Annotated in this window: 200 protein-coding genes, 10 tRNA genes, 3 other RNA genes, 6 pseudogenes and 1 other annotated feature (2 of these 220 only partly in view); of the genes and pseudogenes, 117 read left to right on the plus strand and 102 right to left on the minus strand. The window is 38.2% G+C overall.

The genetic code is table 11. The annotated features are described in order from the left end of the window. The 4 genes from HUV91_RS00290 to HUV91_RS00305 form a co-directional block, all read left to right on the plus strand. On the plus strand, nucleotides 1-543 hold the 3' portion of the coding sequence (locus HUV91_RS00290) for a helix-turn-helix transcriptional regulator (protein WP_174492163.1). Its footprint begins 357 nt before the window's first position; only the last 543 of its 900 coding nucleotides appear in the window; its start codon lies off the left edge, out of view; the stop codon is at nucleotides 541-543. Nucleotides 544-621: 78 nt separating this feature from the next. Continuing rightward, the gene (locus HUV91_RS00295) at nucleotides 622-3,045 is read left to right on the plus strand and encodes a dynamin family protein (RefSeq protein ID WP_174492164.1); all 2,424 of its coding nucleotides are present in this window, start codon (nucleotides 622-624) and stop codon (nucleotides 3,043-3,045) included. Next, a complete protein-coding gene (locus HUV91_RS00300; protein ID WP_174492165.1) occupies nucleotides 3,042-3,956 on the plus strand; it encodes a diguanylate cyclase regulator RdcB family protein in 915 nt (304 codons plus the stop codon). The genes HUV91_RS00295 and HUV91_RS00300 overlap by 4 nt, the downstream gene beginning before the upstream one ends. Beyond that, on the plus strand, nucleotides 3,949-5,049 hold the full coding sequence (locus tag HUV91_RS00305; RefSeq protein ID WP_174492166.1) for a patatin-like phospholipase family protein: 1,101 nt from the start codon (nucleotides 3,949-3,951) through the stop codon (nucleotides 5,047-5,049). Before HUV91_RS00300 ends, HUV91_RS00305 begins: the two co-directional genes overlap by 8 nt. A gap of 82 nt (nucleotides 5,050-5,131) precedes the next feature. Here the strand turns inward: HUV91_RS00305 and HUV91_RS00310 are convergent. The 3 genes and pseudogenes from HUV91_RS00310 to ssrA all read right to left on the minus strand — a co-directional run bounded on the left by HUV91_RS00310 (nucleotide 5,132) and on the right by ssrA (nucleotide 8,400). Next, a pseudogene (locus tag HUV91_RS00310) lies at nucleotides 5,132-6,406 on the minus strand (IS3 family transposase). Further along, nucleotides 6,015-6,131, minus strand: a sequence feature (AL1L pseudoknot). Its footprint overlaps the pseudogene before it by 117 nt. A 305-nt stretch (nucleotides 6,407-6,711) precedes the next feature. Next, a complete protein-coding gene (locus tag HUV91_RS00315; RefSeq protein WP_174492167.1) occupies nucleotides 6,712-7,857 on the minus strand; it encodes a tyrosine-type recombinase/integrase in 1,146 nt (381 codons plus the stop codon). 182 nt (nucleotides 7,858-8,039) lie between these two features. Then, nucleotides 8,040-8,400: a transfer-messenger RNA gene (gene ssrA / locus HUV91_RS00320) on the minus strand. A gap of 131 nt (nucleotides 8,401-8,531) precedes the next feature. On the opposite strand from ssrA, the gene glpK reads away from it, so the two are divergent. Further along, on the plus strand, nucleotides 8,532-10,013 hold the full coding sequence (gene glpK / locus HUV91_RS00325; protein ID WP_174492168.1) for a glycerol kinase GlpK: 1,482 nt from the start codon (nucleotides 8,532-8,534) through the stop codon (nucleotides 10,011-10,013). Nucleotides 10,014-10,090: 77 nt separating this feature from the next. Here glpK and HUV91_RS00330 read toward each other — a convergent pair. After that, nucleotides 10,091-10,267 (minus strand): annotated as a pseudogene (locus HUV91_RS00330) (5,10-methylene tetrahydromethanopterin reductase); the annotation flags it as partial. 295 nt (nucleotides 10,268-10,562) lie between these two features. Here HUV91_RS00330 and HUV91_RS00335 point away from each other — a divergent pair. After that, nucleotides 10,563-11,813 carry an SfnB family sulfur acquisition oxidoreductase gene (locus HUV91_RS00335; protein WP_174492169.1) on the plus strand — a complete coding sequence of 417 codons (1,251 nt, stop codon included), beginning with the start codon at nucleotides 10,563-10,565 and terminating at the stop codon, nucleotides 11,811-11,813. Between the two features lie 13 nt (nucleotides 11,814-11,826). Beyond that, entirely contained in the window at nucleotides 11,827-13,080 is a 1,254-nt protein-coding gene (locus HUV91_RS00340; RefSeq protein WP_174492170.1) for an acyl-CoA dehydrogenase family protein, read from the plus strand. Nucleotides 13,081-13,305: 225 nt separating this feature from the next. On the opposite strand, the gene panD is transcribed toward HUV91_RS00340, so the two are convergent. The 11 genes from panD to HUV91_RS00395 form a co-directional block, all read right to left on the minus strand. Further along, nucleotides 13,306-13,686 (minus strand): aspartate 1-decarboxylase, encoded by a 381-nt coding sequence (gene panD / locus HUV91_RS00345; RefSeq protein ID WP_004722504.1) that lies wholly within the window; start codon nucleotides 13,684-13,686, stop codon nucleotides 13,306-13,308. Nucleotides 13,687-13,837: 151 nt separating this feature from the next. Continuing rightward, nucleotides 13,838-14,416: an aminoacyl-tRNA hydrolase gene (gene pth, locus HUV91_RS00350; protein ID WP_174493562.1), complete on the minus strand. Its 579-nt coding sequence runs from the start codon at nucleotides 14,414-14,416 to the stop codon at nucleotides 13,838-13,840. A 22-nt stretch (nucleotides 14,417-14,438) separates the two neighbouring features. Then, nucleotides 14,439-14,735 (minus strand): 50S ribosomal protein L25, encoded by a 297-nt coding sequence (gene rplY, locus HUV91_RS00355; RefSeq protein WP_174492171.1) that lies wholly within the window; start codon nucleotides 14,733-14,735, stop codon nucleotides 14,439-14,441. Nucleotides 14,736-14,835: 100 nt separating this feature from the next. Beyond that, complete coding sequence (locus HUV91_RS00360; protein ID WP_130074596.1) at nucleotides 14,836-15,789, minus strand: ribose-phosphate pyrophosphokinase; 954 nt, start codon at nucleotides 15,787-15,789, stop codon at nucleotides 14,836-14,838. Between the two features lie 36 nt (nucleotides 15,790-15,825). Then, a tRNA-Gln gene (locus HUV91_RS00365) sits at nucleotides 15,826-15,900 on the minus strand. Nucleotides 15,901-16,002: 102 nt separating this feature from the next. Further along, nucleotides 16,003-16,077, minus strand: a tRNA-Gln gene (locus HUV91_RS00370). A gap of 30 nt (nucleotides 16,078-16,107) precedes the next feature. After that, a tRNA-Gln gene (locus HUV91_RS00375) sits at nucleotides 16,108-16,182 on the minus strand. A gap of 38 nt (nucleotides 16,183-16,220) precedes the next feature. Beyond that, a tRNA-Gln gene (locus HUV91_RS00380) sits at nucleotides 16,221-16,295 on the minus strand. Between the two features lie 5 nt (nucleotides 16,296-16,300). Beyond that, on the minus strand, nucleotides 16,301-17,131 hold the full coding sequence (gene ispE, locus HUV91_RS00385) for a 4-(cytidine 5'-diphospho)-2-C-methyl-D-erythritol kinase (RefSeq protein ID WP_174492172.1): 831 nt from the start codon (nucleotides 17,129-17,131) through the stop codon (nucleotides 16,301-16,303). Nucleotides 17,132-17,152: 21 nt separating this feature from the next. After that, entirely contained in the window at nucleotides 17,153-17,728 is a 576-nt protein-coding gene (gene lolB / locus HUV91_RS00390; RefSeq protein ID WP_174492173.1) for a lipoprotein insertase outer membrane protein LolB, read from the minus strand. Nucleotides 17,729-17,735: 7 nt separating this feature from the next. Beyond that, a complete protein-coding gene (locus tag HUV91_RS00395) occupies nucleotides 17,736-19,448 on the minus strand; it encodes a tetratricopeptide repeat protein (RefSeq protein ID WP_174492174.1) in 1,713 nt (570 codons plus the stop codon). A gap of 77 nt (nucleotides 19,449-19,525) precedes the next feature. Here HUV91_RS00395 and hemA point away from each other — a divergent pair, with 77 nt between their 5' ends. Then, a complete protein-coding gene (gene hemA / locus HUV91_RS00400) occupies nucleotides 19,526-20,809 on the plus strand; it encodes a glutamyl-tRNA reductase (protein WP_174492175.1) in 1,284 nt (427 codons plus the stop codon). A 69-nt stretch (nucleotides 20,810-20,878) separates the two neighbouring features. Here the strand turns inward: hemA and HUV91_RS00405 are convergent, their stop codons facing one another. Together HUV91_RS00405 and HUV91_RS00410 are read right to left on the minus strand one after the other, a co-directional pair. After that, complete coding sequence (locus HUV91_RS00405) at nucleotides 20,879-22,777, minus strand: DNA primase (RefSeq protein ID WP_130074601.1); 1,899 nt, start codon at nucleotides 22,775-22,777, stop codon at nucleotides 20,879-20,881. A 140-nt stretch (nucleotides 22,778-22,917) separates the two neighbouring features. After that, nucleotides 22,918-23,973: an outer membrane protein assembly factor BamD gene (locus tag HUV91_RS00410; protein WP_130074602.1), complete on the minus strand. Its 1,056-nt coding sequence runs from the start codon at nucleotides 23,971-23,973 to the stop codon at nucleotides 22,918-22,920. Nucleotides 23,974-24,044: 71 nt separating this feature from the next. Here HUV91_RS00410 and rluD point away from each other — a divergent pair, with 71 nt between their 5' ends. The 4 genes from rluD (at nucleotide 24,045) to HUV91_RS00430 (ending at nucleotide 27,914) form a co-directional block, all read left to right on the plus strand. Further along, nucleotides 24,045-25,097, plus strand: a complete 1,053-nt coding sequence (rluD, locus tag HUV91_RS00415) for a 23S rRNA pseudouridine(1911/1915/1917) synthase RluD (protein WP_174492176.1) — start codon at nucleotides 24,045-24,047, stop codon at nucleotides 25,095-25,097. 23 nt (nucleotides 25,098-25,120) lie between these two features. Continuing rightward, the gene (pgeF, locus tag HUV91_RS00420; protein ID WP_130074604.1) at nucleotides 25,121-25,861 is read left to right on the plus strand and encodes a peptidoglycan editing factor PgeF; all 741 of its coding nucleotides are present in this window, start codon (nucleotides 25,121-25,123) and stop codon (nucleotides 25,859-25,861) included. A gap of 39 nt (nucleotides 25,862-25,900) precedes the next feature. Continuing rightward, complete coding sequence (locus HUV91_RS00425; RefSeq protein WP_130074605.1) at nucleotides 25,901-26,455, plus strand: flavodoxin family protein; 555 nt, start codon at nucleotides 25,901-25,903, stop codon at nucleotides 26,453-26,455. 217 nt (nucleotides 26,456-26,672) lie between these two features. After that, the gene (locus HUV91_RS00430; RefSeq protein ID WP_228721858.1) at nucleotides 26,673-27,914 is read left to right on the plus strand and encodes a hypothetical protein; all 1,242 of its coding nucleotides are present in this window, start codon (nucleotides 26,673-26,675) and stop codon (nucleotides 27,912-27,914) included. A 45-nt stretch (nucleotides 27,915-27,959) separates the two neighbouring features. Here the strand turns inward: HUV91_RS00430 and smpB are convergent, their stop codons facing one another. Then, nucleotides 27,960-28,436, minus strand: coding sequence for an SsrA-binding protein SmpB (gene smpB, locus HUV91_RS00435; RefSeq protein ID WP_130074606.1), 477 nt, complete (start codon nucleotides 28,434-28,436; stop codon nucleotides 27,960-27,962). 141 nt (nucleotides 28,437-28,577) lie between these two features. Between smpB and coaD the strand changes: the two genes are divergently transcribed. From coaD to HUV91_RS00455, 4 genes are all read left to right on the plus strand, one after another. After that, the gene (gene coaD, locus HUV91_RS00440) at nucleotides 28,578-29,069 is read left to right on the plus strand and encodes a pantetheine-phosphate adenylyltransferase (RefSeq protein WP_130074607.1); all 492 of its coding nucleotides are present in this window, start codon (nucleotides 28,578-28,580) and stop codon (nucleotides 29,067-29,069) included. Between the two features lies 1 nt (nucleotide 29,070). Further along, complete coding sequence (locus tag HUV91_RS00445) at nucleotides 29,071-29,334, plus strand: YfhL family 4Fe-4S dicluster ferredoxin (protein WP_174492178.1); 264 nt, start codon at nucleotides 29,071-29,073, stop codon at nucleotides 29,332-29,334. 28 nt (nucleotides 29,335-29,362) lie between these two features. Then, nucleotides 29,363-29,745, plus strand: an RNA gene (rnpB, locus tag HUV91_RS00450) — RNase P RNA component class A. A gap of 63 nt (nucleotides 29,746-29,808) precedes the next feature. After that, nucleotides 29,809-29,885, plus strand: a tRNA-Met gene (locus HUV91_RS00455). 55 nt (nucleotides 29,886-29,940) lie between these two features. On the opposite strand, the gene HUV91_RS00460 is transcribed toward HUV91_RS00455, so the two are convergent. Beyond that, a complete protein-coding gene (locus tag HUV91_RS00460; protein WP_174492179.1) occupies nucleotides 29,941-30,879 on the minus strand; it encodes an RDD family protein in 939 nt (312 codons plus the stop codon). A 467-nt stretch (nucleotides 30,880-31,346) separates the two neighbouring features. Here HUV91_RS00460 and HUV91_RS16660 point away from each other — a divergent pair, with 467 nt between their 5' ends. Then, nucleotides 31,347-31,481, plus strand: a complete 135-nt coding sequence (locus tag HUV91_RS16660; RefSeq protein WP_267313463.1) for a hypothetical protein — start codon at nucleotides 31,347-31,349, stop codon at nucleotides 31,479-31,481. Between the two features lie 450 nt (nucleotides 31,482-31,931). On the opposite strand, the gene HUV91_RS00465 is transcribed toward HUV91_RS16660, so the two are convergent. Further along, nucleotides 31,932-32,339, minus strand: a complete 408-nt coding sequence (locus tag HUV91_RS00465) for a hypothetical protein (protein ID WP_174492180.1) — start codon at nucleotides 32,337-32,339, stop codon at nucleotides 31,932-31,934. Between the two features lie 163 nt (nucleotides 32,340-32,502). Here HUV91_RS00465 and HUV91_RS00470 point away from each other — a divergent pair. Further along, nucleotides 32,503-32,579, plus strand: a tRNA-Met gene (locus tag HUV91_RS00470). A gap of 82 nt (nucleotides 32,580-32,661) precedes the next feature. On the opposite strand, the gene HUV91_RS00475 is transcribed toward HUV91_RS00470, so the two are convergent. From HUV91_RS00475 to HUV91_RS00485, 3 genes are all read right to left on the minus strand, one after another. Next, complete coding sequence (locus HUV91_RS00475; protein ID WP_174492181.1) at nucleotides 32,662-33,708, minus strand: hypothetical protein; 1,047 nt, start codon at nucleotides 33,706-33,708, stop codon at nucleotides 32,662-32,664. A 5-nt stretch (nucleotides 33,709-33,713) separates the two neighbouring features. Further along, nucleotides 33,714-35,339, minus strand: coding sequence for an NAD+ synthase (locus HUV91_RS00480; RefSeq protein ID WP_130074637.1), 1,626 nt, complete (start codon nucleotides 35,337-35,339; stop codon nucleotides 33,714-33,716). A 358-nt stretch (nucleotides 35,340-35,697) separates the two neighbouring features. Further along, the gene (locus tag HUV91_RS00485; protein WP_174492182.1) at nucleotides 35,698-36,201 is read right to left on the minus strand and encodes a hypothetical protein; all 504 of its coding nucleotides are present in this window, start codon (nucleotides 36,199-36,201) and stop codon (nucleotides 35,698-35,700) included. 410 nt (nucleotides 36,202-36,611) lie between these two features. Between HUV91_RS00485 and HUV91_RS00490 the strand changes: the two genes are divergently transcribed. The 3 genes from HUV91_RS00490 to HUV91_RS00500 are packed head-to-tail and all read left to right on the plus strand — an operon-like array spanning nucleotide 36,612 to nucleotide 40,222. Then, nucleotides 36,612-37,568: a metal-dependent hydrolase gene (locus tag HUV91_RS00490; protein ID WP_130074639.1), complete on the plus strand. Its 957-nt coding sequence runs from the start codon at nucleotides 36,612-36,614 to the stop codon at nucleotides 37,566-37,568. Between the two features lie 25 nt (nucleotides 37,569-37,593). Then, the gene (locus tag HUV91_RS00495) at nucleotides 37,594-38,439 is read left to right on the plus strand and encodes an SDR family NAD(P)-dependent oxidoreductase (RefSeq protein WP_174492183.1); all 846 of its coding nucleotides are present in this window, start codon (nucleotides 37,594-37,596) and stop codon (nucleotides 38,437-38,439) included. A 22-nt stretch (nucleotides 38,440-38,461) separates the two neighbouring features. Next, nucleotides 38,462-40,222 carry a flavin-containing monooxygenase gene (locus HUV91_RS00500; RefSeq protein WP_174492184.1) on the plus strand — a complete coding sequence of 587 codons (1,761 nt, stop codon included), beginning with the start codon at nucleotides 38,462-38,464 and terminating at the stop codon, nucleotides 40,220-40,222. Nucleotides 40,223-40,243: 21 nt separating this feature from the next. Here HUV91_RS00500 and HUV91_RS00505 read toward each other — a convergent pair whose 3' ends face one another. Further along, the gene (locus HUV91_RS00505) at nucleotides 40,244-40,909 is read right to left on the minus strand and encodes a DUF2306 domain-containing protein (RefSeq protein WP_174492185.1); all 666 of its coding nucleotides are present in this window, start codon (nucleotides 40,907-40,909) and stop codon (nucleotides 40,244-40,246) included. Between the two features lie 162 nt (nucleotides 40,910-41,071). Here HUV91_RS00505 and HUV91_RS00510 point away from each other — a divergent pair, with 162 nt between their 5' ends. Next, nucleotides 41,072-41,737: a YARHG domain-containing protein gene (locus HUV91_RS00510; protein ID WP_174492186.1), complete on the plus strand. Its 666-nt coding sequence runs from the start codon at nucleotides 41,072-41,074 to the stop codon at nucleotides 41,735-41,737. Nucleotides 41,738-41,852: 115 nt separating this feature from the next. Next, complete coding sequence (locus tag HUV91_RS00515) at nucleotides 41,853-42,494, plus strand: hypothetical protein (protein WP_130074643.1); 642 nt, start codon at nucleotides 41,853-41,855, stop codon at nucleotides 42,492-42,494. A 60-nt stretch (nucleotides 42,495-42,554) separates the two neighbouring features. On the opposite strand, the gene gltA is transcribed toward HUV91_RS00515, so the two are convergent. Continuing rightward, nucleotides 42,555-43,829: a citrate synthase gene (gene gltA / locus HUV91_RS00520; RefSeq protein WP_130074644.1), complete on the minus strand. Its 1,275-nt coding sequence runs from the start codon at nucleotides 43,827-43,829 to the stop codon at nucleotides 42,555-42,557. Between the two features lie 1,047 nt (nucleotides 43,830-44,876). Here gltA and sdhC point away from each other — a divergent pair. The 10 genes from sdhC (at nucleotide 44,877) to HUV91_RS00570 (ending at nucleotide 57,325) form a co-directional block, all read left to right on the plus strand. Beyond that, the gene (gene sdhC, locus HUV91_RS00525; protein ID WP_130074645.1) at nucleotides 44,877-45,275 is read left to right on the plus strand and encodes a succinate dehydrogenase, cytochrome b556 subunit; all 399 of its coding nucleotides are present in this window, start codon (nucleotides 44,877-44,879) and stop codon (nucleotides 45,273-45,275) included. After that, the gene (gene sdhD, locus HUV91_RS00530) at nucleotides 45,275-45,640 is read left to right on the plus strand and encodes a succinate dehydrogenase, hydrophobic membrane anchor protein (RefSeq protein ID WP_130074646.1); all 366 of its coding nucleotides are present in this window, start codon (nucleotides 45,275-45,277) and stop codon (nucleotides 45,638-45,640) included. The genes sdhC and sdhD overlap by 1 nt, the downstream gene beginning before the upstream one ends. A 12-nt stretch (nucleotides 45,641-45,652) precedes the next feature. Continuing rightward, complete coding sequence (gene sdhA, locus HUV91_RS00535) at nucleotides 45,653-47,551, plus strand: succinate dehydrogenase flavoprotein subunit (RefSeq protein WP_130074647.1); 1,899 nt, start codon at nucleotides 45,653-45,655, stop codon at nucleotides 47,549-47,551. Between the two features lie 14 nt (nucleotides 47,552-47,565). Beyond that, the gene (locus HUV91_RS00540; RefSeq protein WP_130074648.1) at nucleotides 47,566-48,276 is read left to right on the plus strand and encodes a succinate dehydrogenase iron-sulfur subunit; all 711 of its coding nucleotides are present in this window, start codon (nucleotides 47,566-47,568) and stop codon (nucleotides 48,274-48,276) included. Between the two features lie 579 nt (nucleotides 48,277-48,855). Next, a complete protein-coding gene (locus HUV91_RS00545) occupies nucleotides 48,856-51,693 on the plus strand; it encodes a 2-oxoglutarate dehydrogenase E1 component (RefSeq protein WP_130074649.1) in 2,838 nt (945 codons plus the stop codon). Beyond that, nucleotides 51,693-52,907 carry a 2-oxoglutarate dehydrogenase complex dihydrolipoyllysine-residue succinyltransferase gene (odhB, locus tag HUV91_RS00550; RefSeq protein ID WP_130074650.1) on the plus strand — a complete coding sequence of 405 codons (1,215 nt, stop codon included), beginning with the start codon at nucleotides 51,693-51,695 and terminating at the stop codon, nucleotides 52,905-52,907. The genes HUV91_RS00545 and odhB overlap by 1 nt, the downstream gene beginning before the upstream one ends. Nucleotides 52,908-52,967: 60 nt before the next feature. After that, entirely contained in the window at nucleotides 52,968-54,401 is a 1,434-nt protein-coding gene (lpdA, locus tag HUV91_RS00555) for a dihydrolipoyl dehydrogenase (RefSeq protein WP_130074651.1), read from the plus strand. A gap of 165 nt (nucleotides 54,402-54,566) precedes the next feature. Next, nucleotides 54,567-55,733 carry an ADP-forming succinate--CoA ligase subunit beta gene (gene sucC / locus HUV91_RS00560; protein WP_130074652.1) on the plus strand — a complete coding sequence of 389 codons (1,167 nt, stop codon included), beginning with the start codon at nucleotides 54,567-54,569 and terminating at the stop codon, nucleotides 55,731-55,733. A 12-nt stretch (nucleotides 55,734-55,745) separates the two neighbouring features. After that, complete coding sequence (gene sucD, locus HUV91_RS00565) at nucleotides 55,746-56,636, plus strand: succinate--CoA ligase subunit alpha (protein WP_130074653.1); 891 nt, start codon at nucleotides 55,746-55,748, stop codon at nucleotides 56,634-56,636. A gap of 332 nt (nucleotides 56,637-56,968) precedes the next feature. Next, a complete protein-coding gene (locus tag HUV91_RS00570; RefSeq protein ID WP_130074654.1) occupies nucleotides 56,969-57,325 on the plus strand; it encodes a hypothetical protein in 357 nt (118 codons plus the stop codon). A gap of 99 nt (nucleotides 57,326-57,424) precedes the next feature. Here HUV91_RS00570 and HUV91_RS00575 read toward each other — a convergent pair. Then, nucleotides 57,425-58,152 (minus strand): annotated as a pseudogene (locus HUV91_RS00575) (3-oxoacyl-ACP reductase). Nucleotides 58,153-58,376: 224 nt separating this feature from the next. Here HUV91_RS00575 and HUV91_RS00580 point away from each other — a divergent pair. Beyond that, entirely contained in the window at nucleotides 58,377-58,595 is a 219-nt protein-coding gene (locus tag HUV91_RS00580) for a hypothetical protein (RefSeq protein WP_174492187.1), read from the plus strand. A 41-nt stretch (nucleotides 58,596-58,636) separates the two neighbouring features. Here HUV91_RS00580 and rsmD read toward each other — a convergent pair whose 3' ends face one another. Together rsmD and mrdA are read right to left on the minus strand one after the other, a co-directional pair. Further along, nucleotides 58,637-59,197: a 16S rRNA (guanine(966)-N(2))-methyltransferase RsmD gene (rsmD, locus tag HUV91_RS00585; RefSeq protein WP_265088096.1), complete on the minus strand. Its 561-nt coding sequence runs from the start codon at nucleotides 59,195-59,197 to the stop codon at nucleotides 58,637-58,639. Further along, entirely contained in the window at nucleotides 59,190-61,235 is a 2,046-nt protein-coding gene (mrdA, locus tag HUV91_RS00590; RefSeq protein ID WP_174492188.1) for a penicillin-binding protein 2, read from the minus strand. Before mrdA ends, rsmD begins: the two co-directional genes overlap by 8 nt. A 281-nt stretch (nucleotides 61,236-61,516) precedes the next feature. Here mrdA and HUV91_RS00595 point away from each other — a divergent pair, with 281 nt between their 5' ends. From HUV91_RS00595 to HUV91_RS00620, 6 genes are all read left to right on the plus strand, one after another. Next, nucleotides 61,517-62,035 (plus strand): hypothetical protein, encoded by a 519-nt coding sequence (locus HUV91_RS00595; RefSeq protein WP_130074658.1) that lies wholly within the window; start codon nucleotides 61,517-61,519, stop codon nucleotides 62,033-62,035. A 52-nt stretch (nucleotides 62,036-62,087) separates the two neighbouring features. Next, on the plus strand, nucleotides 62,088-63,404 hold the full coding sequence (locus tag HUV91_RS00600; protein ID WP_174492189.1) for a hypothetical protein: 1,317 nt from the start codon (nucleotides 62,088-62,090) through the stop codon (nucleotides 63,402-63,404). Nucleotides 63,405-63,478: 74 nt separating this feature from the next. Beyond that, nucleotides 63,479-64,132 carry an adenylate kinase gene (gene adk / locus HUV91_RS00605; protein ID WP_217431183.1) on the plus strand — a complete coding sequence of 218 codons (654 nt, stop codon included), beginning with the start codon at nucleotides 63,479-63,481 and terminating at the stop codon, nucleotides 64,130-64,132. Nucleotides 64,133-64,222: 90 nt separating this feature from the next. Next, nucleotides 64,223-64,441: a hypothetical protein gene (locus HUV91_RS00610; protein WP_174493563.1), complete on the plus strand. Its 219-nt coding sequence runs from the start codon at nucleotides 64,223-64,225 to the stop codon at nucleotides 64,439-64,441. A gap of 15 nt (nucleotides 64,442-64,456) precedes the next feature. Beyond that, the gene (locus HUV91_RS00615; RefSeq protein ID WP_228721822.1) at nucleotides 64,457-64,819 is read left to right on the plus strand and encodes a hypothetical protein; all 363 of its coding nucleotides are present in this window, start codon (nucleotides 64,457-64,459) and stop codon (nucleotides 64,817-64,819) included. Between the two features lie 45 nt (nucleotides 64,820-64,864). Beyond that, nucleotides 64,865-65,431 carry a hypothetical protein gene (locus HUV91_RS00620; protein WP_174492191.1) on the plus strand — a complete coding sequence of 189 codons (567 nt, stop codon included), beginning with the start codon at nucleotides 64,865-64,867 and terminating at the stop codon, nucleotides 65,429-65,431. A 44-nt stretch (nucleotides 65,432-65,475) separates the two neighbouring features. Here HUV91_RS00620 and nth read toward each other — a convergent pair whose 3' ends face one another. After that, complete coding sequence (gene nth / locus HUV91_RS00625; RefSeq protein ID WP_130074662.1) at nucleotides 65,476-66,159, minus strand: endonuclease III; 684 nt, start codon at nucleotides 66,157-66,159, stop codon at nucleotides 65,476-65,478. Nucleotides 66,160-66,161: 2 nt separating this feature from the next. Further along, entirely contained in the window at nucleotides 66,162-66,956 is a 795-nt protein-coding gene (locus HUV91_RS00630) for an RnfABCDGE type electron transport complex subunit B (RefSeq protein WP_174492192.1), read from the minus strand. A gap of 325 nt (nucleotides 66,957-67,281) precedes the next feature. Here HUV91_RS00630 and gdhA point away from each other — a divergent pair, with 325 nt between their 5' ends. Continuing rightward, on the plus strand, nucleotides 67,282-68,625 hold the full coding sequence (gene gdhA / locus HUV91_RS00635; RefSeq protein WP_174492193.1) for an NADP-specific glutamate dehydrogenase: 1,344 nt from the start codon (nucleotides 67,282-67,284) through the stop codon (nucleotides 68,623-68,625). 75 nt (nucleotides 68,626-68,700) lie between these two features. Here gdhA and HUV91_RS00640 read toward each other — a convergent pair whose 3' ends face one another. From HUV91_RS00640 to HUV91_RS00675, 8 genes are all read right to left on the minus strand, one after another. Then, nucleotides 68,701-69,522, minus strand: a complete 822-nt coding sequence (locus HUV91_RS00640) for an META domain-containing protein (RefSeq protein ID WP_174492194.1) — start codon at nucleotides 69,520-69,522, stop codon at nucleotides 68,701-68,703. Nucleotides 69,523-69,551: 29 nt separating this feature from the next. Next, entirely contained in the window at nucleotides 69,552-69,959 is a 408-nt protein-coding gene (locus HUV91_RS00645) for an META domain-containing protein (RefSeq protein WP_174492195.1), read from the minus strand. Nucleotides 69,960-70,052: 93 nt separating this feature from the next. After that, entirely contained in the window at nucleotides 70,053-70,826 is a 774-nt protein-coding gene (locus tag HUV91_RS00650) for an META and DUF4377 domain-containing protein (protein WP_174492196.1), read from the minus strand. Between the two features lie 158 nt (nucleotides 70,827-70,984). Beyond that, the gene (locus tag HUV91_RS00655) at nucleotides 70,985-71,761 is read right to left on the minus strand and encodes a DODA-type extradiol aromatic ring-opening family dioxygenase (RefSeq protein ID WP_174492197.1); all 777 of its coding nucleotides are present in this window, start codon (nucleotides 71,759-71,761) and stop codon (nucleotides 70,985-70,987) included. 122 nt (nucleotides 71,762-71,883) lie between these two features. Further along, nucleotides 71,884-72,366, minus strand: a complete 483-nt coding sequence (gene rlmH / locus HUV91_RS00660) for a 23S rRNA (pseudouridine(1915)-N(3))-methyltransferase RlmH (protein ID WP_130074669.1) — start codon at nucleotides 72,364-72,366, stop codon at nucleotides 71,884-71,886. A 539-nt stretch (nucleotides 72,367-72,905) separates the two neighbouring features. Next, complete coding sequence (lon, locus tag HUV91_RS00665) at nucleotides 72,906-75,335, minus strand: endopeptidase La (RefSeq protein ID WP_174492198.1); 2,430 nt, start codon at nucleotides 75,333-75,335, stop codon at nucleotides 72,906-72,908. A 135-nt stretch (nucleotides 75,336-75,470) separates the two neighbouring features. Then, nucleotides 75,471-76,070 carry a 5-formyltetrahydrofolate cyclo-ligase gene (locus HUV91_RS00670; RefSeq protein ID WP_130074671.1) on the minus strand — a complete coding sequence of 200 codons (600 nt, stop codon included), beginning with the start codon at nucleotides 76,068-76,070 and terminating at the stop codon, nucleotides 75,471-75,473. Between the two features lie 218 nt (nucleotides 76,071-76,288). Beyond that, the gene (locus tag HUV91_RS00675) at nucleotides 76,289-76,708 is read right to left on the minus strand and encodes a hypothetical protein (protein ID WP_130074672.1); all 420 of its coding nucleotides are present in this window, start codon (nucleotides 76,706-76,708) and stop codon (nucleotides 76,289-76,291) included. Between the two features lie 153 nt (nucleotides 76,709-76,861). Between HUV91_RS00675 and HUV91_RS00680 the strand changes: the two genes are divergently transcribed. From HUV91_RS00680 to tauD, 7 genes are all read left to right on the plus strand, one after another. Further along, nucleotides 76,862-86,008 (plus strand): Ig-like domain-containing protein, encoded by a 9,147-nt coding sequence (locus tag HUV91_RS00680; RefSeq protein ID WP_174492199.1) that lies wholly within the window; start codon nucleotides 76,862-76,864, stop codon nucleotides 86,006-86,008. A gap of 369 nt (nucleotides 86,009-86,377) precedes the next feature. Then, nucleotides 86,378-87,568, plus strand: a complete 1,191-nt coding sequence (locus tag HUV91_RS00685; protein ID WP_228721859.1) for a putative solute-binding protein — start codon at nucleotides 86,378-86,380, stop codon at nucleotides 87,566-87,568. Nucleotides 87,569-87,833: 265 nt separating this feature from the next. Next, complete coding sequence (locus HUV91_RS00690) at nucleotides 87,834-89,411, plus strand: Na/Pi cotransporter family protein (RefSeq protein WP_174492201.1); 1,578 nt, start codon at nucleotides 87,834-87,836, stop codon at nucleotides 89,409-89,411. 189 nt (nucleotides 89,412-89,600) lie between these two features. Beyond that, nucleotides 89,601-90,635: a taurine ABC transporter substrate-binding protein gene (tauA, locus tag HUV91_RS00695; protein ID WP_174492202.1), complete on the plus strand. Its 1,035-nt coding sequence runs from the start codon at nucleotides 89,601-89,603 to the stop codon at nucleotides 90,633-90,635. Between the two features lie 10 nt (nucleotides 90,636-90,645). Beyond that, nucleotides 90,646-91,431, plus strand: a complete 786-nt coding sequence (locus HUV91_RS00700; RefSeq protein WP_174492203.1) for a taurine ABC transporter ATP-binding protein — start codon at nucleotides 90,646-90,648, stop codon at nucleotides 91,429-91,431. Further along, nucleotides 91,432-92,307, plus strand: coding sequence for a taurine ABC transporter permease TauC (gene tauC, locus HUV91_RS00705; RefSeq protein WP_130074940.1), 876 nt, complete (start codon nucleotides 91,432-91,434; stop codon nucleotides 92,305-92,307). Nucleotides 92,308-92,317: 10 nt separating this feature from the next. Further along, nucleotides 92,318-93,163, plus strand: coding sequence for a taurine dioxygenase (gene tauD, locus HUV91_RS00710; RefSeq protein ID WP_174492204.1), 846 nt, complete (start codon nucleotides 92,318-92,320; stop codon nucleotides 93,161-93,163). A gap of 295 nt (nucleotides 93,164-93,458) precedes the next feature. On the opposite strand, the gene ssrS is transcribed toward tauD, so the two are convergent. From ssrS to HUV91_RS00725, 3 genes are all read right to left on the minus strand, one after another. Beyond that, nucleotides 93,459-93,641, minus strand: a non-coding RNA gene (gene ssrS, locus HUV91_RS00715) — 6S RNA. 100 nt (nucleotides 93,642-93,741) lie between these two features. Then, the gene (locus HUV91_RS00720) at nucleotides 93,742-94,026 is read right to left on the minus strand and encodes a cell division protein ZapA (RefSeq protein WP_130074938.1); all 285 of its coding nucleotides are present in this window, start codon (nucleotides 94,024-94,026) and stop codon (nucleotides 93,742-93,744) included. Between the two features lie 2 nt (nucleotides 94,027-94,028). Next, nucleotides 94,029-94,580 (minus strand): hypothetical protein, encoded by a 552-nt coding sequence (locus tag HUV91_RS00725; RefSeq protein ID WP_130074937.1) that lies wholly within the window; start codon nucleotides 94,578-94,580, stop codon nucleotides 94,029-94,031. 64 nt (nucleotides 94,581-94,644) lie between these two features. Between HUV91_RS00725 and HUV91_RS00730 the strand changes: the two genes are divergently transcribed. The 6 genes from HUV91_RS00730 (at nucleotide 94,645) to HUV91_RS00755 (ending at nucleotide 101,286) form a co-directional block, all read left to right on the plus strand. Further along, nucleotides 94,645-95,277, plus strand: coding sequence for a UPF0149 family protein (locus HUV91_RS00730; protein WP_130074936.1), 633 nt, complete (start codon nucleotides 94,645-94,647; stop codon nucleotides 95,275-95,277). 105 nt (nucleotides 95,278-95,382) lie between these two features. Further along, nucleotides 95,383-96,705 (plus strand): Xaa-Pro aminopeptidase, encoded by a 1,323-nt coding sequence (pepP, locus tag HUV91_RS00735; RefSeq protein WP_174492205.1) that lies wholly within the window; start codon nucleotides 95,383-95,385, stop codon nucleotides 96,703-96,705. A 101-nt stretch (nucleotides 96,706-96,806) separates the two neighbouring features. Then, a complete protein-coding gene (locus HUV91_RS00740) occupies nucleotides 96,807-98,303 on the plus strand; it encodes a hypothetical protein (RefSeq protein ID WP_174492206.1) in 1,497 nt (498 codons plus the stop codon). 108 nt (nucleotides 98,304-98,411) lie between these two features. Next, the gene (ubiH, locus tag HUV91_RS00745) at nucleotides 98,412-99,623 is read left to right on the plus strand and encodes a 2-octaprenyl-6-methoxyphenyl hydroxylase (RefSeq protein WP_174492207.1); all 1,212 of its coding nucleotides are present in this window, start codon (nucleotides 98,412-98,414) and stop codon (nucleotides 99,621-99,623) included. Next, nucleotides 99,620-100,867: an FAD-dependent monooxygenase gene (locus tag HUV91_RS00750; protein ID WP_174492208.1), complete on the plus strand. Its 1,248-nt coding sequence runs from the start codon at nucleotides 99,620-99,622 to the stop codon at nucleotides 100,865-100,867. The genes ubiH and HUV91_RS00750 overlap by 4 nt, the downstream gene beginning before the upstream one ends. 170 nt (nucleotides 100,868-101,037) lie before the next feature. Continuing rightward, entirely contained in the window at nucleotides 101,038-101,286 is a 249-nt protein-coding gene (locus HUV91_RS00755) for a hypothetical protein (protein ID WP_130074931.1), read from the plus strand. 78 nt (nucleotides 101,287-101,364) lie between these two features. Here the strand turns inward: HUV91_RS00755 and HUV91_RS00760 are convergent, their stop codons facing one another. From HUV91_RS00760 to HUV91_RS00790, 7 genes are all read right to left on the minus strand, one after another. After that, nucleotides 101,365-102,000, minus strand: coding sequence for a CatB-related O-acetyltransferase (locus HUV91_RS00760; RefSeq protein WP_174492209.1), 636 nt, complete (start codon nucleotides 101,998-102,000; stop codon nucleotides 101,365-101,367). Between the two features lie 67 nt (nucleotides 102,001-102,067). Beyond that, a complete protein-coding gene (locus tag HUV91_RS00765) occupies nucleotides 102,068-102,952 on the minus strand; it encodes a class I SAM-dependent methyltransferase (protein ID WP_174492210.1) in 885 nt (294 codons plus the stop codon). A 222-nt stretch (nucleotides 102,953-103,174) separates the two neighbouring features. Next, nucleotides 103,175-103,654: a transcription elongation factor GreA gene (gene greA / locus HUV91_RS00770; RefSeq protein WP_130074928.1), complete on the minus strand. Its 480-nt coding sequence runs from the start codon at nucleotides 103,652-103,654 to the stop codon at nucleotides 103,175-103,177. A gap of 94 nt (nucleotides 103,655-103,748) precedes the next feature. Then, on the minus strand, nucleotides 103,749-106,982 hold the full coding sequence (carB, locus tag HUV91_RS00775) for a carbamoyl-phosphate synthase large subunit (protein WP_130074927.1): 3,234 nt from the start codon (nucleotides 106,980-106,982) through the stop codon (nucleotides 103,749-103,751). A 13-nt stretch (nucleotides 106,983-106,995) separates the two neighbouring features. After that, nucleotides 106,996-108,138 (minus strand): glutamine-hydrolyzing carbamoyl-phosphate synthase small subunit, encoded by a 1,143-nt coding sequence (gene carA / locus HUV91_RS00780; RefSeq protein WP_130074926.1) that lies wholly within the window; start codon nucleotides 108,136-108,138, stop codon nucleotides 106,996-106,998. Between the two features lie 841 nt (nucleotides 108,139-108,979). After that, nucleotides 108,980-109,519 (minus strand): DOMON-like domain-containing protein, encoded by a 540-nt coding sequence (locus HUV91_RS00785; protein ID WP_174492211.1) that lies wholly within the window; start codon nucleotides 109,517-109,519, stop codon nucleotides 108,980-108,982. Between the two features lie 24 nt (nucleotides 109,520-109,543). Next, nucleotides 109,544-109,867, minus strand: coding sequence for a YhbY family RNA-binding protein (locus tag HUV91_RS00790; protein WP_174492212.1), 324 nt, complete (start codon nucleotides 109,865-109,867; stop codon nucleotides 109,544-109,546). 196 nt (nucleotides 109,868-110,063) lie between these two features. Between HUV91_RS00790 and rlmE the strand changes: the two genes are divergently transcribed. From rlmE to HUV91_RS00815, 5 genes are all read left to right on the plus strand, one after another. Further along, a complete protein-coding gene (rlmE, locus tag HUV91_RS00795) occupies nucleotides 110,064-110,732 on the plus strand; it encodes a 23S rRNA (uridine(2552)-2'-O)-methyltransferase RlmE (protein WP_130074923.1) in 669 nt (222 codons plus the stop codon). Between the two features lie 295 nt (nucleotides 110,733-111,027). Continuing rightward, nucleotides 111,028-112,926 (plus strand): ATP-dependent zinc metalloprotease FtsH, encoded by a 1,899-nt coding sequence (gene ftsH / locus HUV91_RS00800; protein WP_130074922.1) that lies wholly within the window; start codon nucleotides 111,028-111,030, stop codon nucleotides 112,924-112,926. Between the two features lie 127 nt (nucleotides 112,927-113,053). Then, nucleotides 113,054-113,911 (plus strand): dihydropteroate synthase, encoded by an 858-nt coding sequence (gene folP / locus HUV91_RS00805; RefSeq protein WP_130074921.1) that lies wholly within the window; start codon nucleotides 113,054-113,056, stop codon nucleotides 113,909-113,911. 284 nt (nucleotides 113,912-114,195) lie between these two features. Next, the gene (locus HUV91_RS00810) at nucleotides 114,196-115,791 is read left to right on the plus strand and encodes a vWA domain-containing protein (RefSeq protein WP_174492213.1); all 1,596 of its coding nucleotides are present in this window, start codon (nucleotides 114,196-114,198) and stop codon (nucleotides 115,789-115,791) included. A gap of 79 nt (nucleotides 115,792-115,870) precedes the next feature. Continuing rightward, nucleotides 115,871-116,185, plus strand: coding sequence for a DUF5713 family protein (locus tag HUV91_RS00815; protein WP_130074919.1), 315 nt, complete (start codon nucleotides 115,871-115,873; stop codon nucleotides 116,183-116,185). Nucleotides 116,186-116,300: 115 nt separating this feature from the next. Here HUV91_RS00815 and HUV91_RS00820 read toward each other — a convergent pair. The 4 genes from HUV91_RS00820 to HUV91_RS00835 form a co-directional block, all read right to left on the minus strand. Continuing rightward, nucleotides 116,301-116,386, minus strand: a tRNA-Leu gene (locus HUV91_RS00820). Between the two features lie 223 nt (nucleotides 116,387-116,609). Next, on the minus strand, nucleotides 116,610-117,341 hold the full coding sequence (locus HUV91_RS00825; RefSeq protein WP_174492214.1) for a hypothetical protein: 732 nt from the start codon (nucleotides 117,339-117,341) through the stop codon (nucleotides 116,610-116,612). 309 nt (nucleotides 117,342-117,650) lie between these two features. Beyond that, nucleotides 117,651-117,736, minus strand: a tRNA-Leu gene (locus tag HUV91_RS00830). Nucleotides 117,737-117,747: 11 nt separating this feature from the next. Continuing rightward, a tRNA-Cys gene (locus HUV91_RS00835) sits at nucleotides 117,748-117,821 on the minus strand. A gap of 152 nt (nucleotides 117,822-117,973) precedes the next feature. Here HUV91_RS00835 and folD point away from each other — a divergent pair. The 3 genes from folD (at nucleotide 117,974) to HUV91_RS00850 (ending at nucleotide 121,775) form a co-directional block, all read left to right on the plus strand. Then, complete coding sequence (gene folD / locus HUV91_RS00840) at nucleotides 117,974-118,822, plus strand: bifunctional methylenetetrahydrofolate dehydrogenase/methenyltetrahydrofolate cyclohydrolase FolD (protein WP_174492215.1); 849 nt, start codon at nucleotides 117,974-117,976, stop codon at nucleotides 118,820-118,822. 73 nt (nucleotides 118,823-118,895) lie between these two features. Beyond that, nucleotides 118,896-119,564, plus strand: a complete 669-nt coding sequence (locus tag HUV91_RS00845; RefSeq protein ID WP_174492216.1) for a class I SAM-dependent methyltransferase — start codon at nucleotides 118,896-118,898, stop codon at nucleotides 119,562-119,564. 117 nt (nucleotides 119,565-119,681) lie between these two features. Next, the gene (locus HUV91_RS00850; protein WP_174492217.1) at nucleotides 119,682-121,775 is read left to right on the plus strand and encodes a DUF4034 domain-containing protein; all 2,094 of its coding nucleotides are present in this window, start codon (nucleotides 119,682-119,684) and stop codon (nucleotides 121,773-121,775) included. Nucleotides 121,776-121,850: 75 nt separating this feature from the next. Here HUV91_RS00850 and HUV91_RS00855 read toward each other — a convergent pair whose 3' ends face one another. Then, entirely contained in the window at nucleotides 121,851-122,279 is a 429-nt protein-coding gene (locus HUV91_RS00855; RefSeq protein WP_174492218.1) for a hypothetical protein, read from the minus strand. Nucleotides 122,280-122,439: 160 nt separating this feature from the next. Next, nucleotides 122,440-123,759: an MFS transporter gene (locus HUV91_RS00860; RefSeq protein WP_174492219.1), complete on the minus strand. Its 1,320-nt coding sequence runs from the start codon at nucleotides 123,757-123,759 to the stop codon at nucleotides 122,440-122,442. A gap of 347 nt (nucleotides 123,760-124,106) precedes the next feature. Between HUV91_RS00860 and glpD the strand changes: the two genes are divergently transcribed. Next, nucleotides 124,107-125,624 carry a glycerol-3-phosphate dehydrogenase gene (glpD, locus tag HUV91_RS00865; RefSeq protein WP_174492220.1) on the plus strand — a complete coding sequence of 506 codons (1,518 nt, stop codon included), beginning with the start codon at nucleotides 124,107-124,109 and terminating at the stop codon, nucleotides 125,622-125,624. A gap of 72 nt (nucleotides 125,625-125,696) precedes the next feature. Here the strand turns inward: glpD and HUV91_RS00870 are convergent, their stop codons facing one another. Then, on the minus strand, nucleotides 125,697-126,059 hold the full coding sequence (locus HUV91_RS00870; protein ID WP_174492221.1) for a hypothetical protein: 363 nt from the start codon (nucleotides 126,057-126,059) through the stop codon (nucleotides 125,697-125,699). 100 nt (nucleotides 126,060-126,159) lie between these two features. Beyond that, nucleotides 126,160-127,992 (minus strand): phosphoenolpyruvate carboxykinase (GTP), encoded by a 1,833-nt coding sequence (locus HUV91_RS00875; RefSeq protein ID WP_174492222.1) that lies wholly within the window; start codon nucleotides 127,990-127,992, stop codon nucleotides 126,160-126,162. Between the two features lie 407 nt (nucleotides 127,993-128,399). On the opposite strand from HUV91_RS00875, the gene HUV91_RS00880 reads away from it, so the two are divergent. From HUV91_RS00880 to groL, 4 genes are all read left to right on the plus strand, one after another. Further along, a complete protein-coding gene (locus HUV91_RS00880; protein ID WP_174492223.1) occupies nucleotides 128,400-129,338 on the plus strand; it encodes a diacylglycerol/lipid kinase family protein in 939 nt (312 codons plus the stop codon). Further along, nucleotides 129,319-130,080, plus strand: coding sequence for a metallophosphoesterase family protein (locus HUV91_RS00885; RefSeq protein WP_174492224.1), 762 nt, complete (start codon nucleotides 129,319-129,321; stop codon nucleotides 130,078-130,080). The genes HUV91_RS00880 and HUV91_RS00885 overlap by 20 nt, the downstream gene beginning before the upstream one ends. A 187-nt stretch (nucleotides 130,081-130,267) precedes the next feature. After that, nucleotides 130,268-130,558 (plus strand): co-chaperone GroES, encoded by a 291-nt coding sequence (locus tag HUV91_RS00890; RefSeq protein ID WP_130074908.1) that lies wholly within the window; start codon nucleotides 130,268-130,270, stop codon nucleotides 130,556-130,558. A gap of 60 nt (nucleotides 130,559-130,618) precedes the next feature. Continuing rightward, nucleotides 130,619-132,253, plus strand: coding sequence for a chaperonin GroEL (gene groL / locus HUV91_RS00895; protein ID WP_130074907.1), 1,635 nt, complete (start codon nucleotides 130,619-130,621; stop codon nucleotides 132,251-132,253). A gap of 578 nt (nucleotides 132,254-132,831) precedes the next feature. Here the strand turns inward: groL and HUV91_RS00900 are convergent. Next, the gene (locus HUV91_RS00900; protein ID WP_174492225.1) at nucleotides 132,832-133,206 is read right to left on the minus strand and encodes a hypothetical protein; all 375 of its coding nucleotides are present in this window, start codon (nucleotides 133,204-133,206) and stop codon (nucleotides 132,832-132,834) included. Between the two features lie 806 nt (nucleotides 133,207-134,012). Here HUV91_RS00900 and HUV91_RS16550 point away from each other — a divergent pair. Further along, a complete protein-coding gene (locus HUV91_RS16550) occupies nucleotides 134,013-135,878 on the plus strand; it encodes a YadA-like family protein (protein ID WP_228721823.1) in 1,866 nt (621 codons plus the stop codon). Between the two features lie 77 nt (nucleotides 135,879-135,955). Here the strand turns inward: HUV91_RS16550 and HUV91_RS00910 are convergent, their stop codons facing one another. Together HUV91_RS00910 and HUV91_RS00915 are read right to left on the minus strand one after the other, a co-directional pair. Next, nucleotides 135,956-136,330 (minus strand): diacylglycerol kinase, encoded by a 375-nt coding sequence (locus HUV91_RS00910; RefSeq protein WP_174492226.1) that lies wholly within the window; start codon nucleotides 136,328-136,330, stop codon nucleotides 135,956-135,958. 201 nt (nucleotides 136,331-136,531) lie between these two features. Next, entirely contained in the window at nucleotides 136,532-137,689 is a 1,158-nt protein-coding gene (locus HUV91_RS00915; protein WP_174492227.1) for a glycerophosphodiester phosphodiesterase, read from the minus strand. A gap of 253 nt (nucleotides 137,690-137,942) precedes the next feature. Between HUV91_RS00915 and HUV91_RS00920 the strand changes: the two genes are divergently transcribed. From HUV91_RS00920 to HUV91_RS00935, 4 genes are all read left to right on the plus strand, one after another. Next, on the plus strand, nucleotides 137,943-141,038 hold the full coding sequence (locus tag HUV91_RS00920) for a multidrug efflux RND transporter permease subunit (RefSeq protein ID WP_174492228.1): 3,096 nt from the start codon (nucleotides 137,943-137,945) through the stop codon (nucleotides 141,036-141,038). Nucleotides 141,039-141,202: 164 nt separating this feature from the next. Further along, a complete protein-coding gene (gene mgtE, locus HUV91_RS00925) occupies nucleotides 141,203-142,555 on the plus strand; it encodes a magnesium transporter (RefSeq protein WP_174492229.1) in 1,353 nt (450 codons plus the stop codon). A 103-nt stretch (nucleotides 142,556-142,658) separates the two neighbouring features. Then, nucleotides 142,659-143,234 carry a DUF4112 domain-containing protein gene (locus HUV91_RS00930; protein WP_130074901.1) on the plus strand — a complete coding sequence of 192 codons (576 nt, stop codon included), beginning with the start codon at nucleotides 142,659-142,661 and terminating at the stop codon, nucleotides 143,232-143,234. A gap of 120 nt (nucleotides 143,235-143,354) precedes the next feature. Beyond that, nucleotides 143,355-143,897 carry a hypothetical protein gene (locus tag HUV91_RS00935; RefSeq protein WP_174492230.1) on the plus strand — a complete coding sequence of 181 codons (543 nt, stop codon included), beginning with the start codon at nucleotides 143,355-143,357 and terminating at the stop codon, nucleotides 143,895-143,897. Between the two features lie 53 nt (nucleotides 143,898-143,950). Here the strand turns inward: HUV91_RS00935 and htpX are convergent, their stop codons facing one another. After that, nucleotides 143,951-144,856: a protease HtpX gene (gene htpX / locus HUV91_RS00940; protein WP_130074899.1), complete on the minus strand. Its 906-nt coding sequence runs from the start codon at nucleotides 144,854-144,856 to the stop codon at nucleotides 143,951-143,953. 255 nt (nucleotides 144,857-145,111) lie between these two features. After that, nucleotides 145,112-145,990, minus strand: coding sequence for a lytic transglycosylase domain-containing protein (locus HUV91_RS00945; RefSeq protein ID WP_174492231.1), 879 nt, complete (start codon nucleotides 145,988-145,990; stop codon nucleotides 145,112-145,114). Between the two features lie 490 nt (nucleotides 145,991-146,480). Between HUV91_RS00945 and ttcA the strand changes: the two genes are divergently transcribed. Then, a complete protein-coding gene (ttcA, locus tag HUV91_RS00950) occupies nucleotides 146,481-147,389 on the plus strand; it encodes a tRNA 2-thiocytidine(32) synthetase TtcA (protein WP_130074897.1) in 909 nt (302 codons plus the stop codon). Between the two features lie 221 nt (nucleotides 147,390-147,610). Continuing rightward, nucleotides 147,611-147,994, plus strand: coding sequence for an SCP2 sterol-binding domain-containing protein (locus HUV91_RS00955; RefSeq protein ID WP_130074896.1), 384 nt, complete (start codon nucleotides 147,611-147,613; stop codon nucleotides 147,992-147,994). A gap of 64 nt (nucleotides 147,995-148,058) precedes the next feature. On the opposite strand, the gene HUV91_RS00960 is transcribed toward HUV91_RS00955, so the two are convergent. Further along, nucleotides 148,059-149,171 carry a transglycosylase SLT domain-containing protein gene (locus HUV91_RS00960; protein WP_174492232.1) on the minus strand — a complete coding sequence of 371 codons (1,113 nt, stop codon included), beginning with the start codon at nucleotides 149,169-149,171 and terminating at the stop codon, nucleotides 148,059-148,061. Between the two features lie 362 nt (nucleotides 149,172-149,533). Here HUV91_RS00960 and greB point away from each other — a divergent pair, with 362 nt between their 5' ends. The 13 genes and pseudogenes from greB to HUV91_RS01025 all read left to right on the plus strand — a co-directional run bounded on the left by greB (nucleotide 149,534) and on the right by HUV91_RS01025 (nucleotide 160,586). Next, a complete protein-coding gene (greB, locus tag HUV91_RS00965) occupies nucleotides 149,534-150,028 on the plus strand; it encodes a transcription elongation factor GreB (RefSeq protein ID WP_174492233.1) in 495 nt (164 codons plus the stop codon). Nucleotides 150,029-150,118: 90 nt separating this feature from the next. After that, nucleotides 150,119-150,208, plus strand: a tRNA-Ser gene (locus tag HUV91_RS00970). Between the two features lie 528 nt (nucleotides 150,209-150,736). Further along, nucleotides 150,737-151,893, plus strand: a pseudogene (locus HUV91_RS00975) (IS3 family transposase). A gap of 352 nt (nucleotides 151,894-152,245) precedes the next feature. Further along, complete coding sequence (locus tag HUV91_RS00980) at nucleotides 152,246-153,130, plus strand: SphA family protein (RefSeq protein ID WP_174492234.1); 885 nt, start codon at nucleotides 152,246-152,248, stop codon at nucleotides 153,128-153,130. Between the two features lie 56 nt (nucleotides 153,131-153,186). Continuing rightward, entirely contained in the window at nucleotides 153,187-154,521 is a 1,335-nt protein-coding gene (locus HUV91_RS00985; RefSeq protein ID WP_121974343.1) for an acetamidase/formamidase family protein, read from the plus strand. A 106-nt stretch (nucleotides 154,522-154,627) separates the two neighbouring features. Beyond that, the gene (locus HUV91_RS00990; protein WP_121974344.1) at nucleotides 154,628-155,830 is read left to right on the plus strand and encodes an aromatic ring-hydroxylating oxygenase subunit alpha; all 1,203 of its coding nucleotides are present in this window, start codon (nucleotides 154,628-154,630) and stop codon (nucleotides 155,828-155,830) included. A gap of 11 nt (nucleotides 155,831-155,841) precedes the next feature. Then, complete coding sequence (locus HUV91_RS00995; protein WP_121974345.1) at nucleotides 155,842-156,195, plus strand: hypothetical protein; 354 nt, start codon at nucleotides 155,842-155,844, stop codon at nucleotides 156,193-156,195. 12 nt (nucleotides 156,196-156,207) lie between these two features. Then, nucleotides 156,208-156,675: a nuclear transport factor 2 family protein gene (locus tag HUV91_RS01000; RefSeq protein WP_174492235.1), complete on the plus strand. Its 468-nt coding sequence runs from the start codon at nucleotides 156,208-156,210 to the stop codon at nucleotides 156,673-156,675. A 34-nt stretch (nucleotides 156,676-156,709) separates the two neighbouring features. Further along, the gene (locus HUV91_RS01005) at nucleotides 156,710-157,981 is read left to right on the plus strand and encodes a styrene monooxygenase/indole monooxygenase family protein (RefSeq protein ID WP_174492236.1); all 1,272 of its coding nucleotides are present in this window, start codon (nucleotides 156,710-156,712) and stop codon (nucleotides 157,979-157,981) included. Further along, nucleotides 157,968-158,492, plus strand: coding sequence for a flavin reductase family protein (locus HUV91_RS01010; RefSeq protein WP_174492237.1), 525 nt, complete (start codon nucleotides 157,968-157,970; stop codon nucleotides 158,490-158,492). Before HUV91_RS01005 ends, HUV91_RS01010 begins: the two co-directional genes overlap by 14 nt. Continuing rightward, entirely contained in the window at nucleotides 158,489-159,259 is a 771-nt protein-coding gene (locus HUV91_RS01015; protein ID WP_174492238.1) for an SDR family oxidoreductase, read from the plus strand. Before HUV91_RS01010 ends, HUV91_RS01015 begins: the two co-directional genes overlap by 4 nt. Then, nucleotides 159,256-159,588: a non-heme iron oxygenase ferredoxin subunit gene (locus HUV91_RS01020; protein WP_174492239.1), complete on the plus strand. Its 333-nt coding sequence runs from the start codon at nucleotides 159,256-159,258 to the stop codon at nucleotides 159,586-159,588. Before HUV91_RS01015 ends, HUV91_RS01020 begins: the two co-directional genes overlap by 4 nt. 5 nt (nucleotides 159,589-159,593) lie before the next feature. Beyond that, entirely contained in the window at nucleotides 159,594-160,586 is a 993-nt protein-coding gene (locus tag HUV91_RS01025; protein ID WP_174492240.1) for a 2Fe-2S iron-sulfur cluster-binding protein, read from the plus strand. A 42-nt stretch (nucleotides 160,587-160,628) separates the two neighbouring features. On the opposite strand, the gene HUV91_RS01030 is transcribed toward HUV91_RS01025, so the two are convergent. From HUV91_RS01030 to HUV91_RS01040, 3 genes are all read right to left on the minus strand, one after another. Beyond that, on the minus strand, nucleotides 160,629-161,276 hold the full coding sequence (locus tag HUV91_RS01030; RefSeq protein ID WP_121974352.1) for a response regulator transcription factor: 648 nt from the start codon (nucleotides 161,274-161,276) through the stop codon (nucleotides 160,629-160,631). Beyond that, nucleotides 161,267-162,754 (minus strand): PAS domain-containing sensor histidine kinase, encoded by a 1,488-nt coding sequence (locus HUV91_RS01035; RefSeq protein WP_174492241.1) that lies wholly within the window; start codon nucleotides 162,752-162,754, stop codon nucleotides 161,267-161,269. The genes HUV91_RS01030 and HUV91_RS01035 overlap by 10 nt, the downstream gene beginning before the upstream one ends. Before the next feature lie 361 nt (nucleotides 162,755-163,115). Continuing rightward, nucleotides 163,116-164,345, minus strand: coding sequence for a tyrosine-type recombinase/integrase (locus HUV91_RS01040; protein ID WP_174493566.1), 1,230 nt, complete (start codon nucleotides 164,343-164,345; stop codon nucleotides 163,116-163,118). Between the two features lie 389 nt (nucleotides 164,346-164,734). On the opposite strand from HUV91_RS01040, the pseudogene HUV91_RS01045 reads away from it, so the two are divergent. Further along, a pseudogene (locus HUV91_RS01045) lies at nucleotides 164,735-165,693 on the plus strand (IS5 family transposase). Nucleotides 165,694-165,986: 293 nt separating this feature from the next. Here the strand turns inward: HUV91_RS01045 and HUV91_RS01050 are convergent. Further along, nucleotides 165,987-168,881 (minus strand): valine--tRNA ligase, encoded by a 2,895-nt coding sequence (locus HUV91_RS01050; protein WP_174492242.1) that lies wholly within the window; start codon nucleotides 168,879-168,881, stop codon nucleotides 165,987-165,989. Nucleotides 168,882-169,252: 371 nt separating this feature from the next. On the opposite strand from HUV91_RS01050, the gene HUV91_RS01055 reads away from it, so the two are divergent. The 5 genes from HUV91_RS01055 to HUV91_RS01075 all read left to right on the plus strand — a co-directional run bounded on the left by HUV91_RS01055 (nucleotide 169,253) and on the right by HUV91_RS01075 (nucleotide 174,114). After that, on the plus strand, nucleotides 169,253-169,945 hold the full coding sequence (locus HUV91_RS01055; protein ID WP_174492243.1) for a hypothetical protein: 693 nt from the start codon (nucleotides 169,253-169,255) through the stop codon (nucleotides 169,943-169,945). Nucleotides 169,946-170,032: 87 nt separating this feature from the next. Then, on the plus strand, nucleotides 170,033-170,821 hold the full coding sequence (locus HUV91_RS01060) for an SDR family NAD(P)-dependent oxidoreductase (protein ID WP_174492244.1): 789 nt from the start codon (nucleotides 170,033-170,035) through the stop codon (nucleotides 170,819-170,821). Between the two features lie 246 nt (nucleotides 170,822-171,067). Then, nucleotides 171,068-172,330: a tetratricopeptide repeat protein gene (locus HUV91_RS01065; RefSeq protein WP_174492245.1), complete on the plus strand. Its 1,263-nt coding sequence runs from the start codon at nucleotides 171,068-171,070 to the stop codon at nucleotides 172,328-172,330. Between the two features lie 96 nt (nucleotides 172,331-172,426). Continuing rightward, a complete protein-coding gene (locus HUV91_RS01070) occupies nucleotides 172,427-173,419 on the plus strand; it encodes an NAD(P)H-quinone oxidoreductase (RefSeq protein ID WP_174492246.1) in 993 nt (330 codons plus the stop codon). Between the two features lie 191 nt (nucleotides 173,420-173,610). Then, nucleotides 173,611-174,114 (plus strand): hypothetical protein, encoded by a 504-nt coding sequence (locus HUV91_RS01075; protein ID WP_174492247.1) that lies wholly within the window; start codon nucleotides 173,611-173,613, stop codon nucleotides 174,112-174,114. A 72-nt stretch (nucleotides 174,115-174,186) separates the two neighbouring features. Here HUV91_RS01075 and HUV91_RS01080 read toward each other — a convergent pair whose 3' ends face one another. Beyond that, on the minus strand, nucleotides 174,187-175,512 hold the full coding sequence (locus HUV91_RS01080; protein ID WP_130074688.1) for a hemolysin family protein: 1,326 nt from the start codon (nucleotides 175,510-175,512) through the stop codon (nucleotides 174,187-174,189). Nucleotides 175,513-175,637: 125 nt separating this feature from the next. After that, complete coding sequence (locus HUV91_RS01085) at nucleotides 175,638-176,627, minus strand: LysR family transcriptional regulator (RefSeq protein WP_111860377.1); 990 nt, start codon at nucleotides 176,625-176,627, stop codon at nucleotides 175,638-175,640. 625 nt (nucleotides 176,628-177,252) lie between these two features. Between HUV91_RS01085 and HUV91_RS01090 the strand changes: the two genes are divergently transcribed. Then, nucleotides 177,253-178,857 carry an isocitrate lyase gene (locus HUV91_RS01090; protein ID WP_174492248.1) on the plus strand — a complete coding sequence of 535 codons (1,605 nt, stop codon included), beginning with the start codon at nucleotides 177,253-177,255 and terminating at the stop codon, nucleotides 178,855-178,857. 95 nt (nucleotides 178,858-178,952) lie between these two features. Here the strand turns inward: HUV91_RS01090 and HUV91_RS01095 are convergent, their stop codons facing one another. Then, nucleotides 178,953-179,438 carry a copper resistance protein NlpE gene (locus tag HUV91_RS01095; protein WP_174492249.1) on the minus strand — a complete coding sequence of 162 codons (486 nt, stop codon included), beginning with the start codon at nucleotides 179,436-179,438 and terminating at the stop codon, nucleotides 178,953-178,955. 368 nt (nucleotides 179,439-179,806) lie between these two features. Here HUV91_RS01095 and HUV91_RS01100 point away from each other — a divergent pair, with 368 nt between their 5' ends. Beyond that, nucleotides 179,807-180,394, plus strand: coding sequence for a 1-acyl-sn-glycerol-3-phosphate acyltransferase (locus tag HUV91_RS01100; protein ID WP_174492250.1), 588 nt, complete (start codon nucleotides 179,807-179,809; stop codon nucleotides 180,392-180,394). Nucleotides 180,395-180,612: 218 nt separating this feature from the next. Here the strand turns inward: HUV91_RS01100 and HUV91_RS01105 are convergent, their stop codons facing one another. Then, nucleotides 180,613-180,972: a hypothetical protein gene (locus tag HUV91_RS01105; RefSeq protein ID WP_130074692.1), complete on the minus strand. Its 360-nt coding sequence runs from the start codon at nucleotides 180,970-180,972 to the stop codon at nucleotides 180,613-180,615. 132 nt (nucleotides 180,973-181,104) lie between these two features. After that, nucleotides 181,105-181,836 (minus strand): sulfite exporter TauE/SafE family protein, encoded by a 732-nt coding sequence (locus tag HUV91_RS01110; RefSeq protein ID WP_174492251.1) that lies wholly within the window; start codon nucleotides 181,834-181,836, stop codon nucleotides 181,105-181,107. 266 nt (nucleotides 181,837-182,102) lie between these two features. Here HUV91_RS01110 and HUV91_RS01115 point away from each other — a divergent pair, with 266 nt between their 5' ends. Together HUV91_RS01115 and HUV91_RS01120 are read left to right on the plus strand one after the other, a co-directional pair. Further along, on the plus strand, nucleotides 182,103-182,627 hold the full coding sequence (locus HUV91_RS01115) for a hypothetical protein (RefSeq protein WP_174492252.1): 525 nt from the start codon (nucleotides 182,103-182,105) through the stop codon (nucleotides 182,625-182,627). Beyond that, nucleotides 182,624-183,010 carry a lysozyme inhibitor LprI family protein gene (locus tag HUV91_RS01120; protein ID WP_174492253.1) on the plus strand — a complete coding sequence of 129 codons (387 nt, stop codon included), beginning with the start codon at nucleotides 182,624-182,626 and terminating at the stop codon, nucleotides 183,008-183,010. The genes HUV91_RS01115 and HUV91_RS01120 overlap by 4 nt, the downstream gene beginning before the upstream one ends. A gap of 117 nt (nucleotides 183,011-183,127) precedes the next feature. Here HUV91_RS01120 and HUV91_RS01125 read toward each other — a convergent pair whose 3' ends face one another. The 5 genes from HUV91_RS01125 to gatC form a co-directional block, all read right to left on the minus strand. Continuing rightward, nucleotides 183,128-183,670, minus strand: coding sequence for a hypothetical protein (locus tag HUV91_RS01125; RefSeq protein ID WP_228721824.1), 543 nt, complete (start codon nucleotides 183,668-183,670; stop codon nucleotides 183,128-183,130). A gap of 44 nt (nucleotides 183,671-183,714) precedes the next feature. Further along, complete coding sequence (locus HUV91_RS01130; RefSeq protein ID WP_174492255.1) at nucleotides 183,715-184,686, minus strand: hypothetical protein; 972 nt, start codon at nucleotides 184,684-184,686, stop codon at nucleotides 183,715-183,717. Nucleotides 184,687-184,747: 61 nt separating this feature from the next. After that, nucleotides 184,748-186,223, minus strand: coding sequence for an Asp-tRNA(Asn)/Glu-tRNA(Gln) amidotransferase subunit GatB (gene gatB / locus HUV91_RS01135; protein ID WP_174492256.1), 1,476 nt, complete (start codon nucleotides 186,221-186,223; stop codon nucleotides 184,748-184,750). Beyond that, complete coding sequence (gene gatA / locus HUV91_RS01140; RefSeq protein WP_174492257.1) at nucleotides 186,223-187,701, minus strand: Asp-tRNA(Asn)/Glu-tRNA(Gln) amidotransferase subunit GatA; 1,479 nt, start codon at nucleotides 187,699-187,701, stop codon at nucleotides 186,223-186,225. Before gatA ends, gatB begins: the two co-directional genes overlap by 1 nt. Before the next feature lie 51 nt (nucleotides 187,702-187,752). Then, complete coding sequence (gene gatC / locus HUV91_RS01145; protein ID WP_130074700.1) at nucleotides 187,753-188,067, minus strand: Asp-tRNA(Asn)/Glu-tRNA(Gln) amidotransferase subunit GatC; 315 nt, start codon at nucleotides 188,065-188,067, stop codon at nucleotides 187,753-187,755. Between the two features lie 134 nt (nucleotides 188,068-188,201). On the opposite strand from gatC, the gene HUV91_RS01150 reads away from it, so the two are divergent. From HUV91_RS01150 to HUV91_RS01175, 6 genes are all read left to right on the plus strand, one after another. Continuing rightward, nucleotides 188,202-189,242 (plus strand): rod shape-determining protein, encoded by a 1,041-nt coding sequence (locus HUV91_RS01150; protein WP_130074701.1) that lies wholly within the window; start codon nucleotides 188,202-188,204, stop codon nucleotides 189,240-189,242. A 31-nt stretch (nucleotides 189,243-189,273) separates the two neighbouring features. Next, nucleotides 189,274-190,131, plus strand: coding sequence for a rod shape-determining protein MreC (gene mreC / locus HUV91_RS01155; protein WP_130074702.1), 858 nt, complete (start codon nucleotides 189,274-189,276; stop codon nucleotides 190,129-190,131). Then, nucleotides 190,118-190,615: a rod shape-determining protein MreD gene (gene mreD, locus HUV91_RS01160; protein ID WP_174492258.1), complete on the plus strand. Its 498-nt coding sequence runs from the start codon at nucleotides 190,118-190,120 to the stop codon at nucleotides 190,613-190,615. The genes mreC and mreD overlap by 14 nt, the downstream gene beginning before the upstream one ends. After that, nucleotides 190,603-191,169 (plus strand): Maf family nucleotide pyrophosphatase, encoded by a 567-nt coding sequence (locus HUV91_RS01165; RefSeq protein WP_174492259.1) that lies wholly within the window; start codon nucleotides 190,603-190,605, stop codon nucleotides 191,167-191,169. Before mreD ends, HUV91_RS01165 begins: the two co-directional genes overlap by 13 nt. Nucleotides 191,170-191,209: 40 nt before the next feature. Then, nucleotides 191,210-192,664: a ribonuclease G gene (rng, locus tag HUV91_RS01170; RefSeq protein ID WP_174492260.1), complete on the plus strand. Its 1,455-nt coding sequence runs from the start codon at nucleotides 191,210-191,212 to the stop codon at nucleotides 192,662-192,664. 128 nt (nucleotides 192,665-192,792) lie between these two features. Continuing rightward, nucleotides 192,793-192,966 (plus strand): PA1571 family protein, encoded by a 174-nt coding sequence (locus tag HUV91_RS01175; protein WP_165353094.1) that lies wholly within the window; start codon nucleotides 192,793-192,795, stop codon nucleotides 192,964-192,966. A 93-nt stretch (nucleotides 192,967-193,059) separates the two neighbouring features. Here HUV91_RS01175 and HUV91_RS01180 read toward each other — a convergent pair whose 3' ends face one another. Beyond that, a complete protein-coding gene (locus HUV91_RS01180; RefSeq protein WP_174492261.1) occupies nucleotides 193,060-194,451 on the minus strand; it encodes a WS/DGAT/MGAT family O-acyltransferase in 1,392 nt (463 codons plus the stop codon). 172 nt (nucleotides 194,452-194,623) lie between these two features. Continuing rightward, nucleotides 194,624-195,358 carry a phosphoadenylyl-sulfate reductase gene (locus HUV91_RS01185; RefSeq protein WP_174492262.1) on the minus strand — a complete coding sequence of 245 codons (735 nt, stop codon included), beginning with the start codon at nucleotides 195,356-195,358 and terminating at the stop codon, nucleotides 194,624-194,626. Between the two features lie 194 nt (nucleotides 195,359-195,552). Between HUV91_RS01185 and thrH the strand changes: the two genes are divergently transcribed. Further along, complete coding sequence (gene thrH / locus HUV91_RS01190; RefSeq protein ID WP_130074708.1) at nucleotides 195,553-196,170, plus strand: bifunctional phosphoserine phosphatase/homoserine phosphotransferase ThrH; 618 nt, start codon at nucleotides 195,553-195,555, stop codon at nucleotides 196,168-196,170. Nucleotides 196,171-196,246: 76 nt separating this feature from the next. Here thrH and HUV91_RS01195 read toward each other — a convergent pair whose 3' ends face one another. Beyond that, nucleotides 196,247-196,891: an arylesterase gene (locus HUV91_RS01195; RefSeq protein ID WP_174492263.1), complete on the minus strand. Its 645-nt coding sequence runs from the start codon at nucleotides 196,889-196,891 to the stop codon at nucleotides 196,247-196,249. Nucleotides 196,892-196,907: 16 nt separating this feature from the next. Between HUV91_RS01195 and HUV91_RS01200 the strand changes: the two genes are divergently transcribed. Both HUV91_RS01200 and HUV91_RS01205 read left to right on the plus strand, forming a co-directional pair. Continuing rightward, nucleotides 196,908-197,639 carry an ABC transporter ATP-binding protein gene (locus HUV91_RS01200; protein ID WP_174492264.1) on the plus strand — a complete coding sequence of 244 codons (732 nt, stop codon included), beginning with the start codon at nucleotides 196,908-196,910 and terminating at the stop codon, nucleotides 197,637-197,639. Beyond that, nucleotides 197,636-200,143: an ABC transporter permease gene (locus tag HUV91_RS01205; protein ID WP_174492265.1), complete on the plus strand. Its 2,508-nt coding sequence runs from the start codon at nucleotides 197,636-197,638 to the stop codon at nucleotides 200,141-200,143. The genes HUV91_RS01200 and HUV91_RS01205 overlap by 4 nt, the downstream gene beginning before the upstream one ends. A gap of 427 nt (nucleotides 200,144-200,570) precedes the next feature. On the opposite strand, the gene HUV91_RS01210 is transcribed toward HUV91_RS01205, so the two are convergent. After that, nucleotides 200,571-201,380 carry a rhomboid family intramembrane serine protease gene (locus HUV91_RS01210; protein ID WP_174492266.1) on the minus strand — a complete coding sequence of 270 codons (810 nt, stop codon included), beginning with the start codon at nucleotides 201,378-201,380 and terminating at the stop codon, nucleotides 200,571-200,573. A gap of 75 nt (nucleotides 201,381-201,455) precedes the next feature. Here HUV91_RS01210 and mtgA point away from each other — a divergent pair, with 75 nt between their 5' ends. Together mtgA and ppk1 are read left to right on the plus strand one after the other, a co-directional pair. Then, nucleotides 201,456-202,133 carry a monofunctional biosynthetic peptidoglycan transglycosylase gene (gene mtgA / locus HUV91_RS01215; protein WP_174492267.1) on the plus strand — a complete coding sequence of 226 codons (678 nt, stop codon included), beginning with the start codon at nucleotides 201,456-201,458 and terminating at the stop codon, nucleotides 202,131-202,133. 121 nt (nucleotides 202,134-202,254) lie between these two features. Next, nucleotides 202,255-204,330 (plus strand): polyphosphate kinase 1, encoded by a 2,076-nt coding sequence (ppk1, locus tag HUV91_RS01220; protein WP_174492268.1) that lies wholly within the window; start codon nucleotides 202,255-202,257, stop codon nucleotides 204,328-204,330. Between the two features lie 76 nt (nucleotides 204,331-204,406). Here ppk1 and oxyR read toward each other — a convergent pair whose 3' ends face one another. The 4 genes from oxyR to rubA all read right to left on the minus strand — a co-directional run bounded on the left by oxyR (nucleotide 204,407) and on the right by rubA (nucleotide 207,756). Beyond that, the gene (gene oxyR / locus HUV91_RS01225; protein WP_130074716.1) at nucleotides 204,407-205,315 is read right to left on the minus strand and encodes a LysR family transcriptional regulator OxyR; all 909 of its coding nucleotides are present in this window, start codon (nucleotides 205,313-205,315) and stop codon (nucleotides 204,407-204,409) included. Nucleotides 205,316-205,328: 13 nt separating this feature from the next. Then, entirely contained in the window at nucleotides 205,329-206,267 is a 939-nt protein-coding gene (estB, locus tag HUV91_RS01230) for an esterase EstB (protein WP_130074717.1), read from the minus strand. A 59-nt stretch (nucleotides 206,268-206,326) separates the two neighbouring features. Beyond that, on the minus strand, nucleotides 206,327-207,514 hold the full coding sequence (locus tag HUV91_RS01235; RefSeq protein ID WP_174492269.1) for an NAD(P)/FAD-dependent oxidoreductase: 1,188 nt from the start codon (nucleotides 207,512-207,514) through the stop codon (nucleotides 206,327-206,329). Nucleotides 207,515-207,591: 77 nt separating this feature from the next. Beyond that, nucleotides 207,592-207,756, minus strand: a complete 165-nt coding sequence (gene rubA, locus HUV91_RS01240) for a rubredoxin RubA (protein ID WP_065994895.1) — start codon at nucleotides 207,754-207,756, stop codon at nucleotides 207,592-207,594. A 598-nt stretch (nucleotides 207,757-208,354) separates the two neighbouring features. Between rubA and HUV91_RS01245 the strand changes: the two genes are divergently transcribed. Beyond that, complete coding sequence (locus tag HUV91_RS01245) at nucleotides 208,355-208,897, plus strand: adenine phosphoribosyltransferase (protein ID WP_130074719.1); 543 nt, start codon at nucleotides 208,355-208,357, stop codon at nucleotides 208,895-208,897. 55 nt (nucleotides 208,898-208,952) lie between these two features. On the opposite strand, the gene HUV91_RS01250 is transcribed toward HUV91_RS01245, so the two are convergent. Together HUV91_RS01250 and HUV91_RS01255 are read right to left on the minus strand one after the other, a co-directional pair. Next, nucleotides 208,953-209,444, minus strand: a complete 492-nt coding sequence (locus tag HUV91_RS01250; protein ID WP_174492270.1) for a YqiA/YcfP family alpha/beta fold hydrolase — start codon at nucleotides 209,442-209,444, stop codon at nucleotides 208,953-208,955. A 363-nt stretch (nucleotides 209,445-209,807) separates the two neighbouring features. Next, a complete protein-coding gene (locus HUV91_RS01255) occupies nucleotides 209,808-210,527 on the minus strand; it encodes a hypothetical protein (protein ID WP_174492271.1) in 720 nt (239 codons plus the stop codon). 114 nt (nucleotides 210,528-210,641) lie between these two features. Between HUV91_RS01255 and lysS the strand changes: the two genes are divergently transcribed. Next, the gene (lysS, locus tag HUV91_RS01260; RefSeq protein ID WP_130074722.1) at nucleotides 210,642-212,171 is read left to right on the plus strand and encodes a lysine--tRNA ligase; all 1,530 of its coding nucleotides are present in this window, start codon (nucleotides 210,642-210,644) and stop codon (nucleotides 212,169-212,171) included. A 56-nt stretch (nucleotides 212,172-212,227) separates the two neighbouring features. Here lysS and HUV91_RS01265 read toward each other — a convergent pair whose 3' ends face one another. Then, nucleotides 212,228-212,725: a DUF2059 domain-containing protein gene (locus HUV91_RS01265; protein WP_174492272.1), complete on the minus strand. Its 498-nt coding sequence runs from the start codon at nucleotides 212,723-212,725 to the stop codon at nucleotides 212,228-212,230. Nucleotides 212,726-212,934: 209 nt separating this feature from the next. Between HUV91_RS01265 and HUV91_RS01270 the strand changes: the two genes are divergently transcribed. Beyond that, nucleotides 212,935-214,392 carry a capsule assembly Wzi family protein gene (locus HUV91_RS01270; protein ID WP_174493567.1) on the plus strand — a complete coding sequence of 486 codons (1,458 nt, stop codon included), beginning with the start codon at nucleotides 212,935-212,937 and terminating at the stop codon, nucleotides 214,390-214,392. A 184-nt stretch (nucleotides 214,393-214,576) separates the two neighbouring features. Here HUV91_RS01270 and HUV91_RS01275 read toward each other — a convergent pair whose 3' ends face one another. The 5 genes and pseudogenes from HUV91_RS01275 to HUV91_RS01290 all read right to left on the minus strand — a co-directional run bounded on the left by HUV91_RS01275 (nucleotide 214,577) and on the right by HUV91_RS01290 (nucleotide 216,775). Beyond that, nucleotides 214,577-215,104 carry a hypothetical protein gene (locus HUV91_RS01275; protein WP_174492273.1) on the minus strand — a complete coding sequence of 176 codons (528 nt, stop codon included), beginning with the start codon at nucleotides 215,102-215,104 and terminating at the stop codon, nucleotides 214,577-214,579. A gap of 176 nt (nucleotides 215,105-215,280) precedes the next feature. Next, nucleotides 215,281-215,457 carry a hypothetical protein gene (locus HUV91_RS16665; protein WP_323847977.1) on the minus strand — a complete coding sequence of 59 codons (177 nt, stop codon included), beginning with the start codon at nucleotides 215,455-215,457 and terminating at the stop codon, nucleotides 215,281-215,283. 96 nt (nucleotides 215,458-215,553) lie between these two features. Then, nucleotides 215,554-215,928: pseudogene (locus HUV91_RS16670) on the minus strand (tetratricopeptide repeat protein); the annotation flags it as partial. A gap of 24 nt (nucleotides 215,929-215,952) precedes the next feature. After that, nucleotides 215,953-216,174: a hypothetical protein gene (locus tag HUV91_RS01285; RefSeq protein ID WP_174492275.1), complete on the minus strand. Its 222-nt coding sequence runs from the start codon at nucleotides 216,172-216,174 to the stop codon at nucleotides 215,953-215,955. A 160-nt stretch (nucleotides 216,175-216,334) separates the two neighbouring features. After that, on the minus strand, nucleotides 216,335-216,775 hold the full coding sequence (locus HUV91_RS01290) for a GNAT family N-acetyltransferase (protein ID WP_174492276.1): 441 nt from the start codon (nucleotides 216,773-216,775) through the stop codon (nucleotides 216,335-216,337). A gap of 146 nt (nucleotides 216,776-216,921) precedes the next feature. On the opposite strand from HUV91_RS01290, the gene cysD reads away from it, so the two are divergent. Beyond that, nucleotides 216,922-217,830 (plus strand): sulfate adenylyltransferase subunit CysD, encoded by a 909-nt coding sequence (gene cysD / locus HUV91_RS01295; protein WP_171457503.1) that lies wholly within the window; start codon nucleotides 216,922-216,924, stop codon nucleotides 217,828-217,830. 133 nt (nucleotides 217,831-217,963) lie between these two features. After that, nucleotides 217,964-219,577 carry a sulfate adenylyltransferase subunit CysN gene (gene cysN, locus HUV91_RS01300; RefSeq protein ID WP_174492277.1) on the plus strand — a complete coding sequence of 538 codons (1,614 nt, stop codon included), beginning with the start codon at nucleotides 217,964-217,966 and terminating at the stop codon, nucleotides 219,575-219,577. A gap of 174 nt (nucleotides 219,578-219,751) precedes the next feature. Here the strand turns inward: cysN and HUV91_RS01305 are convergent, their stop codons facing one another. From HUV91_RS01305 to HUV91_RS01325, 5 genes are all read right to left on the minus strand, one after another. Next, nucleotides 219,752-220,156 (minus strand): DUF3106 domain-containing protein, encoded by a 405-nt coding sequence (locus HUV91_RS01305; protein WP_174492278.1) that lies wholly within the window; start codon nucleotides 220,154-220,156, stop codon nucleotides 219,752-219,754. Beyond that, nucleotides 220,146-220,472, minus strand: a complete 327-nt coding sequence (locus HUV91_RS01310) for a hypothetical protein (protein ID WP_130074730.1) — start codon at nucleotides 220,470-220,472, stop codon at nucleotides 220,146-220,148. Before HUV91_RS01310 ends, HUV91_RS01305 begins: the two co-directional genes overlap by 11 nt. Then, complete coding sequence (locus HUV91_RS01315; protein WP_165353096.1) at nucleotides 220,465-221,079, minus strand: RNA polymerase sigma factor; 615 nt, start codon at nucleotides 221,077-221,079, stop codon at nucleotides 220,465-220,467. Before HUV91_RS01315 ends, HUV91_RS01310 begins: the two co-directional genes overlap by 8 nt. 158 nt (nucleotides 221,080-221,237) lie before the next feature. Continuing rightward, nucleotides 221,238-222,014, minus strand: a complete 777-nt coding sequence (locus HUV91_RS01320; RefSeq protein WP_174492279.1) for a TrmH family RNA methyltransferase — start codon at nucleotides 222,012-222,014, stop codon at nucleotides 221,238-221,240. Nucleotides 222,015-222,115: 101 nt separating this feature from the next. Further along, nucleotides 222,116-223,090: a class 1 fructose-bisphosphatase gene (locus HUV91_RS01325; RefSeq protein WP_130074733.1), complete on the minus strand. Its 975-nt coding sequence runs from the start codon at nucleotides 223,088-223,090 to the stop codon at nucleotides 222,116-222,118. A gap of 180 nt (nucleotides 223,091-223,270) precedes the next feature. Between HUV91_RS01325 and HUV91_RS01330 the strand changes: the two genes are divergently transcribed. Continuing rightward, on the plus strand, nucleotides 223,271-223,456 hold the full coding sequence (locus HUV91_RS01330) for an NF038105 family protein (protein WP_130074734.1): 186 nt from the start codon (nucleotides 223,271-223,273) through the stop codon (nucleotides 223,454-223,456). Between the two features lie 66 nt (nucleotides 223,457-223,522). Here the strand turns inward: HUV91_RS01330 and pal are convergent, their stop codons facing one another. The 5 genes from pal to HUV91_RS01355 form a co-directional block, all read right to left on the minus strand. Then, a complete protein-coding gene (pal, locus tag HUV91_RS01335; protein WP_174492280.1) occupies nucleotides 223,523-224,083 on the minus strand; it encodes a peptidoglycan-associated lipoprotein Pal in 561 nt (186 codons plus the stop codon). A 98-nt stretch (nucleotides 224,084-224,181) separates the two neighbouring features. Then, a complete protein-coding gene (tolB, locus tag HUV91_RS01340; protein ID WP_174492281.1) occupies nucleotides 224,182-225,468 on the minus strand; it encodes a Tol-Pal system beta propeller repeat protein TolB in 1,287 nt (428 codons plus the stop codon). Between the two features lie 137 nt (nucleotides 225,469-225,605). Beyond that, the gene (locus HUV91_RS01345; protein WP_174492282.1) at nucleotides 225,606-226,160 is read right to left on the minus strand and encodes a gamma carbonic anhydrase family protein; all 555 of its coding nucleotides are present in this window, start codon (nucleotides 226,158-226,160) and stop codon (nucleotides 225,606-225,608) included. Between the two features lie 95 nt (nucleotides 226,161-226,255). Beyond that, nucleotides 226,256-227,404 (minus strand): D-alanyl-D-alanine carboxypeptidase PBP5/6, encoded by a 1,149-nt coding sequence (dacC, locus tag HUV91_RS01350; protein ID WP_130074738.1) that lies wholly within the window; start codon nucleotides 227,402-227,404, stop codon nucleotides 226,256-226,258. 135 nt (nucleotides 227,405-227,539) lie between these two features. Beyond that, a complete protein-coding gene (locus tag HUV91_RS01355) occupies nucleotides 227,540-227,941 on the minus strand; it encodes an MCR_0457 family protein (RefSeq protein ID WP_130074739.1) in 402 nt (133 codons plus the stop codon). Nucleotides 227,942-228,228: 287 nt separating this feature from the next. Here HUV91_RS01355 and surE point away from each other — a divergent pair, with 287 nt between their 5' ends. The 3 genes from surE to HUV91_RS01370 form a co-directional block, all read left to right on the plus strand. Continuing rightward, the gene (gene surE, locus HUV91_RS01360) at nucleotides 228,229-228,996 is read left to right on the plus strand and encodes a 5'/3'-nucleotidase SurE (RefSeq protein WP_174492283.1); all 768 of its coding nucleotides are present in this window, start codon (nucleotides 228,229-228,231) and stop codon (nucleotides 228,994-228,996) included. Between the two features lie 119 nt (nucleotides 228,997-229,115). Beyond that, on the plus strand, nucleotides 229,116-229,967 hold the full coding sequence (locus tag HUV91_RS01365) for a peptidoglycan DD-metalloendopeptidase family protein (protein ID WP_174492284.1): 852 nt from the start codon (nucleotides 229,116-229,118) through the stop codon (nucleotides 229,965-229,967). Between the two features lie 94 nt (nucleotides 229,968-230,061). Then, nucleotides 230,062-230,686, plus strand: partial view of a LysR family transcriptional regulator gene (locus tag HUV91_RS01370; protein ID WP_174492285.1) — the 5' portion only. Its footprint extends 308 nt past the window's final position; 625 of the gene's 933 nt are visible here — the first part of the coding sequence; it begins with the start codon at nucleotides 230,062-230,064; its stop codon lies beyond the right edge, outside the window.

The raw sequence follows: 230,686 nt of genomic DNA on the forward strand, positions 1-230,686 counted from the left end.
TCTTTTGAAGATTCCAGTCAATTTAAAGAATTATTCAAAATTTTAGGGAAAGCAATTCAAGAAAATAGACATATTGGTTTTGCATACAAGGGTGAATCTAGGTTGGTTCAGCCATATAGATTGATTCATCATCATGGTAGTTGGTATTTGGCAGCAGTAAGAAAGGACCTACTCAGAACCTATCGTCTATCACATATTCAACTGACGCATGCTGTACATGAATATTCTCAGTTTATTCCAAACAAAGATATTATCAAACTCGTTGAAGATGATGACAGTATTTGGTTCGGACAAGATAAGCAAGAAATCATTTTATCAGTAGATCGTAATGTCGCATTTTATTTTAAGCAACGATCAATATTACCTGAGCAAAAAATCCTTAAAGAGTTAGAAGGTGGAAACCTGTTGTTATCTTCGAAAATTAATCATGACATGCAGCTAATACCATTGATTCGATTTTGGATACCGTATGTCAAAGTGGTTCATCCTCAGCAAATGCAAAGCGAAATAGAGATAGGTTTGAAAATGTATTTAGGATTGTAGTTTTTGAAAAATTTTAAACTTTAAATATTTAAATGTTTAAAAATTATTGTGTTATTACATTTATATTGAGAAATTATTATGCAAAAAAATATTGCTTTATTGAATGGTTTGAAACAACAACTTCAAAAAGTACTTTTTAATCAACAACAACTTTTGGGTGAGTTAGAAAAAAACTACTTAGTTCCTGAACATGATGCTACAAAGCCATTAGTTCTTGATAGTAAGTCTGTACCTGAAATGAAAAGTGTATTACAAGGTGAATACATTAAATTAGAAAAATTTGAGGTAGTGTTGGCTGTTGTTGGTACAATGAAAGCAGGAAAATCTACAACGATCAACGCAATCGTTGGGCGTGAAATATTACCAAATCGTAATCGTCCAATGACTTCCTTGCCAACATTGATTGCACATGTAAAAGGACAAAAAGAGCCTATTCTTAGTTGTGATGTCAGTTCTATTAATGAGTACATTGCAAAATTAAAAGTATTAAATTTCGTGCAATATGCTGAAGATGAGCGTGTTTCGAGCTATCAGGAAATTTTAGAGTTAATTCAAAACATTCAGGCAGGTTATAAATTTAAAGAAAGTTATAAAGGTGAAGCAGCTATTTTTAGCTTTTTAGCACATTTAAATGATTTGGTGCGTTTATCACGAATTATTGTAGAAGATTATCCTGAATGTGGTTTCCCATTCTCAGCTTATAAAGAAATCAATGCCTTGCCTCGAATCGAAGTCGAGTTTACAGAGTTAGCGCAACAAGAAGAACATTTAGGTAATTTGGTTTTACTTGATACTCCAGGACCGAATGAAGCAAATTTACCTGAATTAAAAGAAATTTTTGCTCAGCAACTGAAACGCAGTTCTGCTGTTATGGTGGTGATGGATTATACTCAGCTTAAATCACAAGCAGATGCAGATATTCGAGAAGAATTAGAGAAGTTACCTAAAATTGAAAAAGATCGACTTTTTGCTTTGGTCAATAAGTTTGATCAGAAAAATGCGAATGGTGATGATCAAGCGACAACTAAAAATATTGTGGCGAATGATTTGTTAAAAGGCAAAATTCATGCTGAAAATATTTATTGTATCTCAGCACAAGATGCTTTTTTAGCAACACGTATTCAAAATTATATTGCGCTTAACCAGAATAAACCCAGTTTTGATGAGTTAGAGTGGGTGCAAGATTTTGCAAAAAAAGCGTTTGGTACAAGAGCAAAACGTATTTGGGAAAGTTCTGAGCTTGATGAGGTGATAGAAGATAGCCAAGCTTTAACAGAAAATAGTTTAATGGCATTACCTTTAGCAAATATTATTCAAGAAAGTTATAAAAATGCACCTAAGATTGCGATGCAGTCGGCACTAAAAGATGTAAATTATATTTTTACAGAAATCAAAAATGTGTTTAGTATTCAAGGTCGCTTTTCTGAGGCAGTTGAATTAAATGAATTAGAGTTACAAAATATTAGACAGACTATTAATCAATTAGAATTAGATATTCAAGAATTAAAGAAAAATACAGAAATCTCTAAAAGTGATTTAGAGGATATTTCTAATCAATCAGTTGATGAGTTTGCTTCATTATTTTCATTAATGGAGGATAAGTGTGCAGATCAGATTTGGATTGGTATGGTTCAAAGTATTCGGAATTTTAAGAATCAAAAAGAAGAGGAAATTCAAGACATAAAATTTTATAAATTAGATATGGATTATTATAAAAATAAAAACACTTTAAAAAAAGAAATAAGTGACTTGGAAAAAGCTTTGGAGGACGAGTATGGGGCAACAGGAAAAATAAAATTACGTGAAGAGCAAATGAAAAAATTACAGAATAGTATTGCTGCTACTATGGGAGAGGTGAATAACGCATTAGAGGATGATATTAAATCAGATCTTAAACAGATGTCTTCAGAAATAAATCATAAAATTCAAGATATAAGTAGAAAAAATCTTGAGGATTTAAGGAGAATACAAGATGTTTTTGGTAAAGAAAAAATAGATATTCAATTTTCACGACTAAATATGGCGAATATTGAATTTAGTTCATCAATTGATATAAATTTAATGAATGTTTCAAGTAAGTCAAAAGAAGAATTTTGGGTGACGACAGGTAAAATTAGAAAGTTTTTTGGTGGAATATTTGGTACAAATTGGGGACAGGAAAAACAAGTTGAAACATATTGTGAGTTTACTTTACCTCAATTAAAAAAGATTTTAAAAGACTTATCTGTAAGTAAGGTTTTGATACCATTAAAGAAACAAGTTACAGATAATCTATTGCATTTTATGCAGCAGATGGAAGATGATGCCGAGAATATTGAAATGCAGGCGGATAAGTTAATTAATGAGCTTAAAGCTGCTTTGGAGGCTGAAAAAATGCCTTATGAAATTAAGCAAAAACGAAAAGAGAGTTTAAGATTAATAGGCTTTGAAAATCAAAATATTCAAAATGATATTGCTATGATAGAAAATAATTTATCTCAAGTTCTTGGGGATGTTGCATGAAACAAAGTTTTGAACAATTGCTCACTGAAAAAAAATCAGATGAATTTCAATTTTTAAATGAAAAGTTGATAGTAGATTTTGTAAATGGCATCAGTGTATCGCAAGATTTGCAAAATGTGATTAAGAAGAGATCATCTCATAGAAACCGTTTTATGGATGCTGTTTCAGGTAAAGCACATTTAAGACAAGCACACTTAAATGATCATGTCATCTCGGGCTTGCAAGCTTGTGAGGGATGGTTAAAAACTTTATCGCAGAGTGTGAATGAGCATTCAGTTGCAATTGCACAAATTTCGAGTTCATTGAGTAAAACACAACAACATTTGGCAAAAGTCACAGATGTGGTGATTGATATTCGCGAGCAAGTAAATTTATTGAGTTTACATACACAAGATTTAATTCAGGATGTTCAAGTTCTCAAGTCTTCTGATGCAGCTAAAACACAATTAGATTTGGTTTTTTCATCATGGGAGGCAGGGGACTTTAATCATTATTCAATTATTTCAAAATCTTATATTGCTCTAGATAATTTGTATTGGGGAAATTTTTCTAAAGTAACAGACTTTCCAAATAAAGATGAATACTTTAAGTTATTGAGAAATAAGTTAATTATTCAATTAAAGAAAGAGTTTTCTACATCAAAGGAAGATCAAATTATTCCACGTGAACAATGGTTGTACAGCGATAAGAAAAAATCTGATGATATTGAGTTAATTGAATATATGGGCGATTGGAGTTTAGCCAAGCCATCCATTGCACCAAACGCATTTTTAGCGACTCAATGGGAAACATTAGATGAACAAGAGTTAGTTAAGCCTGAAATTAAGCACTTGCCTTTCCATATTGCTGACATTTCAACTGTTGCTGATAGTATGATCAAGGAGTTTTTTAAGGTGCGTTCACATGGCTAAATTAGGAATAGTGTTATCAGGTGGTGGAGCTAAGGGTGCATATCATGTTGGTGTATTGAAAGCGATACAAGAGCTTGGTTTAGAAATAGATATGTTGGCGGGAGCTAGTATTGGTACTTTAAATGGAGCAGTATTATTATCAGCAGATAATTTTGATCAAGGTATCTATCATTTGGATCAACTTTGGGATAAATTACCCCAAATAAAACCTATACAAATTAAGGGTTTGGATAGTTTAAGTGAACATGTAGAGTTTAATAAGAAACTAGATACTGGAACTTATATTAGCTTGCTTCTTGCATCAGGTTTAAAGTTAGCAACACCTATTGGCTGGATACCAACTTTTTTAGGATTTTTATTTAATCGTTTAAATATTAAATCAGTAGAGGGGTTTTGTAAGCAAGAACCTTTATCTGAAATGATGCAGGAATTTCTCAATTTAGAAAAACTTAAATCAGCAATTCCATTTTATATTTCAACTTATAAGATTAAAGATCGTGAAGATGCTTTAGAAAATTTTTTTGAATCTTTAAATGCCATTAAAGATTTTGTAAAAGCAGAGTTGTTAGGATTGGATAATCAATATTCTGAATTTTATAAAATACAGAATTTAAGCCCAGAGGACCAGAAAAAATTTATTTTAGCATCAGCTGCTTTACCTTTGATTTTTCAACCACAACAAGATAGTCAGGGCTATAGATTTGTTGATGGTGGGTTAGGAGGGGCATTAAAAGCGCAAGGAAATACACCAATTACGCCATTAATTGAGGCAGGATGCAGTCATATTATTGTGGTACATTTAGATCATGGGGCATTATGGCACCGTCATGATTTTCCTGATATAAATATTCTTGAGATACGACCTGATCAACAGCTGAGTTTAAACTTTAAGAATTTATTAGATTTCTCAGAAGAAAGCATTACGTTACTTCGTAAACAAGGTTATATTGATGCTAAAAAAGAGCTAAATAGATTTATTGAGGCTTTCGGCTTAATTTCAGATATAAGTAAAAATAGAGTGCAAGTTCTGAAAAGTTTAGATCAATTATCAAAATCAGAAAGTGATTTAGATGATGTGATGAAGAGTTTATAGACTTTTTTAGATTTCATCAAACTATTCATAGATTCGCCCAAGTCTATAAGTTTATATGGCTTGGGCATTTCATTTCCATACTTTAAACCGTACCGGGTTTGTCGGAGACTTTTTTATTTAAGTTAGGCCACCTGAGACCTAACGGGTTAATCTTATCATAGTACATTGCTTCAAACTCAAAAGGCGACTTGTAACCCAATGCACTGTGTACACGCTCTTTATTAAACCAATCTACCCAGTTGAGTGTCGCAAGTTGTACATCCGCTAAACCTTGCCAATCTGCTTTTAAATATTCAATCACCTCTGTTTTGTATAAGCCATTCACTGTTTCAGCCAAAGCATTATCGTATGAATCACCAGTTGTACCGACTGACGCTCGTAAATTTGCTGCTTCTAGACGATTGGTATAGCGAATGGAAAGATATTGAACACCTCTGTCGGAATGATTAATCACGTTCTTTGGCATGACTCGGTCATGCAATGCTTGCTCCAGTGCATCGAGTACCATGTCTGTATTCATTCGTGTAGATACTTTCCATCCAACAATTGCTCGTGGAACACATCAATAATAAAGGCGATATAGACCCAGCCAAAATTGGTTTGAATATATGTGAAGTCAGCGACCTGAGAAGCATTGCTTCGCAAGGGTTTGGATAATCAGCAGTAAAATTACGCTTTACTAAATCATCCGCTCTTTTTTGATCATCTCGGCTACGGGGCGTTTGTTTATTCTTACCTCGCCAAACACCTTGTATACCTAGCTTTTGCATCAATCGAGTAACGGTACAGCGCGCAATAATATAGCCTTCACTTTTTAGTTTTTGCCAAACTTTACGTACACCATATCGACCTGAACTGTCCCTCCAAATTCGTTTAATTTGTTCAGCATGATGCAAGTCATGTAAATCTCGTTTCGCTCGATGTTTTGGATTATCAAAGAGATCTAAAGTTCGATAATAGGTCGAAGCCGCGATCGGTAAAATCCTGCAAATCGCCTCAACACCATATAACGCCTTATTGTTATGGATAAAATCTACCATTATTTGTGTGGGCGGTCGAGCTCCGCCTGGGCGAAAAAAGCGGCTGCTTTACGTAGAATTTCATTGGCACGCTTTAATTCTGTGATTTCACGTTCCATTTGTTTCATTTTTTCTTGATCAGATATCTGTTGTACTTTGACAGGATTTTGCTGATCTAAATGCTTTTGATGCCAAGCACGAAGTGTTTCAGGAGTACAACCAATCTTAGGCGCAATAGCTGTGATCGCAGCCCAAGTAGAAGGATAATCTTTTTCAGATTCAATCAATAATTGAACTGCTCTTTCTCTAATTTCGGGGGGATAGTTTGATTTTTTCATCGGAATAGTCTCTCAGAATATTGACTCTCCGACAAACCCGGTACGGTTCACTTTTAATAATTGTAAAAATACCTCTATAGTTAAACCCTCTAGAATCATATAGGCTTGAAGTTGAAATAGATAATAAAATTAAAAGTTTAACAGGTGATTTTGTATTAATTATTTAGTAATCTCACTATATTGAATAGGTTAGTAGTATTATTTAATATCCTCAACCTATTATAAATGTATTGTACTTAACTTTTGAATCTACGTCACAAAAAGTTACTTTGTTTAGAGTTAAGTTATCATAATGAATAGTAATGTTATAATGTTTCATTAAGCCATAGCTGAACTTGATCACTATACCAATTCATTATCTTGACACGCTCGCCCCAATATTGCGCTCTGTTGTAAGCAGAACGAATTCTGTTTTGAGGAACATGAGCCAGTTGGCGCTCAATTGCATCAAAATTAAATAAATTAGATTCATTGACGACTGTACTAAATAAAGAGCGAAAACCATGTGTCGTCATGCGACCTGCATAACCTGAACGTTTGATGACTTGTAGAATGGATTCACTACGCATGGGTTCTTTGTTATTTAATCGGTGTGGAAAAAGCAAATCTTGATTATGCGTTAAACGTAATGCTTGTAGCTCTGTAATCATAAAGTCAGTTAAAGGTACACGATGTGCTAAGCCATTTTTCATACGTTCAGCAGGAATGTCCCATTTACGTTCCTCTAAATTAAACTCGTCCCATGTGGCTTGAAGTAACTCACTGACACGTACACCTGTAAGCATAATTAATGTAAGTGCATGGTGTGTTTGTGCATCACTTGGATAAGCACGAACTTTTGCTAAAAACTCAGGCATTTCGCTGGCGGCAAGAGAAGCTAGATTCTTAACTCGCTTAGACTTAAGCGCATAAACTAAATCTCCAGCAGGATTATCTAAACGATAACCATTTGCAATTGCATATTTCATCACCATACCGCAACGAGACAAGGTTCGTTTTGCAACTTCAAGAGAGCCTCTTGCTTCAATTTTTTTAATGTTCTGCAATATTTCAGGGGCTTGGATTTGATTAATACGCTTATCGCCTAGACTCAGATACAATTCATCTAGAGAAGCGCGTACATTATTAATATGTTTCGTAGACCAAGTTTCTTTTTGATTTTCAAACCATTCCTCTGCGACATCACGAAAAAAAGGTTTTAATTCTTCATGGATAGTTGAGCGAGAATATTTATATTTTAGTTCAAGTGCGATTTCACGTGCTTTCTTTAAACTAATATCTGGATATTGTCCTACGGATTCAGATTTACGCTGTCCATGAACAGTGATACGGATATTCCAATATTTCTGTCCTTTAGGGCTAATAATTAATGATAAGCCATTTGCATCTGAAAGACGGTATTGCTTATCACTAGGTTGTGCTTTTTTACATTCTTGATCAGTAAGTGCCATGTGTATTACCCAATATGTTTATGATATTTGCTGGGTAAATTTTCCCAAAAATTACCCAAAGAAGGCAAAGTTAGGGTCAAATCGCATCGGATAAGATCGGACAATAGAGGCAATAAAAAAGCCCTTAAACATTGAGTTTAAAGGCTTTTTTACATTCAGTCGGACATCTCTGAATTAAATTTTGGTGGAGATGGCGGGAGTTGAACCCGCGTCCGCCAACACTACACTCGAGAATACTACATGCTTAGATATCGTCTATTATTTTAACGCTTAAAGACCCGACGAACAGGATTAAAAACGCGATCCTCTAAGTTTGGTATAAAGCCCCGAGGCTTGACTCTATACGGACTTGTGTGCGTGCGCTTCGGTCGGGTTCACTGACCACAAGTATTCAGTGAAGCGGACAAGCGGCCCTTAGGCAGCTAGAGCGTAAGATTCGTCGTTTGCGACTATTTAAAATGCAAATTTTATTTACGAGAGGAAATGCGCTCTCGGCATGCATCTATGAGCTTCATCATCAGCGTCGAAGCCAAAAACATCCCCTAGATAACAATGCAATCATAACATAAATGTTGAAAATTACGCAGTGAATTTACGACATTTAAGTGAAATGATGCAATTGCTTACATCATTGCGTTAATATAAATATTTTTCAAGGGTCAAAAACAAAAAAGATGAGCTATTTACTCGCACTTGATCAAGGAACAACCTCTAGTAGAGCAATTATTTTTGATGAGCATGGAAAAATCCATGCAACGGCACAACGTGAAATACAAATCAAGACCCCTAAATCAGGTTGGGTAGAGCAAGATGCGCAAGAAATTTGGACGACTCAAATTGCTGTGGTACAACAAGCAATCGCATCTGCACGATTATTAGCCAAGGATGTCAAAGCTTTAGGTGTAACAAATCAACGTGAAACAACGGTGATTTGGGATAAACGCACAGGTCGAGCTTTAGCTCCTGCAATTGTGTGGCAAGATCGGCGGGCAGTAGAGTGGTGTAATGACTTACTACAAAAAAATTATTTAGAAAAAATACAACATAAAACAGGTTTAAGAATAGATCCTTATTTTAGTGCTGGAAAATTAGTGTGGTTATTGGAAAATATTGATGGACTCAGAACACTTGCAGAGCAAGGACATGTGGCTTTTGGTACGATTGATAGCTGGCTGATTTGGAACTTAACGCAAGGTTCAGAACATGTCATTGAAGTGAGTAATGCATCTCGAACAATGTTGATGAATTTAAAAAGTCAGCAATGGGATGATGAGCTAATTGAGTTGTTTAATATTCCAAAATCTGTTTTACCTAAAATTATTGATTCAGATCAATATATTTCCAATACGGCAGCAGGTTTATTGGGTGCTGAGATTCCGATTGCAGGTATTTTAGGAGACCAGCAATCTGCATTATTTGGTCAGTCATGTTTTGAAGTTGGAACAGCAAAAAATACCTATGGTACGGGCTGTTTTATGCTGTTTAATACAGGTTATGACATTCAATACAGTCAAAATCAATTATTAAGTACATTGGCATGGCGCTGCCAAAATCAGTCGAATTATGCACTTGAAGGCAGTGTGTTTATGGCTGGTGCGATTGTACAATGGCTTAGAGATGGTTTAGGGATTATCCGAAATAGCACTGAAGTCGAAAAATTGGCGTGTAAGGTGAAAGATACCGATGGTGTTGTATTGGTTCCTGCATTTACGGGTTTAGGCGCGCCACATTGGGATAGTGAAGCCCGTGCTTTATTTTGTGGCATGTCACGAGGTACCAATAAATCTCATATTGCACGAGCAGCTTTAGAATCCATCGCATTTCAAGTTTCAGATGTACTGACTGCCATGCAATCTGATATTTCACAACCCTTAAAAGAACTGCGTGTAGATGGCGGTGCAAGTCAAAATGATATGCTCATGCAATTTCAAGCAGACATTTTAAATGTTCCTGTACTGCGCCCTAAACTTTTAGAGTCAACGGCTTGGGGTGCAGCAGCGATGGCAGGTTTGAAAATGGGGGTATTTTCAAATCTAAATGAAATCTCTCAGTCTTGGCAATTAGACCGAGCATTTGAACCCAATATGCAAGAAGATGAACGACAGTTCCATTTGCAACAATGGAATGATGCTTTGCAAAGAGCAAAAAGTCATTAACTGATTTACAGGCACGTATTTCATTCATGAATCTAAAAAAGATGCTGATTATTCACAGCATCTTTTAGATCTTGGATTTAAACGGTATTGAGCGCTTCAAAGCGAAATGAAGCGCCTCGGTGTTCTTCTGGTAAATACGCCCCACGCCCAAAAAGCTTTTCACGTAAAGTTCCTTCACGAAAATCTTTTTGATAGACGCCGCGTTTTTGTAGTTCAGGAACAACATATTCCACCACATCTTCAAAAGTTTGATAATAAAAATCTTAGTGGATATTTTAATCTTATAAAAAATAAACGCATTATTTTATATTTAAAGCTGAGATATAAATCTGTTTTTTTACTTATGAAAATATTTTTAAATGATATTAGTTAATCATTTAATTCATAAATAAAATCATTTATTTTATTTATAATATTGATTATTAATGAAATATAACTTAATTTTAATTTTTATTTTATTTAAAGTGAATTACTTTTTATTTTAATATATAAGCGAATAAAAATATTGGTGCTAGTTTGAGTGTAGAAAATCAAACGATGGAAATTTAAATGACAGCAAAGATTAATCTCCAATTAAATTCAGCAGAAAATATTCCAAAAGAATTTTATTTATTAAAAAATAAAGCACATATTATTCAAAATGATGCTGAGGCAATCCAAATTGCTCAAAACTTGGCGCAAGAATTTAAAAAGGAAGCAGCAATTCGAGACCACGAACGGCGTTTACCCTTAATCGAAATTGAAAAATATTCACAGTCTGGTTTATGGGGAATTACTATTCCTAAGCAATTTGGTGGAGCAGGCGTGAGTTATAAAACGCTTGCTGAAGTTGTGAAAACGATTTCGAGTGCTGATTCTTCATTGGGGCAAATCGCTCAAAATCATTGGGCTTTTGTTGAACATATTCGTTTAGATGCAACACTTGAACAACAAGCTTTTTTCTTTGATCAAGTGCTACAAGGACATCGTTTAGGTAATGCATTTTCAGAAAAAAGTTCAAAAACTGTTGCGGATTTAACCACAACAATTGAATTTAAGGAGGATCATGCTGTCGTAACGGGTCAGAAATTTTTTGCAACAGGTGCACTTTTAGCGCATTGGATTCCTGTCGTTGCTGTGAGTTCTGAAGGAAAACCTTTTGCCGCTTTGATTCCACAACATCGTGAAGGGTTAACCATTAACAATGATTGGAGTGGTTTTGGACAGCGAACAACGGTGAGTGGTTCTGTCACTCTAGATCATGTAAAAGTAGATTTAAACAATATTGTCCCTATTTACCAAGCCTTTGAACGTCATACTGCGGCAGGTGCTATTTCTCAGTTTATTCAAGCCGCAGTTGATGCGGGCATTGCACGTGGTGCAATTCAAGAAACGATTGATTATGTCCGCCAATATACTCGCCCTTGGATTGATTCTGGTTTAGAAAAAGCGACAGATGATCCTTATACCATTGCCAATATTGGCGAATTAAAAATAAAACTACGTGCTGCTGAAGCTGTTTTAGACTTAGCTGCATTGGCAATAGATGCGGCTTTAGCCGAACCTTCTGAGCATCATGTGAATGAAGCAACCTTGTTAAATGCTGAAGCGAAAGTATTAACCACAGAAATTGCATTATTGGCAGCCAATAAATTATTTGAACTTTCAGGTACACGTTCTACTTTGTCAGAATTAAATTTAGACCGTCATTGGCGCAATGCAAGAACACATACTTTGCATGATCCTGTACGTTGGAAGTTAAATATCGTAGGTAATTATTATTTAAATGATATTCCACCACCACGTCATGCTTGGAGCTAATAGGAGAATAACAATGACAACATTTACACAAAATCATGAGCTTTCTTTGGGTGGGAACTATGAGCAAGTTGCCCAAAAGTTTCGTCCAATTTTTTCTAAAATTGCAGAGGGCGTTTTAGAGCGAGAAAAAAACCGTATTTTACCAACCGAGCAAATTGAGTGGTTGAAGCATGCAGGCTTTGGTGCTGTGCGTGTCCCTGTACAATATGGCGGTGAAGGTTTATCTCAACGTCAGTTATTTCAGCTACTGATCGAATTAGCAACGGCTGATTCAAATATTGTACAAGCATTGCGTGGGCATTTTGCTTTTGTGGAAGATCGTTTGGTTGCCCATAGAGATTCTTCCCAAGAAATTTGGTTTAAGCGTTTTGTACAAGGTGATTTGGTGGGGAACGCATGGACTGAAATTGGTAAAGTTGAAATTGGCGATGTCATTACACGTGTTTCACAAAATCAACAAGGTAGGTTAGTGGTGAATGGTGAAAAATTCTATTCAACAGGAACTATTTTTGCAGATTGGATCGACCTTTTTGCTTATGATGAAACTTTAGATCAACATGTGATTGCGGCTGTATCGACACATGAGCAGGGTACTGTGATAACAGATGATTGGGATGGATTTGGGCAAAAAACCACGGGCAGTGGCTCACTTAAAATTAATCAAGTTCCGATTGAGCGTGATCATATTTTGTCATTTGAACAGCGTTTTAAATATCAAACAGCCTATTATCAAGTCTTTCATTTAGCAACTTTGGCAGGTATTGCGTTGAGTGCAGTTGCAACTTTTTCAGAGGAAGTTCGCCAACGCACACGTATTTTTAGTCATGGTAATGCAGATCTGGTTCGTCATGATCCCCAAGTCTTACAAGTGATTGGTAAAGCATCTGCGCAAGCTTTTGCGAGTCAATCTATTGCATTAACAGCAGCAGAAGCCTTAGATACAGCATATCTGAGCCATTTTCAAAATAATGATATTTTAGACCAAAAAGCCAACAATGCGGCTGAGTTAGAGTCATCACAAGGTCAGGTGGTGATTACAGATTTGGTTTTAGATTTAACTGCATCTTTATTCAATGCTTTGGGTGCATCTGCAAGTACAACAGCAAAACAATTAGACCGTTTTTGGCGTAATGCACGTGTGGTTTCTTCACATAATCCAGTTATTTATAAAGAAAAAGTGATTGGGGATTGGCTGGTAAATCAAACACCTTTGCCTTTTGTGTGGCAGATTGGAAACAGTCCAGTTGCTCAGAAAATTTCTATTTAGATGAGTTTTGGGCATCAACACGGGTTTTCATCGGAAGGTGAAAACTCTTTTTTGATGCAGATCATCTAAAAAGTGAACTGATAAAATAAGTGTCAAATAGAAAATGAAAAAATGGAAATTTCACATTCAAAATGTGGATGTGAGTCTAAAAGGTAACCATGAAACGAAAAATAAAACCCGCTTACTTGGGCGGGTTTAATTCAATTTCAGACTAGCAATTTCAGTTTAAGCAACTTGTACAGGAATACAGTTCGCTGTGTGATTGACTGTATTGTCTGGATTTGCATATACAAGACGTGGTTTATGGGCATCTGCTTCTGCATTGGTAAAGTCACCAAATGTTGCGATAATCATTAAATCGCCAACATCAGCTTGAAGTGCAGCACCACCATTGACTGAAATAATGCCTGAACCTTCTTCACCACGAATTGCATAAGTTGTGAAACGCTTACCATTGGTGACATTCCACATATGAATTTCTTCGTATTCACGGATACCAGCTAAATCTAAAAGAATGCCATCGATTGCACAAGAACCTTCATAATGTAATTCTGCTTGTGTAACGACACAACGGTGGATTTTAGCTTTTAATAAACGAGATAGCATGGCTTGCGTCTCCTAGTTGTCCTACGACAGTTATATGTGGTTAAACAATAACTTTTGCAATGGATGCTTTTTGAAAAGCGCATTTTGCTCTTAAAATTAGCGTATGGCAAGAAAAATTGTTTAACAAAGCTTGATATTTAATGGCTGAGATTTACGGTTTATAGGCATTTATTTGATTCATTGCCTGTTGAATTTCACCGTTAACCAAAAGTTGAATTTTACTTAAAGCATGATCAATTGCATCATCCATTAAAGTCTGTTCACTACTTGGTGCTCGACCTAAGACATGCCCAGAAACTTTTTCTTTAGCACCTGGATGACCGATGCCAATACGTAGGCGATGAAAATTAGCACCGATATGTGGAACAATATCACGTAAACCATTATGACCACCATGACCACCGCCTGTTTTTAAGCGAATGACACCTGGGTTCATATCGAGTTCATCATGTGCAATCAGAATTTCTTCTGGTTTGATTTGATAAAATTTGGCGAAGGGGACAACACTTTGACCAGACAGGTTCATAAAGGTTGAGGGTAATAACAGACGAACGTCTTGACCTTCGATATTACCACGACCACTGATCCCTTTATATTTAGAATCAGTTTTGAGTTGGATGCCATATTGTTCTGCAAGGCGTTCTACGAACCAAAACCCTGCATTATGGCGGGTTTGGGCATACTCAGAACCTGGGTTGCCCAAACCAACAATCAGTGAAAGTTTACTCACACTCATTTACACCATTCAACACTTATGCGCGTTTGAAGTCAGCATGCATAGGTGTGTTTTTAGCAGGGTGACGTTGTAACGCTTGGATTTTAACGCTTTCAGCTTTACCGTCGACGTTTACTTCGATAACTTCTTCAAAGAATGCATTGCTTTCTAAAGCTTTAACAAGCTCACGAAGCTCTAAAGTTACAGCTACAGGTGCAGCGTCACCACCATAGATGATTGCAGGTACTTTGTTTTGAAGACGAAGGCGGCGGCTCGAACCTTTCCCTTGAACTGCTTCTTCACGTGCTACTGCATTTAATACGAAGTTTGCCATGATAGACATTCCTAATTTAAGTTTAATTGACTAGACCTTCGACCAGTCTAGTGATAGAAAGCCCCACCAAAAGGCAGGGCTTTTAAATTTTAGCGCTATATTATAGATAAGAATCAAACATTGCGCTAATAGATTCTTCGTTGTTAATACGACGAATTGTTTCAGCAACCATACTTGCTACTGAAACTTGGCGAATCTTACCAAGTTTTAAAGCTTCTTCTGAAAGAGGAATAGTGTCAGTAACAACCAATTCATCAATTACAGAATTTTTAAGGTTTTCAAGTGCTTTACCTGAAAGTACTGGATGCGTTGCATAAGCAACAACTTTACGTGCACCAAAAGTTTTTAATGCATCCGCTGCTTTACACAATGTACCTGCAGTATCCACCATGTCATCAACAATGACACAATCACGATCTTTTACGTCACCAATCAAATGCATCACTTGTGATTCATTGGCTTTTTGACGACGTTTGTCAATGATTGCAAGGTCAATATCACCCATTTGCTTAGCAACAGCACGTGCACGAACGACACCACCTACGTCAGGTGAAACCACCATCAAGTTGTGATGCTGTTGTTGACGTAAATCAGCAAGCAAAGCAGGTGTACCGTAGATGTTATCTACAGGAATATCGAAGAAACCTTGGATTTGGTCAGCATGCAAGTCGATCATTACCACACGGTCAATTCCGACTGTTGTCAGCATATCTGCTACAACTTTTGCAGTAATTGGCACACGTGTAGAACGAGGACGACGGTCTTGACGTGCATAACCGAAGTAAGGAATCACGGCAGTGATACGACCAGCACTTGCACGACGCAAAGCATCTGCCATCACCAAGATTTCCATCAGGTTATCATTGGTTGGGGCACAAGTAGGTTGTACGATGAATACGTCTTTACCACGCACATTTTCAGTAATTTCAACAGTGATTTCACCGTCAGAAAATTTACCTACAGCAGCAGCTCCCAATGGGATATGCAAATGGCTAACGACTTTTTGGGCGAATTGTGGATGAGCATTTCCACTAAAAACGACAAGATTGGGCATGAAGCACCCTTGGCGGTTGGTATGTATGAAAATAGATGGCAGGGGCGGCTGGATTCGAACCAACGGATGCCGAGATCAAAACCCGGTGCCTTACCACTTGGCGACGCCCCTAATGCGGCAGAACTTTAATATTTTTACTGATATTTGTCAAGGCATTTATGATTTAACCTATCAAAAAATACAGTAATGGTGTTCTGTCTTTTTGAAAATAAATGGCAGGGGCGGCTGGATTCGAACCAACGGATGCCGAGATCAAAACCCGGTGCCTTACCACTTGGCGACGCCCCTAATATGATGTGAAATTTCAATGCTTTGTAATGGCAGGGGCGGCTGGATTCGAACCAACGGATGCCGAGATCAAAACCCGGTGCCTTACCACTTGGCGACGCCCCTATTACAAAGATGAAAAACTCATCTACAGATGAAAATGATGGCAGGGGCGGCTGGATTCGAACCAACGGATGCCGAGATCAAAACCCGGTGCCTTACCACTTGGCGACGCCCCTATCATTTATGCTGTGAAATGAACGAGTGGTGATTCATTTAAGCTATTGACCATGTAAGATTTACAAGGAGAATTTGCTAAAATATCATCAACATTCATATTCTCAGTCACCTCAACAAAAACACAAGCACCTGTACCTGTGAGTTGTGCTTTACCGAACTGATCTAAGTAACGCATAGCTTCATCAACTTCAGGATATAATTTTCGAGCAAGTGGCTCAAAGTTATTTCCAAAAACAGATGAGTTCTGTTGATAGGCGCAAAATTTAGTAGGCTTCGTATCTCTTGTCAATGTTTTTTGTGAAAAAAGCAGTTGAGTGCTGATAAAACAATCAGGTTTTAACACAATGTATTGTTTTTGAGCTAAGTCTATGAATGTTAAGTGTTCGCCGATACCTTCTGCCCAAGCATTTTGACCATAGACAAAAATGGGGACATCGGCCCCTAATTTGACTCCAAGCTTTGCCAATTCTGTCCTATTTAAACCACATTGCCACAGTTGGTTGACGACGATCAAGGTGGTTGCTGCATTAGAGGAGCCACCACCTAAACCTGCCCCCATGGGAATGTTTTTTTCTATTTTAATCTTCAAACCTGTCGCTACTTGGTGGGCAAAAGGTTTTAAAATTTGTGTGGCTTTATAGATTAAGTTTTGTTCCAAATTAACCTGATTTAAACCATCTATGATGATTTGATCGTTGTCGGTTTGTTGAAATTCCATCCAATCGCATAAATCAATGAGTTGGAAAATACTTTGTAACTCATGATAACCATTTTCACGGCGACCTGTGATGTGTAAGAACAAATTTAATTTGGCAGGGGAAGGCACACGAATCATAAGAATTTAAGCTTTTGCAAATTAACGATTTTGAATGATCATTGTAATACGATTTTCCTGACCTGCCTCCAACGCTTGTTTTAAAACCAGCTTATTGGGCAACTTTGCTGCATCGTTGTAACTTAAATCAACGGTCCAACCATCTTCTTCAATTTTGATGGGGCGTAGTTGTAAATCTTTTTGTAACGTGGCTGCTGTTGTTGCAGGTTTTGCTTGTACCCAGTCAATAATATGGGTAATGGGTGCAACCCATCCTGTCGCACGTTCAAGTAACTCTTCAGGTGTTTCTGCACTGATTTCACCTGTTTTGGAACTATTGAGCGTCACTTGACCGGGTTTGCCTTCAATAACCGTTTTACCAATGCCTAAAATACCCGTCAGTTGAATGTTAAAATTTTCATTGTCTTGTTGCCATGTATAAAATGCACTGCCTGATTGCTTAGGTGTTTTGACTCCAATTTTACCTTCAAGGCTAAAATGTTGCGCATCTTGCACTTGTGTTGTGGTGGTTGGTGCTTTGACATATTGTTGGCAGCCAGTCAGGGTAAAACTTGCCATTGCAATTGAGGCAAAGAATACTTGAGCAATAAAACGCATAAAAAAATTAACTCTTATTTAAGTGTTGAGGTAATAATAATGAATCAAGTTGCTGTAATTCAGCATCATTTGGGTGATTTTGTTTGAGTTGTTGTAACACTTGATTAAATTCTTCAAGTGCCCCTTGCATGTAGAGGGATTTTGCGTAACGCACACCAATATTGATATTGCTACTCATATTGTAAGCTTTGCCAAGAACCTTAGACGCTGTGCTAAAATCATTTTGTAAGAATGTAATATAGCCTAAAGTATCTAAAATAGACGCTTGTTCAGGGGCGAAATCAAGTGCTTTTTCAGCATAGCTGCGTGCTTCTTGCAAGCGACGATTTTGTAATGCCAAGGTGTAAGCATAGGCATTTAGATAAGTTGGATTATTGGGTTCTAACTGAAGTAATTGCTTCAATGCTTTATCGAGTTGCTCTTTATTTTGATATGGATCGAGTAAGAGAACTTCTGAATACAAGAGTTCAGGATCATCTGGTAAATTTTGGACTGCTTCGCTCAGCAAGCGCAATGCAGCTTTTTTATTGTCCATTTTTTTTAAGATTTCAGCTTGTGCTTGATACAAAAAACTCGCATGCTGTGGATAATTAACACGTTCTTGGGTTAAAAAGCGTAAAACATCGTTCAATTTACCTTGACTGTCGTAAATTGAAATCAGGTTACGGCGAGATACAGTATAAAGATTGCCATCGACTAAGCGATAGTAAGCTTTGGCTGTTTCCAATTGTTGTTTGCGTTCAGCATTGATGGCTAAATAAAAATAAGCGTCATTTTGATATTTACTTGAATAACGTAACTCGACCAAATGTTGTTCAGCCAAATCATATTTTTTCAGATCAATGGCGGTTAGACCTGCAATAAACAATGCTTCTTCAGCATCAGGCCACACTTTGATAATTTTTTCTAACTTCTCTAACGCTAATTCAGGTTGATTAATTTTGGTTAAATAGCGTACTTCTGCTAAGCGCACTTCAAGATTATATTTGTGCTTACGGCTACTGCGTTCATACCAGTCTAGAGTTTGTTGTTCATCTCCTAAAGCCATGAGTAGATTGGCTTTCATGAGAATAAAACCAGTCACTTTAGGACGTTTACGTAAGGCTTTATTGATCGTTTCCAAAGCCGTTTCAATATTGTTATTTTGCGCTTCTAAGCCTGCGATAAGAATTAAAACGGAAGGATTATTTTTTTCTTTACTGGCATGTAAGGTGTTGAGGAGGTTAAGGCGATCTTCCTCAGATTCAGGGGTAATACCTGCTAAAATTTGTTCTAGATCGGCATTGGCATCAATGTTTAAAATCTGATCTAAGGTTTCGGCAGCAAGCTGATATTCATGTGCTTTGAGTGCAATATGTGCCAAATAAAATTTTGCAGGAACATCATCAGGCTCTTGCACCACCCAATGCGTGGCAATGTCTAAAGCGGCTTGTAGGTCATTGTGTTCAATCGCAATATCAAGTGCACGTTGTTTGATAGACGTAGAATTATTACGGATTGCAAGTACGGTGTAGTTATGCAAAGCTGTAGGTGTATCATGATAGGCCAAGGCAAATTCGGCAATCATGGTTTGTTTTAATGCTTCTGTATTATAATTTGCATGATACAATTCGCTAGCGGCTCGAATATGAGCGCTAGAAGCCATGCTACCGACAAGTAAGAATGTGGTAGAATATTGCCTAATTGTCGTGCCGTTAATGCGGCTGCTTATTTGACGCAATTTTTCTTTATCCAAGTATGCTTTTTATGACACCGTTATTGCACAATAACATAAATTTAGCGAAATGATGATCTGATATGTCTTTCTTTGCATTGGGTGTCAACCATCAAACTGCTTCTGTAGAGCTTCGTGAAAAAGTTGCGTTCAATCCTGAACGCTTAAGCACCTTGCTTGCAGAACAGTGCCAACATCATGAAATGAACGATATGGTGGTGGTTTCGACCTGTAATCGTACTGAAGTTTATGCCATGGCTGAAAATGCTGATATGGTATTAGAGTGGCTCGCTCAAACAAATGGTATTGATGTAAAACAATTGTCAAATCATGTATATCGTTATGAGAATAGCGATGCTGTTTCGCACTTAATGCGGGTCGCGAGCGGTTTGGATTCATTGATGTTGGGTGAGCCACAAATTCTAGGACAAGTGAAAACGGCTTTGGCTTTGGCTAAAGATGCAGACACCGTTTCGCAACAACTCAATCAAATTTTTGAATATGCCTTTTATGCAGCAAAACGTGTACGTTCTGAAACAGCTGTAGGAAGTCATGCAGTTTCAATGGGCTATGCCGTTGCACAATTGGCACTACAAGTCTTTAGCCGCCCAGAAAAACTGACTGTCATGGTGGTTGCTGCGGGTGAAATGAACAGCTTGGTTGCAAAACATTTAGCAGAAATGGGTGTTGCTAAAATTTTGATTTGTAACCGTGGGCGTGAGCGTGCTGAAAAATTGGCACAAGAAATTGCCCACCGTGTGGAAGTGGAAATTATTCCATTTAGTGAGCTTGCTGAAAACTTATACCGTGCAGATGTCATTTCAAGTTGCACGGGGAGTTTATATCAGGTGATTTCATTTGCTGATGTCAAAGCGGCTTTGAAAAAACGTCGTTATCAACAAATGCTGATGGTTGATTTGGCTGTACCTCGTGATATTGATTCAAAAGTCGAAAGTTTAGATGGCGTGTATTTGTATGGCGTAGATGATTTACAGTCTGTCATTGATGAAAATCTTGCCCATCGCCGTCAGGCTGCTGTTGAAGCAGAGGTGATGGTGAACCAATTGGTAACGCAGTTGGTGACACAGCAAAAAATTAATAAAGCAGGTGAAACCATTCATCAATATCGTCAGCAAGGTGAGCAACAGAGTCGGCTTGAATTATCATATGCTTTACAGCGTATTCAGTCAGGTGAAAATGCTGAACAAGTGTTAAAAGATTTTAATCATCGTTTAACACAAAAATTGTTGCATCCAACCTCTATTTTGCTACGCAATGCTGCCAAAGATGAAGATCCTTCGCATTTTGATTGGTTGAAAGAAAATATTCAGGATATTTTCGCAAATGGTCGTAAAGTGAAGTCTTAACTCAAAAATAAAGTTGGTTTTTATGATTGAAAGCCTGAATGATGAGTAAATTTTGGATCAGTTCTATTTTTAACTATGCACCAATTTTAAACTAATTTTCTTGGTCAATTCATTGAGTTGTTGACGTAGATTACGAGATTCACTTAAGGATGCAGGCGCTTTCATTTTCTGACGTAAATATTTTTCTTGCAAAGAAAGAGAGTATTCAGCGGCAACTTTGTCAGCAAGTTCAGGTGTTTCAATGAGGTTTTGAATATTGGTGCGTTGCATAATTTCAGCCAACTCTAAATGATAAGCACCGCAAGCGCCTAAAATATAATAAGTTGCGAGTTCTTGATCATCAGGTAGGTCATCAAAAATAATGTCGAATACAGCAAGTACTTTGGCAAGTAATTCATCGGACTGAATAAATGCACGTAACACTTCAAAATGAATATATAAGAAGGGGTGTTGCATCAAAATTGCCACAGCAAAGTCTTCATCTTTGGTGCGAATATTAAAAGACAAAGAGGCATCTAAACTGATTTGTGGCTGCCATTTTTTATTAAAGCCTAACTTTTCACGGAAAAATTGACGTAATAAATAACGATATGAGCCTTGCTTGGGCAGTAACTCAACCAATTGATTGAGTTCAGCCATCACCTGACTCTTACCTTCGGGTGTGGTAATGGCATAATTTTGACTGAGTAACGCAAACAAAAAATCAGACAACAGCGGTGCACTTTGCCACAAGCGTTGGAAAGTCTCCATGCCTTCTTTGCGGATCAGAGAGTCGGGATCATGTTCTTTGGGTAAAACAAAAAACTTGAGTTCACGCCCATCATTGAGTAGTGGTAACGCGATTTCTAGTGTTCGGCGTGCGGCTTTTTGACCTGCGGCATCACCATCGAAAGCAATAGTGATTTGATTATTTTGTTTAAATAAAATGCCCAAATGGTCCGCATTACTTGCTGTTCCAAGCGTTGCTACTGCACCCGAAATACCATATTGCTGTAAGGCGATGACATCCATATAGCCTTCGACCATCAGCCAATCTTGTGCACGCTCTTTACGACCTTCATATAAACCATAGAGCAATTGGTTTTTATGAAATACTTCGGAGTCAGGTGAGTTGATGTACTTGGGTTTAATCTCGTCATTCAGTGCACGACCACCAAATCCAACCACACGACCTTTGGAGTCTCGGATTGGAAAAATAACTCGGTCACGCAACAAGTCAAAGTCACGCCCACTATCACTAGTACGGATTAACCCTAGCAGTTTTAAGCCTTCGATATCTTGTGGAAAAGCTTTTTCTAAATGTTGCCAATCTTCAGGTGCATAGCCTAAACGCCAATACTGAATGGTGGTTTTGGTTAAACCACGATGCTTAAAATAATGTTGTGCGCTTTTACTATGTGGGAGTTGTTTTTCATAAAACTGGGCAATATTTTCCAAAAGATCATATAAATTTCCATCTTGTGGAATTTGTTCATCGCTAAAATGATCAAACTGTGTTGGATCAAAGTTTTCAAAGTCAGGAGACTGATTGAATGCCTCAAATGGATCAATATCCATAGGCATTGTGTTATCTGTGCTCGGAACGATACTCGGTTGATCTAAAGTTTTATGTTCAATACTTGGTTGTGGTTTTGCTGCTTCACGCTTATATGACAGTTTTTTATTGTCTTGGTTATCTTTAGGTAGTTCGATACCCGTTTGACTGGCAAGGTCTTTCATGACATCGACAAAATTACGATGGTCAATGTCCATTAAGAAACGAATGGCATTCCCATTGGCTTGACAACCGAAACAATGAAAATATTGTTTGTCACGATAGACATGGAAAGAGGGTGATTTTTCCTGATGAAAAGGGCAGCAACCTGAATAGGTACGACCTGTCTTTTTCAATTTCACACGTTGACCAATCAAATCGACAATGTCGGTTCGATCTAAAATCTGATCAATCGTATGCTGAGGAATAGCCATAAGTACAAGCCAAATCGGCAATAAAAAATAAGTGGGTCGACAAGTTTAGCTTAGATTTGGCAAAGCGTATATGTGTATTGGATTTGCTTACACATAAAAAAGGCAGAATAAAAATTCTGCCTTTGTTGTGATCGGCTGACTTATTGCTGGGGTTGGGCAGGTTGTGTACGCTGACCATCGTATAAGCTTTCATTTGCAGAGGCATATTCGCCTGACGTTTTACGATCTGGACGGTCTAACAAACCAAAGGTTGCGCGATTTAACCAACTTGGTTTGTCTTCTGCGGCAGTGTCTTGCTGTATGTTTTTAGCATTCTGTTCGGCAGAACCTGTAGTTTTTTCCCCACGACCTAAAATACCTAAGGTTGCACGGTTCAATAAACTACCGTCTTTACGCGCAGCATTTAGATTTACTTCGCCATTTGACTTCACTAAGTTTGGATAATTTAACTTCAAAATATCAATATATTGTTTTGAAGTGGCTTGATCCCCAAGTTTGTCATAGCCATATGCCATAGTCGCTAAAGCTTCTGGAATTTGAGGTGTTTGTGGATAATGTTCAATCACCCATTGTGCACGTTCAACGGCTGCTAAGTATGCTTTACGTTTGATATTGAAACGTGCTGCATTCATTTCACTTTCAGCCAATTCTTGACCAATGAATTTCATACGTTGTGCAGCATCTACTGCATATTGGCTACTTGGATAGCGGCGAATAAAATCGACAAAATTTTGATATGCCACTTTTAAATAACTAATGTCACGATGCGATTGTTTCAATGAGGTATAACGCATGATGCCGTCATAGTTCATTTCCATATTCGCGACACCACGTACATAGTAGGCATAATCTACATTTGGATGTTGTGGATTTAAGCGAATAAAACGCTCAGCTTGGGCAATGGTTGCCTCATAATCTTTTTGTTTAAATTTTGTGTAAATTAATTCTAATTGCGATTGTTGCGCATATTGTCCAGTCGGGTAATAGGTATCAATCGCTTGTAATGACTTTTCAGCATCGCCATATTGACCTTTGTCTAAGGCTTTCATTGCTTTGTTGTAATAGCTTTGCTCGCTTGATTGAGGACCAGTATCAACCACTTCTTTTTTACTTGGATTGCTGCTACAGCCTACAAATGCCGTTGCGATGCTTAAAGATAAAGCAAGCATTGTAACTTTATAACGTGGTAGCGACATAAAAATTCCTCTGTTTATACGGGCAATAGGCTACAATTGCACTATTAAACCACTTTTGTCCGAATGAGCAAATGACTTCAGCACAATCTTCTAATTCTAATTTCTCAGAAAATGATTTCAATTTACTTGAAGATTCTGAGGATGCAGATAATCATACTTCAGCCTTAACTGCAACACGTTTATCGTTGCAATTTCAATTGGATGAAAGTTATTTAGGTCTACGCATCGACCAAGTTGCAGCCACCGTTTGGAGTGAATTTTCACGCGAAAAACTCAAGCAATGGTTGAAGGATGGTCATTTGTTGGTAAATGGTAACATTGTTAAGCCAAAGTACAAATGCGAAGGCAATGAATTACTCACTTTAGAGGTTGAGCTTGAGGCTCAAACTTCTGCACAACCTGAAAATATTCCATTAGATATTGTCTTCGAAGACGAAGATATTATCGTGATTAATAAGCCTGTGGGCATGATTGTTCACCCAGGTGCAGGCAATCCAAATGGAACTTTGGTCAATGCCTTGCTTTATCATTATCCAAAATCTGCCGAACTGACCCGTGCAGGCTTAGTGCATCGCATCGATAAAGACACCAGTGGCTTATTGGTGGTTGCAAAAAACTTAGAAGCACAATTTGCGCTCAGTAAACAACTGGCAAAAAAATCTGTTTATCGTATTTATGACTTGATTTGCTATGGCAATATTATTGCAGGTGGCACCATTGATGAGCCAATTAAACGTCATCCTGTTGATCGTATAAAAATGGCGATCCTTCCAGGTGGGCGTGATGCAGTGACCCATTATAATGTGAAAGAACGTTTTCAACATTTCACACGTGTACAAGCACAATTGGAAACAGGGCGTACCCATCAGATCCGTGTCCATTTCACTTATATTGGTTTTCCTTTGGTGGGCGATCCAGTGTATATGAGTCGCGTTAAAGTACCTGCGGGTGCATCTGAGCTACTCACAGACACTTTACGTGGCTTTAAACGTCAAGCTTTACATGCGGCAAAATTAGGCTTAGTTCATCCGAGAACCAAAGAAGAGATGTTGTTTGAGGCGCCGTGGCCAGCAGATTTCACCACTTTGGTTGAAGTTTTACGTAGTGAAAATAAAGCCTATTAATTACCCGATAAAGGAAAAATCACATGCAATTTATTCAAGGTTTACCTCAAGGTGTATGTGTTGGACAGACACATATACAGCATGACAACGCTTTGCCTTCGGCAACGCCTGAGCTTGCGGGATTTAACTTGGCATTGCATGTGAATGATGACCCGAAACGTGTGCAAAAGCATCGTATGACTTTATTGGATGAGTTTGCGCAATTCGGTGTGGATAAAATCACATGGATGACGCAAACTCACAGTACGATTTGCCACACCATCAATCAACAGATGCCTTTTGAAGCATTGGTGGGTGATGGCTTGGTCACACAGCAAAAAGCCCATGCCTTGATGATGATGACAGCGGATTGTTTACCTGTAGTACTCGGCAATGCTGAGGGTACAGAGATTGCGAACTTACATGCAGGTTGGCGTGGACTAGCAGGTGGCATTATTGAAAATACCCTTGCTGAGATGCTATCACCACCAACTTGGGCGTGGTTAGGTGCGGCAATCAGTCAGCCATGTTTTGAAATTGGTGCAGAAGTAAAAGCGGCCTTTTGTGATAAATATCCAGAGCTTGCAGTTGCCTTTAAAGATGGCGAGCAAGACGGAAAATATTATGCCGACCTCTATGCCATTGCACGATTTATTCTCCAGTTAAATGGTGTCACACAGGTGCTGGGCGGCGAGCAATGCTCGTATTTACAAGATCAGGACTTTTACTCTTATCGCCGAAATACCAAAACTGGACGTATGGCGACATTCGTCTTTATGCAGTAATTCATGTAAACTTGAGTAAATCCGTTTGTTTTTATTGATATGTCTTTGAACGCTAAAACCCTTGCTATTGTTTATCATAGTCCCTATGGACACACTGCAAAAGTTGCACAGCATATTGCACAAGGTGCAGCCAAAGTGGGGGTTGCTGTTCATTTGATGAATATTGAACATATTGATTGGGACGTATTAGATCAAGCAGATGGAATTATTTTTGGTTGCCCAACCTATATGGGGAACCTCACCTCAGGCTTAAAATTGTTCATGGAACAATCCTCTAAACGTTGGTTGGCTCGTGCATGGCAAGGCAAACTTGCAGCAGGTTTTACCAATGGCGGCGGACTTAGTGGTGATAAACTTGCCGTCCTGCAACAGATCAATCTATTTGCAATGCAACATGGCATGTTATGGACAGGCCTACCCATAATGCCAACAGGACGTGGCACAGAAGATTTAAACCGTATGTCGAGTTTTTTGGGCTTAATGACCCAATCTGATAATGCACCTGTAGATGTCACACCCCCAAAAGGAGATTTGCAAACTGCAATTTGGTTTGGTGAATATGTTGCTTTATTGTTAATGAAGATAATTAAGTAAATTTTTATTTAAACAAACGGTTAAAAAATAATAAATGTGAAATATACCGCAAAGTAAACAAATTTTATGATTTATGTAAACTTATTAACTTTTATTTGTTTAGTTTTAATGCATAATGCTTCAACGTGTTGATGGAATCTACACGCCATAAATAAAATAAAAATTTGGAGTATTTATAATGACTAAAATGAGATTGGTCATCTCTGGTGCTTTGCTTATGTTGACCATAGATTCAGCTTGTGCAGATGACACGACTTTCAAACCTCTTTCTGATGCAGAACTTTCTGAAGTGCAAGGTCAGGCACTTATGAATTTGACTTATACAGACCCTTCTAAAGCAAATTCTTCCATGGCATCACAAAATATTGGTTTTTATAAATTGGGTATGGAAGCTGAACTTGAATTAAATGCCAATATTAAAAAGTTACAACTGGGCTGCGGTGGTATCAATGGAGCAGGTGGCTGTGATCTTGACATTGATAATCTAAGTTTATCAGGCATTGCTGAAACACGAGAAGGACGTGCGAGTTCTTCTGCAAAAATGACCAATCCCTTTGTTGAATTTGCGATTAAAAATCCAAACTCAGCTTCTACTCGTGAAATCATTGGCTTTCGTTTGAGTGCAGAAAAAGTCTTAGGGATGTTAACTCTTGGTGAGGAAAATTCTGATAAACCTAATGGGATCAATAGCCTTAGTGGTTATATGAAAATTCAAGATACAACTGGGGTAGGATATACTCAACCAAGAACCATGAGCTACACTGATACAGGAATGAAAATAAATGGTAATGTGAGAGCATGCGTTTTAATTCTTTGTCCAACACTTGGTTTTGACTCTGATAATTATAGTCTGAATTTGGATTCCGCTTCTGCAGATATTTTTATTAATGGAACAACGATTAATGGTCGTAGATTAAATAGTGTTCAATTGAGTGGTTATGCAAATATCAATCAACTGAATTTTTCTGGTGATCTAAGGGCTTCAATCACTATTTTACTAGGATTATTAAAGCTTCAGAAAAAAGTAGATGGAAATATTACAGGCTTGAAGGCTGATATTACAGTTAATGAGAATTTAGGCTACATTCATAAACTTAAATTAAATAATCCTTTTTCACTCTCTATGCAGAAGCAAGATATTTTTTGGAATGGTGCTGCTGCTGCAGCTCAACGTGGATGGTGGTTAGCCATTGAAGATCCAATTGATATTGGTAATGTGAATCCAAGTAAAAAAATTGATATTACCAATGATGTTTTAAAACAAGTTGTGAATCCTATTAGTAACTATATAAAAGCAAATCCTCCAACTTGTGGTGTTATAGATTGTTTATTTGGTGACTCTTTAACTGTTGGAAATGTAAATTTACCAAACACACGTGTTGATTTTCCATTAAAAGACTTACAGCTTCAAAATCAAACATTTGCTCCAAACTGCTACGGTAGTCTAAAATTTTGCTAGTACTGATATAAGAAAACCTCCAATTTGGAGGTTTTTTTACCGCTTTTATTTATGCATGATGCGAGCTTTATCACGTTGCCAATCACGGTCTTTTTCAGTGGCACGTTTATCGTGAAGTTGCTTACCTTTCACTAAAGCGATTTCGATTTTGACTAAATGACCTTTCCAATAACAGGCTAAAGGCACACAAGAATAGCCCTTTTGATTCACTGCACCTTGCAGTTTCTCAATTTCACGTCTAGACAGCAATAACTTACGTGTACGTGTTGCCTCAGGTACCACATGCGTAGATGCTGACAAAAGGGGTTGAATTTGTGAGCCAAACAAAAACGCTTCATTATTTTTAAAAATAATATAACTTTCTGTAATAGTCATGCGACCTGCGCGTAAAGACTTGACTTCCCAACCTTGCAAAGCCAAACCTGCTTCAAATTTTTCCTCAATAAAATAATCATGGCGAGCACGTTTATTCTGTGCAATGGTGCCACCATTATTTTTTTTAACTACAATATTTTTAGACATAATTCAAAATTTCCAAGATTAATCTTATTTTGCCTCAAACTTGGCTGTAGGTGAAGTGCTTTCATTTGCATTGAGATAGTTCGCTTAAAAATAAGTTTTTGTTAAACTATGCATCTACATAAACAACTAGAGTAAAAATGGATGTCTAAAACTCGTGTCATCTATCCTGGAACATTTGATCCTATTACCAATGGACATGTCGACTTAGTTGCCCGTGCTTCACGAATGTTTGATGAGGTTGTGGTCGCAATTGCAATAGGACATCATAAAAACCCTGTATTTACTCTAGAAGAGCGTGTGGCATTAGCACAAGAATCATTACGTCATTTACCCAATGTTGAATTTGTGGGATTTGATGGACTTTTAGTGAATTTCTTTAATGAGCAAAAAGCCACTGCTGTTCTGCGTGGTTTAAGAGCTGTTTCAGATTTTGAATATGAGTTTCAGTTAGCAAATATGAACCGCCAGCTTGATTATCATTTTGAAACAGTATTTTTGACGCCATCAGAACAATTTTCATTTATTTCATCGACAATGGTGCGGGAAATTGCACGTTTAAAAGGTGATGTGCATAAGTTTGTACCACAATGTGTGGTCAATGCCTTTGCACACAAAATTCAACAAGGTTGGTAGAGTGTCTTTAATTATTACTGATGAATGCATCAACTGTGATGTGTGTGAGCCTGTTTGTCCCAATGAGGCGATTTTCATGGGTGAGCTCATCTATGAAATAAATCCTGACTTGTGTACAGAATGTGTGGGGCATCACGACCAGCCGCAGTGTGCATTATTTTGTCCAGTCGACTGTATTCCAAACGATCCCGATCATGTGGAAAGCGAAGAACAACTGATGGACAAATATAAAAAACTGATTGCTCAAAAAAGTGCGAGCAATTAACACAAAAATTTGTTAACATGCGCCCCTTGAAGTGAGCCAGACGATCGCTGCTGTGGAGATCTCCGTGATTGAAGCAGGGGAGGAAAGTCCGGGCTTCATAGGGCAGGGTGCCAGGTAACGCCTGGGCGGCGAAAGCCGACGGCAAGTGCAGCAGAGAGTAGACCGCCATCTTTGCAATTTCCTTTCGGGGAAACCAAGAGAGATGGTAAGGGTGAAAGGGTGCGGTAAGAGCGCACCGCGTGTCTGGTAACAGTTCACGGCAAGGTAAACCCCACCAGAAGCAAGACCAAATAGGAATCCTGAGGCACGGCCCGTGCTGGATTCGGGTAGGTCGCTTGAGCGTATGAGTGATTGTACGCCTAGAGGAATGATCGTTCACGACAGAACCCGGCTTATCGGCTCACTTCAAACAAATTTTTAAAATTAGTGCTTGACGTATTTATCAGAACAACAGATAATGCGCCCACAGTTTTAGGCTATGTAGCTCAGTTGGTTAGAGCACCGCACTCATAATGCGGGGGTCACAGGTTCAAGTCCCGTCATAGCCACCATTTTTATAGACCATGTTTCCAAAAACATGGTCTTTTTTTATCTGAATTTTATGATTTAAAAATCCAAACTCGACATTTGTTCAACAGCAATGTTCTGTCCTTGCTCATTTTTGTCAACGCTATACATATTGAAATGACTTTTTGATGCTAAACCAAATTGAAATTTTGAAATGAGTACAATCATTGTATTGGTCTTTGCAGCAAATGCTGTAGGTCGAAGACGTTGTAAATTATCTACAAACTGTTGTGCAAAAAATGGATTATTCAAAGTTTTTGGGTCATTGACCTGAATTTCAAACATGCGCAATGTAAATTCAGGGTTTGGATCTCCAATTTCTTTAATCGAGATAATCTCTGGTTGCATACTTTTTAATTGAGGATTTTCAGTAGCACTGAAGTCACCCATCTCAATAAACATCCAAATGCTATAAGTGAAGCTGACAAGGACGAAGGCACCTGCAAAATAGAGATGTTTATTCCACATTTTAGCGACGGTTTGATTTGGCTGAGGAGAGGTGTTAATCACAACACTTTGTGCAATAAAATCATGTACTGAGCGGCGATTATGGCGATTAAATAGATAAAAATAGACAATCAGGCATTGTAGTATCGCAAGTAGGCTTGTACAGCCCCATGCGAGAGTTGCGGGCATATAATTGCTGATAGACATCAAGCATGTAGGTGCAAATAAAATGGCAGCTCGTAGCAATGATGGCAAGACGGCTAAGTATTCTCCATTGATTTGCGTCACTTGAATTTTAAGTAATTGTTTGGCAAAAGTTTGCCCTTGATGTAAATGGCTATTGAGTAAACCAAAATATAAAATGACAATCAAATAACCAACAAAAATACTGACGATAGGGAATTTAAATAATAAATCACCTGAAACACTTGCGATGACCCAACAGAAAATACCAACGAGAATGCTATCAATGAAAAACGCGAAAAATCTGCGCCAAAAACCTGCAATATATGCTTGAGCTGAAGAAGACAAACGAGATCCCTTTAAATTTAATTAAAACTAAAATTGTTAGAATGTATGGAAATTGTGCGATAGCTTAATGGATCAGTACATTTTTGTGAATATAACTATTTCATTGAATCATCATCAATATTGAATTGAAATTAAGGTGTGCTGAATCGGTTTGCTTGCTCAGCTCCTCGACTAAAATTTATTTTGGCAGCTTTCTTGTTCTAGATGAAATTGCATCTGTGTTTGAAGCGTGTATAAATCATGGAGATTTTTTGATGCTCGGGCAAAGCAAAAATTTGTTGATCAACCAGATTGAGCTTTTCCATAGAAATTTGCTGTGATGCACAATAACGTCCTACAGCACGGTCATGGGCAAGTTGTTTTTTTATCTGTTATTTTTTGATAGGTGAATTTTTTCACCTAATATCTTATTGTTTGATGATTCATTATATAAAATACGAACTGAAATAAAAAAGATGAGAAAAACGATGACACAAGCACAACGGGTATATTGTGCCATCATTTGGGACCCTGTTTTAGATGAGTTGGCTGAAAAATTAACAGAACAGGAAATTCAGGTATTAAATCAGTATTGTTATGGTTGGGAAATGAGGAATTTTTAGCTTGTGATCTTTATGATGCAAAATCTAAGCTCATCAAAAAATATGGATTGAAAAAGTTTTTCAGCATTTGGAATGAAGAAGATGCAAATAAGCGAAGGTAGGTAAATCTAAAAAATATTTGCATCCCATCGTTTGAAGAGAAAATTATACCATTCAGTAAAAGTGAATTAATATAAATTTAAAGTTTGCATTGCCTTATCCTACAGTGGAAATTTTAAATTTCTATGCGTAGGCGATGCCTTACTCTTGCGCTTCAAACAAAGCAGTGCTTTGTTCTTGCTCAGGATGAAAAGTAACAAAAATCCTTTGTTAGACAAAGGGTACATCCATGTAACCCTTGTCTAACGGCGACATCCCTGTCGCCTCACGGTAGCATGATCCTGTTTAAAGCAATTGGTGCAGAAAAGCAAAAGTGGCTGAGTCATATGTAGTTAATTTAACAGATTGGTATTATTCACATTGAATGCTATTGGCATCAAGTTTAATTTTGGGAAATTGTTGATCATAGATGGTTAAAATACGTTGCATGTTTTTTTGATCAAACACCTGTTGTTGTAATTGCTGAATTTTATGTGTGTTGAGATGTTGCTGGGCACACTGTAGCGCAATGCTATTTTCTTTAGCAATGTCGAGCTTTTGATTCTCTTGAATCTGTTCAATGTGAACGAGTTTTTGTTGGGCCTTACTCAGTTGTGCAAGGCTTCTTTTTTGTTGCATGCTGAGCAAGTGTTGTTGATTAATCCAACGGGCAACATCCATACGCACGCCGTTATAATCGACAAAAATAGGGCTAATGAGTTGGCATGCGGGCAGTATCGGCATCAATAGTGCTAACATCAGTATTTTAATTTTCATCATCAAAAACCTAAATTCAATTGATTGGATTTATTTTGCCTGATCATTACAATAAAAATGTATTAATTTTAAACATTTGTTTTTTGGTTGTTTAAACTATGAGCGGTAGTGCATTACAGTGCTTGACGATGCATTAAAAAATTTACATAATGCGCACACAGTTTAAGGCTATGTAGCTCAGTTGGTTAGAGCACCGCACTCATAATGCGGGGGTCACAGGTTCAAGTCCCGTCATAGCCACCATTTTTATAGACCATGCTCACCGCATGGTCTCTTTTTTTGTACCGCATAAAAATTAAAAAAAGATCAATAAAATCAAAGAAAATTAGTTTTTATCAAGATGTTGATTGATATAATTTTCAATGAATTTCTGCGTGTTTTCATCTAAATAAAATGGTGCAATGAATGCACTGATGATGTCATCTAACACCCCATTTTTATCTAATGCTGCTAGACAGAAAGGGGCAAAACGTTGAGCTTCTTTGAACAAATCTGCCTGACTTAAACTGACCGCATGTAAAAGTGCTTGTAATGAATATTCGCTAAAATACTCATAAAAAGCATCCACGATATGAAGAATAATCTTTTGCATGTAGGGGATTTGACGTAAATGCTTCCATGTTTCATAGGCCAAAATAAAAAATTCTTCTAAATCGATGGCTTCAAACTGAGAAAATGTTTCTTGTAAGGTTTTAGTTTTAATTTCAGACCACAACTGTAAGGCTATTTCTGCTAATTCATCATTGGGTAATAAAATAATATTGCCGATTTGATGGCGGATTGCTGTGGCAAGTTGTTGCTCTAATTTAAGCTCAATGGAATGTTGTTGATCTTGTAAGTAATTTAATACTTTGCCGCCGATGCTTTGATTACGCACATTGAGTTTACGGAAATAATCTAACCAAGGTGTATTGCTTTCTAAAATCTGATTGGCAAGCTGCAAGCTGATGAGTTTAATTTGTGAATTTTCATTTAAATTTTCTTGTAGATATTGGCGTAATTGTTGTAATTCTAAAATTTTGTATAGCCAAAGCTCAAAATGTTCATCGGATAAAAAATCATTAAATTGAGCTGCACTTAGGGTTGCAGTTTGGTGAATTTTTTGTGCACTAAAACCGATGAACTCTAAAATATCTGCACCTAGATTAAGTTCAAATGCATATTTTTGTACAACTTCATGCAAAGACTGACGCTGAATGACATCTTTTAAATAGATTTTGTCAGCATGATTGTAGACTTTTTCAATAAAGTTTTGGAGATAGCTTTGGTCTTGAGGATCTCGTAATTTTCGTTTAATGAAATGGACTTGCTCAAGCAAAAGTGCTTGAGCAAAGTCTTGGCTAAAACTTGGTGAAAGCTTTAACAAGGGCATGAGGATTAGTTCCCTGCTTTCCAGCCATTGACAATTGGATAGCGACGTTCACGACTAAAAGCACGTGAGCTAATGCGTGGTCCAATTGCACCTTGGCGGCGCTTGTACTCATTGCGATCAACGAGTTTAATCACTTTTTCAACCACGTCTTTATCAAAACCTTTGGCAATAATGTCATCTTGACTTTGATCTTCTTCAATATAGGCATACAAAATGGCATCTAAAATGTCATATGCAGGTAAAGAGTCTTGATCTTTTTGGTCAGGACGAAGTTCTGCTGATGGTGGGCGCGTGATGACACGTTCAGGAATCACCGCAGTTTCACTCAAACTATTACGATATTTTGCAAGTTCAAACACAATTGTTTTATAAACATCTTTGAGGACTGCAAAACCACCGACCATGTCACCATAAAGTGTGCAATAACCCACAGCCAATTCAGATTTATTTCCTGTAGAAAGAACTAAATTTCCAAATTTGTTCGACAAGCCCATGAGTAATGTACCACGAGCACGTGCTTGAAGATTTTCTTCAGTCGCATCCGCAGGTGAGTTACCAAAGAATGGATAAAGTGTTTGCATAAAGCTGTTGACGATCGGGTGAATTTCCGCGATGCCAAAAGTCACGCCCATACGTTTCGCTTGCTCTGCAGCATCTTCTACGCTGATTTGTGAGGTATAAGTATAAGGCATCATCACAGCTTGTACTTTGTCAGCGCCAATGGCATCAACCGCGATGGCTAAAGTTAATGCAGAGTCAATTCCACCTGAAAGACCTAAAATCACACCTGGGAAACCTGAACGTTCGACATAGTCACGTGTAGACATGACTAAGGCTTGATAGATTTCAGCCATCGTGTCTAAAGCAGGCGTGGTTTCTACTGCTTTATAGGCTTTGTTTTCAACTTCATAATCAACAATATAAAGTTGTTCTTTATAGCTTTCGGCACGTAAAGCAACATTACCTGTGTTGTTAATAACAAAGCTTGAACCATCAAAGATTAAATCATCTTGACCACCCACTTGATTGGTATAAATCAAGTGAATATTCATTTGTTTTGCTAATTCTTGCAGGGTTGCGATACGGTGCTGTGGTTTACCGACTTCATAAGGAGAAGCATTTAAAACTAAAACACTTTCAACATTTAACTGCGAAAGTTGCTGTACAGTATTGAGTGACCATACGTCTTCACAGATTAATACACCAAATTTATGACCTAAGTATTCAAAAACAAGGTGTTGATGACCTTCATTAAAATAACGTTTTTCATCAAAAACGCTATAATTTGGAAGATTTTGTTTATTATAAATGCCGAGAATTTGTCCGTCTTTCATCACAGCAGCAGCGTTGTAACGTTGACCATCTTCAGTTGCATTTACAAAGCCAAAAACCATCACAATATCTTTAACTGATTGTAATTGTTCAAAAGCTTGAGCTGTACGTTTGTTCACACTTGGGCGAAGCAATAAGTCTTCAGCAGGATAGCCAATAGTGGCAAGTTCTGGGAAAACGATAATATTTGCATTTTGTTTTTTTGCTTGATTGGCTTGTTCAATCATTTTTTGAACATTTGCTTCGATATTACCAATGTGTGGAGAGAATTGCGCGAGAGCAACTTTAAAACTTTTCATTTAAACTTTGTCCTATTCCTATAGGGTAGTAAGAACACAACAGGTTGATTTATATCTATATAGTTATTCAACTGTGTGTAATTTAACATTCACAAACACTGCCAAAAGGCGCAAAATAAAAAATGATTTTCATGATAAAAATCTTTATTTCTTGCATGGCAAAAACTACAGATTTAAGCTATTTTAACGAAAATAAAGCCAGATGCTAGAGATTTAAAAAAAATGTCAAAAACTTATCTATCATCTTGTTAAATTTAACAGATTTTTAATGAAAAAATGAAGAATTTTGAGGATTTATTTTTAAGAGGATCCTAGGTAAACAAGAGCAGGATTTGGGTTGTAAAAAGTAAGCAGTTATCTATTTTATATACATCGCTGAATTTAAAATAATATTGGGTATTTTTTTTAAGAAAATATCCTTGGCAATATCACCTTGTTGTTCAATATTGTACGCCCAGTACTTTTTATTGGCTTCTAGCGTGTAGTGATAAGGATTGTATTTACCATAACTTGCATATAATGCGATTTGTAAAATGGCACCTTTGAGTAGTACATTGACTTGATGTTGATATTGATAAATATGAGCCATTTCATGGATGAAAAGTGCTTGAATAGATAAACTTTCTTTTGAAAAATCATGACAAAAATCGGCATCTTTCATATGAATGCAGCCATTGGGCGCCATTAAAATTCCGACAGGTTGCCATGGGAGATAAGGCTGATTCATGACTAAAACTTTTGAGTAATCAATCAGATCACCAAAAACAGAACGGCTAATTCGGATTTCACCTTCAGTTAAATGACGACATTTAAATAATTCAATTTTTAAAGCTTTATATAGCCATTCATGAAAATCGAACACAGTATAAACCTTGTGATTTAACGCATTTGAAATTATAGCGAGACTTAATGGAGAACTCGATATTTTTATCAAGATGTCATATTAAAAGTTTATAATTTCAAATTAAAAAAAGATTAAATACTAGGGATTATCAAGCTAACGACGTGTTATCAATAAAAAAATAAGCACACATTCTCAGTTTAAAAATATCCTTAGAGGTCAAAATTTGTTAATAGGTGTTATTTCTAAAAAAATTGTCTGACAAAATTTAATAAAGTCACAAAATGCAAATTGAATGACCTGAAATGCTAATAGCATTTGATAAATCTTAGCGTAATTTTTCATGCATTAAATCGAGTTTTTACTCCAAACATGAGCAAGGCTTCACATAAAGCTGTGCTTATATTAATCCAATAAAAGAGTATATCGCCATGTTATTCGCTAATCCGGTTAAGTCTATATTTTCAAAGGTATTTACAGGTTCTCCATTTGACTTGGAAAAACAAACACCTATTATTCCAATTCGTCATATGAAATTTGATTTTGAGCCGCAGAAACTTGATCCAAAATTTTTTATGGATGCAGAGTTAGCGAGTGCATATTTTGCTTCATTATCAATCTTTTTAACTTATGGTGAAGATTTGGTGATTGATACTGCACGTTATCATCGTGACTTTATTCAAGACCCTTTACTGAAGCAGCGTGTTACCTCATTAATTGGTCAAGAAGCTATTCATTCTAAAATGCATGAGGAAATGAATGATGCATATATGGAAATTGATCTACCTGTAAAATTCTTTCGTTTTTTAGCGAGTAAAGTTTTTGATTATGGTTTTAATCGTTTACCTCAGCCTATGAAATTATCTTTAATGGCAGGTATTGAACATTTCACTGCTGTTTTAGCTGAGTATATGATGAACCATGAAGAAATTTTCTTCCGTTCTCATGATGAAAAACAACGTGCCATTTGGATGTGGCATATGTTAGAAGAATCTGAGCATAAAGATATTGCATTTGATGTTTTCCAAACATTATCAAATAATTATTGGCTACGTATTGCAGGTTTTTTCCCTGCATTAATTACCATTTTGGTATTAATTTCTGTCGCTTCAACCATTGTGCCTTTTTATCGTAAACCGTCTAATTTAATTAGTTGGAGTTATTGGAAAGATATTCCACACAGCTTTAGTTTAATTTTTGGTTTAAAAGATGGTGTTTATGGTAGTACAGTGAAACATATTTTTGATTACTTACGCCCAGATTTTCATCCAAATGACCATGATACAACCGAGTTCTTAGAATATTACAAAGACACTTTATTGAACCCTGAAACAGGTGTGTTAGCACCATATTTTGTTAAAGAATTTATTCCTGCATTACGTAATTAAGTTCATCAAGGATTGGAAAAAATATATGGGAATTTTCTTTAAAACAAAAAAGCCATCACAGAACTCCTATGCTGTCGTGACGGGTGCAGGCAGTGGTATTGGACGTAGTTTTGCTATGGAATTGGCAAAACGCGGTGGAACGATTGTTTGTGCAGATATTAATCTGGATGCTGCACAAGAAACAGTACATTTAATTGCAAGCCAAACTTCAGGTCAAGCATTTGCTGTGCAATGTGATGTGACAGATCAGACACAAGTTAAAGCATTGTCTGAAAATGCTGAAAAGTTAATGAATCATGTAGTCACTTTAGTCATCAACAATGCTGGTGTAGGGTTGGGAGGCAAATTTGATGAGGTTTCACTTGAGGATTGGCAGTGGTGTGTCAATATTAATCTTTGGGGCGTGATTTATGGTTGTCACTATTTTGTCCCTAAGTTTAAACAACAAGGTTATGGTGCAATTATTAATGTGGCTTCAGCAGCAGGTTATACAGCAGCACCTGAAATGACTGCATATAACGTAACGAAATCAAGTGTGTTAGCACTTTCTGAAACGTTATCAGCTGAGCTACGTAAAGATAAAATCAGTGTTAATGTGCTGTGTCCAACATTGGTACCGACTAATATTATGAAGAATGGTCGTTTGCCAAAACAGTATGCAGGTGTTGCAGATGATTTGTTAACCAATCATGCATTTACAACGAGTGATAAAGTGGCACAGAAAACACTTGATAATCTTGATGCAGGCAAGCTTTATACCATTCCCCAACCAGATGCAAAACTCTTCTGGCTCATGAAGCGTGCATCCCCAAGTTTATATGCAAAAATGTTGGGTATTGGATACCCAATTTTTAATCGATATTTTAAGTAATCTAAAGTTTGAGTAAAGAAAAATGACAACAGAAACATCAGTAGACACTTTATCTGAAGAAAATACGACTGAGAAAAAGTTGAAACAGACCACCGTTGAAGATGTGAAAAAAGTGACACAACCTGAAGTGGTAAAAGCGGATCACACAGTTGCAAAGGTTGAACTACAAGAAAAAGCTGTAGAGAAAGATGTAGTAAAAGCAGAAGTGAAAGTAGACACTCAAGCTGAGCCCAAAGTTGCAGCAAAAGCGATTGAGAAAACACCAAGCAGTGAACAAAAATCAGCAAAAACAGTTGAACAAAAAGCAACTGCACCTAAAAAATCTGAACCAGTACGTGTCTTTGATACGATCGTAGTGGGCGCTGGGATTTCAGGTATTGCTGCTGCATATAAAATGAATCAGGCGGGTTATACCGATTACATCGTACTAGAAAAAGCAGATCGTGTCGGTGGAACCTGGCGCGATAATAATTATCCAGGCTGTGGCTGTGATGTGCCATCTGCATTGTATTCATTTTCTTTTTCACCAAGCCATAAATGGAGTCATTTATTTGCGAAGCAACCAGAAATTCTCAGTTATTTAGAGGAGGTTGTAGAAAAGCATAATTTGGGTGGGAAAATTGAATTTGGTAATGAGTTACTGAGTGCTCAATGGGATGAAGGGCAACAGGTTTGGAATTTAGAAACTTCAAAAGGGAAGTTTCAATCGAAAACAGTCATTTTTACAACAGGTCCAATTACTGAACCATCTATGCCAAAAGTGAAGGGCATTGAAGGCTTTAAAGGTAAAATGTTCCATTCTGCACGTTGGGATCATAATTATGATCTCAAAGGTAAACGTGTAGCCGTGATTGGTACAGGTGCATCAGCGATTCAATTTATTCCGCAAGTACAACCATTAGCAAAAGAACTATTTGTATTTCAACGTACTGCACCTTGGGTTTTACCAAAAGCTGATCGTGAATTAGGAGATACCGCAAAGGGTATTGTGAGCCGTTTCCCTGTTATTCAACAAACTTGGCGTAATAGTATTGCACAAATTTTGAATGGCATTAATTTTGGTTTACGCCATCCAAAAATTTTAAAACCTGTTAATTTTTTAAGTAAGCAATTGCTTAAATTACAAATTCAAGATGAAAAATTACGTCAAGATGTAACCCCAAACTTTGATATTGGTTGTAAGCGTTTATTGTTTGCTAACAATTATTATCCTGCTTTACAACAAGATAATGTGAGCTTAATTCCACATGGTTTAGTTGAAATTGATGGTAATACGGTGATTGCTGCCAATGGTGAACGTCACGAAGTTGATGTGATTATTTGGGGAACAGGTTTTGAAGTTTCTCATCCCCCTATTGGGCAGCGTGTCAAGAACTCTGATGGTGTATTGTTATCGGAGTTGTGGAAAGATAGTTCTCCGGAAGCTTATTTGGGTACAAGTATTGAAAAAGTGCCTAATGCATTCTTGGTCTTGGGTCCAAATATTTTAGTGTATGACTCTTTCATTGGTATTGCAGAAGCGCAACTTGATTATATTATCAGTGGCTTATTAAAAATGCGTGACCAGAAAATTAAACGTCTTGAAATTAAGAAAAATGTTGTGCGTTATCATAATTTAAAAGTACAAAAAAATCTGAAAACGACTGTATTTAATGCAGGTGGTTGTAAGTCTTATTATTTAGATCAAAATGGTCGTAACTTTGCAGCTTGGCCATGGTCATTGCAAGAGTTAAAAAACCAGTTAAAAGATTTAGATTTGAAGCATTACCATACAGCATCATAATTTATTTAAAAAATTTTAGCCCTAACTTAGTTTAGGGCTTTTATTTTTGTTTAATCTAAAAATAATGATTTCAGCAATCAAAAGATTAACTGTCCAACCTAACCATGCTTCAAGTTGGTAAATATGAAGTGGTGTAAGCCAGTCAAAATAGGGTTGTAGGTGATATAAAGCGATTTTCCAAGTTCTTAAACTTAAGGCTGAAAGTCCTAAGGCAAAACTGCGAATCATCCAATTGCGGTGAACTTTCCATTGTTTTTGAAAAATTTTATACAGAGCAATACAGGTAGTTACTCCCCATAAAATACTGAGGAGGATAAAGCATAGCTGTGTTTGCCAACCTCCTGCGGCTGAAAATGCCATAATAAAGCCGCTAGGTAAGGCAAAGGCTAAGACACTTATGATGTAAAGCCAACCACTATAACGATGGATTTTGGGGAGTTTTTGTCTAATTTGACTCGAAAATTGAGTGAAGCCAGCGATTAAAATTAATGAACTGACAATGACATGAGCTTGGAAGGCAAAGCGCCAAGGTTGCGTGTGAATGACGTCTTGTTTTAAGGCTAGAAAATTAGTGTCATTTTGCCAAGGAAAATACTGTAGGCAAATTTTGACCATGAGTATACCCAAATATAAATAAATCATCAGTATAAAAATTAAGATGACTTGGTTGAATTGTATTTTTTTCATGGTTGTATTCTGCATGATTTATGCACGATTAATACGAGTAAAATAGCGGTGAAATGGTCGCTAAATATCTTGATAAATTTTTACGTTTTCAATCTTAAAAAATTTTAAAGTTGCATTAAAATTATAGTGTAAATTTATATAAATACATACATAGGTATAACAATGAAAAAGCAATTATTTATGTTTTGCTTGTCTTTATTTGCGATGCAATCAAGTTTTGCATTGAATATACAACAGCTTAAAACATCTTGGTCAGGTATTTATGATGGGCAAAAAATAGGAGTGTTTATTGAGTCAATTGATGGTAATCAGGTCAAGGGCTACAGCATTTTAGGTAAAAATAAGCAGAATTTTTCAGGAAAAGTTCAAGCAACTTCACAAGGTTATAAAATCACGGCGGTTGAAAGTGGTCCTAAGGCAAGTAGTGGTACATTTATATTTTTAGTCAATGCAAATCAGCCTAAAACATTACAATCGAGTTGGGAATCTACAACCGCTAAAGTAAAACCTAAATATTTTGAATTAAAACCACAACAGTGTCGTTATGCAAAAAATGAAGGTTCATTTGCAGAGGCTTCAAATCGTTTACTTAAAGATGCTGATTTACAACTTCCACCTGATGAGCTTGATTATATGCGTAATAGTATTTATGCACGTCATGGTTATTCATTTGCCAATAAAGAGATCGCAAATGCTTTTAGTGAAGCAGATTGGTATATGCCATGTAGCACTAATGTTGAAAATCAGCTTACACAAATTGAAAAGACCAATATTCAACGAATTAAAAAAGTTCGTCCTTATATGGAAAAGATGGAGTGGGGGCGCTAATAAAACTGAAATTGGGAAGGGACTTTTAATATTAATCTTTCGATCCATCAGTGATTATTTTGGTTTTTGCAAAAAGTCTATTGTGCTATTGATTTGAAATAGAGAAAGCAAACTTATGATGAAAAAAAGTATTTGTTTGATGGTTGGCATGTTTGTATGTTCTACAGGCTTTGCAGCAGCGCTTACAGCAAAAGACATTATCTCAACGATAACGAATCTAGATGATTCTTATGCGACACCCAAAAATGCAATTGATATTAATAAGACACAGGCTGTACGACTAAAATCAGGAGAAGTTGCCTATTTGTCTGGTGTAGAATTTGAAGATGCAGGACGCAATTTTTGGGGTGGTTATATTTTAACTCGACCAAAGTTAAAGCAGTCACAAATTCTTGAATATGGCGGGCAAGCCAATAGCTTTAAAATCTATAATGCTCAAGCTAAAACCCAGCCGATTCAACTTGTGCAATTGACCTCTGCAAGTTCTGGTCAGGGTGAAGTATCTAGTCGAGATGACTTAGTTTATTTTGATGGGTGGAAAGCTTATGTGGTAGCGACAGCTGAATCGTCAAGTTATCCAGGGCGTTATAGTGAAAAGCTAGGTGAGGAAGATTGTAAAACTGGCGAGAATATTGAAAGTACATTAAAGCTAGTGGCTGATGCAGATTATGTATTAAGAACCACTAAGACATCGAATGCGTGTAAAGGCGCTAAAGTCACCATAAAAGAAGATAAAATACCTTTTAAAATACGCTAAATTGAAGTGATAAAAAAACCACCAAAAGGTGGTTTTTTTATGGTCAAAGCGTATAACGAATTAACGTTTGATATCGCGTTGAACTTCGCCAGTATAAAGCTGACGAGGACGACCAATTTTGTAAGGTGCGCTGTGCATTTCTAACCAGTGGCTGATCCAACCAACAGTACGTGCAAGAGCGAAGATTACAGTAAACATTTCTGTTGGGATACCAATCGCTTTAAGGATGATACCTGAGTAGAAGTCTACGTTAGGGTATAAGTTACGTTTGATGAAGTATTCATCAGAAAGTGCAATACGTTCAAGTTCCATCGCAAGTGCTAATTGTGGATCATTGATACCAAGAGCGCTTAGAACTTCGTCACAAGTCTCTTTCATTACTTTCGCGCGTGGATCGAAGTTTTTGTAAACTCGGTGACCGAAGCCCATAAGTTTAACTTCTTTAGTTTTCACTTTTTCCATGAAGTCAGCAACGTTTTCTACAGAGCCGATTTCATCAAGCATCTTAAGAACAGCTTCGTTTGCACCACCGTGAGCAGGTCCCCAAAGTGCAGAGATACCAGCAGCAATACATGCGTAAGGATTTGCACCAGTAGAACCCGCTAAACGTACTGTAGAAGTAGACGCATTTTGTTCATGGTCAGCATGAAGTGTAAAGATACGATCCATTGCTTTAGCAAGGATAGGGTCTACTTTGTAATCTTTATCAGCAGGTGTAGCAAACATCATGTATAAGAAGTTTTCAGCGTAACTTAAATCGTTACGTGGATACATGAATGGTTGACCTACTGTATATTTGTAACTCCAAGCTGCAAGTGTAGGAATTTTTGCAATTAAACGGATTGCAGTGATTTCACGATGATTAACATCTTCAACATCGAAACCGTTGTGATAGAACGCAGAAAGCGCACCCACAACACCAACCATGATTGCCATAGGGTGAGCATCACGACGGAAACCGTTATAAAAGCGGCTAACTTGATCGTGAACCATAGTGTGGTTACGAACTTTTGCTTCAAATTCAGCTTTTTGTTCTGCTGTAGGAAGCTCACCGCTTAATAATAAATAACAAGTTTCTAAGTAAGATGCTTGAGTTGCAAGTTGGTCAATTGGGTAACCACGGTGTAAAAGAACACCTTTACCACCATCGATGAATGTGATTTTTGATTCACATGCAGCAGTTGCCATAAAACCAGGATCAAAAGTAAAGTGACCTGCGGCCAATACATCTTTAACGTCGATTACATCTGGGCCCAATGTACCACTGTAAATTGGTAATTCAATTTCTTTGCCATCAAGTTGTAAAACGGCTTTTTTGCCAGTTGCTGCAGACATTCAATTGATCTCCTGTCCTGGTGAATGTTTTATCTAACTTGTGATTGTTATTCATTACCAAACAAGTTAGACAGATCAAAAATTGCTATTAGCTTAGTGAGTACTGAAATTTTGTCAATTATACTTATGGATAAAAAGTGACATAAGCACAGTAGCTTAGTCATACAATTTCATTCAAATATTTTCAAATAAACTTGCAGTATCGGCTCAGTATAATAAGACAAATTCTCGAATTGGTGCATAAAAATAATTATTGTTGCTAGACAAAAAAAGCATTTAAAGCCCAAATTTGTTGAAATTTTAAATATTGTGGTGAAAGTGGGAAAAATTTAAAACCATCTAATAATCACAACTTACAAATAATAAAAAATGAAGATGAGTAAAAAATAAGCGTAAAAATAGCAGAAATATTTTTTTTCATTTTAAATATTGATTGACTAAAAAATGGTAAAAAAAAGATTTTAATTGAATAAAAAATAATCTTTGGGTTAAATTTTGAGCTAAAAATTGCTGTTAAAATAGGCAAATATATTTATTTAGCAGTGTTTATTTGATTTATTCACAAACTAAGTGCTTATTTCTAATGATAAACTATGAAGTCAAATCACTTCTTTGTGATGATAGGTATTTATTAAAAAAATAATTATCAAACTTTAATATATCAATACCATTATTTTAAATAAAATAGAAAATGATTATAAGTGATGATTTTTGAATCGAAAAATAGTCTAGGTAAAGTGTTGTGCTTTAGTCTTAATTTCAAGTAATTAAAAAAAGCGGATGGGTTTTTAAATATTGTTTTGAAAAATAATGACATAGCTTAATAAAGGTGGTTAAGTGTTGTGGAATAAGTGCTTAATTTTATGTAAATGATTCTTATTTAGGATTATTTTTATAAAAAAGCTAAATTGCATCGTTTGTATTTTGACAGTGCACGATTTATAATTCGGTGTCGTTTAAAAAGTTTAGGCAATTTGCTTGCCTAATAATGCCAGCTTTCCTTCGAATTAATTCCAACAAACTCCGGATGGAGTTTTTACTTACAGGATGCCCGCTGTGAAAAGCAACAGACCTGTCAATTTGTCCATGGGTCAAGTTTTAGATGTAAACTTAAAATCCCCTGTGGCTATTGCATCAATTCTACACCGTCTTTCTGGTGTCATCGTATTTTTACTCGTACCGGTACTATTGTGGCTTTTAGACAAATCTTTGTCTTCGCCTGAAGGTTTTGCGCAAGTGCAAGCAATCTTTGGCGGCTTTATCGTACGTTTTGTTGTATGGGTGTTTGTAGCCGGCTTATTATTCCATTTGATTATGGGTATTAAGCACTTACTTGCTGACCTCGGTTTTGCTGAAGAACTGCAAAGTGGTCGTGTTGCAGCTACAATTGCATTAATTTTGGCTGCGATTTCAATCATCGCATCATTTGTATGGATTGTTCTCTAATGAAAAGTGCTACAGGTTTAACGGGTTCAGGTTCTCGTGATTGGTATATCCAACGTGTGAGTGCTGTTGTTCTAGCTGTTTATACTGTTGTTGTGCTTGGTTGGATTCTTTGCAATGGCGGATTTGACTACGAACAATGGAAAGGCTTCATGATGACACTTCCAATGAAGATTTTATCTTTATTGGCTGTTTTCTCGCTTGTTGTACACGCTTGGATTGGTATGTGGCAAGTATTCACTGACTATGTGACTACGCGTCAAATGGGTCCTTCAGCTTCAGGTTTACGCATCGTGTTAACATCAGCAGTGATTATTGCTGTAATTGCATATGCAATCTGGGCAATCCAGATTTTTTGGGCGAATTGATAGGAAGATGTCATGGGCGCTATAACCCCTAAAGAAGATTACACAAATATTCCACATCAAACATTCGATGCAGTGATTGTTGGTGGTGGTGGTTCAGGTATGCGTGCATCTTACCAACTTGCTCAAGCTGGTTTGAATGTTGCGGTACTGACTAAAGTATTCCCAACACGTTCGCATACGGTTGCAGCACAAGGTGGTATTGGTGCATCTCTTGGTAATATGCAAGAAGATAATTGGCACTACCACTTCTATGATACGGTTAAAGGTTCAGACTGGTTAGGTGACCAAGACGCGATCGAGTTTATGACGCGTGAAGCACCTCAAGTTGTGTATGAACTTGAGCATCTAGGTATGCCGTTTGACCGTAATGCTGATGGTACAATTTATCAGCGTCCGTTTGGTGGTCATGCAGCGAACTATGGTGAAAAGCCAGTTCCACGTGCATGTGCTGCTGCTGACCGTACAGGTCACGCGCTCCTTCATACGCTTTATCAAAGCAACGTGAAAATGGGTACTCAATTCTTTGTTGAATGGATCGCACTTGATCTTATTCGTAATGAAGAAGGTGATGTCCTTGGTGTAACCGCAATTGACCAAGAAACAGGTAAAATTGCAGTATTCCAAGCAAAAGCAACATTGTTTGCTACTGGTGGTGCTGGTCGTGTTTACCGTGCATCTACAAACGCATATATCAATACTGGTGATGGTCTTGGTATGGCAGCTCGTGCAGGTATTCCATTACAAGATATGGAATTCTGGCAATTCCACCCTACGGGTGTTGCGGGCGCAGGCGTATTGTTGACTGAAGGTTGTCGTGGTGAAGGTGCAATTCTTCGTAACAAAGACGGCGAACCGTTCATGGAGCGTTACGCACCAACTTTAAAAGACTTGGCACCACGTGACTTCGTATCACGTTCTATGGACCAGGAAATTAAAGAAGGGCGTGGTTGTGGTCCTAAAGGTGATTATATCCTTCTTGATATGACTCACTTAGGTGCAGACACAATCATGAAACGTTTACCATCTGTATTTGAGATTGGTAAAAAATTCGCAAATGTCGATATTACTAAAGAAGCGATTCCTGTAGTACCAACAATTCATTATCAAATGGGTGGTATTCCTACGAATATTCATGGTCAAGTGGTTGTTCCTGAAAGCCGTGAAACGACACCGCTTGAAGCGAATTATAATAAATCGACTGATGTATATTCACATAATGGTGGTGAGCGTAACTTCACTAAACCTGTAAAAGGTTTTTATGCAATTGGTGAGTGTTCTTGTGTATCTGTACATGGTGCAAACCGTTTAGGTACGAACTCATTGCTTGACTTAGTTGTATTTGGTAAAGCGGCAGGTGAACACATCATCGACTACGTGACTAAACATCACGGCGATGAATATGCGCCATTGCCTACAACAGTGCTTCAAAATACTTTAAAACGTGTGAAACACCTTGATGAGTCAACTTCAGGTGAAAATGCACAAGAAGTTGCAGATGCAATCCGTGACATCGTTCAAGATCACGCAGGTGTATTCCGTACTCAAGCATTGCTTGACGAAGGTGTAAAACAAATCCTTGCGATTGAACCGCGTGTACGTAACATTCATTTGAAAGACAAATCTAAAGTATTTAACACTGCACGTATTGAAGCTTTAGAAGTTGAAAACTTGTATGAAGTTGCAAAAGCAACCTTGATTTCTGCTGCTGCACGTAAAGAATGTCGTGGTGCACATACGGTTGTAGATTATGAATTACCACCTGATCATGCAGATTACCCATATGGTCGTCGTGATGATGAGTGGATGAAACATACTTTATGGTTCTCTACAGATAATCATTTAGAGTACAAGCCTGTACGCTATAAACCATTACTTGTAGATCCAATTCCACCTAAACCACGTACATTCTAATTGGGAGAACTAAGATGAGTAGAGGTACTCGTACATTCGAAATCTACCGCTATGATCCTGATAAGGATAAAGCGCCGTATATGCAAACTTTTAAACTTGAATTGACAGACAAGCATCGTATGTTGCTTGATGCGCTTCTTGCATTAAAAGTACAAGATGAATCATTAACATTCCGCCGCTCTTGCCGTGAAGGCATTTGTGGTTCGGATGGTGTGAATATCAATGGTAAAAATGGTCTTGCTTGTTTGTGGAACTTAAACGATTTACCTGAAAAAATCGTGATTCGTCCATTGCCAGGTTTACCAGTGATTAAAGATTTAGTTGTGGATATGAATCAGTTCTACGATCAGTATGACAAAATTCAACCATTCCTAATCAATAATCAACCTGCGCCACCAAAAGAGCGTTTACAGTCTCCTGAAGAGCGTGAGCACTTAGATGGTTTGTATGAATGTATTCTTTGTGCATGTTGTTCAACTTCATGCCCATCATTCTGGTGGAATCCTGATAAATTCTTAGGTCCATCTGCATTATTGAATGCATACCGTTTCATTATTGATTCACGTGACTCTGCAACACAAGAACGTTTGGCTCGTCTTGACGACCCATTCTCATTGTTCCGTTGTAAAGGGATTATGAACTGTGTATCAGTATGTCCTAAAGGTTTGAATCCAACAAAAGCAATCGGTCACATCCGTAGCATGTTGCTCGACCAAGCGGGTTAATATCCTAAAAATAAAAGAGCGCACCTCAAACCAAGGTGCGCTCTTTTTTTTTATTTAAGCTGAAATAGTATTTTTATATGAATGGGTTGAATTTTTATATAAACAACTCCATATAGTAATAGATTATAATAGATATGTATTTCGCTATTTTATGAGTGGTATGTGTCAAAAAAATCAATTGAGGCTTAAGTTCATGTTAGGATTTAACAAATCTTTGTAAGTGGAAAAAATAGGTAAATATCGTACATTTTTTAACATAAGTGGGGCGCTGTTGAGTTTATAAAATAGAAATAGCTTATAAAATAAACCGCTTTAGAAAAAGTAAATCATTGTTTTGCTTTTTCTAAGTCGATTTGCAAAAAAATTGCTCAGCTGCGGTTGAGTATATAAGTGAGTGGTGATGCCATTGAGGGCGTTATGATTCATTGTCAGCATTAGTAAAATTCTAATGCCGTATAATGCCCTTTGGTCTTTGAGTAACGAAAGGGTGAGTGCCAATTTACCAGTTTGGCATGATCAATCTTGGGTTTGCTTAAAAAGCATCCTCTAATGTTTTTGCAATAGGAAATGGGTCCACAAATGCAAGAAGTTGCTGACGCACTGCGTCTTGACACTGAACTTTCCGCTGATAGTGCAGCGTATATTGAAGAGCTTTACGAGCAGTACCTGTCTTCTCCAACCTCAGTCGGTGAGGATTGGCAACAATATTTCGATAAATTCCCTAAAGGTGATCAGCCCCACGGTAACATTCGTGAGCAATTCTTATTATTAGGTCGCAACTCTAATCGTGTTCAACCTGTTGTACAAGGTGAAGTCAGTACTGAACATGAACGCCGCCAAATCGGCGTGTTGCAACTGATTGCTGCGTATCGTAATCGTGGACATCAAAAAGCAAAACTTGATCCTTTAGGTTTGGCAAAACGTGAAGACGTTCCAGATTTGGATCTTGCAGTGCATGGTTTAACCAAGTCAGATTTAGATACTGTATTTAATGCAGGTAATCTTGCGATTGGTAAAACTGAAGCAACTTTAGGTGAAATGGTTGAGGCGATGGAAGCAACATATTGTGCTTCTATTGGTGCAGAATATATGCACATTGTTGATACCAAAGAAAAGCGTTGGATTCAACAACGTCTTGAGGGGGCACGTGGTCAATTCGGTTTCTCTGCTGAACAAAAGAAACATGTTCTTGAGCGTTTAACTGCTGCTGAAGGTCTTGAAAAATACCTTGGTAATAAATACGTTGGTGCTAAACGTTTTGGTGTTGAAGGTGGTGAATCTTTCATTCCTATGGTCAATGAACTGATTCAACGTGCAGGTTCTGTAGGTTGTAAAGAAGTTGTTATTGGGATGCCACACCGTGGTCGTTTAAACCTTCTTGTCAATATCATGGGTAAAAACCCAGCTGACCTGTTTGGTGAGTTTGAAGGTAAGGCACTTAATAAAAAAGGTTCTGGTGACGTTAAATATCACCAAGGTTTCTCATCAAACGTCATGACTCCAGGTGGCGAAGTTCACTTGGCATTGGCATTTAACCCATCACACTTAGAAATCGTTGGACCTGTAGTTGAAGGTTCTGTACGCGCTCGTCAAGTCCGTCGTAAAGACATCGGTGGTGATGATGTATTACCAATCATCGTTCACGGTGATGCTGCATTTGCAGGTCAAGGTGTCAACCAAGAAACCTTCCAAATGTCACAAACTCGTGGTTACACAGTGGGTGGTACGGTTCATATCGTTGTAAACAACCAAGTCGGTTTTACAACGTCTGATCCACGTGATGCGCGTTCTACAGAATACTGTACTGACATTGCAAAAATGATCCAAGCGCCGATCTTCCATGTGAATGGTGATGATCCTGAGTCTGTATTGTTTATTGCTCAATTAGCACATGATTTCCGTCATACATTCCGTAAAGACGTTGTAATCGATATGTTCTGTTATCGTCGTCGTGGTCATAACGAAGCGGATGAGCCAGCAGCAACACAACCAATGATGTATCAAGTGATCAATAAAAAAGCGACGACTCGTACGCTTTATGCAGATCAATTGGTACAAGAAAAAGTATTGGATCGTGCTGCAGCGGATGCGATGGTTGAACAATACCGTGCTGATCTAGAAGCAGGTAAACATGTTGCCAATGCACTTGTCTTAGAACCAAACAAAAAAATGTTTGTCGATTGGACGCCTTACCTAGGCCATGATTATACAGATGAATGGGATACACGTTTCCCGATCGAGCGTTTAAAAGAGCTTGGTCAAAAAATGCGTCAATTGCCTGAAGGCTTTGTGATGCAACGTCAAGTTCAAAAAGTCATTGATGATCGTTTGAAAATGCAAACAGGTGAAATGCCATTGAACTGGGGTGCTGCTGAAACTTTAGCTTATGCATCTTTACTTGATGATGGTTTCCTTGTGCGTTTAACAGGTGAAGACGTAGGTCGTGGTACATTCTCGCACCGTCATGCGAAACTGCATAACCAAGTAGATGGTTCGGTTTACATTCCACTTTGTCATATCAAAGAAAACCAACCACGTACTGCAATTTATGACTCATTATTGTCAGAATTAGCTGTACTTGCATTTGAATATGGTTATGCAACGACTTTGCCAAAAAGCTTAATCGTTTGGGAAGCGCAATTTGGTGACTTCGCAAACTGTGCGCAAATGGTGATTGACCAATTCATCGCTTCTGGTGAAACCAAATGGGAGCGTGTGTGTGGTTTAACCATGTTGCTTCCACACGGTTTTGAAGGTCAAGGTCCAGAGCATTCATCTGCACGTTTAGAACGTTATCTACAGCTTTGTGCTGAAGAAAATATGCAAGTGATCACACCGACTACACCTGCACAGATTTATCATGTTTTACGTCGTCAAGCGATTCGTCCTTTACGTAAACCATTGATCGTGATGTCACCTAAATCTTTACTTCGTCATAAACTTGCAACATCAACTTTAGATGAGCTTGCAAATGGTACTTTCCAAACTGTGATTGATGAAGTAGATAACATCAACAAAGCAGATGTAACACGTCTCGTATTGTGTGGTGGTAAGGTTTATTACGATTTACTTGAAAAACGTCGTGAACAAAATCTGAATATTGCAATTGTACGTGTAGAACAATTGTATCCATACCCAGAACAACGCATTGCTGAAGTTCTTGCAACTTATCCAAACATTAAAGAACTTGTTTGGTGTCAAGAAGAACCGAAAAACCAAGGCGCTTGGTTGTTCATTGCTCCTCGTTTATACGAAGGCGTAATCAACTCTGGTAAACAAATTCGTATTAGCTACGCAGGACGAGAGGCTTCAGCTGCACCTGCATGTGGCTCACCATACTTGCACGCAAAACAACAAGCTCAGCTCGTACTTGATGCACTTGCAATCGTAGCTGATCAATCAGGAGAATCTAAATAATGGCAACCGAAATTAAAGCACCGGTGTTCCCAGAGTCAGTTGCTGACGGAACAATTGCGACTTGGCATAAGCAACCAGGTGAAGCAGTATCACGTGATGAAGTGATTTGTGATATTGAAACGGATAAAGTTGTTTTAGAAGTTGTTGCTCCTGCCGATGGTTCTATTTCTGCAATCATCAAAAATGAAGGTGATACAGTTCTTTCAGCTGAAGTAATTGCAACGTTTGAAGAAGGTGCTGTTTCTGGTGCTGCGCAAACTCAAGCTGTGCAATCAGAAGAGAAAGTTGAGCAAGCTGCTGCACAAACTCAAGCAGGTAATGCGCCTGTGGTTGAGCGTGCACAAGTTGCTGACCAAGCACCTGCTGTACGTAAAGCATTGTCTGAAACAGGTATCGCTGCATCTGACGTAGAAGGTACTGGTCGTGGTGGTCGCATCACTAAAGAAGATGTCGCAAATCATCAAGCTAAACCAGCTGCTGCTTCTGTAACACCATTAAGTGTTGCTGTAGGTGAGCGTATCGAAAAACGTGTTCCGATGACTCGTCTTCGTAAGCGTGTTGCTGAGCGTCTACTTGCTGCAACTCAGCAAACTGCAATGTTAACTACCTTCAACGAAGTGAACATGAAGCCAATCATGGAAATGCGTGCTCAATATAAAGACGCATTTGAAAAACGTCACGGTGCACGTCTTGGCTTTATGTCTTTCTTTGTGAAAGCATGTACTGAAGCATTAAAACGCTATCCAGCAGTAAACGCATCTATCGATGGCGATGATATTGTTTATCATGGTTTCTATGATATCGGTGTGGCAGTGTCTTCTGATCGTGGTTTAGTGGTTCCTGTACTTCGTGATACAGACCGTATGAACTATGCTGAAGTTGAAAATGGTATCCGTGGATTTGCTGGTAAAGCACGTGATGGTAAACTTTCGATTGAAGATATGACGGGTGGTACTTTCACTATTACCAATGGTGGTACTTTCGGTTCATTACTTTCAACACCTATTTTGAACCAACCTCAAACTGCTATCTTGGGTATGCATAAAATCCAAGACCGTCCTATGGCAGTGAATGGTCAAGTTGAAATTCTTCCAATGATGTATTTAGCACTTTCTTATGACCATCGTTTAATTGATGGTAAAGAAGCTGTAGGTTTCCTTGTAACAGTAAAAGAGTTGCTTGAAGAGCCAGCTAAACTGATCCTTGACCTTTAATTCCTTAGAATAACAACACGAGCTTAGGGCGATCCTCTAAGCTCGTTTTTGGAGATAAGCATGTCTCAATTTGATTTAGTGGTAATCGGCGGTGGACCAGGTGGTTATGAAGCAGCGATTCGTGCTGCACAGCTTGGTTTCAAAGTTGCGTGTATCGAAAAACGTGTACACAAAGGTAAACCATCTTTAGGTGGTACTTGCTTAAACGTAGGTTGTATCCCTTCTAAAGCACTTTTAGATTCTTCACATCACTATGAAGACACACTTCATGGCTTAGATGTGCATGGGATTTCTGTTGAAAATGTTCAACTTGATCTTCAAAAGCTTCTTGCACGTAAAGACAAAGTTGTTGATAACTTAACGGGTGGTGTTGCTCAATTATTAAAAGGCAATGGCATCGAGTGGTTACAAGGGACTGGTAAATTACTTGCAGGTAAAAAAGTTGAATTTACACCATTAGATGGTGGTGAAGTTCAAGTTTTAGAACCTAAATTCGTCATTCTTGCGACGGGTTCTGTTCCTGTAAATATTCCTGTAGCTAAAGTTGATGAAGACCTTATCGTAGATTCAACTGGCGCATTAGAATTCCAAGAAGTGCCTAAACGTTTGGGTGTAATTGGTGCAGGTGTAATCGGTCTTGAATTGGGTTCAGTATGGCGTCGTCTAGGTTCTGAAGTTGTTGTGTTTGAAGCATTAGATGCATTCTTACCAATGGCGGACAAAGCTTTAGCAAAAGACTACCAAAAACTGTTGACTAAACAAGGTTTAGACATCCGTGTAGGCGCTAAAGTTGCGGGTACAGAAATCAATGGTCGTGAAGTGACTGTTCAATATACTCAAGGCGGTGAAGACAAAACTCAAACTTTCGATAAATTGATTGTTTGTGTAGGTCGTAAAGCTTATGCTGAAGGTTTATTGGCTGAAGATTCAGGCATTAAATTGACTGAACGTGGCTTGGTTGAAGTCAATGATTGGTGTGCGACATCTGTAGATGGCGTATATGCAATTGGTGACTTGGTACGTGGTCCAATGCTTGCACATAAAGCAATGGAAGAAGGCGTAATGGCAGTTGAGCGTATGCACGGTCATGCTGCACAAGTAAACTATGACACCATCATTTCTGTGATTTATACACATCCAGAAGCGGCTTGGGTGGGTTTAACTGAAGAGCAAGCAGTTGCTAAAGGTCATGAAGTTAAAACTGGTCAATTCCCATTTGCAGTGAATGGTCGTGCTTTAGCAGCGAATGAATCTGCAGGTTTCGTGAAGTTTGTTGCAGATGCAAAAACTGACCGTTTATTGGGTATGCACATCATTGGTCCTGGTGCTTCAGACATCGTTCACCAAGGTATGATTGCGCTTGAGTTTGTATCTTCTGTGGAAGATTTACAATTGATGACATTTGGTCACCCAACGTACTCTGAAGTGGTACATGAAGCTGCACTTGCAGTGGATGGACGTGCGATTCACGCGATTCAGCGTAAACGTAAATAATACAAAAGAGCGGTTTCGACCGCTCTTTTTACTTTTGATGGTTGTTTTTAAGTGAATAATCATCTATTAATAAAAGAACAAATTTTAATAAATGCCAATGTTTAATGCGATGGAAGTTTGAATATTGGTGGTAATAACAACGTGAAAAGTAGTAAAAGGTAAAAAATGAATCTACATGAATATCAATCGAAAACGCTGTTAAAAAAATATGGTATGCCAGTGCAAGAAGGCATCTTAATTACAAGCCCTGAAGAAGCATCAAAAGCATTTGAACAAATTGATGGCAAATTTGCTGTCATGAAAGCACAAGTTCACGCAGGTGGTCGTGGTAAAGCAGGTGGTGTAAAAGTTGTAAAATCTGCCGAAGAAGCGGCAGACTATGCTAAAAGTTTATTGGGTACGAATTTAGTTACCTATCAAACAGATGCCAATGGTCAACCTGTAAATAGCATTTTAGTTTGTGAAGATGTTTATCCTGTAGAACGTGAATTATATTTAGGCGCAGTGGTTGATCGTTCAAGTCGTCGTGTAACGTTTATGGCATCGACTGAAGGTGGTGTGGAAATTGAAAAAGTTGCCGAAGAAACACCTGAAAAAATATTTAAAATTGAAGTAGATCCATTGGTGGGTTTATTACCCTTCCAAGCGCGTGAAGTGGCGTTTAAATTAGGTTTAAAAGACAAACAAGTGAGCCAATTTGTGACCATTATGACAGGTGCTTACCAAGCCTTTATTGATAATGACTTTGCTTTGTTTGAAATCAATCCACTTTCAGTACGTGAAAATGGTGAAATTCTTTGTGTCGATGCAAAAATTGGCATTGACTCAAATGCGCTGTATCGTTTACCTGAAATCGCAGCAATGCGTGATAAATCTCAGGAAAATGAGCGTGAGTTGAAAGCATCTGAATTTGATCTGAACTATGTTGCACTTGAAGGTAACATTGGTTGTATGGTGAATGGTGCAGGTCTAGCGATGGCAACCATGGATATTATTAAATTGTATGGTGGTCAGCCTGCAAACTTCTTAGACGTTGGTGGTGGTGCGACCAAAGACCGTGTTATTGAAGCGTTTAAAATTATTCTTTCAGATACATCTGTTCAAGCTGTGTTGATTAATATTTTTGGTGGAATAGTACGTTGTGACATGATTGCTGAAGCAATTATTGCAGCAGTTCAAGAAGTAAATGTGACTGTGCCTGTGGTTGTTCGCTTGGAAGGGAATAACGCAGAGTTAGGTGCAAAATTACTTGATGAATCGGGTTTAAAATTAATTTCTGCGACAGGTCTTGCCGATGCTGCAGAAAAAGTTGTTGCTGCAGTGAAAGCGTAAGGAGTATCAATCATGAGCGTATTAGTAAATAAAGACACCAAAGTATTGGTACAAGGTTTCACAGGTAAAAATGGAACATTTCATTCTGAGCAGTCGATTGCGTATGGTACAAAAGTAGTCGGCGGGGTAACGCCGGGTAAAGGTGGGACAACTCACTTAAACTTACCTGTTTTCAATACAATGAATGAAGCAGTGAAAGAAACAGGTGCAACAGCAACCTCAATCTATGTCCCTGCACCATTTGTATTAGATTCAATTATTGAATCAATTGATGCTGGTTTGGAGTTGATCGTTGTCATTACCGAAGGTGTACCGACTTTAGACATGCTAAAAGCAAAACGTTATCTTGAAACGTATGGCAACAATGCACGCTTAATTGGTCCTAACTGTCCGGGGATCATCACTCCGGGTGAATGTAAAATTGGAATTATGCCAGGACATATTCATCAAGCAGGTAAAATTGGGGTGATTTCACGTTCAGGTACATTGACTTACGAAGCGGTTGCACAAACAACAAAACTTGGTCTAGGTCAATCGACATGTATTGGGATTGGTGGTGATCCAATTCCAGGTATGAACCAAATTGATTGTTTAAAATTGTTCCAAGAAGACCCACAAACTGAAGCAATCATTATGATTGGTGAAATTGGTGGAACTGCGGAAGAAGAAGCCGCTGAATATATCAAATCAAATGTAACAAAGCCTGTTGTGGGGTATATTGCAGGTGTGACTGCTCCGAAAGGGAAGCGTATGGGGCATGCAGGTGCAATTATTTCAGGTGGTAAAGGTACAGCTGAAGAGAAGTTTGCAGCATTTGAAAAAGCGGGTATGGCATATACACGTAGCCCTGCCGAACTTGGTTCAACCATGTTGCAATTATTAAAAGACAAAGGTTTAGCTTAATCCAAAAATAATTTGGATGTTTAAAAATAAACCTTAGAGAGGAGAGGGCATAATGCTCTCTCTTTTTTATAGAAAACTGATTAAAAAATACATCTAGATTTTTCAAGAATGTTATAGTTTGAAAAGAATAACAAACTAGTTTTATTGGTTATGGATGGCGCATGAACCTAAAAATATTATGCAGTATCTTGTTGATGTGTATAGGATACGATACATATGCCGATATTACTCTAACCCCTTCAAATAAACGGCTCGAAAATAATTCTTCAATTAAACCTAAGCCATTCTATAAATATGATTTTTTTAAACAATTGAAACAAAAAAGAACGCAAATGACTGATCTAGAAACTGCAACGAACATTGCCAATGCTGATTTAAATCAGGAACAAAAGAAATTAGCAGAAGAACATGAACAGGAGTTAAAGAAATACTCGGTTTTAAGTAATCAATTTTATGAAGATGAGTATTTTAAAATTTTTAATTACACTGCATTTACTACGGATGATTTTAAAAATCGGGTGAGTGCAGGGCAGTCTGTGCAACAAGAGGTACAAGGTTTAAATATTTCAGTAGGTTATGGTATGGAGTTTAAAATAAATAAAAATAATCGTTTAGGTTATGAATATTTGTCTAGTTTTCCTTATGATCGAGGACAGATGGTGCGCTTATATTGGGTCAAAGCTTTATAAAATCCCTATTGCTACCTGTAGAATAGGTGGTTGAAATGAGGATCTCTAGGAAAATATAGAATATTAACCTTTGACTAAACCGCCATCTGCGATTAAATTTTACCCTGTTAGTGCTCTAGACCAAGGTAATAAGAAAAATAAAATGACATCTGCAAATTGTTCGGGCGTTGTCAATTCCTTCAGTGGTTTTAAATCAGCAATTAAGTCAAAGACAAAGTTTGGTGTTGTGCCGCTTACATCAGTTTTTCTGAGTAAAGCACCTGAAAGCATATTGACATTAATCCCATATTGCCCCAAATCCTGTGCGGTGGTACGTGTATGCCAATAGGGCTGCTTTTGCTGCTGTGTAGTCATGATAAGGCACGACAGGGTTTTGCACGAGATTTGTTCCTATATTCACAATACGGCCAAAATGGTCTTTTTTCATATCATCTAAAGCGGCCTGTGTGGTATTTAACGTTGCTTTTAATGCGATTTCAATTTGTTGTTGCATGCTTTGCCAGCGCAGAGTTTCAACTTTGGATCTTTCATCTCCATTAAATTGGAAATTTAACAAAGCATTGTTGATCACAGAGGTAATTGCTTGCCCGAAATGGCGGTTGGTTTATGCAAACATATTGTGCACCTGTTCAGGATCAGTCACATCTGATTCATAAATAAAAAACGTGCTGAGGAAATTCTTGGCTTAATTTGAATGCTACTTTCTGTACTTTTCTAATAATTTACGACAACACGCATGCCTTATGCTAATAAACTATGGGTGGTGGCTAAACTAAGTCCACGTGTGCACCACCTGTGACCAAAACAATCTGATCGCAAATTTTCATAAGGGCTCTCTTTGAAAGAAAATAATAGATAACATCATACGGGATTTTAAAGCCAATATTGAGTGGGAAACTTGATCTTAAAAAACTAAGCAAATATCAACTCAAAGCCTGAAATGTGAAAAAATAATGTGCATTTTTCTACAAGATAAAACGTGATATTCAGTGGCTCTACATAACTTCACGTTATTTTGTCATGAGACAAAATAAATTAAGTGAGAAAAGTGATGATCAAGCAAATGATAGTGGTTGGATTACTTGGTGTATCTTTGACAGGATGTATTGTTGCACCATATGATGATGGTGGACGTCATCATTCAGGTTATGACCGAGATCGTCCACATTGGAATACTGACCGTGACCGTCCAAAATGGGATAAAGATCGTCCGAACCGAGCGCATGAAAATCATTTTCCAAATCATAGAGATGGATATAATCATCGTTAAATGAGAAAGATTTTACAGGCTGGGCTGTGATGCTCTGCTTTTTATACCTCATTTTTTTGGAATAGACCTGCTTGAACCACGCCTGCTTTACTTTGTTTAATTAACTGCCAATGTGCGGGTAGCTTTAAAGTATTTAAAGCTCGATCTGCTTCAACATAAATCATTGCTTTGGGGGCAAGTAAGATATCGACTTTTTCAGCAAGTTCGGTCCACAGATCTAAACTATAAGGTGGATCGAGAAACACCAAATCAAATTTTTCATCCAAACTCGCCATGGCTTGTTGTGCTGTTTGGGCTTTGATCTGGCAGTTTTCAGCTTTTAAAAGATGAATGTTTTCTTTTAAAAACTTTACTTGTTGTAAATTGGGTTCAACCATAATGACATGTCGAGCACCACGAGACAATGCTTCAAAGCTTAAGGCACCTGAACCTGCACAGAGATCAAGTACTTTTGCATTTTGAATATCCCACATCAACCAGTTAAACAAAGTTTCGCGTACACGATCAGGTGTTGGGCGTAAACCGTCGATGTCAGCAAATGGTAAAACTCGACGTTTCCATTCACCACCAATAATTCGAAGTTGATTTTTTACTTTAGTCACTGAGTTCTGTTCCATGTTGTTCAGGTGCAGGTCGAGCTTGATTGGTCTGGGTTTGACGAGAATGTGTAGTCGCTTGACCTGAGGTTGTATTTGGCACGGCATTTGGATCTGCAGATAATGCAACATCGCCACTTGGTAATTCACCAGGTTTAATCCCTGCCGTCATTAGACCTCCACTGATTTGATGATTGAGTGGGACAATTGGTTTTTTATTGCGTGTGAGTAACCAATAGTCGAATACAGGGCGTGCAAGTTGTGCAGCAGAACCACCGTGACGACCATTTTCCCAAATCACCGCAATCGCAATTTCAGGATTTTCTGCAGGTGCAAAACCAACAAATAAACCATGGTCAAGTTGTCGCTCAGTTAATAATGCTTCATTATAACGTTTTCCTTGCGCAATACTTTTGACCTGCGCTGTCCCTGTTTTACCTGCAATTTGATACATTGGTGTACGAATACCACGCCCCGTACCTGACTGAATTACGTCTACCATAGCATCACGCATTTTTACCCAGTCGGCATCCGTACCACTAAAATTGATTTTACCTGTAGGTGCATTGAGGACTTTATGTACTTTTGCACCTTTAGACTCACGTAATACATGGGGAATAACATGGGCACCATGGTTTGCAGTAATTGCTGTTGCCATTGCTAATTGCAACGGCGTTGCGGTAAATGCACCTTGACCGATACTCACAGAAATAGTTTCACCTTTGAGCCATTTGGTTTTACGTGTACGCATTTTCCATTCAGGGCTTGGATATAGACCTGTACTTTCACTCGGGAGATCAACGCCAGTTTTTTCACCAAAGCCAAATTGACGCATCCATGCATTCATCTTATCAATACCCATTTGATGGGCAAGAATATAAAAATAAGTATCACAAGAGACCACGATCGATTTGTGCATATTGACACTACCATGACCTGTTTTTTTCCAGTCACGGAACTTATGCGAATCGCCAGGTAAATGGAAATAACCAGGGTCAGAAATTGCAGTTGACCAATCTACAGTTTTATAGTGAATACCACCTAAAGCTTCCATAGGTTTAATGGTAGAGCCGGGTGGATAGCTTCCTTGTACAGCACGGTTATAAAGCGGTTGGTCTAAATTATCACGTAAAGCACTATAGTCTGTGTGTCCAATGCCTGTGACGAATAGATTTGGATTAAAACTTGGGCTAGAGACTAATGCTAAAATTTCACCCGTGCGTGGATCAATTGCAACAATTGCACCACGGCGACCTGCGAGTTGTTCAGCGGCGACAGTTTGTAAGCCATAATCTAAGGATAAAAATAAATCATTACCACGCGTTGATTCTTTACGACCTAAATGACGTAAGACATTACCATGAGCATCTGCTTCAATGGATTCATAACCAGGGCTACCATGGAGTAAATCTTCATAAGATTTTTCAACCCCAATTTTACCGATTAAGTTGGTTCCGGCATAACTGTCTTTATCAATTTCTTTGAGTTCTTTATCGTTAATACGTCCTACATAACCGATCACATGTGCAAATAATTCACCATGTGGATAATAACGTGTCATTTGCGTTTCAATATCGACACCAGGAAACTGAAACTTGACTTCACTGAATCGTGCAATATCGGTTTCAGTGAGGTTTAGCTTGAGTGTGACACGTTCGGTTTTCTTTGATGTTTTAATTCGGCTTGAAAAACGCTCAATATCCTCTTCGTTTAAATTTAGAATGGGAGTGAGGCGTTTAACCGTATCATCAATATCTTCAACATCAGATTTACTTAGTGTTGCTGTAAAAACAGGATAATTATCGGCAAGTAAAATACCATTGCGGTCATAAATATAACCACGTGCAGGCGCAATGGGTTGTAAGCGAATACGGTTTTTATCGGAAGCTTCACTAAATTCTTGGTGATGAAAAATTTGCAAATACGCATAACGTGAGACAAGTAATAGAAGAAAAAATGAAACAATGCCAATAGAAAAGAAAATGCGGCTTCGGAAGATGCGTTTTTCTTGTTGAACATTCTTTAAGGGAAACTGCTGTTTCATATAGACATCGACTTACTTGGCAAATAGGGGGGCAGAGTGCGGGCAGCTATTTTACCTTAGAATTAGGTAGAGAATGGTAATAATCGTTTTGAAACTACATAAAAATCTGTAAAAATGCATCTCTTCATTCAGATCGAACACAATATTTTAGTTGTCCGCTGTTGACCCTAGCGACACTAAATTTCTAGTGTTTTGTATATGAGTTGATTCATAATTCTGTTAAAGTCAGAAAAATATGGAAGATCTGGTTTGACCTCAGATTAGGGACAATGGAGAAAATAATGAAAAAAAGCTTTCCCTTAATATTATTATTAGGATTAGGGAATGTGACCCATGCAGCATGGCAAGATTACTTACCAGAAGCAAAATTACAAAATACAGATGCTGCAACATTTAATGTTGGTGCAGGTCTGACGCAAAAAATTGCTCATTTTAATGGTGAATGGGTAAATCCATACGGAATCGCCTATGCGAAAGTCGGTGCTTTTGTAAACAATGACCATGAATTTGCTGGGCAAGTCGGTTTTCGTTATCCTGCATTTTTAAATGGGGTGGACAAAAATGGCTTTTATGTCGGTGTTTATGGTGGTTCATTAAAAAGTAAAAAAGTTGATAATAAAGATGAGATTCAATATGGCGCAGGTGTAGACTTAGCTTATGTTTTATTGAATAAAGAACGCATCAGTACATTTAGTGTTGGTGTGGGCGCTGGAAGTGAAATACATGACAGTCGTGGCAAAATGATTGAAGAAACCAGACCACAACTGCAATTTGCTTATACTTTAAGTTTTGGGCTTTAAGTTTATATGTCGCCGTTTAGACCGCAAATAGAAATAAATATGAGAGTCATGCATGTTGGAATACGTTAGCGATTTGTGGCACACTTTTTTTAGTCGACCTGATCATCTTGCAATATTAAGTATTGTGCCAGTGACAGCTTTTGTGACTTGGATCCATGTGTGGATGGCACTAAAAATGGTGTTTTACCCAATCAAGTTTTGGGGTTTTCATATAGGTCCTCTGCCTGTGGGTTGGCAAGGGATTGTGCCTCGTAAAGCGGGACGTATTTCAGGTATTATTACAGATAACACCTTATCTAAATTAGGTTCGCTCAATGAGTTTTTAAATGCCATGGAACCTGAAGACATGGCACGTATCATTGGTGAACAAGTGGGTTTTGAACTCGAACATCTCATTGATGAAGTGATGATGGATCGTAATGCTGTACTTTGGGAAAACCTACCGTATTCCATTAAGCGCCGTATTTATGCGCAAGCACACCAACAAATGCCTGAGATCTTAAAAGGGTTGGTGACAGAGTTAACCATGAATGTTGAGTCATTGGTGAACATGAAAGAAATGGTTGTACGCCAGATGGAAGGTGACCGCCGTTTAATGGTACGTATGTTCTTAAAAGTGGGTCAAAAAGAAATTAACTTTATTTGGCATATTAGCGCATTGATTGGAACATTCTTTGGTATATTCCAAATGGCGGTTTATATCTTAATTCCTGATCATCGCACTGTGCCCATATTTGCCGCGATTTGGGGCTTTTTAACCAACTGGATTGCTATTTGGATGGTCTTTAATCCAGTTTATCCACATTATGTGCGTTATCCTCAATTTTTTGAACGTACAAAAGATCGAAAATTTCCATGGATTAAACCCGTTATTCCACGTATTGGTACATATAATGTACAAGGCGCATTCATGAAACGTCAAGATGAGGTTTCGGATGTTTTCGCAAGTGTTGTGACAGAAGATTTGATTACGTTAAAATCGATCATGACCGAAATGATGTATGGACCAAAAAAAGACAAGACACGCCGTATTATTAAGCGCCATGTAAATAGTATTATGGAAACGCCATTAATACGAACTGCATTACAACTTTCTATTGGTCCGTCGGAATATGCTAAACTAAAAACAGACTTGATTGATCGTTCCATTGAAATTACGATGGTGCCTGTAAGCGACCCAGTCTTTAATGCGAGCCGTGCACAGAAAATCTTTCAAATGTTTCGAGAGCGTATCCGTGAACTGACACCAACAGAGTTCCAAAATCTATTACGTCCTGCTTTTAGGGAAGACGAATGGCTTTTGATTGTATTGGGTGGGGTCACTGGATTTTTGGCAGGTCTAATCCATTTGTTTGTTGCTTTCTTATAAATAGATGCCAGTGCTTCTCATTAGATGAGAACACCAAGGTATTATACATATTGTTTTAAAAGAGGATGTTTTTTATGCGCATTATCCTACTCGGACCACCTGGAGCAGGCAAAGGTACTCAAGCTCAGTTGATCTGTAAGCGCTACAATATCCCACAAATTTCAACCGGTGATATGCTCCGTGCTGCAATTCGTGAAGGTACTGAATTAGGTCTTAAAGCTAAAAGTGTGATGGAGTCTGGTGGTTTAGTATCAGATGAACTCATCATTGGTTTAGTAAAAGAACGTATTGCACAGCCAGACTGTGTTAATGGCTGTATCTTTGATGGTTTCCCACGTACGATTCCGCAAGCTGAAGCTTTGGAAAAAGAAGGCATTGCAATTGATCACGTGATTGAAATCGATGTGCCTGATGAAGAAATTGTAAAACGCCTTTCTGGTCGTCGTCAGCATGCGGCTTCTGGTCGTGTTTACCATACGATTTACAATCCACCAAAAGTGGAAGGTAAAGATGATGAAACGGGTGAAGACCTTATTCAACGTCCAGATGACCAAGAAGATACGATTCGTAAACGTTTAGGATCTTATCATACAGAAACTGAACAACTTGTTGGTTTCTATCAAGGTCGTGCTGCTTCAGGTGAAAATGCACCAACTTATGACAAGTTAGATGGTTTACGTGAGATCGAAGTTGTTCAGAAAGATTTATTTGCAATTTTAGATAAATAAAACCATTGATCAAAGTTGTTAAAACTTTGACAAAAAAAGAGTCCTGATTCATATTAGGGCTCTTTTTTTATGGCTAAGGAATATATTTTGATCAAAATTGCATTAATTGCCTTGGTTATTTTAAGTGTCGTGGTGGTGTTGAGTTTATTGATGATCAGTTTCAAACTTTTGCGTAAAACACAAAAAGAGGAACTTGCAGAACGTCGTGAAATGCGTAAATCAGGCGATTACCAAATGCATCCTCAAGTGGCTGAAGAGTGGAAAAGACTAGAACAAATGAAAAAAGATTTGGAAAATAAAAATAAATAATCGCTTTGGAGTTTCATGAAGATACAAGCGCTATGCTTATCATTAAGTTTGTTGTTAATGGCGTGTAGTCAAGAGATTGAGATTACACCGAACGTTTTGCCTCATGCTATCGTGGGGCAAGATTACGATGCGAAAATTGAGATTGAAAAAGTGACCTTGATCGATGGTTTATTTGTGGATACCTCTATTCCTATAAATTCTGGATTAAAGATTTATACAGGAATGGGGCAGCGTCCTTATCATGATCATGTAATTAAAATCAAAGGTATACCCACTCAACTAGGGACATATCGATTTGTTTTAGAAGGAGAAACTCGAAATACGTATGGTGGGAATATTCATTTTCGTAAAGAATATACACTCGTGGTTATAAAATAAAAATAAATTTAGGTGTATTATTTATTAATTTAAAATGGGGGCATTATGAAAAAACTAACTTTTTTAGCTGTTATTGCAATTTCGTTTGCGATGACTGGGTGTGCAGTTAATTTACCCTTTAATAATCGTTTAAATTATTCATCAGTATCACAGTTATCTGCATTTTCTAAAACTGATGAAAAAATTTTTATTAAATGGAATCCTGAAACATTTCCTAAACGTATCGATATTCAGGGGGCAGATGGATTTGTAGGGGGTGGGTCAAGAACTCGTATTCCAACTGGTGTTGCCTTGTCAAGTAGAATTGAGGAGGCAATTTCTCAAGTAGCAACGATTTCCCTAGAAGGGCAACCCTTGGTAATTAATGTCGATAATGCTCGATCTGGGTTTGAGTATTCTGCAGGATTTTTTAATGTAACACCTGCGATTGATGTTGCAAATGTAACTTTAACTGCAACCTTTGAATTTAAAGGGAATAAATGGACAAGTAAGTTTGTCTCTAATTTAAAAGATCCTAAAATTGGGGGATCATCTCAAACAGGGCTCTTAGATAGTGCATGGGATGATATAGCGGTACAAGTAGCAAAAGATGTAGCACTGCATTTAAAATAAGACAGTATATTTCAGACTTCATTATAAATAGGTGAAGTCTGATTTTAGAGGTTTTTCACCTTAATTTCTTTAATTGCACCAAACTCATATTTATCAGGCCAATTACATACATCCGACACAATGCATTCAGCACATTTAGGTTTACGTGCAATACAACAATAACGGCCATGTAAAATCAACCAATGATGCGAGTCTAAAATAAATTCTTTGGGAATGACTTTGATTAAGCGTTGTTCAACTTCAAGTACATCTTTTCCAACCGCTAAGCCAGTACGGTTACCTACGCGGAAAATATGGGTATCTACTGCCATGGTTGGCTGCCCAAAAGCTGTATTCAATACGACATTCGCTGTCTTACGTCCAACACCAGGCAAAGCTTCCAAATCTTTACGGTTGTCAGGGACTTGGCTGTTATGGAGTTCGATCAACATTTTACAAGCTTTAATGACATTTTCTGCTTTGGAATTATATAAACCAATAGTTTTTATATACTCTTTTAAACCATCTACACCGAGTGCATAGATTTTTTCAGGGGTATTTGCTACTGCAAAAAGCTTGTCTGTGGCTTTATTGACACTGACATCAGTCGCTTGTGCAGATAAGGTTACCGCGACTAAAAGTTCAAATGGCGAGGAGTAATTTAACTCAGTTTCAGGATGAGGTCGTTGTTCACGTAAACGCTCAAAGAACGTCTGAATTTGCTTTTTGGTCATATTCTTTACAGCCATGATCATTCTCCTTGCACATCAGATAATTGCTGTAAAAGTGCCTCGAGTTGCTGCTGTTTGTTTGCATCAGGACGTACGGAAAGTTGCTTTTCTAATTTTTTAATTTGTGTGCGAATCTTTGCCAGTTCAATGGTGCTTTTTGCATCAAGGATTAATTTAGGTTGTTCTGATTTTTCAATGACTTCAATTGCAGTGAGTTGCTGATTTTGTTCAGTATATTGAGCGAATAACTCTGTATCTATTTCAGCACGTACGACAGGCCCTTTACGGTGAATACGACGATTTTCTTCACGTTGAATATGGGCATAATACCGTTGTCTGAGATCGGCTTGTTCATCAAGACGCTGTGACGCTGTAGGAATACTTTGCGTGTCTTCAACCAAATCAATACAGTCCACAGGGCATGGAGGAATGCATAGTTCACAGCCTGTACATAAGTCTGTCAAAATCGTGTGCATCAGCTTTCCAGAGCCAATGATCGCATCGACAGGGCATGCACTGATACATTTGGTACAACCGATACATTCATCTTCACGAATAATCGCTTTCATCCGTTGTGGACGCCCATCACTTTGGATCTCCCACACACTCGGTTCAGCCACTAATTTTGGACGGGACAATAAAGCAGCCAAGGCATCCGCAACAGGCTGACCACCAGGTACACATTTGTTAGCATCTTCTCCCTCAGCAATTGATTTAGCGTAAGGTAAACAACCATCTCGATGTCCACATAAACCGCATTGCGTTTGAGGTAAAAGGGCATCAATCTGCTGTATAAGGGAAATAGAAGGAGTCATGTGCTTAAAAATATAACAAGGTGCCAGTTAGGTTTTTGAATTTTAGCATATTCTGAAGATTTTGCACTTGATCCAAAATGGTACAAAAAGTGCGCTGAATGTGGGCAAAAACACCTAAGTAATTTATTAAAAATAAGACTGAATAGACATAAATTTTTTTATTAATTAGAAATTATCACATTGAATTTAATAATTATTTAAAAAAACATTGGAAAAAGTGTTGTAGATTGTTAACAAAAGAGATTAAATACTTTGCGCCAAAATATATCATTCTTTTGAAAAATTTGACCAATTTTGATTCACCCCTTTTGCTGAGGATTGAGCGTTGAAATATACTAGCCTGAATGACTTCCTAAATTACGTTAAAGCACGTGATCCAAATCAACCAGAATTTCTGCAAGCTGTAGAAGAAGTAATGACCAGCTTATGGCCATTTATTGAAAAAAATCCACAATATGCAGATTATGGTTTGCTTGAGCGTCTTGTAGAGCCTGAACGTGCTATTCAATTCCGCGTTTCTTGGATAGATGACCAAGGTCAAACTCAAGTCAATCGTGCTTTCCGTGTTCAGTATAACTCTGCGATTGGACCATTTAAGGGTGGCATGCGCTTTCACCCATCTGTAAACCTTTCAATTTTAAAATTCTTAGGTTTTGAGCAAACTTTTAAAAATGCGTTGACAACATTGCCAATGGGCGGTGGTAAAGGTGGTTCTGACTTCAATCCGAAAGGTAAGTCAGAAGGCGAAATTATGCGTTTCTGCCAAGCTTTAATGGTTGAGCTATATCGCCATCTCGGTTCAAACACAGATATTCCAGCGGGCGATATCGGTGTGGGTGGTCGTGAAGTCGGTTATATGGCGGGTATGATGAAGAAGCTCAGCAATGACACTTCATGCGTATTCACGGGTAAAGGTTTATCTTTCGGTGGTTCATTGGCCCGTCCTGAAGCAACAGGTTTTGGTACAGTGTATTTTGCAGAAGAAATGCTCAAAACACGTAGCGACAGTTTTAAAGGTAAAATTGTCACCATTTCTGGTTCTGGTAACGTTGCACAATATGCTGCTGAAAAAGCAATGTATTTGGGTGCAAAAGTGGTTTCACTTTCTGACTCTAACGGTACGGTTTATGTGAAAGATGGTTTCACAACAGAGCTTTTATGTGAAGTGATGGAACTCAAAAACGTAAAACGTGGTCGTATCTCTGAATTTGCGTCTAAACATGGCTTTGAATACCTTGAAGGTCAACGCCCTTGGTCAATCAAGTGTGACATTGCGTTGCCATGCGCAACTCAAAATGAGCTAAATGAAGAAGATGCAGCAACATTGCTTGCCAATGGTGTGATCTGTGTTGCTGAGGGTGCAAACATGCCTTCTACACTTGAAGCTGTAGAAAAATTCGTCGAAGCGAAAATTCTTTATGCACCAGGTAAAGCATCAAATGCAGGTGGTGTAGCGACTTCTGGTCTTGAAATGTCACAAAATGCAATCCGTTTGGGTTGGACATTTGAAGAAGTTGATGAGCGTTTGCATGCGATCATGAAAGAAATTCACCGCAACTGCGTGAAATACGGTACCGAAGAAGATGGTACTGTGAACTACGTAAACGGTGCGAACATTGCAGGCTTTGTAAAAGTGGCTGATGCAATGTTAGCGCAAGGTGTATTCTAAGCTTTAAAACTTTGAATAAATCTAAAAACCGATGCTTTTGCATCGGTTTTTTTATGGCTTTGCATCAGGTTAATGTCAGGTCTTATTTTTAATGGCTTGAAAAATCATAGTGGGTTGATATTTGGACTCTAAAATTAATTTGGGTAAAGCCGTTGAAAAGTCAAACCTGATACTCATTGGCTTTGACATACTTTGAGCAATCTGCCGCTCATGTTGTCTATTGCCACAAAATTTCACTTGGCTTCTCAAGTTACCTTTTGGAATGATCGTCTTATTTTCAAGTATATAGTTTTGACTTTGACGATTACACCCTGCATAAAACAGCATATGATCGGCTGTGAAATTGATAAGTAAGGGTTGAATTTGGTCAAGGCTTGGTTCATCAGTTTGATGTTGCCATGTAAATTTTTTCAATAATTCAGCATCATAATGGGGGAGATCAGAAATAGAAGGAAGTGCCTGAAAGGTATATATAGCGCCATTTTTTAACGAAACATTCAGCTTTTTTTGGTCTTTGGCATGTGTTTGAATGTCTAAATGTGCATCCGTGAAAATTTGAGTCGCTAACTGTTCTTGATGCTCTAGTGCACCACAGCCCATCAAAGTTTGTACCTGAACAGGATTTGCTTTGAGGTGCTTGCCATTGAGTACATGCATTTTTGAGATTTGATTACAACCGCTATAGATTTGAGTACCTTGAGTTGAAATATTAACCAGAATAGGCACTGAGCTGTTTGGTGGAGTATAGCCCCATGTATATTGTGTTAAGGCATCAGTGAATTGCTGTGTGGATAGCGGAGCAGTAAGGTTTAGAGATTGATTTTGAGTGGGGGAATTTTGACAAGCTGAAACAGATAATAATGCACAGAAAAACAATAATGGCACGATTTTCATCATTTATTCTCCATGGGGGTTTTTATTTTTACTCAAAATTTTTGTACCGATAAATATATACTCTTGTTGGTCTTTTTGGAAAATAAGTTTGGGGTGTTGACTTGAAGCATATTTAATTTGAAAGGGTACAGCTTGCAAAAAAACATACGAATAAAGTGTTCCTGTTGCATGATATTGGGTGTACATGCTTGGGCATCACCATAAAATAAAGGTGTGATTATTTTCTGTTCAATAATTTTATAAGACCCGCCCATAGCGTTACAGGACGTATATGCATTGAGATGATCATTGCTAAACGTCAGTTCAATCGGAATGTTACTGTTGGGTGGTGTATATGCCCATGTATATTGACCAAGTAGCTTTTGAGTTTCTTGTGTAGATCGCGGTTTTTCAGTACAAGCCGTACAGAATAGGACAAGCATCATTATTTTAGTTTTCATGTTCTAATCACACATATTGGAATTATTGAAAAGGATTAAAAAAACCGATGCCTAAACATCGGTTTTAAAAAAGTTATTTTGATATATAAGAAATTAAAGAGAACCTTTAACTGCTTCACGTTCAATGATCATGTCTTGTACATAAGCATATTTAGATTGATCAGCCGCAGGGTTTTTAATTTCATAACGTTTAATGCGTACCACTTGACGCTCATTTGGCGTATGGGTAAAACCTTCAATTTTGTCATAGAATAAAGTCCAATCTTTGTCGACTTGGCTTTTGACTCCATTGTCAGCATATTTAATTTCGCGTACTTGTAAACACGTTTGCGGTGCAACACCTGTACATTGTTTTGTTTCAGGGCTGATTTCTAAAAAGATCGTTTCACCTTGCGTGTTATATTTGGTTTCAGGTGTTAATTGACCTGTAAATACTACTTTTTCACCTTTAGCAGATGTCAGGGTTAACGTTGGGTTTTGTGGATTACTTGTGTTTAATACAAAAGCAGTTTTACCTTTTTCAAACAAGCTTGCAGCAAGACCTTCTTGTTTTGCTGCATCACCTGGACATGCCATAAGCGTAGATGCTACATTAGTGCTAACAATTTGATTGTTTTCAATTTTCCAGCTCGTAGACATAGAGTTACAACTCGTAGAAATACCTAAGCTGCCATCTTGAGCAAAATTCAAGACCAATGGTTTAGCTGCGCCAGTATCTACTGACCATTGATAAGCTGGTAAAATTTTATCTGCATTTTGTTGTTGTAACACTGACACTGCTAAATCTCCAACTTTTTGAATATCGCTTGATTGACATGCAGCTAAGGTTAAAGGAAATAGGGCAAGTGCAAGATAACGTAATTTCATAATATGATCTGCAAGTATTTGATTTAAATGATAGTAGAAAGCATAACTGATTTAACTTGCAAAACAATGGATACATTCGGAGATTTTAGGTTTCAAAATGTATCCATGAATTTATATTTGTTAATTGATGAAAATATTTTATGTATTCACATTAAATATTAATCAAAACGATATATGTCCATACCGAGCGCACCCATAGAAAAACTACTATGTACGACACTAAATCGCGTACCTGTGCCCATGGCAAAAAACAGCGGTGCGAAATGTTCAATTGTAGGATGATTACGTTGAACAAAAGGTATATTTGACCAATCTAGTACAGCATCGTAGTCATTATGAGTGAGTTTATTAACGACATAATTACGGAATGTAGATGCCCATTCAGGCACATTTTGATTGTCACTATTCCAAGATAATTCACGTAAATTATGGGTAATACTGCCTGAACCAATCAGTAAGATTTGCTTTTCACGTAGTGGCGCTAAGGCTTGTCCAATTTTATAAATCTCATCCGCATTCATACTCATCGGTAGCGAGATTTCAACCACAGGAATATCAGCATCAGGATACATGTGCAGTAAAGGCATCCATACGCCGTGGTCACGTGGACGTGTACTGTTGGCATGTGCAGGTAGATGTGCCTCAGCAAGTAAATGCAAAATTTCTTCAGCTAATTCAGGATTTCCAGGCGCAGGGTAGCGTATTTCATACAATTCAGGTGGAAAACCACGGAAATCATGCCACGTTTCAGGACGTACCCCTGTACTGACTTCTAGTGCCTGACTCTCCCAATGTGCTGACATGACTACAATAGCTTGAGGTTTGGGTAAATTAAGACTTAAGCGATAGAGGGCTGGTCCCACTTGTTCAGGATTCAGTGCTAACATTGGTGAACCATGTGAAATAAATAAACCTGGAAGTGTTTGTAAATTCATTTGAGATTCACCTATGTTGAATGTAAATGAAGAGGATGCCAAAAAAATGTGCGGATGGAAAGATGAATTATTTCAACATATTGTTCTAAATGTAGAACGACTTATGTGGCATCCTATCTTGTTTAGCCAGCACGATGATAAGGATGGTTGTTATTGATACTCATCGCTCTATAGAGTTGCTCAATGAGCATGACACGTACCATAGGATGCGGTAAAGTTAATTTAGACAATGACCAATGCCATGCAGCCGCTTTACGTACCGCTTCAGAATGTCCATCTGGTCCACCAATTGCAAGGGCAACATCATTGCCTTCAAGCATCCATGTTTTCATGGTTTCAGCAAGCTTTTCTGTGCTAAATTCACGTCCACCGACTTCCAAAGCAATGAGTACTTCATTTTGTTTTAACTGAGTCAAAATACTATCACCCTCAAGATTACGATATTTTAAAATATCTGCTTCAGAGTCATTTTTAGCTCGTTTGGCCATCGGAAGTTCAATGATTTGAGTTTGTACAAAAGGTTGAATACGTTTGAAATAATCTTCAAAGCCAGTCAATACCCAAGCAGGCATTTTTTGACCGATGGTCAGAATGCGGATTTTCATATAAAACTAATCGTGACATGTATAGATCGATATTATAACCCGATATTTTAATGTTCTTAGATTTGGGGTGAAATTTACCAGCAGCAAAGCTAAAAATAATATCCAGTGGATTGTTATAGCAAAGTAGAGCTATGGAATTTTTCTATTGCAAAATAAAGGTGATTACACAATATAAGATGTTATATATCAACGATAAAATAAATTTTTAATAAATTAATTATTTGTAATTATATTTACGCAGTAATCATCATGATGGTTGAATAAAAAGCGCAGTCCTAAAGCCGTTAGGACTGCGTTTTAACATCAATCTATCTGGAGATTCAATTGATGTTAACGAAACGATCTTTGGATGTAGGATCGTATCTATACATTTTATTATGAGGGAAATTGTTGTTATTTCAAGCAAATATATTCAAAAATTTTAACAATCCTTAAAATAATTGCATTATTTTTAATTTTTACTTATCTAATTGAAAATCATATATTTTAGGTACAATAAAAAAGAGCGCCGTAGCGCTCTCTTTCATTTTCTTTTTAAATTAATGACGAGCTGCTTTTTTGCCGTCATCCACTGCTTTGACAATCGGTGCTTTAACTAAAGGTTTTGGCATTTCAACCAAAGCCAAAGGTAAAATTTCATCGATTGATTTTACAGCTTTAATTTCTAAGCCTTCTTTGACGTTGTCTGGAATTTCTGCCAAATCACGTACATTTTCCTGTGGAATAAACACGAGTTTCACGCCACCACGATGTGCAGCTAAAAGTTTCTCTTTTAAGCCACCAATACGCATTGCACGACCGCCTAAACTGGTTTCACCTGTCATGGCAATATCAGGACGAATTGCAATACCTGTGAATGCAGACACAAGCGCAGTCGTCAGGGCTAAACCGGCCGAAGGACCATCTTTTGGTGTTGCACCTTCAGGTAAATGAACGTGTACATCGGTTTCTTCAAAACGAGAAGCTTCAATACCCAATTCATCGGCACGGGTACGAACCACGGTCATTGCTGCAGTAATCGATTCTTTCATCACATCACCGAGTGAACCCGTTGTAATGAATTTACCTTTACCTTTGACCGCTGCAACTTCAATCGTTAACAATTCACCACCGACTGAAGTCCACGCCAAACCATTAACACGGCCGACTTGAGCTTCTTCTTCAGCCATACCGAAGTCAAACTTATGCGGACCTAAGTATTCAGGAAGATTTGCTGAAGTGACATCCACTTGTAAGTTTTTAGATTTCTTACTTACTGCTTCCTTCACTACTTTACGTGCAATTTTGGACACTTCACGTTCGAGATTACGAACGCCTGCTTCACGCGTATAACGTTGTACGATGTCACGAATTGCTTCTTCATGAACAGTCAATTCTTTAGCACGTAAGCCATTGTTCTTGATTGCTTTCGGAACAAGATAGCGTTCTGCAATATTGATTTTTTCGTCTTCGGTATAACCTGGGAGACGAATCACTTCCATACGGTCAAGCAATGCTTCAGGAATATTCATACTGTTTGCAGTACAGATAAACATCACTTCAGATAAGTCGAGATCAAGATCGAGGTAATGATCATTAAACTTACTGTTTTGAGATGGGTCAAGCACTTCAAGCAATGCCGAAGCTGGATCACCACGGTAGTCTTGTGCCATCTTGTCAATTTCATCGAGTAAGAATAATGGATTCTTTACGCCGACTTTAGTTAAAGACTGCACAATTTTACCTGGCATCGCACCAATATAAGTACGACGGTGTCCACGGATTTCCGCCTCGTCACGTACACCACCTAAAGCCATACGAACAAATTCACGACCTGTTGCTTTTGCAACGGATTCACCAAGAGAAGTTTTACCCACACCTGGAGGACCAACTAAGCAAAGAATCGGGCCACGAAGCTTTTTCACACGTGATTGCACTGCAAGATATTCCACAATACGATCTTTGACATCATCTAAGCCATAATGATCTGTATCTAAAATTTCTTGTGCTTTTGCCAAGTTAATGCTGACTTTGCTCGCTTTATTCCAAGGTGTATCTAAAATCGCCTCAATATAGTTACGAACCACTGCTGCTTCACTTGAAGCAGGTTGCATTGCTTTCAGTTTACGGAACTCTGCTTCCGCTTTTTTACGAACATGTTCAGGTAAATCTGCTTCCGTAAGACGTTTTTCAATTTCAGCAACGTCATCTTCAGCACCACCATTCATGTCAGAAAGTTCGCGTTGAATGACTTTCATCTTTTCATTGAGAAAGTATTCACGTTGATTCTTTTCCATTTGGCGTTTTACAGAATCATGCAATGTTTGCTCAATCTGTTGTTCTTCAGATTGTTGTAGCAAATAAGTCATGAGTTCTTGTAAATGTGCTTCAAACTCATCGTGCTCTAAGAATTTTTGTTTAATATCGATATTCAAAGGTACACGTGTTGCGACAAAAAATAATAATTGCAATAAATCATCAATTTTATTCGCCGCTGTAATCAATTCACGTGCATTACGTAATTTTGCTTCTGCATATTGAGCAAATAAGGCACGTAATTCTTCAACACGTGTTTTTTGCGTATCTTCATCAATGGATACTGTCATTGGGCTTAAAGCATGCTCTGCTGATAAATACTCATCATTTTCGATGATTTGTACCAGTTTAGAACGATGTAAACCTTCAATTAATACTTTTATACAGTTTTCATCATTTTCGTGATTCACAACTTGTACAATCTTAGCGACAGTACCATATTGATATAAATTGTCGTGATCAATTTCTTCTGTAAGCGAATCTTTTTGCGCAACTACAAATACTAAATTGTCACTGTTACGAGCCACATCAACTGCATTGATCGATTTTTCACGACCTACAAATAGCGCAATTTGCATGTGTGGATAGACCACAACATCACGTAACGCTAAAAGCGGTAATACACTTGGAACCTGTGGCTCTAAGTTTTCTTGATTCATAATAATCTCAGACATGGGCACTCCTAATGAGTGACAACGGTGTTGCCATGTTTTTTATAGTGATGGGTATTTTAAAAATTACAAGGGCTTTAAAAAATAATTTGCATAAAAAATGCCAAGTATTTGTTTATAAATAAATCATAATAGATGCTATTGACTGATTTGACACTGAAAACGGACAAATTTTGTGGGTGTAATCAGTGCATGAAGGGGTTGATCCCAAGGATTTTTTTGCAACCTTTGCTGTAAAAATTGAAAATCATGTGCAAGTCCTAAACGATAGGGTTTAAATGGTGCTGAGGCCAAAGTCCGATCATAAAAACCACCGCCCATCCCCATACGTATTCCAACTGCATCACATGCTAATAACGGCATGAGCAATACATCTAAATGTGAAACATGCGAAGCGCGACTTGCCATGGGTTGTAACATGCCGAGTTTATGTAATACAAACCGTTTATTTCTATATTGTTGATGTGAAATTTTAACCCAACGCAAGGTTTTATTCATGTTACAAATGAGCGGTAAATACACATTTTTGTGATGTTTAAAACAATATTCAATCATTTTTCCAGTATGTAACTCACCAAAACTATGTAGATAAATACCGATATTGTGGGCTGTTTTAAATTTAGGATTTTTAATCAGGCGTTGTAATGTAAAGTTTTCACTATGTTTTTGTTCTAACATAGAAATTTTTCGGCGTTTTGTTCTTAAATCCTTACGCAGAATTTGGTTTTGATTAGACATAATAGTTAAATAAGTGTTAATTACATCACTAAATAATAGCAGATTAAAATGTTTAAAATAAAGTCTAAATAATGAAATGGAGTTTTTATTCTATTGTTGTTTATTTTAAAGTAATTATTCTAATTATTTTTAATATTATTTAGAGAAACTAATTATACTAAAGTAGTTGGTTTTAATTTAAACCCAATTTTCATTTAAATTGGGTTTAATTTTTAATATTATGATTTTTTATTAATAATGAAAGGGCGGTCTTCATTATCTAAAGATAATATAATATTTACACTTTGAAACTGATCATTAATAACAAGTTTTGTGTGATATGTTTTACATTCTTCTTTGCAGTTTTTAACAGATAGTACATATTCATTTGGTTTTAAATAGTAAGTCGTTGTATTGTTGATATAGAAATCACCCGCTTTAAAATCATCAATATAGAACTTAATTGGACAATCTTTATTGTTCTCTTTTTCTTCATCACATAATTTTTCATCACGTTGAACATGGATGGGTTTTGTATTTAATTCTTTGTTTATAAATAATAAATTTTTAGGTTTGTTCTTTTCGCTTACAGTTGTTAATTGTGTGCAAGCAGACAGAGAAGCAATCACTGCAATGGAAATGAAGGCATTCTTAAGCATAGTAGTATCCTGTTAGAAAAATTTAAATATCGACGATTAATATTTTACCAAATAGTAAAATACAAATTATATTGACATGTATTGTTGATTGTACAAAAAATATCGCTCTGATAATATACTTTACCAATTGTTACTAATAATTGGGCATTTAAAATGCAAAAAATTACGTTAATAGATAAGTCTTCACTTGAGAAAGTTAATGTAGAGTCTAATATAATAAAATTAGAAAAATCGATGATTATTCAGCCAAATATTAAAAAAGAAGAAATTTTAGAGATTATTCAGGAAGGTGATAACCTCATAATTAAATTAAAAAATGGTGAAAACATCACAATAGAAAATTATTTTGTGAAAGCTGCTGATGGTGAAACATCTGATTTAGTTTTTGATGGTACGGTTTGTGCTTTTGAGCAATTGGTTTGGCAAGATGGAATTGCAAGCTTTAAAGAATTAACAGGTCTTGAAGAACTTCTTCCGATCATTACAGGCACAAGTACCGGTGGTGTTGGTCCTTTACCCTGGATTGTCGGTGGATTGGTAACAGGTGGAATTATTGCGGCGACTAATGATGATAAAAGCCATTCAGAGCCAGAAAATGAGCCTAAAGTTGAAATTTTAGATGCACCAAAAGTTGAAATTGTGAATGATCAAAATAATGATGGTCTATTAAATCGTAGTGAAACTGGTGGTGCGTCACAGCTCAATATTATTGTGACGATTCCGACTGGTGCAGTTACAGGCGATATAATCACACTCAAAGATCAAAGTGGCAAAGCTTATACGCATACTTTGACGCAAGCGGATATTGATGCAGGCAAAATCACAGTTCAAGTGGATAAACCTGCTGAAGGGACTGAGCTTAAAGTCACTGCAACCATCACCAATGAGGGGGGAACATCAGCAGAGTCAGTACCTGACCAAGCGGTGATCCATGAAACAGCACCTTCTGTCCAAGTAGAAATTGAAGCAGACTATGCCACAGGCAAAGGTAAAGTTACCTTTACTTTCTCCGAAGATATTGATGATTTTGATATTAACGATATTGTGATTAATGGCGGGAAAATTGATCCTGATTCTTTAGTTAAAAATCCAGATGGTACATATTCAGCAACTCTTTCAGATTTGAAAAAGGGTACTGCTGTTGAAGTTTCTGTCAAAGATGGCAGTTATACAGATCAAGCGGGTAATGCCGGCATTGAAGGTTCAGATGAGGATGTATCTGTAAAAGTCACTGCAATCAAACCTGATACAGTGGGTGGTGGTTCTATCGTGACAGGTGTGACCAAACCCAACACCGAAGTTACGTTAAAGGATCCTGCAACAGGTAAAACCTATACGACGACTTCAAATCCTGATGGAACATGGTCGATGACCACGACTGATCCGTTACAAGATGGTTCATCAATTACTGTCACTGTACCCAATCCAGATGGCTCAAATCCAGATCAAAGCGCATCTGATGAAGTACCTTTACCGTTTGTGAGTATTGATATTGTCGGTGGTGATAATTTTATCAATGAAGAAGAGTTGGCTGAATTAACTGACCCCGCAACTGGGACTGTAAAAATCACGGGTACGGTGAGTAATCCAACTGCTGATATGACCATTACTTTTAATGGTAAAAAATACTCTGGCATTGACGTTAAAGTGAATGCAGATGGAACTTGGGAAATCAATGTTCCTGTTGAAGATATCAATTTAAATGGTAAAAATACCATTATAGCCAAAGGTCAAGTAACTGATTCGACAGGTACGGTTTTCCCATCGAATGATGCAGAGAATCAAGTTGGTACAGATACGACACCCCCGAATGTCAATGTGAGTATTAGCCCAGAGGGTAAAATCACCATTGCTTATGATCCTGATGTAGATCCTTCAAGCATTGAAACAGGTAAAATTACGGTGATCGATCAGGATGGTAATCCTGTTACTGTAACACTAACGCCGAGCGAAGATGGTTTGACTTTTACAGGTCAAGTCCCAGATGGTTTTGATGGCAAAATTACGGTGACTGTCCCTGATGGTAGTTATCAAGATTTGAATGGCAATCAGGGTAATCCTGATCAAGAAAGCAAAGCTGTGGACACTCAACCACCGCAAGTGATTGTGAATATTGATCCAAATGGTAATATCACAGTGACATTTGACCCCGATGTTGATCCATCAACCATTGATCCGAATACTGACTTTGTGATTACGGATAAAGATGGTAACCCTCTGAAAGACAAAGATGGAAATCCAGTCACCGTTCCACTATTAACTTCAACAGATGGTGGGATTACGTGGACAGGTAAAATTCCTGAGGGCGTAGAAGGCGGTGTTAGCGTCACTGTTCCTGAAGGAAGTTACCAAGATAAAACGGGTAATGAAGGTGGAAAAGGTACTGATACTGAAAATGTAGACACGCTTGCACCAAAATTGACTGTGACTATTGATGCTGATGGTACGGTTCATTTTGATTTTTCTGAAGTTGTAAAAGGCTTTACTTCAGAAGATATTTTAGTTGCAGGTTCTAAGCTTGTACCGGGTTCATTGACTGATCTAGGCAATGGCAAATGGACTGCAAAACTAGACTCAATGCCAAAAGATGGCACCACTGTTGAAGTTACAGTAAAAGATGATACTTATACAGATTTAACGAATAACTTGGGTTCAGGTCATCAAGATCAAGTTATTACGATCAAAATTGACAGTGTTAAGCCAAATACTGATGGTAATGCGATTATTTCGGGTAAAACAGAGCCAAATCAAACGGTAACAGTGACTGTGCCAGGTTCAGATCAACCTTTAATTACCACTTCTGATGCCAATGGTAACTGGACAGTCACCACAGATTTTCCATTGAAAGATGGTAATTTTGTGACAGCAACAACGCCTAACCAAGATAATGTCATTATTGAAGATAAAGTGAAGTTACCATTTATCACCATTGATGTTATTGCGGGTGATGATGTTATTGATCCTTCGGAACGTACTGATATTGACACTCAAACTACAATGAAAGTGAGCGGTACAATCAGCAATCCTAATGCTAATGTTACAGTGACTTTTAATGGTGTTGAGTATTCGAGTAATTCAACAGATCCTGCTAAAAAAGTTACTGTAAATTCAGATGGTACGTGGTCTATTAAAGTCCCTGCAGATCAAGTTGGAAGTCAAAACTCTATCGAAGCAAAAGCTTCTGTGGTGGATAATGGTACAACAATTGATTCAGCACCTGCTGTTCGTGATCCAATTACCCAAGGTAGCATTACAGTCGATGTCGATAGTAAAGGTCATATTACAGGTAGAACACTCGAAGTCGTTCCAGGTCAAACAGTCGAATTGATTGTGATTGGTAAAGACAAAAATGGCGTTGAAATTGAAAAGAAAATTCAAGCCACTGTAGATAGCAACGGCCACTATACAGCAAAAGTACCGACAGACTTTGAAGATGGCAATATCACAGTTATTGCGACAACCAAGGATGCAAACAATCATCCACTAGATGCAAAAGATGCTGAACCTGCATTAGATCGTACATCGGGCTCTATTACAGTAGATATCACGCCTGACGGTAAAATCACCGGTTCAACCACGGATGTCCCACCGGGTGCAACGGTTGAACTTGTGGTTGAGGGCAAAGATCCAAACGGCAACCCTGTCAGCGAAACCATTACCGTGACAGTCGACAGCAACGGTCACTTCACTAGCACAGTGCCACCAAGCATTGCCGATGGTGGTATTGATGTCACAGGTACCACAACAGACCGTAATGGTAAACCTATTACCGATACTGACAACGAACCAAGTCTTGATCGTACGTCAGGTACGATCACGGTTGATGTCAAAGTCGATGGTAGTATTACTGGTACAACCACTGATGTTGAGCCTGGTAAAGATGTAACTTTAACTATCACAGGTAAAGATAAAAATGGTAATGCTATTACAGAAACGGTAACAACAACTGTTGCAAGCGATGGTACATACACAACAACAGTTCCAAATAATATTGTTGATGGTGATATCAAGGTTATAGGAACAACGACTGATCGTAATGGGCAACCTGTTTATGATCGTGATAGCCTAGGTACAAATGCGACAGATGATCCAACAACTCCTGAAAAAGAAACAGGTGGACTCGATCGCACGCCAGGTCAGATCACAGTGGATGTCACACCAGATGGACAAATCACCGGTTCAACCACCGATGTCCCACCGGGTGCAACGGTTGAACTTGTGGTTGAAGGCAAAGATCCAAACGGCAACCCTGTCAGCGAAACCATTACCGTGACAGTCGACAGCAACGGTCACTTCACCAGCACAGTGCCACCAAGCATTGCCGATGGTGGTGTCGATGTCACAGGAACCACAACGGATCGCAATGGCAACCCACTGACGGATACAGACAACGAACCAGCACTTGATCGCACGCCAGGTCAGATCACAGTGGATGTGACCCCTGATGGACAAATCACCGGTTCAACCACGGATGTCCCACCGGGTGCAACGATTGAACTTGTGGTTGAAGGTAAAGATCCAAACGGCAACCCTGTCAGCGAAACCATTACCGTGACAGTCGACAGCAACGGTCACTTCACCAGCACAGTGCCACCAAGCATTGCCGATGGTGGTGTCGATGTCACAGGAACCACAACGGATCGCAATGGCAATCCACTGACGGATACAGACAACGAACCAGGACTTGATCGCACGCCAGGTCAGATCACAGTGGATGTGACCCCTGATGGACAAATCACCGGTTCAACCACCGATGTCCCACCGGGTGCAACGGTTGAACTTGTGGTTGAAGGCAAAGATCCAAACGGCAACCCTGTCAGCGAAACCATTACCGTGACAGTCGACAGCAACGGTCACTTCACCAGCACAGTGCCACCAAGCATTGCCGATGGTGGTGTCAATGTCACAGGAACCACAACGGATCGCAATGGCAACCCACTGACGGATACAGACAACGAACCAGGACTTGATCGCACGCCAGGTCAGATCACAGTGGATGTGACCCCTGATGGACAAATCACCGGTTCAACCACCGATGTCCCACCGGGTGCAACGGTTGAACTTGTGGTTGAAGGCAAAGATCCAAACGGCAATCCTGTCAGCGAAACCATTACCGTGACAGTCGACAGCAACGGTCACTTCACCAGCACAGTGCCACCAAGCATTGCCGATGGTGGTGTCGATGTCACAGGAACCACAACGGATCGCAATGGCAACCCACTGACGGATACAGACAACGAACCAGGACTTGATCGCACGCCAGGTCAGATCACAGTGGATGTCACACCAGATGGACAAATCACCGGTTCAACCACCGATGTCCCACCGGGTGCAACGGTTGAACTTGTGGTTGAAGGCAAAGATCCAAACGGCAATCCTGTCAGCGAAACCATGACCGTGACAGTCGACAGCAACGGTCACTTCACCAGCACAGTGCCACCAAGCATTGCCGATGGTGGTGTCGATGTCACAGGAACCACAACGGATCGCAATGGCAATCCACTGACGGATACAGACAACGAACCAGGACTTGATCGCACGCCAGGTCAGATCACAGTGGATGTGACCCCTGATGGACAAATCACCGGTTCAACCACCGATGTCCCGCCGGGTGCAACGGTTGAACTTGTGGTTGAAGGCAAAGATCCAAACGGCAATCCTGTCAGCGAAACCATGACCGTGACAGTCGACAGCAACGGTCACTTCACCAGCACAGTGCCACCAAGCATTGCCGATGGTGGTGTCGATGTCACAGGAACCACAACGGATCGCAATGGCAATCCACTGACGGATACAGACAACGAACCAGGACTTGATCGCACGCCAGGTCAGATCACAGTGGATGTGACCCCTGATGGACAAATCACCGGTTCAACCACCGATGTCCCACCGGGTGCAACGGTTGAACTTGTGGTTGAAGGCAAAGATCCAAACGGCAACCCTGTCAGCGAAACCATGACCGTGACAGTCGACAGCAACGGTCACTTCACCAGCACAGTGCCACCAAGCATTGCCGATGGTGGTGTCGATGTCACAGGAACCACAACGGATCGCAATGGCAACCCACTGACGGATACAGACAACGAACCAGGACTTGATCGCACGCCTCCGGCTGTGACTGTTGAAATTACTCCCGACGGTAATATCAAAGTGACCTTTGATCCAGATATTGATCCAAGCACCATTGATCCAAACACGGACATCGTGATTACCGACAAAGACGGCAATCCACTTAAAGACAAAGATGGTAATCCTGTAACTGTTCCACCACTGACATCAACTGATGGCGGGATTACTTGGACAGGTAAAGTACCACCAAATGTTGACACTGAAGTAAAAGTTGAAGTACCTGCGAAGGACAAAGATGGCCATCCAACTTATGTCGATAAAATAGGTAATCCAGGTACAGGTGGGCAAGCTACAGTAACTGTGGATACCTTGCCGCCAACTGTAAAAGTTGCAATAAGTGAAGATAGAACTTCGGTGAATTTCATCTTTGATGAACTCATTCAAGGTTTTGATGCTTCTGATCTTGTGGTTACAGGGGGACAATTAAAACCAGGAACATTAATTGAAAATGCTGATGGCACGTGGACCGCGCAACTTCAAAATACAGAACAAGGCACTACCGTTGAGGTAATGGTTAAAGATCAAAGTTATACAGACTTAGTGGGGAATGTAGGTCTGGGGGCTACCGATACAGATATCACCATCAAGATTACCAGTGTCACCTCAATTGTAGGCTCAAATGATAAGCTGATTACAGGTCTGACAGGGGCAAATCAAGACGTCACTGTAATTCTACCGAATGGTACGGTAGTTGAAGGAATTCGCTCTGATGAAAATGGATATTGGGAATTAACGACAGAAATTCTTGAAGGTACAAATGACCAAATTACTGCACAGACAAAAAATCAAGATGAAAAGCCTATAGCAGATACGATTAGCTTGCCATTTGTTTCGATTGATCTGGTGTCTGGTAATGATGTCATCAATGAAGCTGAATATGCTGATTTTGCTAATACTGTGACCATTACAGGTAAAGTCAGTAATCCAGATGTCAGCATGACAGTAACCATTGCAGGTAAGATATACACAGGTTCACAAGTAACAGTAAATGCTGATGGTACTTGGTCCGTGAATGTACCTAAAGTAGATGTTGCACAAGATTTTGATATTACGGCACAAGCGACATCAAATACATCAGGTGCGACTTCAGATGATGCTTCACGTGATGTAACCGTTGATATTGAACCACCAAAAGTGACTGTAGATATTGATACAACAGGTAAAATTACACTGAAATATGCTCTAGATGTTGATCCAACCAGTATCGATTTATCACAAGTTACTGTGAAAGATACCTTGGGTAATGTGATTCCTGTGAAATGGAACATATCTGACAGTAGTGCATTAAACTTTGACGCAATGATTGAGATGCCTGTCGATGACATTATCACAGTGACGGTGCCTAAAGGCAGTTATCAAGATTTAGTTGGTAACCTTGGTTTAGCAGGCTCAGATGCTGAAGATATTGATAATGCAGCTCCAGATATTCAATCCTCTGTGATCAAAACAGATGAAGATACTTCTGTTGTGATTACTTGGGCACACTTAGGTATTCGTGATAACAGTACTGATTTAAGTAAGTTAACTCTTTCATTCACGCAGTTACCAGCAAACGGTACTTTGTATTTAAATGGTCAGGCAGTGACCGATGTCAATGTGCTGACAGGCTTAACTAAAGCAGATCTTGATGCAGGTCAATTAAGTTTTCAACCTGATTTAAATGAAGCATCAACAACTGCTGATTCAGCATATACAACGCTTGATTTTGAGGTACATGATGGGATTAATACTTCTACAGGCTCTGTTGATGTGATGGTTGAAGCTGTTGCTGATACACCAAACCTATCACTTGACTTGTTGGATTGGAGTCCAACCGCACTTAATTTAAATATTAAAACATGGGAAGGTTTGAAATCTGTCACCATTGATGGAAAAACCTATAATTTGTTACAAGGTAATGGGAGTGGCATGCCAGCAGATACTTTGAAAACAGTATTTGAGTATTTAACCAGTGATAAAAACACAACACATAAACCAGCAACGAGTGGTGAAACTTCAAGCTTGGCAGATAGTAATGTTGCAACCTATAAAGGGGTTGCGATTACAGGTTATGTCTATTTAGAAAAAGGGCATACCTATAATTACAAAGGTAAGGCAGATGACAGTGGTATGCTCATCATTGGTAATGAAGATCCAGTCTATGTAAGTTGGGGGGGATTAAATCAGTCTGTGGATTACAGCTTTGTCGCAGCAGAGTCAGGTTTCTATACCTTTGATTTTTATATGCATAATCAAGCGGGTCAAGGTAACTATGACTTCCAATTGGTCGATCAGTCACATGGAGATATCATCAGTTATTACCCTGATTTAGAGACTGCTTTGTCAAGTTTGAATGATTTTTATCATCAAGCGAATCCATCAGTGGAATGGAAAGTATCAGATCTGATTCAAGGCAGTGCAACTGATAAAGATGAAAATGGTTTCCATCGTCCATACTTCAACTTAAGTGGTGAAGTTGGACAAGATATTTCACTTGGATTGCTTAATACAAGTCTGAATGATATCGATGGCTCAGAAAGCTTGACCTTAAATTTCTCAGGTTTAGTTGAAGGCATGATGATTTATGCATTGGCTGCAGATGGCTCACGTCTTTTATTAGGTACAGCCAATGCCCAAGGGCAATTAAGTTTGGTTGCCGATGGCGTATCTTTAGATGGTGCAAGCTTGGTTGCTGTTGCTCCGGCAGATTTTGTGGTAACAGGTTCATCTTTGGGCTTAAAAGTGAAAGTAGAAGCCATTGCTACAGAACAATCTAATCATTCAGCAGCCAGTTCAGAACTTGAGTTTGATATGACCTTGTATCCATCTTCAAACGCAGCATTTAAAGCAATGGCATTTGTTGAGCATACAGCGGTTGAGCAAGATGCAGATCTAATTTTTAATGTATTAAATGATGATGATTTGGGTGGAAATCGCTTAACGCCTGTCAATGATTTTGCATCTACAGATCAGATAGATGTTTCGGCATTACTTGATCACAATGCGAGTCTTGAAAATATCAATGAATACTTAAAAGTAAGTTATGATGCAGAGGAAGACCAAGCGGTGATTTCAATTGACCGTGATGGTACTGGAACGAATTATCAGTCTGCTGATTCGTTGATTTTGAACAACCAAACGACCGACCTTACTCTTGAACAATTATTGCAAAATAATCAAATCATCATCTGATGATTGGATCAGCACAATATTTTTCTAAAGATAAAAAGCTCCTTCGGGAGCTTTTTATCTTTGCCGACTTATCACAGCATAATCGGATAAGTGGTAAGTTTTTTTATTGGATTTAACATATTGATAAATCATTAAATAATCAAGTGTAAAAAATAAATTTAAAAATTTTACATTTTTGACAAAAGTTGGCTGTTTAGAGTCAATTGAATCTGTGGATACATCGCTTAACTTAAGAAGATAGATCAGGATGATGTATTCGTTGAAGATATTCACGAACATATTGATAAAATGGACAATAAAATGAACATACAAAACTCTAAAAAATGGACAGAATGTACAGTGCAGCTGTGTAAAAACATCTCGTTGGCAATGGTTTTTTGGGTGCCATTTGCGATGTCAAATTCAGTATACGCAGCGCCTCCTCCGAAGCTCGATTTAACTTTATCTGAGCATTCACAACAAAAAATTAAAAAATTGATGAACGATCCAAAAGTCTGGGCGCAAATTCCTAAACAAGTGACTTTGTGTGTCTATTCGCCTGATGGTGCTAATGGTGAAGCCTTTGAACAAGCAACGAGCTATATCAGTGAATTACCTCGTATTGCACAAGTTGCAAAGCAGTTTGGTGTTGATTTAAAAATTACCCGACCATCGAAGCTGCAAATGCGCATAGATATGGATTATCCACAATTAAAGAAAAAAGCCAGTACTGAACTCAACTTACGCGTATATACCGATGAGCGTGTTTTAACAGAAGATTTTAGAAGTAAACGTTGTGATGGCGCAGGAATTAGTAATTTACGTGCACGCCAATTTAACCCATTTGTTGGCAGTATAGATGCTATTGGTGCAGTACAAAGCTATAAACAATTGTCTGCCGTGATACAACTTTTAGCACGACCTGAGTATGATGCTAAAATGGTCAATAAAGACTATGAAGTGGTCGGAATTGTCCCTTTGGGTGCGGCTTATATTATGGTGAATGACCGTCGAATTGACACCTTAGCCAAAGCAGCAGGTAAAAAAGTTGCAGTGATGAATTTTGATGGTACACAAAAGAAATTGGTACAAAATGTTGGTGCACAGCCGATTTCTGTTGATTTACTCACTGTAGGTGGCAAGTTTAATAATAAAGAAGTTGACATCATGGCTGGCCCTGCTTTGTTGTTTAAACCCTTAGAATTACAAAAAGGGATGAATGATAAAAATGGCAAAACTGTTGGGGGAATTATTCGGTTTCCTCTTATTCAAGTCACAGGGACATTGATCATGCAACGCAATAAATTTCCTGCGGGAATGGGATCGATTGCCCGCGAAATCATTTCTAAACAACTGAGTCCTGCTTTTGAGTTTGTCGATAAAATTGAAAAAGAAATTCCCGCAAAATATTGGATGGAAATGCGTGAAGCAGATAAACCAGGCTATATCAAAATCATGCGTGAAGCGCGTATTCAGATGACCAAAGAAGGTTATTATGACCCTGCGATGATGAAAATTTTGAAGAAAGTGCGTTGTGCACAAAATCCGAGTAGTTTTGAATGTGCTTTAAATGATGAATAATTCATATTGGTTTTGAATGTCGTAATTTTAAATGCTCTGAAAATGGGCATTTTTATTTAAGTGAACTGAGACAATAGTTTGAGTTGCTTTACTTTGCTTATTTTTAATATAAGGTTGATTTTAGCTGGTTGCTTGTTAAATCAAGGAACCTGATTTTATTTCACATTTATACATTTGGCTAATATTTAGTCTATACGATTTTCATTATATTGAGCTTTTAAATAGAACAGTTAAATAGATCAACACCATAGATTAAGGGAAAAATGTGTTTCAAGTATTTGCAGAGCTTTGCGGTGGTGTAGGCTTATTTTTGCTTGGCATGACATTGATGACGCATGGGCTAAAAAATATTGCAGGCGAAACCTTAAAACATTTATTTACCCAATTTACCAATACTACGAGTAAAGCGGTATTGACAGGCATTGGCTTGACGATTTTGGTCAATTCATCCACTGCAACGACAGTTGCTACAGTGGGTTTTGTCAGTGCAGGGGTGATGACTTTTGCCCAAGCGATAGGTGTGGTTATTGGTGCAAATATTGGGACGACCAGTACAGGATGGCTGGTGGCATTTCTTGGTTTAAAATTTTCCATTTCAATGTTTGCACTGCCATTTATTGGTTTGGGTGCAATGCTGCATTTGATTGCTAAAGATCGCTTGAAACTGTTTGGGCTTATCTTGGCGGGCTTTGGTATGATTTTTTTTGGCATTGCGATTTTACAAGAGGCCATGACGGGGTTTTCAAATCGAGTTGATCTTTCATTTTTAAGTGCAGATGGATTTTGGGCAAAGGTACTGCTCGTTGCCATTGGTATCGTCATGAGCTTGATTTTACAGTCTTCAAGTGCTTCGATCACAGCCACTTTAGCTGCTTTAGCTAGTGGCGCCATTGATGTATCACAGTCTTTGTATTTGGTGATTGGACAAAATGTTGGTGCAGTGGGGATCACAGTGTTGTCTGCCATTGGTGCATCCATCAATGCGCAACGTACGGTTTTGGTCAATGTGATGTTCAATGTTGTGGCTGCACTGGTCGCTTTTTTATTTTTAGCACCTGCTTTGTTGTGGTTATATCAGCATGTGTCTTGGCTGAGTCGTTGGGACAGTTTAGTCATTGTGGCGTTATTTCACACTTTGTTTAGTGTGCTTGGTGCATTGATTTTTATACCGATATTGAAAAAAATTGAGCAATGGGTGATTGTGTTATTATCTGAAGATTCACCAAGTATTTTAAATTGTTTGGATACTGCAAATTTACAAATACCGATCGTTGCTATTGAAGCCGCAGAAACAGTACAGCATCATATTTTATTTGAAATATTTAAGACCTTACACAACGTATTTCGTGATGGTATTTTACCGAGTCCCAGTGAGCTTAAACTTTTAGATGAAATCATTTTACAATTAGAACGTTATTTAGAAAAAATTACCATCACCGATAATCCTGAGTTACAACAGCATTTTCTCGTTATTTTAAGAGTCATGGTGTATGTGAGAGTTCTGCGTAGCGATTTAGCACAGATTGAGAATGCACTTATTCTGCGAATGCATCCCGCAATTTTACAATTAGCATTGGATTATTCACACATTTTAGACAGCTATATTGAAGATATTGCCCATTTAAGTGAGCATCAACAAGTTGAAAAATTGCGTACAGAATTGAACAGTTTGAAGAAATGGGCAAGTAAACATCGTGCACAGATTCGCAGTGAAGTGTTGGAATATACGGTGTTAAATCAGCTAAATGCTGCAAAAAGTTTAGAATTACTGGCAGCTCAGCGTTGGATCGAACGTCTGATTGCTCATACTTATCGTTTTTCTAATGTTTTATATGAAGGCTAAAAAACAGAACAATGAGAATATAGAGTCTAGGGTCTTAGCCTTTGTTTGCTATTGATTTCAGAATTTCATCCATTTAAATCATAAATTGATAAATACAAAAATGTGATAACTAAACGTAGTTAAGTTATTTTTCAATTGAAAGTAGAGGGGCTAGCATAATGCTTAGTCCTTGCTTTTCCTGAAAAATATATGAGTAAATCATCTAAACCATTAATTATTACTGCGATTGTTATTGTGGCAATTGTGGCATTTATTTATCTCCAAAAAAATAAAAATGTCACGCCTGAAGCTGCAAGTACTTCTACGCAAAAGTCTGATTCAGCTGTGGTTATTGCTTATCAAACGGGGGTAGATCCTAGTAAAGTTGCACAAGCAAATGGTGAGTATGAAAAAGAGAGTCAACAGGCAATTACGTGGAAAAAGTTTGATACGGGTGCAGATGTTGTGAATGCTTTAGCATCAGGCGATGTTGATATTGGTAATATTGGCACGAGCCCATTTGCTGCGGCTGCTAGTCGTAATTTACCTATTGATGTATTTTTCATTGCAGCAAAATTAGGGGCTTCAGAAGCTTTAATTGTTCGCAATCAAGCGAACATTCAAAAACCACAAGACCTTATCAATAAAACCATCGCAGTGCCTTTTGTTTCGACTGCGCATTACAGTTTATTGTCAGCGCTTAAACATTGGAATATTGCAGAATCACAAGTGAAAATCATTAACTTACGTCCACCTGAGATTTCAGCAGCGTGGGAACGTGGTGACATTGATGCTGCTTATGTTTGGGAGCCTGCATTAAGCAAAGCAAAAAGTACGGGTCACGTGTTGACGGATTCTAAACAAGTCGGTGAATGGGGCGCCCCAACGTATGATGTTTGGGTGGTACGTAAAGAATTTGCAGAAAAAAATCCTCAATTTTTAAAAGCTTTTGTACAAACGTCTCTAAAGCAAATCGACCGCTATAATCAAGCACCAGAAAAATTTCAACAAGATGCCGAAAATATTAAGAAAATTTCTTCATTAACAGGTTCAGATCCAAAAGACATTGCTTTGTTATTGTCAGGTAATATTTATCTGAATCAGCAACAACAAGCACAACGCTTGCAACAGGAATTTGCCAAAAATATTTTTGATACAGCTACATTCTTAAAAGCACAAGGCAAAGTAGATCAAGTTAAACAAAGTTATCAGGACAATATTAACCCTAAATTTGTGCAGCCTTGAGGAGTAAGCCATGTCTGTTTTAAAAGCTGAAAACATTACATTGCATTATGCAAATCAAGATGTTGCTGTACTAAAAAATATTAATTTAGACGTTCCTGAGTCATCTTTAACGGTGGTTTTGGGCGAGTCGGGGTGTGGTAAAACCACCTTACTCAATATTTTGGCAGGTTTTCAGCAGGTTGACGCGGGTGTGGTGAAAATTGATGATGAAATATTGACACAGCCCGATGCACGCCGTGCCGTTGTTTTTCAGGAACATGCTTTATTGCCATGGCTAAATGTGTCTGAGAATGTGGCTTTTTCACTGAAATTAAAAGGTCTAAAAGACTCAGAAATTACAGAGCAAGTTGATGCAATTTTGACAACAGTGGGTTTAGCGCATGTTGCAGAGGTGAATATTTGGCAATTATCGGGGGGAATGAAACAGCGTGTCGGCATTGCCCGTGCATTGATCAGCCATGCACCGTTTATTTTACTTGATGAACCATTTGCAGCGTTGGATGCGTTTACCCGTGAGAACATGCAAGAGTTGGTGTTGAATTTGTGGATTCAGAAAAATAAAGGCTTTTTCTTAATCACGCATGATATTGAAGAGGCTTTATTGCTGAGTCATCAATTGGTGTTGATGACAGCCCGACCAGGAACCATTGTGGAAATGTTGCATTTAGATTTTGCACAGCGCTATCGTCAAGGAGAATCTATTCGTTCAATTAAATCCGATCCATATTTTATTCAACTACGTGAGCAATTATTTGAACGTTTAAAAGATCAGAAATTACATGCTTTGGAGCTTTAAATGAATAGTCAAATTCAGAAAATTGCTCAAAAATCGTTAGACGATACTACAGCAATTCAGGAGCATAGCACAGCATCAACACAGATTAAATTTCCAAAGTTTATGACGAAAAATTTAAGTCTTTTGATGAGTTTGGGCAGTATTAGTACGATTATTCTGCTGTGGTTCGGGATCAGCGCATTGCATTTAGTCCCTGAGCTCTTTTTACCTTCGCCAAGCGCAGTGTGGCAAAAGTTTGTGATTGTAAGCCAAGAAGGGTTTATGAAAGCCACGCTTTGGCAACATTTGGCAGAAAGTATTAGTCGAGTATTGACTGCATTGATTGCTGCGATCGTAATTGGTGTGCCTGTTGGATTATGGATGGGTTTAAATAAATGGGTACGTGCAGTGCTTGATCCTTTGGTTGAATTATTACGTCCAATTCCGCCGTTGGCATATTTACCTTTATTGGTCATTTGGTTTGGCATTGGTGAAACAACCAAAGTTTTATTGATTTTCTTTTCAATTTTAGCGCCCGTCATTATCAGTTCTGCACATGGGGTCTTGAGCCATCAAAAAAACCGTGAACGAGCAGCGCTTTCTTTGGGTGCAACACACTTGCAAGTATTGAAGTATGTGATTCTACCGACGGCTTTGCCACATATTTTAACAGGAATACGCATCGGTCTTGGGGTGGGATGGTCAACCTTAGTCGCGGCTGAGTTGGTTGCTGCAGATCGTGGTATTGGTTTTATGGTGCAGTCTGCAGCGCAGTTTTTAATTACCGATACAGTGGTACTCGGTATCATTGTGATTGCTATGGTTGCAGTGAGTTTTGAATTATTTTTACGTTGGCTGCAAAAGCAATTAGCGCCTTGGTACGGTCAACAATTATAGAAGATGCATCATGACATTACATATTCAGCCTATTCAAGCCAATATTGGCGCAGTTATTGAAAATGTGGATTTAAATTTGACCGATCCACAAATCTTGTCAGAGATACATGCAGCTTTATTGCAATATCAAGTGATTTTCTTTAGGAATCAACGGTTACAAGCACAGCAACAGGTCAAACTTGCGAAGTCTTTTGGTCAATTACACATTCATCCAATTTATCCATCGATGAAAGATGCACCTGAGGTGATTATTTTAGATAGTCATGAAACAGATCTGCGAGACAATGAACTGTGGCATACCGATGTGACATTTAGTCATACGCCACCGCTAGGTTGTGTATTGCAAGCCATTAAAATTCCTGAAGTGGGTGGTGATACCTTATGGACGAGTGGTACGGCAGCTTTTAAAGCACTACCTGAAGCACTACAACAAAAGTTACGTGGTTTAACTGCAATACATGATATCCGTAAATCATTTCCATTAGAGCGTTTTGGTACGACACCTGAATCACGTGAAAAACTTGAAGCGTCTTTTCGGAACAACCCACCCGTCATTCATCCTGTAATTCGTAGTCATCCTGAAACAGGTGAAGATATTTTATTTATCAATGAAGGTTTTACGACACGAATCAATGAATTGTCTGAAACAGAAAGTGAGACATTATTAGACTTTTTATTTGACCACGCTGTGAAGACAGATTTCCATTTGCGTTGGAAATGGCAACAGGGCGATGTAGCGATTTGGGATAATCGTTGTACACAACATAAAGCATTGTTTGATTATGGCGATGCACATCGGATTATGCATCGTGCAACGATCAATGGGACAGTACCGTATTATCAACAAGCAAGTTAATTTCTTATGGATTATCGGGGCAGTAAATCTTGATTTTAGAGACTCGATTTATTGTCCTTATTGTAAGACTATAAGAGGACAGAGATCATGTCTTATGATTTTTTTAAATAAAATAAATTATTGATTCATAATATAAATAAAATAAACTCTGATAGATTAGTTGAGATTAAATTTATTAAAAATATATAATTGAATATTTTTTAGAGCCTACTATAAGCCTAGTTAATATTAAATTGAGATTTTACTAGATAGTGAAAGTGCGTATTTTTTTAAGTTGTTGTTATGTTTTAAAATCAATAGCTCCGAAGATGCCGCTGCATGGTCGTTACCCTGAACCCGATGAGTTCAAGGTGGACACGACGCGTACTTAATGGGTTTCCCACTCGAAGATGGGCATACACTCAAAATACACAGAACGCATCCGTAAGTTTAAGTATCGGCAGGGGAATAGACGTACTGGCGAACATCCCAGAGTTATACTAAGTATACATATTCTCAGTGAGCAGGCAAATGCCCATCCATATGAAAATGAGCAATTTTATGATCTATAGGAGTTAACTGCACAAACAAAGTTCAATTTATACTGTCTTTTCAACGTCTTTTAGAATCTCTTCTAGCAAACGTTCGCAATGTGTATATTCTTGTAAGGACTTGTTCATGCTTAATACTTCTTGCATGAGTTCCAAAGCCACCATGATCATCAGTTTGTTATGTTCCATGTTGGGCGCTTTACGGCGAAATTCTTGAAATTTTTCATTCAATAAATTACCGGCACGTTCTAACTCTGCTTTTTTTTCAGCAGTCGTGCTTAAACGAAAAATTTGTTCAATTAAACGTAATTCAACAACAACAACCTCAGACATGATTAAACTTCCTCATTGGTTTCAGATGGATGAGCAAGTTGTTGAATTTCTTGCGCATGATGATCTTGTTCAGTGCCTAAAATCGCTAAACGTTGAATAATGGCTTCAACTTTAGATTTGGCATGATCATTTTTCTGAATTAAACGTTCACGCTCATTTAACAAGTCTTTGATTTCTTGTTGCGAATGACGTTGTTCTGTCTGTAATTTTTCTTTGACTAGACGTAACTCGTTGCGTTCAGCCAAAATTTCTTGAAAGCGTGTTTTAAGGTCGGTGCAGCTTTTTTCTAAACGTCCATAACGTTCAGCTAACGAGGTTGCATCGGTATTGAGCTGATTAAACTGTTTTTGCAAAGCAGTGAGTTGTTCGTTCAAGCTTTCAATTTCATCTTGCTTTTGGGTGATAATGCCATTTTTCTGCAAGATCTGAGTATGTGCTTGTTCCTCACTGTGATCTTTCTCTTTTAACAGTGCTACATTTTCTTTCTCAGTCGTTTCGATACGTGTTTTTAAAACACCAATATGCGTTTGTAGACGCTGTAATTGTTCTAGCATAACGGGTCGCACAGATTTGCAATCAAAGGTAATATATACAGAAGTATAGAGATTGGATAAACGAATGCAAGACGATATTTCAGGTTGGTCAGATTGGGATCAAAATTTTGGTCAAATTGAAGAAATTTCAAGTCCAAGTGAGTTACATGGCTTACTCACGGGTATAGTTTGTGTTACCGAAGCACCATCTCGTGATGAATGGTTACAAATTTTATCGAGCATTGATGTACCAAAAGTCAACGAAGATGCATTGGCGATTTTAGCTGAAGAAGCAGAAGACATTGCACATGCCTTGTCTGAAGATGAATTGGACTATTTACCGTTATTGCCTGATGACGAACATCCTTTGGTAGAACGTGTACAAGCACTTGCTGATTGGTGTGCGGGTGTGGTTCTAGGTTTTGGTTTGGCTTCAGGTCATATTCGTTCTGACGAGCAAGAGTTGATTGAAAGTTTACAAGATGTCGCTTCGGTTGAATTTGACGAATCTGACAATGATGAAGAAGGTGAAGAAAGCTACTTAGAACTCTATGAGTTTGTACGTTTAATTCCCGTATCATTGTCAATGGGACGTAAGAAAATTCCTGTGCTAGAAAGTTCTTTGTTGCAAAATTTTCATAACAAAATGAAACCTATCATTGAGGCATCAGACAGTGGTAACGTGGTAGAGGTTTTTACACCGCACCGCCCAAGCTGAAATCTAAAACAAGACTTTTTGAATGAAGATTGTTTCTGATATTTGAAAGGTCTTGGAATTTTTTTAACTTAATTTTCATCCATCTAACAATAAGCTGAATCAATAATGAAATTAACCCAAGCCGATTTTCAAGAACGTCGTGACCGCCTTGCAGCACAAATGGGTCCTAACAGTATTGCGATTATTGCAACCAGTCCTGAAGTGATGCGCAATCGTGATGCAGACTATAAGTTTCGTGCAGACAGTAGTTTTTTCTATTTAACAGGCTTTGCTGAACCTGAAGCGGTTGCGGTCATTGAAACAGATGCGAGCTGTGAAGATTACACTTATAGTCTGTTCTGTCGTGAACGTGATCGTGAGATGGAAATTTGGAATGGTTATCGCGCAGGCATAGATGGCGCTGTGGATGATTATGATGCAGATGAAGCTTATGCGATTGATTTATTAGATGAAGAAATCATCGAAAAATTACTCAACAAAGACAAATTATTTTATCGCATCGGACAACGTGCTGAGTTTGATGCACGTGTGGCACAGTGGATTGCCAAAGCTACGGGTGAAACTCGCCGTGGAACGTCTGCACCTGCACAAATTGTGCAGTTAGATCGTATTGTAGATGAAATGCGTTTGCATAAATCAGCCGAAGAAATTCAGTTAATGCAAATCGCATCGAATATTAGTGCTGAAGCGCATACGCGTGCTATGCAAACGGTACAGCCTAATATGATGGAATATGCTTTAGAGGCTGAACTAAATTATATTTTTGGTAAAAATGGTTGTGTGCCGTCATATAACAGTATTGTAGGTGGGGGTGAAAATGGCTGTATTTTGCATTATGTGGAAAATAATAAACCGTTAAAAGATGGTGATTTGGTTCTCATTGATGCAGCGTGTGAGTACGAACTTTATGCTTCGGACATTACACGTACTTTCCCTGTCAATGGCAAGTTTAGCCCTGAACAAAAAGCACTTTATCAAGTGGTATTAGATGCACAAATTGCGGCGATTGATGCAGTACGGATCGGGAATTCTTATAAAGAACCACATAATATTGCGGTACAAATTCTTGTTCAAGGCTTGCTTGATTTAGGCATTATGCAAGGTGATCTTGACGAGATTATTGAAACTGAAAGCTATCGTCAATTTTATATGCATGGCACAGGGCATTGGCTTGGGATGGATGTGCATGATGTCGGTACATATAAGCATGGTGAAGATTGGCGTGTATATGCAGAAGGCATGGTGGTCACAGTTGAGCCGGGGTTGTATATTGCACCTGACGATGAGACTGTGGATGTGAAATGGCGTGGTATCGGCATTCGTATCGAAGATGATGTGGTAGCAACTTCAAATGGCCCGTTGGTTTTGACCAAAAATGTGGTGAAGTCTGTAGAAGATATTGAAGCATTGATGGCGAAGTCGAAGTAATTTTTAATGCTAGAGCCGATTTTAGGATCGGCTTTTTTGTACAAATAGGCTTCTAAAATCTTATTTTTAGAAATTATAAAACTTATTAAATACTTATAATTATGAAAACAAATATAGTAATTTTTATAGTCGTTATATCTATTTTTATTTTATCCTGCTCAAAAATAAAAAAAACCAAAACTCCAGGAGAAGGAGATATTGTTACTTGGAAAGTAGCAGAGGGTTCAGAATTAATTGTTCAGGCAAAATTAGGTACACAACTAAAATATTCAGATAAAGATAGAGAGTCACCATTTTACAGACCTAAAGAGGAAAAGTATCTTGGGCAATTCCAAATAAATTATCAACCCCCCAAACTTAAAAAAATAACTATATCAGAAGCAAGTAATTTACCAATTGATAAGGGTAATAAATTAAAGTTTAATCTAATGTTAAATGGTTCAACTGTACAAGCTTCAGGCTATGATTATACCGACAAAGAATTAGATCATTCTGAGCAAGTTAGAGTCATTGTTTCAAGTCAATCACTTAATTTTGATTTATCAGAAAAAACAGTGAACTATTTTGAGTCAATAATTAAAGATCCGAAAAATATACGTGATAACGAATACTCAGGTAAATATAAACTTGATTGTTATAGAAATATTGAAATAAATCAGCGTTATTGTTTTGGAAAATCAAGTAATAAGAACATTTCAGGAGTTTTATTTAGATTCACGGATCGGCATGAGGTTATAGCCCATTCATGGGAACCATTCTATGGTGCAATTGATATAGAATGGCAATTTGATCAACATAATATGCACCAGTGGAAAGAAATAGATCGAAATATCTGGCGTTTATTAGAAGCATGGAATATTTCACCTAAAGAATTAAACGACAATACAAAATATCAAGATAAATATAAAAAGGGAGATATGATTACTTGGCAGGTTTCACCCAAATTATTAATAAAAACGCAAGCAGGAGCACGCTTAGTCACAGACTATAAATATCCATCCAAAAAATATTTTTTAGGACAATTTCCAATATATTATGTTCCTAAGAAGCAAAAACTATTAAATACAGATCGAGTTTCAAATATTGCTGATAGTGAAAATCCTATGGAATTTAACTTGTTGTTGAATGGTCAAAAAGATGCTCAAATCCATGGGTTTTATAATAAAAATGTAGAAAACCAAGTCAAAGTATTAGTCCGAAATTTAAGTAATTTGGATCAAGATTCGCATTATATTAAAAATAAACGTACACCAAGGGATTGGAGTAATTATTTGCTTTCAAGTGGATATAGTAAAAATGAAAAACTATCAGAAATGTATGATCTTGAATGCTATACCCCAAATTATCCTGAATACTTATTACCAGCAGATCAATGTATTGGTCGATCAGTAAGCCCAGAAGACAATGAATTTATTTTAAAAATTTACGAGGATTTAGATCATAAAATTATTGTGAGCAGTACAATTAAAACAAAAAAATATGGTCATATTGCTATTGATTGGCGAGTTCCTGTCGAGTCCTTGAAAGACTGGAAGGAAATAGATGCAAATATTTGGAGGTTATTAAAAGCATGGAATGTGAAAGCAGGATTAATATGATGACTTTAATGGTTTACGATATAAAAATTACTGACCTTGATGTAATATGAAATTAATCATCATTATAAGTGTTCAGCATGCTGAATCGTATAGAGAAAGGGTCAAGACATGCAACAAGACGTCATTATTGTCGGTGGTGGAATGGTCGGGCTGAGTTTGGCACTCATGCTTGCAAAGTCAAATATCGCAGTGAAATTGCTTGAAGCCATTAAATATCCAAACTATGAAGATAGCAGTGTTGCTCCTTATCACTCAAGTTTTGATGCACGAAATACTGCATTATCTCGCCGTACCGTACAGATTTACCAAAAACTTGGACTTTGGGCGGCATTACAAGAACATGCAACTCCGATTTTAGAAGTCCATATCACTGAGCAAGGTAGTTTTGGTAAAGCACGTTTAAAAGCTGACGAAGAAAAAGTCGAAAGCTTTGGGCAAGTGATTGAAAATGCATGGTTAGGTCGTGTTTTATTATCGCAAGTGCGCCAACAACCTTTAATTGAGTTGATTGATGGTGTACAAGTCACTTCATTGACACAAGATCAAGACGAAGTCTATATCGAAGCCACACGTGGTGAAGCGTATATCCATTCTTTAAAAGCAAAACTGGTGATTGCTGCTGATGGTCGAGATTCATTCTGTCGTCAGGCTTTGGGCGTGGGTGTGGACGTACATGATTATGAGCAAGTTGCCATTGTGACAGCGGTACAAACATCTAAGCCGCACAATCAAGTCGGTTTTGAACGCTTTAGCCATTTAGGTCCTTTGGCATTATTACCATTACCTGGAGAATGTCGCCGTTCTGTGGTTTGGCCTGTGACCAAAGGTACAGAACATGAATGGCTGGGTGAGGAAAATGACCAACATTTTCTTGATGCTTTGCAAAAAACTTATGGTGATCGTGCTGGGAAATTTATCAAAACAGGCAAGCGCTTTAGTTTTCCATTGTCACAAGTCTTGGCACACAAACAAGCAGTTGGACGTGTGATTTTGATGGGAAATGCCGCACATACTATTCATCCTGTTGCAGGACAAGGTTTTAACTTGTGCATGCGTGATGCGGATGTGTTAGTACGTTATCTCAACCAACAAATTGCCAACGCTCAAGATTTAGGTGAGCCTGAAATGCTGAAAGCCTATGAGCAAGCCCGTTTAGCAGATCAAAAACGTGTAATTAAATTCTGTGATTCTGTGGTGCGTGGTTTTAGTAATCAAAATCCAGTCTTAAAAATTTTAAGAAATACGGGTTTAGTGGCATTTGATGTAATTCCAGGCATTAAACCGTTAGTTGCCAATTATGCGATGGGGTTAAAAGCATGAGTGAATTCAATCCTCAAGATTTGTTAGATGTGGTAATTATTGGTGGTGGTTTGGTTGGTGGTTTAACGGCTTTGTTGCTTGCAGAAGGTGGTGTTCAAGCCACGGTGTTAGATGCTGCACCAATTTTAGATGCTGAAAAAACATTAAGCACTGCCAATCCTCGTGTTTTAGCTTTAAGTCAAGCCACAATTCATTTGCTGAAAACGGTACAAGTTTGGGAAAAACTTGCACGCCAAATGCCTTATACAGGGATGCAAGTGTGGAATAAAAATGGCTATGGTGAAATTAATTTTGGGCAAGCGTCTAATCAATTTCCCTCTGAGCAAAATTGCTTAGGGTTTATGGTTGAGCCGAGTGTTTTAAACCTAGCCATTCAACAGACAATGCTTGAAAAAGTGAAAGATTATCGAACAAAAGTTCGAGTAACACGTGTTGAGCAGGGCGTAGGCTGTTGGATCATTCAATTGGCAGATGGCACAACATTAAAAACCAAATTGGTTATTGGTGCAGATGGTGCAAACTCGTTTGTACGAGAACAAGCTTTTATTGACCTTGATATTTTGGACTACAAGCAGGCAGGTTTAACCTGTGCTATTCGTACTACAGCACCACATCAATATGTCGCGCGTCAGATTTTCCATCCAACAGGACCTTTGGCATTTTTACCCATGGCGAGTTTAAAGCCTGAACAGGCTGAACACTGGGTTTCAATTGTGTGGACATTGCCTGATGATTATGCCGATGAATATGCAAGTTTAAATGATCAAGAATTTTGCCAATTGCTCACGCGTGAAAGTCATTACATGTTGGGCGAGGTTTTGGAATCCACGCCTCGTGCCAAATTTCCACTCAAAGCTCGTGCTGCACAGCGTTATGTGAAAAATGGTTTAGCATTAATTGGTGATGCTGCGCATGTGATCCATCCGCTTGCAGGGCAAGGTGTCAATATTGGTTGTTTAGATGCCGCCGTTTTGTGTGATGTGTTATTAAAAGACCGTGAACGTGGTGTTTGGGCACATGAACAAACCTTGAAGCGTTATGAACACCAACGTAAAGGACAAAATGATGCCATGATGCACGGCATGTCTGCGATTGGCTTCTTAGAAAGTGCTGAGCATTTTCCATTGGTATGGGCGAGAAATTTTGGCTTAAAACAAGTGGAAAATATCCCTGCATTAAAAGAACGCTTTATGGCACAAGCCAACGGTTTGGCAAACTTAAGCCATACACGTTATGCACTTTGAAACAAAAGTGATAATTTTTGGACAATCATTTAAAAAAAATGATGAATTTGAGTGAAAAAAATACGATTTTTGTGTATTTAGCACTAGGCGAATGCTTGAGAGATTGGTACATTTCTTCGTAATTAGAACCGACTTTGGTAAATGTATAGTCATTCATGGGGAGATCGTCAATGACGGACACAAATGATTACGATGAAAATACAGAAGACAGCGCTGTAGATGATGATGAAGCGAAAGCTGCCGAAAAAGGTGCGGCTGCGAGTGATTCAACGGTATCAGATGCGGACTTAGCAGAAGCTGAAACTTTAACGGTCACTGCTAAGCTGAAACAGCGTCAAGCATTGGAAGATGAAGTTGCTGCATTTTTAGCACGTGGTGGGAAAATTACTGAAGTGCCACCAGATGAGTCAAAAGACTAAACTGCTTCAGTAGAAATTGCCCAAAGATTTTAGGTAAATGCTTAAAATAGTTTGGGCTTTTTTATGTTTTGAATAAAATCATGATGAATATAAGTAAATGTCATGAAAATGTTGAACCAATTGATTCACATCATCCATCTGTAGCTGTTCTCGCATTTTCAAAAATTGCTTTTCATCGATTTCATACAGTTTAAGCGCAAGCAGTTTTTTAATCTCTTGTTCTGAAAAACGATATTTTATAATTTTTGCTGGAACACCACCCACAATGGCATAAGGTGGAACATCTTTGGTTACCACAGCACCTGTTGCCACCACAGCACCTTCGCCAAGCGTTACCCCTTGCATAATCATGGCACGACTGCCAATCCAACAACCATCTGCAATGAATGTATCACCCGCAGGCAAAAAACTACGGGTATCAAAAGGAAAAGCTGAGATCCAATCGGTTCGATGTAGCTGATTACCACCCATCATGATGACGCATTCAGCACCAAAACAAACAAAATTACCGATATACAGCTGATCAATTGGCTTTTCAGGCGTAGACGGTTTGTCATGTAAATAACGTACCACACAACGCTCAAAACCCTGATCCCAATAAGCAGAGTAATAACTGTAATTGCCTTTAATGTGAATATTGGGGTTTTTCACAGTTTTAGAAATAAACTCAAATTCACACCAATGTTTTACAGGTGAGTTTATGGAATCAGTCATATAAAATGTAGCAGGCACGTGGTCACACCATTCTATATGACTTTAGCACAAAGCGTAAGAAAATAGCCTAAGCAACTCTTAAATGAATTAACTGTGCAGCCTTTGTATGTTCAATATAATCCGCACGTTGATAAAAATAACGTGTTGTAATGTCAATACCTGACAAATCTTCAACAACCTCATAACCCATTTTTTCAACGGCTTGATGCAAATCAGATGGAATAAAAGTACCTAATAATGGTTCTTTTAAGAAATGGGTAAAATGTGTTAGTGCAAATGCACCATACCGCTCGATGCCTTGTAACTGCTTATAATCAATAGAATAATCCATGACTAACTCACTGCCTGAGGGTGCAATAGAGACAATATTTTGTAGCGTCGTCAGTGTGGTTTCAGGTGTTAAATAATGAGTAGTGCCGAGCCATGAAAAAAATGCTGTTTCAGAGGGTTGATATTGACTACGAAGTAGGGCATCAGATAATTTTTCTTTTTCAAAATCGATGCTGACAAATTCGACATTGGCAGGGAATCGATTTGATTTAGAAATCTTCTTTAATTTTGCAATCTTAGTTTTTTGTGTATCAGGATGATCCAATTCAAAAATTTTTAATTGTGGATATTGACTGGCTAAACGTAAAACAAAGGAATCTAAGCCTGCACCCACTAAAACATATTGTTGAATGTTATGTTGCTCAATGGCTTGAATAAGCAAATCTTCAGCATAACGTGAGCGTCCGACCACTTGTCCTGTAAGTTTACCAAAAGTTTGGTTCATAAAACTTGAATTTAAGGTTTTACGAAATAAACCATTTTTCAGTAATAATCGCCAACGCGCATTGGTGAGATCAAAAGCGTATGGGTCGGAAAATATTGGGTCATTGGCATAGAGATGGTGATTGGCACGTAAGGCTGCTGCGGCTTCGGCGGTACGACTGACGCGTCCTGCTTTCATAATAGTTTCCGTCAATTTTTATTTTCTAATAATTTAAATGAATTTACAGATTTAACAATGGCGAAATGATTTTATGTTGTGAATTTTATTGCAAATACATAAGCTTTAGAGACTTGCCGATTTGTGATTTGAAATGATTAATTTATATTATGGTGATGTGGTTAAAATAAAAAGGGCTGATCAATCAGCCCTAAATTTTATCAAAAATCTTTCATTTAACGCTTATGAAAGATATTCAACTTTTACGATTTCATATTCAACTTCACCGTTTGGTGTTTGAATTTTCGCTTCATCACCCTCATTTTTACCCAAAAGACCACGGGCAATCGGTGAGTTTACTGAGATTTTATTGATTTTAAAATCAGCCTCATCATCACCCACGATCCGATAGGTTTTTTGCTCTTCAGTATCTAAGTTTTCAATGGTGACAGTCACACCAAAAACCACACGACCTGTTTGCTCAAGCTCCTTAACGTCGATCACTTGACATGCACCGAGTTTACCTTCGATGTCTTGAATACGACCTTCACAGAAACCTTGTTGCTCACGAGCAGCATGATATTCAGCATTCTCTTTTAAGTCCCCATGTTCACGTGCTTCTGCAATTGCAGCAGTAATACGTGGACGGTCAACAGATTTTAACTGTTGCAATTCTTTCTCTAAGGCAACTTTGCCTTCAGGCGTCATAGGATAACGTTGCATTGTTGTCCCTCAAATTTGTTAGTTTATAAAAATATAGGTTTAGAAATGAAAAAAGCCCGCCACCGAGAGGTGACGGGACTTCTCGGAAAACGAATTAACCTACAGTTTGTAAATCTTGCAAACGGTATACATCCATTGGCAATTTAATCGCTAAAGCTTGGCATACAGCCTCAGCACCGTTCAAAGTTGTCGTGTAGTACACTTTACCTTGAAGCGCAGAGCGACGAATCGAGAATGAATCTTGCTGAGCTTGTTTGCCTTCAGTTGTATTGATAATGAGGTGAATCTCGCCATTTTTCAAGCGGTCGACAATATTTGGACGACCTTCTGTAACTTTATTCACACGTTCACATTCAATTCCCGCAGCTTTGATGACATCATAAGTACCGCCAGTAGCGATCACTTTGAAACCAAGCTCAGTTAATTGTTTTGCAATACCGACTGCACGAGGTTTGTCTGAATCACGTACGGATAAGAATGCGTGTTTGATTTCACCTTCAGTTGGAAGACCAGGTAAGCGATCATTTGAACCAAGCACTGCTTTATAGAATGCTTCACCAAATGTTTTACCTACGCCCATCACTTCACCTGTAGATTTCATCTCAGGCCCAAGTACAGGGTCGACACCAGGGAATTTGTTGAATGGGAATACTGCTTCTTTTACTGCAAAGTGAGTCGGGATGATTTCTTTAGTAAATCCTTGAGATTCTAAAGATTGACCCGCCATACAACGTGCAGCAACTTTTGCTAAAGATTCACCAATACATTTAGAAACAAATGGCACAGTACGTGATGCACGTGGATTCACTTCTAAGATGTAAACGTCATTACCTTTGACAGCATATTGAACGTTCATCAAGCCAACAACGCCAAGTTCTTTTGCCATTGCAATTGTTTGACGACGCATTTCGTCCTGAATCTCTTGAGACAGAGAATAAGGAGGAATAGAACATGCTGAGTCACCTGAGTGAATACCTGCTTGTTCGATGTGCTGCATGATCCCGCCAATCACAACATCTTTACCGTCAGATACGCAGTCTACGTCAACTTCGATGGCATCATCTAAGAAGTGGTCAAGAAGTACTGGTGCTTCGTTAGATGCTTGAACCGCATCACGTAAGTAGCGTTTCAACTCTTCATCGTTGTACACGATTTCCATCGCACGACCACCAAGCACGTAAGAAGGACGTACCACAAGTGGATAGCCAACTTTCGCAGCTTCTGCCATACCTTCTTCAGCAGATTTTACAATGCTGTTGTTTGGTTGACGAAGTTGTAGACGTTGAATCATTTGTTGGAAACGTTCACGGTCTTCTGCACGGTCGATTGCATCTGGAGATGTACCGATAATTGGCGCACCTGCTTCTTCTAAAGCACGAGCCAATTTCAACGGAGTTTGACCACCGTACTGTACGATAATGCCTTTAGGCTTCTCGATACGCACGATTTCAAGTACATCTTCAAGTGTGATTGGTTCGAAGTACAAACGATCAGACGTGTCATAGTCGGTAGAAACAGTTTCAGGGTTACAGTTCACCATGATTGTTTCATAACCGTCATCACGCATTGCAAGCGCTGCGTGTACACAGCAGTAATCGAACTCGATCCCTTGACCAATACGGTTAGGACCACCACCGATCACCATGATTTTGTCACGGCTAGATGGATTCGCTTCACATTCTTCATCGTAAGTTGAGTACATGTAAGCTGTGTCAGATTCAAACTCAGCAGCACATGTATCCACACGTTTGTACACTGGTGTTACGCCCAAGTTCCAACGATGTTTACGGAATTGTTTTTGTGAAATACCCATCAAGTTCGCAATGCGAAGGTCAGATAAACCTTTACGTTTGAATGAACGGATGTTGTCCGCATTCAAATCACCAAAACCTAAAGTTTTGATTTGATTTTCTGTTTTGATGATGTCTTCGATTTGAATCAAGAACCAACGGTCAATTTTAGTCGCTTCAAATACTTCATCAAGGGTAAAACCGTGACGGAATGCATCGCCTACATACCAAATACGCTCTGGACCTGGAACTTTTAATTCAACAAGAATTTTCTCACGTGCACCTTCCGTACCCACAGCGATTTTTTCATCAAAACCACATGCGCCAACTTCAAGACCACGAAGTGCTTTAGACACAGATTCTTGGAAGTTACGACCAATCGCCATGACTTCACCGACAGATTTCATCTGAGTCGTTAAAGTTGCATCAGCTTGTGGGAATTTCTCGAAGTTAAAACGAGGGATTTTCGTAACAACGTAGTCAATTGCAGGTTCAAATGATGCAGGAGTTGTACCGCCAGTAATGTCATTTTTCAATTCATCAAGGGTATAACCGACAGCCAATTTCGCCGCAATTTTTGCAATCGGGAAACCAGTTGCTTTAGATGCAAGGGCAGATGAACGAGAAACACGAGGGTTCATCTCGATCACAACCATACGACCGTCTTTCGGGTTGATACCGAATTGAACGTTCGAACCACCTGTTTCTACACCAATTTCACGAAGTACAGCTAAAGACGCATTACGAAGTAATTGGAATTCTTTGTCTGTCAATGTTTGTGCAGGTGCAACAGTGATTGAGTCACCAGTATGCACGCCCATTGGGTCAAAGTTTTCAATGGTACATACAATGATACAGTTGTCGTTTTTGTCACGAACAACTTCCATTTCGTATTCTTTCCAACCAATCAATGATTCATCGATCAATAATTGGTGAGTAGGAGAGAGGTCGAAACCACGTTCGCAGATTTCAATAAATTCTTCTTTGTTATATGCGATACCACCGCCTGAACCACCCATAGTGAATGATGGGCGGATAATCACAGGGAAACCGAAACGCGCTTGAATTTCAAGCGCATGTTCCATGTCTTCTGCAACGTCAGCACGTGGACATTCCAAACCGATTTTGCGCATCGCGATATCGAAAAGTTTACGGTCTTCCGCTTTTTCGATCGCTTCTTTGGTCGCGCCAATCAATTCAACATTGTATTTTTCTAAAATACCGTTGGCATCCAGTGCAAGCGCACAGTTCAATGCTGTTTGACCACCCATTGTAGGAAGAACTGCGTCTGGGCGTTCTTTTTCAATGATGGCTGCAACAGTTTGCCAAGTGATTGGTTCGATGTAAGTTGCGTCTGCCATTGCAGGGTCAGTCATAATGGTCGCTGGGTTAGAGTTGACCAAAATAACACGGTAGCCTTCTTCACGAAGGGCTTTACATGCTTGTGCACCTGAGTAGTCGAACTCACATGCTTGACCGATCACAATCGGACCTGCACCAATAATCAGGATGCTTTTAATGTCTGTACGTTTAGCCATGATCGCTCCTTAATTACTTCTTATATGCTTCGATAAGTTCGATGAAATGATCGAACAACGGTGCGCAGTCGTGTGGACCAGGACTTGCTTCAGGGTGACCTTGGAAACTGAACGCAGGCTTGTCTGTGCGATGAATCCCTTGTAGGGTTTGGTCGAACAATGATTTGTGCGTTGCTTTCAAGTTTGCAGGAAGCGTTTCAGCATCTACTGCGAAGCCGTGGTTTTGAGAAGTAATCATCACTGTACCATTTTCTAAGTTTTGTACAGGATGGTTTGCGCCATGGTGACCATGAGGCATTTTTACAGTTTTAGCGCCACTTGCTAAAGCAAGGATTTGGTGACCCAAACAGATCCCAAACACAGGCACATTACGTGCATCTTCAACAATGGTTTTTACTGCTTCAATTGCATAATCACATGCCGCTGGATCGCCAGGACCATTTGACAAGAATACGCCATCTGGATTTAACGCCAACACTTTTTCAGCAGGAGTTTGAGCAGGAACAACAGTCAGTTTACAACCACGGTCTGCGAGCATACGTAAGATGTTGGTTTTGACACCATAATCGTATGCAACAACATGGAACTGAGTTTCAGGTTGAGAGAAACCTTTGCCAAGTGTCCATGAGCCTTCAGTCCATTCGAAACCTTCAGGATCGCAACATTCTTTGGCAAGGTCTAAACCATTTAGACCACCAAAAGCACGTGCTTTTGCTAAAGCTTCTTCTTCAGTAATGTTTTCACCTGCAAGGATGCAACCATTTTGCGCACCTTTGTCACGTAAAATACGTGTGAGTTTTCGTGTATCAATATCTGCAATTGCAACAACATTGTGTTGTTGTAAATACTCAGCAAGAGATTGTTCTGCACGGAAATTGCTATGTAGTAAAGGAAGGTCACGAATGATTAAACCATTCGCCCAAACTTTATGAATACGACCAGATTCTGCATCTTCATTATTGCAACCTGTATTACCGATATGCGGGTAAGTTAAAGTTACAAGTTGTTGTGCATAACTCGGGTCAGTTAAAATTTCTTGATAGCCTGTCATGGCAGTGTTGAAAACGACTTCACCTGTCGTACTTCCCGTAGCGCCGATTGAAGTACCTTTAAAGATAGTACCGTCAGCGAGGGCTAAAATGGCGGGGATGCTCAAACCAAAGCTCCTGATCTAAAACCACAAAAATAGGGCTGTAAAAAAGCGAGTAGACGAAAAAAAAGGAAGGTTAATTAAATCCTACCCTCCTCATGTCTGCCCGCTTGTAACTTAACACTGCATTATACGCACAAGTCGCCCCAAAGTCCATGTAAAAAACCATCAAAATGTGAGATATGCTGCTTGAATTTAGATAGATATTCTGCTTTAAAAAAAATGAATAATTCAGAACGATTTTGAAGAATTTATATATGAAATCAAAATTTAAAATTTATTGTTATAGTTTAGCTTGTTAGCGAATATTTTATCGTAAGTGTGGTGATAGATATAATTGAACGGTTGGTAAAAAATGATTTTTGCATTACTTAAAGTAGATAAAAAGTTAGCTTAAATATACATCATATTTTCCTCGATAGTTTGAATATTATTCTTATATGTGTGAATTTGTGCTATGAAAATAAAGAGGATAAGCCATAAATTTTGCATTGGAAAGTACATGTAAAATAAGCAAGAGGTAAGAATCACTGCATCATCATTGTCGAATTTGGTATTGATTTTTAAATGAGTCGTGGAAAAAACATTCTAATTAGAACAAATAAATCTTCCAAAGAAATGTATAAGAAATAAGCGAAATTACACGATTTTGCCTGATCGCTGTGATTTTTTGTGATGATCTATGGCGAGGCTAAATTTTGTAGTGTGATGTGGTGCTGTATCTGTGAATATCTGAAGCGTTGGTTAGAGGGTATTCTTTAATTAGAGCTTTATTTTTTAATGTTTAAGTCGTTAATGCTGAGTGCAAGAAGATAAAGCAAAAGGGAGTACCTTTTGCTGATATATCTTAAAATGTATGCAACCAATCACGTTTGTTATGAAAATCAGCATTTGGACTGCTGTGTTGCATGGCAAAAAAATGTTTACCTTGGGTGGTATTTAAAACTGCCGTTAAGCCAATAAATAGATCATCCCATTTTAATTTATGTTTGAGCATAAACTCGGTCAGATCAAGGCTAACATTTAAACCATAATGGGTACGTTTGAGTTGATTGAGTTCAATATCTTCCGCAGCAACAGGTGGCATCAGCTCAGGATAGCGATACTCTTCAAAAGCATACGCTTGCCATGCCTGAGATGGGGAGAGATTGATTTCGCGATAGAAATCTTCACCTTTAACCCCAATAAAGACTTCAAAACAGGTATTTTCCCATAAAAAGTCGATACGAGGATGAGACGCCACTAATTCAGGATATTGAATAAATTGGTTGGGATCACGTAACCAGTAGCCGACATTTAACGTAAATGGGCTGACGTGTTCAATTGCACCAACCAAGGAAATACTTTGAAAACGGCGATCAAAAGCATTTAGTTCATAACTTGCCATAAGTTTTGCCAGTAAAATTTAATTTTAGTTTGACAAATGTGCGTGGCGAACTAAGTTAGACAACTTTGGATTTTGTTTAGCTGCTTTTTTATAGATCAAAGCAATTTTACCAATGGTTTGTACAACTTCAGCACCAGTAACCTCTGCAATTTCAGTAATCGCAGCAGCACGTACTTCACGGTCTTCGCCAGAAACTTTAATTTTGATCAACTCATGATCATTTAAAGCACGGTTTGTTTCTTCGATGACATTTTCTGATAAGCCTTTATCTCCAATCATCACCACTGGATTTAATGCATGTCCGATTTGACGTAAACGCTTACGTTCTTGGATTGATAAAGCCGCCATAAAGATAACCTAATTTTAAAAACGACTTAGTATAGCAAAACTCAAATTTAAACGCTGCACATTCTCACGAAATAATCGATCAAACTTATTTAAAAAAACATGTCAATAACAATGCATTTAGATACAGTTGTCTACTGCAAAAGCTCAGTTTTTCACGTACAATCTAAAGTTAAATGTCAATTTTATTTAGAGAGTTATGGCTACACGCATTACCAACCAAAAGTTATCTAAAAGTAGTCGTGCGTGGATGAGAGAGCATTTGGATGATCCTTTTGTGAAAAAAGCACAAAAAGAGGGTTATCGTGCTCGAGCTGCGTACAAGCTTCTTGAAATTCAAGAAAAATATAAAATGATTAAACCCGGTATGACCGTTGTTGACTTAGGTGCTGCCCCTGGAAGTTGGTCGCAAATTGCAGGCAAATTGGTCGGTGACAAAGGTTTAGTGATTGCTTCAGATATTCTTGAAATGGATGCTTTACCCGATGTGACCTTTTTACAAGGTGATTTTCGAGAAGAAGAAGTTTTTGAAAAATTGTTAAATATTTTAAATGGACGTACCGTAGACGTTGTAATTTCGGATATGGCCCCCAATACATCAGGTAATAAGGCAGTAGATCAACCTCGCCAAATTTATCTGTGTGAGCTTGCGCTTGATTTTGCCAATCGTGTTTTAGGACCGAAAGGGCAATTTGTAGTAAAAGTTTTCCAAGGTGATGGTTTTGATGAGTTTCGTAAGCAAGTCGTCAGTAGTTTTGAGGTATTGAAAACGGCTAAACCTGCTGCATCTCGGGCACGTTCAAAAGAGGTCTTCTTAATTGGACAGGGTCGTAAAAAGGGTTCGCAGCAAGTACAGATTGATGATTAAAATGTGAATTTTTTAAGAATTCTCAGATGCATGTGTTATGTTTGAAATTGTTTCTTAGGGCGTTTGTCGCTTGCGTAATGCGTTAACATTATGCAGTTAAATAACTTTCTTTGAAAAAATTTAAATGAAAAATGTAAATCATGTATGAATTGTCAATAAGTCCTCTTGCCAAGTTGTTAAAAATTGTGCATTTTGTACGTTTTTAAAATTTATTGCGAAATTCATTACTCGCTTTTTTGTTAGGATCACCCTCTAATAGGGCATGATCAAATTAGATTGATATGGGAATAAAGCTTTGAGCGATCTCTTCAAAAACGCCGTTTTGTGGCTTGTGATACTCGGTGTACTGATTTTAATTTTCAGTAACATCAGCGACCGCAATAAGCCTGCTGCGATGAACTATTCTGAGTTTGTTGCTGCGGTAAATGCTGGTCAGATTAAACAAGTCACTATTGATGGTGAAAGAATAAGTGGCGAAAAAACGAATGGTTCAGATTTTGAAAGTATCCGTCCTGCGGTTCAAGATCCTGACCTTATGCCTACTCTAATCAAAAATAACGTTGTTGTTGAAGGTACTGCACCTCAACGCCAAGGTTTGTTGATGCAACTTCTTATCGCAAGCTTCCCTGTACTTTTAATCATTTTGTTATTCATGTTCTTTATGCGCAACATGGGTGGTGGTGCAGGCGGTAAAAATGGTCCAATGAGTTTTGGTAAGTCTAAAGCAAAAATGCTGTCTGAAGACCAAATCAAAGTGACTTTTACTGATGTTGCAGGCTGTGATGAAGCTAAACAAGAAGTTGTTGAAATTGTTGATTTCTTAAAAGATCCTGCAAAATTCAAACGTCTCGGTGCAACCATTCCGAAAGGTGTGTTGATGGTTGGTCCTCCGGGTACAGGTAAAACTTTACTTGCAAAAGCAATTGCCGGTGAAGCGAAAGTACCATTCTTTAGCATTTCAGGTTCTGACTTCGTTGAAATGTTTGTGGGTGTTGGTGCTTCACGTGTACGTGATATGTTTGAACAAGCAAAACGCCATGCGCCATGTATCATCTTTATTGACGAGATTGATGCGGTTGGTCGTCATCGTGGTTCGGGCACAGGTGGTGGTCACGATGAACGTGAACAAACACTGAACCAAATGCTTGTGGAAATGGATGGTTTTGAAGGTAATGAAGGGATTATCGTCATTGCTGCAACCAACCGTGCGGATGTACTGGATAAAGCTTTACTTCGTCCGGGTCGTTTTGACCGTCAAGTGATGGTTGGTCTTCCTGACATTAAAGGTCGTGAACAAATCTTGAATGTTCACTTGAAGAAATTACCTTCTGTAACTGGTGTAGACGTAAAAGTACTTGCACGTGGTACACCGGGCTTCTCAGGTGCACAATTGGCAAACCTTGTGAACGAAGCTGCATTATTCGCTGCGCGTCGTAACAAGAACACTGTCGATATGCACGACTTTGAAGACGCTAAAGATAAAATCTACATGGGTCCTGAACGTAAGTCGATGGTGATTCGTGAAGAAGAACGTCGTGCAACTGCTTACCATGAAGCAGGTCATGCGATTGTTGCTGAAATTTTACCGGGTACAGACCCTGTGCATAAAGTAACGATTATGCCACGTGGTTGGGCTTTGGGGGTAACTTGGCAACTCCCTGAACATGATCAGACAAGCCATTATAAAGATAAGATGTTGAATGAACTTTCGATTCTTTTTGGTGGTCGTATTGCTGAAGAAGTATTCATTAACCAAATGTCGACAGGTGCTTCAAACGACTTTGAACGTGCAACGAAAATGGCGCGTGCGATGGTGACCAAGTATGGTATGTCTGACAAAATGGGTGTGATGGTTTACGAAGACGAAAACCAAAATGGCTTCTTTGGTAATGTGGGTAGCCGCACAATTTCTGAAGCAACACAACAAATGGTTGACCAAGAAGTTCGCCGTATTTTGGATGAGCAGTATAAAGTTGCACGTGAGATTCTTGAAAATAACAAAGATATCGCACATGCAATGGTGAAAGCATTACTTGAGTGGGAAACCATTGATCGTGATCAAATCCGTGACATCATGGAAGGTCGTGAGCCACAACCGCCAAAAGTATATGTTGCAGAAAATCCTGTGATTGATGTAACACCAACAGATGGTGCTGAAACACCACCGCCGTTACCGTCATTGCCAAAAGTTTAAAATGATTTAAATCAAACCACCTTCGGGTGGTTTTTTTATATATGGGGAATTTTCAAGTTGAAAGCTCACCACAGATCGGCATTAAAAAGTTAAAATAACATTGGTTATGATGAGGATATGGGGTGATATGAAATTAGTCGCTTTACCGAAACGGATTTTACAATGTGGTGATCAACAACTTGATTTGTCACAACCACATGTGATGGGAATTTTGAATGTAACACCCGACTCATTTAGTGATGGTGGAAAGCATAATGAAGTTGAGCAGGCAATTGCATTTGCTCAGCAGATGATTGTGGATGGCGCAACTGTAATTGATGTGGGGGGAGAGTCAACAAGGCCTGGTGCTTCTCCTGTTTCTATTCAAGAAGAGCTACAGCGAGTGATTCCTGTCGTACAAGCATTGGCAAAATTAGATGTTGTGATTTCAATTGATACTTCTGAGCCTGAAGTGATTCAAGCAGCCGTGCAAGCAGGTGCACATATTTGGAATGATGTGCGTGCATTGACACGACCTCATGCTTTACAAGTTGCAGCTGATTTGAATATTCCTGTGATCATTATGCATATGCGTGGTGAGCCAACGACGATGAATCATTTAGATCAATATCAAGATGTCACAACTGATGTCATTGATGAGCTAAAGCAACGTGTCGCTGCTGCTTTAGATGCAGGGGTCAAGCCTGAAAATATTATGATTGATCCTGGTTTTGGTTTTGCAAAGAATGCTCAGCAAAATTTAAAACTATTGAATGAGTTATATAAGCTGAATGAAATGGGGTACCCCATACTGTCTGCGCTTTCACGTAAGCGCTTTATTGGTGAGGCATTGGGTGGGGCGGATGCACAAAATCGTGCAGTGGGTAGTGTGACAGCACATCTCATGAGTATTCAGCAAGGTGCATGTATGGTGCGTGCGCATGATGTTAAAGCGATGCATGAAGCTATTTTAGTGTGGAGAGCAACTTTAGCAACAGTGTCTTAACTTTTTGAATCTTGTTTAAAAAGCACGATAAAATTTCACACAATGAGAACATTGTTCTTGTTGTGTTTTTTATTTTGAAGTGAATTTATTAGATTTAGATGTATTTATTTTATTAAATATTTGAAAAATATTAATTTTAATAATATTACAAAAACACTATAAAATCGTGTCAACCTAAATGACATCGCATATTGCGAAAAAAATGTATTGTTATAATATAACAATTGAAATGTATCGATATAAATCAAAACAAATATGAAGAATGATGAATTGAGGGTTGAGTGATGAAAATGAAATATACAATTTTAGTGGCATCAATGCTGACAATATTACTTTCAGGTTGTTCTAAAAAAACCGAAGAAGCCGCAAGTGATCTAGCAGCTACAGAAGCGGTTGCGGCAGATACAAGTGTGGAAGCAGAAGCCTATGGTTCTGAGGTTAATACTGAAAACTATCAAAAAAATGAACAAAATACAGTGAAAAGTGTTGCAAAAGAGCCTGTGTCAACATTTAGTGCTGATGTGGATACAGGAAGTTATGCCAATGTACGACGCTTCCTGACACAAGACAAAACCTTGCCACCTGTAGATGCAGTGCGTGTAGAGGAGATGATCAACTATTTTAACTATCATTATCCGCAGCCTATAGGTCAACATCCATTTTCGGTCAATACTGAAACTGTAGATTCACCTTGGCAAGCCAATGCAAAAGTGATTCGTATCGGGATTCAGGCTAAAAATATTGATCAGCAACAATTGCCTCCTGCAAACTTGGTATTTTTAGTGGATGTTTCAGGCAGTATGGATGAGGAGAAAAAGTTACCTTTAGTGAAAAAAACCTTAACAATTTTAACTGAGCAGCTTCGTCCTCAGGATAAAGTGACTTTAATTACATATTCTGGGCATGAGGAGATTGTGCTTGAGCCAACTTCGGGAAATGAAAAAAGCAAAATTTTAAATGCCATTAATGAACTTTCAGCAAGTGGTTCGACTTCAGGTGAAAGTGCGATTCAAATGGCATATCAAGAAGCACAAAAAACTTTTATCAAAAATGGAATTAACCGTATTTTAATTGCTACAGATGGGGATTTTAATGTCGGTATTACAGATTTTGATACCTTAAAAAATATGATTGCTGAGAAGCGTAAAACAGGTATTTCATTTACCACCTTAGGGTTTGGTCGTGGTAATTATGATGAGCAGCTTATGGAGCAATTGGCGGATGCGGGTGATGGGAACTATAGCTATATTGATAATGAAAATGAAGCGAAGAAAGTCTTAAAGCAACAGCTGAGTTCAACACTGGCAACAGTAGCGCAAGATGTAAAAATTCAAGTGGAATTTAATCCTGCTACAGTCAAAGAATATCGCTTGATTGGTTATGAAAATCGAATGTTGCAGCAAGAAGATTTTAATAATGATCAGGTTGATGCGGGTGATATTGGGGCTGGGCATACAGTGACTGCTTTATATGAAATTATTCCAACAGGTCAAAAAGGTTGGTTGGCTGATTCTCGTTATCAGAATGAGGCGAAAGCACAAGCGAGTAAGACAGAGTATGCTCATTTAAATTTACGTTATAAATTGCCAAATACAGCAAAAAGTATTTTGTTAACTCAGCCTATTGCTGCTTCATCTATGCCATTAACACAAGCCAGTGTGGATACACGTTTTGCACTTGCTGTTGCAAGTTATGGGCAGCGATTAAAAGGTGGTAAATATAATGGTGCGATGGGGTGGGATGATATTGTGCAATTGGCGCAATCTGCGAAACAACCTGATGAATTTGGTTTAAAAGATGAATTTATTGGTTTGTTGAAAAAGGCAAAAAGCTTAAGTTCTGATAAACCTACAGTGCAACAGGTGAATAGAGCCTCTTAATTTATGAGGGAGAAGTTTGTTGTTTTGTATGCATTATGTTATATAGATGCGCTTATCGAATGCTAAATATTAGGTTCATATGTTTAACGATTTACTTCTCCCAATGTTTGACGATGACTACTACCCAGATATTTTGGTTGCCGAAGTCAAACAAATGATTGAAAAATTTGCAAAAAATATTGCAAAATCAAGTTTAAGTGATGATGAGCTTTATCATGTAGCACACAGTACTGTGGTGGAAATTAATAAAATGAAGCCACAGTTTGAAGATCTTGATTCATCTTTGGATGATACGGCGGCGGACTATATTGCGGAAGCGATGATGATGGTGGCGCAAGATCAGGGTTATATGGATGTTGAAATGGAAGAATTGATTTCAAATAGAGAGTGGTAATCCGCTCTTTATTTTTGCTTAATTAAATTTATTTAACGTTAAACATAAATTTTAGATATAAAAAAACCTGCATATTGCAGGATTCTTTATTGCACCATTTTAAGAAATATTAAAATGGTGCCCGAGGCCAGACTCGAACTGGCACGCTTTGTGGGCGGGGGATTTTAAATCCCCTGTGTCTACCGATTTCACCACTCGGGCATGAGCGCAATAATAAAGAACAAAATAAATCTTGGCAAGCGCATTTGCGATTATTTGCTTTCTTTTCAATCAATTCGATCATGCTTGCTATAAAAATCAGCATTTTTATCGAAAAAATGCAAAATTTCGTGGAAAATTGAGTTGTATCCCTTTGGTTTGAATGGGGTGATTTGTCGAATTGCTTGGATGGTTGGATTGCGTGAAGGTGTGAGACTTGTTTAGCTTACATTAAACTATCCATATATTCATCTAAGTCGATAAATTTATAACTTTTACACAAATCATTTTCATATTTTAATAGCTTGATATGTAATTCAAGGTATTCGGTCAGTTGTGCTTGTGATTTTTGTGCTTCAGGTGAGTCTTTTTTAGCAAGCTTTAATTTTGATTTCGCTTTTAAGACTTGTTTATATGACCAAAAACAGGCACGGCGCATTTGTTGTAATTGGTAATAATCAATATCACAGGTATTTTCCCTAAACATATTTTCCTTATAAAACTTTACAAAGCCAAAACTTAGAGCGAAAAAGAACAGTACACCTTGTAAAAACATACTTTGCATAAAGGCGATATTGAGCGTTTGTAAAATAATAATAGCAGCAAGTTTTAGGGGGATATTTTTAAATTGCAGATATAAATGTGTGGAGCTGTGTTTAATTTGTTTGATAATGATCGGCACAATCAGCATGAAAAATAACATGATGATTAATATGGCAATACCTTTGGCTTGTGTGGCATCAAATTGTTGAAAATGAGTCTCTATGTAATGTCCAAGTACAAAATCAATGCTCACAAAAATCATTGCCGCAAGCACCCAAGGGATGAATTCCCGTAATTCATCCAAAATTCCTTTGGTTTTAATTTGACTATAAAATAAATAGTTGCGTTTAAACGCTTGCGGGTATTTTTTTTCTAATAGCTGTAAATAGAGAGTGGTTTGCTGGGTTTTGCTCATATTGCTCATGAGAAGTTAAATCGGGTAGAAATAGCTTCTTATCAAATTAGAAAGTTTAGTCGGTGAATATTGTACGTGTTGAATAGAAAAGAGGGCAAGAGATTATCAAGCATTACTGATTTTAAAAAATTGATGATGCGGAAAATTTAAATCATGATTTGCATAGATGGATCTGCTGATTTGGTTTTAATCGCTTAAGAGATGTTTTATTGTGATTGGGTTGAGAATGATGGCTGTTGATAAATTTTAGGCATAAAAAACCTGCATATTGCAGGATTCTTTATTACACCATTTTAAGAAGTATTAAAATGGTGCCCGAGGCCAGACTCGAACTGGCACGCTTTGTGGGCGGGGGATTTTAAATCCCCTGTGTCTACCGATTTCACCACTCGGGCTTAACAAGATGTGGAGGTAGGAGCCGGAATCGAACCGGCATTTACGGAGTTGCAGTCCGCTGCATCGCCATTCTGCCATCCCACCATCTCTTGGTGATGCACATATTATCAATGTTTTAAAAAAAAACAATACTTATGTGAATGTGGATGCACATAATTTCGGCATATAGAATAAAATAGTCAAAATAATCATGTATTATGTGCGAAATTGATTCAGATCAACATTGGAGATGTGCCGTGGCATTAGTTTTAGATGGTCGTGCATTGGCAAAAAAAATTGAAGCTGACTTGTTAACACGTGTAGAAGCGTTAAAAGCAAAAACAGGTCGTACCCCAATTCTAGCAACAATTTTAGTTGGGGATGATGGCGCATCTGCAACGTATGTGCGTATGAAAGGAAATGCATGTCGTCGTGTCGGTATGGATTCTTTAAAAGTTGAATTGCCGACTGAAACGACAACTGAGCAATTATTGGCTGAAATTGAAAAATTAAATGCCAATCCAGATGTACACGGTATTCTTTTACAACATCCTGTGCCTGCACAAATTGATGAGCGTGCATGTTTTGATGCAATTTCATTGGCAAAAGACGTAGACGGTGTAACTTGTCTTGGTTTCGGTCGTATGGCAATGGGTGAGGCTGCTTATGGTTCAGCAACGCCTGCCGGTATCATGACGATTTTAAAAGAAAACAACATTGAAATCGCAGGTAAGCATGCGGTGGTTGTAGGTCGTTCTGCGATTTTGGGTAAACCGATGGCAGCGATGTTGCTTGAAGCAAATGCAACAGTCACTATTTGTCATTCACGTACTCAAAACCTTGCTGAGTTTGTGAAGCAAGCTGACATTATTGTGGGTGCTGTAGGTAAAGCTGAACTCATTCAAAAAGATTGGATCAAACAAGGTGCTGTTGTGGTTGATGCGGGCTTCCATCCACGTGATGGTGGTGGTGTTGGTGATATCCAACTTGTTGGGATTGAGGAAATTGCATCGGCTTATACGCCTGTTCCAGGTGGTGTAGGTCCAATGACCATTACGACTTTAATTCGTCAAACTGTAGAAGCTGCTGAGAAAGCATTAGGTTAATAAAATACCTTACCCTAACCCTCTCCTAGTAGGAGGGGGACTTTCAAGATTAAAATGAATTAAAAGAAATCTCATGAGCTGTACTTTCCAATTGCCAAAAGCCCCGCAACATTTACTTGATGCTTTGCATGAAGTGATTCCACACTGTGAATTACTTGCACAGCAGTTGCCTGAAACACCGATTTCTTTATGGTTGATTCCGCCTGTATTTCCAACCGATCGTTTAGATGATGAAGTAATTCGTCGTATTTGGAATGATACGCCGTATTGGATCTTCTGTTGGGCTTCAGGTTTGGCAATGGCGCAATGGTTACTTGCTGAGCCTCATCATGTCAAAGATAAAGTCGTGTTGGATTTTGGTGCTGGTTCAGGCGTCGTTGCGATTGCTGCGAAAATGGCAGGTGCAAAGCGTGTGATCTGTTGTGATATTGACCAAGTTAGTCTAGATGCATGTCGTGAAAATGCCTTGCTGAATGATGTTGAACTTGAGTATCTGGATGATTTATACAAAGTAGAGCAGGTTGATGTATTGCTCGCAGCCGATGTTTTATACGACCAATGTAACCGTTTTTTCTTGGATGAATTTTTAAAATTTTCCCCAGAAGTCTGGGTGGCGGACAGTCGCGTGAAAAATTTTAGTCATCCTCATTATCAAAAGTTGGATGAACGTAGTGCCACGACTTGGCCAGATCTAGATGAAGCCAAAGAGTTTCGCAATGTAAGTTTTTACAAGACGCTATAAAAAGCGTCTTTTTTATGACAAGAATTCTTGTTAGATTGCTCAAGCTCACCGTATTGTGATGCAGTTATACCTTTTAAACGATCAATAATTTTAAGCTTACATACGAAGAATTTGAAAATGCTCGAACAAAGAAAATTAGAATTGCGTGAATATCGAGAGATTTTACAGCACATGTTGAATCTATTTCAAAATGCACAATTTACTCAATTAAATCATTTTTATGATGCGATTTATCCCATCAGTTTACAGGCTAAAGTAAAGTCTAATTTACCCATTCAACAGCAGTTTTTTGAATGGTGTGAGGTGGAAAAGTTTCAAAATATAGCCCATTGGGATCAGCAGCAGCTTGCTGCGCAGTTCAATCTATGGCATCAGCAAGCACCCAGTTTATATAGTGCTTATTTGTTAGGGCAGCTTTGGAGCAATATTGCTTCAGCAGAACGTGGCTCAGACTATGCGCATACTGTTAGCCAAGCAGCATGGGATCGGGCAGAAATTGCCAAAGATATGTCGTTTTATTGGTGCATGCAAGCGATTGAAATTGATGATAAATGTCCTTGGGTGTATTTAAGCTTATTACAATTAACCGGTTTTTTGCGTTTGCCGTATTGGTTTTGGAATAGCACTCATGTTGTTTCTGCACAAGAGCATTACAGTGCTGAAAGTTTGGCATTTTTACACAGTTTAGGGCAGGCTATTCCACAAAATCTGCGTGTGCCGAGTCAACTGCCTGCACCTACTGATGAAGAAAAAGAATATCCTGTGTTGTATTGGTTAAATCGAGCTTTGGCATGCGATGCAGCGTTTAGTCCAATCTTGAGAAATTATGTTTATTATTTATACCCACGTTGGTATGGTCATGAACATGACAGCATAGATGCATTTTTACAAAGTCCAATTTGTCAAAATTTGCCACAAGAAAAATTTAATGAGTTATTAATTACCAAATATTATGATTGGTTGGAATGTGAATATCCTAATATTTCAGATCAAGCACGTGTGTTGCAATATGAAAAATTATTTGAAGACATTATTCAGTTTGACTTAAATAATTTTCGCCATACAGAGGTGCTACTGCAATATACACGCTTTTTAGATTGGAATATAACCAATGATGAGCAGCAACTTTATGGGCGAAGTTCGCATTTTGCGCAACGTTTGGTTGAAGTGGTCGATTTTTTACTGAAAGAGCATGAGTATGATTTATTTTGGGCAGTAGATGCACATGAACGTTTGGTGAGCAATCTGTGTTGGTTATTTGTCAAATTTCCTGAAATTATTCAAGATCATCTGCATTTACGTTATCGTCTATTGAGTTTGGTGCAGCCTTTTGAAGATAGTGCATTTATCATGACGATTGTCGCAGCAGCTTCTGAGGCAGGTATTTGGGGATTCCGTAAAGGCGAATACGTTTTAGACCCTGAAAAAGTCATTGCACATGATGATGCAAACAGTACCTATACGGCTGAATATGCTTTGCGACTGTTTTATGTTGATCGTCAATATGTGACGGTACATAAAATTTTGTGTGCATTGGCGGTGCAGGGACATGCACATAGTGCCTATGAGCTCAGTCTATTGTTAAAAGGTCAAGGTTTTGGTGAACATAGTGAAATGGCACACTACCGTGATGAGGACTTGTCTCGACAATGGTTAGAACAAGCGGTTGCTTTGGGGCATCCAGAAGCAATTGCTGAGCAGGCTTTACAGCGATATAACACGTTGATGGCGCAAGACAGCAAGCCGCAAACACAAGTACAAGCTATTTTGCAGCAATTAGAGCAGGCAGCACAATTAAAACAAAGTCAGGTATTTAGTTCTTATATTCACCTCATGAATAATGAGGGTACATTCGAACAGCAACAGCGCCTTTTACAGGAGATTATCCCTGAAATCATGTTGCATCAAGATTATGAGCAACATGCATGGTTGGCATATTTATATGCTTTTAGTTGTGAAGATGGTATGGGAATTGAAAAAAATCGCTATTTGGCATTGTTTTGGATCGATCAAGCTTTGCAACTTGCACCAGATGAAGAGGAATATCGGGAATTATTTGAAAAATGGCATAAGCCATCGGGGATATTTTTTGCCAAATCTCGCTTTGAAGAAAAATTAAAGCAGGGCAAAGAACATATTCCTGACTGGATGCTGCATATTGCTGCGCAATTTATGCAATTAAAAGATACAGAAACGGTATATTTTGAATAATGAGAAGATGTGGTGAGTGTTTGTAAAAATAAAAGCGCAAATCAGTTTGCGCTTTTATGTCTAGCAGCAAGAAATTTATGAACAGGTATAGCGCACGACATGTAAGGTACTTGGGCGTGTTTCAAGTGCCTGACGTGTGGCATAATTTTCACTGCTATTCATGCTTTGGGTGTTGGATAAGCCAACAGATGTACGTGAATGCCCCAATTGTACGCCGTACTGGTCTTCTGGAATTGCAGCAGGATTTGCGATTTCATTGGCACTGAGTACTGAAATTTTATAGGTTTTATGCATTCCCAAAACTTTTTGGCAAGCACGTTGTAATTTATTGGCATCAAGTTGTTGGTTTGCTCGACCTGCCAATGTATAGGCAATTGTTGCTGAAGTTGCGGTTTGATTTTCAATTTGATAACCCGTGACACCGTTATATTGGCGTGGGGTAGTTTGACAAGCGCTTAACCCTAAAATAACGAATCCTAAACCTAATAATCCAATTTTTTTCATCTTTAGTCAGTTCCACACTATTATTGTTTTAAGTATGCCATAGCTCTACAGATTTAACGATGACTGATTTGCTTATTCAAAGCATATGACTTTTGAGCAATACGCTTTAAAAAGCCATATGTTTGATTTTAAATTAATCGATATATAGGTGAATATTCAATTAATTATCAGTGATTAAACTGTGTTTTTTGGTGTCACGCATAAAGATATATGTGATGAGAGATAAGCCAATCATAAATGTAATGTAATAAAAGAAATAATTTTCATGTCCTGCATTTTTGAAACTTAAGGCCACAAGTTCGGCTGTTCCCCCAAATAAAGTATTGGCAATTGCATAAGGCAATGCGACACCTAAAGCACGAATATGGGGTGGAAATAATTCAGCTTTTACAACTGCATTGATCGCGGTATAACCTGTCACAATGATCATGCCGCTCATACATAACAAGAACGCCGTGGTTGCATCTGTTGTTGAACCTAAGTGGTTGAAAATCGGTACAGTAAATATTACACCGAGTACCCCAAACGCGATCATAATGGGTTTACGGCCGATTTTATCTGATAATGCACCAACAGCAGGTTGAAGAAGCATAAAAATGAAAATAGCGGCAGTGGTGATTTCAGTTGCAGTGGTTTTTTCAAAACCTGATGTATTGACTAAATATTTTTGTAAATAGGTGGTAAAGGTATTAAATGCTAAAGTTCCCCCAGCGGTGAGCATAATCACAGTGAAAGCTTGTTTAGGATATTTGCTAAATAAAGCCAAAGCACCTGATTTTTCACCCCCATTTTTAGCTTGTTCTTGGGCTTTTTTTGAAGACTCGGTTTCAACTAAACCACGACGAATCCAAAATACGACAATGGCAAGTAATGCACCGATGAGGAATGGAATACGCCAGCCCCAAGCATACAATGCTTCTTCACTTAAAGTACGTTGTAAGAAGATCAGCACACATAATGCTAAAAGTTGACCTGAAATTAAGGTGACATATTGGAAACTTGAGAAGAAACCACGATGATTTTTCCCTGCCATTTCGGTCAAATATGTTGCACTTGAACCATATTCACCACCTACACTTAAGCCTTGAATAAGACGTGCAAACAATAAAATGGCAGGTGCTAGCATCCCAACAGAATCATAGGTTGGCGCACAGGCAATCAGAAGGGAGCCGACACACATGAGCGAAACAGAGAGAGTTAAACCTGCTTTACGGCCCTTGCGATCTGCATAAATTCCCATAATCCATGCGCCAATAGGACGCATTAAAAAACCTAAAGCAAAAACAGCCGCTGCCTGTAAGAGCTTGACTGTGTTATTACCGTCTGGAAAAAATTGTGATGCAAAATAAAGGGTAAACGCAGCATATACGTACCAATCATACCATTCAACAAGGTTACCTGCTGAACCACCAAGGATTGATTTAAAACGTGTTTTATTATCAAGTGGCGCAGTTGCAACTTGAGTGGAAGATTCTGACACAACAATTCTCCAAGAAATGTTGGCAAAATACATCCTTTTAAGTTCTCTAAAGGAAAACTCAAAAAAATATATTTTGTGGAAAAGGGAGATTTATAAAGACCGTTATACGCCGATGTTTTTTGAGAAGTCATTCGACTTTAGTCGTAAATTTGCTTTGTAATTGAGCATGTGTATTGATCTAAAATAAATATCAATCAGAGAATAAAAAGGGAGGATGCTGATTGAAAATCAGGTATTAAAAAATTGCATGCTATAACAGAAAAATGTTGAAACTGTGTTAGATTGAATCAGATATTAAAATATAAACAATAAAACTATTTCACGATCACGGTTAAAAGGGGAAGGCAATGCAAGAACATTTAACAACATATGATGTCTGTGTGATCGGTGGTGGAATTAATGGCGTTGGAATTGCAAATGATGCTGCTGGGCGCGGGCTTTCAGTATTTTTATGTGAAAAAGACGATTTGGCGAGTCATACCTCTTCAGCGAGCAGTAAACTCATTCATGGTGGCTTACGTTATTTAGAGCACAAAGAATTTCGTTTAGTGCGTGAAGCATTGCTTGAGCGTGAAGTGCTGCTGGCGAAAGCACCGCATATTATTCGTCCACTACGTTTTATCATGCCACATCAACCACATTTAAGACCTGCATGGTTGATTCGGACAGGCTTGTTTTTCTATGATTATTTAGGCAAAAGAGAGCAATTAGCAGGCTCAAAACATGTGAAATTTCACACAGAGAATAGCCCACTTAAAAATGAAATTAGCCAAGGTTTTGAATATTCAGATTGTGTAGTAGATGACAGTCGTTTAGTGATATTAAATGCATTACAAGCCAAAGAAAAAGGCGCAAAAATTGTAACACGTTCACGCTGTTCGGCTGTAAAAAGAGAAAATGGACTATGGAAAATAGACATTGAAAACGCAAAAGGGAGTTATAACATCCAAGCTAAAGTTTTAGTTAATGCAACGGGGGCTTGGGTCACGCAATTTTTAGAACATATCGTCCAAGTCCAGTCTGAATATGCAATTCGTATGATTCAAGGTAGTCACATCATCGTGCCTAAAATGTACCCTGAAGATAAAGCTTTTATCATGCAAAATGATGATCAGCGCATCGTATTTGCGATTCCATATTTAGAAAAATTTACTTTAATTGGTACGACAGATCAGGAATATCATGCAGATCCGAATCGGGTTGAGATTACCCAAGATGAAATCGACTACCTGCTCAATGTCTGTAATGATCACTTTAAAAAACAACTGAGACAAGCTGATATTTTGCATACATTTTCTGGTGTGCGAGCGCTCTGTGATGATGAGTCTGACCAAGCTGCCGCAGTTACACGAGACTATACCTTAACTTTAGATGAGGAGATTAATCAGGCACCACTTTTGGCGATTTTTGGTGGGAAAATTACCACCTATCGTAAGTTGGCAGAAGCTGCCTTAGCGAAAATTCAACCATTTTTTAATGCGGTTGGTCAAGCATGGACTGAAAAAGCTTTGCTTCCTGGTGCTGAAAATTTATATTCAGTTGATACATTGGTGGAGCAGATTTTAGTCAAAGTTAAGGCTCTTGGAAAAGAAACAGCAATGCGTTGGGCACATGCTTATGGTACACGTGTCTGGAAATTTTTAGCGCATATTAATCATGTTCAAGAATTAGGACAGGATTTTGGCTTTGGTTTATATGCACAAGAAGTTAATTATTTGGTTGAACATGAATGGGCAATGACGAGTGAAGATATTTTAAAGCGTAGAACTAAGCTATATTTGGAGTTCAATGGCGAACAAATTCAAGCATTGGATACATATTTGATTGAACTACATGCAAGAAGGCTGCAAAAAGATGTTGCATAAGAAGAGCTTTATATTTTATTAAGTGGTTTTATTGTGAGGTGAAGGGGCGTTGTTAACACCCCTGAATTGACATTAAATTTCTGTTCCACCAAGGGCTTTACAATTAAATGCAGTATTAATTTTTACCATTGTTCCCATACCAACAGGACGTACAATGCGCCAAGGCCAAAAGCCAAAACGTTGACTTGCTGTGTAGTTAATTACAGCATTGGCTTGGTATTTGTCAGCAATTTGGTGTAAGCGTGGATACAAGTCGGTAAAGCCACCATAAGTACCTTTGCCAACTTTAATTTTTTTAATGGTTTTAAATTCTACAGACGGTGTGCCACTGAATAAGCAAAGTGATGACTGTATTGCTGATGATGTATCTTCATTTGCAAAGGCGAAGCCAGAACAAAGTGCTAGGCTGAGACTGATGAATACAACTTTTTTCATTGTGATCCCCATTAAAAATGTTGTTTGAATAATTTATAGGTGTTTCATCTATAATAAAAAAGACCGCACTTGGCGGTCTTTTATAACTTAATTGTCTAAATTAAGCAGATTTTTTAACAGCTTCTAAAAGTTCGTCTTGGCGAGCTTTAAGTGCTTTAGGTAAACGATCACCCAATTTATTGAACAATTCAGTGTGGCTTTCAAGTTCTTTGATCCATTGATCTTTGTCTTGAGAGGTTACAAGTTCAAATTGCTCTTTAGTGAAGTCAGAACCTGTCCAGTTTAATTGTTCAAATGTTGGAACACGCCCAATTGGTGTATCAACAGCAGTCGCACGACCTTCACAACGGTCAATGATCCACTCAAGAACACGCATGTTTTGACCGAAACCAGGCCATACGAAGTTACCTTCAGCATCACGGCGGAACCAGTTTACATTGTAGATCCCTGGAAGTTTGTTACCCGCAGCTTTCGCTTTAGCAGCAACTTGTTCACCAAGCTCTAACCAATGAGAGAAATAGTCAGCCATGTTGTAACCAGCAAATGGAAGCATTGCAAACGGGTCACGACGAACAATACCTTGTTGACCCACTGCAGCAGCAGTCGTTTCAGAGCCCATAGTCGCAGCTTTATAAACACCGTCAACCCAGTCAAATGCTTCTGAAATTAAAGGAACAGTGTCTGCACGACGACCGCCGAAGATGAACGCAGAAATTGGAACACCTGCTGGATTTTCCCAGTCAGCATCAATAGAAGGACATTGACCTGCTGAAACTGTGAAGCGTGCATTTGGATGAGCTGCTTTTTCTTCACCTGTATGAGGTTGACCTTTCCAGTTTGTAAGGTTTGCAGGTACTTCTTTAGAAAGACCTTCCCACCATACTTCACCGTTGTCAGTGACAGCAACGTTGGTATAAATCACATCTTTATGAAGTGTTGCCATACAGTTTGGGTTGGTTTTGGTATTTGTACCTGGTGCTACACCAAAGAAACCAGCTTCAGGGTTGATTGCATATAGACGACCGTCTTCACCTGGTTTGATCCAAGCAATGTCATCACCTACAGTTTCAATTTTCCAACCTTCATAACCTGCAGGTGGAATCAACATTGCAAAGTTGGTTTTACCACAAGCAGATGGGAATGCAGCTGCGATGTAATGTTTTTCACCTTGAGGGTTTGTTACACCCAAGATTAACATGTGTTCAGCTAACCAACCTTGTTGACGACCCATAGAAGATGCAATACGTAATGCTAAGCATTTTTTACCGAGCAATGCGTTACCGCCATAACCTGAACCAAAAGACCAGATTTCACGCGTTTCTGGGTAATGCACGATATATTTTTCAGGGTTGCAAGGCCAAGCAACATCTTTTTGACCTTCAGCAAGTGGTGCACCAACAGTGTGTACACAAGGGATGTACTCACCATCTGTACCTAGAACGTCATAAACAGCTTTGCCCATACGAGCCATTTTACGCATACTTACTGCAACATAAGGAGAGTCGGTAAGTTCAATACCGATATGCGCAATATGAGAACCTAAAGGTCCCATAGAGAAAGGAACAACGTACATCGTACGACCTTCCATTGCGCCATCAAACAAACCGTTAAGACGAGCACGCATTTCTGCAGGAGCTTCCCAGTTGTTTGTCGCACCAGCATCTTCTTGTTTTTCAGAGCAGATGTATGTACGACCTTCAACACGCGCTACGTCGGACGGATCAGAATTCGCTAAATACGAACCAGGATGTTTTTCTTGGTTCAAAGCTTGCATAGTGCCGTTCGCGATCATCAAGTCGATATAACGTTGATTTTCTTCTTCGCTTCCGTCACACCATTCAATTTTTGCAGGTTTAGTTAATTTAGCAATCTCTTCAACCCATGCAATCAGCTTGGGATGACGAACGAATTCTGGTGCGTTCACTTGGGTCATGGTGAGGCCTATCTCAAAAGTGTACAATTGTGCTGTACAAAATAAAACCTAAATGAAGGGTGCTTCATCTAGATTTAAGTATGAAAAAAAGTGGGCGTATTAAACCATATATTCATAAAAAAAATAAGACTAAAGGCGTAAAAGATACTAAATGTAATATTTTTGATAAACTAATGATTATTAATTAAATAGTGGTTTTTTTGTTGTGAAAATAATCATATCAATAAAAATAATGTATATTATTTTTTTTAGAAATGTTTTTAATTATCAATGCTTAGTTATTGAAACATGATTAAGGATAATTATTGATTAAATAAATGGTGTTAATTCAAATTTTACATAAAGGTACTTTTAAACGCTTAAAAAAACATCAAAAATAAACAAGTTACTCTAAAAATAAATGAATTATGAACATTCAGTTAAGACCCCTCTCACTTATTTATAATGAAAAGTCGGGATTTCATGCTCGACATAAAGAACACTTCTATGAAGAAATGATGACGATTTGGACATTGCATGGTTTTGAAATTCAAGTTTTCGAAATTTCATCTCAACCCAATATTCAAAGTTTGATGAAGGAGGTCTTTCAGCGCCATCATCAATATGCACATCAAGGGATCATCGTTGCAGCAGGTGGCGATGGTACCTTGAATGCGGTGGCATCTCAGTTGATGCATCACGATATTCCCATGGGAATTTTACCTTTGGGAACATTTAACTATGTTGCACGGGTGTTAAATATTCCCTTAGACCTTTTAAAGGCAGCACAAGTCATTGCTACAGGGCAACCCCGTGCAGTGCATGTTGCGTGTATTAATGATCAGATTTATTTGAATAATGCCAGTTTAGGTTTATATCCGCTCTTTATTAAAAAACGCGAAATTTATAATAAAAAATGGGGGAGATTCCCTCTAAATGCTTATACTTCAGGTTTAGATGTCTTAATTCGAGATCGTAAAGAATTAAAGTTAGAAGTACAAGTGGATGGACAAAAGTATCCTGTTAAAACACCCTTAATTTTCTTTGGAAATAATCAGTTGCAATTACAAGAAATGAAATTAAAAATTGCCAAATGTGCTGAGGTTGGTTTGATTGCAGGAGTCGTGATTGCCAAAGGAGACAAAGCCACTTTATTTAAAACGTTGTTTCAAACCATACGTGGGAAATTGGAAAATGCTTCAGATGTGTATAGTTTTGGTGCACAAAAAGTCATTGTCTATTCAAAAAAGCCTAAACTTACCGTTGCATTAGATGGTGAAATTGTTGAAATGACGACGCCTTTAAAATTACATGTTGAAAAAAATGCGTTAAATATTATGGTGTCACATGTTACTTCATCTGTCTGACTTGCATTTTGGAACGGAGAGGCAAGTGTGTATTGAGGCCATACAAACATTTTGTGCCCAACATCGACCAGAAGTTATTGTAGTGAGTGGTGATCTGACTCAGCGTGCCAAGTTAAGCCAATTTTATCGTTGTAAACAATTTTTAGAATCATTAAATACGCCTTATGTAGTGATTCCAGGCAATCACGATATTCCACTTTATCAGCTTTGGAAAAGAACTTTTCGTCCATTTACCTTGTATCAACTGTTTTTTGGCAGTTTAGAAAAAACCTTGATGACCCAGCATTTTTATATTGTGGGGCAAAATAGTATTCGTCGACGTTATCACACACGGGGACATATTTCTTTACAGCAGATTCAGAAAGTCTCTCAGTTGTTGAGTATTGCTCCACAAGATAAATTAAAAATTGTGACGACACATCAACCATTTTTTATTGAGCCTACTAGTAAACATGTCAAAGACCGTCCTATTTTGGCAAGGTTGGCAGCAAAAGCATGGGGTGAGAAAGATGCTTATGCGATTTTGCATGGACATTTACATCAAGTCGCCGTACATGATTTAAATCAGATTTTTCATTTAGGACTTTCTCATCCTTTATATGATGTCATTGCGGCAACAGCAACTTCTGACCGTTTACATGGCGCACAACCCAATGGTTTTAATGTGCTACATATTGATGGCCGTTTTATGCATTATGTTTTTGATGAACGCTCAAAAAGTTTTGTCATAAAAGAAACTTAACTGCCTGTTTTGTTGTGTTTGTTTAAAAAATAAACAAAATACTTGAAATATTTTTGCATTTCCCCTTGAAGCGTTTTTTTCCATCCCCACAACAGTGTCATATCAAAATTTTGTTGATGACCTAGGAATAAGAAGTCATCTTTTCCCTACAATCAATGGCATTTTTTAAATGTCTATGGAGTTTAAAATGAGCAATATTCGTCCTTTACATGACAATGTCGTTATTCGCCGTGTTGAAAAAGAAACAAAGACTGCGGGTGGGTTAATTCTTAGTACTTCAGCAGCAGAGCAACCAGCACAAGGTGAAATCCTTGCTGTTGGTAACGGCAAAATTACAGACAATGGTGTACGTGCATTAGATGTAAAAGTAGGCGATAACGTATTGTTTGGTGCATATGCGGGTACGAAAGTAAAAGTTGATGGTGAAGAGCTTCTAGTGATGAAAGAGTCTGATATTTTAGCCGTATTAGAAGGCTAATTTAAATTTTTGTTCTCTCATTCTTGATTGTAAAGAAACTAACAATATTTGGAGTTAAACATGTCAGCTAAAGACGTAAAATTTGGTGATTCAGCACGTTCAAAAATGATTGCGGGTGTTAATACACTTGCTGATGCAGTAAAAGTTACTTTAGGTCCTAAAGGTCGTAATGTTGTAATTGATCGTTCTTTCGGGGCGCCGCACATCACTAAAGATGGTGTCACTGTTGCTAAAGAAATTGCGTTGAAAGACAAATTTGAAAATATGGGTGCGCAATTGGTACGTGAAGTATCAAGCAAAACCAATGACATTGCAGGTGATGGTACAACAACCGCAACTGTGCTTGCGCAAGCAATTCTGAATGAAGGGATCAAATCTGTAACTGCAGGTATGAACCCAATGGACCTTAAGCGTGGTATCGACCTTGCTGTAAAAGCTCTCGTTACTGAAATCAAAGCAACTGCTAAACCTGCTTCAGATACGAAAGCTATTGAACAAGTGGGTTCGATTTCTGCTAACTCAGATGAAACAGTAGGTAAGTTGATTGCGCAAGCAATGGAACGTGTGGGTAAAGAAGGTGTCATCACTGTTGAAGAAGGTTCAGGCTTTGAAGATGCACTTGACGTTGTAGAAGGTATGCAGTTTGACCGTGGTTATATCAGTCCATACTTTGCCAACAAACAAGACACTTTAACAGCAGAACTTGAAAACCCATTCATTCTTCTTGTTGATAAAAAAGTTAGTAATATCCGTGAATTGATTACAGTTTTAGAAGCTGTTGCGAAAACAGGTAAGCCGCTTTTAATCATCGCTGAAGATGTTGAAGGCGAAGCGTTGGCAACACTTGTTGTGAACAATATGCGTGGTATTATTAAAGTATGTGCGGTTAAAGCGCCTGGTTTTGGTGATCGTCGTAAAGCAATGCTTCAAGATATCGCGATCTTAACAGGTGCGACTGTAATTTCTGAAGAAGTAGGCATGACTTTAGAACAAGCTACACTTCAAGATTTAGGTACTGCACATAAAGTTACAGTGTCTAAAGAAAATACAGTGATTGTGGATGGTGCGGGCGATGCAAATCAAATTGCTGAACGTGTGACTCAAATCCGTGCACAAATCGAAGAATCTACTTCAGAATACGACAAAGAAAAACTTCAAGAACGTGTTGCTAAATTAGCAGGCGGTGTTGCAGTGATTAAAATTGGTGCTGCAACTGAAGTTGAAATGAAAGAGAAGAAAGACCGTGTTGACGATGCGCTTCATGCAACTCGTGCTGCGGTTGAAGAAGGTGTTGTTGCTGGTGGTGGTGTTGCACTTGTTCGCGCTGCAAAAGCCCTTGATGGTGTTACTGGTGCAAACGATGATCAAAATGTTGGGATCAATATTTTACGCCGTGCAATTGAAGCGCCTTTACGTCAAATTGTTGCAAACGCAGGTGATGAACCTTCAGTTGTGATTAATGCTGTGAAAAATGGCGAAGGTAACTTCGGTTATAATGCGGCAACTTCTGAGTATGGTGACATGCTAGAAATGGGTATTCTTGACCCCGCTAAAGTGACTCGTTCTGCGCTTGAACATGCTGCATCTGTAGCAGGTTTAATGTTGACCACTGAATGTATGATTACTGATATTCCAGAAGACAAACCAGCAATGCCTGATATGGGTGGTATGGGCGGTATGGGCGGTATGATGTAAGCTGCTCTGCGTCTGTAATGTCGAGAATCTAATTTTTAGTAGCGTAAGCTTTTGCACTTAATTCTACTTAAAATAATTTTCTTTTTAAAGAAAAAGCCTGATGTCAATCATCAGGCTTTTTTAATTGATATATTTATATTAATTTTAGATATACAAAAAACTGTATATTGTGATAAATTATTTTGAATAAATGAGAACTATATTGCTTATTTGGGTTTGTTTTTTGATTATAAGATGATATTAAGTTACTTGTTTAATGTAAAAAACTTAAACAGGTCTGACTAAACTTTTGTTATATTTAAATATATGAATTTATGAAAATATTTATAATGCTAGATAGGATTTTTTTGATGAATAGCTTGTATTTTTATCAAAATATGGTTTAAAATTGTATCAATGCAAATTTTCTTGACTAAAAATGAAAATTCAAAATAACGAAGATCACATAAGCAATGTACAACCTAGACTATTAGAGTTAGAGAAAGTTGTGATCCCCAAACAAGAGCTTCAATATTTATACTCAAAAATTAGAGAGTACGAAGTTTTAGTTAAAAACTATGAGGATCAGTTGAAAATTTTTATGGAAGGTAAAATTCATCAATCAAGTCTTTAATGATTCTTTTTTGATTTATTTTTAAACTTTTAAATTTGATGAAATAATCTAGATCTGTTGAATCAATAACATCAGAAATATTTGATATTGATGAACTATCTCCAAATCTAAGCCATTGACTGGATACTTTTAGCCAAATTGCTAAAAGAGCAAGTTTATCTTGGTTAGGAATAGCCTTACCTAGTAACCAATTATTCGCTGATTGGACGCTAATGGGTTGTCCACTATAGCGATTATTAAATTCATTGGCTAGAAAAGTAGGGCTAATAGGATGGTTAGATTCATTCAAGGCTTGCTTTAAACGATGTGAAAATAACAGTTTTTCCTGTTGATTACTCATGACAATTTCGAAAATGGGAGATAGTTTAATTTTATACTTTTTTTAAGCAATGTGTTTATATATTTGTATATGTTTTGCTTGTATAAAGAATATCTTAGAAGAATTGAACATAAAAAAAATTGTTAAAAGTGTTATTAAAAACTTATATAAATAGGCTTATATATTCATGATTTTTGTTTTTTATTATAATTATCAGATTCTTATATCTTATTTTTTATTTGCTTAAACATTTTAAGCTAAATCAGAATCACTTGTAAGTTATGTGTAACATTCAACAACCTTGTTATTGAATTTAAATATACAAAGTTTTTATGAAATTGTTTTGGTCTAGAGTCATCAATTGAATGTTTCATCTAATTAATAAATTCTTCAATGAGATGTCTACTTAATTAAATTCTATAAAGCGTATTTGTGCCATATATTTGTTGTTATTCATTATTAACTTTATCTTAATTTTTTTCATATTATTTAATAAAAAATTAATAAAAAGACGAAAAAATCCATTTTTAAACTAAAAGTTGAAAAATATAAGGTTTTTTTATACAAAATATACGTATTTTGTTTTTTTAAGTTGTTGATTTATATTTTTTTTTAAAAAAAATATAAAAATAAGTATTAATTGTATTTAATTTTAATCAAATTTTGATTGATATTGTAAGTGAATTTTTTTATGATGAGCGAGTTGTCGCTAATAGCGGCTGGGTAAGACGGCGAACTTCCCGAATAACCAAGCATTCGTCTCAGTTTTGCTGGTTTACATCATCCTAGGGTAAGCCAGTCTTTTTATAAAAATTGAAGGAAATTGTATGAAATTCCAAAAAACGTTTTTAGCAATGAGTTTAGCAGTAGTAGCAGGGTCAGCAAGTGCAGCAGTTGTATCTCAACAAGCTAAACCTGTACAAGTAACAGAAGGTCTAGTAAACACAAATCCAATTTATGCGGATGGTTATGTAAATGCACCTGTACATGGTTATCATGCGACTCAATCAGCTGTAATTGATCAAGATATTGATTGGTTGCCAACTATTCTTGTAGATGCAAATAATAAACGTATTGACTTAGGTTCAGGTACTGTGAACGGTACTTCTAAACCAGGTGAAGCTGTAAAATATGACGTGTTTAAATATAAAACTAAAGATGGTACAACAGTTTACCGTTTTGAAAACACAAAAGATGGTACAAAAATTCCAGGTAACTATGTAGCTGATGCGACAGGTAAATTAACTGAATACAAAGGTACATCTGAAATTGATCCGAACACTTTACAAAAAGGTGGTCAGATTGCTGGTCAAACAGGTTCTACAAATGTAACTGGTTTTGAAAATCGTCAAGTTAATGGTGAACATGTACTTTATGGTTATCAAGGTGGTAGCAGTGTAAATGCTGGTTCCATTAAAGGTGATGTTGTTGCTCCAGATGGCACAGGTACGAATGAACATTTATATGGTGACTTAGGTGCTAAACAAACAGCGTCTAACGAAGTTCGTTATGTTCAACAAGGTATCTTAGCGAATACTGGTGCAGGTCCTGCTCTTGATCCTGCTAAAAACATCTATGGTGTTAGTGCACGTGACAACAATAATGTTGTAATGATGACGGGTAATGGTATTGCACTTGCTGACCTTTCAAACAAAGGCACTTTACAAACTGATGGTAGCGTTGCTAGTTCAGTGTTGAAAAAAGCGGATACTCAAGGTGTTCAAAAAACTCGTGAATATTTAGTAAATGGTAAGCGTGTTCTAGAAGTATATAATAACGATGCTGGTCGTGAACTTGCTTCAAAATATTACGAAATCATTGGTAATGGTCAAGATCTAGCTGAGTGGAAAGGTGCAACTCCTGTACTAGGTACACACACTAAAACAGGTACAGCTGAATTTAACTCAGGTATCTATGACGTTTCTAAAGTACACAATACTGTAACAAACAAAAATGTAACTTACAGCGAATCAGTAGCAGTTGTTAAACAAGACCAAGTAAAAGCGGGTATTACAACTCCAGGTGCAGCTACAACTGACATCAATAAAACATTTACTGGTTCTACGACAAGCGAAACTAAACAACAAGTTTCTACTGGTGTAATCGGTACAACTAAAGATGGTAATACGTACGGTACTGAAGTTAGCAAAACTGTAACAGCTGATGGTAAGACTACAACTGAGAAAACAACAATCACAGCTGGTGGTATTACAACAACTGGTACAATTGACGCAAAAGATTATAAAATCAACGGTGTAAGTATTGTTGATAATATTAAAACTTCGGTGGATGGTGCTGTTGCTGGTGCAACTGAAGCAATCGATAAAAAAGTTGCTCAAGTTGACGAAAAAATTGTTGAAGTTGATAAGCGTTTAACTGAATTTAATACAACTGCTAGTAATTTAAATAGCCGTGTTGATCAGTTAAATGGTCGTATCGATGATGTTGAAGAAACTGCTTACCGCGGTATTGCAATTGCGTTAGCTGCTCAACAAGCAATTCCTAATATTGGTGCAGGTCAAACTGCAGTATTTGGTGGTGTAGGTCACTATGAAGGTGAATCTGCTGGTGCACTTGGTGTAGCTACTGTATTTGGTGATGGTCGTACATCTTTAAGTGGTGCGATTGGTGTTGCTGGTGGTGGTGAAGTTGGTGGCCGTGTAGGTGTTGCTTACGTATTCGGTGGAAAATAATATTTTCTAATCGAATGAAAAATAAAAAATCCTCGCTTTATGCGAGGATTTTTTATTTTAATATTTAAAATATTGTTTTATAAAAATAAAATAATACACCAAGTGCTAAAAATAATGGTTAGAGCAACGAATTGTGCTGCACTGCCCATGTCTTTGGCATTTTTAGACAACTCATGACGTTCTAATGAGATTCGGTCGACCACTGCTTCTAAAGCTGAATTAAATAATTCAACAATGATTGCAAGTAAGCACACCGCAATCATGACAGCTTGTTCAGCGGCATTGACTTCTAAGAAAAACGTGATCGGAATTAAAATAATATTTAACAAAAGGATTTGTCGAAAAGCAGCTTCGTGTTGAAAAGCAGCTTTGAAGCCCGCAAGTGAATAGCCTGTTGCGTTTAAAATACGTTTAAAGCCTTTTGTACCTTTAAGAGGGGAATAGTCACTCATATTCTTTGTTGCGATTGGAGATTGAACGCGATTTTATAATTTTAAACTTAAAAGTGAATTAATTTTCTGAAGTTATTTGAAAAATATGGAATAAAAACTGCCCAATAGATCTATTTGGTCTATTGAGCAACTTATAAATCTGCGGTCTAAAAGCCCCCTAAGTGACTTAAACTGTCATTATGTACAGGTGCTTTATATTCTTTATTTTATTGATGGATTTTCTTTTAAATAGGCATTCAAGCTTTTACGACCTAAACCTGGATCATCAGTAAACACACCATCAACACCTGCTTTAAAGTACATTTCAAATTCTTTTGCTGCACCTGATTCACAGCGCTGTGCTGCATCTATTTCTTTTTGACTACATTTGAAATCTTTGGCTAAGAAATGATTCTCAGGACGGAATGTATATGGATGAACTTTTAAACCAACGGCATGTGCATTTTTGACAAAGTCTGATGGTGCGGTAAATGTCTCATTGAAAATATAAGGTTTCCAAGGTCCAACGCCGTCAGCATATTCTGCCACCATTTTTAAACCTTGAGCTGTCGCCATGTCTGCATACTTGGTTTTATTGTTCTGTTCAACGAAGTCAGCAGGTTGTGTCTCTTTGTCATCATAAAGTTGAATGATTTTCGCATGTTTTAAGGTTTTATGGAGTGTAAGTTGATCTTTTAAATATTTTAAATTGCTGACTTCAAAAGATTGTAAGTAAATAGGTGCAATATCACGGGTATATTTATATTTTGCCAAAGTTTTCAGTAAAGTATCTTCCATGGCTAAATTTTGTTTTTGGAAATAAGTCGGATGTTTGGTTTCGATATATAAACCAATAATTTTTCCTGTTTTTTTATAATGAGCATCAGCCAGTTCAATAATTTGTTCTAAGGTTGGAATCGCAAATTGATCATTATATTGGGTATTTTCAGGTCGTTGTTTGGGAATACGTTCACGGGCTTTGACTTGATTAAGTTCAGCCAAAGTAAAGTCTTCGGTAAACCAACCTGTATGAGGTGTGCCATCAATCACTTTGGTTTTCTGACGATCGGCAAATTGTGCTAGGGCACTGACATTTGATGTGCCGCCTATTTCATTTTCATGGCGGGCAACCAATACACCGTCTTGGGTTGAAACTAAATCTGGTTCAATAAAATCTGCGCCATCATCAATGGCTTTTTGATAGGCTGCTAAGGTATGTTCTGGACGTAGGGCACTTGCGCCACGATGTCCCACAATAATAATTTTAGGTTCGCTATATTCGGGCTTTATTGGTGCAGATGTAGAATCATCATTGTTATCATCATTACAAGCAGTCAATGCAGCCAATACGCTCAAACTCAGTATTGTTTTTTTAAGCATCGTATCCTCTATTTTAAAATCAGTTTAGTTCATTCAATGTGAGGTAATTTTCTTGCAAATTTATGAATTAGATTATTTTACTTACAAAAAATCATTTTTAAGCTTCTTCATATTTCCTACTTATTTGATTTTCTACACAGTTTTTCTGTTATTTATTCTTGTGTTTTTTATATAAGTCACAGAATATCCATATAGATGGAGTTAATGATCAAGACATTGCTACTTTATACAGATCTGACAAAGAACCACACTGATGCTCTCAAAATTTTTTATTCAACGACCTATTTTTGCTGGTGTACTTGCGATTATCGTGATTGCGGTAGGTATTTTTTCTGTCATAAATTTACCTGTAGAGCGCTATCCTGATATTGCGCCGCCTCGCATTACGATTTCGGCAACGTATACGGGTGCAGATGCTGAAACCGTTGAAGAAAGTGTGACTCAAGTACTTGAGCAACAGATTAAAGGAATCGACCATCTGCTGTATTTTAGTTCGAGTAGCGATTCTTCAGGGCGTGCTCGAGTTAGTCTAAGTTTTGAAAATGGCACGGATCCCGATACAGCACAAGTCCAAGTACAAAATAGCATTAATAGTGTCCTGAATCGACTTCCTGAAGAAGTGCAAAGGCAGGGGGTGAGTGTCTATAAATCACTCGGTGACACTTTTATGGTGGTCGGTCTTTATGACGCCAATCATAAAAGTAACAATATTGAACTCGGAGATTATGCTTCCAATCACATTGAACAAGAAATTGCTCGAATTGAGGGGGTGGGGGAAGTTGATGTTTTCGGTTCGTCGTATGCCATGCGTATTTGGTTAAATCCAAATTTATTACAACAATATCAACTGATGCCGAGTGATATACGCTCTGCGATTGAGGCACAAAATACGCAAGTGGCAGCAGGGGGCATTGGTGATTTACCTGTCGTGGCAGACCAATATTTAAATGCTAAAGTCACCGCAGGTTCTCGTTTAAGAACAGTCGAAGAATTTCAAAATATTGTCGTTAAATCTAATGCAAATGGCAGTTATGTCTATTTAAAAGATGTAGCACGGGTTGAGTTAGGCGCAGAAAATTACCAATCTTTTAATACCATTAATGGTTATCCCTCTTCAGGAATGGGAATTTCTTTGTCTTCGGGGGCAAATGCTTTAGCAACGTCGGCACTGATTAAGGCAGAGTTAGCAAAAATTTCTGAAAATTTACCTGATGGCTATAAGATTGTTTATCCAAGAGATAACACACCATTTGTAAAAGAATCGATTAAAGAAGTGGTTAAAACTTTGCTTGAAGCAATCGTTTTAGTCGTGATTGTAATGTTCTTATTTCTACAAAGTTGGCGAGCGACTTTGATTCCAACCATTACTGTGCCTGTGGTGGTTTTGGGTACTTTTACTGTGTTGTATTTACTTGGGATGAGTATCAATACGCTGACGCTTTTTGCCTTGGTCCTTGCCATTGGTTTGTTGGTTGATGATGCGATCGTGGTGGTTGAAAATGTCGAACGTCTAATGCATGAACAAGGCTTAGATGCCAAACAAGCCTCGATTGAATCTATGCAGGAAATTACAGGGGCTTTGATCGGGATTACCGTTGTACTAACCGCTGTTTTTATTCCAATGGCATTTTTTAGTGGTTCTACAGGAGTAATTTACCGACAATTTTCCATTACTTTGGTGGCTGCGATGAGTATTTCACTTATGGTGGCACTGATTTTAACGCCAGCCTTGTGTGCCATTATTTTAAAACCCAATGTGCAACCAGCGAAATGGGCGGTGTGGGTCAACCAAAAACTTGATCAGCTGAAGCATGTTTATATTAAATTGGTCAATAAAACCTTACAACTAAAAGCATTTATTTTGGTTATTTTTGTGGGTTTGGTTGCTGCATTTGGCTTAATTTATACACAGTTACCGACCAGTTTTATTCCAAGTGAAGACCAAGGCATCATTAGTGTCAATTTTCGACTTGCTGATGGTACACCGATGAGTCGTAGCCAAGTGGTGGGAGAAAATATTCGTCAATATTTCCTTGAACAAGAAAAGCAAAATGTCGATATTGTTTTAATGCGTTATGGTCGAAATTTTTCAGGTACAGGACAAAATTTAGGGACAGGTTTTATTGCACTTAAACATTGGGATGAACGTTCGGGAGCGGAAAATTCAGCGCAAGCCATTCGTGAACGTGCCATGAAACATTTTAAGAAAGATCCCAATGCGATTATTAATGTGAATTTACCTTCATCTGTCAGTGGTTTAGGAGATAGTGATAGTTTAGAGTTTTGGCTGCAAGATGTGGATGGTCAAGGGCGAAAATTTTTAGATCAGAAATTTGATGTGTTAAAACAAAATGCAGAACAATTTAGCAGTTTTGAAAATCTAGATAAAAAATCTAATCCTGATAAAGCAAAGTTGAAAGTCCATATAGATCAAAAATTAGCGATGGCAAATGGTCTCACTCAAACAGCCATTAATAGTACATTGGCTACGGCTTGGGGCGGTTCTTATGTTAATGATTTTATTGATCGTGGACGAATTAAACGTGTCATGATGCAAGGTGATGCCGAGTTTCGTTCAAAACCTGAAGATTTAAATAGGTGGACGGTACGAAATGCTCAAAATCAAATGATTCCATTTGGTAATTTTGCGACTATTGATTGGGAGGGAGGACCCGATGTGGTCAATCGTTTTCAAGGCTATACAGCATTACAAATGGAAGCCAATACTGCGGCAAATATCAGCTCAGGTCAGGCGATGCAAGATGTGCAAAAAATGATTGCAGCAGAAAAGGGTATTGGCATTGCATGGAGTGGTTTGTCCTATCAAGAGCAACAATCAAGCAGTCAAGCAATTTGGTTGTATCTGATTTCAATTGGTTTTATTTTCCTTTGTTTGGCTGCTTTATATGAAAGTTGGTCGATTCCAACCGCAGTCCTTGCGGCAATTCCGCTTGGGATTGGGGGAAATATTATTTTCAGTACTTTGGCGGGTTTTCCAAATGATATCTATTTCCAAATCGCATTGCTCACCACCATTGGTTTGTCATGTAAAAATGCAATTTTGATTGTGGAATTTGCAGCCTTGGCACAGGAGAAAGGCAAAAGTATTGTTGAGGCCGCAATAGAAGGCGCAGGGTTACGGTTACGCCCGATTTTAATGACTTCTTTGGCTTTTGGTGCAGGGGTCATTCCTTTGGTCTTGGCGTTTGGAGCGGGCGCTGCTAGCCGTCAAGAAATTGGTGTAAGTGTTTTAGGTGGTGTAATTTTTGGGACAGTTTTGGTGCTGATCTTTATTCCCTTTATGTATGTCATGGTGCGCTCAATGTTTAAACCAAAGTCACAATTCTAGGCTTTGGCATGAGTGTAAAAATCGCAAGTTAAAACTTTTATATTTTTAACCTAAAAATCGTCATTCATGTGGCGATTTTTGAGTTTGCTGCACTAAAAATGAGCTAAATTTGCTTTATGGAAACTGCTCATTTTATGATGTAGTAAAAAACGGGTGTGATATTGATGCAATTATCTTCTCAACTTATTTTAGACTTAGAACAAGCCATTCAAAATCACCAAATTGAGGAGATTAAGCGTTTAATTACCCAAGTTAATCGTGCCGATTTGGCAGATTTATTGGCAAATTTAACCTTAGATAAGCAATTAAAATTAATTGAATATTTACCGCATGCCGCTTATGTTTTTGAGTTTTTAAGCTTAACAGAACAACTTGAAATTGCACTGCGGTTACCTAAAGTCCAATTGGTACAACTGATTACAGAGATGCATTCAGATGACAGTACTGATTTATTTAAAATCTTGCCGTTAAAGTTACAACATGACATCTATGCACTATTAACGACTGAAAAACAACAACAAATTAAACAGCTTGCTCAATATGCTGAGGAATCAGCAGGGGCAATCATGAGTTCAGATTTTGTGATGTTATCATCTGATTTGACCATGACTGAAGCCATTGCACAACTGAGGTTGCAAGCGGCTGACCGTGAAACTTTATATTTAATTTATATTGTCGATCATGACTTGAAATTATTGGGCGTGGTGTCTTTACGTGAAATTATTTTAGCCGACCCTTATCAAACGCTTGGTGAAATGATGACCACAGATTTGGTGGTGGGCTATGTAGATGAAGACCAAGAAAGCATTGCACAAAAACTCAGCCATTATGATTTTATTGCTTTACCTATTATTGATGCAGAACAGCATTTATTAGGCATTGTCACTTATGATGATGCAATGGACATTGCACAAGAAGAAATGACGGAGGACTTTTTGAAGTCAAGTGCTGTCAGTAGTGCGCCAAATTTTAGCTTAAAAACTGCACCGATTTTATTTCTTTATAAAAAGCGTGTGTTTTGGTTGGTCATTTTAGTTTTTGGTAGTCTATTGTCGGGCATTGGTATTGCACATTTTGAAGATATTATTGCTGCAAATATTGTTTTGGTGTTCTTTTTACCTTTATTGGTGGGCAGTGGCGGGAATGCAGGTTCTCAATCAGCGACACTGATGGTGCGTGCTTTGGCAATGGGAGATGTGCAATTAAAAGACTGGCTCCAGTTGATTGGTCGGGAAAGCTTGGTGGCACTGTGCTTAGGGGGCACTATGGCATGTGCCGTATCGATTTTAGGGTATTTTCGTGGTGATGCCATGGTTGCTTTGGTCTTGGCACTGAGTATGATGGGCATTGTATTATTGGGCTGCCTGATTGGTATGAGTTTGCCTTTTATTCTAAATCGTTTGAAGCTTGACCCAGCAAGTGCTTCTGCACCTTTGGTGACTTCCATTTGTGATGCAACAGGTGTGATTGTGTATTTATTTATTGCTTCAATTTTTTTAGGTCAAGTTGCGGCGTAAATTTTAAAACACACCTCATATCGAATATAAATCTATACACAACATGCTGAATTTATTGGCTATCATACTTTTAATAAAAGTCTAAATTGGATTATTTCCCAAGATGAGTACACAAAAAAAATTATCGACTCAAGAAGTGATTCGACTAGAGCGTGACTTGGCAAAATTTGCCAATATGATGGATTCGGTGGTTCGAATTCCATTTACCAAACAAGGCGTTGGTGCAGATGCTGCATTAAGCACAATTCCTGTTGCGGGCGATGTCGCAGGTTTTGTTTTAACTTGTTATGCTGTGTATAAAGCTAAACAACTAGGTGTACCACAGTCAAAACTTAATGGCGTGATGAAGCTGGCTGTCATGGATGCAGTGGTTGGTTTTGTGCCTGTCGTGGGTACTGTATTTGATATTTTTATTCGCCCAAGTCGTAAAGCTTTAGATGTGGTTCATGAACATATTCAAACAGAATATCAAATAAAAACTGAAGATCATGTGATTCATCCATTTTTACATGAACGTTTAGAGCAAAAACAACAGCATTCAGCTTTTTGGCGTAATCCTGTGGTGGCATGGTTGTGGCTGCATATTCCAGACCTTTTAGGTGCAATCGTTTTAGTTATGATTGGTATGGCAATGTGGTTGGGGCTGATGTGGTTATGGGATGTGTATCAAACTTGGTAAAATGATCTCCAAATACATCCTTGGTGTGAGTTATAAATGTCTTTGATTCTAAAATAAATATTTTGGATGTGATCAATAAATGTGGTTAATATACAGCATTTATTTTAAAGGGACTTTTTGATGAAAAATAAGCTATTCACTATGTCATTATTTGCATGTATGGGATTACAAGGCGTTTATGCTGTTGACGAAGTAAATCAAAAAAATTCGATGATTGGTGAAGGTGAAAAAGTGATTCACTCTAATACCATGGGTTATATTGCAGGGAAAGCATACAATTATCATGATCATACATGGGAAAATGAGCAATATCGTATCGTTAGGAAAAATAATGAAATGCTGGGTGCTTATATTATTGATCAAGTCGGAGGGGATGGTGAAAGATTAGGTATTTTGTATATGAGTAAATATTTAAAGGATATTCAATTGGCAAAAAGCATAATTAAAAAAGATACCATTGAATATACGCATTTTTATCTGCTGTGTAATAAAGAATTTAAGAAAAATAATCAATTAAAAAACAAATATTATGAAAATGAAAACTTTAAAAGTGCTATTTTTGATGAGAATATGTCTACAGAAATTACGCCAAGCTATGCACAATATCGAGATTTTAATTTAATTTGTAAACATACGTATATAGATAAAACTAATCAGATTTAAAACCTAAAGAAGGTCTTTTAAAAAGACCTTCTTTATGAATAGAAAATAAAAAATTAAGGCAAGTTAAGTTGGCGTAAAGCAGCAACACGTTGCTCAATACTCGGATGCGTTTGGAACAATGCAGCTAAACTGAAACCTTGTTCCTTACCTTCCGCAATCGCAAAAGCTTTCATTTCTTTTGGCATTTGGTCAGGCATTTCTGATTCAGCTTGTAAACGTAACAACGCAGAAATCATCGCTTCTTTACCTGCTAAACGTGCGCCTGCTTCATCAGCACGATATTCACGATGACGAGAGAACCACATCACGATGGCAGAAGCTAAAATACCAAACACAATATCTAATACAATAGAAATAATGAAATAGGCCATACCCGGTGCTTCACCATCTTCACGACCAAAGACATTACGGTCAATAAAGTCACCGACCACACGTGCAAAGAACATGACGAACGCATTCACAACACCTTGAATCAGAGATAAGGTGACCATGTCACCATTGGCAACGTGACCAATCTCATGAGCAAGTACTGCACGTAGCTCATCTTTATTCATGCGTTCAAGCAAACCTGTCGATACAGAAACGAGCGCATCGTTTTTGTTCCAACCTGTTGCAAAGGCATTCGATTGATAAGATGGGAAGATCCCGACATCAGGCATTTTAATACCCGCGTGTTGAGAAAGTTGTGCAACCTCTTGAACCAACCATGCTTCAGCTTGGTTACGAGGTGCATTAGGATCAATTAATTCTGTACCTGTTGTTTTTAACGCCATCCATTTAGACATGAACAGTGAGATGAGAGAGCCCACCATACCAAAGACAAAACAGATGACCAATAGGTTACCTAAGTTGAGGCCGCCAGCGCCGTGGTAACTGCCAACACCTAAAACTGATAGGATAATGCCAGCTACAACCAGTACCGCGAGGTTGGTAAGCAGAAACAAACCAATCCGCATCATCGAAAAAATCCTCTTAATAATAAAATAGTTTGATCTATAAATGATAAATCTATCAAGGAATATGAGGATAATTATGTGAAAATTCAAGAAGAATTGAAAAAAACCATGTTGATAATTTTATATTGATTTTGTTATGTGTAGAGTCAAGCCAAAAAAATAGCCAAAATAAATCGACTATTTTTATACATTCTCTTGATGAGAGAATGGGGTTTATTTTTAGATTATTTATTTAAGACATCACTTTAGAATATTTTTTTAATTGGAAATATAGATTTTAGCCGTTGCACTGGCATTGTTGGTGGTATACGTGCCAGCTGGTGCATCTGTAAAACTATTACCACTTGCGACAATAATTTGCCGCTGTGAATATTGAGGTTTAGTCACTGTAGTATTTTCATTTGACGTATTGTAGTTATTTGACTGGGCAATGACTTGGGGTTGTGATGTACTTGTAGTACTGTTCGTTGTATTGCTTGAGCTTAAACCTACGCCATTCGCATATAAATTACTGTAACGGCTTGATACACGTCTTACATAATCTTGGGTTTCACGAAACGGTGGGACATCGCCATATTTTTGTACATTGCCTTCACCCGCATTGTAGCCTGCCAATGCCAAACGAGTACTATTATTAAAACGTTTGAGTAGCCATGCCAGATATTTGGCACCTGCCATAATGTTTTGTTGTGGATCATAAGGATTATTCACATTAAAACGGCGTGCTGTAGCAGGCATCAGTTGCATTAAGCCTTGAGCACCCACAGGGGAGCGTGCGTAAGGATTAAAACCTGATTCAGTATGAATAACCGCTTTAATTAATCCTTCAGAAACGCCATGGGTTGCTGCTGCTTGTCGAATGATATGGTCATAGGTATTTTTGTTGCGGCTGTAACTTGGTAATACCGATGCTTCAGATTTGCCCCAATTGCTATAACTATGAATATTACTGTCTGGATAATAGGTCACTTTTACTTTTTGTAGTGAGCGATCTGAGCTTTGTTTATTGGTGAGTAAGGTGCTGCCTTGTTCATCTTTATAGATATACATTTGCCCTGCAAAACTCGGCGTAGTCCAGAGTGTAACATTTAAGCAAGCGACACAGCATAAAACCGATGTACGGATAAAATTATTCATTTTAATATTATATTTGTCCCCAATATGCTTGGAGTGTAGCAAAATTCGATACAGAGTAAAACTGTGAATTGTTTTTTATCAATACAAATAGAAAAAATCAAGCACTAACTGTTGTGCATTTGAACAAAAAAAAATTTAATTTTTTTTTAATTCAGATTGCTTGACTATCATAAGCAATTGAAAAATATAAATAAAAAACATTGGTTAAAAAATAACCAATTTAAAGAGAACGCCCATCACCGCGGTCATATCGTGTGTCAAGCCCTGAACAATCCACAATTTTATCCACAGCTTTTGTGGAAAACTGTGGAAAAGTTTAAAAGATAAACACTTAGTCGATTATTTATACGCAACAGGCTATTTTAAATGCTGCTATGCGACAACAAAATGACAAATACACATCAGGACAAAAAAACAAAAATCTTTAGATGTCATATGTCGACAAATCAGCTAAAATTGCGCAGTATTTTTTTATGGGTAATTTGCCTCTATGTACTCGCCAGTTGAGTCCGAACAAGGATTTAATTTCAAACCAGAACTTCCTACAAGTTCAGCGTATTATCGTTTGTTAAAAAAACTTCGTCGTCAGGTTGGTCACGCCATTCGTGATTTTAAAATGATCGAAGAAGGTGACAAAGTGATGGTCTGTGTCTCTGGCGGTAAGGACAGTTACACATTACTTGATATTTTGTTGCAGTTTAAACGCATCGCACCGATTAATTTTGATGTCGTTGCCGTAAACCTTGATCAAAAGCAACCAGGTTTCCCTGAAGACGTGTTGCCACGTTATATGGAAGAAAATAACATTCCATATTATATTTTGGAAAAAGATACCTATAGCATTACCAAACGTTTAACGCCTGAAGGTAAAACGTACTGTGCAGTATGTTCACGTTTGCGCCGTGGTTCATTATATGGTTTTGCACAAGAAATTGGTGCAACCAAGGTGGCTTTGGGGCATCATCGTGATGATATTTTAGCCACTTTCTTTTTAAACTTATTTCATGGTGGTAGCTTAAAAGCAATGCCACCTAAATTATTGTCTTCAGATAAAAAGAATATCTTAATTCGTCCACTTGCGTACGTGGAAGAAAAAGACATTATTAAATATGCTGAAATGCGTAAGTTCCCAATTATTCCATGTAACTTATGTGGTTCACAGGAAAACTTACAACGTGCGATTTTAAATGATATGTTGCGTGATTGGGACAAACAGTATCCGAAACGTTTACATAGTATTTTTGGTGCTTTACAGAATGTTTCACCATCGCAATTGGCAGATCGTGATTTATTTGATTTTGAAAAATTAGATGAAGAACGTGAGTTTGATCTGAAATGTGATACTGAAGAAGCGAAAAAACGTTTAGATGTTGTAAATTTAAGTTTCGCAGCAGATTGAGCATTTTTACTATTTAAATGAACAAATCAGACATTTATATTGATATGAGTGTCTGATTCTTAAATATAAAACGATAAAATCAATCAAAATAGAATAACCAGTACAAAAAACTTTAGCCTAAATTGAAATTATCGTGTTATAACCTTTAGCAAGCGAAAAGCTTCATGATGTTGTTCGGATAGACAACACAATAAATGAATAAATATTTTTGAGGAATGAACATGCCTGCATTTTTAACTGATGATTGGTTTGCAACTGTAGAAAAACTAACTGCTGAAGCGGGTGATCTTAATTTACCACCAGCATTGTCTGGTTTGGCAATTAACCTCGTAGTTGCAGATGCAGCTGGAAATACTGAGCTTGCACTTGATGGCGGTAAGATCGTAAAAGGAACTTCGCCAAATGCAAAAACAACTTTGAATATGGATGCAGAAACCTTACGTAAAGTATTCCTAGAATTTGATATGGCTGCTGCAATGCAAGCATTCATGACAGGTAAAATTAAAGTAACAGGTGATATGTCGCAATTGATGGCATTACAAACTGCTAAGCCAAGCCAAGAGCAAAAAGATTTATTTAAGAAAGTACTTGAGCAAACCGCTTAAGTGCATTTTTGAAAAAAAGAGCTTACATCAATGTAAGCTCTTTTTTTCTGCGTTATTACCCAGCTCAGATCGTCATTAAAGCAGGGGTATTTTTAATATGTTCTAAATAGGCACGAATACGTGTGACATATTGAACAGCTTGTTTGTAGCGACCATTACGTGTTTGATTCTTATTTAAAAACTCATACATATTGATCCAATCATTTGGGTCTTTACCTTGAGATTTTAAACGTTTCTGAATCGAATCCACAGCACCTGGCCCCATATTATAGGCGACCAACGCATACCAGTGACGATCAGGGTTCTGGATATAGTGATAACGCGTTAACATTTGATTAAAATACTTCGCACCACCTTGAATACTTTGAGTGGGGTCTGTACGGTTAGATACCCCCATAGCACGTGCAGTTGAATTGGTTAACATCATTAAACCACGGACACCTGTGGGAGAAACAGAGTCTGGTTTTAGGTAAGATTCTTGATATCCAATGGCAGCGAGTAAATGCCAATCCATATCATATTGCTGTGCAGTTTTTTTGAAACTGGCTTTATAAATCGGTAAGCGTTGCTTTAAATCACGTTGAATGACATTCCAATCATTTTGCTTCACCACATTGCGGTTATAAAAAGAAGCCAAATGTTGAATAGCGCCATTTTGTTTACTTTGACAGACAAAACCACTTGCAGCTTCAGTAAGTGGGTCATCTGCGTGTTTAAATACCCAATTAATTTCAGGATTTAACCCATTTTTTTGCAAACTGTTCAAATCACCACAGGTGGCAGAAAATGAAGTCAATTTCTTGGCTTCAATACGTTCCAATGTTGCAGTCGTGATAGCGAAATTCGCTTTACCTTGTGCAACTATTTTCAATGCTGTTGCATTGTCTGAAACAGTTTTAAAATTGAGTTTTACATTTAAATTTTGCGCATAGTTATGTGCTAAATCATAGCCAAAACCGTGTTGGTATTGACCTTCTTTAAAGACAATTGTTGGTGTAGATACGGCAACAACAGTTAGAGTGTTGGTATTGACAACAGCATTGTATTGATTGGTTTTTGTTGCATTAATGGTATGAAATGGAACAAAAACACTTGCGAGTACTAAAGCTTTCAGTGGGAGTGTGGAAAAAAAAGAATCGAAGTTTAACCTCGACCCAGATGTTGAATTACTGTGCATGTTGTCTCCGCTACAAGCAATTTATGCCCAAAAAGCCGTAGCAAAAAGCTACTCAAACTTTTTAAAGTTGATAAATTCGATAAGGGTGGGCAGGCATGGACGTCATTCAAAAAATGACATTTGGGAAATAAAAAACTTTATGGAAAAACCATAAAGTATAAAAAATAGACAATCTAAAACATGTGCGAATAATAAAGTTGAAAATTTGAAATGTCAAATTTTGTACTAAAAATATTTATTTTATGTAACATAATCTACTGATTTAATTGGTAAAAAAGTTTTATAATATTTTTATGTGTAGAAAATGTGCATTTTTCATTTAAAAATGTTGAGATTATCAGCTGAAATAATAGGGCGAAATCATGAAATCAAACCTAATTACACGCGCTGGACACGATCAATTGGTGGCTGAATTGCAGCATTTATGGCACGAAGAACGTCCAGAAATTACCAAAAAAGTGAATTGGGCTGCAAGTCTCGGTGATCGCAGTGAAAATGCAGATTATCAATATAATAAACAAATACTTAGGAAAATTGATCGGCGTGTACGATATTTAGGTAAGCGTTTGGAAGAACTACGCATTATTGATTTTTCTCCTGAGCAAGAAGGTAAGGTTTATTTTGGTGCATGGGTCGAAATTGAAAATGAGGCAGGGGAACAAAAAAAAATTAGAATTGTTGGTGTTGATGAAATTTACGATCATCATCCACAAAATATTTCTGTTGATTCACCGATGGCACGTGCTTTGTTGTCGAAAGAAGTAGATGATGAGATCGAAGTACTGACACCATTGGGTAAAAAAACTTGGTTTATTAATAAAATTGAATATGAAAAGCTTGAAAATTCATCAAATTAATGATTTTTGATTTTATTTTGTACATTTAAATGCATTTTGATAGAAAAACATTTGCCAAAATTAATTTTTATTTATATGATAGCCGCCATTGGAAGCGTGGCAGAGCGGTTTAATGCACCGGTCTTGAAAACCGACGAGGGTGTGAGTCCTCCGTGAGTTCGAATCTCACCGCTTCCGCCAAATATCTAAAAAAGCCCTTGTTTTTACAAAGGCTTTTTTATTGTATATATTTTTGTCCCACATTGTAACCCACATTAAAATTTTGGATTGGATTGGCTACTTTTAGCTGTATTTAGAAGACTAAGGAATGCAGTTTAAAAAACTGTATTTAAATCTAACTATATTCTTATTCAAACGATTCTTAATTCTAAATATTTTCACTATCCATTTGCTTAGCTTGCTTGACGCTCTATAACGTGCAGATTATCCTTAGCCTGCTGACCTACATCGTCAGCGGGTTTTGGCAGACCCATTAACAAAGACAATATGCGAAATCTCATTTTGCATGTTGTGGACCCGTTCGTCCCCCTTTCTTTGCGGTAGGGCGGAGGGGGGACGCGCTTGCGCGTGCTGGTTTCTTTGTTACCAGTCTGTCAACCCTCCTTCGTTCTGCCACCATCAATTGACAGTGATTTGGCAGGATGATGTGTGCTGATAAAAACGGAGACTTTAACTTGGTAAACTAAACTTACTCAACAGGAGTTTACCATGAGTAAAAAGCAAAAAATTTATACAACAGAATTTAAAGCTGAAGCAATAAAAGCCATTGAAGAAAACAAAGGTAATGTTTCCGAAACAGCACGACAACTCGGTATTTCCATGCAAACGCTATCGAATTGGCATAAAAAAGCAAAGGCAGGAACATTAGCTGGCACACAACAATATTCGCCTGATCTCGTTGCTCTACTCGAAGAAAATAAGAAGCTGAAACAACAACTTAAAACTTCCGAAATGGAAAGAGAATTTCTAAAAAAAGCAGCGGCGTACTTTGCCAAGGAAAATCAGTGAAGTACGCTTATATGAAAGAGCATAAAAACACATATCCAACAATAATGATGGCTAGGTTGCTAAAAATTTCAATATCAAGGTTTTATGATTGGTTAAAGCGGGGCTTAAGTAAACGAGTTATTCAAAGAAACCAACAGACCATCTTGGTCAAAATTGCCCATCAAGAAACTAAAGAAAGTTATGGACATATTCGCTTAACAAGGTATTTACAGTCACAAGGCATTCAAATTAGCGAGTATGCAGTACGTTGCATTAAACAGCAGAATCATCTGTATTGTAAGCGTTTCAAAAGGACAACAAATAGCGATCACAATCGTTATGTTTACAATAATTTGTTAGAGCAAAACTTTATAGAGACTACCCCAAACATTGCGTGGGTAAGTGACATTACATATATATAGACAGCTGAAGGCTGGCTGTATTTAGCTGCGTTAAAAGACCTTTGCACTAAACAAGTAGTTGGGTATAGCTTGAGTGCAAGGATGACAACACAACTTGTTTGTAATGCACTGAGTATGGCTATTCGCAATCATAAACCACCTCGAAACTTAATTATTCATTGGGACAGAGGCAGTCAATATTGTAGTCATGAATATCGGAATATGCTTGAAAAATATAGTTTTCAAGGTTCGATGAGTAAAAAGGGTGACTGTTTTGATAATGCACCAATTGAAAGTTTCTGGGGAATATTAAAGAACGAACTTGTACATCATCGGAACTATAAAACGAGGGAAGAAGCTAAGGCAGATATTACAAAATACATAGAGCTCTTCTATAATCAGCAGAGAATTCAGAAAGGACTGAATTTTAAGACACCAAATCAAATGGCAGAGGACTTTTACAAGTTAGTTGCCTAGAATCTCCCAAGTGGAAGTGTCCTGTTATTTCAGTACACATCACTAGGTACAGAGTACAAAAACAAGAAAAAGAAAATTACAGAAGAAATGTTTCAAATAGTATTTTTGTGACCAAATTTAGTCACAATTTATAGGGGATTTTACCTATATGAATAAGAGCAAATTGATATTTTATTTATAGTAAATATTTATGCATTTAAGCAAAATTAAATATTTCTACAAGAAAAATTCTTAACTCAACATAGATTCATCCTTATATTTCCATGCCACCTTTCACGACTAAATTAAGTCATGCGCTAGACGATCTTACACAGCGTCAACAAGGACTTGAGCAATAAAAAGGGTGTGGTAAATGATAGGGAAATATCTAATATCTGTGGCGATGACCACATTTCTATACAGTGGAGCAACTTTAGCGATTGCAGCTGAGAATGGTGGAAGTGCTTATCCTGATGGAACAGAAAGCTTTTTTGGGGGGGCAATGCCTCCACCAGGTATGTATCTTGTAAGTTATAACCAATATTACAACGCAGACAAATTTAAAAATGATCATCCTGTTTTTGATGATTTTAAAATCGATACTTTTGCAACGGTGGCACGTGGTGTTTATGTCAGTGACAAAACATTTTTAGGTGCCACGTGGGGGATGCACGCTTTTCTTGTTTATGCCAACGCAGATTTAACCCTAGGGGGTCATCAAGATGACCACATAGCGATGGGCGATGTGATTATCGATCCATTTTTATTGGGTTGGCATAAAGGAGATTGGCATGTTGCTACAGGTGTTGATTTCTATATTCCTGTGGGTTCTTACAACAAGGATCGTCTCGCGAACATTGGACGAAACTACTACACCATTCAACCGATTGTTTCGACAACCTACCTCAACAAGCAAGGTATAGAAGTCAGTACCAAATGGATGTACGACATTAATTTTGAAAATAAAGACACCAACTATACGTCTGGTAATGCCTTGCATGTGGACTACTTAGTTGCAAAACACATGGGGCCTTTGGCTGTAGGTGTTGGTGGTTATGTTCATCGTCAGCTAGAGGGTGACTCAGGAGAAGGTGCAATTTTAGGTGATTTTAAAGCCAAAGCAGCGAGTGTTGGTCCCCAAGTTCGCTATCAGTTCCCACAAGGTTATGCCATCGCAGCGAAATATCAAAAAGAGTTTGACGTTGAAAACCGACCTGAAGGTCAGAAGTTTGCAATAGATATCACCATTCCTTTTTAAATGATTTTGAACACATTGAAATCCAAATATAAGCGCAAGCATACAGAGGTGAATTTATGAAAATAGAACATCAAGAATATGCAACTGGCAGTGTAAGTGCTGTTGATTATTTAGTTGTGAATGAATATTCAGGCGGGATTGTGGGTCCAAGTCAACGCATGCTTGGTCCTTTAAAAAATGGCGGGACTTTAAAAACAGGTACACCGCCAGGCTGTTGGGGTCCAATGATTACACCTGCATTTCAAGGCGGGCATGAAGTCACGCTTCCTGTGGCGATTGAAGGTGCAGAAGTGGGCGATGCCGTTGCCCTAAAAATTAAACAGATGAAAGTGACATCCATTGCAACCTCTTCAGGGGTCATGCAATTTGTGGAAGGGCGTTATAAGGGTGACCCCTTTGTTGCGAAATACTGCGAAGCATGCGGTACAGAACAACCAGCAAGTTATGTAGAAGGCATTGGTGATGATGCTATTCACTGTAAAAATTGTGGTGCGGAAGTCAGCGCATTTCGTTTCTCACATGGTTATGTGATTGTTCTTGATGAAGAAAATAAAGTGAGTTTGACGGTTAATCAAGAGATTGCCAACAAACTTGCAGGCAATGCCAATGAACTTGCAGCACTGCCTGAACATGCAGCACAACATTCTATTTTATCGCTTGCACGTGCAGATATGCCTGGTGTTGCAGCCCATATGCGCCCATTCCTTGGCAATATTGGGACTACGCCATCTCGTGACTTGCCTGACTCTCATAACTGTCATGACTTTGGTCAGTATCTGATTGATGCACCACACAAATTTGGCATGACGGAAGAAGAGCTGATTGCTGCAAAAACCGATGGTCACATGGACACCAATTCGATTCGTCCTGGCTGTATTTTGATTTGTCCTGTCAAAGTCCCGGGTGCAGGTGTGTACATGGGAGATATGCATGCTCAACAAGGCAATGGTGAAATTGCAGGTCATGCAACCGATGTTTCAGGTGAAACCGAGCTGCAAGTTGAAGTGATTAAAGGTTTAAGCATTGATGGTCCGATTCTTTTACAAGCTTGGGATGACTTACCGCCTATGGCACGTCCTTTTAGCAAAGAACAACGTGAAAAAGTCAAAGCGCTTGGTGAACGTTGGGGGCAAACCGAGATTGAAGAAAGTGGCCCAATTACCTTTATGGGTACTGGGAAAAACTTGAACGATGCCACTGAGAATGCCCTAAACCGCGCTGCAAAAACCACAGGTTTAAGTTATGACGAAGTCATGAACCGCTGCACGATCACAGGATCGATCGAAATCAGCCGTTTACCTGGCATGGTGCGCGCAACTTTTCTTTGCCCAATGCCTATTTTAGCCAAACTCGGCATCGCAGATTTAGTCCGCGAACATTATCAACTTTAACGTAATGCATACCTTGGGCTGTGTGCAGGATCGTGATCATTGCAGCAGCTTGAGGAAATAGAACCGTCACATCTATGTGTCTAAAAAACTTGAACAGGAATGTCATATGAACAGTAATGCAAAGCTTCGTTGGGGCGATTTATATCCAGAACTTGGGATTGAGCCTATTCCAACAGAACCGTGTATTTCACCAGAAATATATCAAGAAGAAATTGAAAAAGTTTTTTCGAAAGTGTGGTTAAAAGTGGGTCGTGTGGAAGAAATTCCGAAAAAAGGCGACTACAAAGTCAAGCGTTTAGACTTTGCTAAAACCTCAGTGATTTTAATGCACGGCAAAGATGATGAAATTCGTGGTTTTCACAATATTTGTTCGCACCGCGGTAACAAAGTGGTTGTCGAAACAGACAATGAAACTTTTGGTTCAAATAAAGCCGCAGTCGTAACCTGCCGTTTTCATGGTTGGGTGTACGATGCCAAAGGTGATCTGGTTAATGTGCCTGAAGAAGAGAAATTTACCTCTTGTTTTGACAAAGGTCATAACGGTTTAGCACCTGTGCGTACCCAAGTATGGGAAGGGTTTATTTTCGTTAACCTTGATAACGAAGGCACTCAGTCTGTAGAAGAGTTCTTGGGTGATATGGGCAAACACTTAGGCAGTTATCCATTCCATGAAATGGAAGAATGTTTTGCCTATAATACTTTATTGAACTGTAACTGGAAAGTGGCACACGATGCTTTTGCTGAGGCATATCACGTTGCAACGATTCATGCAGGTTCATTCCCAAATGTCTTTGCTTCTGGTTTGCAAGAAGTTCAGTTGTTTGGCGATCACCGTACATGTGCGGTGTGTTTAACCAAAAATGCCAATCCAAAACCTGCTGCGGCACTTTCGGGTGAAATTTCGGGTGCATCGTTGGTGAATCATTATGAACGTGTGCAATTACCTAAATCTGTCAATCCAAATGACCGTGATGACTTCTCATTTGAACTGTCTGTGATTTTCCCAAATATTTTGGTGCATGTGACTGAAGGCGTGTGGTTTACCCATCAATTTTGGCCTGTGGGTCACAATCAAACGCGTTGGGAAGGGCGTTATTATATTCCTAAAGCGAAAACCTATTCTGAGCGTTGGGCACAAGAATTTGCACAAATCTTACAGCGCAATGCATGGTTAGAAGACACAGCGACGATGGAAGATACGCAAGAAGCGCTTGAGTCTAAAGCCAAAAAAGTCATGCATTTACAAGATGAAGAAATCTTGATTCGTCATGGTTATCACGTTCTTGAACAATATCTGAATCGCGCATAAGGAGCATGCACATGTCAAACATCATTTCACAATTGCCCGCTGACTTTGCCACCCTAGAACCCTTTGTGGCGAAATGGGCATTAGGTACAGGAAAGCAACGTCACGAAGCGCGGTTAGATTCGACTAAAGCTGAGTTACAAACATTCTATGATGCAATTTTACCTGAAATGCGCAAATTGCTTGCAGCGCTTGACCAATATGCATTGGGGACCTTGCCTGAAGAATTGCACAAGTTGTATTGGCTAAGTCTGAGTTTTGCAGAAGTTGCACCACATATTGAGCTGTATAAAGGTTCAGTCGGTGTGCCCTATGCCTTTGCAGAAAAGCGTTTCATTTATGAAACAGGCAACGTAGTCAACGTTTAAAAGGATCTCAAGATGAGCCAACACAATCTAGAACAGCGTTTAAATGCTCTGGAGGCCTGTGAGGCGATTCGTAGCCTGATCGGCCGTTATGCGACAGCGGCCGATCAACGCAACAATCCAGCCATTTTGCAGCATCTTTTTCATGATGATGCGGTGTGGTGTGCCAATGGCTTTGGAGCATATCAAGGGCGGGACAATATTTTAAAAGGATTGTCGAGTATTGCAGAAGCACAAGTGCTGTGGAGTCTGCATATTATGGCAATGCCCGATATTGCAGTACTTGATCAACATCATGCTGAAGCAACTTGGATGCTATGGGAAGTCTGTCACTTGGCGACAACGGGTCAGACAGCCAAAACCAGTTGTTTAGGTGGATTTTATAAAACTGAAATACGGCGTAATGATGAAGGTGAATGGAAGTTTGAACGTGTTGAATTGAATTTAACCTTCAATCAACCCTTTCCAAAAACAGACATATAGACATGGCATCAGTACAGCCAAAAGGGAATTTAAAATGAGAAAAATTGCAATTATTGGTGGTGGACAAGCAGGTTTATTATTGGCGTTTTCGTTACTTGAAAACAAATATGATGTCACTTTATATGTAGATCGTCCTGCGGATGAACTTTTACATGGTCGTATGGTCAGTACCACGATGTTCTTTGCAAACACCTTGGAATTTGAACGCAAACTTGGGTTGAATTTTTGGGATGGTAAAGCACATCACGGTCAAGCGATTCATGTCGATTTTCGTGCTCCAGATGGTGCTATTGCACTGCCATTAACAGGGTTCTTACATGAGAACAAAGGCATAGCCATGGATCAACGGACCAAATATCACCGTTGGTTAGAAGAATATCCACGCCGTGGTGGCAAGTTGGTGCTACAAAATGTCAGTCCTGAAGATTTAGAGCAGATTGCAGCAGACAATGATCTCACGATTTTAGCGGCAGGCAAGGGCAATATCACCAGTTTGTTTAAACGGAATGAGTCACGTTCAGTGCATCAAACACCGCCACGTAAATTGGCTGCGGCTTTGGTGGTGGGTGATGACTTGTGTGGTCCACAGAGTTGGCAAGGTCAACCTGCTCAAACGCTACACTTTAACTTTGTTGCGGGTGCGGGCGAATATTTCAGTATGCCGTTCTATAGCCATACGCATGGTCCATGTCGTAGCTTTTTGTTTGAATGTGTGCCGAATGGTCCAATGGATATTTTTGATGATGTCAGCAATGGCGAAGAAATGCTGCAACGCATGAAAGAAGCTGTTGCAAAAGTAACACCTGATCAAAGTTTCCGTATGGTCGATAACATGGAGCTGAGTGATCCAAATGCGTGGTTAAAAGGCGCATTCCGTCCTGAAGTGCGTGATCCTGTTGCGACCTTAGCAAATGGCGCGAAAATTTGGGGCATTGGTGACACTGTGATCGTCAATGACCCCATTGCAGGTCAAGGTGCGAACAATGCAACACGTATGGTTGAGCATTATCTTCAAGCGATTTTAGCACATGGTGATCAGGCATTTAGTGCAGATTGGATGCAAAACGTGTTTGAACAATTTTGGAATGAATCAGGTCGATATACCACTGATTTTACTAATTTATTGCTCAATCCGCCGAGTGAAAGTCTTCTACAAGTGTTAGGTGCGGCATCTCAAAATCAAGTGATTGCAGATGATTTTATGGGGCACTTTAACAATCCGCGTGGTTTTTGGCCTGCAGTCGATGGTGAAGCAGGTGCAAAAGAATATCTCTCACGCAAGGAGTTCCAACATGCAGCTGCTTGAACGATTGTGGCAGGACGTTGATTTGGCTGAGGCAAAATCGTTGCGTCAAGCTTTCGGCAGATTTGCCACAGGGGTCGCGATTGTGACCTGTCTAGACCAAAACCAACAGCCTGTAGGCTTAACCATTAACTCATTTAGTTCGGTGTCTTTAGATCCAGCTTTGGTGTTATGGAGTTTAGTTAATCATTCACCAAGCCGTGAAGTATTTGAATCGGCTGAATATTTTGCCATAAACATATTGGCATCACAGCAACAAGAGATTGGTTTGAACTTTGCGAAACCCATTGCGGATAAATTTCAGCATGGCACTTGGAAGCTCCACGACCACAAAGCACCTGTTTTAGAAGATTGTGTGGTGCAATTTATCTGTCAGCGTGAGCAACAAATTGCCGCTGGGGATCATCAAATTTTTATCGGTAAAATTGAACACTGTCGCCACAGTAACCACCGTCCACTGTTGTTTTGCAAGGGTCAGTTCAATGAATGGCCTGAGTATAAGGAGGTTTCATGACAGACTTAAAGCAAAAAGTGGTCTTGGTGACGGGTGGAGCAACACATATTGGGCAAGCCGTTGTACAAGAGCTGAAAAGTTTGGGTGCAGAAGTCATTATTGCTGACATTAACCAAACGCAAGGTCAGCTTGTTGCACAAGCCACTCAAGCGCGCTACGAATATCTTGATCTTGCCAATGATGACAGTATTCGTGCATTGAGCCAAAAGTTGACGCAGTTGGATATAGTAATAAATTTGGCATGTTTATATGAAGATCACGGTTCTCAATCGACCCGTCAAGATTGGCAAAATACCTTTAATGTGACGGTGTTTGGTCATGCTGCTTTGGTTCAGGCGTGTCGTTCTCTGCTGCAAAGCAGTGAGGATGGTGCAGTCATTAACATCAGCAGTGTCAGTGCGCGTATTGCGCAAAAAGAGCGTTGGGTCTATCCCGCGTCAAAAGCGACCTTAGAGCAACTGACAAAGAGTATGGCATTAGATTTGGCTCAAGATGGGATTCGTGTACATGCTTTGTCCTTAGGTTGGACTTGGTCTGTGCCCATGCAAATGATCTCGGGAGGCGATCGTGCCAAAACTGATCGTGTGGCAGGACGTTTTCATGTATTGGGTCGTATTGCAGATGCTGAGGAAGTGGCTCAGGCTTTGAGTTTACTGTGCAGCCCGAAAGCCAAGTTGTTGACGGGCGGTGTGATTCATGCAGATGGCGGCTATCACATTTTAGGTCCTGAAGCGACAGAGTCACCGATTGAGGAGTTAAGCCAATGAATATCAAAATGAGCAATGTGGCAGAAAAATTCTTATGCTTAACTTCTGATGTGGCACAAGGTGAGGGTTTACAGGTCATTATTGAGGGTTATCCGCCCTTGGCGGTTTTCCATTTAGACGATGGTGAGTTTTATGTGACAGATGACACCTGTACCCATGGTGATGCTTCGTTGGCTGATGGTGAGATTGATGGTTGTGAAGTGGAATGTCCTTTCCATGCTGGTGCTTTTGATATTAAAACAGGTGAGCCTTGTGGTGCGCCATGTACGATTGCACTAAAAACTTATTCATCCATTGTACGTGAAGATCACGTTTACTTAGTGGAGTAAGGTCAATGTATAACATTCAAATTGATGGTCAAGGTGATTTTCAATGTGCGCCTGATGATGTCTTACTCAGAGCGGGGTTGCGCGAAGGGCTGGGTATTTCGTATGAGTGCAATGCAGGTGGATGTGGGACGTGTAAAATTGAAGTTTTGTCGGGTGAAGTGGAAAACTTGTGGGAAGATGCCCCGGGTTTAAGCGACCGTGACAAACGTAAAGGACGGCTGTTGGCGTGCCAATGTCGCCCCAAATCTGACTGTGTTATCAAAGTTCGTTTAGATGAACAGTGTGTGCCAAAAGTGTTGCCAAAGAAGAAAAAGGTGACGTTAAAGCATGTGCAATTTGTCACACATGATATTTTAGAAGTGCATTTACAGTCAGATGAACCTGCACAGTTTATTCCTGGTCAATACGCCTTAATTTGGGTAAATCAAACCTTATTACGTGCTTATTCCATGTCAAATTTGCCCAATGATGAGGGTGTTTGGGTATTTCAAATACGCCGTGTACCTGAGGGTAAAATGACCAATTTGCTGTTTGATGAGCAATCGCGTCAGCAAGCTGAAATTCAGATGGATGGACCTTATGGTTTAGCACATTTACAAGAGCAGCCACGCCCGATTGTTTGTGTAGCAGGCGGTTCAGGGCTTGCGCCTATGCTTGCGATTGCACGAGGTGTGGCTGTAAATCCACATTTACAACATCATAAAGTGTGGTTTTTTCATGGCGGGCGTGAACAACGTGACTTATTTACAGAAAACCAACTTCGTGAATGGACGGAGCTGGGTGATCGGCTGAATTATGTGCCTGCGACATCTTTGGAGCTGATAGACGGTATTCGTTCAGGATTTATCCATGATGTTATCAATGAAGTCTTAGGTGAGCAGCTGATTCAACATGAAATATATTGCGCTGGACCGCCGCCGATGGTGCAATCGATTGAGCAGATGGCGCATCGGGCAGGGATTCCGCAACAACAAATACATTTCGATCGTTTCTTCTAAAAACAATCATGATCCTGCTGAAAATTTTCAATCTAGCGATGGTTAACCCATCGCTGGTATAGATTTTTCCCGACACAACAACACCATATTAATAATTTGCGCTATCGACTCAGTCCCTAATTTTTGACGGATATGCGTGCGATGAATCTCTACCGTTTTATGACTGATATTGAGCATCTGCGCGATGTGTTTACTTGATAATCCATCGACCATCAAATTGATAATTTCGGTTTCACGCGGAGACAATGAGTTCAGTTTGACCATTTGTTGTTGGCGTTTTTCTTCTTCAATGAAGCTTTGTTCTGCAAGTTGCAATGATGCTTGAATTTGATTCAGCATATGTTGTGGGTTAAATGGCTTCTCCAGAAAATCAAAAGCACCTGCTTTCATGGCATTGACAGACATTGGAATATCGCCATGACCCGTCATAAAGATGATGGGCATACGGATTTTCTGCTGATTTAATTGTTGCTGTAGTTGTAAACCGCTCATGCCCCGCATACGAATATCTAGAATCAAACAGGCGGGGGTATGCGGGCGTTGATAATTTAAAAATTCAGTGGCGCTGTTAAAGGTTTTATTTTCCAATTGTACCGATTCGAGTAACCATGTTAATGAATTACAAATATCTTGATCATCATCAATAATATAGACAATGGGCTCTAAAACTTCAGAATTGGCTACATACATTTTGCACGCTCCTTTGCTGCCAAAGAAATATTAAAGATTGCACCGGTATCACCTTCACAGACCCAAAGATAACCTTGGTGACTTTCTATAATGCTGCGCGATAAGGTTAAACCAATGCCCATACTGTCACTTTTACTTGAATAAAAAGATTCAAATAGTTGTTCTGGATTTTGTCCTTGTAAACCAGGACCATTATCTGCAATCGCAATGCGGGCGTATTGATTGTATTGCCATGTGCGAATGTAAACATCGCGCTGACTGACAGGGTTTTTTTGTAAGGCATCGACTGCATTAAAAACGAGATTAATGATGACTTGGCTAAATAGCGTTTCATCAGCCTGAATATAAAGAGGGTGTACATTTAGTTCGTAATGAACTTTACAGTCACCTTGTTCTGCTTTTAACCGAATTAATGGATGTAAATCTTGGATCAGGCTGTTGAGTGAGTGATGTTGGAAATTGGCTTCACCTTTACGTAAAAAGCTCCGCATACTATGAATAATGCGATTTACTCGTTGAGTTTGATCCAAGGCTGAATTTAATGCTGCAATGGTTTCAGGGGTATTCGCTAGACCATTTTGAATACGAATAATACTGCCGCCCACATAGTTGTTGAGCGCGGCAAGGGGTTGGTTTAGCTCATGTGCTAGAGCTGTTGCAAGCTCGCCCATAGTTTTACAGCGTGACATATGTCCCAGTTGTTTTTCTCGGGTACGGGCAATCTGCTCTGCCTGAATACGTTCCGTAATATCACGATAATTGATTAAAATTCCTTGAATATTAGGATGATTTAGTAAATTTTTAAAACTAGCTTCATGGTGATGCCATTCGCCATTGTGGTGCAAAATACGATAATGCAGTACACCATCGTAAATTTGCGTTGGATGTTTAAACAAAGTCTGGCGTATTGCGGTTCTGTCATTTGGGTGAATAACGCTCAACACATTTTTGTTTAAAACAAAGCGATCACGATACCCCAAAATGCGCTGTAAAGAGGCACTTGCATATAATAATTTGCCTTGAGGGTCTAGAATAGCAATACCATCAGCAGAATTTTCTAATAAAATTTTAAAGTATTGGTCTTTAGACTGAAGTGCGTACTGATATTTTTTGATTTCACTAATATTACGAACTAAAGCCAAAAGTTTAGGCTGTTGCTCTATTTCAACTGTCTTTAAACAGACTTCAACTGGTATTTTTTGCTTATCTTTTGACTCAATGAGCCATTCAAAAGTAATAGCCTCATCTGTAGACGCTGCTACTTGTTGAACTTTTTTAAGTGCATGATGTAAATCGAAACCTTGATGAAAAGCACTGATCTTTTCAACGTTCATGTGAGTCAGTTCAGACTTACTATATCCTGTAAGCACAACAGCGGCCTCGTTCACATCCATGAATTGTACACTGCCAATATCATGTACAAAAATGGCATCGCCTGCTTTATCAAAAATGGTTTGATAATAATTTAAACTGGTCATTCTATGTCCTTACCTGAGATGGCTTCCTGCGATCGGGTAGAGGTGATGGATTATCGTGACTGATAAAACATTGTTGTTATATGATATTATATTGCATGAATGAGGTGTATGATGCAATGACATGAAAGGTTAGATTATATACTTTAAACATATGTAATAAAGCATGTGAAATATTGAATAGTGATTGCAAAATTCGAGGTTATTTAGGTTTCTATTACATCTAAATTGTTACTTAAATTTGCGTAGATAAGCGGGATTACTTTAAATGATTGAACTTCTCATTAAATAAGTTTAATCCCTCATAAAATTCGAAGGAGATATTTTTTAATCTATATCACTAATGGGATTAATTTTATGCCATTTATGTTTTATTTTCACAAAATTCAGCCCAATCCCCCATTAAGCCTTTACGTTTTTCAAGATAAGCTCCACGTAAATATGCAGCCTCAACTTCGTCAGGCAGTTTATGTGCAAGGACATGTTCACAGACTTCACGAGGGTAATCAGTTTTGTCTGCTGACCAATCACGGAAAGTAGACCGAAAACCATGTGTTGTAATCACTCGATTTTGTTTAGGATCAATATAGCCTAAGCCATTTTCTTTAAACTTCTGTTCATGCATACGTTTAATTAATGTGGTTAATGACATATCAGACAGCATTTCACCACTACGCGGTGCAGGGAATATAAACTCTTGTGGCTGACTATAAGGTTGAATTGATTTAAGCAAATTAATGGCTTCTTTAGATAGGGGAACTCGATGTTCCTTTTCCGCTTTCATTCGTTCTTTAGGAATAATCCAAACCTTATTCTTGAAATCAATTTCCTGCCATTTAGCTCCAAAAATTTCACCAGAACGACAGGCTGTTAAAATTGCAAATTCTAGAGCTTTAGGTGAAATTCCTATTTTCTGTCTCAGATGTTGAATGAATTCATAAACCTGTTCATAAGGTAACGATGGATGAGGGCGTGATTCCTGCTTTACATTCCCCAAGATTGGCTCAAGATTACCTTTCCATTCAGCAGGATTATCACCAACAAAATATCCCATGGCCTTAGCATAATCAAAAATGGTTTCTATACGACCACGAATACGTTTAGCTGTTTCGTTCTTCTCAGTCCAGATAGGTCTAAGAACTTCAGCAATATCAACTTTAGTAATTGTACCAATACTAATATTACCTAGAGTTGGATAGATATAGGTTTCTAATGTAGATGTCCATTGTCCGATATGTTTTTCATTTTTGAGTTCACGGGTTTTATTAGTAATAACAACTTCTGCGCATTCACGGAATGTTTTATCGCGCATTTTTTGAATATGAAACTTCTCAAGTTGTTCTTGTTTATACGCAATTGGATCAATACCATTTCGTATTTGTAATCTTAATTCAGTGGCTTTAGCACGAGCTTCAGCTAAAGAAACTTCAGGGTAGGGGCCAATCCCAATATCACGGCGATGAGGTCTTAGCTTCCCATCTTTATCTAACCGTTTGCCTACCACAGCACGTAAAATCCAGACACGGGAATTACCTTCGACGTTCAGGCATAAACCATCAACGCCTCCTACAGAGTGTCGACCTGTTGCTTTAATTTTTGCTACACTGAGTGCAGAGAGTTCCTTTGATTTTTTGGCATGTCTTTATTTACCCCACAACTTACCCCTCATAAAATACTGGAATTAATAGGGTTAGACAAGACAGGTTAGGATGGTGAATTATTTAAGTATATGTAAAATATGTGTTTATAATATTTCATTGGACTGGTTGGGATAGTTGTTATACGGACACCGCTTCCGCCAAATATTTAAAGAAGCCCTTGTTTTTACAAGGGCTTTTTTATTGCTTATATATTTACCCCACATTAAGTATTGGATTCATTTAGCTTTGATCAAATTGCTTTGTATTGAATTAGATTTTAGTTACAGATGGCTTTGTTGCATAAACCTACTCTTAAAGGCTTATTCAACATTATAATTCTTAAATGAATAAGCTCACACCTAAAATCTATCGTACAACCCATTGGTCTTCTTATAACAGAGCATTAATAAATCGAGGAAATATTTCTATTTGGTTTGATCCCAAAACTCAATGGTATGCTTAACCAAAAGGCAAACATGGTCGAAATCAAACCTATTCTGATGTTGCTATCCAATGCTGTCTGATGATTAAATCTCTATTCCGTTTGTCTTTACGTATGGTCACAGGCTTTGTTCAAGGTCTGATTAAACTTTGTGGATTAGATTGGACAGCCCCGAATATCAGCGATATTCGTATTCCACTATTTGTAGAAGACAAAAGCATATTGATATTGCGATTAACTATCAAAAAAGCAGTAATGGTCTCCATCTACTTGTTGATTCTACTGGCTTAAAGTTTTTAGGTGAAGGCTAATAGAAACGTACAAAACATCAGCCTGAATATCGTCGCCAATGGCGTTACATATTGGTATTGATGCTGAAATTCTTCAAATACGCGCTATTCAGCTCACAACCAACAATATGAGTGATTCACAGGTGCTTGGTGATTTACTGGATCAGATTCCACAAGAAGAACAGATTGACTCGGTCTATACTGATGGGGCTTATGACACCAAGCAATGCCGTCAGGTCATCGCAGAGCGACAAGCGCATGCGGTGATTCCACCAAGAAAAAATACGAAACTTTGGAAAGATACAAAGACCAGCTCGCTAGAGCGAAATGAATCACTTCGAACAGTTAAACGTTTAGGGAGAACACTATGGAAAAAATGGTCAGGCTATCATCGCCGAAGTTTGGTCGAAACCAAAATGCATTGCATCAAATCTTACGAAACAGTGTTTCTCGGGCGATAAACTCAGTGCAAGAAATTTCCAAAGCCAAGTCGATGAGATGCATACACGTGTGGCAGTATTAAATAAATTTACGGCATTGAGTCGACCTCATACCCGAGTTGTCACTTAAATTTGGATAACTTGGGGGGGAGTTTAGCTTTTGAATGTTTGTGTAACAAAGTTAATTTGAATCATAATAATCATTGATATTAATTTTTGAGCCATTCAAGAATAATTTTATAGCCAATAATACAAATCATATGTGAAGGTTTTAAATCGATATTTTTAAGGCTTCGAAAGTTTTTAATACGTATTTTTGAAATTTTCATCATTAAATATCTGATTAATTTTAATAGATATATTTATAAATCATAAAGCAAAAAAAGCCACCTAAAGGTGGCTTTCTAAGATCAAGCTACAGCATCAAAGCGCTGCAATCTGCTCCATATTCGCTTTAATCTTCGCTAACTGGTCAGCAAACTCAGCAAGTTTTACTTTCTCACCTTCAACCACAGCAGCAGGTGCTTTCGCGACAAAACCTTCATTGCCAAGTTTAGTGGCAATTTGGTCATGCTGTTTTTGAACCTTGTCTAAGTCTTTTTGTAGACGACTCAATTCCGCTTTAGGATCAATTAAACCCTTCATTGGAACAAATACAGACACATGACCGACTACAGAAGACGATGACAATGGCGGTTGCTCAGCATCTGCAAGGAAAGTAATACTTTCAACTTTTGCCAATGCCTTAAACAATGGTTCAATACGTGCGATCTGCGCTTTTTCAGCATCCGTGGTATTTTGTAGAAGCACAGGTAACAAACGCGCATTACCTAAGCCCATCTCACCACGGATGTTACGCACCGCACCAATCAAACCTTGAAGCCATTGCATGTCTGCTTCAGCTTGTTCATTGATTTTCGCTGCATCGGCAACAGGGTATTGCGCCAACATGATGCTTTCACCTTGAAGACCGATCATAGGTGCAAGCGTTTGCCAAATTTCTTCAGTCAAGAACGGCATGATTGGATGAGCAAGACGTAAAGAAGCTTCCATCACTGCAAGAAGAACACGACGAACTTCTGCTTTACGCTCAGTCGACACATTTTCATCATTCAGAACAGGCTTAGTCAGCTCTACATACCAGTCACAGTATTCATTCCAAATGAACTCATAAATCGCTTGCGCAGCCAAGTCCAAACGATAAGTCGCAAAGGCTTGCTGAACCGCTTGTTCCGCTTTTTGTAAACGGCTCACGATCCATTGTTCAGGCAGTTCCCAAAGGTCTTGACGAACGTCTTGACCAATGGTTTGACCTTCAACATTCATCAGAACGAAACGGGTAGCATTCCAAATCTTGTTGGCAAAGTTACGGTAACCTTCAACACGTTTCATGTCGAATTTGATGTCACGCCCCGTATTTGCAAGCGCACAGAACGTGAAACGAACCGCATCTGTACCATAAGCTTGAATACCTTCAGGGAATTCTTTACGAGTCGATTTCTCAATTTTTCCAGCTTGTTTCGGGTTCATTAAACCAGTGGTACGTTTTTGTACCAAAGTTTCAAGGTCAACACCGTCAATTAAGTCTAATGGGTCAAGGACGTTACCCTTAGACTTCGACATTTTTTGACCTTCGCCATCACGAACTAGACCATGCACATACACGGTTTTAAACGGGACTTGTGGCGTACCATCTGCATTCTTCATAAAGTGCAACGTAAACATGATCATACGTGCAACCCAGAAGAAGATGATGTCAAAACCAGTCACTAATACATCCGTCGGGTGGAAAGTATTTAAGAAATAGTTTTCTTTATCTTTCTCAGCATCGCCAGTCCAACCTAAAGTTGAGAATGTCCAAAGCGCAGAAGAGAACCATGTATCCAGTACATCTTCATCTTGGCTCAGTGCAAGATCAGCAGGCAGATTGTGTTTTGCGCGAACTTCTTCTTCGTTACGACCGACATAGATATTGCCTTCGGCATCGTACCAAGCAGGGATACGATGACCCCACCACAATTGACGAGAAATACACCAATCTTGAATGTTGTTCATCCACGCCATATACATGTTGCTGTATTGCTCAGGCACAAATTTAATGTCACCGTCTTTAACCGCTTTAATCGCAGGCTCAGCAAGCGGTGCAATTTTCACATACCATTGGTCTGTGAGTAGAGGTTCAACAATCACGCCTGAACGGTCACCACGAGGTGGTTTCAATGTATAAGGTTGAATTTGATCTAACCAGCCTTCAGCTTCAGCTTGTTCAACCAATTTTTTACGTGCAGCAAAACGTTCTAAACCTACGTATTCTGCAGGTGCAGGAATAGTTTTAGAAATTTGTTCGCCCGCTTTTGCGATATATTCAAACTCAGCCAATACTTCAGCATTTTTGTTGAAAATGTTGATGATCGCGAGTTCACATCGTTTACCCACTTCATAGTCATTGAAGTCATGCGCAGGGGTGATTTTTACACAGCCTGTACCAAACTCTTTATCGACATATTCATCTTTAACAATGGCAACCGCACGACCTGTAATTGGGAGGATAATATTTTTACCCACAAGGTGTGCATAACGCTCATCATCAGGTGCAACTGCAACTGCTGTATCGCCAAGTAATGTTTCAGGACGAGTGGTTGCCACCACGATATAATCTTTACCATCGTGTGTGCGTAGTGACTTATCTTCAAAGAAATATTTGAAGTGCCACAATGAACCTTGTTCTTCTTTATCAGACTCAACTTCTAAGTCAGACAACGCAGTTTGTAGTTTTGGATCCCAGTTCACCAAACGTTTGCCACGATAGATCAAACCGTCTTCGTGCAGTTTTACGAAAACTTCTTTGACTGCATTAGATAAACCTTCATCCATGGTGAAGCGTTCACGTGACCAATCTACAGATGAACCCAAACGACGAATTTGACGCGTGATGTTACCACCAGATTGTTCTTTCCATTCCCAAACTTTTTCAATGAACTTTTCACGACCTAAGTCATGACGGCTAATATTTTGTGCGCCCAATTGACGTTCAACCACCATTTGCGTTGCAATACCCGCATGGTCTGTACCCGGTTGCCATAAGGTATTTTTACCAGACATACGGTTATAACGTGTCAAGGCATCCATGATGGCATTGTTAAAACCATGACCCATGTGCAAGTTGCCTGTGACGTTTGGTGGCGGAATCATGATACAGAATGAGTCGCCTTTACGAGAAGGTTGGAAATAACCATTCTCTTCCCAAGTCTTGTACCATTTTCTCTCGATCTCAGTCGGATCGTAGGTTGTAGCAATATTTTGCGCTGAATCAGTCATAGTAAAAACAGATCAAAAGTGAGTGAAAAATTAGATTCATTGTAGCAAATAAATTTCCTAAGTGGGGGATTCTCATCAAGTGTATAGAACGTGCTGGTTGGGGAGTAAGCTTCACTGAGCGAGTATCAAAGTTTGCGCAACAAAATTTTATCGATGAATAGAGTCATCACAACAGTCATGCAAGTTGAAAAATGACATGAAAAGTTGGTCAGTATTACAATAAATATTTTTAAAAAATAGATAAATCAGTGACTTAATGTATTTTTAAAATGTAAAAACAATGAAGAAAAGCCAATGCATATCATGATAAGCTTTGCTAATATTTTGTCACCATTGATTGCCCCATAATATTAACAAAAAGGAAAATTCGTATGACTTATAAAATTAACTTAGCAATTGAAACTTCAACTTATCAAGCACTGCAAAATGTCACTGAACGTTTAAATCAGGGCGATAAAGAAAATTTATCTAAACAATTAGGCACGATTTTTACAGATATGTCTTGTCAGGTTTTAGATCAGGTTTTTGGGCGTTTGATCGAAGAAAAACGGGGCAAAAACTTAGATGCGAAAGCCCAAAAAAGTTTAAAAGAAGCCGAACAAATTTTTGAGCAAATTGAAAGTGCATTACGAAAATATATGCCATGGTCGATTTCATTTTTTGGAAATGATCGGCTAAAGCCTGTGGCAAATCATATTTTGCAGAAATTTGACCCCTCTAATTCTGAACAGATTTATATGTACTATATGTTAGACCGTCATTTAGGTGAGCAAGCGAGTCAAAATATTCAACAGGTTTTAGACGGGAATCTTCAAGCGCTCCCCGCTACTTTAAAAAATTTAATCAAAATTATTGATTTGGGCATTTCTGAGTTTATTCGAGATCCAAAAACCTTATTAAAATTTAATTTTGTGGTCGATAAAACTTTAAATGGTGTCATTAATATGATTACCAGTACAGGGTATAAACGCCTAGAAAAGGTAGGGGATGAATATAAGGCAGGTGATGCTGAAAAAGCACAGCATTATGCAAAACATTTTAACAGCTTCTTGGTACGTGTATAGTTGAGTGGATGCTAACAGTTTATAAATGACTTTGCTGGTCATATTTTTCATGGCATATTTAAAATCAAAGCTTTAGAGAGTAGTTTCATGGAAGGAAAAGTAGTTTGGATTACGGGTGCTTCATCAGGTTTAGGTAAAGCATTAGCCAAAGAATGTGCGTTACAAGGTGCACAGGTGGTGCTGAGCGCACGCCGTTTAGACGAGTTGGAAAATGTTCGTGTGAGTTTGCTCAATCCAGATCGTCATATTTCAGTTGCCATGGACATCACCAATGAATCACAAGTTCGTCATGCTTATGAGCAAGTGCTCAAAGAAACGGGTCGAATTGATTGGTTGATTAATAATGCGGGTCTCAGTCAACGGGCATTGATTGCAGATACGACTATGCAAACTGAACGTGCTATTATGGAAATTGATTATTTTTCACAAGTCTTTTTAACGAAAACGGTATTACCGACCTTTTTAAAACAGAAATCAGGTCGAATTGCATATGTGTCGAGTATTGCGGGTTTACTTGGTACGCAATATCGTGCGTCATATTCGGCAGCAAAAGCCGCGATTCATATGTGGGCAAATAGTTTGCGTGCCGAAGTTGCCAAAGACGGTGTGAATGTTTCGGTGATTTTTCCAGGTTTTGTCAAAACCAATGTATCTTTTAATGCATTGAATGGTGAAGGTAAGCCGCAAGGTCATCAGGATGAAGCCATTGAAAATGGTTTAGATGCAGATGAGTTTGCACAACAAACAGTAGAGGCTTTACAAAAAGGTGAGGAGTTTATTGTGGTTGGGGGACGCAAAGAAAAACTGGGTGTATTGGTATCGCGCATTTCACCGAAAATTTTATATAAAATGATTCGGAAAATGAAAGTGAAATAAATTTATTGATTGAAACAGGGTGGTAGAAATTTACACGAATATTGTTCTAAAAATAATGTGTGAATTTCTCTTTCACACTTGTCATCGCAACAAAAAATGATCCTAAAGTTTGATGGTCAGCAGTATCAAGTACTTGCATTATATAAACACGATTATGTTTATTCGATATAAGATGCAGTGGTTAGAGCTTTGTATTGTAAAGTTATTCTTATATGATAAAAATTGAATTAAGTGAAAAATGGTAATATGTTAAATAGTGAAATGACCTTAGCACAACTTAATCAATTTTTGGCCAGTAAAGCGCAGCAGATCCAAAAGGCATTTAAAAATCGTGATTATTTGAGTGCTAATCAACAACTTTTAGAGCTGATAGAAGTTGTTCCTTCACATCAAAATGTTTTGTGTGATTTAGCGATCACAGAAATGCGATTAGGAAATTATCAAATCGCATATGATTATTTGCAACAAGCGATACAATACCATCCTCATACTGTAGAAATTAATACTTACGATGCAATGAGTGAAGTATGTTATTTTTTAAATGACAGAAAGCAACAAAAATATTATGGACGTTTAGCAAATCAAGCAAAAAAAGATGCAGTGCAGCATGAAAAAAGATTAAGCCTTCCTCAGACTGCACCACCACAATTCAACCCACAAGAACCATCTGAAAATATTATTAGTTACTCTCTATATGGTGATTTACCACGTTATTGTGAAGGGGCAGTATTAAATACTCAATTTGCGAAGGACATTTTTCCTGAATGGACATGTCGTTTTTATATTGATGAAAGTGTACCACGCAAAATTGTAGAACGATTAAAAGCATTAGGTGCACAGATCATTTATGTGAATGAAGAGCAAAGACAGCTTTCAGGTTTATATTGGCGCTTTTTTGTCATGCATGATCCACAAGTAAAACGTTTTTTAGTCCGTGATGCTGACTCATTTTTATCTTATAAAGAGCGTGCGGCGGTTCAAGCATGGATTGAGTCAGATTGTTATTTTCACTGTATGCATGATTCATATGATCATGTAGAGTTATTATTAGCAGGAATGTTTGCCGGTTGTTCAGGTATTTTCCCTGATATTGAGCAAGATATACGCCAATTTTTAGCTCGGGATCGACATCTGATTGAACGGGTAATGGATCAGCACTATCTACGATATTGTATTTGGCCTACAGCCGCACAAAGTATTTTGATCCATGATAGTCAAGAGTATGATGCTACAGCGTTAGATTTTCCATTACAAACAAATGAATATGATGAAAATTTTCATATTGGTCGTATTGAAGCGAGATGGAAGGTACAAGTAGAACATTCATTTGAGCCAAATACATGGTTAATTTGGTCTTTAAAAGATGAAAATCAACACACAATTTGTGAATATGATGTTTATGTTGAAAGTAACGTATTTAATATTATGCTTCCTAAAATTTATACCGATCATTTGAATCGTGGTGAATGGTATATTGAAACTCAACCTAAGAAAATAAATAGTTACTGATGTAAGATAAATATACATAAGTCCATTGTTATTCAAACTTATGTGGCTTTATGTTCAAATAGGCATAACTTGAAAAGTTATTTATAGGGAAAATAGATGTCACAAACAAGCATGCAACAGATCATTATTACTGAGCCGGGCGGCGTAGAAAAACTTGCCTATGAAACAGTTACAGTGCCAACAGCACAAGTAGATGAGGTCTTGGTTAAAGTACATGCTTTTGGGATTAATCGCCCTGATATTTTGCAGCGTCAAGGTTTATACCCAATGCCAAAAGGTGTTACACCTGTGCCAGGTTTGGAAGTTGCAGGCGAGGTTGTGGCTGTAGGCAGCGATGTCACTAAGTTTAAAGTGGGTGACAAGGTCTGTGGTCTAACCAATGGTGGAGGCTATGCTGAATATTGTGTTGTACCTGAAAGTCAAACGATTCAAATTCCACAAGGTGTTAGTTTTGTACAAGCAGCAGCGATTCCTGAAACATTTTTTACCGTATGGGCAAATGTATTTCAAATGGGCAATGCCAAAGCAGGTGAAACAGTGCTTGTACATGGTGGTGCAAGTGGGATTGGTACAACTGCATTGATGTTATGTAAATCTTGGGGTCTAAAAAGTTTTGCTACAGTAGGTTCGGATGAAAAAGTCCAAGCCATTTCAGACTTAACAGATGCAATTAATTATAAAACGCAAGATTTTGAGCAAGTCATTAATGAAAAAAATGGCAACAGTGGGGTGGATGTAATTTTAGATATGGTGGGTGCGCCATATTTAGAAAAAAATCTCAATTTGTTACGCCGTGATGGGCGTTTGGTCTATATTGCATTTTTAGGTGGAGCCAAAGCCAAAGATGTGAAATTAGGTCAAATTATGATGAAGCGTTTGACGATAACAGGTTCAACGATGCGTGCCCGCAATACCGCTGAAAAAGCTGAAATTGCCAAAGGATTGATGGAGCATGTCGCTCCACTTTGGGCGAAAGGTGAATGTCTACCGATGATTTATCGCACCTTTAAATTTGACCAAATTCAAGCTGCACATGCCTGTATGGACACAGGCGAGCATATTGGTAAAGTTGTGGTTGAAGTGCTTTAAAACTTAAAGCATTTCAACGTGAAAAGTGTCTAAATGTGTTCTGTGTAGGGGAATGTAATCTACACAGACTAGACCAACGCTATAACAATGCTGTGATGTGCGGATACTACAATTTTCAAATTTTAACTCTGATTTAATTTTAAAATTATGCGAAAATAGCCATTCAAATTTTTTGTATTTTTAGGACTCCCATGACAGATTCTTCTGCTGCACTCAGCGATATTGAAATTTTAGATATTTTACAGTCAATGAAATCTGACCAATTAAATATTGAAGCACAAAAAATCATTCGTGAAGGCGGAAAAGCAGGACGTCAAGAAGCACATAAACAGGCATTGGTAGCCCTTCATCAAAGTTTTGAAGATAAATTCGTTGAAGCAGTTACAATGGCTTTGCATTTAAATGATGCGCAAGCTAAAAAAATTCGTTATAAAAAAGACCGTATTCGTATTTTAAAAGCCAAAGGTATTGATTACTTAGCGATTGATGGTGCCGAAACAGCACAAGTATTAGGACAAGTTGCACAAGCAATTTTACGTGAAGATGCAAAAGTCACTCATGATTTACATAATATTTTTCCCTTCTGGAAAGAAGGTTGGCCAATGGTGCAATTTGACAGCGCATTCAAAATTTTAGATGAAGATATTAATATTCACTATCAAGCGGTGTTAGATCGTTTAATTGAAAAACATTAAAAAAGACAAATGAAAAAAGCGCCATTAGATGGTGCTTTTTTTTTAGACATTGGCGTTATGCGAAAAATCTCGTTATGCACTTGTCTCAGGCGGTTCGACTTCACTTCTTTCTAGTAAGCGTGTGACGAGTAATTGGTCAATTTTAAAATGATCGACATCGACAACTTCAAATTTATACCCATCAAAAATAACTGTATCGGCAGGGCGTGGGATTTTACGTAGTTTATACATCATAAAACCTGCGAGAGTTTCATAATTTTCTTCGTCAGGCATTTCATCAAGTGCAAGTGCATGTTTTAAATCTTCAATCGGGGTGCTGCCATCGATCAACCAAGAATTATTATCGCGCTTAATGATTTGTTGGTCTGCTTCAATCGGTGTTACCCAGTCTCCCATCACCGTGATCATAATGTCTGAAAGTGTGATGACACCGACAACAAGCGCATATTCATTAATCACCACAGCAAATTTTTCTTTGGTTGAACGAAAACGGTCAAGTAATTCAGATAAAGTTAATGTGTCGGGAATGGTTAAAACGTTACGAATAGTATTTTCATTAAGTTGTAATAAAGACTGATTATTTAAAATACGAACCAAAATATCTTTAGCATCGACATAGCCAATGACATCATCAATGTTGTTATTACACACCAAAAACTTAGAATAAGGATATTCGGCAAGTTTTTGACGAATACTTTCTTCTGATTCTTTTAATGTAAAAAATACAACATTTTCACGTGTAGTCATACTAGATGGAACATTACGTTCTTCAAGCTCGAATACATTTTCAATAAAATGGTGTTCCTGTTTTTGCAAGACACCTGCTTGTGCACCAGCATCCATCACAGCTGAGATATCATCAAAAGTGATATTGTCATCTCGAGTCGTATTGATCTTAAATAAACGAAATAATAAATTCGCAATCATGTTAATAAACCAAGCCAAGGGTTTACAAATCACGATAAAAATTTGAATCGGTTCAATCACTGAGACGGCAATTTTTTCAGGTGCAATCATCGCCAAACGTTTCGGCATCAGATCTGCAAATAAAATAAATAATGACGTCACCAAAGTGAATGATAGTGAAAAACTGATGGTGTCAGCCCAAGGACCTGTATAAAAATGAGATACAAACTCAAGGAAGTAAGGTCGGAAAGCACCTTCACCTAAAATACCACCTAAGATGGCAACGGCATTTAAACCAATCTGAGATGCTGCAAAAAAATCTGCTGAATTTTCTTGTAAATCTAGAACCTTTTGTGCTCGTTCATCTCCAGCTTCAGCAAGAATTTTGAGTTTAACTTTACGTGCACCCGCAAGTGCAATCTCAGTTAAAGAGAGAAATCCTGCACCTGTAATGAGGAGTGCCATAATGACAATATTTTGAAATAGGCTCACGAATCCACCTGTGGATCTTGATTATTATGAATATTTTTAACACAAAAGCACCCAAGAGCATAAATTATTTATCCTCTTGGGTGCTTAGTATAAGCTGAAAATGAAGAATCGTAATAATTAGATCATTAATAATGTGAAAATTGTGAGTTATTCAACATAAATTCACGATTTTCTTCTTCGATCATTTGACGTGCAACATATAAAATAAGTTGGCGTAACCAACGATGTGCAGGATGATGGTGAAGTAAAGGACACCAAGCCATTTTTAACTCAAACTCTGGAATATAAAACGGTGGATCTTTGATTAATAAGTTTTGGCTTTTGGCTTGTAAACGTGCAATACGAGTCGGGAGAGTGGCAACTAAGTCAACATTAGATGCCAATAACGCAGGCATTTGATAATGACGGGTAAATACCGAAATTTTACGTTTTTGACCAATCCGCTCAAGTGCTTGATCAATCCAACCTAAGCCTGCTTGTTTCTCAGGATTTACGCCAAAGCCAACGCCCATACCTGTTTTAGATACCCAAATATGTTGTGCATCTAAATAACTTTTTAAGTTTAAATTATTGGCAGCAGGGTGTTTCCCATTTAAAAGACAAGAGAAGCTATCACGCCATACTAAAACTTGGTGAAAACTTTGTGGAATTTCATTAAAACGGTTAATGGCTAAATCAACTTTTCCTTGTTCCATATCACGATAGGACACATCACTCGGTGTTAAAAAGTCGAGTACCACATTCGGTGCTTCAGAACGTAAGGCTTTGACAAGGCGAGGCACTAAAGTTGCTTCAGCATAGTCAGAGGTCATGATACGAAAAACACGATTAGATGTATAAGGTCGGAACTCGGTACGGGGTTCCAAAATCATGGATAAATCTGAGAGCGCATCTCGAATACGAGGCTGTAATTCTAAAGCACGTTCTGTCGGAGTCATCCCTTCAGAAGAACGAATCAAAAGTGGATCATTAAACAAATTACGTAAACGACGTAAAATATTACTCATTGCCGGTTGAGTGACACCCAATTGCTCTGCTGCACGTGTAACATTTTTTTCACGTAACAACACATCAAGATAAATTAAGAGATTGAGATCAACCCGCTCAAGATTCATATAAAAAATACCGAAAATAAATTTTTAAAATCACGAGGATTATGCCATAAGCAAATAGTTTTGTGTTAAATCGAGATAAAAAAACTCAGCTTTGACTTTATTCTAGATTCTAGTGTGGTCAATCTACTTGAAGTGATCGCCTAATAAAGCAATCGCTCATTTCTAATGATTTTAATCTCTATAAAGTTAATTTACATTGAACCATAGTATTTTATTGCTCTATATATGGTGTGAAAAATATATATTTTTTGCAGTCGAAATTATCGGCTGTGAATAAATAGGTATTTAAAAGACAATTTCAACAATTTTTTGCCGCCCCAAGACTTAAGTATAATGCGGTTTAAAATTTAAAAATGCATGAAAATTACACAAAATTAAAAAGTTGTTTAATTTTTAATTTCAATAAAAACAATGAATTAATATTTTGTAATATAATTATAATACGACTTTGATCTACATATTTTTTAAATAAATACTGAGAATTAACGCAAAATATTGGATTAATTTTAGAAGTCACTCTAAGCTAAGTCCATAACAACGAAGCGTACTAAATCTGAACAAATAGATAGTACTAGATTTAGCGATTCGATGGGATGAAATCCTAATATTAAGACAGGAAAAAATCATGACTACATACCAAACAGCGATTGATGCAATCCGCGAATTAAAAGCAAAATTCGGCAACACTTGGGCAGACATCAGTCCTGAAGATGCTGCACGTATGCAAATGCAAAACCGTTTCAAAACTGGTTTAGACATTGCGAAATACACAGCTGCGATTATGCGTCGTGATATGGCTGAGTATGATGCTGATTCTAGCAAATACACTCAATCATTAGGTTGCTGGCACGGTTTCATCGCACAACAAAAAATGATTGCGAACAAAAAATACTTCGGTACTACAAACAAACGTTATATCTATCTTTCAGGCTGGATGGTAGCTGCGCTTCGTTCAGAGTTTGGTCCACTTCCTGACCAATCTATGCATGAAAAAACTTCAGTTCCTGCATTGATCGAAGAAATCTATACTTTCCTTCGTCAAGCTGACGCAAAAGAATTAAACGATTTATTCCGTGCGCTTAAAAAAGCACAAGATGCTGGTGATACTGCAAAAGCTGCTGAAATCACTGCACAAATCGATAACTTTGAAACTCACGTTGTGCCAATTATTGCGGACATCGACGCTGGTTTCGGTAACGAAGAAGCAACTTACTTACTTGCTAAGAAAATGATTGAAGCTGGTGCTTGTGCGCTTCAAATTGAAAACCAAGTATCTGATGCAAAACAATGTGGTCACCAAGCTGGTAAAGTAACTGTTCCACACGAAGACTTCATCGCTAAAATCCACGCATTACGTTATGCATTCTTAGAAATGGGTCTTGACGACGGTATCATCGTTGCACGTACTGACTCTGAAGGCGCTGACTTGACTCAAAAAATCCCAGTGGTTAAAGAGCCAGGTGACATTGCTTCTCAATACATCAGCTACTTAGACACTGTTGAAATTGATATTGCTGATGCTCAAGAAGATGAAATCTTGATCAAACGTAATGGTAAATTACACCGTCCTAAGCGTTTAGCTTCTGGTTTATATCAATTCCGTGAAGGTACTCAAATTGACCGTGTTGTACTTGACTGTGTAACTAGCTTACAAAACGGTGCTGACCTTCTTTGGATCGAAACTGCAACGCCTAACGTTGAAGAAATTGCTCACATGGTTAACCGTGTACGTGAAGTTGTTCCAAATGCGAAACTTGTTTATAACAACTCTCCATCATTCAATTGGACATTAAACTTCCGTCAACAAGCGTACGATCGTTGGGTTGCTGAAGGTAAAGACGTTTCTGCTTACGACCGTGCTAAATTAATGAGCGCTGAGTACGATAACACTGAATTAGCTGCTGATGCTGATGAAAAAGTACGTACATTCCAAGCGGATGCTTCTCGTGAAGCGGGTGTGTTCCATCACTTGATCACACTTCCGACTTACCACACAGCTGCTCTTTCTACGCATGAGCTTGCTCAAGGTTACTTCGGTTCTGAAGGTATGTTGGCTTATGTTGCTGGCGTACAACGTAAAGAAATCCGTGGCGGTATCGCTTGTGTTAAACACCAGGCAATGGCTGGTTCGGACATCGGTGATGATCACAAAGAAATCTTCTCTGGTGATAACGCGCTTAAAGCACACGACGATGCTAAAAACACAATGAACCAATTCGCTGCTCACTAAGTCGCGAACTGATTCGAAAAAACCCAGCGAAAGCTGGGTTTTTTATTGTGATCTCATCATTGTAAATAAGTTGTAATGAATTAGACCAAGATGAATTAATTTAATTCTTTTGCTAATTTATAATGTTCAGCGATAGGACCTTCAATTTTTGTACCTGTTTCACGATTGCGCGCCTCAAGAAAATTTTCTCCTACAAAGAATTTTCGTTCATCTGCATTTTTATCTAAAGTAATGATTGAGCCTGTTGAATCAAAAGTAAACTTGCCTTTAGATTCAAATTTTTTCTCGTCACCTTTGCCGCCTTTGTATTCTTCTTCTAATTCATAGGTTTTATCTGCATTTAATGTTAATTCCGTTTCTATGCCTTCACAGTCAGCACAAGGGAGTAAACCTTTATATTTTCCTGCCCAGTCCAAACTATTTTCTGCTTGATGAGCAGAGTCCGCTGCAGTTGTTGTTTGAGTCTGGGTTGTAGTAGCTTGTGTTTTATTTTCGACTTGGTCTGTATTTTTTTCAGTAGATTTGGAACAAGCTGTCAAAACAAGACCTGATAATATTAAAATAAGTACTGTTTTTTTCATACTATTTACTCACTATAAAGATATTCCAAAATTTAAAAGTTTTCTTTTTGGGAAAATAGACAATAAATGTAAGCACTTTGGTGATTTTGTATAAATATGATTGGTAAGTAGAACTAAAATAAGTCAGATTTAAAATGATTTATTACAAAAAAGAGATGATGGATTTTTATAGATTAATTCTCAATATACGCAAAATTTACATCTAGAATATGTTGGATTAAATCAAAACTTTAAGATAAAAATCATTTGGAAAAATATAATGTACAAATGTGATTTAATTGTTTGAAAAATAATCAAATTTAAGTTTTATATTATGATGATATTGTTACAATCCGCGAAATTTTTATCTTTATAAGTGCGGAATTGTCATGTTCGAAAAATTGGCAGAACAAAGTCTTGGGGCAATGGGGTGGGAAATTGATAATCATTGGGATTTAACCATTGATCAATGTGTCATGATTGCAGCGCCACATACCAGTAATTGGGATGCTTTATATGCACGTTTAGCACTGAAAGCTTTAGGCGTGAATGTACGTATTACCATTAAAGATAGCTATATGAAATTTCCATTTGGACCATTTGTTCGGGCAATGGGAGGAATTGGCATCGATCGTCGACCTAAAAAAGAGGGGGAAGCACGCCCAAGTATGGTTGAACTCATGACGGATTTATTTAAAACGCATCCTAAATTAGTGATGTTGGTGACACCTGAAGGGACACGTTCAAAACAAGAAAAATGGAAAACAGGTTTTTATCATGTTGCTGTCAATGCAGGTGTGCCGATTGCATTGGCTTACATGGACTATGACAAGAAAAAAACAGGTATTGGAAAGATTGTTTATCCATCAGGAGATTATGAAAAAGATATGGCAGAAATCATGGCATTTTATGCAAAAATCAATCCAAAATTCCCTGAATTATTTAGTGTTGATACACGTTATTATACTGATAAATAAATAGTCAAGTAAAAATAAAAGACAGGGTTTATTCTGTCTTTTTTCTCATTATTCTATAAATAATTTTTGATCTGCTGTTAGGTGTGTTTACGTCGGTAATAGCATGTGCTGTAAACGAAGTTGTAATTTTTTGTTTGATGACTTTGGTGGTTTTTTAGAACGCCACAGCACAGAGATTTAAATGAGGCATAACCACAGCTTTTTATGAAATTGGTCTTTTATTCCTTTTCAAGATTTTCATTTATTTGTGTAGATATTTTTTCACTTTGCACGCCACCTAAAGCCTCACAAGAAGATTTATATACATCATATTGTTGTTGTACAACATGATCTAATGGAATTTGAAATAAAACATCACCTGATTTATAGCTATCAATATATGACATGGCTTTTTCACGGCTTACTGCAAGAGAACGCTCATGGTAAGAGGTGATGGGACTATGTGCCAGTTCTGCGCTTTCGATATTTTTACATTCAAATTGACTGAGTAATTTTTCTGCTGATTTTATTTCGCTAGATGTGCCGATAGCACAACCTGTTAAGATGACAGCTAAACTTAACAAAAATGAGGATTTCATCACATTAGTAGTATAAAAATGAGGATTGAAATTATATGCGTAATATTTTGAATTAAATAGCTAAATTTGATTAAAAATTGACATATTGATCATCTTTTGTCTTAGGGTTTATTTAAAATTGTAAGTAAATATTTATAGCAGTGTAGAAGTGCTTAAAAATAGACCAGACATAAATAATAAACTAAGCACAATTCGTTTAAATTGTTGTTCAGAAATTTTATAAAACAATTGTGCACCTAAAATTGCAGGGATGCTGACGGTAATCATCAAAACAATAATATAAGAAAGATGACTGCTATTGAGCGTGCCATGCCAAAGATAAACCAATAAGGTGAATAATTGAATGGCAAAATTAAAGTGTCGCAGGATATAACGTTGTTGCTCTTTAGAGAGTTGTTTGAGCATGACCCACGCGGAAGGTAGTGCGCCACAGAAACCGCCTAAGCCGCCCAAAATCCCGCCGAGAAATCCGACGATACGGTCAGCAGTTTTGCCCATTTTTTTGAGTCGTGGTAAGGCGGGTGCAAAATAGATGATTGGGCACCAAAAAATGAGAAATACACCTAACACAATTTTAAAAATATCTTGGTGAATATAATGTAAAAGTGCTGTACCAAGCGGAACGCCAATTAAACCAGCAAAGATATACGGCTTTACCAAAGAAAAGGGTAATGTGTGTTTTTGTTCTTTGCCAAGTGAAATGCAATGACTCCAAAGAGATGCAAAGACTAATAATGGTGCAGCAACTTGTGCGGGAAGCACCCAGATCCAACATGACATAGCGATCAAGGCGAAAGCAAAACCTGTTAAACCTTGTACAAAACCAGCAAGCATGGCACCGATACAAAAAATGACCCAAATCATGTGTTATGCCAAGCAATGAAGACATAAAATCGTAGAGATAGAAATTTAGACATGCAACTTCATCGATTTAAATAGACTTTTATTTTAAATGATTTTGATCATTGAACGTATTTTTCATCAAATAACAGGTGATCTATTTGTACTTTATGAAAAATTGAATCTTGATATAAAACTGAACTTATTCTTCACATAAGTTACATAGTTCTAACAGGTCTATTTCAATAAATTATGCTACAAAGAAAGCATATTTTATTGGAATTTGATCTATGTCACAGTTTGTTTTTTCTCATTTAAATCAAACAATTTTACATTATGCAAAATCTGCGTTATTGGTTGGTACTTTATTGGGAGCGACTCAATTTGCAGTTGCAGGAGAGGCAGTAGATCAACTGAGTGAGTGTTTAGTGAAATCAACGACTGCCGCCGATAAAACGACCGTTTTGCAATGGACATTTACTGCATTGGCACAGCATCCCGATTTAAAAACTTTTGCGCATGTCACAGATGAACAAAAAACGGCTTTAGATAAAAACTTAGCACAAACCTTACAACGCATTTTAACGGAGCAATGCTCTACGCAAGCACAAGCGGTGATTAAGGCTGAAGGTTTACAAGCGGTTGGTGAGAGTTTTCAAGAGCTGGGGAGTATTACAGGTGAGGAAATTTTAAAAACCCCTGAAATTAAACAGCAGTTAAATGGTGTGTTGAAATATATCGATTTAAATAAATTGGTGATGACATTTTTAACCCCTGATATTTGGAATAAATTGGGTGTGGTGAGAGATAAATGATGAAAAAATTACTCATAGCAAGTTCCTTATTTATGCTTGGCTTACAAGCAAGCTATGCTGATTCTAAAATCAGTCAGCAATACACAGCGTGTATGAATAAAGCAAGCAGTACCATGGGTATGGTGCAGTGTACTTCGGCTGAAACTGCTCGTCAGGATGCACGTTTAAACAAAGCCTATAACGCTTTAATGTCAAAGCAGACTAAAACCCGTAAGCAAGAATTACAAGCAGTACAGCGTTTATGGATCAAATATCGTGATGCCAATTGTAAATTTTATGTAGACCCGAATGGTGGCTCAATTGCTCAGGTTAAAGCTGCGAATTGTGTGATGAATGAAACATTAAAAAGGGCGAATGAATTAGAAAACTTAGCTTCGCTTTGATAGATAATAAGAGTAAAAGACCTGATTTTTCAGGTCTTTTTATAGAAAAATCAATTGTGAAAGTGCTTGTGTATTTAGTTGCGAATAATACTGTTTGTAATGGGGCGAGCATACATCTTAAATCAGATCAGGATAAAACTTTTCATATTCAGGATTCGGTTCAGGAGTAACTTTTAAATTGCCTTTATAGCCTGTAATAAAACTATAAATTTCCTTTCTCGGTTGCTCATGCCAAGATAAATTAAAGGCACAGAAGGTGTCTTTACGTTTAAAAAATTGCATATGGCTATAGGGTAAATGGTTATGAATCCAATAAGCGATTTGTTTCCAATTGGCGGTATCTTTTTCAATCAGTTCAATGAGGGATGGAATGACGATACAGGCTGTTGCACCATAGCCTTTTGAGTTAGGGTAATCCCAAATATGACTTGCATAGTTACTTTCGTTACTGCCACAGTTATGTTTATTTTCATTACCGAGTCGATTTACAGTACATGAACGATAGGCAGAACGAATTTCAAGCCGTCCAAATTTGTCTTGGAGTGGTTCTAGTAGTTGTTCACAGAGCTGTGTGCCTGTGCGAATGGCAATATCAGGATGCTCAGGAAAGTTTTGTATACCGTCCCAATTGGCGATTTCACTATAAAGAAAGTCGCGCATAAAGAATGATTCGAAGAATAGAGGGCACTTTTTAACAGCCATATTTAATTAGGTTTTAGATCTTCCTTACTATCGTTTGTAGTATTAATTGCTAATTTTTCTGACTTTAATAAACTAGTAGTCATTTTTAGGACTTCCGTAGATGACTTGATTTGATCTTGTATAAGGCTTTCCGTGGATGAATAATGTGTTTCATCTAATGGTTGTCCAAAATATTTTAAAGCTAACTCTTTTCTTATTTCATCTTGTGCTTGGTCACTAATTGTAGATAAAAAGGACGGAATCGCTTGTAACTCTAGATGACGCTGTTCAGCACTATCAGCTAATTTTCTGTATTGGGTAGCCTGTTTAAAAAAATAGGTAATAAGAAATATCGCGACTAAGATAAAGGTAATTTTAAAAGTGATTAGAGAATAAAGTAAATGTGGATAGCGATGGTATATCCATAGACAAACAAATGTAGAAACAAAACTTAAAGCTATTGTGCCATAGCCTAAATTTTCGAGATTTTTATATCTAGTTTTATAGGTAGTGTGTGCTTTATCATAAACCTGTTCTGTTGCAACACCTTGTAATTTGTTTATTACCTGATCAAATTTTTCTAACTTTTGGTTTGCTACTTCAATTTGTTGATCAATTGCTACTTTGATAACGTCATTTATATATCGATAGCTATGTTGAAAATTATCAATTAAATCTAATGCTGAATTTATATAATTAATTTGCTTTCGCAGATCTAAACGAGAGTAATCATTTGAAGTATCAAGCATAATTATATTAAATTTTTCTTTTACATTGCCTATTGTATTTGATAACAATTTCTTCAGATTATCGAATGTATCTAGCTCGACTTGATAACTCTCAATTTTATTTTGTAGGCTTTCTAGCTGATTTATTAGTTGCTGTAATTGTGATTCAAGAAGTGGATTTTTAATAATATTAGGGTCTTGAAGCTTTTGATTAAACTCATTCGCATCATTTAAATCTTGTTGAAGTTCACTAAGTATTTTAATCATAAAAAAAACCCCGCATTAAGCGAGGTTCTTATAACACGAAATCAACCAATTAGCGAATAAATCAACCAATCAATTTCTTCATCAATTCATTCACTTGCGCAGGATTCGCTTTACCTTTCGCTGCTTTCATCACTTGACCAACAAGACCGTTAAAGGCTTTCTCTTTACCAGATTTATACTCTTCAACCATCTTCTCGTTCGCAGCAAGTACGTCTTTAATAATCGCTTCAATCGCGCCTGTATCAGTTTCCTGTTTCAAGCCTTTTTCAGCAATAATCTCGTCCGCAGTTTTGCCTTCTTCCCACATAAAGCCGAACACTTGCTTTGCAATCTTACCGTTAATGGTGTTGTCCACAATACGCGCGATCATACCGCCAAGTTTTTCAGCAGATACAGGAGAGTCATGAAGCTCTAAGCCAGCTTTGTTTAAAGCACCTGAGAATTCGCCCATCACCCAGTTTGCAGCAATCTTACCTTGCGCAGCACCACCTGCAGCTTTCACCACGTCTTCATAAAACTCTGACATTTCACGAGTAAGCGTAAGCACGTGAGCATCGTACTCAGTCACGCCAAAGTCAGCCACAAAACGCGCACGACGTGCAGCAGGAAGCTCGGGCATCGTCGCTTTAATCGCTTCGATTTGCTCATCTGCAATAATCACAGGCAACAAGTCAGGGTCAGGGAAGTAGCGGTAATCGTTCGCTTCTTCCTTCGAACGCATAGAACGCGTTTCCATCTTCACAGGGTCGAACAAACGTGTTTCTTGGTCGATCGTGCCGTCCCATTCCAAGATTTCCATTTGACGTTCAATTTCAACATTGATCGCTTGTTCAATGAAACGGAATGAGTTCAAGTTTTTCAACTCACAACGTGTACCAAACGGTTGACCCGGACGACGTAGTGACACGTTACAGTCCGCACGGAACGAACCTTCTGCCATGTTACCGTCAGAAATGCCTAACCAACGCACAAGCGTGTGAATCGCTTTAATATACGCCACAGCTTCTTCAACTGAACGCATATCAGGTTCAGAAACGATTTCAAGAAGTGGTGTACCTGCACGGTTTAAGTCGATGCCTGACATACCTTCGAATTGGTCATGGATCGATTTACCTGCATCTTCCTCAAGGTGTGCACGTGTCACGCCGATGCGTTTGACTGTGCCATCTTCAAGTTGGATATCGATATGACCTAATCCCACAATGGGGTTATCCATTTGGCTGATTTGGTAGCCTTTAGGCGAGTCAGGGTAGAAGTAGTTTTTACGTGCAAATACAGAGGCTTGGTCGATGTAGGCATCAATACCTAAACCGAAGCGAATCGCTAAATCCACCACTTCTTTATTTAATACAGGTAGAACCCCTGGCATTGCCAAGTCAACAAGGCTCGCTTGGGTGTTGGGATCTTGACCGAATTCAGTCGATGAACCTGAGAAAATTTTAGAATTTGTTGCTAATTGCGTATGGATCTCAATACCAATCACAACTTCCCAGCCATCAATCAAGTTTGATTTAGGTTTAGTCGCGTTCTTAGACATTATGCATTCTCCTCAGCAATTGCCGCACGTTTGGTATGCCAATCCGTTGCTTGTTGGTATTGATGCACCACAGACAACAATTGAGATTCTGACCAGTAGTTTCCGATCAACTGTAAACCGACAGGAAGGTTATTTGCATCAAAACCAACAGGGGCATTGATTGCAGGTAAGCCTGCTAAGTTCACTGCGATGGTATAAATGTCACCTAAGTACATTTCTACAGGGTCTAAAGAGGCACCAATTTTATAAGCAGTGGTTGGTGCAGAAGGGGCAGCAATCACATCGACAGATTCAAAGGCTTTTAAGAAATCTTGTTGGATGAGACGACGTACTTTTTGTGCTTTGACATAGTAAGCATCGTAATAACCCGCAGATAGCGCATATGTTCCGATCAAGATACGGCGTTGAACTTCTGCTCCAAAACCTTCAGAACGTGAACGTTTATATAAGTCTAAAATATCTTTTGGATTTTCAGCACGATAACCATAACGTACACCATCATAGCGCTGTAAGTTTGAAGATGCTTCGGCAGGCGCAATCAGGTAATAAGTCGGTACATAAGCGTCAGTCATGTTGAGGTCGATTTCAACCAATGTTGCGCCCATCTCTTCTAATTTTTTCAAAGATTCTTCAACACGTGCTTTAACGTCAGCATCCAGACCTTGTACATTGAAGTATTGTTTTGGAATACCAATACGTAAACCTTTGACTGTCGTTGCATTTAAGTCAGCAACATAATCATCAACGTCTTTGTTGACTGATGTTGAGTCTTTTTGGTCATGACCTGCCATGACATTCATCAAATAGGCACAGTCTTCTGCCGAACGTGCCATTGGCCCACCTTGGTCAAGTGATGATGCATAAGCAATCATCCCGAAACGGGAAACACGACCATAAGTCGGTTTTAAGCCTGTAAGGCCGCAGAATGACGCAGGCTGACGAATAGAACCACCTGTATCCGTACCTGTTGCAATCGGCGTAAGATCAGCCGCTACAGCCGCAGCAGAACCACCAGATGATCCTCCCGGTACGCAGTCTAAGTTCCACGGGTTCTTAGTTGCACCATAGTATGAGCTTTCAGAGGTTGAACCCATAGCGAATTCATCCATATTGACTTTACCTAAAGTCACTAAGCCAGCTGCTTTGGCTTTGCTGACTACAGTTGCGTCATATGGAGAAATGAAGTTGTCTAAAATTTTTGAACCCGCAGTGGTTTTGATGCCTTGGGTACAGAAAATATCTTTATGCGCAAGCGGAACACCTGTTAGTGCACCTGCCATTCCTGATTTCAATAAACCATCAGCAGCATCAGCTTGGGCAAGTGCATGTTCAGGGGTAACCGTTACATAAGATTTCACGTGTTGGTCAATCTTTGCAATACGGTCTAAATAATGTTGTGTCAATTCACGAGATGAAAACTGAGCGCTTTTTAAGCCTTCAGCCATTTCACGAACAGATAAGCGATGTAAATCAGTCATGGGAACAATTCTTTACGATTAATTTGGGAAATAGATTTAACTGTTTAAATTTTATTCAATCACACGTGGTACGAGATACAAACCGTCCTGTACAGCAGGAGCAACGGCTTGATATTCTTCACGATGATTGCTTTCAGTTACAACGTCTTCACGCAAAGGTTGTGGATTGTCAAATGGACTCTTAAGTGGCTCAACACCTTCGGTATCAATGCCTTTCAGAGTTTCCATCATCCCTAAAATTTTATTTAAACTTTGAGCATATTCAGTAGATTGCGCATCATCTAGCGACAATCGAGCGAGGTTAGCAATCTGCGATACAGTTTGCGCATTTAAGTCTGCAGAATGCTGAGCATCTGAAGTTGACATGATGTCTCACCTAATCAGTTTTAAAAAAAGTTAAAATATCGTGCGTTATAATAAGCGATTGACTTGTCCAAAGCATCACATTTAGTTAAAGTTGCCATCTTGCGTCCATACTAAAGTTTAACTGAGAACGACCCGTGATTCTAAAACGACTAATTGGCTTGTTTTCGCCAGATCTTGCCATTGATTTAGGTACTGCTAATACACTGATTTATGCACCAGGACGGGGCATTATATTAAATGAACCGACGGTTGTGGCAATTCGCCACAGCGGTTCACAAAAAATTGTAGCAGCTGTAGGCTTAGATGCTAAGCAGATGCTAGGCCGTACCCCTGCAAACATTTCTGCTATTCGTCCAATGAAAGATGGTGTAATTGCAGATTTTGAAGTCACTGAAACCATGTTAAATCAATTTATTGGCAAAGTGCACGAAAAACGTTTATTTCCACCTGCGCCACGTGTAGTTGTATGTGTTCCATGCAAATCTACACTAGTTGAGCGCCGTGCGATTCGTGAGGCTGTATTTAATGCTGGTGCGCGTGATGTGCGCTTAATCGAAGAACCAATGGCAGCAGCAATTGGTGCAGGTATGCCTGTTGAACAAGCATGTGGTTCAATGGTCGTTGATGTGGGTGGTGGTACCACTGAAATAGCCATTATTTCGCTACAGGGTTGTGTGTACGCAGATTCTTTACGTATTGGCGGCGATGTATTTGACGAACAAATTATTAACTATGTCCGTAAAGCACATGGTTGTGTGATTGGTGAAACCACAGCTGAAATCATTAAGAAAGAAGTGGGCATGGCGATTCCTGAAGAAAAACCTTTAGAAATTGAAGTGCGTGGTCGTAACTTGGCAGAAGGTGTGCCACGTGCCATTACTGTCACTTCAGATGAGATCTGCCAAGCGATTGCTGATCCATTACAAAGTATCGTTTCTGCTGTCAAATCAGCACTTGAACAAACACCGCCTGAATTATCTTCAGATATTGCAGAACGTGGAATTGTGTTGACTGGTGGTGGTGCTTTATTACGTAATTTAGATAAATTACTGGCTAAAGAAACAGGTTTACCTGTAGTCGTTGCCGAAGATCCTTTAACATGTGTCACCCGTGGTGGTGGAAAAGTCTTAGAATTCTTTGATAATCCGAACCATGATATGCTTTTTGTAGGCTAATCTTCTGTAGACTAAGTTTAAGGACGAGGCGGTGCAACCGAATCTCTTTTCAAGACAACCGCCATCTTTTCGTTCATTCATCATTGCGGTGATTACATGTGTGGTTGTGCTGTTTTTTAATTGGCGTATGCCCCATGTGATTCAACCTGCAAGAGATGTCTTGTATGCCGCATATAACCCCATTTATGCGCTTGCGAGTTATCCTGTATTATCGAAAGAATGGCTTAACCAGCAAACTAAGTCTGAAGCCCAATTGCGCCGTGAAAATACTGCGATGCAAGCGGAATTGCTTCAGGCGCAAGTGCGCCTACAGAAATTGTCCGAGCTTTCTGCGGAAAATACTCGTTTGCGTGGATTACTCGATACGCCTTTGATTATTGATGGACGTATGGAAATTGCAGAAGTGATTGGTACAGATGCAGATCCACTACGTCACATCATTATTATTAATCGCGGTTCGTCTAGCCAATTACGTGTTGGGCAGACGGTATTGGATGATAAAGGCATTATGGGACAGATTATTAATGTCTATCCACATAGTAGCCGTATCATGCTGTTATCTGATAAAGAGCATTCGCTTTCTGTGCGTTTAGAACGTTCAGGTATGCGTGCAATTGTGACGGGTACAGGTGATTTGGGGCGCTTGAAAATGGAATATGTTCCAACCAGTGCCAATATTAAAGTTGGGGATAAAGTCTATAGTTCAGGTTTAGGACAACATTTTCCAGCAGGTTATTTAGTGGGAACAGTGTCGAAAGTAATGCGTCATAACTCAGGTGAGTTTGCGAGTATTGATGTTGCGCCTGCAGCACAATTAGCAGGGGGGCATCATGTGGTGGTATTATTTTCTGACTCATTAGCGATGGAGCAGCCGCATGTTGATCGCTAAAAAATTGTCTTCGCAACGTCAGCGTAAAGATCCATTTATTATCATTATCTTGTCGGTGGTGATTGCCTCGATTTTAGTGGTCTATCCTTTGTCTTATGGCATTGCAGGCTGGCGACCTTTGTTTATGCTGTTAATCACCTTATTTTGGGTGTTGTGTCAGCCGACATGGTGTGGTGTTTGGTTCGCATTTTCGATGGGTTTGTTTACAGACTTGTTGCTTGATGCACCACTAGGAATGAATGCACTGAGTTACGTGGTGTTGGCATTTTTGACACGCTATTTCATTCGAGAAAGACGTGTACTGACGTTTAGTAATTTATGGGTCATTATTAGTTTAGCTGTGATTGCGCATCTCGTCTTTACCTTGTTGGCACAAACTATGTTTGGGATCAACTTTTCTTTAACACGACATTGGCAACCTTTAGTTGCAAGTATTTTAAGTTGGCCAATCTTATATTATCTTTTGAAAAAATGGCGAATTTAATATTAGCCTCTAGTTCACCTAGACGTAGAGAACTGTTGCAACAATTGGGTTTAAGCTTTGAAGTTTTAAGCCCAGATATTGATGAATCTGTTTTAGAAAATGAACATATAGAATCGTATGTACGCCGTTTGGCAGAAACGAAGGCGCAAACTGTACTGGCAAGTCAACCGCATGCTGTCGTGCTTGCAGCAGATACAAGTTTAGTATTCAATGATCAGATCATTGGTAAACCTGAATCTAAACAGCATGCTTTTGAAATTTGGTCATTATTATCTAATAATGAACATGAAGTTTTGACTGGAATTTCTGTCGCGACAGCTGAAAAATCAGTAACACAAGTGGTTAGCACACGTGTTCAATTACAAAAATTAAGCCTAGAAGATATGGAATATTATTGGGCAACTAGAGAACCTTTAGGTAAAGCAGGTGCTTATGCCATTCAGGGGATCGCTGCACAATATGTCACTCGTATAGAGGGGAGTTATACGAATGTGGTGGGGCTTCCTTTACACGAGACGGTACAGTTATTAAAAGCGGTTAAGGCATTAAATTAACCACTTCAAAAGAATTTTTATAATGTTTTGAGTTTTTATTATGTCTGACGAGTTATTGATTAACGTCACCCCTATGGAATGTCGGGTAGCGCTAATCCAAAATGGCACGGTCAATGAATTATTTGTTGAACGTACAGTAAAGCGTGGTCTTGTAGGCAATATTTACAAAGGAAAAGTCGTGCGTGTGCTGCCTGGAATGCAGGCTGCTTTTGTGGATATCGGGCTTTCTCGTACAGCATTTTTACATATTAATGATATGGTTTGGCAAAAAAATCAGCCTACACCCAATGTCTTTGAGTTATTACAACCCGGACAAATCCTGACCGTTCAAGTCATGAAAGACATGTTAGGAACCAAAGGTGCTCGGCTCAGTACAGACCTTTCTATCCCTTCACGTTATTTGGTATTAATGCCATATGGAAGTCATATTGGTGTATCGCAACGAATTGAATCAGAAGAAGAACGAGACCGTTTGCGCTCGATTATTGAACGTATTCAGGGTGAACATAAATTACCTGGTTCAGTGATTGTACGAACTGCGGCGGACGGTATAGATGAAGCATCCATTATGCAAGATATGTGCTATTTGGTTAAGCTTTGGGAATATATTCAACGTAAACAAAAAGCGATTGCTGTACCGTCATTAATTTTTGAAGAATTGCCTTTACCGCAGCGTGTGATTCGAGATTTGGCAAATGAAAATACGGCTAAAATTTATGTAGATTCACGTGAAATTCACAGTAAATTACAAGAGTTTGTCAAAGAGTTTGTACCGAATATGGAGCAACACTTGCTGCATTATCCGGGTGAGCGTCCATTATTTGATTTATATAATGTTGAAGAAGATATTCAAAAAGCATTGCAAACTCGGGTTGCTTTGAAGTCTGGTGGTTATCTGATGATTGATCAGACAGAAGCCATGACGACCATTGATGTGAATACCGGCTCTTATGTGGGTGGGCGTACACTTGAAGACACCGTATTTAAAACAAATATGGAAGCGACGCAAGTGATTGCACGGCAATTACGTTTACGTAACTTGGGCGGCATTATCATTATAGATTTTATTGATATGCAAGAGGCAGAGCACCGCGAAGCGGTGATGCAGCATTTCGATAAAATGTTAGAACGAGACCATGCTAAAACAAAGATTACCCAAGTATCTGAACTTGGCTTGGTGGAGATGACGCGTAAGCGTACCCGAGAGTCTTTAGAACATCTGCTGTGTGAGTCTTGCCCAACCTGTCAAGGGCGTGGTTATGTAAAAACTGCCGAGACAGTATGTTACGAAATTTTTCGAGAAATTTTGAGATATGCGCGGGCTTTTGAGTCACAAAGTGGTTTTACTGTCGTTGCACATCCATCTGTGATTGACCGTTTATTAACAGCAGAAGCGCCTGCTGTGGCGGATTTGGAGCATTTCATCCATCGTGTGATCAAGTTCCAAGTTGAAAATTTATATACGCAAGAGCAATACGATATCATTTTAAGTTAAAATTGTAACAGGATATCGTTAAACACTTGTTACAACTGACATTTTACTTTCTAGCAGATTAATTTCACAATACTAAGCATAACAAGTAGCCATAGATTCGGATTTGAATCTTAGCAAGTGAGGTAAATATGACAGTAAGTGAAAAAATTATCACACGTAATCTACAACATGTGTTGGACAACCAACCCAAGAATACCTGTGTAATGTTAGATGAAAATGGCAAAGAAGTGAGCATTACTAAAGATATGGTCGTGACCATGTGTCATCAATTGCTCAAACAATGTCGTAATATTAAAAACTAAGGGGCAATTTAATCGCCCCTTAATTTATTTGTATCGTTTCAACATCATTCTTCAAAAATAGCAATCAGAAAAATAATTTTAAAATTGCACATTTTAAGCCGATACTGTCTTGGCAATATCTTCCACTTGATCATGTTCTGCAATAAGCTTTTCAAAGCGTTGAATCTCATCTTCTAAATGAGTCAAAAGATTTTGCATTTTAGGCAAAGTACGGCGGCAACCTGTTAAACCCACTTCAAGTTTATCTAAATAACTGGTCATTGTGATATTGAGGGCTTGTCCATCAAGTACGATTGATGCTGGGTAGAGGGCATCGAGTTTGGCACCATTCCAATAGAGAGGTTCGCGAGGGCCGGGAACATTGGAAATAATCACGTTAAATGCTTGGTGTTTAGGCAATATGCCTGAAGCAATATTTAAACCTGCAGGTCCATATACAAAGGCACTATAATTTAAAATTTGATTGGCATTCATGCGTTTAAAACGATTTTTTGCATTTTGTACACTGCGTTTAATAATGTCTAAACGCTCTAAAGGCTCATCTTTATGCGTCCCTAAATTTGCCAAAATCATCGTGATCCGGTTACTTACGTCTGAATCATCATCACGTAATGAAGCCGGCACCATTGCAATCAAAGGCTTTTTAGGTAAAGCGTTTTGACTGGTCAAATATTCACGTAAAGCACCTGAACAAACAGCTAAAACCACATCATTAATGGTGACATTTAGGGCTTTGGAAATGGTGCGAAAACGATCTAACTCAAAAGACTGAGCTGCAAAACGACGAGACGAACTTACCCGTTGGTTAAAAATACTACTTGGTGCTTGAAAACTTGATACATAGTCAGGATTTTTGCCCATTTCTTTAAAAATAGTTTGGCAAAGTTCTTGGGTAACTTTTGGTGTAACCTCAATTTGCCCTTTAATGGTGGATAAAATATTTTTAATTTTACTGACTTTAGGTGCTTTTAAGCGTTTGGCACGTTTGCCTTCCACACACCAAGGAGGAATGATTGATTTTGAATTGGGATCTTTGGAAAATGATTTTTCCAATAAACGCATACCTGCAACACCATCGATCATGGCATGATGGATTTTAAAATACATGGCAAAACGATTACCTTCAATGCCTTCAATGATATGGCATGTCCATAATGGTTTAGCACGGTCAATTAAAGCACTATGTTCTTGTGAAATATAAACCAATAATTCGCGTATTCTTCCGGGATGTGGCAGTGCGATATGGCGAAAATGGTGGTCAATATCAAATTCTTCATCTTCATCCCAAAATAGACCATTTAAACGATTATTAAAGGGTGGAACAGGAATAGATTTCGAGTTTCGTATGTCTGCAACGAGGTCTTGAATAAACGTAGAGGGTGCATCATCGGGGATTTGAAATAAAAACAATCCTCCAACATGCATGGGTTGTTGGCGCTTTTCTAGATTTAGAAAAATAAAATCAAGAGGGTGTAATGGTCGCATGGTAATGATTTGCCTCACTGCAAAAACAACAACGACTCAGATAATTTGAGCGCTGATTTTTTAGAATTATCCATCTGATTTTAGTATAAAGTGAAACAAAAAAGAATAGTGAATAAAGTGTGAATACTGGGGCTATAAAAAAAGCCAATGAATATCAGTGGCTTTTTTTGAACTACTTTTTAAGGTTGCCTGCGTGTAAACCACACTCTTTATGGGTTGCTTCTTCCCACCACCAGCGACCCTCACGTTCATGTTGATTTGGCAGTACAGCTCGAGTACAAGGTTCACAGCCAATGGAAATAAAACCTTTTTCATGCAGTGGATTAAATGGTACTTCCATCATACGGATATAACTCCATACGTCGGCACTTGACCAATTGGCTAAGGGATTATATTTAATCAATTGTTTGCCTTCGCCTGAAAAACCTAAATCTGCCTGAATCACAGGGATTTCTGTACGTGTTCCTGGACTTTGATCTTTACGTTGACCTGTAATCCAACCATCTAGCGTTGCAAGTTTTTTGCGTAAAGGCTGAACTTTACGAATACCACAACATTCTTTATGTTCATCTTGATAAAAGCTAAATAGCCCTTTTTCATTGACAAGTTTTTGAACGGCTTCAGCTTCAGGAAAGCAGATTTCGATTTGAATATTGTAATGCTTACGAACAGTTTCAATGAACTGATAGGTTTCAGCATGTAGACGCCCCGTGTCTAAGCTAAACACGCGAAAGGGCTTGCCTAAATTTGCAGCCATATCAATCAGTACGACATCCTCAGCACCTGAAAAAGAAATGGCAATTTCACCGTGTTGTGAAAGTGCTAAGGCAAGAATGTCTGATGGAGATTTATCAGCATATTCTGCTGCAAGCGCATCTACATGATCAATTGTAGGAATAACAGTCATTTGTTGCCTCTGGCTTTAGCTTGAAGCTATGTTGTACTTTGAAATTGATCATATTTTAAAGTAAATGAAATAAACTGCTTAGCAGATTAAATACAATGCTTATGAATAAAATAGATTTATAAAGTTTCGTTAAATTGCGCAATCTTTAATGCTATGATAGCGCCAAAATTTACAATTGGCATTTGGGAGAACCCATGGAAATCGTATGTCTTGATCTTGAGGGTGTATTGGTACCAGAAATCTGGATCAATTTTGCTAAGAAAACAGGAATCAAAGAACTAGAAGCAACAACTCGTGATATTCCTGACTATGATGTGTTGATGACACAGCGTTTGAATATTTTAAAACAGCATGGTTTAGGCTTAAATGATATTCAAGCTGTCATCGCAGAGATGGGACCTTTCGAAGGTGCAAAAGAATTTGTGGAATGGGTGCGTACTCATTTTCAACTGATTATTCTTTCTGATACATTCTATGAGTTTGCACATCCTTTGATGCAACAATTAGGTTGGCCAACCATTTTCTGCCATAAATTAGAAACGGATGAAAATGGCATGATCACTGCGTATAAATTGCGTCAGCCAGACCAAAAGCGTCAAGCTGTAAAAGCATTGCATGGTTTAAATTATCGTGTGATTGCAGCAGGTGATTCTTATAATGATACAACCATGCTAGGTGAAGCAGACCAAGGTTTCTTGTTTGATGCACCTGAAAATGTAATTCGTGAATTCCCTCAATTTCCACCGATTCATGGTTATGCGGCATTAAAAGAAGCGATCCGTAACGCTTCTGTACGTGATATTCCAGCATAAGCTTGTTGCATGAAAAAAGACGCTAAGGCGTCTTTTTTGGTTTGAGTTTATGAAAAATCATACAGCATGTGCTGAGTTATAATGCCCCTTTGATGATTGGGTAGACATTATTTAATAAAATTTTCTGTGCAGTTGTATTGGGATGCACTAAATCTTTTTGCATTAAATTTTGATGACCTGCAACTCCTTGCATAAAGAATGGATGCATTTTCACTTTATATTGTTGGCTAAGAATTTTGTAATTATTTTCAAAGGCTTTACTATAGGCTGTGCCATAATTGGGTGGAATTTTCATTCCCAATAGCACGACAGTGGCTTTACTTTGTTGACTTTTTTGAATCAGTTGCGCCAAATTTTTTTGAATCATTTGTGGTGGCTGACCGCGTAAACCATCATTTCCACCGAGTTCAATAACCACAACTTGTGGTTTATGCGTTTGTAGCAGTTTTGGCAAACGTGCCAAAGCGCCGCTGGTGGTTTCTCCGCTCACGCTGGCATTTACGACTTTATGCTGCTTCGGAAACTCTTGATTTAGGCGTAATTGTAATAAATTGACCCAACCTTGTTGCGGATTTATTCCATAACCTGCACTTAAACTGTCTCCCAAAATCATCACAGTTTTTGCAAAACTACTAACAGGTAGTAGCCAGATCGTGCTAAAAAATAAGCAAGCACTTATTTTTTGAACTTTTTTAAACTGAATTAAATTTTTAGTTTGCATATAGGGTTTCTTTGCCATGTCTTCGGTTTTGCCAAATTCGACTTTTATCATGCCACAAGCAATTATTTCTGCACAGCAACTTACACAAAGCATTCAATTACCACATCAAACTTTAACGATTTTTGAAAATTTAAATTTAGAGATTTTAGCAGGGCAGCAAGTGGCGATTACTGGACGTTCAGGTTCAGGGAAGTCCACCCTATTGGGGATATTGGCAACTTTAGACCAAGCCAGTTCTGGGCAATTGTCGATCTGTGGTGAAACTGTCCACAATTTAGATGAAGAACAACGGGCTTTGCTACGTTTGAAATATATTGGTTTTGTATTTCAGTCTTTTCAATTATTACCGCATTTATCGGCACTTGAAAATGTGATGTTGCCTTTGCGTTTACATGCCAATTTTAGCTATGCTGATGCCGAAAAAAAAGCGCTAAAATTATTACAACGCGTTGGTTTAGAGCGACAAAGTACACAACCCCCCAAAGTCTTATCAGGTGGTGAACAACAGCGGGTTGCAATTGCACGGGCACTCATTTCTGAACCTAAAATCATTTTTGCAGATGAACCTACAGGGAATCTAGATGGACATACAGCACAAGAGATTGAGCAATTATTATTTGAACTGAATCGTGAATTAGGCACAACTTTGGTGTTGGTTACGCATGATCCCAAGCTTGCTGCACAATGCCAAAGGCATTTTGAACTTAAAGAGGGTCAACTGATTGAGCAGACAGAGGTGTCGCGATGATGGCATTATTTAAGCCGTTGTTTCGACAGAGTTTCGGTACAACAGGTATTTATTTGTTGATCATTGCATTAAGTATTGCCATTAGTGCCACAACCGCCTTGAAATTTAGCAATGAACAAGTACAAGATGCGGTGTCCTTGCAAGCAGCAAAAATGCAAGCTGCGGATTTGGTACTCAGTGATAATGCACCTATTGCAGCGCCATGGATCAAGCAAGCAGAACAACTTGGGTTGAAACAGTCGCATGTCACGATGTTTGGTACGATGGCATCTACCGATGATCAATTTGTTATGGTGAATGTCAAAGCCATTGATCAAGCTTTTCCTTTACGTGGTGAATTACGCATTCAACCACAAGCGCAATATTTACAATCTGGGCAAGTGTGGTTGAGCCCACGTGCGATGGATTTACTCAAGGTGAACGTGGGGGATCAGATTCAAATTGCGGATGGAAAGTTTAAAGTTTCGGGGAAGATTGAACGTGATTCGAATCAAGAGCTTGGCTTTTCAGCATTTTCTCCTACCGTGATTATCTCCCAAGCGGATATTGCTAAAACCAATGCGATACAAGTCGGGAGTCGTATTGACTATCGTTTATTGCTTGCAGGTGATAAATCCCAAACACAGCGCTATGAGCAAATTTTTCAGGCTTTTCAAGATAAACAAAAACAACGTTTAGCAGCCTTACAACACAGTTCGACAGCCCAAGAAAATTTGGCGCAACAAGACATTGCAGCCGCATCAGACTTAAAACTACGTAATGCGAATGAAGGTAATACACGTCTTATTAAACCGATTGAAAATTTGGATACTTTTCTACAATTGGCAAATATCATGACGATTTTGCTTTGCGGTTTAGCGATTGCTTTAACCAGCCAACGTTATGTACAGCAAAATCAAGATTATATTGCTTTGATGCGGTGTATGGGGGCAAGTAAAAAGCAGATTTTTCAAACTTTTATGGCATTGCTTGCGGTGGTGATCGTTATTTCAATGGTGCTTGGCAGTGTTTTAGGGATGCTGTTGGGTTATGGGTTGTTACAACTGATGTTGCAATTGATCCCATCGCTTGAGTTGCAGTTTTCAGTACTTGGCATGTTGTTTGGACCTTTACCTATTGCGATTTTTACCAGTGCAATTGTATTGTGCGGTTTTATTTTGCCAAGTTTATGGCAACTGTTGCGTACCCCCCCGATTCGGGTAATTCGTCAGCAAGAACAGTCGAAAAGTTCTTTATTATGGATGTTTGTAACGGGCTTATGCAGCCTAGTGATTTTTAGTTTGGTGTTGACTGAAAATCTAGTCTTGACCAGTGTGGTGATCGGCGCAATCATCGTGCTGAGTATAGTGTTATTTGTTGTGGTTTATGCGATTTTAAAACTGATTAAATCTTTGAAAAATCGTTGGTCAAGTTATGTACGTATCCCTACGCAAACGGCGATTCAGATCACGGCTTTGGCTTTAGGGCTGAGTTTAATTACCGTGTTGAGTGTGTTAAGAACGGATATTTTAGAGCGGTGGCAACAGCAATTGCCTATGGGTACACCGAATCAATTTATTTATGGTTTACCGCCTCAAGATGTTGCAGATTTTAAGCAACAGATTGCAGCACACAACTGGACAGCGACACCGTTATATCCCAATGTGCGCGGACGTTTGATTGCGAAAAATGGGCAAGCATTTCCCAATGCTTTGGTGGAAAAGAATAATGCTTTAAAAAGAGAATTAAATCTCACCCAAGCAGATCATTATCCTAAAGACAATGTGATTGTAGAAGGACAAAGCCAATTAGCGGCAGGTGAAGTCTCAATTGAAGCCAAGCTTGCACAAGATTTGGCGATCAAAATTGGTGATCGTTTAACGTTTAGTTTGCCTGAAGGACAGTTTGAGGCTCAGGTGACCAATTTACGCAGTGTGGAATGGCAAAGTTTTAGCCCAAATTTCTTCTTTATTTTTGCACCCAATACTTTGGATGAAAATGCAGGCAGTTTCCTCGGCAGTTTTTATGTACCACCTGAGCAAAAGGGTCAATTGGTAAAGGTTATTCAACAGTTTAGCAATACTGTTTTTATTGATGTCTCAGTGATTTTGGATGAGATCAAGCGTTTGGTGAATGTCTTGGTGCAAATCATTACTGTATTGGCTGTGTTGGTGACGATTTCAGGTATTTTAGTTTTGGTCGCATGCATTAATTTACTTTTAGATGAACGTAAACGAGAAGTCGCATTGTTGCGTTCCTTTGGGAGCACCAAGGCACAATTAAAAAATAGACTCACGATGGAAATAGGTTTTATTGGTTTCATTGCAGGCATTGTTTCGTGTTTCTTTGCTGAAATTATCAGTGCAATTGCCAGTCATCGTATGGATCTGCAGATACAAATGCATTGGCAAATTTGGATGATTCTGCCGATTTTAATGACGGTGATCTGTGCTTTGATTGGGCGTTATCGTTTGAGCTACTTAAGTGATATTCCGCCCTTACAAAGTCTAAGAGAAATGAATTAATCTGTGTAAATGTAGAAAAAGCCAATGGCCCAACCATTGGCTTTTTTATGCATCCATTTTAATTATATTTTGCTGAGTTTAATTGATCTATATGTTTAATACCATTCGATTAAAGTTAGATAATATAATTAAAAGTTTGCACAGACTCGAAATACATCGAGAGGTTTAAATTACTTTGCGTAGTCGATGCCTCACTTTTGAAGGATCAAAAGTGACAAAAATCCTTTATTGGACAAAGGGGATATCCATATCACCCTTGTCCAACGGCGACATCCTTGTCGCCTCACGATAGCATCACCCTGTTTAAATCAATTGATGCTGAAAAGCAAAAGCAACTAAGCTATATAAAGTTAATTTAACAGATTGGCATAAGCTTGCTTCTAAACGTGTTCTAGACTCAAAACAGAAGTGCAAGACATGGTCTGTGTTAAAGATTTAATTGGCTTTTCATTTGGATGACTGCATCTTTCCATAAAGGTGTAAGTGGTTGAATTAAGTGTTGTAAATACAGGTAAATAACATAAGTTGTGGCCGCCGCAATGATGAGAATGAGCATCTTTAGTAGAGTGTTGTTTTGATGACGTTGTGTCAAATACCACAATAATGCCAAGATCGCACCCATGATCATGCCGCCAATATGTGCCGCATTGTTGATGCCTGAGGTGAAAAAACCAAATGCAAGGTTAATTGCTAAAATCGTGAGTAAAGACTTTTTATCTAAAATATAGCGTTGTTGTGGTGTGGGTGGAAAGAGGGACAATAACGTCAGTGCGCCACCGAGTCCCATAACGGCACCTGATGCACCTGCAGATACACGGGGAATTAAGCTTTGATCGAAACTTTGTAACAGTTCATAGCTGTTACGAATATCAATATAACCACTGAGCAAGCTGCCCATTAAACCTGCCAATAGGTACAAGCCGAGATAATAAAATTTGCCAAAGCTTTCTTCTGCAACATTGCCAAATACATAGAGCGCCCACATATTAAAGCCCAAATGCATTAAGCCGAAGTGAAAAAACATACTGCTAAATAAACGAAAAGGTTCTTCTAAAAAGGTTAAAGGTGCATAATCTGCACCCCAAAGTAATGCATCTCGGATACTTGGGTCACTAATGTTGACACCTGAAACAATTTGCCAAGCAAATAAGCCCACATTGAGTACGATTAACATCAAGGTGATTTTACCAATGGCTTGTCGTGGTTGGACTTGGAAGGGTTGTTGCATTTCTGACATAACATTATATTCTGTGCTTTGTTATACACTTAAGCTTAGCATGGATTTTTGATCATTCAGGAGTAACAGACTGACGTGAAAGCCTTTATTGTTCGTACTTTGTTAATCATTGTCAGTATTCTTATTCTGATTCAATTGTGGATTTTTTCAAGTTTGGTGTACTGGCGTAGCCATCCTGTCGAAACCACAATGTTTATGCGTTGGACATACTTATCGGATTTTGAACCGATCAAGCACCAATGGCGTGATTATGATGACATTAGTGATAATTTCAAACATGCTATTGTGGCTGCAGAAGATGCGAAATTTGTTGATCATCATGGTTTTGACTGGGATGGCATTGAAAATGCGCTTGAACGCAATATGAAAAAAGAAAAAGTGGTGGCGGGTGGTTCAACCATTTCTCAGCAGTTAGCAAAAAATTTATTTTTTTATAATCGTCGTTCTTATATTCGTAAGGGGCAAGAAACCATTGCGACCATTATGATGGAGCGTATGTGGTCGAAACAACGTATTTTAGAAGTCTATATGAACTCAGTTGAGTTTGGAGATCACATTTACGGTGTAGAAGCTGCAACACGACATTATTATGGTAAAAGTGCGCAAAGTTTAACCCGTGAACAAGCTGCATTTTTGGCTGCGATTTTGACCAATCCTAAGTATTATCAAGAACATCCTGATGATCGTAAAGTGCAGTACCGTAAAGGCTTAATTTTAAAATATATGCGTTCTACACGAATTCCAGAGGCTTGATAAAGTCTTGCAATTTAAATAAATTGCTCAAGAAAAAGTGCAGTCGATGCACTTTTTTTTATGAAATTGTCACAAAATTGAAGCATACTAAGAGAAAGATTTTTAAATGCAGGCAATTTGCATGACTACCGCAGTAAATCATACAGCAACTGAATATACCTATAATGAACGCTATATTAATCGTGAATTGTCAATTTTAGACTTCCATCTACGTGTGTTAGAACAGGCGGTTGACCCTTTACATCCTATTTTAGATCGGATGAATTTCTTATTGATCTTTTCACGTAACATGGATGAGTTTTTTGAAATTCGTGTTGCTGGGGTGATGGAACAATTGGCTTTAGGTAATGAAAGTCGTAGTCCAGATGGTTTAACGCCAAAACAAGTTTTAGAATCGATTTCAAAAACTGCACATGCTGCAATTGAACGTCAATATCGTATTTTAAATGATGAAATTTTTCCAAAATTACGTGAAGAAGACATTTGTTTCCTACGTCGTGGTGAGTTAACACCTGCACAGTCTGCGTGGATTAAAAAATATTTCCAAGAACAAGTTGCTCCTGTTTTAACTCCAATTAGCCTTGATCCTGCACACCCATTTCCACGTTTAGTGAATAAAAGTTTAAACTTTATTGTGACTCTAGAAGGAAAAGACGCTTTTGGGCGTCAAATTGATCTTGCTGTTGTACCTGCGCCGCGCTCATTGCCACGTGTTGTACGCTTGCCTGATGAACTTACAGGGGGGAAAGAGCACTTTGTTATGCTGTCTGCGATTATTCATGAACATGTGTCTGATCTTTTCCCAGGTATGACAGCAACGGGATGTTATCAATTCCGTGTTACACGAAATGCTGACTTGGCATTGAACGAAGATGTTGAAGACCTCGCGAAAGCCTTAAAAGGTGAATTAAGTTCGCGCCGATTTGGTCGTGCTGTGCGCTTGGAAGTGACTGAAAATTGTCCACAGCATATTTATGAGTATTTACTCGATGAGTTCGATTTAGAAGAAGAGCAATTATATAAAGTAGATGGACCTGTGAATTTGGCACGTTTGGTGTCGAACTTTAAACGTCCCCACATGCGTTATGATGCACATATTCCTGCTATTCCGAAAGTGCTAAAAAAGACTGAAAATATTTTTGCGGCAATGCAAAAGCAAGATATTTTACTACATCATCCGTTTGAATCTTTTGCCCCAGTCATCAACCTATTGCGTGAAGCTGCACGTGATCCACAAGTCTTAGCGATCAAACAAACGTTATACCGTAGTGGTGCGGATTCTGAAATTGTGCAAGTACTTGCTGAAGCAGCACGTAATGGTAAGGAAGTCACTGCGGTGATTGAGTTACGTGCACGCTTTGATGAAGAATCAAATATTGCAGTCGCCAATGTTTTACAAGAAGCAGGCGCAGTGGTTGTATATGGGATTGTGGGCTATAAAACCCATGCCAAAATGATTTTGGTGGTACGCCGTGAAAACAATAAATTGGTGCGTTATGTGCATTTAGGAACGGGAAATTACCATGCGACTAATGCGCGTATTTATACAGACTATGGTTTAATGACCACAGACAAAGAGCTGTGTGAAGATGTGCATCGCATTTTTCAAGAACTGACAGGTATGGGGAAAATGGCGAAGTTGAAGAAGCTTCTTCATGCACCATTTACTTTGCATGCACAGTTGATCGCATTTATTGATGAAGAAATTGCCAATGCTAAAGCGGGTAAGCCTGCGCAGATTATTGTGAAAGTCAATGCACTCACTGAAGTACAATTGATTAATAAACTTTATGAAGCATCTCAAGCAGGTGTGCAAATTGATTTGATTATTCGCTCAATTTGCTGTTTGCGTCCGGGTTTACCAAATCTATCGGAAAATATTCGTGTACGTTCAATTGTGGGGCGTTTCTTAGAACATACGCGTGTTTATTATTTTAGCAACAATGGTGATGCGCGTATTTATTGTTCAAGTGCGGACTGGATGGATCGTAACTTATTTAATCGCGTTGAAGTTTGTTTTCCAATTGAAGATCCAGCATTGAAAAAACGTATTTATCAACAAGGTTTATTGAATTATTTACAGGATAATCAACAGGCTTGGTTGTTGCAAGGAAATGGTACTTGGGTGCGTGCAGAGCCTAAAGAAGGTGAAAAACTACATAATGCACAACGTGTTTTACTTGAAGCATTTAAATAGATAAAAAGTACGTAAAAAAAATGGAGTCATTAGACTCCATTTTTTTAATCATATTTTCAAAATTGAAAACTTAAGCTTAGTGCAATTCTACAGCAATAATTTTTTGTAAAATTTGGATTAAGACATCAAACTCACTTTGTAGAGGAGTACTTTTACGTGTGACTAAAGCCAACGTGCGTGAGGGTGCATTTTCAATAGGTTTAACGACCAATTGCTCATTGCTTTTCAGCATGTTTGTATGCACAGCAATTTCAGGCAATAAGGTAAAACCTAAGTTAGAGTTAACCATTTCCACCAAAGTTGGCAAAGAGCTTGCTTTTAAACGATGATCATTTTTACGCTCACCGATTGGGCAGGCACTTAAAGTATGATCACGTAAGCAATGACCTTCTTCTAACAACATAAGATGTGATAAATCTAAGTCATCTAAAGAGCGTGCATTGACTGCATTTTGGTCGGCTTTATTACACACTAAAAATAAATTTTCTTTGGAAATTTCAGCAACTTTTAAACCACGTGTGTCAAAAGGCAGTGCTAACATGATCATGTCTAAATTGCCATGCTCAAGTTTTTCTACGATTTTTTCACTTTGTGCTTCATGCAAATGTAACTGAATTTTTGGAAGTTGTTTATGAACTTCACTCAACAGTTGCGACAAAATAAACGGAGCAATCGTTGGAATAATCCCAAGATGTAAATCGCCAGTCAAAGGCTCACTCATCTCACGACTCAAACGCATTAAGTCTTGAGCATCAGCGAGTAGAACACGGGCTCGGGCAACGACTTGCTCGCCAAGTGGGGTTAAACGTACATTTTGGCGGTCACGTTCAACGAGTACGCCACCCAATAAACGTTCTAACTCCATAATCCCGCCTGAAAGGGTGGACTGAGTGACAAACGAACGGCGCGCTGCTTCAGTAAAGTGCAACGTCTCGGACAGCGTTACGAGATATGACAGCTGTCTTAGGGATGGTAATGCAGCCATAGTGTCCTAATGTTTATAATTTAAAATGATGCGCAAATAAACCGCTCAGTTGGGGAATGAAGTGCGGTGGTATATCATGCCCCATTCCTTGAATTAATTCAAATTTAGCGCCTTGAATTGCTTTTGCCACCGCCTTGCCATGACTTGGCGGAAGTAAACGGTCACGAGAACCATGTACCACGAGCGTCGGCTTTTGGATTTGTTTATCCAGTTTCAATAATGAACCTGTACATAATATTGCTAAAAACTGTTGAAGTACACCCGCAGGATGGTAACTACGTTGATATAATTTACGTGCCATCTGCATGGCTTCGACTTGGTTGAGATAACCCGGTGAGCCAATGGTCTTAAAAACTTTCAAAGAATGGTTAATAATGCCATCTTCATCGTGAGATTCGGGTTTGCCGATAAGACTAAAGAGTTGCTTTGGAAATGGTGGCGGTAACAAGGGTTGATTATTACTGGTAAAGAGTAAACCCACTTTTTCTATTTTTTCAGGATATTTTGCTGCTAAGATTTGGGCAATCATTCCTCCCATCGACGCACCAATAATATTGATTTTGTCTAGACCCAAGCGTTCAATCAAGAGGGCAACATCATTTGCCATGTCAAAGAGATTATACGGAGCACCTTGATTTGGCATACCAAAGGCAAAACGTCCCATCATTTTCATCGTATTGAGGCGTGGTCCTTGATGGCGGACTTTAGACGATAAGCCAATATCACGGTTATCAAAACGAATCACGTGATAGCCTTGATCAATTAAGGATTTACAAAAAAAATCAGGCCAAAATAACATTTGCGCACCCAAACCCATGACCAAAAGAATAGTGGGATGTTCAGGATTACCTCCAGACTCAACATGCAATTGAATGCCATTGCCTAAATCGACTTTGGTCTCTTGCATAAATGTTGTGTAGGGGGAAGCTTCAAATTGGAGTGCGCTATTCATTTTTATTTTCCTTATAGAATGTTCTATTGCTAGAACATTCTTGATTATATCACTTTAACTTATGTTGCAGGAATGAGGTCTGGCACCAATTTAGTGAGTGCTAAACGTTGTTTACCTGCGGTTGCACCGAGCAGTACAAAGCCACGTAATGTACCGTCAGCATCGGTTGCTTTGGATAACATACCATCATCAAATTCTTCATTGTCCCAAGTGACATCGACACCGATTGGAGCGGGTAATACAGTCAATGGTGCAGCAGGGGTTTTGACGGCAACAGGCATCGCTGGATAATGTACATGGGTACTTTGACCACTGAGTGTTTTTGCCAAGGCACGTGCTTGTTGCATTAATGGCATAACATATGGAAGTAAGGTTCCATTCACTTCAGCACAGTCACCAATCGCATAAATATCGGGTTGGTTGGTTTCTAATAAAGTATTGGTAATGACACCACGACTGGTGGCAATTTCTGCGCTTTTTGCAAGGTTAATATTCGGTTGTAAACCAATTGCAGATAAAACCACATCAGCAGCAAGAGATTGACCATTTGCAAGCGAAATTTCATAACCACGTTCAACTTTAGAGACTTTTTCAACCGTCGTGCCTAACGCAAATTTGATGCCTGATTCTTCCAGATTTTGTTGGAAAGCTTGTGCAACATGATTGGGTAATAGACGACCTAATGGTTGAGGTGCTAAATCGATGACAGTCACTTGATGGCCTGTGTTTTGTAAATCATTGGCAAATTCACAACCAATTAAACCAGCACCTAAAATCACAACACGTTTGGCATCACATTCACCTGTTGCACAATTTTCAAGGGAATCACGGAATGCACGGTAGTCGATGAGCGAGTTCACCACATGAATGTCATCACTGCCATCACCTGCAATAGCAAGGCGAATTGGGTTTGCACCCACTGCTAAAACCAGTTTTGAATAGTCTTGTGTAGATACTTGACCATCTTTTTCAATGGTTAACTGATGCTTTTCTGCATCAATTGATTTTACCCATGTTTCTTTTTCGATCCGCATGTTTAATTGTGCTGCCATTTTTTCAGCATCACCTAAACCAATTTGATCAGGTGCTTTTTTGCCCACAAGTGCATTGGAAAGTGTAGGTTTTGCATAATTCACCGCATCATCTGCGCAAATCATCACCAACTCTTGTTCTGTGCTTAATTTACGAAATTCTCTTGCTAGGGTATAACCCGCCATGCCTGAACCTACGATGACGACTGGTTGCATATGATTCTCCATACTATTGCAATATTATATACGTGATAAAAAAGACCATGTGAACATGGTCTTTTCTGATGTACTGATTATACTTCTACCATCTCAAAATCAGCTTTAGATACACCACAATCTGGGCAAGTCCAATCATCAGGAATATCTTCCCATTTTGTTCCAGCTGCGATGCCATCTTGTGGCCAGCCTTCTGCTTCGTCATAAATCCAACCACAAACGATGCATTGATATTTTTTCATCTAATTCTCCAAAATCTGACAGATGGCTTATGTTTGCTGTCAGTCAAAAATCTTGCTACTACATTGACTCTAGTGATATGCATTGCAATGGGTACATATTCAAATAAATTTTTACGCAGTTCAACAACGAATGTAAAGTAAATATTGGAGTTTACCCAACTAATTCTAAAGCTGAATGGCAGAGTAGGACAAAAGCGTGGTTGTTTGGGCGAATTTCACAGTTTTTTTGAGTTAATCTGGGTGGATGATATGTGATTTTTCATTTATTTTACGATGTATATAAAATAAATTTTTATGTAGAATTAGAATATTTACACTAAAATCAAACTATTTATCAAAATGTTTGAAATTTGAGTTCTATCTTGATTGCAATACATTAGATGAAAATTACGCTATTTAGACGATGGTCTAAAAGCTTTTTTCTTTAATTTTTAATATAATGGATTATATAAATCTATACCTAATATTTTTTAAATAAATGGTTATTGTTAAATCAATAACTTATAAAAATGAATTGTGCTTTCATTGTCTTAGCGACTTTTAAAAATACATCAATCAAGTTAAAATTGCAGCATCCTTTCATTCATACAGTCTCCCCATTATGAACACGTCTACAGCTTTGTGGTCTCACATTCGTACGGTCCAAGATTTTCCTAAACCAGGTATTTGTTTTTATGATTTAACGCCACTTTTTATGAAAAATCTTGAGCCATTGACAGACGCATTGGTGGCAAGTATTCCTGTTGAGCAATTGGCCGAAGTGGAAAGTTTTGTGGCTGTAGAAGCACGTGGTTTTGTTTTGGCAAGTTTATTGGCACAACGTACAGGCAAAGGTTTATTGTTAGTGCGTAAAGCAGGTAAGCTTCCACCTCCTGTGATTGGTGTGGGTTATAGCCTTGAATATGGTCTAGATCGTTTGGAAATGTCTGCTGATATTCAACCGCAAAAAGTCATGATTGTGGATGATGTGTTGGCAACAGGTGGTACTTTAAAAGCCGTTAAACAGTTGATGAATAAATGTAATCATACTGTATTGGGTGCAAGTATCTTCCTTGATTTGCAAGACTTACATGGCGATTTAGGTTTAACTATTTGGTCAGTTTTGGATGAGCAATCTAAACCTGAAGCAGCAGTTGCTTAAATCTTACATAAAGAGATTTTAAAAAGCCTTGTAAACATGATTTACAAGGCTTTTTTTATAGCGCAAAGGTCTTTTGCATATATTCCAGCATGCGATTTAAATTATCTGGTGAGGCTAAGCGATGATGTCCACCTTGCATCATTTCAACATGCATATAAGACTCTAAAATATTTGAAGTTTCATACATATCAAGAATTTCATCACCTAATTCAATATACGCTGTTTGTGGAATATCATGTTCTAAATCATGCACGGTGATGGGAGCATAGTCTGTACGGAAATCAGGCTGCAAACTTGGATTGGCAATAATGGCAGGAATACGAAAAAGTTGTGACATTTTTAATGCCCAATATCCCCCTAGACTATGTCCAACGATAAGTTTGGGTTGAATTTTATGGATAATATTCTGATAAAGCTCTGCGACAGTGTCATAGTTTAAATTGCGATAATCAATATCTATACAATATTTTTGTGCAGCATCTAATGCATGAAATTTGGTTGAATCTTTTGATGAGTCGAGCCCGTGCATAAATAATATTTTTGACATATACATATTCATTTTTTTCACTTTTAAAACTGTCTTTATTCACAAAGATAGAGAAATTGATATGGTTTACTTTTCAACTATTTCTAAAATTATTGTACTCAGTCACTTTAAAAAGCCTAGTTAGATTTTGGTCTAAGATAAAGATTTTCAGTGATAGCGATTGATTGTTTGTAAAAAAATCTTTTTAAATTAAATAATATTTTTTTAAGTAAATTTATGTTTTTAAATATTATTTAATAGTTATTTGGTTGGAATATCTATGTGTTTTATAACGTAAAGGAATGTAGTCCTGTTGCATATTGAGTATTTTGCTCAGTTGAAGCCGACTAAAGTCCTATATGAAGATAGTCATTTTTAGATTTTTTAAGAATGCGGACAAACCAATTGTATCGGTTGTTCGGCTTCAAACTCTATAGGAATACCATTTTCATTGTAGGGTTGAAATTGGGAAGACTTAAGCTCTTCATATACTAAATTATTTAAGCTTATATTAGAGGAAGGATTGAGTAGCTTGACAGAATTCACGACACCGTCGTGGTTGATATGGAGTTTGGCTTTAAAAGTATAGTCACGATCTTTACGGATGATTGCTTGCTCATAAAAAGGATCATCGGCACGCAATTTACAAAATTTTGCTGAAATTTCAGCTAAGCGTTGAAAGCGAGGTTGCTTTTTCCAAGCAACACCTAAAGGGAATTTAACATGTAAAATATAACTTTTTGTGGGTTGTGCTGTGCGGTGTATTGTATTTTGTGTTTGCTCTTCAATAGCAGGGATATTGCTTAATTTTTCCAGCTCTTCAGCATTATAATTTTGTGCGAGTTCTAAAGCACGTCGATCTAACATTGGAAATTTTGCATTTGGGTTGAGTAATTTGTGGGAAATGCTTTTATTCTGTGTATCTATCATTAATTCAATTTGCCAAACATAATTTTCAGTCTTTAAATTGGTGTGTTCGACTTGATTTAAGCTGTAGATGTAGGGGGCGGAAGTGATTGTTTGAGTAGAATTATTTTGCTCAATTGCCCATGCAGCTGTGGTAAAAAGTAACTGACTTAGAAAAATAATAGAAAATTTAGACATAGCTTGAATATTTAATTGGGCTTTATTAGAAATTGCTGCAATTGTGTGCTGCTTATTATGATGTAAATCTGCTATGCTATGCAACTTCCGTTTTTTATTACAATCGAGGCAGAGATGACGCAACATAACGCTCAATCGACTTCTGAACAACACATTTCCGAAAACGATTTAATCGCACAGCGTCATGCCAAGCTCAAGCAAATCCAAGATCACGCCAAGGAAACAGGTGTTAGCCCGTGGCCAAATACATTTAAGCGTGAACATTATGCGCAAGATTTACAAGACCAATTCGCTGATAAATCTAAAGAAGAAATCGAAGCTGGCGAACATGTGCATGTAAAAGTTGCAGGTCGTGTGATGTTGAACCGTGGTTCATTCATCGTGATCCAAGATATGACAGGTCGTATTCAACTGTATGTTGCACGTAAAGAACTTGCTGCTGAAGTATTAGACACGATTAAAAGTTTAGACCTGGGTGATATTATCGCCGTAGAAGGTTATATCGGTCGTTCAGGCAAAGGTGATCTTTATGTTCATATTGAACATTTTGAATTACTCACGAAGTCATTACGCCCACTTCCGGACAAATTCCATGGTTTATCTGACACTGAAGCGAAGTATCGTAAACGTTATTTAGACTTAATTGTGAATGAAGAAACACGTAAAACTTTTGAAATTCGTGCAAAAGTGGTGTCAGGCATTCGCAACTACTTAACCAATGAACGTTTCATGGAAGTTGAAACACCAATGATGCATGTGATTCCAGGTGGTGCATCTGCACGTCCATTTGAAACACATCATAATGCATTAGATATGCCATTGTTCTTACGTATTGCACCTGAGCTTTACTTAAAACGTTTGGTTGTCGGTGGTTTCGAGCGTGTATTCGAAATTAACCGTAATTTCCGTAATGAAGGTGTGTCTACACGTCATAATCCAGAATTCACCATGATCGAATTCTATCAAGCTTATGCAGATTACAAAGACTTGATGGAATTAACTGAAAAGATGCTTGAAAAATTAGCCATTGACATCTTGGGTTCAACCGATGTGCCTTATGGCGAAGAAGTGTATAGCTTCAAAGGTCCATTCAAGAAAATCTCGATGTTTGATGCAATTCTTGAACACAACCCACAGTTCACTCCTGAAAATGTAGCCGACCGTGAATTCCTAGCAGACTTCGTGAAAAATGAACTGAAAGAACAAGTGAAACCAGGTTTTGGTTTAGGTAAATTACAAACCATCGTTTTTGAAGAAACGGTTGAGACTCAACTGCGTCAACCGACATTCATTACGGAATATCCTGCAGAAACTTCTCCATTGGCTCGTCGTAATGATGATAATCCACATATCACAGACCGTTTTGAATTCTTCATTGGTGGTCGTGAGTTGGCAAATGGTTTCTCAGAGTTAAATGACCCGATTGACCAAGCAGAGCGTTTCCAAGCACAGGTTGCTGAGAAAGATGCGGGCGATGATGAAGCAATGCATTATGATGCGGACTTCATTGAAGCGTTAGAATATGGTTTACCTCCTACAGCAGGTGAGGGTATTGGTATTGACCGTTTGGTGATGTTATTTGCCAATGCTGCAAGTATCCGTGATGTGATTTTATTCCCACATATGCGTATTAAATCAAATTAATTTTTAAGTTAAATAGAGAAAAGCCACTGAAATCAGTGGCTTTTTTTGTGTATTGCTTAGTGCGGTGTGGTTAAGTTTTTGAGTTTTTCAATGAACTGTGGCATAAATTTATCAATTTTGCCTTGTACAATGGCATTGCTTTTTTCAGTAGCGAGCGGCATTTTTTTTAGAATACTTTGTCCCATCGGTGTTTGATAGTATTGAATCATGCTATTGATTTCTTCTTGGGTATAAATGTCTTGCCAAACTTGAATGGTTTCAGGTTCAACCTGTGTCCATTGTGATTCTTGCATCATTAAATCAAGCATTTCTGCGCTAAATGTTTGAAACTTCTTTTGTTTGTCCTCATCTAAGTGTTTTGCTTGGCTATCAAGTACTTGTTGCATCATCTCTTGATAACTTTGTTTACTATATTCGAGTTCTTGTTCGTACTGGGTTTGAGCATCAAGCAGTTGCATCAGTTGCTGAATAGACGCTTTTGATGGTGTTTCAGCAAAAGCGCTTGCCGAGAACATAGAGCACAACATGATTGGATAAATATATTTTTTGAGCATAATAAAAATTCTTTGTTATGAATAGAAGTTAAGCGTTTTGTATAGTCATTTATAGGGTGTTGAGATGAGATGAAGTATATCGATGTGATGAATTTAATCGTCATTGATAGATTATCGGTAGAATCATAATGATAATACAGTTTCACCATTGAAAAATAGTGTCAAAAAAACTATGGTGGTGCTCAGCAATGTTTAGAGAATAAATGCGCATGTTTTTAAAGAAATCATTATATGCTGCTGTATTGGCAAGCTTATCTTTGCCTATTTTTGCACAAGGGTTGGTGCTCAATAATGAAGATATTCGTACAGATTTAAACTGGTTAAATCAACAAGGCGTGATTCAAATCAGTACATCAACTTGGCCAATGAGCGGTGATGAGATTCAACGTGCGCTCTCCGCAGCTAAAGTGACCAATAACACCCAACAAAAAGTGATTGCTTCAATTCAAAATGCTTTGAAAGCAGACAATCAAATGGCGAAGTTGGGCTTATTTGCTGAAACAGATCAAAAAAATGTGCCGCAGGCATTTGGTGATAGTCAAAAAGCACAATATGTCGGTTCTTTAGAGTTTAATGCGGGCGGTGAAAATTGGGATGCAAAAATTCGGGTCAATGGTGAGAAAGACCCACAAATTGACAATGGTCAAGATGTCAATGTTGAAGGTTCTTATCTTGCAGGTAAACTTTTTAATCAATGGTTAATTGCGGGTCAAATTCCAACCTATTGGGGGCCTGGACATGATGGTAGTTTGATTCGTGGTGATGCAAGTCGTCCTGTTTATGGTTTCACTGCGCAGCGTGCACAGCAAAATGCCTTTGAGTCTAAGTGGTTGTCTTGGATTGGTCCTTGGCAATATCAAGCATTTGCAGGTCGTTTGGATGATTACAAAGCAGTACCAGATGCGAATTTAGTGGGTTTACGTTTAACTGCGCAACCTTTGCCGTATTTAGAGCTAGGTGCCTCACGTACATTCCAAATTGATGGTGAAGGACAACCTGGTAGTGCAAAAGCGTATTGGAATGCATTTATTGGTAAAGATAATGAATGTAATGCACAAGGTTGTTCAGGAGAAGGAAATGCATCAAACCAATTGGCAGGTTTTGATGCTCGTTTGAATTTGCAACAATTAGCCAATGTTCCGATGAGCCTATATGGGCAATTTATTGGTGAAGATGAAGCGGGTTTATTACCTTCTAAAAAAATGTATCTAGCGGGTGCAGATTATTCTTCAGCATATAAAGATATGCCATTCCAAGTGTATGCCGAATGGGCGAATACTGAAACCAATGGTGATGCAAAAGGTATTTCTTATAACCATCACATTTATAAAGATGGGTATTATCAGCATGGTTTCTCATTGGGTCATGCGATGGGGGGCGATGGTGAAATGGTCTCAGTTGGTGGTGATATTCGTTTAGATCTTATGAATCGTTTAAGCGGTCGCGCGATTTTTGCGAAAGTTAATCAATCAAATCGTTTAACCAATGCTGCTTTCCCTGAAGATGATAAAATTAAAGCATTGGATTTAACATGGACGCATTATCTAAAACCGACTGTTCCGTTAAAAATTAATGGTTGGGTAAGTGACTCTGATCGCGAAGGTAATGATGCTGGAGCTTCTATTGGTGTGGAAATTCCATTAGATAAAGCTATATTTGGTTACTAAGTAGACAATTGTCTTTTAGAAATACCTGATTTCAGGGATAGATTGAAAGCAGGTACTGAAATAAAATGATTTTACTTCTTTAATGACCATAAAGAAGTAATTCCTACCATTAAAAATATGATGTTAACGTTATATTTTTAATCGTTTTATAGCTTATCCTATGGATAAGCTTTTTTTTGCTTCTTTATAAGATGGCTAATTGGATACGCACTTTCATTTCCAGTGCTTGTCTTAACATGAAATGTTTGATCCACGGGATATTGTGCCCATGTGGATCTGTTTTTAAAGCAGTATCTAAAAATTTTAATTCTGTTCGATGAAAGAGTTGCATCTCAAAAACAGCATTAAATTCAGTAGTGTCCGCTGTAAAAGGGATTTTAAGCAGATAAAACTTTTTTGGAAAATTATAAAATGCATAAATTAAGTTAAAAGCACGTTGTTCGCCTTTTAAATTACCTGGCGCAATTTCATAAAGTCGGTCTTGGTTGCTCAAGGTGATCCCAATTAAATAATCGATATGTTGTTCATTGATTTGAATTGCGAACTGTAAACCAATTTGCTCCCCCGAATGTTCATGTTGAGCGAAAACATTGAGTGCTGAACCATCATCTTGATAAGGGGCTTGTAGTACGAGAATGTTGTCTTGTCGATAAATATGACCTGCAAGTTGAGCACGTTCTAGTTGTTGTTGAATTTGAAGTAGATCGAACATAAGTACTTTTAGTTAAATGTTTTAGCGTAAAAAATATGGTACACAAAATTTGCAACTGTATTGAGATTTGATTTTAATAGAAATTAATTTTTTAAGTCTAAATCAACACTATTTGTTGGTGTAGATTAGGTGTAATTTTTATTATAAGATTATGATTTTCATAAGTAAAAATAAATTTATTTTAAATTTTTTAATTTCTCTTTTGCCTCACGGAGTCCAAGATTTGCAGCATTTTGATACCATTGTCGAGCGAGTTGCAGATCTAAAGGGAAGTCATTTCGACCATAGTGATAGCTTTCTGCCATAAACATAAAGGCTTGAACAGATTTGGAGTCTATTTTTTCTTGGTACATGTCTTGCGCTAAAGCTTTATTTTCAGGTGTAGGTGTACCATAACCGAGCTGATAAAGATTGACGAGATGGAGTTGAGCGGGAGAGTAACCTAAATTGGCTGAATATTTGTACCAATAGATGGCTCGATCAAGGTCTTTTTGAATAATTTTACCTTCATGATAAATGACTCCTAAATCATAAGATGCTACTCGATTGTCATTGTGAGCAGATTTTGTGATCCACACGATAGCTTTTTGAGGATTTTTTTGTTCAAAATGATCATTCAGATAGAGCTTGCCTAACAAAAATTGTGCTAAAGCATCGTTTTGTTCAGCGGCTTTTGAAAGCCATTTGAAGCTTTGATTTAAATCCCTTTTAACTATTTCACCTTCAGCATAGATCGTTGCGAGTTCTGTTTGTGCCTGAGTATGACCATTTTCAGCCGCTTGCTGATAGTATTTCAACGCCAGTTGATGATTAGTTATACCTTCGAGTCCAAGTCTGAATTGTTCTGCTTATTCAAAAATTTGATCATTGTCATTTACGACTAGCTCAGGTGTTTGTGCTAAAAAATCTTCGATACATTGGTTAAATTCGTGCATTTTATTTTGATCATCATATGCTTGGCATATGTCTTTAAATTGCAGTTCTCCATTATTTCCAGCATGACTTAATAAGGGCAAAATCAAGCTAAACAGCAAAACGAACAAACGTGTATGAGGATGATGCTGAGGCATGAGTGCTCCTTTTATTTTAAATTTTTTAATATGGAATAAAGTGGGTTTTGCTGCCTAAGTGCTTGTAAATCAATTTAAATGTGCAAATCCAACAATAGCGATTCTTACATCGCATGACAAAGCTTGAAAATATATGTATTTAAGCATTCAAATCTTGTATTTATAAGCTTTTTTTGTATTGTATAAAGCCTGTTTTACTGGCAATACGATCATATAAATACTGTGCAGTTTGATTGGTTTCATGGGTGAGCCAATACACACGGTCAAAATCTTCTTTGCAATAGGCGTAGACATATTCAATGAGCTGACGTGCTAAACCTTGCTGACGATAGTTTTCATCGACATAAAGGTCTTGTAGGTAGCAATAAGGTAATGATGTCCATGTGCTTAGATGCGAGACTAAGTGTACAAAACCCACAAGTTGATCCTCTTTAAAAATACCAAAACCAAACAGATCTTGTTGTGCAGGATTTGTGATTCTGTTCCAAGAAGTTATGCTTTGTATTCTTGACATTTCTGTTTTATAAAATTTGAGGTAACTCTGCCACAGGGCGAGCCATTGATTAAAGTGAAGATGCTGTAAGGGCTGAATGCTGATCATGCTAAAAACCTTTTTTGTTTATGATGATTTTATATATGTATATAAAAAAACAAGCAAATCAAATCATCTGCAAATCACTATAATGAATATAAATTTTAATATGTGTAATAAGTACACCTTTTTGTGAGCTGGTGCTGTCAATGTCTATATCTGAGGAAAGACTTACTCATCTCAAACAGCTTGAGGCTGAGAGTATTCATATTATCCGTGAAGTTGCTGCTGAGTTTGAGAACCCAGTGATGCTTTACTCAATCGGGAAAGACTCAGCGGTTATGCTGCATCTTGCTTTAAAAGCATTCTATCCTGCAAAACTTCCATTTCCACTGTTGCATGTCGATACAGGTTGGAAGTTCAAAGACATGATTAAGTTCCGCGACAACATGGCGAAAGAACATGGTTTCGATCTGATCGTGCATCAAAATAAAGAAGGTAAAGATGCAGGTGTAAATCCATTTGATTACGGTAGCTCGAAATATACAGACATTATGAAAACTCAGGGCCTAAAACAAGCTCTAGATAAATATCAGTTTGATGCTGCTTTCGGTGGTGCACGCCGTGACGAAGAAAAGTCTCGTGCTAAAGAGCGTGTATATTCATTCCGTGACTCAAAACATCGTTGGGATCCAAAAAACCAACGTCCTGAACTTTGGAATCTTTACAATGGTAAAGTGAACAAAGGTGAAAGTATTCGCGTATTCCCATTGTCAAACTGGACTGAGTTAGACATTTGGCAATATATCTACCAAGAGAATATTCCTTTGGTGCCATTGTATTTGGCTGCTGAGCGTCCCGTGGTTGAACGTAGTGGTACGCTCATTATGGTGGATGATGAACGTATGCGCTTAAAAGAAGGCGAAGTTCCACAAATGAAATCGGTACGTTTCCGTACTTTAGGTTGTTATCCATTAACAGGTGCTGTTGAGTCAACTGCAAATACCTTACCTGAAATTATCCAAGAAATGCTTTTGGCTACAAGTTCAGAGCGTCAAGGTCGTATGATTGACCATGATGAAGCTGGCTCGATGGAAAAGAAAAAGCAGGAAGGTTATTTCTAAATTAATCTCTCCCCTTGCGCAGCAGTGCTGCTCATCTTTAAAAAAGAGAAGAGATTGTCCTTCCTTTATAAGAGGGGGAAACAGGGGGATTAAAAGAAACCGATTTCTAAAGAATATTGTGGAGCTTTGAGCAATGTCTCATCAATCAGAATTGATTAGCCAAGATATCTTGGCATATTTAAAACAGCATGAAAATAAAGACCTTTTGCGTTTTTTAACTTGCGGTAATGTCGATGATGGTAAATCGACTTTAATTGGCCGTTTACTTTACGATTCAAAATTGATTTATGAAGATCAATTACAAGCCGTGACGCGTGACTCTAAAAAAGTCGGTACAACGGGTGATGCACCTGACTTAGCGTTACTTGTCGATGGTCTACAAGCTGAACGTGAGCAAGGGATTACTATTGATGTGGCTTACCGTTATTTCTCAACTGAAAAACGTAAGTTCATCATTGCAGACACCCCAGGGCATGAGCAATATACTCGTAACATGGCGACTGGTGCGTCTACTGCGGATCTTGCGATTATCTTGATCGATGCACGTTATGGTGTACAAACTCAAACACGTCGTCATACTTTTATTGCGAGCCTTTTAGGGATTCGTAATATCGTGGTTGCGATCAATAAAATGGACTTGGTTGAATTCTCTGAAGCGCGCTTCAATGAAATTCAAGCAGAATACAATGCATTCGTGAACCAATTGGGTGACCGTAAACCTGCAAATATCATATTCTCGCCAATTTCTGCGTTGAATGGTGATAACGTTGTCAACAAATCACCAAATACGCCGTGGTATCAAGGTAAAACCTTGATGGAAACGTTGGAAACTGTTGAAATTACACGTGATACTAGTGCGCACGAATTCCGTTTCCCGGTGCAGTATGTCAACCGTCCAAATCTTGACTTCCGTGGTTTCTGCGGTACGATTGCTTTGGGTGAAGTGAAAGTTGGCGATGAAATCGTGGCTTTACCATCGGGTAAGAAATCAACTGTTAAAGAGATCGTGACTTTTGATGGTAATTTAGATCATGCGATTGCAGGTCAAGCGGTAACGTTGACGCTGAAGGATGAAATTGATGTTTCCCGTGGTAATGTCTTGGTGAAAGCGGGTGAGCAACCATCTTTGTCACGTTCTGTACGTGCGACCGTAGTGTGGATGGCAGACCAGCCTTTGGTGGTGGGTAAGTTATATAACATCAAAATTGGTACGCAAACTGTTCCTGCTAAAGTTGAGAAAATTAACTACCGTACCAATGTGAATACTTTGGAAAAAACTCAGGTCGATCAACTGGATTTAAATGCGATTGCAGATGTTGAAATCGAGTTTGATGCACCCGTATTGTTTGACCGTTATCAGGACAGCCGTTATACAGGTTCGTTCATCTTCATTGACCGTTTAAGTAACGTGACGGTGGGTGCGGGTATGGTTGAGGCAGCAGTGGAATGGACTGCGCACAATGAACCTGTGACTGCTGAAGCGCGTGCTGCACGTTTAGGTCAAAAACCTGCTGTCATCACTGTTTCTGCGAAAGTCCTTGAAAATGCACAAGCACTGGAAAGTTTATTGATTCAACAAGGTGTAGTCGCAATTGCTAAAGTAGGTCTGTCTACTGAGCAAGTTGCTTTGCTTCGTGAAACAGGTGTGGTTGTGATCACTGATGTTGAGCAAGGTTCAGATGTGACTTTTGCTCAAGAAACAGTTGAAGAATTGGCTGAGAAAATTGTAGAAACAGTTCGTCTGTAAAAGATTGGATTGATATAAATAAAACCCGCGAAAGCGGGTTTTTTTAAATGCATTATGATGAGAAGAATATACCATAATCAAACTAGCAGTGAAGTTGTAAAAAAATGGATCTCATAAAATATTGACGGGTATGATTTAAAGTAGCAATAAAAAAGCCTCTTTCGAGGCACATAGTCAATGTGAACTGACCGAAGAAAGATATTTTTGAATATATTCTTCACGTAACTCATTTCGCTGTACAGCTGTTGTTGCTTTTTGCATTTTGTTGCGCATTTCATTGCGTTCAGAGCTACTCATTTGTTGCCAAACTTCACGCATTTTTTGCTTTTCTTCTTCAGGAAGTTGTGTAAACCAATCCATTCGCTGCTGCAAAGCCACACTTTGCGACTCAGGAATTTCTTTTAGATTTTGATAACGCTTAATTAAAGCACGTTGTTCATCGTCAGATAAGGTATCCCAAGTGTCGTTTACTGGTGTATCTGCATCTTTAGAAAAAATCCAAAGACGCTCAAAGCCTGCAAAGCTTGTTTGCAAAAAACCAATCGCACAAAAAGCCAAAACGAATTTTTTAGCTGCCATGGGAATGACTATCCTCACCAAATACAGACAACATCTCTAAATCCTCCATCATTTGTGGTGAAAGCTTAGGGGTAACAACAACATGCTGTGTAGCAGGCGTTGTTTGTTCAGAATGAAAAGCATTCGGTAAAATGACAATGCCTGTTAATGCTGCTGCCAAAGCAAAGCCTGTCATTTTCCAATGAGCAAAACGAGAAGAGGGCTTGTCATGGATATGCTCAAGTACATTATTCATCACCACCGCTTTGTTGCGATGATTACGAGCAAGACCATCAAGTTTAGATGTAACTTGTTTCGTGAAATCATCATTATTCATCCGATGATCCTCCATAAGGATTTAAATGCGATAACATAGTTCTCAATCCTTGAATTGCCCTATGGTAATGGGTTTTAACGCTACCTTCTGTACAGTTCATAATTTCTGCTGTAGTTTGGGTATCAAAACCTTCCCATGCACGCAACATAAATGCTTGTTGTTGACGCACAGGCAAGCGACTGATCGCTTCCTGAATTTCTTCAACGGTCAAATCTTGATTTAAAAACTGTAAAGGATTAGGCGTGGACTCATCTACAATGTCCATTACTTCTTCATCGTCGCTGTTTATATCGACTTTTCGAAACAATGAAAAAGGTGAGGCACGACGAGCTTCTTTACGGCGCCAATCCTGTAACTTATTGTTTAAGATTGTATAAAATAGGGGATACCATTCATCGGTTGACTTTTCAGCATAGGATTTGTGTAAAGAAATAAAGGCTTCTTGTACTAAGTCCATGGCAATACCATTATGACCCTGAGTTGCACTTTCCATCATCACCAAGGCACGACCTGTCACGTCTTGCATAAAAAACTTCAGACGTTGCTCAGCCGTACTCTTTAGAGCAGCAGTTGTTTCAGACTGTGACTTCTTTGGTGCTAAATCCATAGAGATGGAAAATCCCGTCATTGGGCACCCACCATAATTTTATAAACCTACACATATAACGTTTAAAAACTCGGGTGGGTTGACAAACAATACAATTATTTTTATCAGTTTAAAGGATTTTTTAAGTTACAGTTCAAACAATAAAATAATTTAACGAATTAAAGGCGTTGACGTACCATTTCAAAGAAGCAGATTGAACCTGCAACAGCAACGTTGAGCGATTCTTGTCCACCAGGTTGAGGAATAGTCACAGCTTCAGCTTGTTGAAGTGCAAATTCAGATACTCCCTGACCTTCATTGCCTAAGATCCAAACGCACTGTGGGCGTAAGTTTTTGCTGTATAAACTTTCAGACTCGTGGGAACTGGTGACATAGACAGGAATTTTAAACTGTTTAAGAATGTCTTCTAAAACAATATTTTCATAAGTTTGTAGAGAAAAATGAGCGCCCATGCCTGCACGTAGTACGCGTGGTGACCATAAAGAGGCAGAACCTTTGGTGCAGACAATTTGTTCAATACCTGCCGCAGCTGCGGAGCGGAGCAGTGTACCGACATTGCCCGGATCTTGTACATTTTCCAAAATCAGTGTGTCTTCTGTAAAATTTAATGCCTGAGTTGAGGTCGGTAAGTCGACAATTGCTAAGCAGGCTAAAGTTGTCCCTAATGTACTCAAGTCTTTGTATAAGGTTTCACTGAGTACAAAAATAACACCTTGATAATATTCTGCAATTTTTTCAAAATCGGCATGTTCAAGGGCATGTTCAGTGGTAAAAATTGATTTGATTTGGCGCTTTTTTTCTAACCACGATAGGCAAAGATGAGTGCCTTCGAGTACGGTTTGACCTTGTTTTTTTCGATAAGCATTTTGTTCAATCAAACCACGTAAATGTTTGATTTTTGGATTGTCGCGAGATTCTAGAAAAATAGTGGGCATGGGAGTGCATCCAAGAGATGTAAATCGGGGTTGTGCAATCGCAACAACCCCTGAATGGACTTACTCCCTGTAATAGAGAGTAAAATAAAAAAGATTACAATTTAGTTGTGATAGCTTGTAACGAGCTCAACTTCATTTTTAGAACCGATCACCACAGGTACACGTTGATGTAATTCAGTGGGTTGAATATCTAAAATACGTACTCGACCTGTAGTAGAAGCACCACCTGCTTGTTCCATCAGCATGCTCATTGGGTTTGCTTCGTACATCAAGCGTAAACGACCTGCTTTTTTTGGATCTTTGGTATCGTATGGATATAAGAAAATACCACTACGGCAAAGGATACGGTGAATGTCACCCACCATACACGCCACCCAGCGCATGTTAAAGTCTTTTTCACGGACAGATGTCTTACCTGCTTGTAATTCATCAATATAACGTTTTACAGGTGCTTCCCAATGACGTGCATTTGATGCATTAATTGCATATTCTTTCGTGTCAGCAGCGACTTGAATGTTTTCAGAGGTGAGTAAAAATTCTTTTGATTCAGGGTCAAACGTAAAGAATACAGTGCCTGCACCGACAGTTAACGCCATCATTGTAGATGGACCATAAAGTACATAACCTGCAGCCGCTTGATCTTTACCAGCTTGCATAAAGTCATCCGCTTGAGTCACGGCATTTTTGGCATTTAAAATAGAGAAAATGGTACCAACACACATGTTAATGTCGATATTACTTGAACCATCAAGTGGGTCAAATAATACGAGGTATTTACCATTTTCTTGTGCAGCAGTGAATTCATCTAATTCTTCAGAGGCTAAGCCACCGACATTTTTATTCACTTTTAATGCATCAATCAAATAATCATTTGAGATAACATCAAGTTTTTTCTGTTCTTCGCCTTGAACATTTTCATGTTGCGCACTTCCTAAAACACCAGCCAATGCACCTTTTTGTAGGAGTTGGTCAATAGATTTACATGTGTTGGCAATGGTTTCAATCACATCTGCAAGTTCAGGTGTTAAGTTCCCTTGTTGTAGTTGTAAATACTGGGATAAAGTGCGATTTGACATAGCAAAGCTGCTCCAATAAAAGCGATAATGTTCTAACAAATTAAACAATCGGGCTATTTTAGATGAGTTTGACACAAAATAAAAATCATCCTGTGTTATTTGTCGTGATTTTGCCCTTGAAAGTATTTTATAAAGTGCTATGTTGAAGGTACAAAAGGATAATATTAAAGGAGCACTGTTATGACCACGCAAAAGTTTGAAGCGACTCCAACACCAAATGATGGTATTGATTTAAATGAAATTAGTGCCGAAAATGTAAAAGATGCATGGAAAGATTACGAAGCAAAACCTGAGTATAAAAAATTCAATAAGCATGACCTTATTGAATCCATGCAAAGTCCCAAGCAAACGGAAACAGAGTCTTAAGTTATAAAAAAGCGCCCATTTAAAATGAGCGCTTTTTTATTCTGATCTATTTTTATTCAATGATCATTATTTTAATAAGGGTGGAACTGCTTCATAGTTAAGTTCTACACGGCGGTTTTCTTTCCAAGCTGCTTCATCATGTCCAGCATTGATAGGCATTTCTTTACCATAACTTACCGCTTCTAATTGACCTGGGTTAACACCGTTGGTGATTAGGTAGCTTTGTACAGCTTTAGCACGACGCTCACCCAAAGCCATATTGTATTCACGTGTACCACGTTCATCTGTATGACCTGTTAAGGCAATTTTAGAGTTCGCATTTGCCACTAAAAATTGTGCATGTGCTTGTAAGGTTTGATAATCTTCGTTTGAAAGATCGCTACTGTCATAGTCAAAATGTACAACACGTTTTGCTAAAAATGCTTTATTGGCTTCAGTCACACCTTTTGATGAAGCACCTGCAAGGTTTTGCGCATTTAATGCTGCATCTTCACTCAAACCTGTTGTATTTACGGTACTTGGGTTTGTTGTTGCATTGGCATCAGTGGTTGGTTTGCGGTTTGCACAACCTGTCATTACCAAAGTTGCGGTAAGTAAAGGTAGTGCTAAGTATTTCATCGTATTCATTATTAACTCCATAAAGTTTTTTAAGTTACAGCATATTTTTGATTAAAGCATTGAAAGTAAAAAATTATCACAATGTTAAAAAGTGATATTTTGTTAAGCTATTTCGGAGCCCAAGCGGGTTCACGAACTTCACCTTGTTCACTTGGTAAATTCATACGGAAACGACCATCGGTAGACATAATCGATAACAGTCCTCGGTTGCCTTCACGTGTTGCATACACCACCATTTGTCCATTCGGTGAGAAGCTTGGGGATTCATCTAGGCTTGTCGGTGTCAGAATATTGGTAATGCCTGTTGAAATCTCTTGGATCGCGACTTTATAGTTGCTGCCTGAAGGACGATGTACCAATGCCACGTATTTACCATCGGCACTTAAAGAACCTCGTGCGTTAAATGCGCCACGGAAGGTGAGACGTTTGGTTGTACCATCTGCCAAGTTATAACGATAAATTTGTGCTGAACCACCACGGTCTGAAGTAAAGATAAATGATTTACCATCAGGTGCATAACGTGCTTCAGTATCAATGGCACTATCATGGGTCATACGTTTAACTTGACGTGTTTCTAGGTCCATTTGGTAAATTTCAGGATTGTCATGCATAGACGCTGTGAATAGCATGAATTTACCATCGGGTGAAAAACTTGGTGCGCCGTTCAATCCACGGAAGCTCGCGTATTTTTCACGTTGACCTGTTGCGAGGTCTTGTACATAAATTGCGGGGCGTTTAGTTTCAAAAGACACATATGCAATTTTTTGTGCATCAGGTGTCCATGCAGGTGATAAAATTGGATCACGAGAAGTCAAAATCGTTTTTGGCTGTTCACCATCGGTATCCGCAATTTGTAAAGTATAACGCTGTTCAGGTGTCGCTGGATTACGTAATACATAGGCAATGCGCCCACTGAAATCCCCTTTAATTCCTGTCAATGCTTGATAAATTGCATCAGAAATCATGTGCGCTGCAGAACGTACACGAGATGCTGGAACAGTCAGTAACTCATTCAATAAAAAGCTTTGTTTTTGGACATCATAGAGTTGGTAATGTACAGCCAATGAACCATCAGGATTGGTTTTAGTATCACCCACAACAACATAAGGTACACCACTGGCTTTCCAAGCTTCTGCATTAATATTGTTTAAACTTGCAGTTGCAGGTAAATTTTTTGATGAACTGCTGAAACGACCTGAACGATTTAAGTCATTTTCAACAATGGGATAAATCGTTTGATCATTGCCAAAAGGGAGAATCGCAATTTTAGGCGCTTCTTCAGGTGCTTTAGCAATTTCTAAATGCAATTGAGCATATACAGGAGTGATCAAGGCAGGGCTAAAAGAAGCCAATATGACTGCCAAACTGAGTAAGTGTTTAGGCGTGATCTTCATGGGTATTCATGTACTCAAATATTGATTTTTTAACTATAAATAGCTTTGTAGCATAAAGACATGATTTTAATCTATATAAAGCATGTAATTATGAATGTTCAGTGAAATGTTGAATGCAAATGTACATTCTTATGATTTTATGATGATTTCGATGCGTCATTCTCTAAATAGTTGTTGGCAACTTTGACATAATGATGCGCTGAATAGGGTAAGAATGCCTTTTCAGCATCGGTGAGCGGTCTCACTTGTTGTACAGGACTCCCCACATATAAGTATCCACTTTTAAGGACTTTACGAGGCGGAACTAGACTTCCAGCGCCAATCATCACGTCATCTTCAATAATCACATCATCCAAAACCACAGTATTAATGCCAATCAGAACACGATTACCAATGCGACAACCATGTAAAGTTACATGATGTCCAACCGTAACATCTTCACCAATGATGAGTGGAGAACCTTCGGGCTTAGACTCTTTTTTGTGGCTGACGTGTAACATGCAATGATCTTGCACATTGCTATTTTTTCCGATTTTAATCGAATTCACATCACCACGAATCACTGCAAAAGGCCAAACAGATACATTTTTAGCGAGTGTAACTTCACCAATAATGACACTCAAATCATCAATATAGCAGGTTGAGTCGATTTTAGGATGTTGGTCTAAGTACGCACGAATATTCTTTTTCATAAGACCTCGCTATTTATAAATGTAATTGAATTCTATTATAAAAGAAAAGCACTCATATCTTAGACATGAATGCTTTTTTATACTTTTAGATGAACTTAAAATAAGTTGCTAAAGAACATTTTAATGTGGTCAATCATACGAGAGAAGAAACCTGCTTCTTCAACAGCAGTGATTGCGACCAACGGTTTTTCAGTAATGACTTTACCATTTAAAGTTGCAGTCAATTTACCAATGACTTGTCCTTTTTGCAGTGGTGCATTTAAGTTCGGTTGTACCGTAATTTGCGTTTTAATTGCATCTGCTTGACCTTTAGGCATTGTCACATTAAATGCTTCAGGTAAACCTACTTGTACTTCGTTTTCTTTACCAAAGTAAACTTTGGCTTTTGCCATCACTTGGTTTGCAGGTTGTACATTGACGGTTTCAAAGTTTGAGTAACCCCAAGAGAGTAATTCACGTGTTTGAGATGCACGTTCATTCATTGATGGTGCACCAAAAATTACCGAGATTAAACGCATTGGACCACGCTTCGCAGATGTTGTTAAGCAATAACCCGCTTCGTCCGTATGACCTGTTTTTAAACCATCGACACTTGGGTCAGTATAAAGAAGGGCATTACGGTTACCTTGTTTAATTCCATTAAAGGTAAATTCTTTTTCTGAATAAATCGGATAATATTTAGAACTGTCATGAATAATATGTTTAGCAAGGTTTGCCATATCTTTTGCAGTTGAGTAATGGCCTTCAGCAGGCATACCTGTCGCATTGATAAAGTTCGTATTCGTCATGCCGATACGTTTAGCTTCTTGATTCATTTCATGGGCGAAGGTGCCTTCATTGCCTGAAATATGCTCAGCCATTGCTTTTGATGCATCATTTCCTGATTGAATGATAATCCCGCGCAACATTTCTAGTACTGTTGCTGTGCCATTTAAAGGAACATACATACAAGATTCTGTGCTACTGCCACGACACCAAGCAGACTCATTCATACGAACTTTTTCGTCTTCGGTGAGGTCACCTTTTAGTAATTTTTGTTCAATAATATAACTCGTCATCATTTTCGTCATTGAAGCAGGTGCGAGTTTCTCATTTTCATTCTTAGATGCAAGGATTTGCCCTGTTTCATAATCCATCAAAACGTAAGATTTATTATTTAATTCTGGCGGATTCGATAAAACAGTTGCTGCATAGGAAAATGAAGGAAGGAGTAACAATGCAGCGAGGGCGCTTTTTCGGGTCATTCTAGGTAGTTCCAATCTTTGTACGAGCACTAAAAGAGCCTAGCATTTTAGGACAAAGCAAAGCCGACTTCTACGGGTTAAGTCGGCTTATTTGACAGGATTTGTAACTAATTGGTGTATTGGTGAATCGGTCAATTAATTTTGTGGTTGATAGTTGAGCACATCTTCACAAACACCTGTATTGGCTTCTTTTCCTGCTTTTTTCGCATCACTTTGTGCTTCTTTTAAAACACTTTTAAATGATTTCTCTTTTGCTAATTTTTTTATTTCAGCTGCAGGGTCGGCTGATTCTGGTAAAAAGTCTTTGAGTAAACGTGCATAACCTGCTTCAAAAGCATCATTATCTTTGACTAATTTGGGGCAAATATCAGAAAGTACATAAATTGCAGCCAATTCTTCATTGGTGACGCTATGTTGAGTAACTTCAATATTTTCATCTTGTGCATCTGCATTTTTATTGGCAGCAAATGCAGTTGGCATTGCCATAAAAGATGTTGATAAAATCCCCACAGCAAGAGTTTTTAAAAGCGTATGCATAATGAACCTTGTTAACTTAATGATTTGACTAGAATAAACCTATTCTATGAAAATAAAATAGAGAAAATGTATTGAACATGTTGGATTTAAATAAAAACGGATCATGAGAGAAGGCTACATTGAAAATATGAAATACATCCGTACCACACGGTATTCAAACTTGATCCTATTTTATGTTCAATATTAAATCTATGAAAATCTATCGCTATTTCAAGCTGAAATGATGAGCCACTATTTTTGTTACTATAGCTTGTAATTGTTCAAATTTATTTTTAAAGAGACGTTTTGTGAATATCTTAATTGCCAATGATGATGGTGTATTTGCACCTGGAATACAAGCTTTAGCACAAGCACTGAAACCGTTAGGGCGTGTTGTTATTGTTGCACCTGAAAGTGAGCGCAGTGGTTTTTCGAGTGCTTTAACTTTAGATCGACCATTGCGTCCCGTTGCTATTGCTGAAGATGTTTGGGCGGTAAATGGTACACCTGCGGATTGTGTGTATTTGGCAATGAATGGTTTATTTGATTTTGAATTTGACCTCGTCGTGAGTGGTATTAATAGTGGTGCGAATTTAGGTGACGATGTTTTGTACTCAGGCACTGTGGGTGCAGCATTTGAAGGGCGATTAATGAAACAAGCGGCTATTGCTGTGTCTTTGGCAGGCAGTAATGTGCGCTCGTATCACAGCCCTGATGATTATGCGGTTGCTGCGAAATGGGTATATGATTTTATTGCTAAAGGGATGCCTATTTTACCTGAACGCCATATTTTAAATATTAATATTCCAGATGTTGCACAACTCAAAGGTGCACAGGTGACTTATCAGGGACGTCGTATTCAATCTAAACCGATTACGAGTCAAGTAGACCCTCGTGGTCGTCAAGTGTATTGGATTGGCTTATCAGGTGAAGCAGTGACTGATCCGAAAAAGAGCGATTTACACGTTCAGTCTGATTTTTTTGCCGTTGCCAATGGCTATGTCAGTATTACACCGATTCAAATGGATGCGACCAATTACGGTATTTTAAATCATTTGCAGCAGCAGTTATTTTAAAGCCTGCGTAAGCTTATGTTATAAGTTTGTGAAAAAGCTGGCTTAAACCATCAAAAGCTAAGCTTTTTTGCTAATCTTAGTCGAAATATTTTACAAACTATTTTCTGGAGAGGGAATCAATGCTTTCGTTAGGATCACAGCAACTTTATCTATCACCGCGAGGCTGGATAAATGCACTCGTTTTATCATCCGCTGTGATTACAACTTTAGTCATGACAGGATGTGCTTCAAAACCACAAATTAATAATTCTGTCCGTTATGCCAATGCTCCTGACTATTATACAGTTCGTGCAGGTGATACATTGAGTGGTATTGCAGCACGTTATGGATTAAGTTATATCAGTGTGGCAGAAATGAATGATATTGCACCTCCGTATCGAATTTATGTGAATCAATCCATTCGCTTGAAAAAGGGCAGTGGTTCGAATATTCGTCCAACGACACAAGCATTAAATAACAACAATAATGAAATTCAGCGTCAAACCATTAATTTACCAAATAATCAAACAGTAAATACAGTTCCTAAACCTGTGACACCTACACCTGTGCCAGTTGTACCGACGCAGCCGAGTGCGCCTGTTACTGCACCATCTACTTCTAGCAATTTACGTTGGGTGAAACCTTCAAATGGTGCTGTGATCGCTAATTATAATTTAGCACAAAATATTAAAGGTATCCGTTTTGGGGGGAATGTGGGTGATCCTGTACTTGCCGCAGCCAATGGCCAAGTGGTGTATGCCGCAGATGGTCTTAAAGAATATGGTAATTTAGTCTTAGTTAAACATGTGGATGGCTATATCACAGCATATGCACATAACAGTAAAATTCTTGTGAAAAGTGGCGATAACGTCACAGCAGGACAAAAAATTGCCGAAATGGGCTCATCTGGTACGACAAGAACGATGCTTGAGTTTCAGGTTCGTCTTGATGGAAAACCTCTTAACCCAGCAAATATTTTACCATTGTTTTAATTTATTTGGTGCAAATATAAATTTTCTTCGTATAATACAATGAGTTGCTTTTAATAAAAAGTGTGAAGCATCTCATAATTTCAGAGGGAAATTTATGTTAGATCAACTTCGAGCGATGGGTGTTTTTGCTTGTGTCGTTGAAAAAAGTTCTTTCAGTGGTGCCGCGCGTGAACTCGGCATTACGACGAGTGCCGTTAGCCAACAAGTTCGATCATTAGAACAAGAAATGGAAGTGACGCTTCTACACCGTTCTACACGAAAATTGAGTTTAACAGAAGCTGGTCAAGCTTTTTTTCATAGTTGCCAAGAAATGCTCGCTGCAGCAGAACGTGGAAAAATCCGCATTAATGAGTTGCGTGACGATTTGGTCGGAGAGTTACGTATTGCGACAACGCCTGAATTAGGTGCAACTCATGTCGTGCCAGCCTTGTCACATTGGATTTCTGCGCATCGTGGATTAATGGTACATTTTGAAGCAGATAATCAATTTATTGATTTGATTCAAGAGCGTATTGATATTGCGATTCGTATGTGTTCAAAAGACGATGAGTCAAATAATTTGTTATCTATACCTTTAGCACGTGTTGATCAAGTGCTGGTAGCATCACCGAGTTATTTAAACCAAACAGCACCAATTGCACGTCCAGAAGATTTAAGTCATCATGATTTAATTCCGATTAACGTGATGAAAAATTATCAAAACTTTTCATTTCAACATG

It is taken from the genome of Acinetobacter sp. Marseille-Q1623, from assembly GCF_902809895.1.
Lineage (GTDB): Bacteria > Pseudomonadota > Gammaproteobacteria > Pseudomonadales > Moraxellaceae > Acinetobacter > Acinetobacter piscicola_A.

Coding starts and splice junctions, on each gene's coding strand:
- HUV91_RS00295 (WP_174492164.1), top strand. CDS start 622: ATGCAAAAAAATATTGCTTTATTGAATGGTTTGAAACAACAACTTCAA.
- HUV91_RS00300 (WP_174492165.1), top strand. CDS start 3,042: ATGAAACAAAGTTTTGAACAATTGCTCACTGAAAAAAAATCAGATGAA.
- HUV91_RS00305 (WP_174492166.1), top strand. CDS start 3,949: ATGGCTAAATTAGGAATAGTGTTATCAGGTGGTGGAGCTAAGGGTGCA.
- HUV91_RS00315 (WP_174492167.1), bottom strand. CDS start 7,857: ATGGCACTTACTGATCAAGAATGTAAAAAAGCACAACCTAGTGATAAG.
- glpK (WP_174492168.1), top strand. CDS start 8,532: ATGAGCTATTTACTCGCACTTGATCAAGGAACAACCTCTAGTAGAGCA.
- HUV91_RS00335 (WP_174492169.1), top strand. CDS start 10,563: ATGACAGCAAAGATTAATCTCCAATTAAATTCAGCAGAAAATATTCCA.
- HUV91_RS00340 (WP_174492170.1), top strand. CDS start 11,827: ATGACAACATTTACACAAAATCATGAGCTTTCTTTGGGTGGGAACTAT.
- panD (WP_004722504.1), bottom strand. CDS start 13,686: ATGCTATCTCGTTTATTAAAAGCTAAAATCCACCGTTGTGTCGTTACA.
- rplY (WP_174492171.1), bottom strand. CDS start 14,735: ATGGCAAACTTCGTATTAAATGCAGTAGCACGTGAAGAAGCAGTTCAA.
- HUV91_RS00360 (WP_130074596.1), bottom strand. CDS start 15,789: ATGCCCAATCTTGTCGTTTTTAGTGGAAATGCTCATCCACAATTCGCC.
- ispE (WP_174492172.1), bottom strand. CDS start 17,131: ATGATTCGTGTGCCTTCCCCTGCCAAATTAAATTTGTTCTTACACATC.
- lolB (WP_174492173.1), bottom strand. CDS start 17,728: ATGCGTTTTATTGCTCAAGTATTCTTTGCCTCAATTGCAATGGCAAGT.
- hemA (WP_174492175.1), top strand. CDS start 19,526: ATGTCTTTCTTTGCATTGGGTGTCAACCATCAAACTGCTTCTGTAGAG.
- HUV91_RS00405 (WP_130074601.1), bottom strand. CDS start 22,777: ATGGCTATTCCTCAGCATACGATTGATCAGATTTTAGATCGAACCGAC.
- HUV91_RS00410 (WP_130074602.1), bottom strand. CDS start 23,973: ATGTCGCTACCACGTTATAAAGTTACAATGCTTGCTTTATCTTTAAGC.
- rluD (WP_174492176.1), top strand. CDS start 24,045: ATGACTTCAGCACAATCTTCTAATTCTAATTTCTCAGAAAATGATTTC.
- pgeF (WP_130074604.1), top strand. CDS start 25,121: ATGCAATTTATTCAAGGTTTACCTCAAGGTGTATGTGTTGGACAGACA.
- HUV91_RS00425 (WP_130074605.1), top strand. CDS start 25,901: ATGTCTTTGAACGCTAAAACCCTTGCTATTGTTTATCATAGTCCCTAT.
- HUV91_RS00430 (WP_228721858.1), top strand. CDS start 26,673: ATGTTGACCATAGATTCAGCTTGTGCAGATGACACGACTTTCAAACCT.
- smpB (WP_130074606.1), bottom strand. CDS start 28,436: ATGTCTAAAAATATTGTAGTTAAAAAAAATAATGGTGGCACCATTGCA.
- coaD (WP_130074607.1), top strand. CDS start 28,578: ATGTCTAAAACTCGTGTCATCTATCCTGGAACATTTGATCCTATTACC.
- HUV91_RS16660 (WP_267313463.1), top strand. CDS start 31,347: ATGACACAAGCACAACGGGTATATTGTGCCATCATTTGGGACCCTGTT.
- HUV91_RS00465 (WP_174492180.1), bottom strand. CDS start 32,339: ATGATGAAAATTAAAATACTGATGTTAGCACTATTGATGCCGATACTG.
- HUV91_RS00475 (WP_174492181.1), bottom strand. CDS start 33,708: ATGCCCTTGTTAAAGCTTTCACCAAGTTTTAGCCAAGACTTTGCTCAA.
- HUV91_RS00480 (WP_130074637.1), bottom strand. CDS start 35,339: ATGAAAAGTTTTAAAGTTGCTCTCGCGCAATTCTCTCCACACATTGGT.
- HUV91_RS00490 (WP_130074639.1), top strand. CDS start 36,612: ATGTTATTCGCTAATCCGGTTAAGTCTATATTTTCAAAGGTATTTACA.
- HUV91_RS00495 (WP_174492183.1), top strand. CDS start 37,594: ATGGGAATTTTCTTTAAAACAAAAAAGCCATCACAGAACTCCTATGCT.
- HUV91_RS00500 (WP_174492184.1), top strand. CDS start 38,462: ATGACAACAGAAACATCAGTAGACACTTTATCTGAAGAAAATACGACT.
- HUV91_RS00505 (WP_174492185.1), bottom strand. CDS start 40,909: ATGAAAAAAATACAATTCAACCAAGTCATCTTAATTTTTATACTGATG.
- HUV91_RS00510 (WP_174492186.1), top strand. CDS start 41,072: ATGAAAAAGCAATTATTTATGTTTTGCTTGTCTTTATTTGCGATGCAA.
- HUV91_RS00515 (WP_130074643.1), top strand. CDS start 41,853: ATGATGAAAAAAAGTATTTGTTTGATGGTTGGCATGTTTGTATGTTCT.
- gltA (WP_130074644.1), bottom strand. CDS start 43,829: ATGTCTGCAGCAACTGGCAAAAAAGCCGTTTTACAACTTGATGGCAAA.
- sdhC (WP_130074645.1), top strand. CDS start 44,877: ATGCCCGCTGTGAAAAGCAACAGACCTGTCAATTTGTCCATGGGTCAA.
- sdhD (WP_130074646.1), top strand. CDS start 45,275: ATGAAAAGTGCTACAGGTTTAACGGGTTCAGGTTCTCGTGATTGGTAT.
- sdhA (WP_130074647.1), top strand. CDS start 45,653: ATGGGCGCTATAACCCCTAAAGAAGATTACACAAATATTCCACATCAA.
- HUV91_RS00540 (WP_130074648.1), top strand. CDS start 47,566: ATGAGTAGAGGTACTCGTACATTCGAAATCTACCGCTATGATCCTGAT.
- HUV91_RS00545 (WP_130074649.1), top strand. CDS start 48,856: ATGCAAGAAGTTGCTGACGCACTGCGTCTTGACACTGAACTTTCCGCT.
- odhB (WP_130074650.1), top strand. CDS start 51,693: ATGGCAACCGAAATTAAAGCACCGGTGTTCCCAGAGTCAGTTGCTGAC.
- lpdA (WP_130074651.1), top strand. CDS start 52,968: ATGTCTCAATTTGATTTAGTGGTAATCGGCGGTGGACCAGGTGGTTAT.
- sucC (WP_130074652.1), top strand. CDS start 54,567: ATGAATCTACATGAATATCAATCGAAAACGCTGTTAAAAAAATATGGT.
- sucD (WP_130074653.1), top strand. CDS start 55,746: ATGAGCGTATTAGTAAATAAAGACACCAAAGTATTGGTACAAGGTTTC.
- HUV91_RS00570 (WP_130074654.1), top strand. CDS start 56,969: ATGACTGATCTAGAAACTGCAACGAACATTGCCAATGCTGATTTAAAT.
- HUV91_RS00580 (WP_174492187.1), top strand. CDS start 58,377: ATGATCAAGCAAATGATAGTGGTTGGATTACTTGGTGTATCTTTGACA.
- mrdA (WP_174492188.1), bottom strand. CDS start 61,235: ATGAAACAGCAGTTTCCCTTAAAGAATGTTCAACAAGAAAAACGCATC.
- HUV91_RS00595 (WP_130074658.1), top strand. CDS start 61,517: ATGAAAAAAAGCTTTCCCTTAATATTATTATTAGGATTAGGGAATGTG.
- HUV91_RS00600 (WP_174492189.1), top strand. CDS start 62,088: ATGTTGGAATACGTTAGCGATTTGTGGCACACTTTTTTTAGTCGACCT.
- adk (WP_217431183.1), top strand. CDS start 63,479: ATGCGCATTATCCTACTCGGACCACCTGGAGCAGGCAAAGGTACTCAA.
- HUV91_RS00615 (WP_228721822.1), top strand. CDS start 64,457: ATGAAGATACAAGCGCTATGCTTATCATTAAGTTTGTTGTTAATGGCG.
- HUV91_RS00620 (WP_174492191.1), top strand. CDS start 64,865: ATGAAAAAACTAACTTTTTTAGCTGTTATTGCAATTTCGTTTGCGATG.
- nth (WP_130074662.1), bottom strand. CDS start 66,159: ATGGCTGTAAAGAATATGACCAAAAAGCAAATTCAGACGTTCTTTGAG.
- HUV91_RS00630 (WP_174492192.1), bottom strand. CDS start 66,956: ATGACTCCTTCTATTTCCCTTATACAGCAGATTGATGCCCTTTTACCT.
- HUV91_RS00640 (WP_174492194.1), bottom strand. CDS start 69,522: ATGATGAAAATCGTGCCATTATTGTTTTTCTGTGCATTATTATCTGTT.
- HUV91_RS00645 (WP_174492195.1), bottom strand. CDS start 69,959: ATGAAAACTAAAATAATGATGCTTGTCCTATTCTGTACGGCTTGTACT.
- HUV91_RS00650 (WP_174492196.1), bottom strand. CDS start 70,826: ATGAAATTACGTTATCTTGCACTTGCCCTATTTCCTTTAACCTTAGCT.
- HUV91_RS00655 (WP_174492197.1), bottom strand. CDS start 71,761: ATGAATTTACAAACACTTCCAGGTTTATTTATTTCACATGGTTCACCA.
- rlmH (WP_130074669.1), bottom strand. CDS start 72,366: ATGAAAATCCGCATTCTGACCATCGGTCAAAAAATGCCTGCTTGGGTA.
- lon (WP_174492198.1), bottom strand. CDS start 75,335: ATGTCTGAGATTATTATGAATCAAGAAAACTTAGAGCCACAGGTTCCA.
- HUV91_RS00670 (WP_130074671.1), bottom strand. CDS start 76,070: ATGTCTAATCAAAACCAAATTCTGCGTAAGGATTTAAGAACAAAACGC.
- HUV91_RS00675 (WP_130074672.1), bottom strand. CDS start 76,708: ATGCTTAAGAATGCCTTCATTTCCATTGCAGTGATTGCTTCTCTGTCT.
- HUV91_RS00680 (WP_174492199.1), top strand. CDS start 76,862: ATGCAAAAAATTACGTTAATAGATAAGTCTTCACTTGAGAAAGTTAAT.
- HUV91_RS00685 (WP_228721859.1), top strand. CDS start 86,378: ATGGTTTTTTGGGTGCCATTTGCGATGTCAAATTCAGTATACGCAGCG.
- tauA (WP_174492202.1), top strand. CDS start 89,601: ATGAGTAAATCATCTAAACCATTAATTATTACTGCGATTGTTATTGTG.
- HUV91_RS00700 (WP_174492203.1), top strand. CDS start 90,646: ATGTCTGTTTTAAAAGCTGAAAACATTACATTGCATTATGCAAATCAA.
- tauC (WP_130074940.1), top strand. CDS start 91,432: ATGAATAGTCAAATTCAGAAAATTGCTCAAAAATCGTTAGACGATACT.
- tauD (WP_174492204.1), top strand. CDS start 92,318: ATGACATTACATATTCAGCCTATTCAAGCCAATATTGGCGCAGTTATT.
- HUV91_RS00720 (WP_130074938.1), bottom strand. CDS start 94,026: ATGTCTGAGGTTGTTGTTGTTGAATTACGTTTAATTGAACAAATTTTT.
- HUV91_RS00725 (WP_130074937.1), bottom strand. CDS start 94,580: ATGCTAGAACAATTACAGCGTCTACAAACGCATATTGGTGTTTTAAAA.
- HUV91_RS00730 (WP_130074936.1), top strand. CDS start 94,645: ATGCAAGACGATATTTCAGGTTGGTCAGATTGGGATCAAAATTTTGGT.
- pepP (WP_174492205.1), top strand. CDS start 95,383: ATGAAATTAACCCAAGCCGATTTTCAAGAACGTCGTGACCGCCTTGCA.
- HUV91_RS00740 (WP_174492206.1), top strand. CDS start 96,807: ATGAAAACAAATATAGTAATTTTTATAGTCGTTATATCTATTTTTATT.
- ubiH (WP_174492207.1), top strand. CDS start 98,412: ATGCAACAAGACGTCATTATTGTCGGTGGTGGAATGGTCGGGCTGAGT.
- HUV91_RS00750 (WP_174492208.1), top strand. CDS start 99,620: ATGAGTGAATTCAATCCTCAAGATTTGTTAGATGTGGTAATTATTGGT.
- HUV91_RS00755 (WP_130074931.1), top strand. CDS start 101,038: ATGACGGACACAAATGATTACGATGAAAATACAGAAGACAGCGCTGTA.
- HUV91_RS00760 (WP_174492209.1), bottom strand. CDS start 102,000: ATGACTGATTCCATAAACTCACCTGTAAAACATTGGTGTGAATTTGAG.
- HUV91_RS00765 (WP_174492210.1), bottom strand. CDS start 102,952: ATGAAAGCAGGACGCGTCAGTCGTACCGCCGAAGCCGCAGCAGCCTTA.
- greA (WP_130074928.1), bottom strand. CDS start 103,654: ATGCAACGTTATCCTATGACGCCTGAAGGCAAAGTTGCCTTAGAGAAA.
- carB (WP_130074927.1), bottom strand. CDS start 106,982: ATGGCTAAACGTACAGACATTAAAAGCATCCTGATTATTGGTGCAGGT.
- HUV91_RS00785 (WP_174492211.1), bottom strand. CDS start 109,519: ATGGCAAGTTATGAACTAAATGCTTTTGATCGCCGTTTTCAAAGTATT.
- HUV91_RS00790 (WP_174492212.1), bottom strand. CDS start 109,867: ATGGCGGCTTTATCAATCCAAGAACGTAAGCGTTTACGTCAAATCGGA.
- rlmE (WP_130074923.1), top strand. CDS start 110,064: ATGGCTACACGCATTACCAACCAAAAGTTATCTAAAAGTAGTCGTGCG.
- folP (WP_130074921.1), top strand. CDS start 113,054: ATGAAATTAGTCGCTTTACCGAAACGGATTTTACAATGTGGTGATCAA.
- HUV91_RS00810 (WP_174492213.1), top strand. CDS start 114,196: ATGAAAATGAAATATACAATTTTAGTGGCATCAATGCTGACAATATTA.
- HUV91_RS00815 (WP_130074919.1), top strand. CDS start 115,871: ATGTTTAACGATTTACTTCTCCCAATGTTTGACGATGACTACTACCCA.
- HUV91_RS00825 (WP_174492214.1), bottom strand. CDS start 117,341: ATGAGCAAAACCCAGCAAACCACTCTCTATTTACAGCTATTAGAAAAA.
- HUV91_RS00845 (WP_174492216.1), top strand. CDS start 118,896: ATGAGCTGTACTTTCCAATTGCCAAAAGCCCCGCAACATTTACTTGAT.
- HUV91_RS00850 (WP_174492217.1), top strand. CDS start 119,682: ATGCTCGAACAAAGAAAATTAGAATTGCGTGAATATCGAGAGATTTTA.
- HUV91_RS00855 (WP_174492218.1), bottom strand. CDS start 122,279: ATGAAAAAAATTGGATTATTAGGTTTAGGATTCGTTATTTTAGGGTTA.
- glpD (WP_174492220.1), top strand. CDS start 124,107: ATGCAAGAACATTTAACAACATATGATGTCTGTGTGATCGGTGGTGGA.
- HUV91_RS00870 (WP_174492221.1), bottom strand. CDS start 126,059: ATGAAAAAAGTTGTATTCATCAGTCTCAGCCTAGCACTTTGTTCTGGC.
- HUV91_RS00875 (WP_174492222.1), bottom strand. CDS start 127,992: ATGACCCAAGTGAACGCACCAGAATTCGTTCGTCATCCCAAGCTGATT.
- HUV91_RS00880 (WP_174492223.1), top strand. CDS start 128,400: ATGAACATTCAGTTAAGACCCCTCTCACTTATTTATAATGAAAAGTCG.
- HUV91_RS00885 (WP_174492224.1), top strand. CDS start 129,319: ATGTTACTTCATCTGTCTGACTTGCATTTTGGAACGGAGAGGCAAGTG.
- HUV91_RS00890 (WP_130074908.1), top strand. CDS start 130,268: ATGAGCAATATTCGTCCTTTACATGACAATGTCGTTATTCGCCGTGTT.
- groL (WP_130074907.1), top strand. CDS start 130,619: ATGTCAGCTAAAGACGTAAAATTTGGTGATTCAGCACGTTCAAAAATG.
- HUV91_RS00900 (WP_174492225.1), bottom strand. CDS start 133,206: ATGAGTAATCAACAGGAAAAACTGTTATTTTCACATCGTTTAAAGCAA.
- HUV91_RS16550 (WP_228721823.1), top strand. CDS start 134,013: ATGAAATTCCAAAAAACGTTTTTAGCAATGAGTTTAGCAGTAGTAGCA.
- HUV91_RS00910 (WP_174492226.1), bottom strand. CDS start 136,330: ATGAGTGACTATTCCCCTCTTAAAGGTACAAAAGGCTTTAAACGTATT.
- HUV91_RS00915 (WP_174492227.1), bottom strand. CDS start 137,689: ATGCTTAAAAAAACAATACTGAGTTTGAGCGTATTGGCTGCATTGACT.
- HUV91_RS00920 (WP_174492228.1), top strand. CDS start 137,943: ATGCTCTCAAAATTTTTTATTCAACGACCTATTTTTGCTGGTGTACTT.
- mgtE (WP_174492229.1), top strand. CDS start 141,203: ATGCAATTATCTTCTCAACTTATTTTAGACTTAGAACAAGCCATTCAA.
- HUV91_RS00930 (WP_130074901.1), top strand. CDS start 142,659: ATGAGTACACAAAAAAAATTATCGACTCAAGAAGTGATTCGACTAGAG.
- HUV91_RS00935 (WP_174492230.1), top strand. CDS start 143,355: ATGAAAAATAAGCTATTCACTATGTCATTATTTGCATGTATGGGATTA.
- htpX (WP_130074899.1), bottom strand. CDS start 144,856: ATGATGCGGATTGGTTTGTTTCTGCTTACCAACCTCGCGGTACTGGTT.
- HUV91_RS00945 (WP_174492231.1), bottom strand. CDS start 145,990: ATGAATAATTTTATCCGTACATCGGTTTTATGCTGTGTCGCTTGCTTA.
- ttcA (WP_130074897.1), top strand. CDS start 146,481: ATGTACTCGCCAGTTGAGTCCGAACAAGGATTTAATTTCAAACCAGAA.
- HUV91_RS00955 (WP_130074896.1), top strand. CDS start 147,611: ATGCCTGCATTTTTAACTGATGATTGGTTTGCAACTGTAGAAAAACTA.
- HUV91_RS00960 (WP_174492232.1), bottom strand. CDS start 149,171: ATGCACAGTAATTCAACATCTGGGTCGAGGTTAAACTTCGATTCTTTT.
- greB (WP_174492233.1), top strand. CDS start 149,534: ATGAAATCAAACCTAATTACACGCGCTGGACACGATCAATTGGTGGCT.
- HUV91_RS00980 (WP_174492234.1), top strand. CDS start 152,246: ATGATAGGGAAATATCTAATATCTGTGGCGATGACCACATTTCTATAC.
- HUV91_RS00985 (WP_121974343.1), top strand. CDS start 153,187: ATGAAAATAGAACATCAAGAATATGCAACTGGCAGTGTAAGTGCTGTT.
- HUV91_RS00990 (WP_121974344.1), top strand. CDS start 154,628: ATGAACAGTAATGCAAAGCTTCGTTGGGGCGATTTATATCCAGAACTT.
- HUV91_RS00995 (WP_121974345.1), top strand. CDS start 155,842: ATGTCAAACATCATTTCACAATTGCCCGCTGACTTTGCCACCCTAGAA.
- HUV91_RS01000 (WP_174492235.1), top strand. CDS start 156,208: ATGAGCCAACACAATCTAGAACAGCGTTTAAATGCTCTGGAGGCCTGT.
- HUV91_RS01005 (WP_174492236.1), top strand. CDS start 156,710: ATGAGAAAAATTGCAATTATTGGTGGTGGACAAGCAGGTTTATTATTG.
- HUV91_RS01010 (WP_174492237.1), top strand. CDS start 157,968: ATGCAGCTGCTTGAACGATTGTGGCAGGACGTTGATTTGGCTGAGGCA.
- HUV91_RS01015 (WP_174492238.1), top strand. CDS start 158,489: ATGACAGACTTAAAGCAAAAAGTGGTCTTGGTGACGGGTGGAGCAACA.
- HUV91_RS01020 (WP_174492239.1), top strand. CDS start 159,256: ATGAATATCAAAATGAGCAATGTGGCAGAAAAATTCTTATGCTTAACT.
- HUV91_RS01025 (WP_174492240.1), top strand. CDS start 159,594: ATGTATAACATTCAAATTGATGGTCAAGGTGATTTTCAATGTGCGCCT.
- HUV91_RS01030 (WP_121974352.1), bottom strand. CDS start 161,276: ATGTATGTAGCCAATTCTGAAGTTTTAGAGCCCATTGTCTATATTATT.
- HUV91_RS01035 (WP_174492241.1), bottom strand. CDS start 162,754: ATGACCAGTTTAAATTATTATCAAACCATTTTTGATAAAGCAGGCGAT.
- HUV91_RS01050 (WP_174492242.1), bottom strand. CDS start 168,881: ATGACTGATTCAGCGCAAAATATTGCTACAACCTACGATCCGACTGAG.
- HUV91_RS01055 (WP_174492243.1), top strand. CDS start 169,253: ATGACTTATAAAATTAACTTAGCAATTGAAACTTCAACTTATCAAGCA.
- HUV91_RS01060 (WP_174492244.1), top strand. CDS start 170,033: ATGGAAGGAAAAGTAGTTTGGATTACGGGTGCTTCATCAGGTTTAGGT.
- HUV91_RS01065 (WP_174492245.1), top strand. CDS start 171,068: ATGTTAAATAGTGAAATGACCTTAGCACAACTTAATCAATTTTTGGCC.
- HUV91_RS01070 (WP_174492246.1), top strand. CDS start 172,427: ATGTCACAAACAAGCATGCAACAGATCATTATTACTGAGCCGGGCGGC.
- HUV91_RS01075 (WP_174492247.1), top strand. CDS start 173,611: ATGACAGATTCTTCTGCTGCACTCAGCGATATTGAAATTTTAGATATT.
- HUV91_RS01085 (WP_111860377.1), bottom strand. CDS start 176,627: ATGAATCTTGAGCGGGTTGATCTCAATCTCTTAATTTATCTTGATGTG.
- HUV91_RS01090 (WP_174492248.1), top strand. CDS start 177,253: ATGACTACATACCAAACAGCGATTGATGCAATCCGCGAATTAAAAGCA.
- HUV91_RS01095 (WP_174492249.1), bottom strand. CDS start 179,438: ATGAAAAAAACAGTACTTATTTTAATATTATCAGGTCTTGTTTTGACA.
- HUV91_RS01100 (WP_174492250.1), top strand. CDS start 179,807: ATGTTCGAAAAATTGGCAGAACAAAGTCTTGGGGCAATGGGGTGGGAA.
- HUV91_RS01105 (WP_130074692.1), bottom strand. CDS start 180,972: ATGAAATCCTCATTTTTGTTAAGTTTAGCTGTCATCTTAACAGGTTGT.
- HUV91_RS01110 (WP_174492251.1), bottom strand. CDS start 181,836: ATGATTTGGGTCATTTTTTGTATCGGTGCCATGCTTGCTGGTTTTGTA.
- HUV91_RS01115 (WP_174492252.1), top strand. CDS start 182,103: ATGTCACAGTTTGTTTTTTCTCATTTAAATCAAACAATTTTACATTAT.
- HUV91_RS01120 (WP_174492253.1), top strand. CDS start 182,624: ATGATGAAAAAATTACTCATAGCAAGTTCCTTATTTATGCTTGGCTTA.
- HUV91_RS01125 (WP_228721824.1), bottom strand. CDS start 183,670: ATGCGCGACTTTCTTTATAGTGAAATCGCCAATTGGGACGGTATACAA.
- HUV91_RS01130 (WP_174492255.1), bottom strand. CDS start 184,686: ATGATTAAAATACTTAGTGAACTTCAACAAGATTTAAATGATGCGAAT.
- gatB (WP_174492256.1), bottom strand. CDS start 186,223: ATGTCTAAGAACGCGACTAAACCTAAATCAAACTTGATTGATGGCTGG.
- gatA (WP_174492257.1), bottom strand. CDS start 187,701: ATGACTGATTTACATCGCTTATCTGTTCGTGAAATGGCTGAAGGCTTA.
- gatC (WP_130074700.1), bottom strand. CDS start 188,067: ATGTCAACTTCAGATGCTCAGCATTCTGCAGACTTAAATGCGCAAACT.
- mreD (WP_174492258.1), top strand. CDS start 190,118: ATGTTGATCGCTAAAAAATTGTCTTCGCAACGTCAGCGTAAAGATCCA.
- HUV91_RS01165 (WP_174492259.1), top strand. CDS start 190,603: ATGGCGAATTTAATATTAGCCTCTAGTTCACCTAGACGTAGAGAACTG.
- rng (WP_174492260.1), top strand. CDS start 191,210: ATGTCTGACGAGTTATTGATTAACGTCACCCCTATGGAATGTCGGGTA.
- HUV91_RS01175 (WP_165353094.1), top strand. CDS start 192,793: ATGACAGTAAGTGAAAAAATTATCACACGTAATCTACAACATGTGTTG.
- HUV91_RS01180 (WP_174492261.1), bottom strand. CDS start 194,451: ATGCGACCATTACACCCTCTTGATTTTATTTTTCTAAATCTAGAAAAG.
- HUV91_RS01185 (WP_174492262.1), bottom strand. CDS start 195,358: ATGACTGTTATTCCTACAATTGATCATGTAGATGCGCTTGCAGCAGAA.
- thrH (WP_130074708.1), top strand. CDS start 195,553: ATGGAAATCGTATGTCTTGATCTTGAGGGTGTATTGGTACCAGAAATC.
- HUV91_RS01195 (WP_174492263.1), bottom strand. CDS start 196,891: ATGCAAACTAAAAATTTAATTCAGTTTAAAAAAGTTCAAAAAATAAGT.
- HUV91_RS01200 (WP_174492264.1), top strand. CDS start 196,908: ATGTCTTCGGTTTTGCCAAATTCGACTTTTATCATGCCACAAGCAATT.
- HUV91_RS01205 (WP_174492265.1), top strand. CDS start 197,636: ATGATGGCATTATTTAAGCCGTTGTTTCGACAGAGTTTCGGTACAACA.
- HUV91_RS01210 (WP_174492266.1), bottom strand. CDS start 201,380: ATGTCAGAAATGCAACAACCCTTCCAAGTCCAACCACGACAAGCCATT.
- ppk1 (WP_174492268.1), top strand. CDS start 202,255: ATGACTACCGCAGTAAATCATACAGCAACTGAATATACCTATAATGAA.
- oxyR (WP_130074716.1), bottom strand. CDS start 205,315: ATGGCTGCATTACCATCCCTAAGACAGCTGTCATATCTCGTAACGCTG.
- estB (WP_130074717.1), bottom strand. CDS start 206,267: ATGAATAGCGCACTCCAATTTGAAGCTTCCCCCTACACAACATTTATG.
- HUV91_RS01235 (WP_174492269.1), bottom strand. CDS start 207,514: ATGCAACCAGTCGTCATCGTAGGTTCAGGCATGGCGGGTTATACCCTA.
- rubA (WP_065994895.1), bottom strand. CDS start 207,756: ATGAAAAAATATCAATGCATCGTTTGTGGTTGGATTTATGACGAAGCA.
- HUV91_RS01250 (WP_174492270.1), bottom strand. CDS start 209,444: ATGTCAAAAATATTATTTATGCACGGGCTCGACTCATCAAAAGATTCA.
- HUV91_RS01255 (WP_174492271.1), bottom strand. CDS start 210,527: ATGTCTAAATTTTCTATTATTTTTCTAAGTCAGTTACTTTTTACCACA.
- lysS (WP_130074722.1), top strand. CDS start 210,642: ATGACGCAACATAACGCTCAATCGACTTCTGAACAACACATTTCCGAA.
- HUV91_RS01265 (WP_174492272.1), bottom strand. CDS start 212,725: ATGCTCAAAAAATATATTTATCCAATCATGTTGTGCTCTATGTTCTCG.
- HUV91_RS01270 (WP_174493567.1), top strand. CDS start 212,935: ATGTTTTTAAAGAAATCATTATATGCTGCTGTATTGGCAAGCTTATCT.
- HUV91_RS01275 (WP_174492273.1), bottom strand. CDS start 215,104: ATGTTCGATCTACTTCAAATTCAACAACAACTAGAACGTGCTCAACTT.
- HUV91_RS16665 (WP_323847977.1), bottom strand. CDS start 215,457: ATGTACCAAGAAAAAATAGACTCCAAATCTGTTCAAGCCTTTATGTTT.
- HUV91_RS01285 (WP_174492275.1), bottom strand. CDS start 216,174: ATGCCTCAGCATCATCCTCATACACGTTTGTTCGTTTTGCTGTTTAGC.
- HUV91_RS01290 (WP_174492276.1), bottom strand. CDS start 216,775: ATGATCAGCATTCAGCCCTTACAGCATCTTCACTTTAATCAATGGCTC.
- cysN (WP_174492277.1), top strand. CDS start 217,964: ATGTCTCATCAATCAGAATTGATTAGCCAAGATATCTTGGCATATTTA.
- HUV91_RS01305 (WP_174492278.1), bottom strand. CDS start 220,156: ATGGCAGCTAAAAAATTCGTTTTGGCTTTTTGTGCGATTGGTTTTTTG.
- HUV91_RS01310 (WP_130074730.1), bottom strand. CDS start 220,472: ATGAATAATGATGATTTCACGAAACAAGTTACATCTAAACTTGATGGT.
- HUV91_RS01315 (WP_165353096.1), bottom strand. CDS start 221,079: ATGGATTTAGCACCAAAGAAGTCACAGTCTGAAACAACTGCTGCTCTA.
- HUV91_RS01320 (WP_174492279.1), bottom strand. CDS start 222,014: ATGCCCACTATTTTTCTAGAATCTCGCGACAATCCAAAAATCAAACAT.
- HUV91_RS01325 (WP_130074733.1), bottom strand. CDS start 223,090: ATGTCAAATCGCACTTTATCCCAGTATTTACAACTACAACAAGGGAAC.
- HUV91_RS01330 (WP_130074734.1), top strand. CDS start 223,271: ATGACCACGCAAAAGTTTGAAGCGACTCCAACACCAAATGATGGTATT.
- pal (WP_174492280.1), bottom strand. CDS start 224,083: ATGAATACGATGAAATACTTAGCACTACCTTTACTTACCGCAACTTTG.
- tolB (WP_174492281.1), bottom strand. CDS start 225,468: ATGAAGATCACGCCTAAACACTTACTCAGTTTGGCAGTCATATTGGCT.
- HUV91_RS01345 (WP_174492282.1), bottom strand. CDS start 226,160: ATGAAAAAGAATATTCGTGCGTACTTAGACCAACATCCTAAAATCGAC.
- dacC (WP_130074738.1), bottom strand. CDS start 227,404: ATGACCCGAAAAAGCGCCCTCGCTGCATTGTTACTCCTTCCTTCATTT.
- HUV91_RS01355 (WP_130074739.1), bottom strand. CDS start 227,941: ATGCATACGCTTTTAAAAACTCTTGCTGTGGGGATTTTATCAACATCT.
- HUV91_RS01365 (WP_174492284.1), top strand. CDS start 229,116: ATGCTTTCGTTAGGATCACAGCAACTTTATCTATCACCGCGAGGCTGG.